We start from the raw sequence: 230,026 nt of genomic DNA on the forward strand, positions 1-230,026 counted from the left end.
TCTGCTGAAAAGCTCACCCACAATCAAGCCTACAATCAGGGCAACGAACAAGCCTTGAGCTCCCAGCCATTGCGTAGTAAGGAAGCTTGCGCCATCCACTACTTTATAGGCAGGGTAAATAATGAAAAACGTGGATAAAGCAGTCAGGCCGCAAAGAAGCTCATCTGCTTTTAAGGCAAGTGCCATATTCCTTGCAACCAGAAAAACAATAAACATTGCCAGCACATTGGAAGAACCATTGAGCACAGGTGTGAAAATATGCTGATAATCAGAAAGATGCGGAAACAGCTTATTCAGGAAAAGTATTTTTGCAATAAATCCATCCGGTGCTAAAACGGCAAAGTTCAGCAGTACGATCAAAGATCCCGCCAATGTAATCGGAAATGCTAAGATAAAGGCATCTCGTATAGCAACAATATGCCTTTGTGAGTTGAGCCTGGCTGCTACTGGAACCAGAGCCTTCTCCATGAACCCCTCAAATCCCGCCATGAATCCCATTCATTTTTCCCCCTTTAGTGGTTTAAGCTTCTATTTACTAATTTCTTTGGAGCTATAATAAAAATGATCAATTCTCTTCAAACTGGCTCATTAAATCCAGCGCCCTGCTTAGAATGGCTTTTCCATTCATCATTCCGTAATCCCTCATCTCTATAACTTCAACAGGCACCCTGCCAGCGATGATGGCATCCACCTGCGGTTTTTGGTAGCGTACTTGCGGGCCAAGCAGCACCACATCAACTTCTGCAGAAACACTGGAGCATTCCGATACAGGCAAAGCAAATATATCAATTTCTATCCCTTTCTCTTTTGCTGCATCATTCATTTTGTTCACCAAAAGGCTTGTAGACATGCCGGCTGCACATACTAGCAGGATTTTTTTCATTATTTTTCCCCCTATGCTTTTTATTAAGGATGTTATCTGGACTCCTCAGTTTGTGAAGGAATAAAATTTAAATGACTTCCATTCGACTTGATGACTTCTTTGTACCAGTAGAAGCTTTTTTTCTTTATCCTCCGTAAATCTTTTTCACTGTGTTCATCACGATTAATGTACACAAAACCATACCTTTTTTGATAGCCATTCAGCCAGCTGAGGATGTCTGTAAATGACCATGTACAATATCCAAGCAGCATGGCGCCATCATTTATAGCATTCTGGCAGGCTTCAACATGTGATTTTAAGTAATCTATCCGGTAATCATCATTGATGATGTCATGATCCTCTAAAGTATCAAACTCGCCCAGTCCGTTTTCTGTGATCAAAATAGGCAGCCCGTAACGGCTTGTGAGTCTTCTAAGTCCAATGCGCAAACCTTCGGGATCTATTTCCCAATCCCAATTGGTAGCTTCTAAGTGAGGGTTTCTTATAGATTTGTACATTCCTGGAACACCGCTTTCCGGAGTGGTGCCTTTTTGGCCGGTTGTATTCATGTCCCCCTGGCCAACGCCATCAGCCGGATTCATTTCCACTGTACCGGTCCGGTAATAATTGATGCCGATAAAATCTGGCCGGCCAAATTCAAGAAGCTCCCAGTCACCTGCATGGATATCAGGCGCCAGATCATTTTCTTCTAAATACTTCCATGATGCTTTTGGATATTTCCCCCAGCAATAGATATCCAGCCACCAATGATTATTAAGATCTTCTGCATTCTCAAACGCCATCACATCATCCGGGCGGCATGAGAATGGGTAATTGGGTCCATAGGCAAAGCTTGGCCCTATCTTACCTCCAGGCACATATCTCCTGAAGGACTGTATTGCTTTGGCATTGGCCAAATTAGCAATATGATTGGCATTGTACATTCTTTTTAAATCTTTTACACCCGGCGGATGGATTCCTGACTTATAGCCAAGACCGATAAACACATTTTGTTCATTCAAAGTGACCCAATACTTTACACGGCTGCCGTAGCGTTTATAAAGGGTTATGCAATAATCATTAAAATCTTCAATAATCTGCCTTGATTCCCATGCCCCGTATTCATCCATAAGACCTTGCGGAACATCCCAGTGGTAAATCGTTATAATCGGCTCAATTTTATATCTTAGCAATTCATCAATAAGCTGATCATAAAATAAAAGTCCCTGCTCATTTGTTTCGCCATTCCCCTTGGGGAAAATCCTGCTCCATGCAATTGAAAAACGGTATGCTTTTAGCCCCATGTCAGCCATTAATGCAACATCTTCCCTGAACCTGTTATAGTGGTCAACGGCAACATCGCCGTTAGTTCCTTTAAAAGTCGTGCCAGGCAATTTTGTGTATGTATCCCAAACGGATGGCCCTTTCCCGTCTTGATCCCAAGCGCCCTCTACCTGATAGGCAGCTGTGGCCGAACCCCAAAGAAAGTTATCAGGAAAGCGGCCCTTACCTGTATGCATCATTGACATCTCCTCCTCCCTGATTAAATTGTATACGCTTTCAAAAATAGTGTAAATAAATTTTGAATATTATGTAATTTGTATCATTGCTTGGTAATTGTTACATTTGAAAAACAAGGTGTTTTTTTATTCCCTTTTACCGCTCCTGTGAATTTCACGTGCAATAGATTCGAGTATGTATACCACAGGGATCTGGCTGGTAATGTTGGATTCTTCTATGTATTCCTCCGTAACATAATAGGAAATATTCAAATCAGAAATATTTGCAATGGTACAGTTTTTCTGATTAGTGATGCTGATAATCGTGCTTCCTTTCTCTTTCAGCTTTTTTATTAAATTGATGATTTCGTGAGTCTCCCCTGACACAGACATGGCAATGGTGATGCTGTTTTCAAGAAGCCTGTTATGTATTGGGAAAAAAGGATCTTTAATGTACAGAGAAAATTTTCCCAGACTTGAAAAATAACGTGCTCCATATTCAGCCATAATGCCGGAACTGCCGATTCCGAGGAAAATAACGCTACCTGATCGTGCTATAAGGTGTGAGGATTCCTGGATATATGATTCAAATCCGCCCTTTAGGGTTCTTTCAACAAATTCTGATAATGCATGATGTGTGCTTTTTAAATTGTTGTCTGCCCTTTTTTCTAAATACAGTTTTAGCTTCACTTTAAACTCTGAGAAGCCTTCACAATCATTTTTACGGCAAAACCGGAGGATTGTGGAAGTGGATACATGTGTCTCGTCCGCAAGCTCGCGAATGCGCATATATATCACTTTATTAGCATGTTGAGTAATATAATTATAAAGGGAATATTCTAATTCGTTGAAAGATGAAATTACTTTGTTGGGAAACATCTACGTTCCTCCTCATTTTTCATGTAATTATATATTCTCAGAATTTATGAGAAAATCCTTTTTATTTATGAATTTAGAAAAAATCGATTTTTGGAGTGATAATTTAAAATAAAAAAGCGATGCTATTTCAGCAGCGCTGTTATCTTTATAATGAGTTAATCTCTTTATTTCAGATAGGAAATGAATGTTTCGAACGCTTCATCATCTCCCCCAGTTTTAAAATAAACGATATCACCCGGGAGAAGCCATTTATCAAATATCTCCAGTATGTCTTCAGGGTCAGAAGAATTGAAAACATTCTCTTTTTTCATCCCGGCACTTATAGCTGCTTTTCCTAAATCTTTAGCCAGGGATCCTTTTGTAATCAGTTTATCTATTCCAGATTGTGCAGCCAGTTTTCCTATTCTTTCATATTCCGAATCTGCATATTTTCCAAGGGCTGCTACCCTTCCTAATACAGCAATTTTTCTGCATGATGGAAATTCAAGATCATTAAGAGTCTTCAGTCCGCTTTCCAAAGAAGCAGGATTGGATTTCCATGTATCGTCAATTATAGTAATATCGTTTTTTCCCTTAATCAATTGAAAACGGGATTTTAATGTAGTAAAAGTCTCAAGCCTGCTGATTGAAGTCTGTATGTCGACTCCCATTTCCATTGCAGCAGTTACTGCAGCAGCAGCATTATACACGCAATGCTCGCCCAGCCCTGGAATAGTGCCCTCATATATTTGATTTTCGCAGGACAACTTATATTTCATGCATTCGTTTTCATAACGAATTTCTTTTATCTGCAAAAAAGCACTCTCTTTTTTTCCATAGGTAATAAGTTTACCTGAGTAACCTGAAAAATCTATTGTCATAATATTTTTATCATCACTATTTATAATAAGAGTTCCACTGTTTTGTAAGCCTTCCATCAGCTTTGCCTTTTCTGCTATATACGCTTCGAAAGTGCGGATTTTGTCTGTATGGTCTATGCCAATCATCGTGAAAATCCCTATGGTAGGAAAAAAGTACCTGCAAGCTTCCATCATGTCTCCACGCCTTGAAATGGCCGTTTCGAAGACGGCTGCATCGGTATTTTCGTCAATGCCCAGCAAATAAGGCAAATTATAGCAGTTAGCGTTTTTGTTTGATTTTGTTGCCTGGACAGTCATTTCTTTATTGAGAATATACTTAAGCATTTCTTTTACGGAGGTTTTACCGCAGGTTCCGGTAATGGCTGCCACTGGAATATCAAATAAATGCCTGTAATACGATGTGAAAGCATAAAATGCTTTAAACACATCTTTTACCATGATGATTTGGTATGGAGATAACATTTCCATATTAGAAAAGGGTTCATCTGTAACTATGAAAAAATTTATATGTTTCTTTAACCTGTTTCCATCCAGTCTTCTGCCTTTTTTTACACGAAAATAAACGGTGTTATTTCCTGCTTCAGAAAGCTCGCGTGTTACATGGATAATTTCGACATTTTCATGAGCCTCAGAGGGCGTTTCTCCCATTGCTTTTAATATATGTTCCAAAAATAGAGCTTTCAAGCTATCTCTCCTCTCAATGCTGAAAACACATTGAATGGTGTCAGCATTAACTTTTTATTTTTTTAAGATATTGCCTACCCTATCAATATACGTTAATGAAGTTCGACTATAACTTACTTCAAAAAGAGTTTGCCTAATCTTTGTCCATAATTTGTGACTCGAATAAATGAAGTCTTCCCCGCCCTATATTCAGCTGTTTCTTCAGTTTACTTACTAGCTTTTTATTTATAGATACGTTTGGAAAAACAGCATGCTGCACCACGTTCTTTAATGACTTTTCTTCATTCATTTTGATTCTTTCCCTTCTTTTGGTTTTTCAGGATTCTGGCTGTTTTCAAGGTGAAATTTAATTTCCTTCGCGGCCTCTTGTGCAATTTTCATTGCGTCCTCTTTGCTGTGTGAAGATGCCATCACATATCCGTACCTGTCTCCCATCGATAATGGAGCTCTTAAAAATTTTCCTTTTCGTGGTTTTATAAAAACCTCTTCTACCCCAGGAAAATTAGCAGCAGCATTGGCTCCTGTTACTTTGATGAGCTTGCCTTCGTTTTCCACGGTCAAATAGTGGACATATACATATTTTTCATGGCTTCTTTTTAGATTTGGCTTGTTTCCTTGAAATGACTGGATTGTTTCTTCAACTAAATTGATTCCATACCCTACCTCTATAATTCGGTTCATGGCACCTCCGGAAATCCGGGGATTAATTTCAATGACTTTCCATTCTCCATTTACCAGTCTCATTTCAATATGGCATGCACCGTTTTTCATTCCAAATGTATCCACAATAGAATGAACGGTTTGCTGAATATTATGATAAAAATCTTTATTTAAGAATGGATCCAAAATATATCCTGTTACAATGAATCGCTTTTGGAATGTAATTTCCTGTTCTATCACTGCAGCGATATGCACTTCTCCGTCATGAACCAGGGTTTCAACCAAAAATTGCGGACCGGTTAAAAACTCCTCGACCAGTATTGGTTTCTTTCCATATTTTCGGATAAGATTTTTCATCGCTGACTTTAATTGAATTTTGCTATTGGCCATTAACACATCCTTTGAGCCTGCGGATATCGGAGATTTAATGATTAAAGGCAGCTTGGTTTTATGCTCCAAAACAAAATCTTTTAATGAATTTCCAGGAGTATAAATGGAAAAATATGGTGATACAGGCAGATCTTTAAGCATGCTGCGTGTAAGCACTTTATCCTCCATCTGAAGAATCGGAGCAGACGAGACCACACTTGTACAGAATTCCTCAGCCAATGACGCTGCCAAATGAACATACGGATCCATAAAACTAAAGATATTTTTAATGACTTTTCCCTGTTCGATTAAATCAGCTATGATTGCCTTTAATGTGCTGATGTTCGAGAAATCCGCGAATATCATTTGGTGAACTTCTGGAAACTCCAGTCTTTGCTCCATAAATTGAATTCTATCTGTTAACAGTACTGTGAAATATCCCAGTCGGTCTGCCGCTTTGATAGCTTCCCGGCTGGATCCCGATTTACTTGTAGCAACAAATACAATCGTGTCCATTATTTGATTAATCCCACCTACATTACATTTTTTAAACAACCTATAAAATAAATTATGACGATTCTAATAAAAAGTTCTCAAATTGAAAAGAAATGGGAATGTGGAAAAGCCCTACTTAATATTTTACTGAGAAAACCAATTTAGAGCGGAGGGAAATGTAATGACCTTAATTGGCATGCTTCATCATAGAGAAGATCCAGAGAAGGTAATAAAAGCCTATGCGTATAATGCCGTTGCAAAGGCTGAAGGTGCAGATTTCTTTTACTTTACGCCTGGAAAGGTAAATATAAATACTAAAACCATTACAGGAAAAATGTATGAAAACGGCCAATGGATTGAAAAGGAATTTCCCTTTCCTGAAGTCATATATAATGCCAGTCCTCCCATTAGCGAAAAGGCTTCCGAAATGTATGATTATCTAGCACAAAGAATTCCTTTTACAAGTCATTCAATCGGCAACAAAGTGAGTGTATTTAACCGGATTAAAAGTGGAAAGGACTTCTCGCAATACCTAATACCGACTGAAGAAGCAAGTAATTCCCAAATAGTTTTTGATATGATAGATACTTATACGCAAGTTATCTTTAAGCCTGTAACTGGACGCCAGGGAGGAGGAATTCTTTACATTGAAAAAGAAAATAAAAATAGTTTCAAAGTAAATGAGGCAGGCAGTTTATCGAGCCTCAGCAAATCACAATTGCAAAAGGTAATCGCCGAAAAATATGAAGAACGGGATTATTTAGTTCAGCCCTTTATAACCTGCAAAATCAATTCCGGCCATGTATATGATCTTCGTTTACATGTTCAAAGGGACGGTGAAGGTGAATGGGTCATTGGCTCCATTTATCCGAGAATAGGACCGCTCGGCAGCATAACCTCCAACATAAGCAGCGGAGGATACTCCTGTTTGCTGGACGAATTTTTAAAAAGAGAGTTTGAGGATTCGTGGTACAACATGAAAAGGAGTCTGGAAAAGTTTGCTGTCTTATTCTCCAGGCACTTTGCCACATTATATGATAATATATCATTTGACGAATTAGGCATTGACGTGGGTATCGATAAAAACCAGAAGTTCTGGATATTCGAGGTAAACTGGAGACCGGGAATTCCGGTTATCTTCAATGGTGAACTGGATGTTGCAAGGAATACCATCCATTATGCGAAATACTTAGCAAAAATGAAAACAGAGCAGCCATAAATTTTGGCTGCTCTGTTTTTAAAGAAATAGCACCATATGGTCTTCATCAAAATAGGCTTCTCCTATTTTCAAGGCATTTTTATCAATGCCAAACACTTCAAACCCTAAGGATTCATAGAGCCTTTTAGCAGGCTCATTTTTTTTTGTCACTGACAGGTGTATTTGTTCGATATCCTTCAGCTCTTTTGCTTTGCTGATTGTCTTTTTCATCAGCTCACGGCCTAAGCCTTTCTTTCTTTTTTCCTTTGATACATACATTCCATAAATATTTGCTCTATGTCTGAGCTTTATCTTGCTTTCTTTTACCAGTGAAACAATTCCAGTCAGCTCTCCGTTTTCATACGCTCCAAAAATCATGGCTTCATAGGATTCTATTCTGTTTTGATAATGTTCAATAGAATTGCTTTTTTCTTCTTCATAACTGGATGAAAAAGCCTCTGGGCTATCTTTTAAAGCTTCAAGCCTGATTTTTTTATACTCTTCTGCATCAGATTGGTTTAAAAGCCTGATATTCACTAAGATACCTCCACTAATCAATTGTTTTTATTTATAAAACATTTTATCCCATTTTAACTGACAAGGATAGTTCAATTTTTTTTAGGGATAGGGGTTTTAATATATTAATAGCGGGATAATAAAACAGGTATCCATAAATGGATACCTGCTAATTTTAAATAATGAAGGTTGGTTTATGCTGTTCAAGAGATGGCTTGGCAGTTTCCATCTGCTTGCCGGTATGAACATCCATTACCTCCGATGCTTCATTAAACCAGCAGTCCGGTGCAGCCGCACCCCAAAATGTTTGTCTCCTCTTATCATTAATATCCCAGCGAATGGGCTTGAAATCCGGATCAATGGTCAGATAATCCCCATTATACAATTCAATCCGGTGTCCATCCGGGTCTCTTAAGTACAGGAAAAAAGCGTTTGAAAGACCATGCCGCCCAGGCCCGCGTTCAATGTTTTTACTATATCCGAGCGATGCCAGCACATCGCAGCCCTGAATGAGAGCCATAGGATCACTAAGCCAGAAGGCAACATGATGAAGGCGCGGGCCATTCCCATTCATAAAGGCGATATCATGCACTCCCGGTTTCCGGAACAGCCATGCTGCCCAGATGTTTTCTTCTTCTGTAACCGTGTACTCAGAACATCTGAAACCCAGATCATTCATATAAAACTCACATGCTTTTTCCACGTCGGTTACCGCACCGTTGAAATGGTCAATTCTCTGCACCTTTGCCCCTTGATACAAATCATACCGCTGAAGCATCCTTTCTGCATGGTCCATTTCTGAAAAAAATTCAATTGGAAGGCCAGATATGTCCTGAACTCTTAAAGCTCGCCCGATTGCATGCTGAGATCCTTTTTCGAGCCACTTTGTTTTCATGCCCCTATTTTCAAAAACAGCCGCAAGTGCATCAAGATCTGTATTTCCATGAACTTTATAGCTCATTACTTCAGCACAGTGGCTTTCGGCTTTTTTTAATAGAAGGCTGTGATGGCAATGCTCTTCAAGCCCCCTGAGATATATCGCTGAATTATCTTCCTCAGTTACTATGAAACCAAGACCCTTCACATAAAATTCACGGGATGCTTTTAAGTCCGTTACATGCAAAACGGCTCTTGCAGCACGAAGAATATTAAAAGCCATATGACTGCCTCCTTTAGATGGCCGAAATATCATGTTTAGTAGCGCTTTTAAGGAAATCCTTCACTCTTTGTTTAACATAATCTTGTTCATAGTTATCAAAATAAGTCATGCCCATTCTTATTGGGTCGCCAAAGAAATAGTATTCATAATGCATTTGTCTGCTTCCAAAGGAACTAAGCGTTAAATCCCAGGCCAGCCGGAATAACTGAACCCTTTCATAGCCATCAAGATTCTTGCCCTGCAGTCCCCTCTGGATAATCGGCCCTATTTCCTGAGAATCAAAATCTTCCTTGGTCGGGATGCCCATCAATCCAGATGCACCAAGAACACGAATAATTTCAACCAGGCGCGGGTACATTTTCGGGTACCAGTTTCTCGCAGCATCAAGGGCTGCGTATTCCGGTGTCATTGTTCCCCATTTATCAAGCTTGGCATTATGTTCGGCCCGGTATAAATGAGATTTCATTGCTTCAAGGGTCAGCATGATTTCAGTCCCTTTTTCCTTAACATGCTGAAACTGATCTATTCCAATCGCATCCATTATCGACAGGGCAACTCCAAGCAAAAATTCGGTTTTGATAATATTTTTCGAAACTACCTGATGCGACATATGGACTACAGCGTTCGTTTCCCTGAAGGTACGGTTGCAGATGGATGAATTTCCGCAGACAAAAACACGATCCCACGGAACGAATACATTCTCAAAAGAAACGATTGCATCTCCTTCTTCAAAACGAGATGATAAAGGATGGTCCCATCCATTTCTTCCGTAGTCAAATGATTCCCTTGAAATGAATTTCAGTCCTTCAGTATTATTAGGAATGGCAAATGCAAGAGAATAAGCATCATCTTTTTCTCCAGCTTTTTTGACGGTCGAAGGAAACACAAGAATTTCATCTGTAATCCCCCCCTGTGTTGCCAAAAGCCGGATCCCGTCCACAATGATTCCATCGCTCTTTTTTTCAGTCAGGTGAAGAGCAACATTTGCATCACCTTGTTCATGCGGTGCTTTAGACCGATTTACCTGAGGATGAATCAGGGTATGTGTCAAACTTATATCATTTTCCCTTGCGTATTCGTAATACATTTTTGCATTTTCAGCAAACAAAGGATCTTCCTCGCCAAAAAAACTGCTTGATGATCCCATCGCCATTACTTCAGCATTGAGATAATCCGGTGAACGTCCCATCATCCCGCATGAAGTGATCGCCCATTCCTGAATGGCATTGCGCCGCAGGATAATTTCGTCAATAGTTTTGGGCTGCATGAAGGTAATCCCTATACTTTCCCCTGAAGATGGTGAATTGTAGAGCATTTTTCCAGGCTTTTCGTACTGTAAGTCATAGAGCTGTGCCATTGATTTTACAACGCCTTTAAGTCCAGGGTGCTCAGTAACATCATCCACTCTTTTGCCGTGGAGATAAATATTGTTATTTGCCTTCTTCAGCCGATCTAAATATTCTTTCCCCGTCTTGGCTGGCATTATCTCTCCTCCTTATTTTCCAAACTGGGGGATATGGTGGTCACTCATAGCTACGTGGATAACCTTTGGCTCGGAATAGAATTCAAGCAGGGCATAATGGCCGCCCTCCCTGCCTATTCCGCTGGCCTTGGTACCCCCAAAGGGGGTGCGGAGGTCGCGTACATTTTGCGCATTAAGCCAGATCATCCCTGCATCAACTGCCTGGGCAACTCTATGCCCGCGCTTGATATCATTTGTCCATACATATCCTGCGAGACCATATTTCACATCATTTGCTGCTGCAATTACTTCTTGCTCATCTTCGAACTCAATGACAGCCATGACAGGGCCAAAGATTTCTTCCTGGCACACTTTCATATCATTTCTGGCATGAAGTAAAACAGTTGGTGGAACAAAATTCCCTGCCTTTGCTTCGGAGGGAACAGTGCCCTGGATAACTTCACATCCTTCTTTTTTCGCTAATTCAATATAAGAGTTTACTTTGTTGAAATGCACTTTATTTATCAGCGGCCCAAGTTCGGTCTCAGTATCCATGGGATCGCCAATTTTTATGTTTGTTACTCTTCTTTTCAATTCGTCAATGAAACGATCTTTGACTTTTTTATGGACAAAAACCCGTGAGTTTGCCGTGCACCTCTCACCGTTAAAGGAAAATATGCCCCACACTGCAGCGTCCAGAGCACGTTCAAATTCACAGTCCTCAAAAATGATCAAGGGGGACTTTCCTCCAAGCTCCATGGATGTCCTCTTCAGTGTATCTGCTGCATTTTTAAGGATCACTGTGCCAGTAGACGTTTCCCCTGTAAATGAAATGGCGTTCACATCGGGATTTGCCACAAGAGCGGCTCCTGCCGTTTCCCCATGCCCATGAACTACATTTAATACACCTTTTGGGAGGCCAGCTTTGTCAATGACCTGTGCCAAAATATGCGCGCTGAGCGGCGACAGCTCAGCCGGCTTTAATATCACTGTATTTCCAGCAGCGAGTGCAGGGGCCACCTTCCATGTTTCCAGCATAAATGGCGCATTCCACGGAGTTATCAGCCCCACAACCCCTACAGGTTTATAAATCGTATAATTAATGAACTCACCGTCAGCCTGATAGGCTTCTCCATGAAGTCTAGACTCCGCCATTCTTGCATAGAATCGGAAATTCTCAGCAGAACGAGCAGTCTGGTTTTTTGTCTGGGATACAGGAAGTCCAGTGTCCAAAGCTTCTAAAACTGCAATTCTTTCTATTTCCTGATCTATAATATCTGCAATCCTATACAAATACTTCATACGCTCAGAAACTTTCATTTTCCCCCATGGGCCATTTTTGTAAGCTTCCTTTGCTGCAGCTGCTGCTTTTTTGATATCCTCTTCACGGCCTTCCGCTACGCTATTAATTTTCTGGTTTGTGAAAGGATTAATATTTGCGAAGGACGAATTGGAATAGGCAGGTACAAATTCTCCATTTATATAATGTTCGATATTTTCTATACTTGAAATGATGCTTTCAAATTTTTGATCTGTCAGTTTGGATGGCATACATTCACTCCTATCCCCAGTTTTTATAGAGTGTTTCTTTCACGTGTCTCCTATCCCCCTAAACTGGGATAATCATTTTTATTTTATTGCTTCACACTGTCAGGCAGCTTCACATACTTTTTCAGCACCTGGCGGATTTCAGCCTGCAGGGAATGTTCCGGAAGGTCCATCGGCTTTCTTAATACAGGACTTATTTTTCCCATCATTCCAAGTGCTGCTTTTAATGGCGCCGGATTGGTATCCTTAAATAAAACATCATTGAGCTCGAGCAGCTCATAATGAAGGTTTAGGGCATGGTCAATGTCTTTTCGGGTCCATGCATTATAAATTTCCGCTACCTTGTCTGGAAGAATATTGGCAGTAGCGCTGATATGGCCTGCTCCTCCAATTGCAAGCATAGGATAGCAAAGCAGTTCGATACCGGAGTACAGAAGAAAATCCCTTCCGCACTTTGCCAAAACACGGTTTACATGCTCGAAGTCTTTATTGGACTCTTTGATGCCAATTACATTTAGGCAGTCCTCATTTATCCTTGCCAGTGTATCAGTGTGTAAATTGACTCCGGTCCTGCCGGGAATGTTGTAAATGATGATAGGTATATCCACGGAATCAGCGATGGTTTTAAAATGGTTGTATAATGCATGCTGTGAGGGTTTATTATAATAAGGCACAATGATAAGGGCTGCATCGGCACCTATTTCCTGGGCTTTTTTTGTCAGATAAAGAGTTTCATTGTGGTTTACTGAACCTGTTCCAGGCATAAAAGGAACTCTGCCTTTTATTTCTGCAGCAGCCGTTTCCATGACCTTCACACGTTCCTCTGCAGTCAGCGAGCTTGGCTCTCCGGTAGTTCCAGTAACAGATATGCCATGGGTCCCGCTGTTAATATGCCAGCTTATTAAATGTTTAAAAGATTCATAATCAATCGATTCATCGTCATTAAAGGGGGTTATTACAGGGGCTATTGATCCCCTGAGAATGGCCTTGGCTTCATCAAATTTTGACAAGAAGATCACTCCTGTATTTATCTTTAATATAATCCCAACTTTTTTTGAAAACCCTTTCATACTTAATGTACCATGTGCTATTCTATATAAAAAATATAAAAATCATTGGCATTGCATATGAAAAAAATATATAAAGGCAGTGATTTTATGGATATGAAACAGCTTTTTTATTTTTGTACCATTGTTGAAGAAGGCCAAATCACCCGCGCTGCCAATAAGCTTCATATGGCACAGCCTCCCCTCAGCCAGCAACTCAAGCACCTTGAAGAAGAATTTGATGTAAAATTATTCGAGCGTAATGGAAGGAAAATGGAATTAACCTCTTCAGGGAAACTTCTTTACCAGCGTGCAAAACATTTGCTTTCCCAGGCTTCAGATACCATTCTTGAAGTGAAGGAAATGGCCAAAGGCTTTAAGGGAGTTCTAACCATTGGTGCCAATAAATCTTGCTTTTCCCACCTTGCTTCCCGTATTCGCTCATTCCGTGAAAATTATCCTCAAGTAAGCTTTCAGCTGAGAGAAGGAGATACCTACCAAGTCAGCGAGCTTTTAAAACAAAGGGAAATTGAACTGGCTGTCATCCGCCTCCCGGTGGCCGGCCAAGGTTTCTCAATGATACATTTGCCGAAGGAGCCTTATATATTCGTTCTTCCGGAAGAATGGAAGAATCAAACCGCAGCCGAAGAATCCATAACATTAAAACAAATTTCTTCCTTTCCCCTGCTATTGCTTCACAGAATAAACGGAACTGGCCAGTATGAATTAGTACTGGATGAATTCAAGAAAAAAGGATTGCATCCGAATATTGTCTGTGAATGTCCCGATCCTTCCATGATCCTATCCTTAGTTGCAAGCGGAGTCGGTGCAACAATAATGCCTCAATCCGCTTTACAGTCAATTAAAATGGATAGCCTGCACATCATGCAGATAAAAGAAACACCGCTAATATCAGAGTCTGCTGTAATCTGGCTTGAAAATCGCTATCTTTCAAAAAGCGCCTGGCATCTTATCCATTCATTTGAAAATAACAATAGCTGAGACTTAAAATGAACGCCCCTCTGAGAGACATTACTGCAAGGTATAGTGAAAGATGAATTGTTGGAAAAGTTTGAAAATAAGTTTGATTTACATTATATTAATAATGATAATAGCTTTTTCTGAAACCCTTTCAATTCAGAGCGGGCTTTTTATTAATATGGATTTGTTTGAAAGCCTTTTCGAAAAAGGATGTGAAATTCATTGAGCTTTGCAGAAGTGAAATTTTCAGGAATGATACAGCGGCAAAAAGTTAGTGCTGATACCAAATCCGGTACATTATTTTTTAATGGGAAGTCCCTGTCAATAAAACAAGCAGCAATAGATGTGCCGATAACAGGCACTGTTTATGGCATCATGTTTAATTATTTGGGAGCACTGGATTCAATAAACACCTTTGATCCTCCTTATAACAACCCTCCAAAAGCTCCAGTTCTCTTTATTAAGCCTGCCAATACCCTGATAGCCTGTAATGCACCGATTCCACTTCCAATTGGGGAGGCTGGACTTTCCATGGGTGGCGCGCTAGGAATTGTGGTTGGGAAAACAGCTTATAAAATAGCACCTGACAATGCTTTTGAATATATATCAGGGTACACAATTGCAAATGATGTCAGCATTCCTCACCAAAGTTTTTACAGACCCGCCATTAAAGAAAAAATCAGGGATGGCTTTTGCCCTGCCGGCCCCTGGATTATTGATAAAGAATATATTGAAGATCCTGACAATCTTTCCATCTCTGTTTACGTGAATGGAGTACTTAAGCATCAAAATAATACAAGAGAATTAGTTCGTCCTATTTCACAGCTGTTAGCTGATGTGACAAATTTTATGACACTTTATAAGGGAGATGTTTTGCTCGCCGCTGTTCCTGCAAGTCCTCCAATTGCAAAAACTGGCGACATGGTGAAAATTGCCATTGAAAAGATTGGGTTTATTGAAAACATGGTCCAGCCGGAAGCTCCTGTTCAAAAGGAGGAATCACCATGAAAAGAGCGCGTGTTGCTTATAAAGGACAAATTCATGAAGCTGTTTTTGAAGCAGGCTATCTTGCTTTGCCGAACCGGAGGATGGTTTCTGAGCAGGATGTTGTATGGCTCCCTCCGATAGTGCCGAAAACGGTTTTTGCGTTGGGGCTGAATTACGCAGATCATGCCATGGAGCTGGATTTTAAACCTCCTTCAGAGCCGCTCATTTTTCTTAAAGGGCCAAATACCTTTATCGGAAACCGCGGAAATACCATTCGTCCGGCCAAGGCTGCCTATATGCATTATGAATGCGAACTTGCTGCTGTCATTGGCAGGCAGGGAAAGAATATCAAAGCCTGTGATGCATACAGTTACGTGTCGGGCTATACTATTGCAAACGATTATGCCGTCCGTGACTATCTTGAAAACTATTACAGGCCTAATCTGGTTGTGAAAAATCGTGACACTTGCACACCCCTTGGTCCCTGGATAGTGGATGCCATGGACATTGAAGATCCAATGAACCTTACACTGCGGACTTATGTCAACGGCAGGATTACTCAAGAAGGTTCCACAAAGGATATGATTTTTGGCATCCCGGCATTGATTGAGTATTTAAGCAGTTTCATGACATTAAATTGCGGAGACTTGATACTGACAGGGACACCAAAAGGGTCTGTCGACACAAAAGCCGGAGATGAGGTTGTTTGCGAAATTGAGGGAATTGGAAAACTGATAAACACGATTGCAGAAGAATAGGAAATAGCCAAAAATTAAGAGGAGAAGCAAATGCCGCATTTCATTATTGAATACACCGATAACATCAAACAAGAAGCGAATATCCCCTCCCTGCTTGAGAAAATCAGTAAGTCATTAATAGCATGGGCACACATCTTCCCAGTTGGAGGTATCCGCCTGAGGGCCATTGAACTAAAAGAATATCTTGTTGCAGATGGCGAGGAAGACTATGCTTTTGTGCATGCTGTATGTAAAATTGGATCAGGGCGGTCCGAGGAAGATAAACAGGCGGTTTGTACGGATTTGTTTGAGGTTATGAAAAAGCATTTTTCTTTAATGATGGAAAACCGCTACCTCGCCCTGTCTCTTGAACTTTACGAATTCGGTGAAGCAGGCACTATGAAATATAACAACATTCATGAACGTTTTAAGAAATAAACAAAAAAACTGTGCCTGAGACAGGTTCAGTTTTTTTGTTTTTTTTACTTTCTATTTACATCTGGGCAATTCCTGCCAGCATTTTGATAAATTCAATTTGCTCGGCTCTAAAAAGCTGGCTTTCTTTTATAAGAATAGCATCGTATTGCGGAAAATCCTTTTTATGCAGATCCCAATTTTCTTTTGAACTGAACAAAGATGATTCTTTGACCATTAATTCGGATTTCAGCCATGAATGAAAATGCCGGACTTTAATATTCTGGTGATTTTTTGGACTCACAATATTCTGGCTGGTAAAATCAAAATCAAATAAATCTTCAGGTTCATTTAGGATAATGTTAATTTGCTTCTGCAGGTTTTGAGCGGTTTTTCTTTTAAAAGCCAAGATAAGGATATTCCAATGAGGATAATTCTTGGATAAATTTTTGGTGTATTTACAAATGTCAAAAGGCACACTTGCCTTTCTCCTGCTTTTCTTTTGTTTTGATATCGGGTTATCAATAGTATGTGGTGATAAAAAAATAGTTTCATCAGGCAAAGCATCTTTTCCCTGCGCATACTCCCGCAGTTCAGGAAATAAATGATAAGAAATTGCGTCGATTTCCTCCTTCTGAAGCGGTTTAGACAGACGAAAAGGCACTGCAATCATATCAAACAATTTATCCGTGAATCTGCCCGCTGAAAATCCGGCTTCATCTTTATCAAGTTCTTCACTCATAAAACATAAATAAGGATCAAGCAGTGAGTAAAGTCCGGCAGCCATAAAATCCTGCTCATTCATTTTTGTAAAAACAACGCCGCAGCCATATGGGATTTTTAGCTGTGACCGATATTTTCCTTCAAGTTGAAGCAGATTATTATCCATGCTTAACAAACTCACTATTTCATCCATATGGCTTCTTGCCTGCTTCATCGGATTTTCCATATCGGTTTTTTGCCCTGATGCAGCTAGATAATGCCACTGATCATCGCCCACTGATAGAAGGGATTTTTTTGTAATATCGGTTGTAGATAGAACCAGTATTCCTAATTGCGGGCCAATAATTAAAAAATCATAAAGTTTTTCCTGAATTTCAGCTTTATAGTAAATGGTATAATCATCTGGCAAAACATCTTTTAGTGTATGAAAAAACATCCGGTCCCCTGGTGAAGCGATATGCTGTATTTTTTCAGGTATTGTTGATGCCATACTCCCCGCTCCAAAGTCATCAAATTTACTTTCATTTTACAATAATAAAAAAGAAAAATCCTTTTCCAACATTCATATTCCTTGAATATATTTCCGTTTCAATGAACAAACTATTTCTATGGACTTGTAGCTCAAATGGAAGAGCAGCCAGCATTTATTCTGATATAACTTCTGCGCATCTTGCGGGTTCAAATCCCGCCAGGTCCTTATTTGTTTTCTAAATGCCAGTCATTATTCGTTCTTAAAGGCTTCGTTATCCTTGCCCAGTGATTTACGCTTCAGCCGCAAGCTGCGGGGAACTTCCCCCTTTCTGCCGACATGCGTACTAGCTCCAAGCAACAAAGCAGATTAAGAGTTTCATAACTATTTTTCCTGCTTTCAAAAAAGCTTTGTCTATTCCTCCAGAAATTTACCTGTCGCTAGGATAAATTACACCAATTTGCTTTCTGATTTCATCTAAAATTTCCATTGTAATCAGTGAATTTTCGAAGGTGTTTTTATCAGATTCATGCTTCGCATTTTTTATGAGATTAATAAATTCCTGAATTTCATAATACATCGTATGCTTATTTTGTTCTGCAGAAATATCTTCTTTGGGATTGCTTCTGGAATGAAACTCAATTTTATCCTGAGTAGATATTCTATCAATGACAATGGTACCTTCTTCTCCATGAATTTCTGATGGTAAAGAGGAATCTGTAATTTTCGAAAACATGATAATTGCATCCATCTCATTGTATTTGAACATGGCACTTCCCTCACCATCTACGCCGGTTCCAAGGAGCAGTCCATTTGCAATGACCTGTATAGGCCGGCCAAAAAGAGCAACCATCGGATAAATGCAGTAAATTCCTATGTCCATTAACGCCCCATTTGAAAAGGCAGGATCAAATGCATTCAGTACGATTCCTTCTTTATAAGAATCGTACCGGGAAGAATACTGGCAATAATTCGCAAAATACCTTCTTACCTTCCCTACACGATGTAAATTTTGTTTCAATGCCTGAAAGTTTGGAAGAAAACTAAACTTCATGGCCTCCATTAAAAGGACATCATATTCTTTTGCTGTTTCAATCATTTTCTGTAATTCAAATGCATTGGAAGCGATAGGTTTTTCACACAGGACATGCTTTTTATTGCTCATGAAAAGTGTAGCTTGATCTGCATGAAGTGAATTTGGAGTAGCAATGTATACAGCATCTATTACATCGCTTTTTGCCATGTCTGCAAGATCTGTAAATGCGTGTTCTGCTCCGTATTTTTGCGCAAACTCATCAGCCCGTTCCTGAGCTCGGGAATAAACTGCTGTGAGGATAAAGTCTTCTGCGCTTTTAGCTGCATCTAAAAATTTTTCCGTAATCCAATTGGTTCCCACAATCCCAAAGCGAATCATATTACTCCCCCTCTTTTAAGTATGATGTTCCCAGAAAACAAGAGACAGGAACTTTTTTTGCTCCTGCCTCTTATTTTTAGTTTTTTATTTCAGGATATCTTTAATTTTCCCCGTAAATCAATTTCTGCCCAGTAAGGTTCCATCTATTATTCTATTAAAAAGCAAGGTCTGTTGTCTATAAATTAAGAATAAATAGACAACATACTTATGCAGCCAGCAAAAAGGATACTTAAATAAAATGCTGCACCAGCTTTCCTTTTCCGCTTTCTGATTCTATTCTCGCATAGGCACCATTAATAAAGGTCATTTGAGGAGGCATATGTCCGCAATCTATATCATATACAACCGGAATGCCAAGCTCGCTTGAAAGCTCATGATAAACATCTTCAGCTGTGTAATTCTCGACTGGTGCATTTGCGGAGCTTCTTCCGAACAAAATGGCCGAACAGTCAGTGAACCATCCTGCAAGCTTCATTTGTATCAGTGATCTTCTAAGATCTGTTGCAGATAAAGAACAATTTTCAAGATACCACAGCAAGGGTTCTCCATTAATGAATTTTCTCCTGAAAAATGCAACGTTTCCATAGGGAGTGCCAACCAAATGCCTGATGATATCTATACATCCTCCAAGCAAGCGCCCCTCTGCTGCAGCTTTTTGGCCCGGGATCGTTTTCCAATAAGTTTCTTCTTTCAGGTGAAATACACAATCTGAAGGATTTTCATGCTGCCATGCTGTCTGATATTTTTCAGAGGAAATCTGTGTGATGCTTTCGCCTGGTGTAAGAGCTAAAACCTTCTCCCACATTGCTGTAGTATCATCCCAGGTTTGACCTCTTAAGTCAGTAGAATTCGTACCATGAGCAGTCGCTATACCTGTCGACAAGGTGGTGGCTAATAGCAATGCACTAGTGTCCGAATAGCCAAGAATCCATTTTTTCTTCATTTGATCAAAATTGACATGTTCCAAAATTTCAATCAGCAGCTCCCCGCCCCATGGAGGGAAAATCATATCAATGTCACTGTTCATGATCATGCTGTTAAATTCAGAAGCGCGTTTGAGAGCAGATGCGGATTTTGCCTTTTCCTGTGTCCAAACCGTATCTCCGCATATTATGCTATATCCTTTTTCCTCTAAACGTCTCATTGATTGCTGAAATATTTGGTGCAATTCACGCCCGACTCCTGATGAAGGAGCCGTAATACCAATAACTCCTTCGCTTTTCAATGTTGGATAGGTAATCACCAAATCTCCTCCTTATCACTTATTTACATCATTTTACCAGGAGCGCAATGAACTTCCAATATAATAATTAATTAAAATAATCTCAAAAAAAAACGGCTGCCTCAAGGAAGAACCGTTTTTTTGGGGCTGGCTTATTTAATCTGTCATGTTGGTATGAGCCTTAGAAAATAAATAATTACATTAGTCTCCACGCAACCAGATAATAGGCGCCAAATAAAAGAAAAATGATTAACAATGAAAGTGAAAGAAAAATGATTAGTTTTTTAGAAAAACGGAAGGTCTGCTGATTGATGTCTTTTCCTTTTCTGAAATAGCTGATGCTTGAGAGAATCAATACAGCTATTCCAGCTGCAATAGAGCCTATTCCGATTATGGCAGCAAAAACGTCACCCATTAACAGTTTGGATAGAGTGGAAAAATGAAGATTGGTAATTAAAAAACCAACACCGATAATGGTAATGCTCGTTCTGACCCAAGCAAGAAAAGTTCGCTCGTTTGCTAAATGCTGCTGTATGTATTTTGAATCAATAGTTTCTTTCTCGTTGTTTTTTAAACTACCATCACTTTTAATGATTACACATCCTTAATAAATTGAATTAATTAAGTTTCATCCTGAAAATAAATTTCCGTAACCTGATTGGCGATTACTTCGATATCATTTGAAACCTGAGGGATTTTATAGCCGACAAAGTAAGGTGATGCGACATACCGGGGCACAATTTTACCCTTATACGAACCATTTATTTTATAAAAAAATAAATTATAGCTCTCTATTTTGGAGCGAAAGTGATTTTTAAAATAATGCACGCCGTTTTGTAAGCAATCTGACATTTTTTCTAAATGTTTTATATCCTGAATAGAAACATTGAATTCGTAAAAACCCATAATAGGATTAGTGGAAATATTAAATTCCACTTCCTCTGTTTTCAAGATAGCCATACCCTCGAAATTTTTATTTGCAATATTTTCTTTATAGTCAACATGCTTTAAGCCGACAATCTGCATATGGGGATGGCGTATGGTCCCTCCTGAATTAGGTCCATGGTTCTTAAACAAAAGGACAGATTCATACTTCCCTGTATTTTCGATATCCTCCCATTTCCTGAAAGCAAAGCTCATTAATTTATATAAATGCTCTCTTGGGTAATCTGAAAACTCCCCATTGCACTGATCCGTTTCAATGAGCACAGTCTGAAAAGTGTTTTTTAGAGTTGGAAACTTATTTTCAAGAAGGATAATGTCACCTTCTCTGTCAATAATATTTTCCAGATCTGATGTATTGCAGAATGGGCACGATGTTTGTTTATTTCTGATTGTGCTGGGCTTTTGCCTGCCGATTTGCGTTTCAAAACATAAGGTAGTTTCATGGTCCATTTATATCCCTCTTTTTAATCATATTGCATCTCTCGATCTTATTATTATATTCTATGACCAGAAATTTTTCCGTTTCTTTGATTCTTACATAAAAGAAACACTTGCACCTTAACAGATATGCACGTTATTTTTTGCTATATACGCAGCTTTCCTGACAATCAATACTTCAGAAAGCATAAAATGTGTGCTACAGGTACTGGTAACTATATTCATTAATCCTTTCCTGCAAAAGGGAGATATCATAACCATTATAGATCTTTCTTATATTTCACCTTTTATTAGTAAATATATGTATAAATCATGAAACTTCCCGACCGTATATTCATATTTCCGCAATAAACCTTCTTCCTTATAACCAAGTTTTTTAGCTGCGGGAAGCAATAATTGCAGGCTCAATGAATGCCTGTATACCCATTGGATTCAGCTCATTGAATTAATATAGAAGGATTGCGGCCAGTGTCATTGGCAATTCCTTTTCTCCAATATGATGCAGCTCATAGCCAATTTCTGCACGAAAGTGTTTACTCTCACGGTTATGAAACCCGCAGCTGCCAATCATTCTCCCATCTTCCTTTTACAAATGGCCCATTTCACTCCTTTTCTTTTCCAGAAAAAAGAAGAATACCAATCTATTTCTGATTGAATTCCCTTAATCTCAGTGAATGGCTCCATACCGTAATATTGCATAAACCGGGGAACCGAAAGATATTCATACAAATCAATTTTTTATCGCCATCTATTACCTTCCGCATTAGCAGGCGATCTGTTTATAAAACAGGAAAGGTCTACTTCATTATTATTTCTATTTATGCAAATTTTTTTTGGAAATTCAGGTATATGCCCCATATATCAGTGGTATAACTTATTTGTAGCTTTTCTTTTTTGTTAGGGGGACTAGGCAGCATGAACTATCTTTCAAAAATCAATGATCTGCCATCTGATAAAACATTCACAAAAGAAGATTTGCTTACTGAGCAATTTCTTCTCAATAAGGATCGTGATCTGGAAATCTATTATTCCCCTCATAATGAGTTTATCAATACAGAAGCCAGAATTGCCATTGTCGGCATCACACCTGGCTGGACACAAATGAAAACAGCCTTTCAGGAAGCGAAATTGCTGCTTTCGAAAGGAATGGAAGCCGGGCAGATCTTTAAAGAGGTAAAAATGGCTGCAAGCTTTTCTGGATCAATGAGAAAAAATTTAATAAGCATGCTTGATGAATGCGGTATTGCTGATGCCTTGGAATTAGATGCGTCATCTTCCCTGTTTCATGAAAAAAGAAGCCTCCTTCACACCACATCAGTGATAAAGCACCCTGCATTTCATCGGAATAAAAATTACACAGGGCACATCCCGAAGATTCACCGTTCCCCTGTGTTATCAGCATATGCATTTACCTGCTTTCCAAACGAATTGGAAAAGCTGAAGCATCAGCTTCTGGTTATACCTCTTGGAAAAGCGGCTGAAGATGTGATTGCAGCTTTGGAGAATAAGAAAAAATTGCCCAATCATTTTTATTTGTATGGTTTTCCGCATCCTTCTGGAGCCAATGGCCATCGCCTCGGGCAATTTAATCAGAATATGGGCCAGCTAAAAGAAATCATAGGAAATTGGAAACACACTCTATAGCATATGAGTATTTTACAATGCATGATTGAGGCATATAAAAACACAGCGGGCTATTCGCTGTGCTTTTAAATATCCATTTTAGCGCTCATAAAATGCTGGCGGTTCGATACCAAGACATCTTAAATATACAAATCCCTGTCCCCGATGGTGAATCTCATTTTCAAGACTGTATAATATCCGGTTTAAATGACTTGTTGGCGGTGCTTCAAAAAAGGGATCCTTTTCTACAGCGGAAAGCCGCTCTTCAGTGATTTCCTCCCAAAGCTTCAGCGTTTCACTCCTAATATCTTGGCATGCAGTCAGAAGTTCTTCTTTTGCAGAACTTTTAATGCCGCCAGGTTCCCATTCCCATTTGTTTAAAGCTATTCCTCGTACATATGCTTGTTCAATACCCAAAATTTCAATGATCATCTCTGAAAAAGGGCGCATCCCTTCTGCTGCAGAAAAATGAAATAATTCTTTCTCGGGAAAGCTTTCTATGGTACGGACCGTCAGCCTTCTGTTCCCTTCCAAAACCTTTAAAAGATCTGATTTAGAAAGCATATTATATGACACTCCTTTTTTATGGCCCCTTGTTTGCATTCCTGCTGATTTCCGCATCAGGAGCTTTCTTTTTGCGGTCTGAAATCTTCAATCAAAAGCTGGCCAACATCTATCTTTAGTTTAACCAGCCTAAAATTCATTGCACTATTTATGTTCCATGTCTTTTATGTTTTTTCCTGCAAGATTTTGTTTCTTTCATTTATTATTATTTTTACCCATATGATATCCCAGTGTCATAGAAAAGATTTTCAAAGAAATTATTGTTTCCGCTTCTTGCGGGAAATCATAGCAAAGCAAAGTCTATCGGTACAATTAGGCGGTTTCACTAGAGCAGCTGCACACTCATTTACATATGCTGTCTTTGTAAGTAAAACCCAAACGATAAAGAAAGGGTGTTGTATTTCCCATGTATTATCACGATCATTGCCACCATCACTATCAACATGCTCAATGCGAACCGATGTTTTGCCCGCCGCATATTGCCCCTGCCCAAGAGGATCCGCCAATTTATGATCCCGCTCAAAACTATGTAAACACAAATATATATCCGCATATTGTGCCTCATATTCATCCAAGTCATACTACAACAGTAAACAAACAGGTTTTTATGCATCAGCATTATTTCCCGCATACAGAATCCTGTGTTAATGAATGCTGCCATGAGCATATCATCTGTGGACCTAGGCATATTCCTTGGTGTCCTCCCATGCCTAACTGGCATTGGTAGATTATAAAAAATCCAGCTCCTGACAGGGTTAGAAACTGTAAGGCTATATAAAATATGGATAAATAAAAGCACCTTCATTAGAAGATGCTTTTATTCACGTTAATTATTTGCTTATAACGGCATCAGTTTTTTCAGTACCGCTTCCAGCCTCCAACCCTCTTTTATAAATTGTCATATTATCATATTCTTCTGCTTGAAGAATGCTTCGGTCGCCTCTCATTAAAAGAGTATATGCAAAAATGGAAATGAAAAGACCGAAAGTCCAGGCATTGTCCCATAAGAACCTGAAGCCAGGTATCAGCAGTCCAAGTACAGGAATCGCAACTCCGATTAAGAGAGCATATATGCCATTTTTGTTATACCCTGACTGGTAATTATATCTGCCATTTTTCTGATATAGTTCAGTCAGCGCCATCTTCCTTTTCCGGACAAGCCAGTAGTCCGCGATTGCAATGCCGTCTATCGGGCCAAGCAGGGCTCCATAGGTACCGAGCCATCCAAAAATATAATTGCCGAAATTGGACATGATATACCAGGGCTGCAGCAATATGGCAAACAATCCTGTAATAAGGGCTCCAATGCCAAATGTTATTCTTTTAGGATACAAGTTTTCTATGGCGCGGGCAGGAGCCACTACATTTGCGCCTACATTAATGGTTAAAGAAGATAGCACAATAACAATGGTTCCCAGAAAAATTACGAAAGGAGGAAACTTGGCAATCAATGCGACAGGATCCCAGATTGCCTGGCCGAATACTACGACAGCAGCGGAAGTGACCGCAATTCCGATGAACGAAAAAATAGTCATTGTTAAAGGAAGTGATACAGTTTGGGCTACCATTTGAGATTTTTGGCTTCGCGCATACCTGCAGAAATCCGGAATGTTAAGGGCCAGTGTTGCCCAAAATGCAATTACACCGGTTAATGCAGGGAAAAAAACTTTAAAGAATGAGGAAGCAGTAGTGAATTTGGAAGGTTTATCAAGAATCGGGCCCCAACCTCCAGCATGGGTGAATGCCCAGATTAAAAGAATGATAGCTGAAATTCCGACAACAGGCGCTGCAATGTTTCCTAACAGCTTCATGGTTTGAGGGCCTTTATAGGCAACTCCGACATTCAAGGCCCAGAAAAGCGCAAACACAATGGCAGTATGGCCAGAAAGATTGGCCCAAGCAGGAAATGATGCTGAAAGCAGTGTATCAATGGCTCCAGTGCCAATCCAAGTATTTATTCCAAACCAGCCGGCAGCTACAATGGCACGTGCCAGTGCAGGGATGTGTGCCCCTTTATCACCAAACCAAAGCCTTGCAAATACCGGGTATGGAATTCCGAACTTTGTTCCTGCATGGGAATTCAGCAATATGGGTATAAGAACAATAACATTGCCGAGAAAAATGGTCCCAATGGCCTGCCACCAGTTCATTCCGAGCGTGATCATCCCGCCAGCCATCGTATATGCAGGAATGCATAAACACATTCCTATCCATAAGGTGGCAAAGTTTATGCCTTTCCAAGAATGTTCCTTTGCTGTGGTAGGTCTCAGGTCATCATTCCATAGGCTGCTCTCGCTAAGTTCACTCGCAGCTTCCTTTGTCAAAGTAACAATGCCGTTATGCTCAATTTGCGTTTTCATGGCTTTCCCTCCTCTAATACAAAAATAGATTCTGATTTTACTATGCTAAAGATAATCCCTCCCTTCTGACAATAAAAGAAAAACCATTTTTCTCAGCAAATTTCGTTAGCGGGAAGCTTAAATTAGTTTAATTATAAAGATTATTAAAAATCATTCATTAAACAAATCGTAAAATAATTCAGTCTTTTATTTTGATATTATGTATCTGGCCAATATATTTTTCTTTTTAAGAAGCACTGTTAAAGCTTCTAGTCGCATTGGCCTAATGGTGATTGGAGGAAGGTGCAGGAGTCCTGCGGTTAAGCGAGTTAAGATAGGTCGTGCTGGTGCAAAGAGGCGAGGAGGCCCCCGGAACGCATACCGGATATGAGCGCTTGGAAATCAGCAGAGTCATATAAAAAAACTGGCTTTTCAGCCAGTTTACTTATAAATTTTATATCGGATATACTCATAATGAGGAGTTGGCACAATTTCTTTAACCTCCCCTTGCTGATTTTTATATATTTCATATTCCCGGTAAGTCTCTACCCTGTAGCCAGCTTCTTTGCTTGTGTTCACAAGCCTTTCATCCAATTCCATGATATAGTTCTTTTTCAAATGCTTTTCTGCAGGGACAGCTGCAGCCATTTTTGCAGCTTCGTCACTTCCCTGGCCAATCAATAACGGATTTGATTTCAAGTCTTGAGAAGAAGACGTTTCCAAATAAAAAGCAGGGGCCAGAATTAAGGCTAAAAACAGGAGCACCGAAACATTTCGTTTATTTTTCAAGCAATATCTCCCTTTCTTATCCTTCATGCAGCTTTGTACCATTTTATGCAGATGGCAGCCCTGGCATTCAAAACATTAAAAAAAGCAATGAGCAGCTGTCATGTTGGATTATTTTAAAAAAAGAGAAGCTTCTATCAAGAGGGATTTTACTGCGGAATAAATCAGCCTTTCTATCTATTTACCTATTAACTCACCAAAAAAGTATCTTGACATGAAGGATATTTAAAAAGTTTGTCGAATATCTTTATATTATTTATGGATCGTATTTTTCGGGGAAGTGGTGGAGAAAATGGAATCGTCTTCAGGTAAAAAGGATTACAATCAGTTGGCAGTGCTGCATCTGGTAAAACAGCAGGATGTTTTTTTATCCGAGTGGTTTGATTCCGCAAAAAAGGATGAGCACGATCCCTTTCTTGAAAAAATCCTGGAAAACGGATCAAGCATGTATCAAATTATTGTTGCAGGGATTTCCGGTAAGCTGTCACAGAATGAACTTAAAGATCTTGCTAATAAAGTGGCTCACGAACGTCTTGAAGCACATGTTAATGTAGGAGACTTCGTTTATAACGTAAACCTGGGCAGAAGCATTATTGTAAAAAATATTATCCGATCAGAAATTTCTGCAATTGAATTACAGAAAATTATTGACGAAATTAATCATCTTTTTAACTTATTCTGCTATCATGCCGTTTCATACTATACTAACCTGCAAAATCAGGAGCTTAAAGAAAAAAATCTTTTCATCAGTGAAAACCATAAAGACAAGTTAGCGGTTTTGGGGCAAATTTCCTCAAGCTTTGTTCATGAATTCAGAAATCCTCTTACAGCTATAATGGGTTTTAATAAAATATTAAAAAATGAGCATCCGGACATTAAATACCTGGATATTATTGAGCATGAGCTCAATCAGCTCAATTTCAGGATCACTCAGTTCCTCCATACTTCAAAGGCTGAAATTAACCCAAAAACGAGAGACGCCATCTCTATTGCGGCTCTTATTAAAGATATACAGATGCTCATATACCCTAGCACTGCAGATAATGATATTAATGTTTCAATAGATATTGACAGGTATTTGGTGATAGAGGCTAACGAAGAAGAGCTGAAGCAGGTGCTTCTTAATTTATTCATAAACTCCATCGATGCCCTGAAAACCCAGCCCAAGCCCAGGAACATTTTGGTTAAGGGATTTTCCGCTGAAAATGAAGGCATAATTATGATTTCCAATAACGGACCTGTTATTGCAGCAGAACATATAAAAACAATTTTTGAACCCTTTTTTACAACCAAGGAACTGGGTACAGGGATTGGGCTTTTCGTCTGCAAAAAAATCATTGAAAAACACGGCGGTAATATTGCTTGCACGCCAAGTCATGATCTTACTACCTTCAGTATACGCATGCCCCTGCATGCAATCTGAATTTTTATTCACGTTTAATTCGGTAAAGGGCTGCAATCTCCCCGCTGGCTATGCAAATAATAGTCTGCGGGAAGGCCTGCTTTTATCCCCGGCATTACTGAGGATAAATGGCTGCACAGATTAAACCAAAGTAAGTAGGTGCTTCGTAAGATAGAACCTGGACTTCCCTTTCATAGGGCTGGATTGCTCCTGCAAGAATCAGTGTCTGCCATATGCCATCCGGCTTGGCATGATCGATGAAATCCTTACTGAAATCCTTCATTTCTTCCAGTTTATTATTTCTTAATAGTGAAATCGCTTCTTTATCAAGCTTGGCTGCATCCTCATGATACCCGTATGGTCCATTCACATGATGCGTATGAGACCAGTCACAGCTGGCAATTAATCCTATTTTCTTGTTTGAAGCCAGTGCCGCCATTTTTAAAACCTTGCCAAACTCCAAGTGGTCTTCATAGGAAATTTCTCTCGAAGGTGTGATGATTACAGCCGGGACATTAGGCATGAATCTGAGCGGTACAATCGCTCCCCAATCAAGCTGCAAACAGGAAAAAGGACCCGCAGATGTTCCAAAGTTAATAGTTCCGGTTTGAATTCCAGCTTCTGCAGCATTTTTCGCGATGTTTTTCGCAAGGTCTCTGTCAACTGAGATTTTCATAGAAAAAGATGATCCATTTTCTTCAATCAATCCCTCCATGTATTCAGAATCACTGATAGAAAAAGCCCCATTAATTCTTGTTCCATGGGGAGTCAAGACAATGAGAGAATCTGGTTTTGCTTGTGCCATTTCTTGTCCTAACTTAATTAAGCTGCTGCGGGTAACTGACATTCTATCCGGAAATTCTCCTTTTATTTCCGGTATGATTTCTCCGCCATGAGGGGCTATACATGCAAAAACGAATGCATTCATTTTGATTTCTCCTATCTTTTTTGATTTATAACTTATTATTCTGGTCAATGCAGAAAAAAACCTCCTAATGTTGCTTTCTTAATAATTTCAGTAAGCTCTCCGTAAAAAATAATACCAAAGGGGCGCATCTGCGGACGGGCCCCTTTGGTATTATCTACTTACTTTTTCTTTTTTTGGAGGCTGGTGAATAGCCTGGCAAATCAGGGATTCTGCTGCCTCAAGCAGCCCCTCGCTGCTGCTTGGATGCGGATATACAGGAAATTTAATATCTTCATCTCTTGCGGCCATTTCAACAGCTATTGCAGCTGAAGCAATTAAATCCGGAGCTTGCCTGCCATATAGGTGGATGCCAAGAATCAGGTCGTTTTCTTTATCAGTGATAACCTTGGATAGTCCATCTTTATTGCCGGTTATTCCTGCATAGCCATTGGCGGCAGCATTGAATTGGCCGATATTCAGCCTGTAACCCTGAGAGATGGCTTCCTGCTCCGTTAAACCGACATAAGCAATAGGCGGCTGGCTTCGGATAACATGAGGAATCAGTGTATCATTCCATTCTGTTGGCTTATTTGCACATGCTTCGGCCGCTGTTTTTCCCTGTTTGATTGCTTTTGACGCAAGCTGTCTGCCACCGGTAACATCGCCGCAGGCAAAAATGTGCGATATACAGGTTCTGCATTCTTTATCTGTGAGGATATAGCCCTGTTCATCCATCTTGATGCCAATTCTTTCAAGTCCTATATTTCCAGTATTCCCTTTAAGTGCTGACTGGATATATACATGAGAAGCTTCGATTGCTGCCTTATCCCCTCCCTTTGCTTTAAAGGCTGCTAAATGCCTGTCACCTATTGAAGTAATGGAGGCAAAAGAAAGATTTTTATAAAGCTTGATTTTAGCTTTTTTTAGCTGCCTTATCAGCTCTTTATTGATAGAAACATCCAGATTGGGGAAATTTTCTCCGCTTATGACTAGGTACACATCAGATCCAAGCGATTTGTAGCTGAAAGCTGCCTCAATGGCGATATAATCATCGCCATTGATGACGATGTCCTTCGGTATATCACTGAATTCATATAACGACCTTGCATCTAAAATATTATTAAGTCCCTTTATTTCATGGCTTTTCATAATTTTGCTTCCTGTTGAAATAATTGCCTTCTGGAAAGTATAGATTTCAAAGTCATCTCCATTTTCGACGCCAATTCTGTCGTTGGCTAAAAAAGAGGCTGATCCAGAAACTACTTCTATTTTATTTTCACGGCATAATGAAGCCACCCCTCTTTGGAGGTTTGATATCACCGTTTTTTTATAAAATAAAGACTGGTCATAATCCAGGGAAAATCCATTCGTATTAATGCCAATATCACTGATATGCTTTAGCTCATCAACTTTTTCAGCCAAGTGTGAGAAAAATTTTGATGAAATGCACCCTCTATTCAGACAAATGCCGCCAAGCTCCTCTTTTTCAATCAGTGTAACCTCTTTGCCTAGCTGAGCAGCCCTAATGGCAGCTGTATATCCAGCCGGGCCTCCGCCGATTATGATTAGATCCCTTTCATGTGCCAGCTCTCCTACAACCATTACACCAGCTCCAATACAAAAAGAATAGGATGCTCTATCAGTTCCTTGAACCGGTTTGTAAAGGCAACCGCAGATGCTCCATCAGCCACGCGATGATCGAAGGACATGCTGATGTTCATTAAGGAACGGATTACAATTTCTCCGCCAACGACCGCCGGTTTTTCTTTTGTCGCATGAAAAGCCATCAGTCCGGTTTGCGGATAATTAATGATAGGAGTAGCTCCAATGCTGCCAAGCGGCCCAACATTGCTGATTGTAAAAGTCCCCCCGGCTAATTCATTGATTTTCAGGGTGTTTTCCTGTGCTTTTTTAGTCAAACTCTTTATCTCAGTGTCAATTTCTTTAATTGTCTTTTTATTTGCATGCATAATGACAGGAACAATCAAGCCTTCTTTGGAATCTGCTGCAATTCCAATGTTATAATCGTTTTCCAGAATTATCGATTCATTTTCTTCATCAAGTTTTGCATTGAAAACAGGATAGTCAGCAAGGGCAAGTGATACAGCTTTTACGAAAAATGCGGGTATTGATACTGATTGCCCCAGACATTTGATTTCTTTGGATAAGCTAAGGAGCTCTGTCATATCAATTTCTTCAAAGTGAGTTACATGAGGAATGGTATAAAGTGATTGCGCCATTTTTTGTGCAATTTGCCTGCGCCTCCCCTTAAAAGGGATGCTTTTTTTCAGAAGGTGTTCTGCTGACTGATGTGTATCTTCTTGAACAGATTGAGAAACGGAAGGTGCAATTTCAGGATTTTTGGCAGGCTCTTCTTTTTTGTGTAAAAACATGTACACATCTTTATCAGTGATCCTTCCTGCCGGACCTGTGCCTAAAACTTGTTTTAGGCTGATTCCATTTTCTCTTGCAATTTTCCTTGTATACGGAGCAGCTAATATCCGGTTTTCCTTAATTTTCGCCGAGTGTTCATGAGCGGTTGGTTGTCCTGCAGGTTCTGCGGCAGCCTGTAGTTTGCCTTCTTTATCTTCATAGTCTTCAATAATCATTAAAGTTGTTCCTACCTTAACGGTTGTTCCAGGATGAACCAGTATTTCTTTAATGATACCGGAACCTGGAGAAGGCAGCTCTGCTGTCATTTTATCGGTAACAACCTCAACAAGCGGCTGATCACTTTGTACAGATTCACCTGCTTTAACAAAATAGTGGAGGATTTCCCCTTCTGTCATGCCTTCTCCTATATCATGCAGTTTAACTTCCAGCATTTTCACTATTCCTCCTTTTTACTAAAAATGTGCCGCCTTTTCAGCCGCTTTTTTTATCCTGCCTGTTGTTGGCAAATAATGTTCCTCGAGGGCAAACATCGGCACAGGAACATCAAAGCCCGTTACACGCTCTATTGGTGCTTTCATGTATAAAAATGATGTATCATTTATGATTGCCATTACATCATTGGAAACACCGCCAGTTGCATGTGCTTCATGGACGATAACGGTTCTTCCTGTTTTCTGGACGGTAGCTGCGATGGCTTCCCTGTCCAGCGGATAAAGAGTCCGGAGATCCAAAACTTCACATGAGATTCCTGTTTCCGATAATTCTTCAGCAGCCTTTAAGCACAGCTGAACCATGGCACCCCAGGCAATCATGCTAACATCATTTCCCTCCCTAACTACCTTTGCTTTGCCTATTTCAACCCTGTATTTCCCTACCGGAACTTCCTCGCGGTTTGATCTGTAAAGTTTGAGAGGCTCCAGAAACAGCACTGGATCAGGATCTTCTATGCTTGCAATCAAAAGCCCTTTTGCATCATAGGGAGTAGAGGGGCAAACCACTTTTATCCCCGGCATATGAGTAAACAATGTTTCGGTGCTGTCTGAATGGATTTCAGGGGCCCGGATTCCGGCGCCATATGGGGCCCTGATAACCATCGGGACGGTGTATTTGCTTTTTGTCCGCATTCTGATGCGGGTGGCATGTGTCATGATTTGTTCGTAGGCAGGGTAAATAAAACCAAGAAACTGAATTTCCGCTACTGGCTTCATTCCATTAACAGCCATGCCTATTGACACGCCGATGATACCAGATTCACTTAGGGGGGTGTCCATAATTCTCTCTTCCCCAAACTCCTCAAGCAAGCCTTCTGTAGCCCTGAATACACCGCCGTTTACACCGACATCCTCTCCAAGGACCACAACTTCCTCATTTTCCTTGAGCATGATGCGCAGCCCGGACGTAACCGCTTGAACCATTGTCATCTTGTTTGCTGCAACTTTTGTTTCAGGAGTCATACTGTCTCACCTCTTAAATGATTAAAATACTCATTCTTTTGTTCCTGAATATTCCATGGTGCTGTTTCAAAAACATGATCAAACAGATCATTAACATCTGCAGGGGGAAATGCCTCCATTTCCTTAACTGCATGTTCTATTTTATTGTGTATTTCCTCTAAATCCTGCTGCTGCAGCCTTTCATCCCATAATCCTGTGTTTTTCATATAGCGCTCGAGCCTCAGAACTGGGTCTGAACTTGCTCTTTTTAAATTGTTATCTTCCTGGTTTCTATATTTTTTTGGATCATCCGCTGTTGTATGGGCACCGTATCTCCAGGTTACTGCTTCAATCAGTGTTGGCCCTCCGCCATTTCTTGCCTGCTCCAGCGCTTTTTTTGTATAAAAATATACGGCAAAAATGTCATTCCCATCAATTCTGTAGCCGGTAATATTATAGGCCACCGACTTTTGGGCAATGGTCTCCGAATTCATTTGCTTTTGGATAGGGACAGAAATGGCAAATTGATTATTTTGATTAAAAAACACTACAGGCGCTTTAAATACACTGGCGATGTTTATTCCTTCATGAAAATCTCCTTCAGAAGTAGCTCCATCCCCAAAATAAGCGATGGCGGCATTTTTTGTTCCTCTCTTTTTTTCTGCTAAAGCGGCTCCAGTGGCATGGGGAAGCTGGGTCGCTATAGGCACAGCTGGGGGGAAAATATGTTTTCCTTCCGGGGCAATACAGCCCTCCAGCCGTCCGTTCCAATATAACAGCGCTTTTGGAAGTGAATGTCCGAATGTGATGCTTGCTGCATGGTCCCGGTATGTCGGAAACATCCAATCATCTTTTGAAAGAGCAAGCGCACTCCCTACCTGTGCCGCTTCCTGTCCCTCAAAAGGTGCATAGGTCCCAAGACGCCCCTGCCGCTGAAGGCTGATGGCTTTTCTGTCAAAGTTCCTGACGAGAAGCAATTGTTTATATGCCTTTTTTACAAAATCACCGGAAATCTGATCACGGAACTCCTTGAGGACCAGATTTCCATCTCCATCCATGATTTGAATTATGGGAAATTGGCAATTCATCGGTTCTCCTCCTAAATTTTTATATATGAATATCCCATTTGGGCCTTTTATAGTGAGAGAAAAAACTGCTTCTATTCTTACCTGATTGGATCTTTTTTTCACAGTACATGTCTGCAGCTTTTGCTGTGCAGATAGAATCACGCTCTGAATTCTCAAATACTTCAAGCAATGAATTGTAAATTCCTTGAGTTTTCTTGAGAACCCGGTCATTGTTTGGCCCATAAAGCTCATCTGCAACCTGGATTAACCCGCCGGCATTTACAATATAATCGGGAGCATATAAAATTCCCCGTTCCCATAAGACCTCCCCATGCCTTGCATAAAGCAGCTGATTGTTCGCGGATCCGGCCACGGCTTTTGCCTTCAGTACTTCTATCGTATGGTCATTAATGATTCCCCCTAGGGCGCATGGCACAAAAATGTCAGCAGGCACAGAGTAAATGTCCTGTCCGGAAACAGCTTTTACAGATCCTGAAAACTCCTTGCAGGATTCCAGGAATGAGTGCACGGCGTTTTTACTGATATCTGTAACGTATAAGCTGGCTCCTTCCTTTAACAGCATTTCCGCTACTTTGGAACCAACCTTGCCGAGTCCCTGTACCGCTATTGTTTTGCCATCCAGATAATCTCTGCCCCAAAGTCTCCGATTAACAGCCCTTAAACTATATATCACACCAAGGGCTGTCGGAATGGATGAGTCTCCGCTTCCTCCATATTCTTTCGGTATTCCCACGATGCAATTGGTTTCCTTTTTGCTGTGCACAAAATCTTCCGGTGCTGTTCCCATGTCAGTGCCAGTGTAAAAACGGCCTTTCAGCGACTCTACAAATTGGCCGAATGCCCTAAATAATGCAGGTGATTTATCCTTGACCGGGTCTCCGATAATAACTGATTTCCCTCCCCCAAAATCTACATCGGCCGCTGCACATTTATATGTCATTCCTTTTGATAAACGAAGCACATCTTCCAGCGCCGCATCAAAGCTTTGATAAGGCATCATCCTGCAGCCGCCAAGCGCAGGCCCCAGTGTTGTATTGTGTATGGCAATGATGGCCTTCAGTCCTGAATCAGGATCATTGCAGAACACAAGCTGTTCATGCTCGTGCATACTAGTGAAAATATCCATTATGTAAGCTCCTTTTCATAAAATGGCAGAAAGCCCTCCCATTACTTAATTGTGACCGGGCGCTCTCTCCTTAAAAGGTCTGCCGCAGGGCGCTAAGGCTGCTCTTTTTGAGTCAGCATTTCTTGCTGCTGTCTATAATTCTGGCAATCTCACTTTTGGGTAGAATAATTTGGACAACACTGCCCTCACCAATAAGACGTGTTTCGTCATATACCTTGATTTCAGCAGTCACCAGGCTGCCTTTTAATTTGGTGATAGCAGCCCGAAGTGTAATCACACTGCCTTCAGCTGCTGGCGCAAGATGCTTCATGCTGACCGCAGTCCCCATCCCTTCTTCGTTTTCTTCAAGATAAGGCAGAATCAGTTTTCTTGCCGTCCATTCCATATGATGCACCATGGATACAGTCGAATAAACAGGGTGAATGACTTCTCCTTCAAAACAGGGAAACATTTCTTTCGTTACAGCACATTGGTGTTCAGCTTGCTGTCCTGCCTCCATTCCTGGTTTCATTAATCAGCACCTCATTTTTTGTAATCGCTTACATTATTCCGATTGAAAAATAGTATGCCGCTAAAAAAAATGACGTTTATTTAACGTTATATTATCATTTTGCAGCAAATAAGGTCAATGTCTTTCATATTCTCATATACCCCTTAATTTCTTGAGGCGGTCAATGGTTTGATACATTTCGTCAATCATTGTTTTAATGAGCTCTTCTGCACTGTAATCCCGATTGATAAGGCCGGCAATTTGACCGCTGTTGCAATAACCTTTTTCTTCATCACCCTCAATTGCCCCGAGCATATGGTGCTCTTCATCTGTTAATCGGCTGAATTCGCTAAGTGACATGCCTTTTTCTTCCTTAGCAGAAATCTCTTTAATAAATGGATTTTTCAATACCCGCCGTATCCTATTTACACTTCTTCCGATGACAACTGTTTCCTGGTCACCAGCATTTATAACCCTCTGTTTGTACGTTTCCGAAAATGGCGCTTCTTTTACAGCTATGAAACGTGTTCCCATTTGGACACCTTCTGCACCTAGGGCCATCATAGCGGCTATCCCCCTTCCGTCACCAATTCCTCCTGCTGCAGCGACAGGCACATCTACAGCATCTGCCAGCTGGGGAATCAGAGCTAAAGTGGTGATTTCCAGCGGTGAATTGATGCCAGCAGCTTCATAACCCTCGCCGACTATAATATCAGCGCCTGCTGCTGCGGCTTTTTTCGCATGTTTAACTGCTCCTGTCACGGCCATCACTTTTATTCCATTATTGTGAAGACAATCTATATATGGGACAGGATTTCCAGCTGACAGCGAAACAGAAGGAAGTTTATACTTAATTGCCAGATCTATCAGCTCTTTTGTATATGGAGAAACACTGACAGCAATATTTAAAGCAATTGGCCGGTTTGTCATTTCCAGTGCGGCTTTAAGCTTTGCTTCAACCTCTGGCGGTGACATCGTTCCTGAACCAATCATCCCCAGGGCCCCGGCATTTGAAATTGCGGCTGCCAGCTGCGGAGAGCTTATATTACCCATTCCTCCCTGGATGATGGGAACGCTAATATTCAGTATCCTGCAAAGTCTATTCATTTCTCAGTAACCTCCCTTTATTATGTTATAATAGATTGGTAGCGCTTTCTTTATGATGAGGAGGGAATGTATGATTTATTCTTTTGATGGAACAACACCTAGCATTGATAACTCTGTATTTATTGCGCCGGGGGCTAAAATCATAGGAAATGTAACAATCGGCAAAGACTCAAGCGTCTGGTTCAATGCAGTTCTACGCGGTGATGAAGGGCCCATCTCCATAGGGGAAAAATGCAATGTACAAGATAATTGCACTCTGCATCTTTATGAAGAGTTTCCTTTGATTCTAGAAGACGAGGTCTCAGTTGGCCACAATGTGATCCTTCATGGCTGCCATGTGAAAAAAGGAGCTTTGATTGGTATGGGCTCCACTATTATGGATGGTGCAGTCATTGGTGAAGGATCTCTGATCGGGGCAAACACTTTTATTCCGGCCGGCAAAATCATTCCCCCGCATTCCCTTGTACTCGGTTCACCAGGCAAGGTGGCCAGGGAGTTAACAGAACAGGATAAAACCGTTATTGCCATTACAATTGATACATATTTCCAAAAAGGGAAAAAGTTCAAGGAAGAGTTTTCGCGAAATTGATGCTCCTGTTTCTTTGCCTTGTAAATAGTCAGGATATGCCTATTTACAAAAGTGAAGCACAGTCCTGCATTACAGCAAATCTATTTTCCTTTTTCATTCCTTTATAAGAAGCGGATGCTTAAAAAAGTCATATTCTAAATTTTTATTTTCGAGCACATTTCCTTCCTGAAAGACCTCTTCAAAGAATCGGCTTGCCGGCTCAGCCAATAGCTTATAATAATCACTGAACAGTGAAGCTGCTGGCGAGCCCAGCCATTTTTCTGGCAGCAGGTCTTCAGGAAGTCCCGGATCAATAAATAAAAACTTTCTATACTCATGCACAAGCTTGGTTCTTTGCACAAAGCATTCTGCGTCGGATAGGCCATTGCTTTGAAATTTATTTTTTGCATTATGATATTCTTGCTGATAATCAGAAAGAAACTGCTGATACTTTTCATTGATTCCGGTTAAATCCCAGCATTTCCTGACAAGCCGTACATTTTCCTCCGGTCCCTCATATCGAGCAGTGAAGAAGTGGACATATTCACTGATTCCATACTTATTAATAAGGCTGTTAACCTCTTTATCTAAGGAATTCGGTGTTATCCAGCAGCTGTTGGATATTGTGCCAAACCCGCTCCAAATCAGTTCTTGGCGCAGCTCATCCCTTAGATGCCGCTTTTCTTCCGGTATCGAGTAAATAAGCATGCGCCATTCATCATCCCATTTATCCGGTTTTAATTTAAAAATCCTTTTTGCCGCTTCGTCCATTCTGTCTGTGCCGCGTTCTGTCAGGAAGTAATAGCTTTTATTTCCTTCCTTCCGGGCCATCACCCACCCCTGTTTGCTCATTCTAGAAATCGCTGCCCGGACAGACTGCTCATTATGGCCAAATTCTTTTAAAAGACGAATCAGGCTGCCTATCCAAATTTCGCTGCCATAATGGCGTATATAATCCCCATATATTGTAAAAATCATGGATCTGGTATTCAAATTCCCATTCATTTCATTCACTGCCTTTAAATTGATGTGATTATTCCTTTCTGCATTTTCCCATGTATCAATCACATCAGTCAATCCATTCAAAATTTCACTACTTCGTGAAAAGGTTCTTCATTCATAGACTCTGTTGTTTCTGACTGATTCTTTCCGTCGCAGTGCCAGCACCCGCAGCTCTTTTAAACACCATAGCGATCTCTGCAGGCCCAAAGAATTTCTAACTGTCCCTGCAATCAGTGATTCTGGTTCCTCATACATGCACTTAAGCTTACACTATATCAGTTCAATTACGGTCGCAATTCCCTGGCCGACACCTATGCACATGGTAGCAAGGCCAAACTTTGTATTTTTCCTTTTCATTTCATGTACAAGAGTTGTCAGGATTCTTGCACCGCTAGCCCCAAGCGGATGGCCGAATGCAATGGCGCCCCCATTAACATTAACCTTGCTTATATCTGCTTCGAGCTCCCGTATGCACTGAAGAGATTGAGAGGCAAATGCTTCATTCAGTTCTATCAAGCCAATCTCTTTCATTGATAGTGATGCACGTAACAGTGCTTTTTTGGATGCAGCTACAGGTCCCAGTCCCATTATGGATGGATCAAGTCCGCTCACTGCAGAAGACCTGAATTTGGCAATTGGCTTAATGCCAAGTTTCCTGGCTTTAGAAGCACTCATTAGGAGAAGGGCGGCCGCACCATCATTGATCCCGGAAGCATTTCCGGCAGTTACTGTGCCATCCTTGAAAATAGGAGGAAGCATGCTCAGTTTCTCCAGGGTCGTGTCAGGACGGATATGCTCATCTTGATTTACCGTTTGTTCAATGCCTTTTTTATTTTTATATGTAACAGGGATAATTTCTTCCTTTAATTTGCCTTGAAGGATGGCTGCGTTAGCTTTCTGCTGGCTTTGATATGCAAAGGCATCTTGATCTTCCCTTGTCACTCCGTACCTTTTTGCCACATTTTCTGCAGTTTGCGGCATTGAATCTGTGCTGTACATATTTGCAAGCTTGTTATTAATAAATCTCCAGCCAATGGTAGTATCCAGTGCTTCAAAGCTTCCGCGCGGGAAATCCGTATCTGGTTTAGCTATGACAAACGGTGCCCTTGTCATGCTTTCAGTCCCTCCGGCAATGAATATATCTCCTTCACCTGCTTTAATTGCACGGGAAGCATAATTGAATGCATCAAGACCTGAACCGCATAACCGATTGATTGTGGTTCCAGCGACTTCAACCGGCAATCCGGCAAGCAGCGCGGACATCCGGGCGACATTCCGGTTATCCTCGCCTGCACCATTTGCATTTCCAAGAACCACATCTTCAATTTGACCCAGAGGAACCAGGGGATTTCTGTCTGCCAGTGCCTTAATCACAATGGCACCAAGATCATCCGGGCGGATATCTTTAAGCGCGCCCTTGTATTTTCCTATTGGAGTCCTGACTGCATCGACAATTACCGCTTCTTCCAGATCCGCACCTTCTTTTCATCGCTCTATTTTTGTACCGTCACTTCCATATTCAAATACCCCTTTGCCCGATTTTCTCCCCAGCCTTCCCGCTTTTACATATTGAATGAGAAGAGGTGCAGGACGAAACTTTTCGCCAAGCCTGCTATGAAGATAATTTAAATTATTGAGGCGGGTGTCAAGCCCTACTAAATCCCCCAGTTCGAATGGTCCCATCGGGTAATTCAGGCCAAATTTTATTGCCTTATCAATCTCTTCAGCTGTCCCGATGCCTTCTTGAAGCATCAAAAATGCTTCATTGCCGACAAGGGCGCTGATGCGGCTTGTAACAAACCCGGGAAATTCATTCACGACAACAGTTTCCTTTCCCATCCTCTCGGCAGTTCTTCTTATTGCTTCAGCTGTTTCATCGCTTGTTTCCAGCCCTTTTACAATTTCAACCAGAGGCATTTTATGAACGGGATTAAAAAAGTGCATGGCAATTACTTTATCTGGCCTTTTAGTAAAAGCCGCTATTTCAGTAGGGCTCATCGTTGAAGTATTCGTAGCAAAGATGCAATCATCATTCGCAAACTTTTCTATATCTTCAAATACCCTCTTTTTTATTTCCAGGTTTTCGGTAACTGCTTCTATGACTAACTCAGCACTTCTAACCGCATTTTCAATGCTGGCTTGAAAAAACAGGCGGTCTAACGCAGAAGATTTTTCTGCTTCGGAAATCTTTTTTCTTTCAATTCCTTTGGAAAAAATCGTTTCTATCTCTCTTTTCGCACTTTCCAAGGCTGAAATTTTAATATCGGCAAGTGTGACAGTAAAACCAGAAATTGCTGCTGTGCAGGCAATTCCCCTCCCCATGACACCTGAGCCTATAACTGCAATATGTTCAATCATCTGACTCTCCTTTCATTTAAAGAAAGATGATTATAAAAGAGGAGCATTTACCCATAAATTTCTGCTCGCCTTTTGTTCATCTTCCCTGAAAGTGCGGCTTCCTTTTTTCAAAAAAGGCAGCCACTCCCTCTCTGTGATCTTTTGAAAGCCCTGCAATCCTTTGAGCTGAGGCTTCCTTTGAGAGCATTTCATCAATTGTGACAGAAAAGCTTTCATTCATATATCTTTTAACAAGCCCGATGGCAAGGGTTGGCATCAAAGCCAGCTTTGCAGAAAATCCCTCTATTTCACTCTCCCAATAATCCTCAGATATAATCCTTCCTGCTATTCCCAGGCTCCTTGCCTCCATAGCTGATATTTTTTCTCCCAGTACGGCAATTTCCATCGCCTTTGCTCTCCCCACCAGTCTCGGCAAAAGATACATCAGCCCGGAATCAGGAACAAGCCCGATATTCATGAAGGAAGAAACGAAGCTGGCTTTTTCTGAAACTAGCATAAAATCGCAGATAAGCGCCAAGCTGAATCCGGAACCGGCACAAATTCCGTTAACGGCCGCGATGACAGGTTTTTCAAGATTTGCAATGGCAGAAATTAAGGGATTATACCTTTTTCTCAGTATTTCTCCATGATCGGTTTCTTCACCCAGTCCTTGTATATCCTCCCCTGCACAAAACGCCCTGCCTTCTCCAGTAATGACAAGGCAGCGGGTATTCCCGTCCCGTGAAGTTTCCTTCAGGGCCTGAAGCATTTCCATATGCATTTCTTCAGTAAATGCATTCAGCTGCTGAGGCCTGTTTAATGTCAGCCTTGCCACGCCATTGTTTCTCTTTTCAAACATGATGTTTTCATACATACCTAACCCTCACTTTCCTTTAAAAGAAGGCTTTCGTTTCTGAATGAATGCTTTCATGCCCTCTTTTTGATCTTCACTTGAAAAGAGCATGTAAAAATTTTTACGTTCAAACTGCATTCCTTCCTGCAGTGGATAGTCGATGGCCTTGTTTACAGATTCCTTAATCAGGCGAATGGAAAGAATGGGCTGTTCTGCAATCTTTTCAGCAAATTTCAGGCTTTCTTCCATCAAAAGCTCACCTGGCATAATTTTTGTAAGAAGCCCATATGTATAGGCTTCCTGTGCGCTCATCATGTCACCAGTCCAAAGCCATTGAAGGGCCCGTGCCCTCCCCAGTGCTTTCGTGAGCCTTTGGGTCCCGCCCGCACCAGGCATTATACCCAGATTCACCTCAGGAAAACCAAATTTTGCATCCTCCGCGGCGAATAGAACATCACAGCAAAGAGCAAGCTCGAAACCTCCGCCCAAAGCAAGACCATTAATAGCACCGACTATAGGCTTCTTTATGGAAATGATATGGTCCCAATCCTTGAACTGATTTAAGAGTTCAAGTGAAATGCTATCTTTATCCGCCATCTCCGAAATATCCGCGCCAGCTGCAAAAGCCCGGCCATTTCCAGTCAGTAAAATGACTTTTATTCTTTCATTCTTCTCGAATTCCAGGAAGGTCTGTGCCACTTCAGAGATCATTCTGGTGTTCAAGGCATTTAGTACATTCGGCCTATTAAGCTTTACAATGCCTAAGCTTCCCCGTATCTCTGTTTCAATAAATTCGCCATTAATCATTTTTTTCTTCACCGAACATAAATGTCACAATGTCTCCGGCAAACTTCATGACATCTTTACCTGAAGCCTTGGACTCTTCTGTCCGTGAAGCCTCTTTAAAGGCTTCCTTGCTTTCATAGTACATTTCGCATAATAAATAAAAATCACTTTCACCCATTGGTGATCCGGTAATTTTAGTAATGCGGAGATCCTGAAGCCCAGGAATTTTTTTAGTTAAAGGTATATGTGTGCCATAATAATATTCATCAAAGCTTTCTTGGTTTTCAGGTTTTTTGAACAAAGCCATCATTTTAAACATATTATCTTCTCCCTTATCGTTTATAAATTTTAGAGATTTACAGAAATAAACTTCATTGCTTCAAAAGGATTTTTGCAAGATTTGCAATATAAAATGCTGCGGCAGGCAGTTGAACCAAAAATATTTTCAATGGTGATGTAAGGAGAGCTGCAGTATGGACAATTTACATGCCAGGTGCCATCTTCTTTCAAATATTCTGGGGGAGGAGCAATTCCGTTCTTCTTCAAATTTTCCCTTCCAGAAAGTGAGACTCTGTCTGTTGTCCAGGGAGGATGGAAAATAAATTCTGCATATGCTTTTTCCACGCCGTTTAACTTCAGGATTGCTTTTTCGATGTTTTTTCGAATAATTTCAAGCGCAGGACATCCTGAAAAGGTTGGAAGGACTTCGATTCTGGCTGTTCCATCATTAAAAGAAACACTTTCGATCATACCTAAATCAAGTAGACTTACATTGGGAATTTCCGGATCATACACAAACTTCATCGCTTCCCAAATTTCTTCTTCCATACTTTTGTTTGGCCGTGTCATATAGCATCATTGCCTCCTGCTGGGGTATTTGCCTTACCACACAGCTTTCTCATCCATTCTGTAAACCTCTGAAAGTGTAACTAATGCCTTCACCATATCAGCGGTATGCTCCCCTTCGCGTCCATTTCCGGATATCATTCCATAAGAATTTCCATGGGCAAGCTGCACTTCTTCAAGAGATTTAGCAGCTTGCTGTGAGAACCGCTTTTTCAATATGGAACAACTTTCAATCAAGCCATATTGGACCATCTGACCTTCCAGTGGGCCAAGTGTCAGCAAACCTTCAAGTTCGTTCCACACCCTGCTGACAGCTGCAGTCATTCTTGACCTTGCTTCACCGCCGCTCATTGTCAGCTGTTTAAACCAAATGCCCCAATGCATAAGGTGATAATGCTGTTCCATTTTAATTTTTACAGCTGCATGTGATAAAGGCTGATAGGATGAATGTATAAGTGACTCCAGCTTGATTTTTTTATACATGTCATAAAAATAATGGCGGACTACCGTGAACGCCCAGTCAAACCTTGGTTCCTCCAGATATGTGCCGCTTCCGTTCACAAGCTCTAAAAGAATGGCATTCCTCCTTTCTTCCGGAGGTCTTTCGTGCGCCAGGGCATCTATGCTGCCGGCGCCAAGCTCGCTCAAAAGCTGATAATACAAGACTGCATGCCCCATCAAATCCTGGCTGATGGATGAAAAAGCTACATCCTCCTCGATATGGGGAGCAAGCCCGAGCCATTCTGATCCCCGGTAGGAAAGGATAAAATCATCATCTGCCAGCTGAAGCAGCAATTCATTAAGGGCTTTGTGATAGCTTTGTTCATTTTTCGCGTCTGCTGCTGTCTTTATAATCATTCTTTATTTTCACCCCAGGACAGTATTTCTTTTTCATCGAGCATGTTTTGTTCATAGCCCCGCCACTTTTTCTTGAGATAACTATATCCCTTTGCTGTCCGGTAATCTTTATTATCTAGACGCGGCAAAACTTCCCTTTCTTCTTCGGTCATTTTTCTTATACTGGAGCGTTTGACAACCCAGATGTCTGCAGCAGGTTCTCTGCGCATGAAGTTTTCCCTGGCTAAAATCAGGGCCATATCATGGTTTGGAGCCAGTAAACTAAATTGATGCTGCATATTAGAGTTAGGTGTTCTTTTACTAAATATCTCAAAGACCTCGTAAAATGCCGTGGAATTGTTTTCTTTACCCTCCAATGTGACCCTCCTCTTTATTGAGCCTTTTGATTATCCGGCTTTAATGCTTCCAGTACCCAGCTGTTGTTTTCATAGGCAAGTTTCCTTAAGCGCAGCCTGTCCTGTGACTTGGGCCCTTTATTTTTGACGATTAGCTTAAATTCCTCCCAATCAGGCTGCTGGTATAACCATTTCCCTGCTTCCTCATCAAATCTCATAGTTTCATCAGGCAGCTTTAATCCGATTGACAGAGCCCTTGGAATGTATTTGGTGAAAAAGTCCTGCCGCAGCTGTTCGTTCGTTTTGGTGCGGATTTTATATTTAATCGTTACATCCTGCTTTGACGCCCCTGTAGTATCGGCACTGGCTGGCCCAAAAAACATCAGCAATGACGGCCACCATCTGTTAAAGGAATCCTGGACCATCTGTTTTTGCTCCTTGGTTCCCTCTGTCATGGCCAGTATGATCGATTCCCCGTGCTGGGCATGAAACACTTCTTCGGCGCAAATCCGCTGAAGTGCCCGGGCATACGGACCATAAGAGGCCCCGAGCATGTTCGTTTGTGTAATGATGGCTGCCCCGTCAACCAGCCAGCCAATAATTCCCGCATCTGCCCATGTCGGCGATTCCATGTGAAAAACATTGTGAAACTTAAGATTTCCGCTGAATAAGTCCTCCATAATATCCTTGCGGTTCTTGCCAAGAGGGGCCAGTAAATCCTCTGTAACCCTAAGCAATAGCTGTCCATGTCCCATCTCGTCCTGCACCTTGGCCATAATTCCTAATTTCCTTCTTAATGTGGGTGCTTTTGGAACCCATTCCTTTTCAGGAAGCGCACCCATAATCTCGCTGATTCCATGCATCGATATCAGCTTTATCAGTGTGTGCCGATATTCGTCAGGCATCCAGTCGTCTGCTTCTATTTTTTCCCCGTTTTCAATTTTCTTCATGAACCTATGAAACTTATCCTCTTCGGAAATCCTTTCAGAATGAGCGGTTCCCTCCATGTGATTTCTCCTTTCTATGCGGCTTTTCACTTAAGTTCTTTATTTTTGTGTGGACTGGCTGATCAGTTCCATATTTCTTAAGTCAACAATCCGGACAGCTTTTCCCTCAGATCTTGGAATGGTTTTTGGAGACAGTAATTTTACCTCCATGTTTACCAGACAGGAGTTTTTTAAGCGGAGCTGAATGGCCTGTGTTAAATCTTCAGCGGCCGTACAGCTCAGATTCCCTTTCATTTCCAAGTATGTGTCCTCTGTAATTTCAGCATACAAAATCACGTCCTGGCGCGATCCATTTTGTTCGATAACCAGCTGATAATGCGGGGCAGCCTGCTTAAATTGCATCAGACAGTGCTCAATTTCAGAAGGATACACGTTAACTCCCCTGATAATGAGCATATCGTCTATCCGGCCTTTCACTCGGGACATTCTCATGGTCGTTCTTCCGCACTTGCATGCCTCTCTTGTAATGGAAGCAATATCCCCCGTCCTGTAGCGGATAATCGGAAAGGCTTCCTTCTGCAAACTGGTAAAAACCAGTTCACCGTCAACTCCGTCTGCTACGTTCTCCATTGTGATTGGATCAATTACTTCTACATAAAAATGATCCTCTGCGATATGCATGCCATCTTGCGCTTCATGGCATTCAATCGCAACTCCAGGACCTATTACTTCACTAAGGCCATAGATATCACAGGCCTTGATATCCAGAACATTTTCTATTTTATTTCTCATTTCCTCTGACCATGGCTCGGCACCCAATATTCCGTATTTTAATGAAGTCTGCCTAGGGTTTTTTCCCATCTCGAGCATTTTTTCCGCGATATTCAGGGCATATGATGGTGTTGCACAAAGAATATCAGGCTTCAAATCTTCAATTAGTGTGATTTGCCGGTCAGTATTTCCTGCGGAGGCCGGGATTACGGCAATTCCGAGCTTTTCTGATCCATGATGAATACCAAGGCCGCCGGTAAACAGCCCATATCCATAAGCATTATGAAGGACATCATTAGGGCTTCCGCCTGCAGCAGCTATGGCACGCGACACGATTTCCGCCCAGCTTTCTATATCTTTTGATGTGTATCCGATTATAGTGGGCTTTCCTGTTGTGCCTGAAGATGCATGAATCCTCAATAAATCTTTTCTTTCAGCCGCCATCATCCCGAAAGGATAGTGATTTCTCAAATCCTTTTTTTCTGTAAATGGAAGCTTTTTTAAATCGTTGAAATCCTGAAACATGCTGGGATGGAGTCCTCTATCCTCCAATGCCTCCCTGTAAAATGGGATGTTTTTAAATACATGCGATAGTGTTGCCCTCAAACCCTTCAGCTGCTGCTCTTCGATGCATTCCCGATCTGCCGTTTCGATTGCATGGATAATCATCAGCATCCTCCGCCTTCATTTAGTAAACGCTTACAAAATCGTATAACGGTTTTTATTCGCTTATTATTTTTTTGTTATGTTACTACAATCTTACTGCCTAAAATGTTTTTATGTCAATATATTCTGAAAATTTTTGCTGTATTTCAATGGTTTTTCTCCCCTGCCAAACTAATGGACAAGTTTTGTAATTCCTACAGCAAAGATAGACGAACATTCATGTCAAAAACTCTTTTTGCTTCATAACATAATAGATGAACTTTCAATGAGCGTTTGCTCGATTTGATTGTTTTCATATTTGCGAATGCCATAAGGGCAGAATCCTTTTACTTGGTTTACTGTCCTACGAGCAAAGGGAGCTGAAAAAGGTGTCATTTTATAAATTAATTCCCTTCAAGCAGGAAGGAAATTTAACGGATGTTTTCGAGGTGCCTCCAGGAATTAAGCTGATAAAGGCTCCTTCTCTTTGGAAGGAAGGATATAAAGGGAAAAATATTGTTGTTGCTGTCATTGATACAGGATGCCAGGCTTCACATCCAGATTTAATCGGACAAGTTATCGATGGATACAATTTTACCAGCGATTATAATGGTACTCCTGCAAATTACAATGATAATAATGGTCATGGAACACATGTAAGCGGCACAATTGCTGCTGCCAAGAACTCATTTGGCGTATCGGGTGCTGCACCTGGAGCGAAAATTTTGGCTTTGAAGGCATTGGACGCAAATGGAGAAGGTACAGATAAAAATATCGCTGCAGCTATAAAATATGCTGTTAATTGGACAGGCCCGGCTGGAGAAAAGGTAAGGGTCATCTCTATGTCTTTAGGAGGCCCAGAGGATAATCCTTCCATACACGCGGCAATAAAACATGCCGTCAGGAAAAATATACTGGTAGTTTGTGCAGCGGGAAATGAGGGAGATGGATCTGCTTCAATAGATGAATACAGCTATCCTGGAGCATATCCGGAGGTTGTGGAAGTGGGCTCTGTTAATTTGCTGCAGCAAATTTCCTCTTTCAGCAATTCTAATAGTGAAGTAGATTTGGTGGCTCCCGGCGAGCAGATTTTATCAACCTATCCTGTAAACTCTTATAGTGTCTTGTCTGGCACTTCTATGGCGGCGCCGCATGTATCCGGAGCTGCAGCGCTTATTATTGAAAAGTACGAAACTATTTGGAAACGCATGATCACAGAGCCGGAAATTTTTAATTTACTCATGCAGCATACGGTGACTTTAGGCAATCCGAGAAAGGAAGAAGGAAATGGTATCATTAAATTAAATACTCCAAAAAAACAAAAGCTTCGATCTCTTCTTCAGTATTTAATCAAACAGACTTCCAGCAAGTAATCAGTTTCCAATCGCTGTTAATGCCCATTAACTCATTATTTTTTCAGAATATATTGATTTTTACAGAAAACAAATCATATAATCTAATTATCCTAGGACATTTGGAGGTGTTTTAATGGGCATCAGATTTTTGAAAATCTCGGTCATATACTTCTTAATTGGAATTGGCTTTGGCATGTTCATGTCTATATCCCATAAGTTTCAATATGCCCCGTCACATGCGCATATAAATTTGTTAGGATGGACTTCATTGGCATTATCGGGACTTATTTATGCACTGTACCCTGCACTTGCAGAAAAAAAGCTCGCTAAGTTTCATTTTTGGCTTCATAATATCGGACTTCCGGTTATGATGCTTGGCCTTATTTGGCTAGAATCGGGAAATTCCTCTGTAGAGCCTCTCATTGCAGCTGGTGCAACAGTTATGAGCCTGGGAATCATTTGCTTCACCGTCAATGTGTTAAAAAACTTAAAAAGCACATCTGAGTCAGCCGCAAAAAGTAAGATTGTTTCGTAAAAAAGAATAAGATGGAGCTGAAAAACTTGGAAGATAAGCCGAATTATTACGATGGTAGCGGAACTCTGAGCATGAATTCTAATTCCCTCTCAACAAACAGGATAGTGGAATTCACCCCACTTATCAGGGCGAGTATAAGCTGTAACCCATATGGAAAAGAGCCTAAAAAATGAAATTCTAGTCAATTACAATGTAAAAAGGCATTGAAATCCTGTGTATTTCAATGCCTTTTTTTCAGTATGCTAAACGTCATTCTTGAATTTTCAAAAGGCTATATGTGTAGTATTATTATAAAAATATTTAATGGAGGCGGAAAAATGATCACGGCAATTATTGGAAGTGCTGCTTTTTTTGCAGTTGCTATTTTGTACATGCTGTTAGCTCTGGGTTTGCCATACGGAGATTTGGCAATGGGCGGCAAGTATAAAGTGATGCCAAAGCAAATGAGAGCTGCATGTGCGGTTTCGGCATTAGTTCAATTGGCTGCAATCCTGTTTTTACTTCAAGCGGGCAATATAATCTCGGTCGATTTTCTAAAAAACATTGCTAAAGGAGCTTGTTACTTTTTTGCATGTTATTTATTAGTAAATACGATAATGAATGCGATGTCCAAAAGTAAAAAGGAAAAGCTTGTTATGACACCATTATCTTTCGTAACAGCCATTTGCTTCCTGATAACTGCGATAAATAGTTAGATAACTTGTCGCAGGCCCGGATAACAGATACAATGCTCATAATTAACCCCGAAATTTAATTGTCAGAAATCAATTATTAAGGATAAAAGAGCCTATTTTATTTATGTTAATGGCTTGTTTCAGAAGTGGCTCAAGGGATTATATTTGTGTTTTTCTAAATCAATGGCATAAGGGCCAATAAATGTAACACCCTCACATTCCAGGTTTAACCGTTGTTCATTGCTTTGAGCAAAATCCTTAAATCCTATTTCCCCTTTAACATTAAGAACACGATGCCATGGAAGGTCATGCTTCTCAGATAACGAATGAAGAATCCTGACCACCTGTCTCGCGCCCCTCGGACTTCCTGCCAAGCTGGCAATTTGTCCATATGTCATTACTTTTCCTGCCGGGATATTTTGAATAATCGTTATGACTTTTTCAGTAAATGGCTTCATATTTTTCTCCGTATAATCATTTATGTTTTTTTAGTAAAATTTCCGATAGGAGTTCTGCCGGCTAGTAAACCAGTTTTTCCTCTCTTGTACTAAATATAGCTTAAAGAGCACTATGAAGGAATAGCTTATACAAGAATGATATGGGAGTTAACCAAAGTACACATAGCAAAAAGCAGTAAAATCCTGTGAAATCACTGCTTTTGCCGTTTTATAGTGAGGCTGCACCGAATACTTCATGCCGCAATTCTTCAGCGGCATTCTTTGAGGATGCTGGATGCGTTATCCCGGTAATAACAGAGACCCCGTCTCCGCCATCTTCAATGATTTTTCCGGCATTTCCCGGATGGATCCCCCAATCCCGACAATTGGAATAGATATCCCTTTTTTACGGATAGCCTTGATTAAATCTGTTCCCTTTGCAGCTTTTGCATCTTTTTTTGTGGCTGTTTCATAAATGGGGCCGATTCCTAAATAATCTGCTCCATCGTGCAGGGCTTTTTCAGCTTCTTCTAACGAGTGCACAGAAACCCCCAGTAATTTATCTTTCCCTATCAGTGCTCTTACAGCTTCAGCAGAATCATCATCCTGGCCGATATGTACTCCATCAGCATCAAGTTTCATAGCTAATTCGATATCATCATTTACAAGGAAAGGAATGTTATTCTCCCTGCAGATGGCCTGCAGTGTTTCTGCAAGCTTTTCTTTACTATTTTTGCTTAATGAACCTTTTCCTTTTTCACGATACTGAAAAAGTGTGACTCCGCCATCTATTGCTTCCTGCAGAACCTGAACGGGATCCTTCAGGCAATTTAAGCTGCCCATGATCAGATAAACTTTCAGATATTCACGGACTGATTTATTATCATTTCTTAACATAATCTTGTTCTCTCTTTCTTTGCTGATAGGCCCAATGATTCGTAGGCCCGTGACCTCCGCCAATGAAAAGAGTTTCTTCGATTGCCGCCTGGATAAATAGTTTGGCTGTTCTGACAGCATCTATGACACTGCTGCCCTTGGCTAACTCTGCGGCAATTGCGGCTGAGAATGTGCAGCCTGTTCCGTGTGTATGTTTGGTGTCTATTCTGCTGCTTTCCAGATAGATATAATTAATCCCGTCATACAGCAAATCAATCACTTTATCGCCTGATTCATCATGTCCGCCTTTAATGACGATAAATTCTGCTCCCATTTCAAAGATTCTGATTGCAGCTTGTTCCCGTTCATGCAAGGAAGTAATAGAGCTTCCCGTTAATGCTTCCGCTTCAGGAATATTAGGAGTAACTACCTTTGCCAGCGGAATCAAGTGTTTTTTTAGCGCATTTACAGCTTCCTGCTTTAACAGAGATGCTCCTCCCTTTGCAATCATTACCGGATCAACCACCAGGTTTTTCATTCGATATTCTTTCACTTTTTCTGAAACTGTTTTAATAATTTCACTGCTGAAAAGCATGCCTGTTTTTACGGAATCTAATCCCATGTCAACAGCTATGGCGTCTAATTGATCACTGACTGCTTGGGGCGGGAGAGGATAGACTCCTTGGACACCAAGCGTATTTTGTGCAGTTACAGCTGTTATGGCAGACATACCATAGGCTCCAAGCTCTTGAAAGGTCTTGATATCAGCCTGTATGCCTGCCCCCCCGCTGCTGTCAGAACCAGCAATTGTTAAGGCTTTACATTTTGTCATCTTTGTACTCTCCTTTCACTCGATAACACGGATTTTCTGTCTTTCATCGAGTTCTTTTACTGAAACCTTCGATAACTGGTTGAGAAATTCAATCTGGAAACTTCCTGGGCCATCTACCAGCGTTTTCTCGGCTGCCAGCTCGGCTGCCACTCCATAAAAAGCGCAAGCCTCTGCAGCTGCTTTTAGAGGATTGCAAGATGAGGCTGCAAATGCCGCCGTGACAGAGCTAAGCAGGCAGCCTGTCCCTGTTACCCTTGTTAAAATATGATGTCCATTCCCGCACAGGTAGGCAGTTTTTCCATCTGTAATCACATCTTCTTTGCCTGTAATCACTGAGATGCAGCCAAACTTTTGGGCGGTTTTCCGTGCCAAGCTTATTACGTCCACTTTCCCATCGCCAGCATCGACACCTTTTATGTTCCATTCTTCTCCAATTAAATGGGAAGCTTCTGCAGCATTTCCTCTAAGTATCGTAACCTGAACTTCCTCAAGAATCCGTTTTGCTGATTCTGTACGATAAATTGTTGCTCCTGCCCCAACCGGATCAAAGACAACCGGCACACCATGTTCATTGGCAGATTTTCCTGCTATGATCATAGACTTAACTGCCTTTTCATCAAGTGTCCCCATGTTTAACACTACGGCGCTGGATATTTTCGCCATATCGGCAACCTCTTCATGTGCATGGGCCATGACAGGTGATGCTCCCATGGCCAATAAGCCATTTGCGGTAAAATTGGTTACAACAATATTCGTAATATTATGGATAAGAGGATTATTCATCCTTACTTTTTCTATCGTATCCATTCTGCTCTCTCCCGTCTTAAATGTTTTCAAATGCTTCGCTTGCTTTAACGTTTGTTTTTATCACTTTACTGTCATGCAGCCACTTTGTTATTCTGTCCCAGGATGCGGGATCTTGATAGCCAAACGGCTTGTTTTTCGCATCCATCAGAGGTAATAAAATGTTCAGGCTTTTGGTTTCAATATCTTTTTCAAGCGGAGAAGTTTTTTCTTCATGCTTTAATAGAATTGATAATCCCTTATCAGGTTGTTTTTGTACAAATTCCTGCCCCTTTTTAATGGCTGACATGAATTTTTTATAAACACCCGGTCTTTCTTTTAGCCCTTTATCACTAGCAACAAGCACCAGCTCATAATAATCTGGCACTCCGTAGTCTGAGGGATTAAAGCTTCTCATCTTGTGTCCTTCTTTTTCAAGCAGCAGTTTTTCGTGATTGATATACCCGCCGATCAAGCCATCAGTCTTCTTGGCTGCAAGCGCCGGGATAAGATTGTAGCCGACATCTGCCATTTTCACTTTTTGGGGATTCCCGCCATCATTTTTTACCATTGTATGTACAATTGCTTCATCTAGCGGTATGGATGGATAGCCTACCATTTTCCCCTCTAAATCACTTGGAGATTTCACCTGGCCGTCTGCAGGCACCAGCAATGTATTTAATGGATGCCTGACTATTGCGCCGATCGATTTAACCGGTATATTTTCTGACCTGGCTATAACGATCTCTGGCTGGTAACTGATTGCTAAATCCATTTTTCCTGCGGCGACCAGCCTTAATGGATCGTTTGTATCTGCCGGCATTTTAATATCCACATCCAGTCCTTGTTCTTTAAAGTAACCCTTCTCTTGTGCAGCATATAAAAATGAGTGAACGGCATTTGGATACCAGTCCAGCATCAGACTGACTTTCTGCAAATGATTATTTGAATGCTTCTTATCTGCCTGATTGTCACCTGAGCAGCCGCCGATCAATGTAAGGCAAATAACCGTAAAAAGAATAAATAGTTTTTTCATCAATATCGTTTCCTTTCTTTAATTAGCTCTCTGCATGAAAATGATGTTTCAGCACTTTTTTTTCAAAAACTGTAATTAGAAAAAATAAGATCATGCCAAGCAGGGAAAGAAGAAAAACAGAAGCGAAAACGGCATCTGCCTGCAGGTTTCCTGACATTCTGCGACTAAAATATCCAAGTCCTGCACTGCCTCCCAGCCATTCGCCAATCGTTGCGCCTACAACGCTGTACACGGCCGCCATTTTCAGGCCAGATAAAAACACAGGTAATGCAAGCGGTATCTGCACTTTCCTGAAAATTTGAAATCTGCCGGCGCCCATTGTCCTAAGCAAGTCGCTGTATGAACTTTGTCCTAGCCTTAATCCATCGTATGTACTGACGGCAATAGGGAAAAATGCTGTCAAGATGGTTACAGCTACCTTGCCCCAGATGGAATACCCAAACCACATAATGAAAATGGGCGAAATCGCAATAAGGGGAACAGTTTGTGAAATAACCAAAAAAGGGTAACAAATTTTTTCCAGCACTTTTGAAAAATGCATGGCTATACCCAGCAAAATCCCCCCTGCTGCAGAAAGAATGAATCCGATTAGCACCTCCTGCAGAGTTACAGTCACATGCTGCAGCAGGATCATGGCATTTTCATTAAGAGATGTGAAAATTGCTGTTGGAGCCGGAAGAATAAATGATGGAATATCCCCCCTTTTGACCATCCACTCCCACAAACTTAAAAAAATGACTGCAGCAAGAATAAATAAACCATAATTATTGCTCCATTGTTTCCATGTGCTCTTCATGCTGAATCAGCCTTTCCAATTCTTTTCTTTTCTTCAAAAAAAGCGGCTCGTAAATAAAATCCGGAGTCCTTGGCCTCGGAAATTCCACCTTTATTTCTTTAAGGCTTCCTTCCTTTTTACCAAGTATATAAATTCTGTCACTTAACAATATCGCTTCCTCAAGATCATGCGTGATAAATAAAACGGTTTTCTCCAGCTCTCCCCACAGCTCCAGCAGCCAGCTTTGCATGCTGCGTTTTGTCATTGAATCAAGTGCACCAAAAGGTTCATCCAGCAATAAAAGGTCTTTGCCTGTCATAATTGTTCTTAAAAAGGCAGCTCTTTGCTTCATCCCACCTGAAAGCTCATGAGGATAAGCATTTTCATAGCCGGATAATCCAAACCTGTCAATCCATTCCACAATTTCTTTTGTGCTGCGTTTTTTATCTGCCCCTGAAAGTTCCGCCGGCAGAAGCATATTTCCAAGCAGTGTCCTCCAAGGCATCAGCAGATCCTTTTGCGGCATGTATCCTACCTTGCCAAGTATATTTTTAGATAACAAGCCTTTAAGTGCAATACCTCCTCTATCAGGCTGAAGCAAACCTGAAATCAGTTTAAACAGAGTGCTTTTTCCTGAACCGCTGGCACCAATGACCGAAACAAATTCTCCTTGCTTTACTTTCATGGACAGATCTATAAAAATAGGTTTTTTGCCTTTTTCAGCGGGAAAGGCAAATGACAGTTTTTCTATTAACAGCATATAGTCAAACAGGCCAATCATCTCCTTTGTACACGCTGTCCCAGAACATATATTCAAAGCGTGAAGATGTCATGAAATGGTCAGTGAGAATATCAAGTTCCAACATAGGCTTTCCATCTGCCAGTGAATCCAGGAGCTTGATCAGCCACTGTGCAACCTTGCCGAATTCCTCAGAAGCATACATTGAGACCCATTCACCGTATAAAGGATGTGCGTCAGAGCCAGGGTATTTTTTTTTGAGCATTCTCCCGATTTCCCAGTAGCTCCACATACATGGTAAAAGAGCTGCAGCTAATTCTGCAAGGGATCCATTTTGTCCTGCATTAAGCATGTATCCTGTGTATGCAAGGTTTGTTGGGGTAGGTGAGGAATCTTCCAAATCACGGCAGCTTATACCAAATTTTCTTGCGTAGTTCCGGTGCAGCTCCATTTCACCGTGCAGTGTCTCATTCAGAATCCCGGAAAACTCACTCATCGTCTGAAAATCACGGGCTTTTAAGACCCCTAGAGCAAATAGCCTGCTGTATTCAATTAAAAAGATATAATCCTGCTTCATATATCTGATAAAGGCTTCTTCAGGCAATTCACCAGTGCCAATACCGGTAATAAATGGATGATGGTGTGTTTTTGCCCAAATTTCCTGTACATTCCGATGCAGTGTTTGAGTAAATGTCATTCCTTACCCTCCTTTTTGGTGTTGCACCATTTCGAAATAAATAATGCCATGACCTTCATATAATCGATTAATTGCCGAAATTCAATTTTTTCGTTTACCGCATGTGCATCTTCAAGCTTTCCAGGTCCAAAGATGACTGCAGGAATACCTTTATGGCCAAACCATCCAGCATCATTAACAGTCTGAGACATGCCAGTACGCGGTTTCTCTGTTAATTGCTCGTTGAATGATGACATTAGCGTTTGGGTTCCTCTATGATTTAGGTCAAGCTCCAGTGAAGGAAAGATTTCTCCCCTATCCTCAAGCATGGATTTCCCTCCCCATTTAAAAACCGGCATATTTTCACTAAGCCAGGGATCAGAAGCAGCCACACGCCTTACATGATTTTCTATATCCTTTATGATTTTTTCATGATTTTCATCAGGATAAAAATGTACTGTTATCCAGAGTGAACACCTATCTGCAATGAATGCGGCATGCCGCCCTCCTTCAATAACTGCAGGGTTTATCGTATTGGAGCCGGGAGGGAAACCAGCATACGACTTTGTCACAGCCCAGTGGCGTTCCAATTCCTGAAGGCTTTCTATAATCTTCATCATTTTTTCAATGGCACTTGCTCCGAAAATCCCTCCGCCTGCAGTATTCATCCTTGACCGGAGTCCATCATGAAAAGTTTCTTTGCCCTGAATGGTTATCCAGCCTGTTATAACACCTCCCTGTCCCTGAATATGCATATCACTTGTATCAGCAACAATAGCGAAGTCTGCTGTATAGCCCCTCTCGATGCAGGAAAGTGTGCCAGTTTCTCCTGCCTCCTCACCAGTAACAGATTGAAATTGCAGATCGCCATTGAGAGGGATTTCAAGCTCTTTTAGGAGCTTAATGGCCATCAGGGAGGCAGCGATACCTCCTTTCATATCTGCAGCGCCTCTGCCATATAGATAGGGACCCTTCAGGCTTGCAGTAAATGGATTATTATCCCACCCGCAAATATCCCCCGTTTCCGCCACATCCACATGTCCGTTAATAATTAAACTGTTATATGTATTGCTTGATTTTCCCGGCATAACGCCAGCAACGTTCCAATCGCCGGGATAAAGTTCCCACTTCTCAGTTTGAAAACCGAGTTCTTTTAAGTAGCTGTCCATATAATCCTGGATGCTGGCTGTGTTTCTGGCAGGGGGGCTAATTGTCGGAAAAGCTATGAGCCGGGTTAAAAGCTGCAGCAGTTCCTCGCTCTTTTCTTCAGCTTTTTGTGAAATGATGCTGGCTAATGCGCTGTAACCCTCCATGTTATACATCTCCTTCGTTTGAAATATGAAAAGCCCGCTCCTGAAATAGGGAGCGGGCGGAAAGGCAATGCCAATATAAAAGATGACAAAAACGTTTCTTTCAGCTTCCCTACGCTGGTATGATCCAGATCAGGTTCAAAGGGTTTAGAACAATTGTTCAGTCTCAGCCAATGGCTCCCCTAGTGAAATTCGTACATATGTAATTTTTCATTAAGAAGGTTTTTATAATACCTTTTAATGTGAATCTAAGATAGCATACTAAAAAAAAGTTGTAAAGAATAATTCCTTTTCATGGCTCCTGCTTTCCTGTGTTTAATTCAGCTGAATATCTTAATTTCTGGCCATGTTTGATCCCAGCCTTTCTTAGCCCTGCGATCCTTGTAAACCTGATGATAAGGACCAGACTTGGAAAAAAGGGGGGTGGGCCTCACCTCTAGTGCCAGAAGATCATTAACACCCCAGGGTGCAGCCAGTTCCACTTTGCCTTTTTCATTGAAACGGACTCCCAGTGCTGTGGCTGTTTCAGGAAAATTAGACATAGCCTCATATGATGAGGAATAGGGCTCCATGTGATTCACTTTATGCATCCTGGCTTGATTTTTAACAGACCAGGGCAAGTCAGGGAGAATTTTGCCAAGTCTCAGCTCCAGCTCTTTTTCATAATCTTCTTGTATATTCGTTTTATCAAAATAAATCACATCAATATCAGGAAGCTGCGTTTTTATTGTATAGCCGTGCAGCACATCCCAAACCTTTGAGCGGACAAAGCCTGCACATATCCACCAGTCAGGCAGGTTAAGCTGCCCGGCGGCCTGCAGTACGCTAAGCATCCAGGAATCTCTTTCAACTAAAAAAACAATGTCTTTTCCGCTTTTCATCTTTTCTCTCCTTGCTGGATAATGGCTTGTTTAAATATAGAAGATTCTCACTAAGGATTATTCCTGTTCATGCTATAAACCATGTCACCATTTCATGACAAAGCCAGCCGAAGAAAATATCACTATTTTATCTTACTGCTTATCTATCTTTTATGGTATAATATGGGACAAAGTTAAATTGTTTTTTCATGGTAATTCGTATTTTTTTAAAGTCTTGAATATAATTAAAAAACAAGCGCCTTTAACGTGCTTGCGCTTGATTAAAAATGGCCGCAGCACTGCCAATACTGCGGCCAAACATGAATCGCAAGTGAGCGCTGCCTTATGCACAGAGTTATTTTTTGCCCGTCCGCCTATCAGGGCGGGTTATTTTTTTACAGCCGATGCAATTTGAACAATAACGCCAAATAACACCACAACAAATGTCGCAGTTGCAAGGTCCATAATCTCACCCTCCCCTCTGGAAGGAAGACACCGCTCACTGCTTCAACATGCCTTTATTATCATTGTAACCAAAATATTGAAATCAGCAAACTAAATTTTCGGAAAATTTATTTTTCATAAAAGAGATACAAGCAGCCTGCATCCATACTTTTGAATTGGGATGCGTGAAATTACCCCTAATTTTAATGTACTACATATACTTTTTTGCGGCTAAACTTTTTGACTTTACTTTCTTGCATCCGCAATAACTTCCAGGTCTATGTAACTATCTTGCCTTGTTGTTTTGGTCTTTGACTTGTTATGGAGCCTTATCCCTATATAAAGCCTTCGTATCAGATTTCAGTTCGCCGAGCAAAATTTTATTCCTCGGTTCCTCCAGCCACTAAGGTACCTTGCGCCTCCTTAGTGGCTGGCCGAAGTGTGCACCCCGAGGCGGGCTTTTACCGACTAGATAATTGCCATGCCTGATACTAAAAAAAGGGCTGCTCATTAAACAGCCGAAACAATTTTCCTTATGGATTATCAAGCTGGAACATTTTATATGTTTTGTTTCTTGCTTCCCCAATAAATTGAAAATCATTTGTCTCTTTGTCATAACTGTAGTCTTTTTTCCATTCTTCAATATTTTCCATGATCATCTTCATGGATTGCAGGAATCCATAAACTTCTTCATTCGACATAGTTGGATGGACGGAAACCCGCACCCATCCAGGCTTTTTTGACATGTCTCCTTTTTCAATTTCCTGAAAAATGGAATTTGACGTAATTTTATTGATTTTCAGCAGATAATGCCCGTAGGTTCCTGCACACGAGCACCCTCCCCTGACTTGATAGCCAAATCTGTCATTCAAAAGCTTGACGATGAGATTATAGTGTATGTTTTCTGCTTGAAAGGAAATGATGCCGAGCCTTTCTGCTGCGTTTTTTTCCAATACGGTGATTCCTTTTATTTTCTGTATTCCGGGCAGGAGAATATTCAAAATTTCTTTTTCCCTTTTTAAAATAAACTCGGTCCCCATTTGCTCTTTAAGTTTGATGCACAAGGCAATCCTGATGGTTTGCAGGATTGCTGGAGTACCTCCATCTTCCCGCAGTTCGATCGAGTCAAAATATTTATGCTTTCCCCAGGGATCGGTCCAGATAACCGTGCCTCCACCAGGATGGTCTGGTACAGAATTTTGATATAGAGCGGAATCGAATATCAATACCCCGCTTGTGCCTGGGCCTCCCAGAAATTTATGGGGAGAAAAAAAGATTGCATCGAGCTTTTCCAGCTCATCCTCAGGGTGCATGTTAATATCTGTGTAAGGAGCCGATGCCGCAAAATCAACCAGACAGATACCTCCGTATTCGTGCATCACCCTGGCCATTTGATGATAGGGAGTCATAATTCCTGTAACGTTGGAGCAGGCAGAAAAAGATCCTATTTTCAGCTTCCTGTTTTTATAGGCTTCTAGAAGCTGCTTCAAGTGATCCATATCAACATTTCCATTCTTCGCCGGTCTGACTATTTCAACATCGGCAACGGTCTCAAGCCAAGAAGTATGATTTGAATGATGCTCAAGATGTGTAATAAATACAACAGGACGCTCTTCTTCCAAGATGCTGATTTTATTTTGAAACCTTTCCGGTATTTTCAAGCCCAGAAGTCTTTGAAATTTATTCACAGCAGCGGTCATGCCGGAACCGCAAGTGATAATGACATCCTCTTTTCTGGCTTGAACATGGTTTTTGATGATAGTTTGAGCCTCTTTATATGCCAGGGTCATGACAGAGCTAGTAGAATTAGATTCTGTATGGGTGTTTGCCATAAAAGGGCCGAATCTTTCGCTTACTGTTTTTTCAATCGGCCGATATAACCTTCCGCTTGCGGTCCAATCGGAATAGATTAGTTTTTTCTTACCATATGGAGTGTTTATCATCTTATTATTTCCTATGATGTGTCTGCGGAACTTTTCGAAATAACCTTCAAGATTTCCATAATACAAGCACTCCTTTTCTCCGATCCTTATTGTAATCATAGAAGCTATCCCCCCGCAATCTGCCTTTTAGTTTCAGTATATGAATGAAATCAGGCTATGTTCATCATAACGGCTTTTAAACAGACATAGTGCTTTGCTTAGTTCTTTGAAAATCCCATTAGCTATAATATTTAATAATAAAATTATGTAAACAACAATACAGAAAAAGGAATCCAGTAATAGATTCCTTTTTTTACCTATAATAATTGTTTTAATTTTAGTCTTAATATAAAACCGTTTTTTGTTTTTCAGCGGATTCATAGGCGCATTCTATCAGACGTGTCAGCATAATTGCTTTATCCATATCATAATCAGGTGCTTTTTTTTCATTTATAACAAAGTCTATGAACTGAGCGCTTGGAAGCTGAGCATCCTTTAAAAGACTAGCTGTGTCAACTGGCGAAAGATCTTCGTGTCCTGGCAGTGATTTGGACTGCAGGAGCACCCTCATGCCGGATTCATTATGGCCGGATATGACTAAAATACCCTCAGTGCCAATAATCTCCAGCATATTATCCAGGCGGTATGAAGCGAAAGATGTGTGGGCCGTACCTATTGCTCCTCCTGCAAATTCGATTACAGTCGTGGATATTTCATCGCTTCCAGTCCCATAAAGCTCATTCATTAGACAAGTGACTTTAACCGGTTCTCCGCAAAAATAGGGCAGAAGGTAAAGCCCGTGGCATCCTAAATCGAGGGTAACTCCTCCGCCGGTCTCCGAAGAATCGAACCAGTAGGGAGGCAGCATGTTTTTATCGATGGCAGCTTGATGGGCCCGCCTGAAATAAACAGATGTCACTTTGCCGAGCATTCCCCCATCAACGAGCTTTTTAGCATATTGGTAGGCACCTATTGTTTGTGATTCAAGGGAAATCATAAATTTTACGCCATTTTCTTCGATGGCAGTTTGTATTTCTAAACAGTCTTCTACTGTGAGGGCAAGTGCTTTATCAGTAAAAATATGTTTTTTAGCGCGGGCGGCCATTAAGATCACTTCTTTATGCATGGTGGTTGCACATTCAACCATCACTGCCCCTATATCCTGTCTTTTCAGTACTTCTGCCAAATCTCTTTCAAAGGGAACACCAAATTCCTCTGCGACCGCCCTTCCCCTTACTTCATCATTATCCCAGACGGCTTTGAGTTTGGCTTTTCCTGTTTGCAGAGCCTCCTTGACAAAGCCCCTTGTGTGCACATGCCATGTACCGGCCAACAGCAGATTTACCATTTCGATCTCCTCCTGCTTCATTTTTTAGTATTGCAAAAAGAAAGATTAAATATAAAGGGCAGCAGGCCGAATGCTCACTGTATTTCTTCCCCGTTTTTTTGATTCATATAAAGCTTGGTCAGCATCATGGAACAGGGAATTCAGATTCTGGTGATTGCTCATTTCTGCTGCTCCGAAGCTGGCAGTTATATGAATAATTTTTCCATCTGTTATTAATGGGCATTCTGCAATTTTTTTGCGGGTTTCTTCGGCTATTCCCCCCGCTTCTTCTATAGAAACTCCAGAAAGGGAGATGACAAATTCCTCGCCTCCATACCTGGCCAGAATATATTCCGGTTTTATGAATTTTTTGGATATATTGATAACATGCTTAATGGCTTCATCTCCGATTGCATGCCCGTACGTATCGTTGATTTGTTTAAAGTGGTCAATATCAAATAAAATGAGTGATAAAGGCATATTGCTTATTTTGCATGTTTCTATCATTTCAGCAGTTTTTTCGGTGAAATATCCTCTATTAAATATGTTAGTCAAACTGTCTCTGTAAGCCATTTGCTGCAGGGTATTTCTCATGATTTTTTCCTTTGTCATGTCACTTATAATGACGGCTCTTCCTGCCAGCTGATTTGCATTCTTATATACTGGAAAAGAGTGAAGCAGCCCGTAAGATAATTCACCATTGCGATTCCACTCTATTTCTTGCTCAAATGAAGCGGAATCCCCGCTTAATACTTCGGGAAGCACTGCATTCGGCAACATATTTCCCCATACACCATAAAATTCCTTGCCGATTATAGAATTGTTTAACTCTGGAAACATTTTAATGGCAGCACCGTTAAAATCAGCAATAAGATTAGCCTTATCCATAACAAGGACAGCATCACGCATATTTTCTATTATACGGTCACGCGCAATGGGAGCTACAACAAGCATATTGGAAGACAAAATCGCTGTCAGGTAAAGAGCAGATGTCAGGCACATGATCGTAGGGACCGGATCCATATTATATGGGGCTTTTCCAACTAAATACAGAAACGAAGCTGTCATAGGCAGCAATAACGCTGACATCATAGCAGCAAGCTGAAAGCGGTAGGAAGATTTCACCCTTCGTGCATGCCATATAAGGATGCAAAAAGCTGCAAACAAACATCCGAATGTAAAGCTTCCATGAATAATATAAAAGATGCCAATTTTGTAATCAGCCAAAAGATAGGAATCTTCTTTATGAAGGATAATTGATTTGTAGAACAGATGGTGAATGCTATTTGTATATATCATGATTACGGTTATCACCGGAACGCTAAATAGCAGGATCATATTTTTTCTGGTTATATATTTATCCAATCCAATGAATTGTAAAGCGAGCAGCACATTCAAAGGTGATATAAAAGGCAGGCCAAGATACTGGATCTTTACCATCCATTCTATTTCTGACAAGGAAGTTCCCGTTAGTTCAAAGGCATGCCCGAATACATAAAAACAGGAAGTGATATTAATCAGGATGAACGTTCCACTCCCCTTCACCCTGCTTCTTTTCAAAAATGCCAGGATACCCAATAAAACACTGAATACGCCGGAAATTGAAATAATAACAATATAATTAAAAATAAAGATATTCATCATATTAACTCCATAATCTATTTAATTACGTTCATTATAATGCATTTTAAACGATACCGGTTAAATTCTGTCATTTAATCATGATGAAGCTGCATATTGGCTTTATATTACAACTTTAGCTCCCAGCTATTCTTTCTAATCTAACTTATTTCAATCTTTAAAAAAATAATATTATTTCAAAAAATAAAAATAAATTTTTTAATATACTTTTTATGTAATTACTTTCTAATTTTGCAAGAAAAATATCTGATATATCTAGTTTTTAGAACGAATAAGCAAAAAAATCACTTTTCCAATATAATTCAATTGCTTAAATATTGTTTTTTTAATAAAATAAAATTTACGTAAGAGTTAGTGAGTTTCGGCTCCTGCCGTTTGAATTTTTTGAAAATGTAAAAAACATTTTAACTTTCAGGCGTATTTTATTTTTTTAGGGGGACATGAATTATGGAAACGGCTATAAAGAAAGAGGCTGTGAAGCAGCAAGAGAGCAGGAAAAAACATCCTGCGGGCTTGTACATGCTTTTCGCAACTGAGGCATGGGAACGTTTCAGCTATTATGGCATGAGAGCCATTTTAGTGCTTTATTTGACAGCAACAGCTGCTAACGGCGGACTTGGCGTTGATAAATCAACTGCTATGAGTATTTATGGTTTACTTACGGGTGCCGTTTATATCACGCCTATGATTGGCGGATACTTGACAGATAAATTCCTTGGAAGAAGAATAGCCATTCCTATTGGCGGAGTATTAATGGCGCTCGGGAATTTCATGCTGTTCGTAAATCAGAGCATGACCGCTTTATACATTGGGCTTATCATCATGATTATCGGTAATGGCTTCTTCAAGCCAAATATTTCAACACTTGTCGGCGATCTATATGGCAAGGATGATCCGCGCCGTGACGGTGCTTTCACCATCTTCTATATGGGAATTAATGTAGGGGCATTTTTCGCACCTTTAGTAGTTGGACTAATGAGCTATAAATATGGTTTCCTTACTGCTGCAATCGGAATGATTGTGGGCCAGGTTATTTTCAATTTATCTGCCAACCGCTTCTTGGGCGATATCGGCAAAGAGCCAACAAGCAAACAGCAGCCCGCTGTTTCTGTTCAAAAGCATGCTGCTGTACTGACTAAAAAAGAAAAAAGACGTACATTTGCCATTGTCATTCTTTCGCTGTTTGTAATTGCCTTCTGGGCTGCCTTCGAGCAGGCAGGAAGCTCGCTTACTTTGTATGCTCAAGATCAAATTGACCGGAATGTGTTTGGCTTTGAAATTCCTACAGCGTGGTTCCAGTCTTTAAATCCGCTTTTCATAGTCATCTTAGCTCCTGTTTTATCAGCAGTCTGGTACAAGCTTGGAAGCTCTAAACGCGGAGACTTTAAAACTCCCACTAAAATGGGTATGGGATTGGTAGTCGTCGGTTTAGGCTTTATGGTATTGCTGCCTGCTGTTATGTATACAGGAAATGATAATTCTTTAAAAGTAAACTTGATGTTTATGGTAGTAACTTATTTCCTTCATACACTTGCTGAACTTATGATATCACCGGTTGGACTATCGATGGTAAGCAAAATTGCACCGCTTAAACTAGCCTCGCTTCTTATGGGTGTATGGCTTGCAAGCTCTGCAGTAGCTAACTTTGTAGCAGGTCAGTTAGCTGCATTTACTCAATCGCTGGGCTATCTTGAAATTTTCAGCACGATTGGTTTTGTGACTATTGGATTAGGTATCGTTCTCCTTCTTCTGACAAAACCAATTACAAAATTAATGCAGTAACTGCATCTTAACAAAATAGAAGCTGGAGACCAGGCTATTTCCTGGTCTCCAGCTTTTTTAGTTCGTATACAGCCATTTTGCGGCTGTTTTATTCAATCTCAAGTAAATCTCCTTGTCCGCTTTGCCCGCATGCCGTATACAATTTTTTTAAAGCACTATTCATTCTGTCTCTATCAAGAAATAGCCAATCTTCCTTCTTTAATCCTTGAACAATGTATTCAGTAAAATTCCTCACCATATTTTTCACATCGTCTTCATTGGTCTCTGCAATTAGAGTGAGCGCCCGAATTACCGAAATCATTACAGACACATCTGACTTTCCGTAATGGCGGATTTGATAAAAGCTTTTATACAGATAGTCAAAAAAAGTTGGTTTTTCGATGATTAGCCTGATGTTATTATTTCCATCTCTATGATAAGGGTTGGATATATCATATTTTCCGAGCTTCGATAAAATTTGGCTTAGCTGTTCAATACAGTTAATAGCTGTCTCTGGGTCATTTTTCCCCGGGGCGATTCCCCTCAGCGCAATTTCAACAAGCTTTTGAATACCAAAATCCACATCATGTACTGACTCCTGATCGTCTGTGATTGCAAGAATGGAAAGCATTTCGTTTTCATCAAATGCAGCATTATTGCCCCACACCTTGAATAAGGGCGTATCAACATCTACATATTTCCCCCTGTCTTTTTCAAGCTTGACGATAATGTCCTTATGTTCTGCATAATTTACCAGCTTGACTGTATCAATGAACTGCAAATACCCTCTTTTGCGGCTTATCACACTCTTATAAGAATTATCTTCAAGACTCAATTCAGTATCATCTTTAATAGTTTTAAGCTTTTTATCTCTGCTGATATTTTTATCAAAAGCCAAAAGAGTTTCTTTCGTAATATTTGAAATCAGGTTGCCGACCTTGATCCAATCCATAACATGATGAATTAAAAAGACAAACATTCCTACACATATAAATGCCACCAGCACAGCAAAGGATGGGACGATAAACGTTTCACTCAATTCATTTTTTCTCACCTGCAGCAGAAGAACAAGTGTATAAATGTAGCCTCCTACAAAGGTACCAAGTACTCTTTGCGACTTAGAGCTTTCATTAAAATTCTGAAGTGTCCGCGGAGAAAATTGAGACAGAAAGGTTGTCTGCACTACCAGAACAGAAGAAAATGTTATGGTAGTCATAGTAAGGAGCGAAGTTGAAAGAGCACTGAGTATAGAATGTGCAAGCTCTTTATCTGTAAGGAAAATACTCGGAATATGCTTATATAGCTGATGGTGAACATGCAGATACCGATCCAGCTTCATGGTCAAAAGCGCCAGAATAACGGCAGCAACGCCATATATGGCCGGAGCTATCCAAAAGTTTGATTTGATTTTCTTTTTTGTTATTTTTAATGACATGGTTTTCTCCCTTGAAAATTTATTTAAAAGTCAATGATGCAAAAGGATAAATAAGTCCTTTATTCCTAAAATGACCAGTTAAAGCACCTTAACTTTTATACCCTTAAATCAGCTTTATTAACATCACATGATGCTTATAAACGCTCACTAAATAATTAGGCAATCAGTTATGCCCAGCGAAACTTCATTTCTTTCCATGACAAAAAGTCATATTTAACTTTTGAATGCTATTGGTTAAAATAAAGGCCCTGTTTTAAGGGGTATAATGGAACCAAGCATTTCTGTATTTTCCTTAGCAAGTATTCCCAGAATAAATAGGTTTGCAAATCAGTTTCTGTTTGCCCCTGCCAAATCTCTCTCTTCCTTTGTATTCCAAGCTCAAGGTTGTCTCTTCTATTGGGGAAAACCTAACTGGCGGATAATTTCAGTACTTTGCTGACTAAGAGGCAGCGTTCTATCTTGAGGCAAAAAACAAAAGGGAGTGTGAACAATAGGTTGAATAAAACGGATCATTGAAACCTTGTAGGATAATTTGAACTTTTATCAACCAAGTAATTTTTTGTGCCTTCATTATTTAAAATTATTTTAATTCCTAAAGGTTCTCTTCCCTTTAATTGCAGTAATAAATCTGATATAATACGAATAATAGGAAATAATAAACAAGATAACATATTGAGTACTTGTTACTAAAAATACACAAAAATATCTTATGAAAAAGAGGTGGATTGGTATGGCTGAGGAAAAAAGCACTGAACGGATCTGTAAAAAACTTGAACAAAGCTATGATATTGTAGGAAAGAAATGGATGGGCCTTATCATTCACACCCTTATGATTGAACCCAAAAGATTTAGTGAAATTCATTCTTTCATCCCTGATTTAAGTAAGCGCATGCTAAATGAGCGTATAAAGGAACTCGAAGACTTAGGAATAGTCATCAGGAACGTCATCACTGACCGTCCAGTCCGCACCGAATATTCCTTGACAAAAAAAGGCGTCGAGCTTGGAAGAGCGCTTCGTGCTGTTGAAGACTGGTCAGAGAAATGGATGGGTAAATAAGCCTTAACATTGTGCCCTGGCCAGTACGGGCACAATTGGATTGAATGGATTGGAACTGCATATATCAACCGAAAAAACCATCAAATTAGGACAAAAAAGCGATCGCTTTGTCTCAATTTGATGGTTTTTGCTTTATATTTTATGCTATTTTTTTATTTCAACCACTTTACGGCTTTCTTTATCAACCGTAATGACAGTATGAGTCATATTTACAAACAAACCATTTTCAACGACACCCGGAATCATGTTAAGGGTTTCTTCAAGTTCTTGAGGATTTTCTAGATTTTCAAAGGTGCAGTCTGCAATATAATTTCCATTATCTGTAACAAAGAGCACATCATCATGCATACGCATTTTCATTTTGCATCCTGGAAGTTTTTCAAGATGCCTGACTGTCATTTTATAGCCAAATGGAACAATTTCGACTGGAAGAGGAAACTTCCCTAATTTCTCGACCATTTTTGCTGAATCAGCAACAACAATAAAAGTATCGGCGGCATTAGCAATAATTTTTTCCCTTAAAAGCGCTCCGCCTCCGCCTTTAATTAAAACCAAATCCGGATTGGCTTCATCCGCACCGTCTATGGCAATATCAAGATGATCCACTTCTCCGAAATCCGTTAAAGGAATCCCCCACTTCTTCGCCAGTTTTTCTGTTTCAACCGAGGTAGGTATACCCTTGATAGATAGGCCCTCGCCAACAAGCTGTCCTAGTTTTTCAATGGTATAAAATACGGTCGAGCCTGTTCCCAAACCGACTGTCATACCGTCTTTAACATATTCAGCCGCTTTTTCGCCAGCCATTTGCTTTTCATTCATGTATGTGCGCCTCCACTCAAATCTTGCTGACAGACAAGCTTTTTCAGAACCAGCAAGCTGCAGCAGAATGTCACATTATATTTTAACAGACGCCGACAAAATGTCCTCTGTTTTCAGTTCAAGGAGCTTTTCTAAAAATTTTATAGATTTCATTGCATGATATATATCATCTACAGTTACTACGTTTTCATTTTTCATTTTATCTATATTATTTTGTACTTCATTTTTGAAAACATCTGTATGAATCAGCCATTTCCCAATAAGTTCTTGAGTGGCTTGACGCTCTTCTTCGCTTTTTAGAGCAAAAATATTTTCAGTCTCTGTTTCTTCGATTACAAGAAATATGAAATCCTCATCCATTACAAGCCAAAAGTAATTTTTTTGGCTGTCATAATATTTTCCTTCTTTTAATAATAAATACTCTATACCAATCAGAATTCTGTAAAATGGACTATGCTCCTTAGGAGTTTGGAGCTCTTTTATTTCAACTGTATTCTCTTTATTTACATAGGTTTCATTTCCATATTGTGTCAAGATGATTTTAGCATCTAATAGCTGCATGGAGAATATGCCTCCCTTTCCTTTTCATCATTTAGCTTATACTGCAAGATGGGTTGCACGGGAACATGTCAGGCTTTTGCCATGCCAAGAAAAACTCCTCCAGCAATGATTAAAATGATGCCCAGAGCAATACTAATCAGCTGACGTTTCGTTTTCTTTTCCCCCAAGAGAAAAATCCCTCCAAGTGTTGAAATGACAATTCCCATTTGGGAGAGTGAAAAGCTTGTTGCAACGCCTACTTTAGGCTGCGAAAGGAACAAAAATAAATTTCCAGAAGCCCAAATAAGGCCAGGAATTATATTCCTGATGGCATATTTGTTAAATGGCTTGTGTTTATAGGTCAGAATTAATCCTCCTATTACCATGCCAATGGCTTGCGGAAATAATGCAGACCATCCATCCACGTTCATTAGCCTGGCGATGACTACATATACCAGGTAACCCAGAGTAGAAAGAAGAAGTGTGATGACCCCTTTCTTAAAGCTTCCGCTTTGCTTCTCCGCATTTTTGTCATTTAAGGATGCTAAAATAATACCAATGATAATGAATACCAAAGCTAATATCCCAAAAATAACAGCAGTCGAAGTTTCCCATTCTTTAAACACAATTACCCCGAAAAGAGAGGTTGCAACAAGCTGCATGCCGGTTGATATGGGCATGGTTCTTGAGACTCCTATATATTCAATACTTTTTAATTGATTGCTTTGGCCAAGTGACCAGAACAAGCCGGATATGATGCCGATTAAAAAAATATAAGGTGTCAGTACCGGATGAATAGTGAAATAAATGATAATCGAGAAAATGAGTGCTCCAAGGGTTGTACCAAGTGTTTGGCTATAGGCGCCTCCCCCAAGTTTTACATTAAACAGCACAATGCTTCCCCAGAATATTGCAGGAAGAAGAGCCAGTAGTATATCCATGATGCAAAATCCTTCTTTCGGCAATTAATTATATTATATTTTGGTAACTTTATGTAACCATATTATACCCAACAAAGTCTTTCGTCAATACTTATTCAGGTATTTTAGGCTGTAAAATGATGGAGGGAACCGTCCCAGCTTTCGAGTTTGACGGTTACTTAAAGTAACATGTTGATTGTAAGGAGTAAAGTGGAGCAAGCGGGCAGCACTTTGTTTTATTAAGGTTTTCTGCTGATTTATGGTTACGTTGCCGTATTCCGCCCCTAAGGCAAAATCAACATGAAAAGCTGTATAAAAGGACCTGCCATAAAAAGCAAAAGAGCACCCCTGCCAGGGCAAAGCTGTTCGCTGGCAAAGGCACTCTTCCTGCAATATTATTTGGATAAACGCTTCATCAATTCAGCTTTTTCTGCTTCAAATCCTGGTTTACCAAGCAATGCAAACATGTTACGCTTATATGCTTCAACACCCGGCTGATCAAATGGGTTTACGCCCATAAGCAAGCCGCTGATTCCGCAGGCTTTTTCGAAGAAGTATACCATTTCTCCAAAAGTGAATTCGTTTAACTCATCAAGTTCAACTGCAAGGTTTGGCACATTACCATCCACATGTGCAAGCACTGTTCCTTGGAATGCGTTTTTATTTACTTCATCCATGGTTTTTCCAGCAAGGAAATTTAATCCATCAATGTTAGCAGGATCTTCCTGAATCGTTACATCGATAGCAGGTTTCTTAACTTGAAGAACTGTTTCTAACAAGTCACGGCGTCCTTCTTGTACATATTGGCCCATTGAATGCAAATCTGTTGTGAAGTCTACAGATGCAGGGAATAAACCTTTTTGATCTTTTCCTTCACTTTCTCCAAACAGCTGTTTCCACCATTCAGAAACATAATGAAGGTTTGGCTCGTAGTTTACAAGCAATTCAATTGTTTTTCCTTTGCGGTAAAGAGCGTTTCTTACTGCTGCATACTGGTAGCTCTCGTTTGATTCTAGCTCGGGATTATTATATTTTTTAGCTGCTGCTGCTGCACCTTCCATCATTTTGTCGATATCAAGGCCAGCTGCCGCGATTGGCAATAAGCCGACTGCGGTCAATACAGAGTAGCGTCCGCCTACGTCATCAGGAATCACGAAGGTTTCATACCCTTCTTCATCTGCAACCTGTTTCAAAGCGCCTTTAGCTTTATCTGTAGTAGCATAAATACGTTTTTTAGCTTCTTCTTTTCCGTATTTCTTCTCCATGTAATCACGGAAGATGCGGAAGGCAATAGCTGGTTCAGTTGTTGTACCTGATTTAGAAATAACATTAACGGAAATATCTTTTCCTTCCAAAAGCTCAAGCAAATGTGTGATATAAGAAGGACTGATATTCTGTCCTGCAAAGTATACTTGCGTTGTATCTTTCATTTGATTGTGGAAAGTATGTGTTAATGCATCAATGGCAGCACGTGCTCCAAGGTATGAACCGCCAATCCCGATTACAACAAGAGCATCTGAATTAGAACGGATTCTTTTAGCAGCTTCCTTAATACGGGCAAATTCTTCTTTGTCATATGCTTCAGGAAGGTCTACCCAGCCTAAATAATCAGAGCCAGGACCTTTTTTTTCATGAAGCATGTGATGTGCTGTTTTAACGAATTCGCCAAGATTATCCACTTCACTTTGCTGCATAAAAGACAAAGCATTTTTATAATCAAAAGATATAGTCATAAGGCATTACTCCTTTTTTTCTCTAAATTATGAGCTTTTTTCTTAAAAAAAGATAAAAAAAAGATTTAGGGGTGAAAAATCCACCCCGTAAATCAGTTTTCATTCATTATTTGCTTACAACTTTTTCCCAGTCAGTAGAGAACTTTTCCATTCCTTGATCAGTCAATGGATGCTTAGTAAGCTGTTCAACTACTTTAAGAGGCATTGTTGCAATATGTGCTCCTGCCATTGCTACACGTGTAACGTGGTCTGCGTGGCGGACAGATGCCGCAATGATTTGTGTATCAAGATTATGAGTGCGGAATACAGCAGCAATTTTTTCTACTAAAAGAACTCCGTCTTCAGAGATATCATCTAAACGGCCCAAGAATGGAGAAACATAAGTAGCTCCTGCACGCGCAGCCAATAGCGCCTGGTTCACTGTGAAGATTAAAGTGATGTTTGTTCTTACACCTTTTTTAGTCAGGTAACGGCAAGCTTCCAAACCAGCAACAGTCATAGGAAGTTTAATTGTAACTTTTTTGTCTCCGCCGTTAATTTTAATTAGCTCATTAGCTTCGGCAATCATATCCTCAGCAGTAAGAGCGATTGGAGTTACTTCAGCAGATACAGATTCTACATCTGGAACAGCCTGGCAGATTTCTGCGATGCGGTCTTCAAACTTAACGCCTTCTTTAACAACTAGAGAAGGGTTAGTAGTTACACCAGATAAAATACCCATTTTGTAGCCTTTTTTAATTTCATCCAAGTTTGCAGTATCTAAGAAAAATTTCATGTTGGATAGCCTCCATTTGATTTTTTATGTCTAAAAAAGGTCCCAAGGCACAATAGGCGTAACGTGCCTTAGGACGTAATAACAGGTTTATTAGTTCTTTTCTACAGCGTGTCCGCCAAATTCGTTACGAAGTGCAGCGACAACTTTACCATTAAAAGTGTCTTGATCTAGTGAACGGTAGCGCATTAATAGGGACATAGCAATAACTGGAGTTGCTGCCTGAAGGTCAAGAGCTGTTTCAACAGTCCATTTTCCTTCTCCTGAAGATTGCATGATTCCTTTGATGCCGTCGAGCTTAGCGTCTTTAGAGAATGCATTTTCAGTAAGCTCCATTAACCATGAACGGATTACAGAACCATTGTTCCAAACTTTAGCCACTTTTTCATAGTCAAAGTTGAAATCACTTTTCTCAAGAACTTCAAAGCCCTCGCCGATAGCAGCCATCATACCGTACTCAATGCCGTTATGAACCATTTTCAAGAAATGGCCGCTTCCGATGTTACCTGCATACAAGTAACCATTTTCAACTGCTGTATCACGGAAGATAGGCTCAACGATATCCCAAGCTTCTTGATCTCCGCCGACCATGTAGCAAGCTCCGTTACGAGCGCCTTCCATACCGCCTGAAGTACCAGCATCCATAAAGCGCACGCCAGTTTCTTTCAAATCGTTGTAGCGAGCGATAGACTCTTTGTAATGAGAGTTTCCAGCTTCAATCACGATATCTCCTTCAGAAAGGAAAGGTTTGATTTCGCCGATTACTGAATCTACAACAGAGTGAGGAACCATGATCCAAAGAACTCTTGGCTTCTCTAAAGATTCAACAAGCTCTTTTAAGCTTGAAGTGCCTTTAGCACCATATTTTTGCATTTCTTCAACAGCACTTGCATTTAAGTCAAATGCTACTACTTCATGTTTGTGATCGATTAAGTTCATACCGATATTTAATCCCATTTTACCTAAACCAACTAATCCTACTTGCATGCTAATTGCCTCCTCAAGTTTGGAAGATATATGCTCACGCTTATATCTTCCTTCAAACATCATGTAATTATTTCTTTTTGTATAAATTACAGCAAGCTTTTTGCTGTTTTAACAACATTTTCAACAGAGAATCCGAACATAGCCAATACTTCGTTGCCTGTTCCTGATGCTCCGAATTGGTTGATGCTGACTGTCTTTCCTTCAAATCCTACAAAACGTTCCCATCCAAGTGAAGTACCAGCTTCGATAGATACACGTTTCTTGATAGAAGATGGAAGAACTTTTTCTTTGTACTCGCTGCTTTGTGCACCGAATAATTCCCAGCTTGGCATTGCAACTACGCGTACTGAAAGGTTTTCTTTTTCCAATTCTGCTTTTGCGTCTGCTGCTAATGATACTTCATATTCAGTAGCAATCAGGATAAGCTCAGGATTTTCGTTTGTTTCAGTCAGGATATATCCGCCTTTTTTAAGGTTTTCTACATTGCCTTTTGTTTCTTCAAATACAGGTAGGTTTTGACGGCTAAGAACTAGCACAACTGGACCTTCTGTCTGCTGAAGTGCGTATGCCCATGCATTTGCTGTTTCATTGGCATCTGACGGGCGGATAACAGTCAAGCCAGGAATTGCACGCAATGCCGCAAGATGCTCAACAGGCTCATGTGTAGGGCCATCTTCGCCTACAGCGATAGAATCATGTGTGAACACAAACGTTACAGGCAATTTAGAGATTGCTGCCATACGGATTGCTGGACGAAGGTAATCATTGAAAACAAAGAATGTACTCACAAATGGCTTTACTCCGCCATGAAGAGCCATACCGTTTCCAGCTGCACCCATTGCATGCTCACGTACACCGAAATAGATGTTTCTTCCTGCATCTGATTGAACTGCAAATGCTTCTTCACCTTTAATCTCAGTCATTGTTGAGTGAGAAAGGTCAGCACTTCCTCCAAAGATAGAAGGAACAGTTTTCAAATAATGGTTGATTGCTTCTCCGCTTGCTACCCTGGTTGAGATTGCTTTATCAGGTGAGAAAGTAAGAACATCCTTTGCATCAATTAAAACTTCGCCCTTGATTGCTTTTTCAAGCTCATCAGCTAATTCAGGGTAAGCTTCTTTATAAGAAGAGAATAAATCATTCCATTTGCTTTCTGTTTGTGCGCCTTGTTCCTTAAGCTCTGCAAAGTGAGCTTTCACTTCTTCTGGAACATAGAAGTCTTCATCGAATAACCAGCTGTAAGCTTTCTTAGTTAAAAGGGCTTCTTCTGCACCAAGTGGAGCACCATGGGCCTTGTTTGAACCGGCAACTTTCGGGCTTCCGAAACCGATGATAGTCCTTACTTCGATTAGTGTAGGCTGCTCAGTGTTTTTCTTAGCTTCTTCGATTGCTTTAGAAACAGCTTCTACATCGTTTCCTTCTTCAACGCGAAGGTACTGCCAGTTAGCAGACTCTGCTCTTTTTTGGATGTTTTCTGAGAAGGAAAGGTTCAATTCTCCATCTAAAGAAATATCATTTGAATCATAAAGAACGACCAATTTATCAAGTTTCATGTGTCCAGCCATTGACATAGCTTCGTATGAGATGCCTTCTGAAAGGTCACCATCACCAACAAGTGCATATGTGTAGTGGTCGATTACTGATTTATCTTCTTTATTGAATTTTCCGGCTAAGTGCTTTTCAGCCATTGCCATGCCTACTGCAGTCGCAATACCTTGTCCAAGAGGGCCGGTTGTTGCTTCAACACCCTCAGTATGGCCAACTTCAGGATGTCCAGGAGTTTTGCTGTTCAATTTACGGAAGCCTTTCAAGTCTTCAATTGACACATCATAGCCTGCAAGGTGAAGCATGCTGTATAGCATACTTGAACCATGTCCTGCAGAAAGGACGAAACGGTCGCGGTTGAACCATTTTGAATTTCCAGGATTGTGGTTCAAGTGGTTTGCCCAAAGTGCATATGCCATTGGAGCTGCACCCATTGGTAATCCCGGGTGGCCGGAATTTGCTGCGTTAATAGCATCGATTGATAATGTACGGATAGTATTGACTGCTAATTGCTGGATTTCTGTTGTCATGCTTTTTAATCCCCCATCACGTTTTTTCGTTTTCGTTATTTTTGCAGTGTTAATTCATTTCCTTTGATAGTGCCTTCACCATCAAGCCACCATTTGAAGCCATCTTCCTTAAGCAAGTTATGGACAGCATCAGGGCCATAAGAGCCTGATTTGTATGATTGAAGCGGAACCAGGTTCTTTTCAAATGCATTCAGAATTGGCTGTACATACTTCCAGGATAATTCAACTTCATTCCAGTGGGCAAAGAAAGTTGAATCGCCGCGGAGTGCATCGTGAATTAAAAGCTCATATGCTTCAGGAACATCATGGTTATCTGTCACATAATCGATTTTAATTGGTTCAATCTTTCCGCCGTTCCCCGGATTTTTACTATTAAGTAGTAATGAAACACCCTCGTTCGGATTAATTTCAACCACTAAAAGATTTGGCGCAGTTTCTTCACTGCCTTTTCCATATAACTCTTTTAGAGGGTTTTTGAATTCAACCACAATGCGCGTAGACTTTTCTTTCATTCTTTTCCCTGTGCGGATATAAAAAGGTACACCAGCCCAGAATTCATCATCGATCCATAATCTTGCACCGATGAAAGTGTCATTTTGTGAAGTCTCTTCAATGCCAGGTTCTGACTTATAGCCAACTACCTCTTTGCCATTGATTTCGCCCTCAGCATATTGCCCGCGAATAACCTGGGAAGCAACATCTTCCTCCGTTAATGGACGAAGAGATTCAAGTACCTTCCGTTTTTCATCGCGGATATCAGTGGCGCTAATCCGCTTAGGAAGATGCATGGCAGTCATCATCAGCATTTGAAGCATGTGATTTTGGAACATATCCCGAATCGCTCCAGATTGATCATAATAGCCTGCACGCTCTTCAACACCAACGATTTCCGCAGCTGTAATTTGGACATTTGCGATATATTGGTTATTCCAAAGCGCCTGAAGTACAGGATTAGCAAATTCCAGTGCCTCAAGGTTTTGCACCATCGGCTTACCAAGATAGTGGTCAATACGGTACACCTCATCTTCATCGAAAGACTGGCTTAACTTAGCATTCAGCTCTTGTGCTGATTTAAGGTCATGTCCAAATGGTTTTTCGATGATCAGGCGTTTCCAGCCTGAAACTGATCCTAATCCGCTTTCCTTAATATTGGCTGCGATAATATCGAAGAACTTAGGTGCAACCGACAGATAGAACATACGGTTTTGTGAGATTTGCAATTCTTGTTCGCGCTTTTCAACAAGCTCGAGCAATTTAGTGAAATCCTCTTTGTCTGCAGCATCCAAAGTAGTGTAAGCGAAAGCTGACAGGAATTTTTCCATCTTTGCAGAATCGTTATTTTTGCTGCGGGAAAATGTATTGATTGACTCTTCTACATACTGCTGAAATTCAGTATGCGTCATATAACTTCTTCCCAAACCGACCACAGAAAAAACATCCGGCATTTTATTTTCCATAAACAAATTATAAAGGGCAGGGTATATTTTTCTTTTAGCTAAATCACCTGTTCCCCCGAATAAAACAAAGGTCATGGTATCCATGGTAATCCCCCTTTTGTATAAAAAGATCCTTAAATCTAAAGATCGAATTAACTGTTCTTATATTCACATTGGTAACATAACGTAACCATAATAACTCTTTACATTTAACAGGTCAAGCGATTTGTGTATATATTGTGAACAGCTATAAAGCCTTTTATATCAATGGCGCAAGCTGAATTATCCCATAAATCCAGTTATATTCCTAATGATAGCGGTTGCAAGGACTATTCAGTCCAGGTTACTAAAAATCAATTAGTTTAAATTATCCGAACATTTTCCGCTGTACAAAAGCCCTGCAATTACAGACATTTCCCTGTCAATACCTAAATCCTGTAAATCATATAGAGAGCATTTCAAGAATTTACATATTAAAAAATAATATCTCCATCATGCATCCATACCTTATTAGCATGTAAAAAAAACGCAGTTTCAAACAAAGAATGGTTTGGAAGAAATGTAAAAAGAAATAATGAACCTTATTTGGTTGGATTTTAACGGCATTTCTTATATGTATGTCCCCTTCCCTCGCTGGCTTTTAAATAAACCCTTATATTTCTTCAGCAGCGGGCTTAGTAACCTTTATATATCCATTAACCAAATGAGGTTACTTTTAGTGGTGTCTGAATGAATGGCTATCCATCGTTTAGTTCCATGTTAGAATGGCAGGGGAAAGTTGACATAATATATTTATGTTTTTGATTTTAGGTTTATCTTTCTGCTGATCCGAAATTTAACAATTCTTTTTGCTTTTTAAACTTTCTGAAAACATATATAATAATTAAGTACTTAAAACCTTACCAGGAGGGATGCATAATGAAAATCATGAGCAACGAGCAATTAGTGGTTTCATATCGTAATGCAGTATCGACGGAAAAGGATAAGGATGTTATCAGGTGTTTAAAAAACGAAATAGACAAACGCGGACTAAGGCCATATAAAAATTAATTATAAAAATCCCGCCCAGTTTTCTGGGGGGGATTTTTATATCTACTCCTATACCGAGTATGCATTCAAGTATTTATTGAAATCAAGATGCAAGACCCCCCTGTTAAAAACAGAAGACTTTAAGGGACCTGCAGCTTCTGCCCCATTCAGCTTTCAATTATAACAGTCAAAAATGTGCGCTCCCACAATTTCACTTCGTGTTCATGTACAAGAAAAAAAGGAAACAATATAAATACTTTAAAATGCATTGTTAGTACATTCCCCAGAATGCTGTCTTTAAGATACGTTTAAAGAATAAAAAAGCAGGCAATTAACGAAGTATAAAAGGAGGAGTAAAATATGCCATACAATTCGCTAAACGAACTTCCTGAAGCAGTGAAGGATAATCTTCCGCATCATGCCCAGGAAATTTTTAAAGAAGCCTTCAATTCAGCGAGCAAGGAATATAAGGAAGAAGAAACCGCATTCAAAGTGGCGTGGAGTGCTGTAAAGCATGAATATAAAAAAAACAGTGATGATAAATGGGTGAAAAAATAAGGTAAATGAACTTAGAAGCTTGCCAAAAGCTGGTTTAGAGGGATTTTCCCTTTAAACCAGCTTTATTCCTGCCCGCTGTTTGAATGCCTTTTCCTCCCACTGTTTTGAGGGTACTGATTCTTTCTATGCCAGTTATGATTGGTTTTGCACGCTTTATTAATGTTTGTGTGGCTTCAAGAGTCAGCGACGCTTGATGGGCTCCTTCATCACTCCACACTTCATAAACATAAACAGCATTTAATTCAACTTCTGAAATATTCACGAGATATATTTGACATTCATCCAGATTCATCATGGAATCTGCTGCTTCCAGCAATATATCTGTCAATGTTTCCCGCTGCCCCTCTTGAACGGTAAACTTGCCCAACAAACTATATTTATTCATTATGCCCTCCTGGTTTTGCCGTCTGCTAACTGTTTCGATTCAGAGTCCTCATTTCCCTTTTTTTCAATAGGCTGTTTTCGTTATTTCCCGCCCCGGATGCTCGCTTTCCACGGGGAGGACGGTGAACCTCCCCAGCTATGCTTCGGGGTCTCGCCTTTCCGCTAATCTAAGCAGGAGTCTCGCACCTTACGCTCCAATCAACCTGGTTTAACAATGGGATCACCTCACAGAACATATTAAAAAACAACAATCTTTAAGAAAAGAGCCTTTCATTAAAATGCACCTGACTTAGATGTCTGCCCTTTTAAACTTGCCTGCTCTGTTCACGTTAAAAAATAGGAATTTTTTTATACCGGGATCTTCGTTAACAAGGTATCCTAATTAACTTTACATTCAGGAAAAGGTTTGAGAGCTGAGCACTAGTTTAAATAAAGATTCTCTTTCAATGAAAATGCCGATTAACCTTTGTTGTAGAAAACCAATAGGTTTGAGTTTTTGAGAGCACATCGGAGAAAGATGACCAAAAACCGCAGCAGCAACAGAATGTAAAAAGACTCTTCAGCAGAAGAGTCTTTGGTTATTAGATAAAATTATGTCCATTTTACATAGGAAGCAGTTCTTTTCCCAGTTCAAATGCATGCTTGCTTAAAGCCTGCTGCAGGGAACTGAACGTGCTTACTCCTGTAAAGTCCAGCCTCAGCTGGACAGAGGTTTGGACAATTTCCGGGCGGATTCCAGTAATCAGGCACTCAATTCCCAGCAAACTAAGTATTTTTGTTAATTGATATAACTTTTGTGCCACCATTGTATCAATAATGGAAACGCCAGATAAATCGATATAAAGATGTTCAATATTCGCTTTTGAACATTTAGCAGGTATGGATTCAAGCAAGAATTGTGCACGCAGTGTATCAATATCGCCGATTAAAGGCAAAATTCCTTTTGTAGCAGTAACCGGAATAACAGGAGAGCTTAATTCTTCGATCAGCGCCTGCTGAGCTGATCGCCTTTTATTCATGATCAAAAAATAGGTGTGAGCAAACTTACTTTGTAATTGATCAAAAGCGCCATGAATAATAGAACTCCAATATATCAGCACTTTTTGGGAAATTAAGTTTTGGTGCAGGTCTGCATATTCCCCGACAAACCTCCAATATATAGATCGGACTTTACTTATAGAATCTAAGACTTCATGAATGGGTGTATTGCTCTTAGCCCTGCTGCCGGCTACGATAAGCGCCCAATTTTCTTTCTTTTTGCGGAAAAGACTTTCATCCAGTAAAGCGCTCGCAACTGTCTCATTCGTCATTTTGTTTTGGCTGCGAAGTAAAGCTTCTATTTCATCACTCATATTTTTCGAATAAATAGAACCTAATTCTTCATTTCTTTGTGCAATCCATTCATCCGTTATCCGCGAGAGATTGCTCATTAAGTAGTCATATAGGTGGAGGTTTTGTTCATCCATCTTTTTTTCCCTTGATTAGTTTTATTCTTTGAGATATGTATGGCACTTAATGAAATGAATGCCTGCCCTTAGGTCAAAACAGTACTTAAGCAGGGGAGATTTCTCCCCAGAAGCATTCAAAAAGCACATCTTCTTCAATAATAATATTTTCTTAATCATTATCCTGCAGACAGTTTTCCGTACAAATATTGAAAGGGCTGTCATAAAATAGCTGCACATAGAGAGAATGCATTTTCTCAGATAGTATTTAAGGTGAAGAGCTTAAATACTATCTGAGGAGCTAAAGGTATATGGTATTTTATCTGGCAGGAAGTTTTTCTTTCTCAATCAGCAAACCGGCCATCCAGCATAGAAATTTTTCGCTCATGCTCATGCAGGACAGCCAGATATCATTATTCCTTGATATGGAAACGTTTATAGATTGTGGATTTTTACCAGCTTTTTTATTAAATATCATTCAGGCAGGTACCTTTATAGCTCCTAGTTGCGAAATATTTCATTGCCTGTTCCATAGGTTTTGTATTCCCTAGTTGTTTATTTTCACCGAAATTTATTTTTTCCATTTTTTTACGATAATTTTTGTACCCTCACCAACGGCAGAGTAAATTTCAAATTCATCCATGAGCCTTTTCACACCAGGAACGCCGGCACCAAGGCCTCCAGATGTAGTATACCCATCTTCAAGTGCTTTTTTTATATCAGGAATCCCAGGACCCTCATCAACCGCAATCACTTTAATGCCATGCTTATTTTCTTTTATAATGGCCTCTATAATGATTTTGCCTGGCAATGCATACTTATATATATTCCTAGCCAATTCTGAAATGGATGTGGTTATTCTTGATTGATCAACAAGGCTGAAATCCAGCTCTTTGCTGACTTTTCTTCCTGTTTGGCGAGCCAGGACTATGTCCATTTCATTGTTAATGTCGATAACAATGGATTTTTCACTTTCATCAAATGACTGCAGCATAAAATCTACCAAACACCTCACCCTAATAAATTATTTAATTTCTCAACACCATTCTCTAGATCAATAGCTGTATCTATGCCTGAAAGATGGATTCCAAGCTCTATTAAAGTGATGGCAACAGCTGGCTGTATGCCTGTGAGCACTACCTTTGCTCCCATCAGGTTAGCCATGCTTACAACATCACCTAATACTTTTGCAATGAAAGAATCCACCATATCTAAAGAAGTTAAGTCTATGACCACTCCATTTGCGCTTGTTTCATGTATCTTCTTTAACAGATCTTCCTGAAGCATGATTGCACTTTCATCATCTAATTCTACTTGTATTGAAACCAGCAGCATTTCTTTTAATTTTAATATAGGTATCCTCAAACTGATCCTCCTAGTCCAAGTGTAATATTTAGAGTAATTGCATAATATAAATATATCTATACGAATATCCAGTAACCGATTGACGCATATCTCCATGATTATAAAACTAAATAGATATGCTAGCAATGTTTTTAACTGGTTAAAGCGGTTCTGGCATATAAACATGTTATTTCTGGTTTTAAGCCACAGGAGCCCTTCCATAGGATGTAAGCACCTTTTGCACATTTTCCCCGTGGGAAAAATCAAGGTCTTCGCAACTAAATGTTTATTATTTTATAAAAAAGGATATCATACCATAGTCTAAAAAAACTATATACAGCCGAGGTGTAATAATTGTGATTTCAGAAAATGAAAAGAACATCATGGCACTTGAACTGTTAAAACTTACAAACGATTATTTTAAATGTCCGTTTCCGGAAATCAAAACCTTAATATACTCGGATATAGAACTCCTTAAGAAAATTATTTATTAATGAAAGATTTTTGTTTCGTACGCAATTGACTCCTCATAAATGTCTCCCTTAAATTATGGTCATCTCCTTCACTTCATTTTATTAATTATGATCGAGACTCATTTTTTTATCCTATATTGAAGGCTTTGGCGGCTGATTCCAAGCATTTCAGCAGTTTTTGTAATGTTGTGCGAATTCATATCCAAGGCCTTTTTAAGATAGCTTTTTTCTGCCTCTTTCAAATATTTTTTTAATGAAGTAATTTTTTCCGGATTACTATCTTTTTTGGCGGCCAGCTGTATGGGTTTTGCATGTTTAAACATAAATTTGTTTCTATAATGAAAAGGCAAATGTGCATACTCTATGCTTTCTTCATCCATGATTAAATTCATGGCTCCTTCCACGATATGTTCTAATTCCCTGACATTTCCGGGCCAATCATATTGATAAAAAGAAGACAGCACCTCTCCTTCAACTTCTTTTACTTCCATCTGAAAAAGTGAATTGTAATCGGCAATAAAGCTTTCGACAAGCGGCTGGATATCTTCCATTCTATTTCTTAATGGTGGTATGAACAAAGTGACAACCCCCAGCCTGTAATAAAGGTCTTTACGCAGATGGCCATTTGCTATCGCTTCTATCGGATCTTCATTAATTGTCGCAATTATTCTGACATCAACCGAGATATCCTTGCTGTCCCCGATTCGCCTGATGCTCCTTTCCTGCAAAACTCTTAAAAGCTTTGCCTGAAGGCTGATATTGAGGGAATTAATTTCATCAAGCAGCAGAGTCCCTCCATGCGCCTGCTCAAACAAGCCTGGATAATCAACAGATCCGGTGAAGGCCCCTTTTTTTGTCCCGAATAAAATACTTTCCAGCAGATTGTCTGGAATCGCTGCACAGTTTTGAGAAACGAAAGGAGAAGCTGATCTTGCGGAGCCATTATGTATGCTTTGGGCAAAAAGCTCTTTACCGGTTCCTGTCTCCCCAATTATAAGAACAGATGATGACGTTCGTGTCGCCCTTTTCGCATGTTCTATCACTTCTTTTATTAATGAGCTTTCTCCAATAATACTTTCAAAAGTATAAGCAGTGTCTCCTTTCCTTGCGGCATTATTCCTGATGAGTTTTTCGAGCTTTGTAACATCCCGGGCAATCTCGGCCGCTCCCCTGATCTCTCCGTTTATCAGCAAAGGAAATGTATTATTGATGGTGGTAATTTCCTTTCCCTTGTTATTAAAGTATGTTTGCTTAACATTTTTTGTTTCTTTTCCTTTGTGGAGAGCCTGCAAAAGTGTACTTTCTTGATCACTTTTAAATTTAAAAACTTCCAGCAGATTTTTATCAATCACATCAATTAACTCCATAGATTCCATCAGCATCATCTTTTTGTTGTATACAATGGTTTGGCCGATTTCATCAATAACATGCAAACCTATATCCATTTCATCGATAATCTGCTTAAAAATCTCACTTAAAAAAGTTTTGTGCATGAATGTTTTCTCCTTTTCCATACGTTTCTGTTATTTTATCTGCGAATGAACTATTATGCAAAAAAAATTTGCACTACAGGTGCAAAAAAAAATATTCAATGCAAATTTTTTTTGCAGTTTCAGCTGCCCTCATTCATAGCATGCCTTGATTTTCATTTTGGCATAAAACTTGCATTATACATAAATGAAGAAACAATGACATGATAACAGGAGGCTTTCAAATGACAATCATTACAAAATCACAGGAAATCATTGAGAAAACAATCAATTATGGCGCGAATAACTACCATCCGCTTCCAATCGTTATATCAAAGGCAGAGGGCGTTTGGGTTCAGGATCCGGAAGGCAATAAATATATGGATATGCTCAGTGCCTATTCTGCCGTAAATCAAGGTCACAGACACCCTAAGATCATTCAGGCATTAAAGGATCAGGCCGACAGGATCACTTTAACCTCCCGAGCCTTTCATAACGACCAGCTCGCACCTTTTTATGAAGCTGTATCAAAATTAACCGGCAAGGAAATGATCCTGCCCATGAATACAGGGGCGGAAGCTGTTGAAACTGCTTTTAAAGCAGCGAGGCGCTGGGCTTATGATAGGAAGGGTGTTACTGAAAACCGTGCTGAAGTGATTGTTTGTGAAGGTAATTTCCACGGCCGGACAATGACAGCTGTTTCCCTTTCATCTGATCCTGAATATAAACGCGGCTTCGGTCCGATGCTTCCCGGAATCAAAATAATCCCTTATGGTGATTTGGAAGCATTAAAGTCAGCCATCACTCCAGACACTGCTGCATTTCTAATTGAGCCTATCCAGGGAGAAGCTGGCATAGTCATTCCACCTGAAGGTTTCCTGAAACAGGCTTTGGAGTTATGCAAAGATAACAATGTATTATTTATAGCAGATGAAATTCAATCAGGATTGGGCCGATCCGGAAAGACCTTTGCCTGTGAATGGGATGATGTTACACCAGATATGTACATTCTTGGAAAAGCTCTTGGCGGCGGAGTATTCCCCATTTCTTGTGTAGCAGCAAATAAAGAAATCCTAGGTGTATTCAACCCGGGATCACATGGCTCAACATTTGGCGGCAACCCGCTCGCCTGTGCAGTATCAATCGCTTCCCTGCAGGTATTGGAAGAAGAAAAACTTGCTGAACGTTCATTTGAACTCGGAAACTATTTTATGGATGAATTATCACAAATAAAAAATCCAAAAATCAAGGATGTCCGTGGCAGAGGACTATTTATCGGAGTGGAATTGTCTGAAGCAGCGAGACCATATTGTGAACTGCTTAAGAATGAAGGCCTATTATGCAAAGAAACCCATGATACGGTTATCCGATTTGCCCCTCCTTTGATGATATCTAAAGAAGACCTTGATTGGGCGATTGAAAAAATCAGGAAGGTTCTTTCATAAACTGCTTTCTGCCTTACAATAATTGCAATAACTATTGGATATTCTTTTTCAGCCGACAAGATACCGGAGCAGTCATTTTGATGCTTCCGGTAACCTTTTTAGTAAATATGCCTTTATCAGCACGAATAAGCAACTGTCCATTTGTTATACGAATATATTATATTTCCCTTTCTTGTTCTAAGATTTTAGAATATAATGAAAACATCTAATGGAAGCGTTTACTCATTTGTTTAAGGAGAGATATCATGAAACCTGAATACAGCCAAAATAATGAACTGAAAAGGACCATGAAGTCCAGGCATCTCTTTATGATTTCTCTCGGAGGGGTTATTGGGACAGGCTTCTTTCTAAGTACAGGATATACAATTAATCAGGCAGGGCCGGCTGGTGCAATACTCTCCTATCTAGTCGGCGGATTTATTATGTTTTTGACAATGTTATGCCTTGGAGAGCTTTCAGTGGCAATGCCGGTATCGGGCTCTTTCCAGACATATACAACCAAATTCATTGGTCCCGCAACCGGATTTACGGTTGGCTGGCTCTATTGGCTTGGCTGGGCTGTAACTGTAGCGGTGGAATTCCTTTCTGCCGGACAGCTTATGCAAAGGTGGTTTCCTGGTTCTCCCGTGTGGATTTGGTGTGCTTTATTTGCGGCTGTTCTTTTCGCATTAAATGCGCTTTCGGCAAAAGCCTTTGGTGAAGCGGAATTCTGGTTTGCAAGCATTAAGGTATTTGCCATAATCATGTTCATTATCCTCGGCGGAGCTGCCATGTTCGGGCTGATTGATATGAAGGGCGGGCAGCCTGCCCCAATGCTCGGCAATTTCTTTAAAGACGGCCTCTTCCCTAATGGTTTTGCCATTCTGTTAATTACCATGATCTCGGTAAATTTCTCCTTTCAAGGAACCGAGTTGATCGGCATTGCAGCAGGAGAAAGCGAAAATCCTGAGAAGACGATTCCCCGTTCAATCAAGCAGACTGTATGGAGAACATTGTTTTTCTTTGTACTGGCAATCTTTGTCCTGGCAGGGCTGATTCCCTGGCAAAAAGCTGGAGTAATCGAAAGTCCGTTCGTTGTTGTATTTGACAGTATCGGTATCCCGTATGCAGCAGATATTATGAATTTTGTAATTCTTACAGCACTATTGTCTGTAGCGAATTCGGGGATGTATGCCGCTTCTCGCATGCTGTTTTCTTTGTCTAAAGAGGGAATGGCTTCTCCTGTGCTTGGCAAAGTCAACCGGAAGGGCATTCCGATGAACTCGCTTCTTCTTACTTTAGGTGTGGCATGCCTTTCACTCTTGTCAAGTGTAGTAGCACCTGGAACTGTTTATGTTTGGCTTTTATCACTGGCAGGTCTAGGAGCACAAGTTGGCTGGATTTCCATTACAGCCTCACAGCTGGCGTTCCGCCGAAAGTTCCTTCGTCAGGGCGGACGAGCTGAGGATTTGAAATTCAAAACACCATTATACCCGTTCCTTCCGCTTTCAGGTCTTATTTTAAACAGTATTGTCATGATCAGCCTCGCTTTTGATGCCGAACAGCGCATGGCATTATATTGCGGAATTCCATTCATGCTTGCCTGCTACATTATTTATTTTATTAAAATAAAAAAGCAGCAAACTAAAATCGAAGTTGAATTGCAGCTTAAGTCAAAAAAGCAAATGATTGTCTGATAGGATCTATCTCCTTCAGAAAAGATAGACTACTATACATAGATTTGGAGAGATATATATGAATAAGAAGGTTACCATTATAGGAATGCCGATGGATTTGGGACAAATGAGGCGGGGTGTTGATATGGGACCAAGCGCCATCCGTTATGCAGGAATCGTTGAAAGATTGCAGAACTTGAACCTTGAAGTGCGCGATAATGGCGATATACCTGTCGGAAGGCCAGAGGTTGTCATTGATCCGGACACTAATATGCGCAACCTTGAATTGGTGGCAGATAGAAGCAGCATTCTTGCAGAGGAAGTTTATAGTGCTATAGAAAGAGGCGAATTTCCATTAGTGCTGGGAGGCGACCACAGCATCGCCATCGGCACCCTTGCAGGAACTGCCAAGCACTACCCTAATCTTGGAGTGATCTGGTATGATGCACATGGAGACCTAAACACAGCCGAGACTTCCCCGTCCGGCAATATTCATGGCATGCCGCTTGCTGCAAGCCTTGGAATCGGCCATCCCTCACTGACTGACATTGGCGGTTTCGCACCGAAAATCAAACCTGAAAATGTTGTAATTATTGGAGCACGTTCACTGGACGAAGGTGAAAAAGAATTAATCAAAAATAAAGGAATCAAAGTATATACAATGCATGAAATAGACAGGCTTGGCATGACAAAGGTAATGGAAGAAACCATCGCTTATCTTAAGGAAAGGACAGACAGCGTTCATCTTTCCCTTGATCTGGATGGATTAGATCCTCTTGATGCACCAGGTGTAGGAACTCCGGTAATGGGCGGTATCAGCTACAGGGAGAGCCACTTGGCGATGGAAATGCTTGCAGAAGAAAACATCATTACCTCCGCCGAATTTGTTGAAGTCAATCCGATCCTGGATGAAAAAAATAAAACAGCCATAGCTGCAGTAGCATTAATGGGATCCCTGCTTGGCGAAAAGTTATTATGATAGTATCCTGACCTGTTTTTCCAAAGGCAACTGAAAAAGCCTTATAGGATATTTTGTATTGGCCTGTTGGTTACACAGCAGGATGCTTTGGTGCAATAAGCCTGGCGATATAAAAATAAACCAAACTTCATAAAGCCATATCCCCTACTTTTTAAAGGGATATGGCTTTTTTTGTATCCTCGTTCCTTTTACTGAGGACGGTTCCTGAAAACTTCTAAAAAGCCCCTTATTGGAGAGGCTTATTTGTTGTACCATTTATTCGAATTGAAATCTTCTGTTATGTCTTGTTCAAAAGGATCTTCATAGCCTAATCTTTCAAGGGTATCGAACCATAACTCTCTTTTTGATAACGGCAGTTTTGTACCGCACCAAGGACAGAAAGAAATATCTATACATGAAGACCCTCCATCGTGAACGATTAATCCGTATTCATCAAATTTAGAACTGTAAAAAATCAAGGTGTCTGGACAATCAAATGGGTCTGCGTGTTTTCTGCAAATATAATTTACCCTGTCAGTCATATTGCTGCAACAGTGTTTTTTGGACATATTGTTTCCTCTCTTTTGATAGTCTTATATGAGGAAATAATAACATAGAACAACTATGTTTAAGAGATAAACCTTTCGATAGCCTTTTACATAGATTCTAAGCATCCTTTTTGTTCAGTTTCCATCTGACTATTCTGGCCAGCAGAGTTCTTAATAACAAGGCTGTATGTTTACATTATCAATTTACTCTGTGAAGCTTTTTTCCTTTTGGGACTGCCAGCGCTTTCCATATGTTTGCGAGCAATAATCCGTCCAGAAGATAGGTTAATCCTCCAATCTCCAAATAAGCTGCTATACTGACTACTGCCGCCATAAGCCCAAAGATGATTTGATCTTTATATTTTGCGGGTGAAGTTGGAGGATCTGTAATCATAAAAAATGCCATAAATAGAGTTGAATTTATAAATGGCGGACGAAAGACTTCTCCTGTCATTTTCAAATGAAGCAGGTTTATTAGTGCAAACAATAAAAAATATACACCCAGAAACGTAAGTACCTGCGGGAATTTGTTCACTTTTTCCGTTACTGCGAATCCGCCTATAATAACAAGGAGAAGGAGCCATGGAGAAAGCAATGACATGCCTCCCCACCAGCTGTGCCCGCTTGAAAATAATATAATCGACGCTAAAAGCCCAAAGGCAGCGGGATTAAAAACGGGTTTTTTATTTAAAACAATCAGATGCTTTGATAGTATGCTGATAAAGGTAATAATGATCACCTGATACCAAGGCACCTCCGTGCTCAGGACCATTGAAAGAATTAAAGCGGAAATGATGCCTCCATCTACCTTGAATTTCTGCCTTTTCTTCAACTTTGCAAAAGCTAAATCGGCCAAGACAGCTGCCATAATAGCAGAACCTGTATTTATTAATCCTTGTCTAGGGCTGCTGCCCCAAATGCCGGCAGCGAATAAGACGATTAGGATCAATATAAGATAGCCTTTCGGAGTGTTTATGAATCTTTGAAATTTGTTTTTCTTTTTCTTATACTCAGGGTGGCGATAGGCCATTCTAGTAAAAGAATTTTCTTTTCTATTTCCCATGGCCTGTGAATGTTTCAAATTATGCACAATAATACCTCTCTATTCCGCTTGTTACTTTCATTTCCAGTGCAGGAGTTATCATGATTCCTTCTGCTCCGTGTTCCTCCAAGAGGATTAAGCCTTTTTCGGGTCCCAGGATGAATGCAGCTGTTGACAAAGCATCCGAGAGCATGGCAAATGGAGAAATAGCTGTACAGCTCAAAATTTCATTGCTCGATATCTGTTTCACTGGATCGAAAAGATGATGAACCCCGTTATTTGCTATACTTTTTCTTTCATAGCTGCCGGATGTACAGACAGCGCAATCCGAGATTTTTAATTTACAAATGATCTGCATAGAATCCAAGGGGTGCTGTATGCCAACTTTCCAGGGTGTTCCGATTTCATTCACCCCTTTTGCAAAAATATCTCCTCCTGCATTTATGCAAAATCCCTCAAATTCATCCAGCTCTCTTCGTGCTAAATCTACGGCTAACCCCTTCGCAACAGCCCCTAAATCCAAGATAAGGGGTTTTGTGAGCAACACCGTCCGCTTCTTTTCATCTATCAATACATCCTTATAGGTTCCGTTCAATCCTTCCGTGGTGTCTAAACTGGTTATTTCTCCTGTTAAATAGTTTTTGTTAAATCCATGCTTTTCCAGGGCATTTCCCACTGTAATATCAAAAGCGCCATTTGTTTCTTTAGAAATTTTAATTGAAAAGTGAATGGCCTGAAAAAGAATTTCACTTACCTTGACCGGAATTCCGGTTGAAGATGAAAGAAGCCTAAGCTCGCTATCTGGATCGAAACGGCTGCAGCTGCTTTCGATATTATGAAAAATATCAAAAACACGAGATAAACTTTTTTGTATGACTTGTTCGCTTTTTGAAGAAACCACTGTAAAGCTGATGACGGTATCCATGCATATTAGCTTTCTCTCGATTTTCTTTTTCAGCAATTTCCGCTCCTCCTGTCACATTCAATTATATTTTTGCCTGCTGAAGTGCCTCTTCCACGGCCCACTGGAAATCTTCTGAGCTTAGGGTAGCACCGGATACCAAATCCACCCTGCTGCTTTGCCTCTTCAAAGCCTGCTCAGGCAATCCGTCTATTTTAGACTGAGAATAATGAGTATCGCATTTTGTTATTTCGACAGAAGTAATTTTATCGTGCTTTGTGGTAACGGCAACTTCCACAGAACCAATCCTGGTAGTTCCTGTTCCGTAAAAGGTGCCATTTTTATAAATTTTCGGCTGATAAATGACAGCTTTATGTTCAGGCATATTTTTAGATTGCTTTTGCTGTTTTACATTTCTTCCTCCTTGATCCAAGTTCTGTATTTCTTGAGCCTGATGCGGTATAGCCATGTCTGTTGTTTGTTCAGTCGCTGAATACCCCGCAAGATAGATGGCACCAACTGCAGCTGAGCATAATGTAATCATTTTGTTATTTAATTTAGCCATAGTTTTGACCTCCATAATCAATTCATTGTTCATTATAAAAAGTGAACATTTGAATTTCTTTAGAAAACTTCACCTTGATATAAATTCAAGCTCTAAGCTACATCAATATAAATTTAACAACCCCTGCTGCTGTGCTTTTCAACTTTTAAACAACAAAAAAGCCCCGCCTTAATTTAATAAGGGCGGGACTGAGATTTCCAGATGGTTCCATTATACTTTACAGATAGTTCACACAGCTTGCCTCAGAAATCAATAAGTACATATCTATTAGTGCAGCATAAAAGAGGCTACCTTTTGCATAAAGGCAGCTGAAGAAGGAATTCGCTTCCTTTCCCCAATGCACTGACAGCCCGGATCTTACCTCCATGCGCCTCGATAATCCACTTGGCGATTGACAATCCAAGACCAGTCCCTTCAAACTCTCTTGTCCTTGCTTTATCTCCACGGTAAAAACGTTCAAAAATTAATGGCAAATCCTCTGCTGATATTCCCGCTCCTGTATCAGCTACAGAAATATGGGCTGCAGATACTTTTACATAGCATCCAACTGAAATGAATCCTTTTTCCTCCGTATATTTCAATGCATTATCCAAAAGGATCATCAATAATTGATAAAGCCTTTCTTCATCACCTGAAATATCAATATGGCAGGAAACGTTTGATTCTACTTTAATTTCTTTTAAAGCTGCCAGCTCAGAAAAGCTTTGTACCGCTTTATTCAGCAATTCATCGAGATTTACCCTTGCCACGTTCAGTTCAAGCTGATTGGAGTCTGATCCAGCTAAAATCAAAAGATCAGAAATCATTTTGCTCATATATTTTATTTCGCCAATTGCCTGGGATATGCTCTCGCTCTCCTGTTCAATGCTGCTTTTTGGATGCCTGAATAACCGTTCTAAATTAAGCTTCATGACAGCTAAAGGGGTGCGCAATTCATGTGATGCGTCTGCAGCGAATTGTGTTTGTTTATTCCATGCGGACTGTATGGGAACCAGCGCTTTATTTGCAAGGAATAAGCCCGCCAGTATTGCTGCAGCTGCACTTATTATAATGCCGAACCCAATTACCGTAAGCAAATGAGACAGCATTTCCCTCTCTCTTTCCATATTATAAATAAGCTGAATCCTGTTAATATACATGGATGTTCCATTCAATTTTACGTTTTTGTTAACCAGTATACTGAATGAACGGTATTCAAGCCCGCCGCTTTTTATAGTTTTTGGAATACTTGATTTCGCTTCACTTTTTAGCTTTGATAAATCTCCTGCAGCAATCAGATTTTCGGGCATCTCTTTTTGAATTTCACTATTTTTTCCTAAAAATAGATATACAAGCCGATGGTTTTCTTCATTATTTTCTGGATTTAGGAATTCCCCTATATCATCAAGGTGCTCGTGTTTCATGTGGCGTGCCACATCCTGAATCGTTTTATCGACTTGTTTTTCCAGACGCCATTGCATATAAAAGTAGAGCACAGTGCCAAACAGACAGATTATACATATAAATACAGCTGAATTTAATAAAACCAGTCTTAATCGGGTCTTTTGAAACATATCATCCCTCCGATAGCATATACCCTACACCTCGCACGGTCTGTATAAGCTCCTCAATTCCAAATGGTGTTAATTTTTTCCGTAAATAATGGATATAAACATCCACAATTGTTTCCCCAGCTTTTGATTCAATTCCCCAAATTCGATCGTATATCTGGTCACGAATTAATATTTGCTCACGATTTTGCATAAGATAACTCAACAATTCAAATTCCTTTTTTGTTAGTTTAAGCGGTTCTCCAGTAATGCTGGCCTGCTGCTGGGTAATGTCGAGCATAATTCCTGCGTATGCCATTTTTCCTTCCAAACCGATTTTTCCAGCCCGCCGGAGAACAAATCTCACCCGCGCCAAAAACTCTTCAGTGGCAAACGGCTTTACAAGATAGTCATCTGCCCCGACATCAAGCCCTTTTACTTTATCTTCAATCCTATCTTTTGCAGTTAGTATTAACGCCGGGATATTCATTCCTCCCATACGGATCTGCTTAATAAGAGAAATGCCATCCAGACCGGGAAGCATTAGGTCTACTATCAATAAATCATAAACACCTGTCCTGGCCATTAATAATCCTTCATCGCCGCTTTCAGATTGATCCACATCATATGCCTCTTCCGCCAATATCTTCGCTATGATATTCTGAAGTGCTTTATCATCTTCCACAATTAATATGTGCATGACGTTCACCTTCCTCCTTCACCATATACTTTTTTGGAAAGTTATTCTCTATTTTAAACAATAAAGATTTAAATTTGATTAGAATGATTAAAATAAATAAGAATTCACATAGTAGTTGAAATCAAAAAAAATTATTTTTTCTAATGGAATTCTAATTTCACTGGCCTATACTGACATCAATCTATAGTAAAGGAAGATTAAAAATATGCTAAATGAAGTTTTCGCACATATTCACCCAATCTTTGTTCACTTTCCTATTGTCATCATTTTAATGGCAGCTTTATACGATTTATTCTTCGCTATCTTGCATAAGAAAGCCGCGCCAAAAGGAAACTGGATTTGGCTTGCAGCTTTCTTAAGCGCATGGGTCGCCATAGGTACTGGGCCTGGCCAGGATGCAAGAGGGAATACTAATATTTTTCATTATCATGATAACTTAGCAACTTTAACAACTATTTTAGCTCTTGTCATCTTAGCATATAGGGTTTTCTTCAGGATAAAAAGCAAGGCTATGGTCCGGCAATGGCTTGCTATAAGCACCATTTTATCGGTTTTGTGTGCAGCCGGAATTCTTTCTGTGGGGTATTTCGGGGGAAAGATGGTGTATGACCAGGGAGTTGGCGTGAAAGTGCACGGAAAGTATGTAAATCCACCCAAGAACCATGACAAGGATCATTAATGTTAAGGCTCTTGCGCTTAATTCGTAGAAAAATGAAATGCTGATTTTTTTAATCTGATAAAAGGTAGTAGTTAATTTAAAGTAAAATCTGTTGAAGGTTTTCGAAATCCGGGGAATTTTCAATGTGCCATCCAAGCCTCCTGCCACTTTTGTGGTAAAGGGGCTATTTTTTTTACAGTTTTCCACATTAATCCATCCATAAGAAATCCTCAATAGCCTTAAGCATGGCAGTAACTTGTCTCCTGTATGATATTAATGAATTATATCTCCTATATGGACGGTTAACGTGACCGATAGTTTTCTCCTATTAAAAAACAACATAATCCGGCAGTGTAAATCTTAAAAGAGTTCTTCATTAATTTATGTATTAAAGTTTAATAGGATGCAAACCAGCTTTTGGTAGGGTAAGATGATAGTAGTAATAGACTGTCATTGGGGAAGGATTGAAAATATGAATATAAACAAAGTGCTATGGAAAAAGTTTTTGCCTGTTGGAACAGCACTCATGCTTGCATTTACAATGCTGTTCGGTTTAGGGGGAAAGCAAGTTTTTCCAGGCAATTCAGCAAAAGCGGAAGTGCTGCATTATACGGCAGCTGCCAATTTAAACATCCGCACTGGCCCTTCCACTTCTTATAGGAAACTTGGAACTGTGAAAAAGGGAACATTGTTAAACATTAAAGGCACGAAAAGTAATGGCTGGTATAAACTGACATACGGCGGCAAAACCGGGTATGCCTCGGGGAAGTATATAAAATCCACGTCTGCCGGCAAGGACAATGCCATTCATGTTGCTGCTAAACCGGATAGCATTTCTGTGTTAGTAAACAAAAATAACAAGCTGCCAGACACCTATACACCAAAGGATTTAGTATACACATCGATTCCTTTTATTTTTAAGGAAAAGACCGAAAAACGAAAAATGAGAAAAGAAGCCTCATTAGCTTTAAGCAAGCTATTTGCCGGTGCAAAAAAGCAGCATGTTAACCTTTTAGGTGTCTCTGCTTACAGATCTCACTCCACACAGGTTGGGCTGTTTAACTATTATGTAAAAAAAGATGGCTCTGAAAAAGCCAGAACTTATAGTGCCCTTCCTGGAACAAGCGAACATGAAACCGGGCTTGCCATTGATGTAACAGGCGGGAATGGCAAATGCGCGGCGCAAGATTGCTTCGGGAACACGAAAGAAGCAAAATGGCTTGGGACCCACGCCGCAGGTTATGGTTTTATCATCCGCTACCCTAAAGGAAAACAAGCAATCACAGGCTATAAATATGAGCCATGGCACTTAAGATATACAGGAAAGGCAGCTGCCAAGTATATCAGCGGGCATCATATTACACTTGAAGAATACAACGTGAATACTGTCAGCAAATAACAATAAGGCCGGGATGCTCCGGCCTTATTTCTATATATACGGGCAGTAATACTGCTTGCTGGCGCTACAGGAAAAATGGGTTTTGAAAAGGCATAAAAAATAACCCATAATCCAGTACAACCAGCTCCTCCTCTGAAGCCTCGGAAATAGCGACATTTCCCAAACGCAAATCACCAGGAATAATACCATGCTTTAAAAATTCCATGTGCAGGTCTAGAATTTTATAGGATGTTTTGATATCCGCTGAAGGCTTTTTCATCATTTTTTTCATTATAATCCACCCGTACCCCTGCTCTTTCACTTCACAGAGCAAATGTTTAACGTCTTTCGGGCACCTTTTGTAAAGTTCATATTCCCGCTGGATGCTTTTCAGTCCCATATCGGAGAAAGCAATTTTGAGAACATATCCGTTTTCCATGTCAAATACCATCCTGTTGAATCCATGTTCTATAAAAGGATACTTTAGATCCATTGTCAAGCGTGCAGCTTCTACAATATTACTGATTGGGAAAAATTGATATTTCCATAGTATTGGTATCCATTTTTGAATAGATTCTATTTCCTCTGCCGATAAAAAATCACTGTTTTTTTCCTGATTTGCTGCTTTATTATGATAAAAAGGAGATATACCTATCCCTCCTTTCCATTAACAAGTGAGGGGAAGTCCTTTCATATAATATGACTGCTTTAAAAAGATGCTTGTACATTCTGTTCCGGTTTTTTTAATCTGAAAAAACACAATGTTTAAATAGCAGAGCATTTCCCCGCAGCGATTTTCCCATCTGATTTGTCAAGCATAGGAATTGATGGCTGGACTTTATATACATATCAACTCATACAAAAGGCGCCCTGGCATGAATTACTGCCGGGGCGCCCTATTGATTAGCGTGCAAAATTTATGATTTGGAAATGATTTTATAATTTTTATGAGATACCACTGTCTTGTTTCCGATATATTCGGCATCCGTTTTATTTTCTGTAATGTTAACAATCACTGAGTTTTCGTTTACTTTCTCGACTATTCCTTTTACTTTTTTATTGAATAAAATTGCGTCACCGATTTTTGCTGCTTCCATCATCATTACCCCTCTGCCTATTTATCGTAGGTTTATTCTATATGATAGTACAGCAAAATTGCAACCGATTTCACTCATTTACCATTAAATTGGTGCATGCCACAGTTTTTTTCCTGATTTACTTTTCAAATTAGTTGTCATTTGGGATAATTTTTGAACTGCAGTAGCTTATTTACCGGGCGAACTGATGATTACCCAGTTTATATGTAATCGGCCGTGTATAAATCCACTGACTTGTGGTAATGCGGGGATTATAATAATACAGCGAACCATATGTCGGATCCCATCCCCTGTAGGCAGCTTTTACAGCACGGTAGGCTGTTGAGTCAGGCTGCAAAGTATATTGGCCGTCTACCACAGCAGAGAATGCATTTTTTTGATGAATGACCCCATGTAATGTATTTGGAAACTTGCTGGACTTGACACGATTCAATATGACTGCCGCAACGGCAACTTGGCCCTTATAGCTTTCCCCCCTCGCCTCGCCGTAAACCGTGTGTGCTGCCATATTAATGTCCGCTAGCTTCCGGGCAGTCCTGGGCCCTACAAATCCGACTGCTTCTATACGGAAGTCATGCTGAAAGCTTTTGACTGCCCTTGCTGTGATTGATCCATAATATCCAGTTGGTGCTGAGTGAAAATAGCCAAGGTGCTTCAGTTCCTTTTGAAGCTGCAATACATGATGCCCTCTTGATCCTTTGACGAGCTGAGATGCATCTGCGGAATTAAGAGTACAGCTTATGCATAAAATGAATGTAAATGCAGTAATCAGTAATTTCATTAGTTTCATATATTCTCTCTCCTTTTCACTACTGTCTTTCCTCTCTCCTTCTGCCCCCTTCTAATTCATACAATACCGGAGTCTTTTCCCTAAATTAAAGAAAAAAAACCCAGGTTTTGAAAAACAGATCTTTAGCATGATGATTGCCATTTATCTTGACGGGACAATTACAATGGGAAAATCCACAAAAAGGAAGTATATGAGGATGGAGATTCACGCAAAAAGACCAGTATTATGCTAGAAATAAAAAGTTACATTTCCTTGAATGGCTAATATGGCCGGAAAGCTAGTATTTCCCTGAACTTTATCAGTTAATTGATATTTTTTAATTAATCTTTCAAAAACTCATTCATTTTTACAATATCTCTCTATCTGCCCTCATATATGATTATGTTGAAAATTTTAGTATTTTTTTAGTGATTTCCTATCACTGACAATATATGATAGAGATAGACAAGCTTCTACAAAAAGGGTGATAGTACTATGAAAAAGAAAATAAAACCAAGAAAATGGGTCAAAGTCAGTATCCTTGCAGCCGGCATACTTGGTATATTTGGAGCTGCAAATTGCGAAACACATGATAATGAAGCAATTGCCAGCGAAAACAAAAAAACCGATGCAGCAAAACGGGATTTTATAAACGATCACATTGTAAAAAAAGAAAAACTTCCGGCTGCTTTATATCCGAAAATCAGCAGCCTGGCTTCCCAGCAGGTAAGGCTTAAGCCCTCCATAGAGGATTATGGCGGTTCAAAGACCGTTTATTTAACATTCGATGACGGGCCGGATCAGCATTCTATGAAGCTGTTAAAAATATTGGATCATTATCACGCAAAAGCTACCTTCTTTTTATTGGATCCAAATATAAAAAAACATCAAAATATTGTAAGGGAAATGCATAAAAGAGGGCATTCTTTAGGTCTGCATGGGGTTTCCCACAATGCACATCTTATCTATAGATCTAAAGAGACGGTAGTCGCAGAGATGAAACAGGATCAACAGACGCTGAGAGCAGTAACAGGTGTTACTACCCATTTGATACGTACTCCATATGGATCTTCCCCTTACATGAAGCCCGCATATATGAAGGCGGTTCAGCAAAATGGGTTTAAGCTTTGGGATTGGTCGATTGACAGTGAGGACTGGCAGTGCCGGAATGGGCAATATGTCAGCAATGTCGAAAAACAATTAAAACAACACAATTTTAAAACGATTCCAAATGTCATTTTAATGCACGAAAAACCAAGCACATATCAATACCTCCCAAAACTTCTTAGCTATCTGCAAAAAAATGGCTATACATTCGAAAGCATAAAAGACGATATGGTTCCGTATCATTTCAAAGCAAAAATGCCGGCAAAATCATAATACTAACAAAAAGGGCCTGCTTTTTTAAATCAGGTCCTTATAAAGCAGATGAAGAAGAATATGGTAAATACCATATTAATTCTTCATAAAGAATTCTGGATATCCCCCTCTTTCAATATTTTTATACTGCAGTTAGGACAGAAGATATTTAAACAGACTAATACGGCTAGAGGAAAACATGGCAAAAACGAGAATATTTTTCAGTAAGCATCGATCAATTGCCTCATACTCCAAGTAATTATTTCTTTATTGTGCATAGGTGCGTTTCCAACTTATTTTATGCCAACTTCATTAGGGTTTATCACTGGTATGCTATCCTCGCTGCTTCTTGATGAAATCCTGATAGGCGGTATTCTCAAGTTTCGGGTTAAACTACTTAAAAAAGAGACTCATAAAACATCTTCTTAAGTAAAATTCTTATTCCCTCTCTCCTCTAATTCATTTCTCTCCATGTTTTTAAAAACCCCTGAACAAAAAGTTGGTTATAACTAGGGTCGGCCATAAAACCTTCTGGGAAGCATGTTCAGCACCCTCTAACTTTCTATATTTAATTTCCTAATATTTTTATTTAAATCACCATATATGAGAAAAAAATTATTCTATACTATTAACTTCTTTTCCAAAACATCACATTTACTTAGACGAAGGTTTTCCCCTATAACATAGCTCATAAACAAACACGAAAAATCCGGAGTAAAAATACATCCAGATCAAGATATTGATTATTGAATTATCTATATTCTGCACCTGTAAAAGTTGTAGAAATAGTAAGAGTGGTTGCAATTGCGGCAGTAGCACTTATGGTAAGAGTATAAATTACCTCTTCATCTATGTTATTCAAAACATCCACAAAATCTAATGGAATTATTGAAGTAGTCGCTACACCTAATGCAACAGTTGGAAGCGGTTCAGAAAAAATTATTGCTCCTGTCAGTGGATTTTGAAACCTGTGAGATTTACGGATATTTAAGGTAGCTCCTGCAGCAATAGCTAGAACCGTAGTTAGCCTTACTGACCCTGTTAAGAATACTAAATCACCACTGCAGGTATCGTCAAACGTAAACAGATGCGGCTGCGGCCGTAGCCGCAATGAAGGCTTTTACGGAAACTACTAATCTATAATTTTTTTGAACCTTGGAGTTCCATTGTATGGGCCACCTTTTTTTCTTTCCTTATTAGTTATCACCATTAAATATACACAAAAAAGCCCTGACACATACGGTATATAACCGTGTGTACCAGGGCTTTAAATAACAGGTTTTATTAATACGCTAAGCTGAATAATCCTTTAATGTGAGTTAAATAACGCACATTGCTTGCTTCCTTCATTAGTGTAGCAGGAAGGCCTTTAAGAGCTGTAGAATTTGCACCGATCGTGGCCACAGCATCTTTGCGTCCAAGGCTTGCAAGTGTTCCGGAATTAATCGGGCTGAATTGCTCAAATTCTTTTCCTTCAAGGAATGCGAACAGATTATAGCCGATTAGTTCGCCCATTTGCCATGCGATTTGTGCAGTCGGCGGGAATGGACGGCCATCTGCAGCAAAGTATACCGCACTGTCTCCAGCAATAAATACATCATTATGTGATGTAGATTGAAGGAAATCATTGACTGTCGCACGTCCGCGGTTCACTTCAAGTCCGGATTGGCCCACAAGAGGATTTCCTTGAACTCCGCCAGTCCAAACAAATGTGTTGGTTACGATTTTTTGACCATCTTTCAAGTCAACAGTATTTCCTTCTACGTTTGTAACAGGAAGTCCTGTCAAGAAAGTGACGCCGCGTGCTTCAAGGCTTGCAGTTGCACGTTCAATCAAGTGATCAGGAAGAACAGGAAGAATTTTAGGGCCTGCTTCAACGAGCATCAATTTGATTTCCTTTGGATTCACTCCATAGCTTTTAGCTATTTTAGGCATTTTATCAGCGATTTCGCCGACTAATTCAACACCAGTCAATCCGCCTCCGCCGATAAGAATGGTAGCATCTGCTTCATTCTTCGTTTTTGCATATTCACGGATGCGCTCTTCCACATGACGCTGGATTTTCACTGCATCTGCAGCAGATTTAAGAACCATGCTGTTTTCTTCAAGTCCAGGAATGCCGAAGTAAGCAGTAGTGCTTCCAAGTCCGACAACAAGTGCATCATAAGAAAGAACAGATCCATCGCTTAGTTTTACTTCCTTCTGATCAACAGAGAAAGAATCAACCTTTGCAATTTTTAGATCAATGTCTTTTCCTTTGAACAATTTCTCAAGAGGCATAGCAACAGCCTGCTCAGAAATGCTCCCGGCTGCAAGACGGTGCAGCTCAGTGATAATTTGGTGTGTAGGGTATTGGTTGACCACTGTAACCTGTGCTTGAGTTTTATCCATATATTTGCGCAGTGTTAAAGCAGATAGCAGTCCGCCGTAACCTGCACCTAAGATGACAATTTTCTTTGACATAATATATCCCCCGTCCTTACTGATTATAGTAACAATAAATTATTTTAAGTTGTCGCGTTCAGATGAAACCTGAAGAAATGCATTTACAAACCGGAACATCTTTTGTGCCTGAGGATCTTTAAGCAATTTAAGCAATCCAAATACACCGATTACTTCATTGCTTGCATCTGCACGGTCTTTTGCTTCAATAGCTGTAGCTGCAAGATTCTTTGCAGTGTGGATCACTGGTTCAGCCATTTCTGTAATGGCACCTACTGTATCACTTTTAAGAACATCATCAGTTGCTACACTTTGAGCAAAGTCATAAGACTTTGTAAGAATACCGACTAGTTCAGTTAATTTTGGAAGCTGATCGACTAATGCTGTCAATGATTCCTGAACCTCTGGTTTTAAAAGCTGATCCAGTACATCAAGCTTTTCTTGGCTGGCTGTTAAAACTTTCGCTTGTTCAGACATATTTTGAGTGGTAGTTTCTGACATTTCCAATTCTCCTTTACAATAAGCAATTCTGCTGATTTTTTCGGGAAAACACATTCCCGTCCCCGCAAGATTTCCTTCTTGACCAATTTCAGCCAATAAGTTTGTGAATCTTTACACATACTATTACAAAAAAAGAGAACACAAACTGCCCGGCTTTACAAATAGTAATTGGACAAAAAAACCTATTCGCCCATTTTTCACTTATAAAAATAGTAAATATAAAAATATATAATTTGCTTACTAAAATATTATAACACTATTTCAAAAAAATTGTTCATCTAGTTTACATGTTTTATAATTTTTTTTTATTTCCTGCAGAAAAAATTTTGTTAATGTCCTGTTGCTTTCTATAAGAAAAAAATGACGCCAGCAAGGTTTGCAGGAATAGAAGAAACCTTGATGACGTTAATAAATTTCCCTTATGCCAGAAAGCCGGATAAAAAAGATGTTTTGGTTTTCATCCTCAAGCGAAAGTGTCTGTTCAATTGTATTTAATGTTCTTACCCTACCTCTGCAGGTTCTCATCAGCCCGTTTTGATAAAAATTGATTGTGAGCAGACTGTTTCTGCTAAGTTCTTTTAAAATCAAACTAACATCCCCTTTCTGTGATTCTATTCCAGGACCGTTTATGATATGTGCTTATTATACAGTAAGCGTTTACATTTGTGAACATGTTAACATATTTTTTGTTGTATAAAAATGAATGGATGATAAACGGTAAAGAACAGATAGAAAAGAAAGAAGGGTTATTATGGAACGCAGCATCAATACAAGAAATTATGCTATCGACTATATAAAGTTCTACTCAATTTTTGCAGTTGTCGTCATACACACCTTTCCTTTAGATCACTTGGCAGGTTTTTATATGCTTGATGCCCTTTCTAGATTTGCCGTCCCCTTTTTCTTCATGTCATCAGGCTATTTATTTGGAAGAAAAATAACCCGGTCAAAGAGCACTGAAACCTATTTTATTAAATATTTGATGAAACTGCTTTCCATTTATGCCTTATGGTTTCTTTTTTATTGCATATATGATATTAGTGTCCTTTTTATGACCCATCATGGCGCTGAAGCAACCGATGACATCTTGCACTATTTGGACGATTTTGCGCTGCTGGACCTTTTATATTACGGAAAAGGAACAAGCGGATATCAACTATGGTTTCTTCCCGCCCTAGTGTGGAGCATTTTCATTCTCTATATTTTTTTCCGGTTAAAAAAAATACACCTCTTGATATTGGCAAGTTTGATCTTAAACCTAGCAGGCTTATTAGGCCAGTCGTATACGATGTTTTATAAGATGCCGATCCCTACTAGAGATGCCTTGTTTTTCGGGTTATTTTACAGTACTTTAGGGTTTTTCATTGCCTCACATAAAGACAAGATCAATAAAAAAAGAATGGCCATTAAAATATATGTGCTCTTATTTAGCTGTTTTGCAGTATTGCAGGTAATTGAAGCCTATCTTCTGGATAGAAAGCTCTCAGGCAGCCACGGGGAATATTTCATTTCTACAATTTTTCTGACGGCCAGTTTATTTATTTTCGTCCTGCAATACAATCAGCATGGAAAAAATTTATTTGTCACGAAAATCGGCGCTGATTCTTTAGGTATTTATGTTATCCACGTTTTCTTTCTTAATCTGGTTAATCTGTATTTGCAAACTGCGGGCCTAAAAATGTCCGAAAATTTTATATGGAGTCTGTTTGAAACCCTATTTGTTTTCTTTATTTCCTTCTATGTATATAGAATGCTACAGTCAGCGAAAAAGATGGCCGGGATTTAGGATGTGGAAGGAATGTGAGTCATACATAACTTTTCTCTAAAAAGAAACAATAAGACCAGGCATAATCGACTGCCTGACAATGTGCTGCTTCTACAGAAAGAAGGTTTGATAATGGATATTCTGCTAGCTCTTTTTCCTGCATTATTTTGGGGAAGCATTGTATTAGTAAACGTCCGGCTCGGAGGAGGCCCTTATAGCCAAACACTTGGCACAACGATCGGTGCACTGTTTTTTTCAATCGTTATTTACGTAATTGTACATCCTCACTTAACTTCCTTCATCCTGCTCATTGGTTTCATTTCAGGATTGTTTTGGACACTTGGACAGCGAAATCAATTAAAAGCTGTAGAGTATATGGGCGTTTCAAAAACCATGCCTATCTCAACAGGGATGCAGCTTGTATCCGCTTCACTATTTGGAGTAATCGCCTTTAAAGAATGGGCGACTAAAACCTCCATTATATTGGGCGTCATTGCACTGGTGCTGATTGTAATCGGCATTATCCTTACCACCCTTAAAGGTCCCGATCAATCGGAAGAACAAGGGCAGCTCAAAAAAGGTATTTTCACCCTGATTATTTCTACTATCGGATATCTGGTTTATGTAGTAATCATCAGGTTCTTTCACATTGATAGCTGGTCAGCTCTATTGCCTCAGGCAATAGGAATGGTCGTTGGCGGCCTTATCCTTACATACCGGCATAAACCGTTCAATATGTATACGGTGAAGAATATCATTGCTGGTTTAATATGGGCAGCCGGAAATTTATTTTTGTTCATCTCACAGCCAAAAGTAGGCGTTGGCACCAGCTTCTCCCTTTCACAAATGGGCATAATTATCTCAACGCTCGGCGGAATCATTTTTTTAAAAGAAAAGAAAACAAAAAAGCAGCTTATCGGTATTGCAGCTGGTATCATCCTCATTATTGGAGGTGCTGTATTCCTTGGGCTCGCAAAATCCAGAACATAACAAACTTAATAGGAGGAATGTTTGATGTATACTGATTTGAATGGAAAAGTCGTTGTGATTACAGGAGGTTCAACAGGGCTTGGAAAAGCAATGGGAGTCCGGTTTGGCCAGGAAAAAGCCAAAGTTGTTGTAAATTATTATAAAGATGAAGAAGAAGCTTTGACGGTCAAAAAGGAAATCGAGCAGGCTGGCGGAGAAGCAGTGATTGTAAAGGGAGATGTTAACGACGAAAAGGATGTCATCAATCTGGTGCAAACGGCCATCAGTACTTTTGGCACACTTGATGTCATGGTCAATAATGCCGGTATCGAAAATGCTGTTCCTTCACACGAGCTTTCGCTTGATGACTGGAATTCAGTGCTGAATACAAATTTAACCGGTGCCTTCTTAGGCAGCCGCGAAGCTTTAAAACATTTTGTTAACCACAATATTAAGGGAAGCATCATTAATATGTCTAGCGTTCACGAAATGATTCCATGGCCTCTGTTTGTGCACTATGCAGCAAGCAAAGGCGGTATTAAGCTCATGACAGAAACACTTGCATTAGAATACGCACCAAAAGGCATCAGGGTGAATAATATAGGTCCCGGTGCAATCAACACTCCTATCAATGCAGAAAAGTTTGCTGATCCTAAGCAAAAAAAGGATGTTGAAAGCATGATTCCTATGGGATACATTGGCAAACCAGAGGAAGTAGCTGCCGCCGCCGCATGGCTTGCCTCCTCTGAAGCAAGCTATGTTACAGGCATTACCCTATTTGTTGATGGAGGAATGACGAAATATCCATCCTTTCAAGCAGGAAGAGGTTAAAAAGTATAAAGGCACACGATATGTGTGCCTTTTCCTAACCCTTCTGGGTAATTTCTGCAGCAGGAAGCTTTTCCTTTTTTTCTAAATTGAGCAGCAGAATGCGGAACATTTTTAATGAAGTTTGAAATATAGGGCTTTGAATGAACGTATAAAGGAATGTGGCTACAAAAACGGGTCCGCTCAAGAAAAAACCCAGTAAGAGCACCAGACATTCTACCGCTATCCTGGCACGGCTTACTGATAAGCCTGTTTTATCTGCAATAGATAGCATGAAACCATCCCTCGGGCCTGCTCCAATTCCAGGTGCGACATACATGCCTCCCCCAATTCCGGCTATGATAATTCCCGCCAGCAGAATAAGAAGGTTGATCAGTATATGAGAAGATGCATGCGGCAATAAACCGCTTCGCAAAAAGAAATCCATGATCGGGCCAATCAAAAGGGCATTCAAAAAGGTACCGATGCTGATATACTTTCTGTCGACAATGAGTGAAACAAGGACTAAGAATAATCCGCATATGACGCTCCATGTGCCGATGGTCCATCCATATTTTTGGTAAAGGGCGACATTTAATACCTCCCAGGGATGAAGGCCGAGAAATTTCACTTTGACAGCCAGGGCATTGCCAAGGCCTATGCATGATAAGCCCAGAAAAAAAAGGGCATAACGAAACAGCTTAATTATGTTCTTCACCTCTTCACGACTCCAATTTCTGTATATTCAGAATAACACACTATTTGACTGGCAAAAACTAATTTTTCTAAAGTTTTATTTTTACTTATCTTGCCTTGCATGTGCCACTAACAAAGAAATCGCCTCACAGAACTCATTCAAAAACCAGAACCTTTAAGAAAAGAGCTAAAAGCAAAAAAAGGAAATCCCTCCCGCCAGAGCACAGCGGATGGATTTCCTTTTCAGCGTAATTATATAGTTTCTAAAAATTCGCGTACAGCATCTGCTGTTTTTGCATTAGCACTATGCAGATGGGCAAGCTTTTCGCCATTTTTAAATACCAGCAGTGATGGGATACCCATGACATTCTGCTCGTCGGATATTTCAGGGAATTCATCACGGTCCACCTTAAACCATGTTTTATCTTTATTTTCAGAAATAATTTCGTCAATAAACATATCCATACGCTTGCAATCCGGACACCAAGTTGTGGTAAAGATTCCAACCGTTAACTGATCGGCATTAATTTTTTCACGGTATTCCTGTTCATTTTTAATTTGATTCATGCTACTTCTCCCCCAAGTTTCATTTCTCTTTGCTGCTTTAGCTGGCAGTCCCCTGCCCCAAGACTTTGTACAGTCTGAAGTTTATGCGGTGACAACCGCCAAAACGTAAATTCACTGGTTAAACTAAACATCTGATGCAGTAAATTCATTCCCAGAAAGATGCTTACAATACATTATACGACGCCGTTTGCCATCTTCACAAGATAATGGCTATAAGAAAAACTGATATATATACCACTTACATAATCATTCCTTTTGTTAAATGGTGGAACCGAAGGCTTTCTTACTGATTTTCTATTTGATTTGAATTCATAATATTGGGTTGAAGCGCAAAAACATATATTCTGCCGAGGTTTATTGTAAAATGCAAAAAATGTGTAAATTTATTGAGTTTTCATTGAAAGTACATTTTTTATCGTTTGGGTAAACCCAGATTTCCCACTAAAATATCCAAGCGGTTGAATTGAAGTGCGAAACCCCGAAGCATATTTTAATTAGTTTTTTGTGGCATTGATGAAATGCCCTTATAGCACTTTAAGTCAAAACCATCTCCTTCAATGTGATCAGCACAGAAAAAAACCGCGCTAACGTTAAGTTAACCCGGTCTCTTACATTTTAATATTAATTTATTTTCCGCTATAGACATTAAATGCTCCCTGCCGTGCCCTATGCTGCAGGAATTCCCAGGATTCCTGCAGCTACCGCTCCTCTAACCATGAAATATAAAGTTTGTTTAGATTGGAGGATATACGATATCAGAGGTGCTGGCCTGCTTTCCTGATGAAACCAGATCGTTTGAATGGGGAATAAATACGGAAGTGCCGGCTGCTATCAATAATGAAAATAAAACTAGTGCTTTGATCTTATTTTTCATAGAAAGCTCTCCTTAATGTAAAATAGATTAATAAAGTTAATATATTATACATTTCACAAAAATGTCAACTAATATATGGCAAAAAATGATATTATTTACATATAGGAAATTTTACAGAAATAGGTGATTTTCATGGTAGCTGATTTTGGAGAAAGAATTAAAGAAAGGAGAAAATCCCTGGGGCTCACTCAGGATGATTTAGCGGGTCCGAACCTGAGCAGAGGCATGATCAGTCTGATTGAAAGAAACCAGACAACCCCTTCTATCAAAACCCTGGATTTTATCGCAAGCAAGCTTGGCGTTTCTTTGGGGGAAATATTAGGTGAAAGTAAAGATCCTGAGGAAAAAATCCTTCCGTTTGAAGCTGAAAAGCTTATTAAAATGTGCACAGCGCTTATTAACAGCAATAAAACTGCTGAAGCTGAAGAGACTTTAAACACTTTGATAGAAAACCTCGAGGATTATTCCCTAAAAGGCAAGGTCCTGAAGCTTTTGGCAGATATTAAAAGCCATACTGACAAGGAATGCTCCATCTTATTATATAAAGAAGCATTGCTCTATATAACCCCTATTGAAATAAGCGATCATATTGAAATATATCACGCATTAGCCCTGAATTACTGCCGTTTGAATAGTTATCATAATTGCATTGAACATTCATTATATGCCACTGCCTTGATTAAATCGAATTTTTACGGCAGATACGATTGTTTACTTCATTTACAATTACTTTATAACCTGTCTTACAGTTATTCGAAAATAGGGCAGGATGAGCTGGCATTAAGCATCATTGAAGAAGCGCTGCACATCATGAAAAATAAAAATATCACCTATTCGCTTGGCTCCTTCTTAATGCTAAAAGGGATTTCTCTATTAAATTTGGGGAGAGCCGCTGAAGCAATAGATGCAAATAAAGCAGCTTTAGCACTTTTTAATGAGAAAGAAAACATGGGAGAGATGATAGGATGCCAAACAAATTTAGGCATTTTGTACAGAGCTCTACTCGACTATCCTGAATCAATCTCCTGCCTGCGCTCCAGCTTGGAGTATTCACTGGCATTTGAAAATGAATGGTACATGGTAAACAATTATTATGAATTAGCTCAGACATACCTTGAGTGCAAACATCTTGATCAAGCTAAGTCAGCAGCAATAAAGGGCCTGTCTCTCTCAAAAGATGAATTATTCACTGCCAAATTGCTGCACTGCCTTGCACAGATTGACATTGAAAACGGAGACTTCCAAGAAGCTGAACGAAACATAGAAAAATCGATAGCAGTCATGGGTATTCATAAGGATATCAGACTGATGTCCAAATGCTATATCGTTAAAGCGTCCATATATTCTTCACAGAAATTATTTGCAGAAGGAAATTATTATTATAAAAAAGCGGCTCAGCTCTTGTTAGAGCTTTAAAAGAGCAGAGAATAATTAAGCTGGCGTTTCTCTGATGAGAATATGCCAGCTTTTACTGTTTATTTATCAAATATAACTAGAAGAATATTTATGTGCAAGAATTCTACTAAAATATCCATTACTTTTCAATATGTTTAATTAAATTAACATTTTTAATATTTTAATCATTTTGATAATTCTGTAGATTAATATTATAGTTGCCATATTACAGAAAAGGAGTTGGATTATTTGAAAATTAAAATCGTTGCAGGCACTGTATTATCTCTTGGATTAATGGTTTCAGCTCTTCCGCATTCCGAAGCGTTTGCCGCTTCTAAAAATGTTTTAAGCACAGAAAAATTCAACAAAGAAAAAGACTCTGCTGAATTCAAGTCAGGAAACCTGACCGCTCCCTCAAGCGAAGCACCTGAAACGATTTTATATAACTTCCTTGATAAAAATAAACAATCTTATAAACTTGGCAGCAAGCACGCTAAGGATTCTTTCAAATTACTTAAAAAGAGCAAGGACGAGCTTGGAAATACGGTGCTGAAGCTTCAGCAGATATTTGAAGGCGTCCCTGTTTTCGGCTCCACACAGGCGGCTGTCCTAAAAGATGATGGTGTACTGAATGTAGTGTCAGGTACGGTTGTATCTGATCTAGATACAAAGCTTGAGAAAAAAGACAAAAAAGGCATTAAGGCCTCACAAGCGGTCAAAATTGCGGAAAGTGATCTTGGCTTCACACCAAAATATGAGCAAGCTCCAGATCCGGAACTTGTAGTATATACGGCAGAAGATCGTGCAGATTTCGCCTATAAAGTGAATTTAAACTTTTTAGATCCAAAACCAGGAAATTACTATTATTTCGTATCTGCAAAAACAGGGGAGATTTTAAATAAATATAATACCCTGGATGAAGTTACCGGGACAAACTCTGTCGGAACCGGTACAGGCGTCCTTAAGAATTCAGTTTCACTGAATACCACATTATCAAACGGTACGTATTACCTCCAGGATAATACTAGAGGCAATGGTATTTTCACATACAACACTAGCAATTCCTCAAGACTACCAGGAACACTTTGGGCGGATGCTGACAACGTTTTCAGCGCAACCAATGATGCACCTGCTGTAGATGCCCACTATTATGCAGGAAAAACGTATGACTATTATAAATCTACTTTCAATAGAAATTCCTATGACGGCTATGGTTCTGTATTAAAGTCCACCGTCCATTATGGAAGCAGATATAATAATGCCTTCTGGAATGGTGCACAAATGGTATACGGAGATGGAGACGGCTCCACGTTCATCCCATTATCAGGAGGATTGGATGTTGTCGCCCATGAATTGACACATGCTGTGACATCTTCTGAGTCCAATCTGGTTTATCAGGGAGAATCAGGTGCATTGAATGAAGCGATTTCCGATATTTTCGGAACAGTTGTGGAATTTAAATATCAGGCGTCAAAAGCGGATTATCTGATTGGTGAAGATATTTACACACCTGGCGTATCAGGGGATGCTCTTCGCTCGATGTCCAATCCGGCTGCTTACGGCGATCCTGATTATTATCCGAACCGCTACACAGGCACAGCGGATAATGGCGGCGTCCATACAAACAGCGGAATCATCAATAAAGCAGCCTACCTTCTTTCAGCTGGCGGCACGTTCCATGGTGTAACCGTTTCAGGAGTCGGCATTGATAAATTAGGAGCTATTTTCTATCGCGCCAACACGGTTTATCTGACTTCTTCCGCCACTTTCTCACAAGCAAAAGCGGCAGCCATTCAATCGGCAGCTGACCTTTATGGATCTAGCAGTGCAGAAAAAACAGCTGTTACAAATGCTTTCACTGCAGTAGGAATCAATTAATCAATCCTGATATTAGATAGAAAGGAAACCAGCCTTATAAAAGCTGGTTTCCTTTCTTATGATAAATGTTTTAATTACTGGCACACACTTGAGGCAATATCAGATCAAACCCGATTCACTCCCCGCTTGCCTATCCTCGGCAGATACTTATAAATATCATTCAGGAAACAATAGTGAAAATAAATATTTAGCTAAAAAGAGCTGAAGCAATAGTAATGAGGCAGTTATGAAGCAAATGATGGCCTTGATTTTTAATTATTATTGGTTGATCCGGCATGTATATTGAGAAAATTAATTCAAAAAAACACATCCTTAAATCATGGGCACCTGCCTACCCCTTTTCATATATAGACACATACACTATGTTAAGCACCTTGAGGAGGAGATACGCAATGGAAAATCTTTATTATTCTGATTACCGTAATCATTATGGGCACGGAGGGTATTATCCGGGTTATGGCTACCATCACGGACACGGCGGTTACTATCCAGGCTATGGCTACCATCATGGACATGGCGGTTACTATCCAGGCTATGGCTATCATTATGGACACGGCGGTTACTACCCGGGCTATGGTTACCATCACGGCCATGGCACTTATCATCAGCATTGATAATCCATTGTCTATACACTATCATTTAAATGTCCAGCAGATAACGGCCAAGTGTATTCAAGGGCGGGCAGCTTCTTCTTTAGAAATACAGAAGAAGCTGAAGCTGCCATTGCTAAAACATCAGCGATTTTATCTAAATTCAGCATTTTACTGCATTCAAAAAAGCCTATTCCATATGGAAAGGCTTTTTGAAATTTCGAATACTAAGTGTAATTTCACGCTTCCATTTACCCTTTAAAAAGATATCCCAACTGTGAGCAGCATTTCTTAAAAGTGAAAATGGAATCGTTATTGGGTGCCAGTAAAAGCATCAAATTCCACATCGAAGCTATCTAAGGATTTGGTTAATACATGTACGGCCACTTTCCATTCTCCTGGCATATTCATGTACATGCTTTTGGTTTGATATTTACCTGGAGAAATTCGCGGAACCGCCATTGAGCTTTCCCCCATATTCATTTTTGTATGGGTGAATGTAAGAATAACCTGCTCAATTTGGACAGCGGGCTTTCCATCCTTGGTATTAATTGCAATATAAAATGAATTTTCTCCTTCAACATTCGGACTAATATGCAAAGAAACATCATATTTGCCATGCTCTTTTATTTGGCTGAAAGGTCCCGGTGTTGATACTGCTGCCGGTAAATTGGTAAGTATAGCAGCAATAACCATTATTGCCGCCCCTGTCAGCAATTCAATCCAAATCGAATATGCAATTCCATTCTTCCCTTGTTTTCTTCCTTTAAAAAAGTGAACTGTCCCCAATATTAGCATAAGGACAAATAAAAAGATTTTCCCCAATAAAGCATATCCATAATACGTATGCACTAAGGAGTAAAAGGTAGGCACATATAGGAGGCTTCCATAAATCCCTGTTATGATGATACCGGCCACAGAAAGGGCTGCCCACAGTGAGAAAGTGCGAATAGAATTCCAATACAATTGCCTATCACCATCGTTTTTTTGGGATCTTATTCTTGGCAAAAGCAAAATCAGCGCGAAAAGCCCGCCAATCCATATTGATGCTGCCAGTAAATGAATAAAGTCCATAATAACAGTAACGACACGATGTTCAGAAGCGGCAGCATGGCCAGTGGATGCTTTCGAAAGCAGTAATGCTATATAAATAACAATGGGCACGAACCATGATTTTTTAGTAAAACCATTGCCAGCTGCAATATATGTGACTAATATCAGCAGGACCAGGAATAACATTTGGAAAATCCAATATAACCCAAAACCAGTTTGGCTGATAGTGTCTTTTAAGAGGGACGCATTAAAAACCTTCGCCCAGCTCACACCTGCATATAGAGTTGTCTGCATCGGCAAGCTCAGCACTATGCTGAACACCATTCCACTCAGAGAAAACCAAAGAATTGTCATGCTTTTTGTATGTATTGTTTTTAGAGTCTCTCTGCCTTTAAACTTATTGAAAAACAAATTGAAAATGATTATCCCAATGAACAGAGAAAAACTCAGATATAACAATCCCCGCAAAATAATCAAATCTGTACGAGGAAAAAAATCATTGCTCTTTTCATTTATTTTTGATGCCTGTTCACCGCCTGTTCCAACAGCAAAGGGTATTACCCCTTCCACAGGATGACCATCTGCAGAAACCGCCTTCCACTGCAAGGAGTACGCACCACGGCTTAATTTCTTCTTAAGATGTGCTTCTAAAATGGCATCATTATGGCTGTTTAGCTGAGCCTTCGTTAAATTTACTTGCTTGCCAGAAGAATCAAGGATCTTCAGGGAATGGAAACCTGCCTGTACAGGTTCGTTAAACTGTATTTCTACAGTTGATGGCGGTTTCGGTAATACTTCATTTACACCCGGGTTTGAGCGGATAATAGAAGCATGTGCAAGCGCCTTGTCCGGAAATAAGGCAAATAAAAGTACAGACAGCAGCAAGCACAATCTGCAAATATGTTTTGTCATATCATCAGTCCTTTCCCTTAACTTGTAATATCATCATCTTTTTAGCAATGCTAAATTCAAGCAGGACTGCAACTGGCTTTCATTACATCCCAAATAAAGAGGCATTACACAGTGTTGGTATAATGCCTGACTTAAAATTATTTTTTTCTCATAGCCATTATCAAAGCAGCAGCGGATAAAATCAGCGATACAATGGTCAGGGTAATTACAAGAGTGTTTGAACGTGAATTCTCTGATTTTGTGTCTTTTTTCATAGTTTTATCTGTTCTATCTTTAGAATCGTCATGAACAGTTACATTTGGAATCCCTGTAGATGCAGTAATTTCAGTAATCGAATGCGGAGAATCAGAATTCTCATCTCCTGTCCACTCTACTACTGATCCATCTTTATAATATTGAAACGCATCCCATGCTGCTTTAGTTTCTTTGTCAGGGTTTTTTGCTACAAAATAAAATTGCTGAAATTGTCCCGCAGAAATTCCCGGTCCTGTTGCTTCCCAAGTAACGATTTTTGTCTTCCCTGAAGAATCTTTATCCAGTTTTACTTTCCAATCCGGTACTGGCTGGTAAGACATTATTTCAACACCTTTAGGAACCTTCAGTGCCACCTTAGTCGTAGCAATGTTTTTTTCTACAGGGACCTTAAGAGTGTATGTTTCCCATGCTCCTGGAGCCGAAATCTTTGGACTGACTGTAACATGTGCACTTGCTGCACCCGCCCATATGAATAAAACAGCACACGCTGATATCATTCCGATTGAACATTTTTTAATTACTTTCTTCATTTGATTGTCTCCTTTATGATTATTAATGACTTTGCTGACCCGTTTACAATTATAAACTTTTTCAATTTGACAACAATGACTCTAAAGAGTGATTTACCGGAAAGAGTCCCTCAATCTTTTGAACAAATGTTAAAATAAATACATTGCTGCGGAAAAAAGGTGAAGATTTGAAGTATAAACAAATAAAATGGATTATTTTAATACTGCCAACTTTCACAATCGGTTTGTGGGAGTATATTAGACATGTATTTTTACTGCCTTACTTATCAATGGAAATGGGTAATATCCTATCGCCTGTTATAGTATTTGCAGTTACGATTCTTTTCCTATTGAAACTATTTTCCATATTAGAAGGCATACAGGAAGAACTGAAAGTTGAAAAGGCCAGAAAAGCAGCTCTCCTAGAAAGGGAAAACCTGGCACGGGAACTGCACGATGGTATTGCTCAGTCCTTATTTTTGCTATCTGTTAAACTGAATAAATTCGGAAAGAAAACGTCAATTGAGACACATCCGGACTTTCAAAAAACAAAACAAACATTGCAGCAGATATATGATGATACACGCCAGGCCATTGAAAATCTGAAACAGTTGCCGGCACCTGAGTTATTCAGCTGGACGAAGAATATTCAAACGTACTTGTCAGAGCTTGAAAACAATCACTCAATGAGCGTCGATTTCCAATGGGAAATACCAGATGACAGGTTATCCGCTAAGGAGAAAATAGAACTTTTTTCTTGTATCAAAGAAGCAGTAATGAACGTGATAAAACACGCTCAGACAAATAAGATGATGATTAGTGCAAAGGAATCTGAGCATGGCTGGACCTGTGAGATACGTGATAATGGAGTCGGCTTTACAGATGCTCAAATTCAATCATCGAGAGGATTCGGGCTCGAAATCATCGAAAATCGTGCGGCTGCTATGAACTGGACGTTCTCGATAAATCGAGTTAACAATGAAACGATTATTTTGCTTAAAAAGGAGTATTAATTGATGCAGCCATTTCAAATACTAGTTGTTGATGATCATACTCACGCAAGAGAAGCAATCCGCATTATTTTAGAAGAGTACAGTGAATTTAAAATAATTGGAGAAGCAAAAAATGGCCAAGAAGCAATCCGCCTTACGGAAGCGTTGATGCCGGATATTATTTTAATGGATATTCAAATGCCCGTAATGGACGGGCTTGAGGCAACAAAAATAATAAAGATGAAATTCCCCTCTGTCAAAATCGTTATGATCACTGTTTCAGACGATGTAACGAATCTATTTCATGCTTTAAAACAAGGTGCGCAAGGTTATTTATTAAAAAACATTCAGTCCGAGCACTGGTATGAATATCTTAGAGCATTCGCACTGGATGAAGTACCGATGTCAAAAGAAATCGCCTTCCGCATTCTAAATGAATTCCCAAAGAACAAACCAGAAACAAACAATAATAATCCTTTGTCCCCCAGAGAATTAGAAGTTCTTCAGCTGGTGGCACAAGGACTGTCAAACAGAGTCATATCAGAAACTCTCTTCATCTCGGAACATACTGTAAAAAGCCATCTTAAAAATATCTTAAGTAAGCTTCATTTGGAAAACCGGGTACAGCTGACTAATTATGCTTTCCAGCAAGGGCTGGTAGACATAAACCATACACCAAATTAATCAGAACATAATCATCCAGTCTTTTTTGCTGGATGATTTTTTCAAGAGGAAAAACTGAAAAGGCTGTTCACTCATTTATATACTGATGTTCCATTTAATGAGCATAAGAAAAACACACAGGAGGGTGGTTACCCCCAAAAGTTAGATTTTTTCACTCTAACTTTCGGGGTGCGGTACCGAGCCTGTGTGTTTTTTGTTAAATCTATTTTATTTACTTTTTCAGTAATTCATATTGCTTGATAACTTCTTTTGAGATTTCATCTTCCCTGCTTAAGCCGCTGACTTCCTGGAGAGCATTTGCGACACCATTTTCTTTAATCATATCCTGAAGCTTAACTGCTTCTTCATCTTCTTGATAATCAAACAATAGTGCTGAAGCGATGGCTTTTGCAAGATTTGTATATGCTAAGCCAGCTTTTTTTGCTTCTGCTGCAGGACGGACCAATCTGTCATCTGGTCCCAATTTTCTGATAGGAGACCTTCCTACACGGGTTACTCCATCATTTAAGAATGGATTCCGGAAACGGTTAATGATTTTTTCGATATATTTTTGGTGTTCTTCTGGGTTTAAGCCATATTGATGAATCAGATAGCCGCCAGTTTCCTTCAGTGTTTCTTTTACCTGCTGCAGAATGGTTTCATCTTCAAGTGTCTTATCAATTGTTGATTTGTTTTCCAAGTAACCCAGGTAGGCAATGACCGCATGTCCAGTATTTACAGTGAAAAGCTTCCTTTCTATGAATGGAGCAAGGTCTGGTACAATTGTCATACCCTCAACTGGAGGAATGCTTTCACTTGTTTCTACCACCCATTCATAATACGATTCAACCATAACATCAAGTGTACCGTGATTGTCCTGGATAGGAACGATGCGGTCAACCGCAGAATTAAAGAAAGATACTTGATCAAGATTTGCTTTTGTTTCCTCATCAAGATGCTCTAAAATGTACCCCTTTAACAATTCTGTAGAAGAAATCTGATTTTCGCATGCAATCACATATAATTGATCTTGATTGCTTTTTACTCTTTCTGTTATTCCCTTGGCAATTAGCGGCGCAATGCGGGGCAGGATATTTGGTCCGATTGCTGTAGTAAGGTATGTAGCATTTTTAATGCTTTCGATCACTTCTTCTTCCTGTTTAAGATTATTTAGTCCTGAAACATTTTCAATTACTTCTGTTTGCCCTTCTTCAGTAGCCAGTTTTACGGTATAATGTTTTTCTTCATTTAATTGATTGATAATTCCTTCTGCGATATCAACAAATGTCACATGGTAACCGGATTTTGAAAACAGGGCACCGATAAAACCTCTGCCAATATTTCCTGCTCCGAAGTGTATTGCATTTTTCATATTAATCATTCCTTATCAAATTATTTTGGATATAATCCAAGAAAATGTCTTCCAGTTTTGTTCTAATGGCTTCCTCGCTGGCCGAAGAAAAAATCAGAATACTTTGATGATCTTCGATTAAGCTAGTGCTTATAAGGCTTACTATTTCCTGCTCTCTTGCGCTTAATTCTTCAGGCGCAATCATGAGCAGCAAACTTTCCATTTCCATTTGCTTTCCATCCATGCCTTTTACAGGTATAGGCTCCTTCAAACGAGTCACCTGGAAAATCATCTCGTATATATCGCTGTGCCTGCAATGATAGAGTGCCATTCTGGTATGCGGAATTCCAAGCCCACCTTTTCTCTCACGTTCCTCCAGGCTTCTAAGGACGGATTCCCCATTGCAGAGCCGTTTATTTTTTTCAGCTTCAGCAATCATTTTTGCAAGGACCTGCTTCTGATTTTCCCTTTCCATGCTGCGGTAAACATGAAAATTATTCAGGATTGAATCTATGCTTTCGCGGACAGCCTTTATTTCATCAAGAACTTCATAAATGCCTCTTTTTTTTCTGGCAGTTCCTCCGTCATCATTTATCGCCCTTCCCTGATTCTTTTTATTCCGGGTAAAGCTTTTAATATTTGTACTAAGATAGCTTCTGATTGATCGGATATCATCATGACTTAACAGAGGATTCACCAGGATATATTCGATACGCAAAAATGGAAGTCTTACTGTTGAAATAATTAAATCATATTGCGACAAATCTGCATGCTGAATTTCTTTAATGGTTTTAACGTCTACAGAGTCAATTTCAATAAACTCCTTTTTGATTCTGCTTGCCAGCATTTTGGATGTCCCGATACCAGTGGGACACACAACAAGAGATGAAATGGTAATGTGTTCTTCTCTTAAAAGCAGCGCAGAACCGAAATGAAGAACAATAAAGGCAATCTCGCCATCAGGAAAGTCAATATCTTCAAACTGCTTTTCCAGGCTGTTTTTTACAGCCATATACAGGACAGGATATTTTCTTCTGATATCCTCTGTTAGCGGGTTAAACACCGCCATTTTCTGCTTAATCCGAAAAATGGACGGCTCTAAGTGTGCAAGGAGTCCCTGGAAGAGGGAAAAGTCTGATGATAAATCAACATGCAGCTGTGTAGACACGTATGTAATCAAATTCCGGATATATTGTCCAAGCATGACACTGTCATAATGAACAGCATCAGCATTTTGGAGCTTAGACCCCTTAAGAATTACTGCCAGATAATGAATACTGCTGTCAGAAAAATGCACCTTGAATTGCTCCTCAATTTCATGACAAAGCATTTTCATAAATTGAAACTCATCAGGCAAATCAGTTTCAATTTCTTCCATTATGAATCCATTTTTTATTCTTTGCATTGTAATGCAAATGTGGACAATCAACCCAATATAATCACTGTCAGCAAGCCGGGACTGCCCCTTACTGATATATTCGCTCAAAAGTCTGTCAACGTTTGAAAGATATTCCGGATTAAAATAATGAATCACTTTATCGCTTTCTACATTTCCTTTTTCCAGCAAAAACAGTGCTTCTATTAGCTCTTCATTAAAATAAATCAGAAAGAAATTTGCGAGAGCTTTTCTTTTTTCTGTTTCTCCAGCTTGCAGCTCAATGCCTACGCCTCTTTTTCTTGTTAAAACCACGTTATAATTGGACAGCCAATCTGTCAGCTCATCCAAATATGCTGTCAGTGTCGACACGCTGACGGCAAGCTGACTTGCAAGTGACTGAATTTTGAAGGACTGTCCTTCATGAAGCAGAATAATCAAAAGGTTGAGCTTTCTTTCCTGTGGTGTCTGGTCAACTGGCCGAACCTCAAGAAGCTTTTGGATTAAGCGGAAGATCTGCTCGTTTTTCCCCTCTATGATCAAGCCATCATTATTATTGCGAATCAGCTTTAGTTCAAAATGTGAAAGGGTATTTTCTATCGTTTTTAAATCTCTGTGGATGGTTCTTACACTAACATTAAGGAATGATGCCATTGAAAGTGCTGTATGCTTCCCGGATGTTTTAATGATCAATTCGATTATTGCTTTTTCCCTTGACGTAATAAACATGCACGCAGCCCATTTCCTGAAATAGTTTATTTAAGCACTCTGAAAAACAAGGAATAGAAAAGCGCATTTTGCGCCTTTCTATTCAAATTGCTGCTGATTTAGTTTTGGTTAAGAATTTCCATTAATTCCTTCGCAGTTTTGGCTTCTGCCATTTTTTCTATGTTAGCCATATCAGAGCAAGTGACTGCAATGCCAGAAAGGATTTCCAGGTGTGTGCCGTCTTTGCCGGCGATTCCAAAGATTAGCCGTACCTTTTCACCATCGAAATCGACACCATTTGGAACCTGGATGACGGTGAATCCTGATTTGATCACCGCCTTTTTAGCATCTTCTGTACCATGAGGAATGGCTACATCATTACCCATGTACGTTGTTGTTATTTTATCACGTTCTATCATTGCTTCGATATAGCTTTCATCCACATATCCTCCATCAACAAGAGCACGTCCTGCAAAGCGGATGGCTTCTTCCTTATTGGCAAAATCTTTGTTGAGGAAAATATATTTTTCAAGAAGAAGGCTGTCATCCGCAGGTTTTTCTCCTGTATCCTCTGCTGTTATCTCTTCTTCATGTTGGCTTCCTTCATTTCCGCCGTTCTTTAGTTCATTAATTAACTTATCATATTCTGGGCTGGATAAGAAATTTTCTACTGAAATATGATAAGCACCCGGCACCTTATTTTCTGCCCGAGGCGTCAATTCCTCCTGTGTGATAACAATCTGGGCATCTTCAGGCAAATTGGAAATCGCTGTATTCGTTACAGAGACCTTCAACCCTGCTTCTTTCACTTTTTTGCGAAGCAGAGAGGCACCCATAGCACTAGAACCCATTCCTGCATCACACGCAAAAACAATTTTGTTCACGTCTTGAGGAATATCCTTTGTGCGAGAAGCCAATATTCCGCTTACGCTGCTTTTCTTGCCTTTCATTTCCTGCATTTTTTTAGTTGCTTCTTCGATATCCTCGTTTGTTTGCTTGCCAGTTTTTAAGACAAAGATCGAAACGATGAATGAAACTGCTGCTGCAACCAAAATGCCTGCAAAGTTAGCAATATATGCGCTTGCATGATGCGGAGTAACTGCTGTAATGGCAATGATGCTTCCTGGTGAAGATGGAGCAAATAAACCGCCGCCTAATAGAAGAAGTGTAAACACTCCGCTCATCCCGCCTAAGATGACTGCCAAGAATAAAAGCGGGCGCATCAGAATGTAAGGGAAATAAATTTCATGAATACCGCCAAGGAACTGGATGATTGCTGCTCCCGGGGCCGTTCTTTTCGCATTTCCTTTACCAAAGATTGAATATGCAAGAAGCACGCCAAGTCCTGGTCCAGGGTTTGCTTCAAGAAGGAAGAGTACAGATTTGCCAGTAGAGTTGGCTTGTTCTGTACCAATCGGTGATAAAATCCCATGATTAATTGCGTTATTAAGGAACAATACTTTTCCTGGCTCAATAAGTATACTTGTTAATGGAAGCAGCTTCATACTTACAAGCCATTCCACTCCATTCTCCAGCCAGCCTGTAAATACTGAAACGGCAGGCCCTACTGCAAGAAAGGACACTATAGCAAGCCCTCCGCCCAGAATACCGGCAGAGAAATTATTTACAAGCATTTCAAATCCTGTTTTCACTTTTCCTTCAACCCACTGGTCAAACTTCTTAATCGCGTAGCCTCCAAAAGGTCCCATAATCATAGCTCCAAGGAACATCGGAATTCCAGCACCAACTACTACCCCCATAGTTGCAATGGCACCGACTACTCCGCCGCGCTGGTCATGTACAAGTTTACCGCCTGTATAACCGATCAGCACAGGCAGCAGGAAGCTGACCATTGGACCGACCATTTTGGCAAGGCTTTCATTTGGGATGAAGCCAGTAGGAATAAATAATGCTGTAATCAATCCCCATGCAATGAAAGCGGCAATGTTCGGCATGACCATAGAGCTTAGGAAATTTCCGAATTTCTGTACAGCTAATTTTATATTTGATTGAGCCATTTGCCCTCATCTCCTCTTTTGTTTTTACAAATAGTATGATATAGCACATTCCCTGCACAATCAACCAATAAGAAAACTGACTTTGTCGCACAAGAAGGTGACAAGACCATATTTATTTAACAGGCCATGCCAATTGAATCGGCAATTGTTAGGTAAGCGGAAGATTCGTGACTCCTGCTTGGAGTGCGGGCTGCGGAAGTGAGGCCTGATAAACCACAAACGAAAAAAAGACAACATGAAACGTTTTCCGTGACTATTTCCCTTCCTAATGGCTGCTGCAAGAGCAAAAAATCTAAAATTCCAAAAAAACCGCATCCCATTGAATGCGGTTTGTATTAGAAAGTGATATCAAGCATAATCCCAAAATATATTGATGCGATAAAACAAAGACCGAACAGCAGACCGAGCAGCGCTGATGCTTTTTTGCGGAAGCTTTCCATGATCATCGCTAAAAACAGGAAGGAAATCAAGAACAAAAAGACCCCCTGATAGGATATATTCAGATGGACGCTTATCGGGACAGCAATTTCTTTTCCGATTAAAAAAGATGCCCATTTCGATGCCCCTTCTGTTGTAACAGTGATATCCGGATCATGCGGCGGTGATAACGTACCCATTACAGCTGTAAAGGAAAATACAGCAAGCAGGAGAATGGTTTCGGCCTTCACCCATGATACGGGGTTAAAAGCTTTCTCTCTCTCTGCTTTTTTTGCTAAAAAGCCATTAATGAAAGCAATAGCTAAAACTGGAATAATACTGATGTGCTTAAGCAAAAGCATCTGCCCATACGGCAGGGCCCAGGACATGAAATACTCCCTGGGTTCCACGATTTTAAACATTAAAACCAGGCCGCTTGAAATAATTAAAACCAGGCTTAAAATGGCAAATGGTGTGAACCAGCGGAGAAATGCCTGCCAGTTTTTTTCTCCTTTAGCGAAAAAGGATATATGAAGAAGAATGCCTCCCCACAATGAAATCATTAAAAAGTGCACTGAATGTGAGGCGAAACCAGTCCAAAAAGATAAAGAAGCTACATGTGAGGCGTATCCCTGTGCCGCAATCATGATCAGCATCCAAAATGCCTCAAGATATTTAGAGCCCCGCAATTGTATCGTTAGCCATAATAGTGCACCGGAAAAGCCAGTGGCCAGAAAAGCCCTGCCCACCTGAAAATCGGTAATCACTGATAGTAATACAGAGGTAAACCCTGAGTTATCCGCAAAGTAGCGAATCACCTCCAAAACCGGCATAAAGGTGCAAATCATGATGCCTAGTGCCGACAGCAGCAGAGCCGGTTTGGGTACAGCTGTTTTTGGTTTTTTTTCTTCTGAAACAAACTTCAATGCAATATGTCCTGCCAAAAATGCAAACAGCAAGTAGTTTATCAAATGTGATAGAGGCAATAAAACAGTCATGCTTTACTTCTTCTTTTTGAACAGCAATAAAATGCCTGCGATCAAGATTAGTCCCAGTACTATCATGAACACAGTGGAAGTAGAAGATTTTTCCCCCGTCTTGCTATTGTCACTGGCTACTTTTTTTTCTTGTTCTGCTGTTTTTTCAGTTGTTTTTTTAACAGTAAATTTCTTTTCAGTTTCTTTTTTTGGGACATTAACAGTGAATGGGATTTCACCTGAAATCGGATGGCCGTCTTCGCCGACAATTTTCCATATTACTTTATATGAACCGCTTGCCAGCGGCTTTGATAATACACCAGTCATATTTGAATCATTTACTTTTACTGAAACAGGGACTTCCACTTCCCCTTTCATCACTTTCATGGTACTAAGGCTTTCCACTTTAGATTCAAAAACAAGACTGATTTTTTTAAGTTTACTTGTAATAACTTGACCCTTTGCAGGGGTAGATGATTCCAGACCCGTATGGGCCGATGCCGCCAGCGGCACCATTAAAAATAAACCTACCAAAAAGAACAATATTTTTTTCATATGTATTCCACCTTTCTTCCCCCGAAGCTGCCATTCCATCATACCATTTAATAGAATAAGAATTTTATATGTACTTCTAACAACTTTGTGAATGTATTATTTTATCCATAAAGTGAAAGTTCCACCAGTGCAGGCATTCCCGCACTGATGGCTAAAGCTAATCTTTTTTCTCCTGTACTCTAAGCAATCGCAGGCTATTGGCAGTCACAATCAATGTAGCGCCCATGTCGGCAAAAATGGCAATCCAGAGCGTCAGCCAGCCTGGTATGACAAGTAATAGGGCAAGAAGCTTGATTCCAATGGAAAATGCGATATTCTGTTTGATCACCCATAACGTTTTTCTGCTCAGTTTAATTGCAAAGGGCAGTTTGATTAAGTCATCAGCCATTAACACAACATCAGCTGTTTCAAGCGCTGTATCTGTTCCTGCTCCTCCAAGGCTGATTCCTACTGCAGCTGCTGCGAGAGCAGGGGCATCGTTCACCCCGTCGCCTACCATGGCGGTTTTGCCGGTTTTTTGCAGTTTATTAATATAATCCAATTTTTCCTGCGGCATCAGTTCCGCTTTGGATTCAGAGATTCCAACTTCAGCGGCAATAACAGATGCTGCGGAGGAATTATCACCTGTCAGCATCACTGTTTTTTCAATACCCAAATCTTTTAGCTTTTGTATCACTTCTCTGACGTTATCCCGTACTTCATCTTTAGCAGCGATAATGGCTAAAATGCTGGTTTGGGTTCCCATCAGCATTACGGTTTTTCCTTGTTTCTGCATTTTGAAAATCCTGTCTTCCAGCTGGTGTAACAAGCCATTATGAAATATGTCCGGCTTGCCCGCGATATACTTTTCACCATTTATGGTTCCATAAATGCCTTTTCCTGCTTGTGCAGAAAACTCTTCTACCTCAATGCCCTGAAAATCAAGATTCAGCTCTTTTGCTTTTTTCAGGATAGCTGAAGAAAGAGGATGCTGTGACCTGTATTCCAGTGCTGCCAGATTAGAAAAAATTTCATTTGCATCACAGTTTTCGTTCAAGATAATTATGTCAGTAACAGCAGGATGTCCCTTGGTGAGAGTCCCTGTTTTATCAAAGGCTATGCTCTTTAATGATCCCATTTCCTCAAGGAAAACTCCGCCTTTTATTAAAACACCTTTTTTGGCTGCGTTACCGATTGCAGTCACAATTGCTACCGGGGTCGAAATGATCAGGGCGCACGGACATCCTACAACAAGAACCGATAATCCCTGATACACCCATTCGCCCCATGAACCACCAGCAAGAAGGGGCGGCAGTGTCATTACCAGCAGGCTGATGAACATGATGACTGGAGTGTAATATTTTGCGAATTTTTCGATAAACGACTGTGAAGGTGCACGTTCGCCCTGGGCTTCTTCTACGAGATGAATGATTTTGGCAATAGCAGTATCTTCTGCCCGCTTTGTAATCTGAACTACCAGCAAACCTTCACTGTTCAAGGAACCGGCAAAAACTTCATCTGATACGGTTTTGCTGACTGGCAAAGACTCGCCGGTAATCGCAGCCTGGTTCACTGATGATGTTCCTTTTAATATGATTCCGTCCATCGGGATTTTTTGCCCCGGCTTGACGATCATCACATCTCCCACTTCAATATCTTCCACGTCAATTTTTATTTCTATATCATTTCTTTTGACAATTGCTTTTTTAGGGGCAATTTCCATCAGGGAACGAATGGATTGGCGTGCTTTTATCATAGAATAAGATTCCAGCACCTCACTGACAGCAAAAAGGATTACCACTACAGCCCCTTCGCGCCAATCTCCTATGACGGCAGCGCCTATAATAGCAATTGTCATCAATGTTTTCATGTCAAAATCCAGCTTAAAGAGATTTTTTAAACCAGCTTTAAAAAGTCTGAATCCCCCTGAAAGTATACCTGCACCAAATGCAGTAACAGCAGCCATGCTATTTTCGCCGTAAATGCCCTGAAAAAAATAACCTATTAATGCAAATAAAATGGATAGCATAACAGCAGCATGCCGCTTGTAAAGAGGAACTTTTTGGTCTTCTGCCTTTTCTCCTTCCGGTACAACCTTTATTTGTTCAAAAGACCCCGCTGTTTCAATTTCTGCAATCGTTGCCTGTCCGTATACGGTAAGCTTCAAGGCCCCAAAATTCACTTTTGCATCTTCTACTCCATCGATGCGCCGGACGTTTTTTTCGAATGTATTCGCACATCCTGCACAGGTAAATCCTGAAACCCGGTATATCTGTTTTTCTGCTTCCATCAACTTTCCTCCCCTGAAGCGGCAAGAGCTGCTTTAACAAAGTTCAATATATAAAATTTAAAAAGATGAATAAAAAAAAATGTCGTTCATTTTTTGTCTAAATCCGGAAACCCTTAAAAAATCTGGACTCAGCGCATCTTTCAAAATATTTGCAGAGCCAAGGCACATTGCTTTTTCAAAACTGAAGGCGAATAAGTAAATTCAGGTTACTTCCCTGCAGTTTTGCTTCCTATCTGCAATCAAGCATCTATTTGACTATTAGTATATGAGCTGCCCGTTAAGCGGTCAAATAATTTTTCAGTTCAGCTCTTTTAAAGCTCAATGCTGAATTTGATGGGGGGGAGACATACTTGCTGGATGTTAAATGCATTTTGAAGTATCCGGGGAAAACTTAATAGGGATACAGTTTATTTCATGATTTCCTGAATAGCTGAGGTAAATTTTATTTCCGGAGAAGTCTTTAATCCAATCAATTGAGAAAAATACCGGCTTTTTCTATAATAGGATGTAGTATAAGAGAAGGAGCCTGGTATGATTGACAAAGATAAGAATATACCCTATGAAGAATTAGACGAAGAAACAGTATTTATTGTCACACAGACTTTTAAGGCGCTATCTGACCCGACACGCCTGCGCATTCTTCAGCTTCTTTTTCAGGGAGAACATTCTGTAAATGAAATTGCAGAAACATTATCGCTGCTTCAATCCACTGTTTCCCATCAGCTCAGGTTTTTAAAAAATCTGCGGTTAGTAAAATTCAGAAGAGAAGGCACCACGATGTTTTACTCCCATGATGATCAGCATGTCATCGACGTCTTGAAGCAGATGATCGAGCATTCACAGCATATGTAAAAAAAGCAGCGAATGCTGCTTTTTTTACATACTTTAGATTAAATTATCAAATAACATCGTGCGGCGCAAATGAACAGGCAAAGGTCCCTTTTTCAATTTGGATTGTCGGATGCTCAATTTCAAATTTATCATGCAGCTCCTTGTTCATTCTTAGAATTAATTCATCATTATCTTCAATCTTTGAACGTACAAGATGGACTGTCATTGCTGCCTCTGTGGTGCTCATACCCCATACATGCAGGTCATGAACATCGATCACATCCGGCAGATTCATCAGATAATTTTTGATTTCCTCTGTTTCTATCCCTGACGGAACAGCATCAAGCGACAAATTGACAGACTCCTTAAGCAAGCTCCATGTTCCAATAAAAATGACTGCTGCAATTATTAGGCTCACTGTCGGATCAAGCCATTCCCAGCCAGTATAGATCATGACAAATCCGGCAATCACGACTCCGAGAGACACTAAGGTATCTGCTGCCATATGCATGTATGCTCCTCGAATGTTCAAATCCTTTTTTCTGCCTGACATAAATAAAAACGCCGTAAAACCATTAATAACTATTCCGATAACAGCTACAATAATTACTGTGGCTCCTGCCGCCGGCGCCGGAGCAGAAAAACGCTGAACCGCCTCCCAGGCTATGCCGCCTATTGCAATCAACAAAAATACAGCATTAAGCATGGCTGCAAGAATTGAGCTTCTCTTCAATCCGTAGGTTCTTGTTTTGCTTGGCGCCTTTTTTCCCAGCCATACGGCAATCCAGGCAATGGCCAATCCAAATACATCACTTAAATTATGTCCCGCGTCTGCAAGCAGCGCCAGAGAATTACTGGTAATTCCGTACACTGTCTCAATCGCAATAAAAATCACGTTAAGAATAATTCCGACTGCAAAAGCTCTGCCGAAGTTTGCAGGCTGATGTGAGTGGCTATGATCATGGCTATGTGAGTGCCCCATGCTTCCAACCTCCCTTATATGAATATATGCTCATATATTATATTATGTATCAAACATTGAAGGAACTCAATCTTTATTTACCCCAAATTTCCGATATCATACACACTTAAGTTTAGGGAGCCAACACCTCCTTTGCAACTGAATATATTTCCCCAATAAGAAAATTCGCGTAAAAATTCCTCTTTAAGCGTTTTATGTCGTATTCTGCGGTTTCCCAAGAAATAATGGAAATATTCTAATTAATTTATTTTTAACGGATATTGTAAACCGATAAATAGTCATGACCTTTTCTGACTCAACATATAAAAGGCTCATTTCTTAAAGAATGTTGTTTTTTAATACATTCTGTGAGGTGATTACATTATTAAATGAGGTTGAATAAAACGAAAGGTGCGAGACTATTGCTTAGATTAGCAGGAAGGTGAAACCCCGCTGGCATTGCTGAGAATGCTCTGCTCACTGCTTGCCCCGCGGAAAGCGATCATCCTGGAGCAAAAATCAACCCCTCTTTCTATAGCATCAAAGTTTACGAAAACAGCCAATAAAAAAACAGTCGTTCCATTAGGAAAGCGGCTTTAATGTTTATTATATTCGATATAAGTCCCCTTTGACGAAGAAACCAGCATCAGTTTGATTTACTTATTCCATTTCAGAAGTTCAGCAATAACATCAGAGCTGCCCGGAAGCAATAAAACAAGCGCCATTACTATAAATAGAATTCCAATTACAAAAAGAAAAATAACGATCTTAACTGAACGGGAAACACCCTTTTTAAGCGCTCCAATCACTATACACACAATACCAATTATAAGTAACAATAGATAATAAAATCCCACTACATCACACCCCTCAGATAACTAAAATTTAAAATTTCTTAATCTCAAAGAATTGCTGCCCTTTTATACGTATTACATCTTCCTATCAGCAAAAGAAAATCCTATTGGATTACACCTTTATTTAGACTTCATACATGGAACAACTGCTTCAATATATTACATGTTGGCTATGTTTCATTTTAATATTGATAAATGAATAAAAAAATAAGTAACCTCGTTTGGGTTTCATTATTTTTTATGGTTTAGAAATTCCATTTGCCAACAGTAAAAGCAATAACCATATTGACAGCGGTAATATAAATGCGATATTCGACAGGATACTGAAAACTTTTATTATTTTATTTTTAGACTTAACCCCTAGAATTATAGACATAATAAATCCAATGTCTATTAAAATATATAAGAAAATAGGAATCCATAGATTAATATCAGGAAAATTCCTGCCATTAAATACGAAGATAACAAAGAGTGCAATTAAGGACATAACTAAAGTTAAAATGAATGGATAAAACTCTTTATGTTGTTTTAAGATATTAATCTCCCTTCATCTTTTCACATGGATATAATACCATAAATAGGAAAACGTTACTCTAATAATGTACGCTTGGTTAAAGTACATTTCTAGGGTGCTGTTTGGAGTGGAAGTCTCTTGGCGGAACACCCGCTAAATAAGTGAGGCAGGTTTATATATAAATAATTGTTAAAATAAGGAATAAAACTGTTATAATAAGAAAAAATAATGCTTTTTAAAGGATGTGAACTTTATCACAAATTCTAAACGGGTGTTATGGGGACATTGTTTAAAAATCATTGTGTGTGCTTTACTAATTTTTTTCATACTTAACACCGTAAATGAACCCCTTATAAAAAGTGTGAGTACAGTTTTCCTTGCATTATCGGCAGGCAGCAGCGGAGACAGATTGCTTTTGCTGTACAGTGATAAATAATACAAAAAATTCAATGCAGCATTTAAGTACTTCTGCTTTATAGAATAAAAAAATCCTGGCATCAGCAGCCAGGATTTCTTCCTTTTCACTTATACAATAAATATTTTTCCCTTACTTTCATGAACTCTTCTAATTTCCGTTTCCATTCTCTCTCCATTTGCTCCACACTTTTTCCTTGTTCGATTCCCTTTCGTATGTCGCCTGTGCCTGCAAGATTATCAAAGTATGAAATTCCTTTGCTGTCCGGTGTTCTAAATGCAAACTGAGCTGGATACATGTCATGTATCGTTTTAACAATATACAATCCAGCTTCAAAAGGCTGAAAGGCTTTTCTGTCTGTCACATGTATTTGAACGCCATGTGCCAGCTCCTTTACATACTTGGAGGTGGTTGGGATAAAGGAAGAGGCTCTGAAAATGACTCCAGGCAGTTTTATGGCATTCAACTTTCCAGCCACATCATCTCCATTAATAAATGGAGCTCCTATTGTTTCAAATGGCCTTGTTGTACCCCTGCCCTCTGACAAATTTGTGCCTTCTATCAATGCTGCTCCCGGATAGACAATAGCGGTATCCAGAGTTGGCATATTTGGAGAAGGAGGCACAAACTGGAGCTTAGTATCATCATAAAGCATGTTCCTCTTCCATCCCTCCATTTTTACTACTGTTAAATCTGCGCCAATATTAAATTCTTTATTGAATAGTCTGGAAAGTTCCCCGATCGTCATGCCGTGCCTTACAGGTATCGGGTATTCTCCGACAAAAGACGAATATTTATCTTCAAGAACCGGTCCTTCCACCTTTATCCCGCCAATCGGATTCGGCCGGTCAAGGACGATTATGGGTATATGATTTTCCTTTGCGGCCTCCATTGCCAATGCCATTGTGTAAATATAGGTATAAAATCTGCTGCCGGCATCCTGTATGTCGAATACGAGGACATCCACGTTTTTCAGCATCTCACTTGTCGGTTTTTTGGTCGGCCCATATAGACTGTATACCGGAAGCCCGGTTTTCTCATCTTTATAATACTCCACATACTTTCCCGCCTGCTCGCTTCCGCGAATACCATGTTCAGGTCCGAATAATGCAGTCAGTTTCACCTCAGGATTTCTGTACATCAAATCAGCGATGCTGTTAAGCTGCTGATCGACTCCTGTTGGATTTGTGATCAAACCGACTCTTTTTCCTTTTATCAGGCTAAGCTTATCCTTTAATAACACTTCTGCACCTATTCGCAGCTTTGAATGAGTGTTGTTGTAGCCTTTATGGGCCATAGCAAAGCTGAAAGTCGAAGAAATGAGCAGCACAGCAAATATAATGGTGAGCAATTTTTTCAAATTTGCCCCTCCTTCCTAGTAGCTTAATCCGTGGCCAAAGGCATATAATACACTTCCATTTTGATTAAATATTGTTACCGGAAGCTTGCCTGACGGATTCAGGCTTCCGAATGCTGCATTCACGGCCGCTTCAAAGCTTGCTGTTCTAAAACCATATTGTGCCAAATAGGCATCAGCATCCGGGTAGGACATGATGTCATAAGGATTGCGGATTCCAATGCCTATGACTGGTATATTGCCCGCTGTCAGCTGATTAGCGAGCATCATTTGATCACTCGCCGGAAGTCTTCCTGAAACGGTGGATGTATTTGTACCCAATATAATATATTTAGCGTCCCTGATACTGCTTAATTGCTGTTCAGACAGCGGTTTAGCCGTTTTTACTACCATTACGTTTTCATGATGTTTTTTAACCTGCAGCGCCAAATCTTCCACATAGCTGTTTCCTACTACAGCGATTTTGTCTTCTTTTGCTGCCTTTAAAGGAAGTGCACCATTATTTTTTACAAGAGTTACCGATTTTTCTGTTGCCTCCTTTTCAACAGTTTTATGCTGCGGTGATCCTACTACCTTCAATGCGTTCTGAATCTCAGCTTGAACAGAAGCTTCATGTTCAGATTTAAGGATGCCGCGATTCAGCTTTAAGGCTAAAATCCGCTCATCTGATTTCTCGATGCGCGATACTGGAATTTCTCCCTTTTTCACAGCACTATATAATCCCTCTGCAACATCCTTAAGACCTACTGGCATTAACACGATATCCGCGCCTGCCTTTACAGCCCGGATTGCTGAATCAACTGGTCCAAAATTGTCGCTGATGGCCTGCATGTTCATCGCATCTGTGATGATGACTCCTTTAAATTTCATTTGATCTCTCATCAGGCCTGTCAGCACTTTTTCGGAAAGTGTAGCGGGTATGGAGATTTCTGTTCCGTCTTTTTTTGAAATCGATTTTGTAGAATCGATTTTAGGGAATGTGACATGTGCTGTCATAATTGCATCAATTCCAGCGTTCATAGCCTTCTGAAATGGGTACAGTTCCACCTTTTTCAGTCGGTCCATATCATATGGTACTTCTGGAAGCCCCAAGTGAGAGTCCACAGCTGTATCTCCATGGCCGGGAAAGTGCTTGGCTGTAGCAGCGATCCCGCTGTTTTGAAGACCCTTAATGTAAGAATTCCCCAAAGAAGATACAAGCTCAGGATCTTCTCCAAAAGAACGGACACCGATGACTGGATTATCCGGATTGTTATTCACATCAAGATCAGGAGCCAAATTCATGTTTATTCCAAGAGCCTTCAATTCCTCGCCGATAGCCTGCCCCACTCTTTGAGTCATTTCATTTGACCTTGCTGCGCCTAAGGCCATATTACCAGGCATATCTGTACCGGACTGAAGTCTTGTTATTACTCCGCCTTCCTGATCTATGCTCATTAACAGCCCATATTTGCTTGATGCTTCCTGATAGTCATGCACAAGCGTTGTGGTTTGTTCGGTATTTACAACATTTTCACGAAATAATATGACTCCGCCCAAGTGGTAATCTTTTACCTGTTGCTGAATTTCCGGCAGCATGCTTGTCACATCTTTGCCGTTTTGTGTCCTGAAATCCGGCATCAGCATCTGGCCTACCTTCTCCTCCAGAGTCATGTGTTTAATGGCTTGTTCAATTACACGATAGCGCCTGCTTTTATTTTTATGAATTTCTATGCTGTCCCCTTTTTTCTGGATGGATATTTTATCAAAGCTATTTCCAGATGTAACGGTAATTAAGGCAGTTCCCTTTTTCCCTGTGAACGTTATTTGCCCGTTTTGGTCAATCTCAGCAACTCTTTTATTGGACGAAAGCCAGCGCACATTTTTTTCGGCACTTGTAAAATGCCCGTCCCGATACACGTATAGTGCTTTTAGCTGCATTTTATTATTGACAAGTTCCCGCTTTACCTGAGGAATATTTGCATCTATAATGAGGTGTTTTAGCCCAATAAATTGTGACATTTGTGCTTTTACCCTAAAAGTTGAATTCTGCGAAAACATGATTACTGAAACAGCAAGTGAAACTAGCATGACTTTGATAATACCTTTCATATGTTCCCCTCCCGTTACTATTATTCCGAGTCTTAGCGCTTTAAAGCAGTGTTTTTAATGTTATCCATTCTGATCTTGGGAATTACCTTATTGATTCTGGATAATGATCTCTTTGGGAATACAGCAGCATAGCGGTGCCAAGCTTTTTTAATTAATGACTGGACGGCTGCAAGCTATTCTTTAGATTCCTTCATGATTTAATAAACATGGCCATATCAGGCAACAGCATGTATATTTCTTTCTTTACATGAGGCAGCCTGAAATGGTATAAACCGCTGATATTATTCATACGTTTTATTTCATATCTGCCCTCCCAGCAAGTTTAAAATATGTAAACCCTTACATAATCAGGTTATAGGGTATACAAACAGCAGTCTATGCACCTTAAGTCACAAACCTGATGATCATAGTGCCATAACAATGTCCTTTGTAGGATAACGTTTGACTTATTTTTCGAATTTTTCGAATTTTTAAAAGTTATCGCAGCACTGAAACAAAAATGGATAAAAAAAGACTTCTCCAGTTGTTAAGAAAAACAAGAGAATGAAGTTTGTGCATTTATATAATAGAAAGACATGTTGTGTGTCTGCCACAATGTGCAGCTATTTTCTTTTTGTGCAAAGGAGCAGTTTAGTGGGAGAAAATGATAATATATAGTCATATAATTATTCAGGAGGTTATGAAGTTAATTTTGGCATCAAACGAAAAGGTTAGTTCACTACATCCAACATATAGAAAATTGAACGCCCAATTCACTCAAATGTGAGCCTAATGGTGGGATTTAAAGGTAAACTATTATGTGATTTAAAATGAGAGTGGGGAACATAGGTATGGATATCAAATTTAATGGGTTTACCATTAAGATTAAAGACTTTGTGGAAATGGAAATGCATCCAGGGATTGTGTTTGTGAGTGATTGTGAAATAAAGTCCGATGAATTTGATTCTTTCAAGAGATATTATTGGGAGCATAATAAAAAAGGAAACTATTTTAATACTACTTTCAATAATAAAGGATTTTATGGCCGATTCGGACAAATCCTTTATGCAAAAAACGGTGAGATTTATAATTTGAGATTGACATTTGTTGAGTTAGAAGTAGATATAGAGGAGGATAATCACCCAGAACTTGTTACGTTTGATGCTAGATATCAAAATCTAATTCAAAAAACCATTAATCAAGATGTTATTATTCAAAGGCTTACTAGAATATTAAAAGATAAAGGGATTTTGAGTCCAGAACAAGTTAAGGGAATTTTAGAAGTAAACAAGGAAGATAAATGGGAAAAAGAAATTCAATTGGCTAGTGAAGTGAGTGATTTATCTGTTTATCTTAAGGAAAATGAAGAAACTTTATATGATTTAAGGAATCAGATTGAAAACTTTTAGGTCTTTTTACAAGGCTCTTTTCTTAAAGATTGTTGTTTTTTAATGAGTTCTGTGAGGCAACCCCATTGTTAAATCTGCTGATTGGAGCGTAAGGTGCGAGACTCCTGCTTAAATTAGCGGGACAGGTGAGACCCCCAAAGCCCAGCTGAGGGAGGCTCACCTCCCGCCCCGCGGAAAGCGATCATCCTGGAGCGTAAATCAGCCACCTTGTTCCATAGCAGCAAAGTTTACGAAAACAGCCTTTTACAATCATATCAAGGTGATCAATTTTGCTCACTTTCGATAACAGCGGCCTATCTTAGTTTTCAAAGGCAGGTATCATAGATGAGGGTTTTTATGTTTATTATTGAATCTTAAATAACAGGAGGCAGAAGTATGTTTACTTTTCGAAATATAGAATTGCCAAATGACAGCAGTACAATAATTTCATTCAGAAAAGACTCTTATACGGTAAGCTTTGGAGATGCCAGCCAATTCGGTAATGCATGGGATTATTTAAAAAAAATTGAAAACCGTCTTCAGCAATTTCCAGGCGGGCTTGTTATTGTTGAACATAACAATCAAGCTGTGGGGCAAATAGAAATGCAGATTAAGGAATACGAATTTGAAAATATCGGCTATGTTAATTTATTTTATTTAATACCTGAATATAGGGGAAATGGCATGGGAAGTGAACTAATTGGCTATGCAGAAAGGTTTTTTGCATCCTACAATATAATGGAATACCAGCTAAGGGCAGCTATTACAAATGCAAGGGCACTAAATTTTTATAATAAACATGGATTCCGCATTCTGCGGACCGAAGAAACTGAAACATCCCATCCACGATACAGGCTGGGCAAAGCCATTTTCAATGAAAACGGGATAATCTTGTAATACACAACAGGGGTAACGGATATTTTAAAAAATGCGGACGAATTTGTAAAGCGAATTGCCTAAACCATGGTTCTCTATTATTCACCATCCATTTAATTCTTTTGAAAGGTTCCATTAGAAAGAATTTGGTTTTATAATGAGGAAGACTAAAACCGCCAAACATTTGAGGGCTTCTGCCAGTGGGGCTGGCTGGAGTCTTTTTTATTACATATTTGGAGGCTAGTAAATGGTGTATTTATACGTGGGGTTCGGCGGAATTCTAGGAGCAATTTTAAGATATCTAATTGGCGGATGGATATTTGAAAAAACAGTATTCCCCTTTGCAACATTATGCATAAATCTGGCTGGCAGCTTTTTGTTAGCCTGGCTGACTACGTTCCTATTCAAGAAAACCAGCATTCCTACCGAGCTAAAAACCGCTTTGGGAACTGGCTTTGTCGGATCTTTTACAACATTTTCAGCATTAAGCATAGAAACGGTCACATTATTTAAAAATGGCCATGGTTACATGGGAGGTTTGTATATAGCTATGAGCATAATCGGAGGCGTTCTTTTGAGCCGCCTTGGCTTCATGGCAAGCGGAGAGGAGCAAAAATCATGACGTTATTCCACTTGACCATGGTGGGCCTCGGAGGTTTTTTTGGCGCAATATCCCGATATTCATTAAGCAAATTTATAAACGCAAAACACAGCTCATCCATTCCTTATGGAACAATGGCGGTAAACTTGGCTGGGGCCTTTTTGCTTGGTTTCATAACAGGCTCACAAGCTAATCTTACTCTTACTCTCTTATTAGGAACAGGCTTCATGGGGGCTTTTACCACCTTCTCAACCCTTAAGCTTGAAATCATTCAGCTGCACATGAAGAAATATAAAAAAGTACTCATCCTATACATTGTGATCACTTATGGAGCGGGTATTTTGCTTGCATACCTGGGCTATCACATTGGCGGCTTGCTTTACAGCTGAAATACAGGCAGAGCATGACCATATTTATAACCTTGGCTACTCTGCCCTCATAAACAAGTTTGCCCCTTTATATCCGGCAAAAACTAAATTCAGAAGACCCATGCTGAAGAATAGCAGCATAAATAATTTTGTGCCTGCTGTCATAGGTACAAAATAGGAAAAAAATCCATAACTGATGATAAGAAAAACAGTCCCTAATGTTCCAAGAAGGATAATCGCATAGATCCCCTTTTTTTTCAATTCCTTATAGATAGCTGTGTACATAACCAGCAGGAAACTAAGCAAAGAAACAGCCGGAAAAATAGGTGAGTATTTGATCGTCCGGATAAACAGGGTGATCTGCGGTACTGGTTCAGGATTTATGCTTGTCTGCTGTACATTCAAATAGTCAACAGCTGTTTTGGTATCTTCGTTAATGCCGCTTCCTTCATAAAGAGAGAAAAACAAAGAAATGCCAAAAAGGATTAAAGCACTGCACAAGACGACAGGTTTTATCATTTTCATAGCCACATTTCCAGCCTTCTTTCACTCGTTTTAATTTTTCAATTTACCCTTGTGAAACTATCAGGAATTTTTTTAGATCCGGTTTTCAGACGCGGCACTTCTTTTTTACAAACTAGCCACACCCGGAGGATCTGAAATGGGCAAACAGTTTTCAATTCAAAGAAACCTTGCCTTCAATCAATAACAAAAAACTAAGTTTCAGAAATTGAGGACCCTGATTTTGATTCACTCATATTTTAACATATTTATCCATACACTAATAAGCTTGAAGAGCGAAAAATAAATGCTCTTTTCTTAAGGATTGTTGATTATTAGAGATCTGTGAGGGAACCCATTGTTAAATCAGGTTGATTGAAGCTTAAGGTTGGTGAGGCCCTGCAGGCGTAGACATGGAGGCTGACCGCCCGCCCCGCGGAAAGCGAGCATCCTAAAGCGGAAATCAACCACCTTGTTACATAGCGGCAAAATTTACGAAAACAGCCAAAATAAAAAAAGCTGTAAAAGTACATCAGCTTTTAGAAGGAAATCTTCCAGTTCTTTGTCTATATAAGCACATCATAAAAAAGTAAACAATTCTGGCACTCTTTTTTTAAAATCACTATAAGTGTGCTCTCCCCCTTGAATGGTACAAAATCTCGCAGAATGGATTTTCTTCTTGATGAGTTCAAATACAGCTTGATTGGATGCTGAAAATAGCTTGCTGAGTGTTTCATCTTCTTCTGCCTCTTCTGTTCCGCAGTCACCATAAAAGCTTATGATTGGACTCAGTTCAGAGCCTTCCACCAGTTTTTCTATTTCCTCCTGATTTCTGAAGAATGCAGATGACAGCACGATTATATGCCTGAAAATTTCAGGATACATGCATGCTGCATATAATGATATCAAGCCTCCCAGTGATATGCCGGCCAGAGCTGTCTCATTTGAAAGAGTTCTGAAAGTTGTATCTATATATGGCTTCAGCTCTTTCACGATGAATTCCGCATATTTCCCTCCATCTCCTCCTAAATCACTGCCTTTTCCCATTACCTCTTTACTGTACCTGCCAATTGGCCACGGACAATATTCATTCATACGCTGCTCGCTAATCTGATATATCGCGGCTACGATGACTTCCAGTTTATTATTTGCCAAGTATTCTTCCAGACCTAACGAACCCCCGCCAATCGCTTCTTTATCATGAAAAACATATTGCCCGTCATGCATATAAAGAACAGGATATTCCCTGATTTCTTCTTGATAGCTGCAGGGCAGATATACGTTTACATGTCTGACTTTGTCTTAAGCAAATTTGATGGTATATGTATTTTCTTTATCACTTGGAACCTCCACGATTTTATAAAATCAATATCAATACTATTTTATAGTACTATCACAATCGTTTTGGTATATTTTTAAAAATTAATCCAGCATTTATTTCTATTTTTACATGACAGTAATGAGACTTTCCTCTCTGTATCATTAGTAAAGATATTACCGGTGAATACCAAGAATGTTTCTTAGATTTGCTAATTCCTGCTGTACCACCTCAAGTGTCGAAGGAATTCCCACTGTTATTATGCTATCCTTGGTTTCTCTTGCATCAGGTATATCCCTCGATTTCTCTTGGCGCAGCAAATCAGCTATTTTGGGAGGGTCAGTGTAATTTTTAACATAATGATGCAGATTTTTTTCCACCCTTATTGCATCTGCATCCTTTAAAACGTCATGCCAGCTTTCAATTTTTCTTTTGTTGAAGGAAAAAGATTCATAGTAATCTGCTATTTTGTTCAAAATCTGAAATAATTCTATTTTAGTCATATTAATTTTACTCCTCCTATTACTCAGAATAACTTGCTGAAAGATGTTTTTTAAAAATTTCATTATTGATTACAAATGCTTCCGTAACTAAGAAAATTGTTTCATACTTCTTATATCATTCTGGAAGAGAAAAGTAGCTTCCTTAGAAAAATTTTTAAATATTTCCATTCAGCACTTAAAAACGTTAGAATTCACATTGTTAATTTCTTTTTATAGCAATACTTGTTTATAAAGAAAAAGGTACACAGAGTTTTTGTTGGATTTAGTCAATGGCTGTTAAACTGCAAAAAGAGTTTACATAGCAAAAAGCCTTTGCTAAACCTTAAGCAAAGGCCTTCTTCAGTTTGAGGCTGTTTTAATATCTTATACTTTCTGAACAGAGGATGCGGCTTCATTTTTTTGTATTAAGTCAAGCTTGAGCAAAGCATTGTAAATGCCGTCTTCTGAGCAGGAATCTGTGACCATATCAGCTGCTTCCTTGGCTTCAGCCACCCCATTTCCCATAGCGATGCCTGTGCCGATTGCTTCAAGCATTTCAATATCATTATAGCCGTCACCAAATGCATAGCTGTTTTCATTCTTGATGCCGGCTGCTTTAAGAATTTTTTCGATTCCGATTGCCTTGGATGCTCCTTCCGGAAGAACATCAAAGGCATTTTCACCCCATCTTACAAATTTATAGCCAGGATATAATTCTGAGTACAATTTATCGTCCTCAGTGCCGCAATACAAATGTGCCTGATATACAGGTGTGTGTTTATAAAATTCACGGTCAACAACTGGATAGCCCAATTTCATGGTTTTAAGGCCTTCAGCCAGCCATTCATGTCTGTCTTCACTTGCATTCACCGCATGGCTGCCGCAATACGCGAGAGCATGGCCTTTGCCAGAAGCAGCATTTGTGAGGTCAGCAAGCAACTCTGCATCCATCGGGTTCGTATAAATTTCGCTGCCTTCGTATACAACATACTGGCCGTTTATAGAAACAAAGGAATCTATATTCAGTTCTTTTAAAATCCATTCGAACATAATAGGCACACGGCCAGTTGCAATCACTGTTGAAATTCCATTCTCTTGAAGAATCTGTACAGCTTTCTTGGTGGATTCCGGTATTTGCTTATTTTCATTTAGAATAGTGCCATCCAAATCAAAAAACACAATCTTCTTTTCCATATCATAACCCCCGGTCATTATCGGTGATGCTTTATCAATAAGTCTCTTTGCAAGGATAATATATGGAAAGGGTTTCAAGTCAATAAGAAATTTCAATTACTTCCCGGTTTGGTGAAAAGAAGCCCTTTAACCGATTAAAAATGATAAGATAAAGACTCAGTTTCACTAAGGAGGATTTTAAAATTGAAAAAACAAATCAAAGTTGTAGCGGCCATAATAGAAAATAATCAAAACGAAATCCTTTGTGCTCTCCGGTCACCAGAAATGTCCATTCCAAATTTGTGGGAATTTCCAGGAGGCAAGGTGGAAGTAAATGAAGACATTTTTTCTGCATTAAAGAGAGAAATTTATGAGGAATTAAATTGTATCATCGAAGCAAAAGAATTTTACCATGAAAATTCCCATGAATATGAAGGTTTTACCATACAGCTCATTTGCATAATCTGCAAAATTATTGATGGCGAACCAAAACCTAGTGAGCATTCCAAACTTATTTGGCTTCACAGACGAAATCTCCCCTCTTTAAAATGGGCCCCAGCTGATATTCCTGCTGTGAATAAGCTTTTTACAGATATTCAGCCTTCATATTGAGAAGGCTTTTTTGATTTGCTCCTATCTATTCAACGGGCAAAGCGGAAAGGCCATTACGGCAATTACCAGATCTGTAAGGTAACCGGTAATGACAGCATCCAGCATTTTAAGCTGATATAATAAATCGTGGAATGAATAAAAACTGCTTCCCTATTTTAAATATCATATCTATGTTATGATTAGTTCTATTAGCAATTATATGGGGTTCTACCAGACTTTTCTTAGTCACTTTCCCTCTGTTAAAGAAGGGAGACATAGAATACATGTCCAAAGACCACATTAAAACCATGCTAGATACCTTGAAGGAATATCATGAATGTCAAATATCCCTGACCTTTAATGATGACGGCCAACAGCCGCTATTGGCTGTTTGCTACAAAAATAGCTACTACGAGTTAACATATATAAAAACATTTGTAATAGAAACTTATAATAATATAGAATCAACCATTTCGGCTATTGAAGCGGCCATACAAGACAGCAAGAAAGAAGCTTCTTTGTAAAATTGGTTTCTTAATAGAAAAAAGCAGTTAACAATGAAGCAGCCATCATTGAGGTGTTCCTCTCCCCATTGATGGCTGCTTCCATACAATTTGGCTACTCCAGGTTTGTCGCATAAGTTCCTCATTCCCCCTAATATTCTTCATTTAATAATCGACTTTAACTAAAGAGAAATTATTCAGAATTAATCCCCCGACTCTATTACCATATTTCACTCTTCGCTCCCTTTTTCCTGATAATTTTCAGATTGAAACGCACATTCATAAACTCGCGCTTAATGTGCATCCATAATTCTGAAAGGAATTATCCGAAATATCAATTGGACATTCACCGGCCGGCACCTTGCTTGAATATAATATTCAAGCAATTGCGAGGTGATCATGATTAAAGGTCTATTTACTAATGAGCCCTCCCTAAGGAGTCAGCTGGCTGATTGGGAGAAAACAGCGCTTTTAAAGTTTGAAGAAAAAATGACAGACAAAAAGAACCCTTTTCCATGTATTCCTGCAACAATCGGCTTTTCTTTAAATCATCTGAGATATGGATTTGCAGGTGATCCAAGAAAAGAATGCTCAACCCGGGAGCTGGCCCTTCTATTAGAAGATTTCAGCAGGAACTCAAGACATTTTGGGAATTACACTTCTCTTATTATTTTTTTCAATACACCTCAAAGCATGATTAAAACGTTCAATGTCCAGCAATATGAACAGCTGTTTTGGCAGCATCTGAACATGCTGAGCGAATTGGATACCAGCAAATGGCCTGAAGATATACCTGATAATCCGCATAATCCCATATGGGAATTCTGTTTTCATGGTGAACCATATTTCATGTACTGTGCTACTCCTGCACATATTAATAGAAAAAGCAGGCATTTTGATTTTATGATGCTCGCCATTACACCAAGATGGGTATTGAAGGAGTTTAATAAATCAGAATCACATGCAGCTAGAATCAAGCTGCAAGTGCGAAAAAGATTGGCTGATTACGATACTATAGAAATCCATAAAGATTTAAATCTTTATGGAAAGAATGACAATTACGAATGGAAGCAATATTTTTTAAGGGATGATGATACTTCGCTTTCTAAATGTCCTTTTCATTGTTTTTTCAACTTTTTCAAGAAAGAACCTTAACAAAGGTTTCCTTTAGAGGCTTTCTTTATCTGCATTATGGAGTCCTTCACTGCAGCCATACCTGCGGATGGTGCAAACCTCCATAAAGAGCTTCAGAAGCCTTAATACCCATATTGCAAAAAACAGCATTGAGAAATTTCAGCGACTTTTAAAAAAACTGCCATTTTTTGAGGAACCTAGGATACAATGATTACCGATCATTGTATCAGCTATACATTACTGCTTTAAGAGACAAAAAGATACAATAAGCAGCTGCTGCGAAGAAGAATATCGCGATTTTTTGATTGCTCCTCATTCTAATTCCGTATGCGCAAAAAAAGATGCAAGCAGCCAATTTAGATAGGCTTTGGAAGCAGGGGTTATAAGAAAAATAGGAATTGCTGAAAATAACCGAAGATAATAAAGAAGCACAAATTAAAGCTTTAAACCATAAGGGCTCATTGAGAAACATCGATATTAACCACTTGATCTGCTGCATTCCTTAATAACTCCCTTCAAAAGCATGAAATATTACTTTAAATATATGCCATGCTTCTGCAAAACACTATAAAATTCGCAAACTAAAAAAAACCATCCAATATGGGGCTGTTGACAAAATGGGGAAAGAGCTTTTGCTCCTTCCCCATTTTGATTTTTTGTCGTTACAGCTTGTTTATTTAGTATGTAACTTTATATTTTGCTGCTAGTTCATTACTTTTATCATCCGTTTTAGATTTAGTGCCAACGCTGAAAAGAGGCATTCTTCATGGATTTTTTGAATGCCCCTCTTATATGTCTTATATAAATTGTGCTTTATTTTCATGGTTCCAAACGAGCCTTCACACCACACCCTCCTTAGTTTTTGGACCATTTTATAATCACTTGTTTTTGCCCTTTTCCTGTTTTCTTCTAATAGCTCATGGGCGATAGGGCGTGATATGGTCCTTCTGGTTGCTGTTTCCCCGAAGCATTCTTGCCTGAAAGGACAGGCTTTGTTTTTTGCCGAATAGGTCTTGTAATATATTTCTCCCTTTCTCATTAAATGTGTAAAAGCCATTTTCTTCTTATTTGGACAAACGTATGTATCGTTTTCTCTGTTATAAGTAAACATCCTATGCGAGGTTGTATTAAATGCCGTATCATACTGAATGGGACTGATATACCCAGTTATGCCTAAGGTTTTTAATCCATGGTGAATAGGAGTAGTATCGTATCCACGATCCGCCCTACATTCTTAATTAAAACCATCTATATGCAAGATTTAAACGAACCTCTTGTTCAAGTTCGCGTTCTGAATCAATATTAAAAAGATAGCCGATAAGCAACATCTTGAAAAGGAGGACGGGATCCAAAGATTTTCTACCCATTTTTGAATAGAAGCTTTCCATTTTATCGTATATAAAAGAGAAGTCAATATTCTCCATTATCAAACGGAGAATATGATTAGCAGGAACAAAATCGTTCAAATCAATAAACTCCATTTTGCTCTGGTACTCATCGTTGCGTCCTATCATAGAAATTCCCTCTAATAAAAAATCTGTATAGAAATTGATTCTATACAGATTCAGGATATTCCTTTTAGATTGTCAACAGCCCCAATATGGATAGGTTTTTTTTAAATGTTAGTCGATATTCGGCCTTTTTAAATACAGCAGCAAAAATATCACGCCAATGACTGCCGTTACAGCGCCCCAGATCAGGTTGATATTTAGACCGTGAAGCGATTTCAAGGTTGGCGGAGATATGATTCCTGAAATGACAAGAATAAGTCCAATAATTAAAAAAATGAGTCCAATATTGATACGGATATCCAGGAAAATATTTTTTTTCATGATATTTTTCCTCCCTAAAAGAACCAAATGTTAATGATGATAAAAATAATCAATGAAATGACAGCCAAAATTTTCGGATTTCTGTACCATGAAAGATGTTTGTGAGAAAGCTTATCACCGAGCCCGTAAACAAGACCTTTCAATTCGGAATGCGATTTTGGCTTAGTGAGCAGGCTTACAATAATTTCTACCACAATGGCTCCAAAGAAAGCCCACCATGCTCTCCAGAAGTTTCCTGCGGCAGGACTTGCAAAGAAGTCTTCAGGAAGGCCATAGTACAGGACGCAGGCCGTCAATGTTCCGGTAACCAGACCGAAGAATCCGCCCCATGCACTGGCTCTTTTCCAGAACATTCCAAGAAGGAATACAGCGAATAATGGTGCATTGAAGAAACCAAAAAGCGTTTGCATATAATCCATTATGCTCGGAAAGCCCATCACAATATAAGCTGTTCCAATACTGATGATCACTCCCACAATCGTTGAAAGCCTTCCCATAAACAGGTAGTGTTTATCAGTGGCCTTTTTTTTCAGGTATGCCTGGTATATATCATATGTCCAAATAGTCGTAAAAGCTGTTACATTGCCTGCCATACCTGACATGAATGATGCCAGCAGTGCAGTAATCCCCAGACCAAGCAGTCCGGTCGGATAATATTTTGCCATCAAAAGCGGCAATGCCATATCGAAATTTCCTGCGTGGCTTGTTGGGCCAAGCTTAGGAAGTAAAGCAAGTGCTGCAAGACCAGGCACTACAGTCAGAATAGGCATGGCCATTTTAAAGAAGGAAGCAATGATCGGCGTGTTTTGTGCCGCTGTCATATCCTTTGCTGCCATCGCACGCTGAACAACTAGAAAATCGGTTGTCCAATATCCGAATGAAAGCACGAATCCAAGGCCAAGCGTAATGCCGATCCACTCCACATGCATACCATTTCCGGCAGCTGTAGATGTGCCATGCCAGATGTGTGTATATGTTTCAGGAAGCTTCATCAAGCCTTTCCATCCGCCCATATCAATTAATGATAGAATTGTGATCGGAAGCAGTCCAATCCAGATTAGGAAGAATTGAATCACCTCATTGTAGATGGATGAGGTTAATCCGCCAATTCCTACATATACCAAAACAATTGCTGCAGCAAGAATAATGCTGAAATTCATCGACCAGCCAAGCAGCACTTTGAGAATAAGAGCCATGGCATAGAGGGAAATACCTGACATCAGAACGGTCATGACCGCAAAAGAAATGGCATTGAATCCCCGTGTTGCTTCATTATAGCGGAATTTTAAATACTCCGGCACAGACCGGGCTTTTGATCCATAGTAAAACGGCATCATAAATACACCAAGAAACAGCATCGCAGGAATCGCTCCGATCCAGTAATAATGAATCGTCATCATTCCATATTGATAGCCGCTTGCCGCCATCCCAAGCATTTCTATCGCACCCAGATTCGCGGATAAAAATGCCAGGGAGGTGATCCAGCCTGGTATTGAACGGCCGGAGAGAAAAAAATCATTACCTGTTTTCATTTTGCTTTTCAAAGCAAAACCTACTAAAATAACAAATGCAAAGTAGACCAAAATAATCAAATAATCAATTAATTTGGGATGAAAGATTGCATGTTCCATATGTAAGGCCCCTTTCTAGTTAAACATTCTTTTTTACCCTATTCTAAAATAATAAAACATGTAAGTAAAAATTTTAGTAAATTTTTATTAATCTAGTAATTTCCTGTTTTTTTCATTATCAAAATCCGCGGATCACCCTGACAGCAAGACTATGTCACTTCACAACGGGTCAATATCCATGGCTTTGAGTGCTGTGAAAACAAAAAATAGTGCCATCCCTGTTTTGTAAGAGATGGCACTTCTATCAGGAGTGAAGAATTCTTTTTAGGCCATCTACGATTAGCTGATGATCTTCTTCCTGAGTTAGGCCGGATACAGTAATGGTTCCTATCACACCGGCATGTTTCACAGCTAGAGGAAAGGAGCCGCCATGCACCGCATACTCCTCAGGGCTCACAGAAAATGCCTCAAAATAGGAACGATTCTTCGATTCATTATATAATCTGATATAATACGAGCTGTGGTTATGCCGTGCAGCAACATTTGCTTTCCTTCTGATCCAGTGCTCCTGATCAGGACTAGTGCCGTCCATGGCATGATAAAAAAGCTTTTGCCCGTTTTTTGAAATTTCTACAGCAATTGATTTGCTGTCCTTTTTGGCCAAATCTATCAGGATTTGCCCTAGTGTCAGAGCAGTATCGTGAGAAAATTGTTCAAACTGCAATTCTTGCTCTTGCTTTAAGATCTCTGCTAATTTTTCGCCGGTTTCCATTTTATTTTCCTTCTCCATTCAGATATACCGCTCTCTTCTCCCGATTGCTATCAAGGGCTGCTTTTATGATTTTAATCGTCTTCAGTCCATCTTCACCCCTGACAGGGCTGGGCTTTCCTTCCCTGATGGCTTCAGCCGCACCTTGATAATATCTGCTGTAGGACCCAGGAACGGTTTCCACGCTTTCTTTTATTTCCTGTCCCTCCCTGATTACAGTCAGCTCTCCATACCATTCTTTTTTATCTTTCCCCCAATTTTCGCTTCCTGGGACTTCCCCTGCTTTTAAAGCATCCTCCTGGCAGTCTATGCCAGACTTAATGAAGCTTCCCTTGCTGCCGTGTACCTTATAGCGTGGTCCCTGGTCGGCTACAAGCGAGCCTGAGTGCAAAATTACCCTCAAGGTTGCATAACCCAAAATAATGTGAAAGTAGTCATCCGTTTCTGCGTTTTCTCTTTGTGCAAAAACATCAGCCATTACAAATTGGGGCTCCCCGAATAAATGCAAAGCCTGGTCGATTAAGTGTGACCCGAGATCATAAAGCATGCCAGACCCTTTACCGGCTTTCTCTCTCCAGCGGTCCCGGACTTGCGGCCTAAAACGGTCAAAATGAGCTTCATAGGTTGAAATTTCCCCTAATGTGCCTTCAGCTATTAATTTTTTGATCGTCAGAAAATCATTATCCCAGCGTCTATTATGGTATACACTGAGCATCAGCTTATTTTCTTCAGCAAGAGCAATTAGTTCCTCTGCCTCTGCCGGATCGATGACCATCGGCTTTTCTATAATGACATGCTTATGGTGCTGCAGGCATTTTTTTGCCATACTGTAGTGAAGCTGATTGGGTGTTGTAATGACTATGAGCTCAATATCAGGATCCTCCACAAGGCTATCAAATTCTCTAACTACTTCTATATATCCTAAATCTTCTCTTACTTTTTCAGGCTGGGAGGACATAACTTTAACAATATCAAACTCCTCCATTGTTTTTAAAAAAGGACCGTGAAACGTAGCTCCCGAAAATCCGTAACCAGCCAAACCCGTTTTAATTGCATTCATCCCTTCATCCTCCTTCTATTTCTGTAATAATCAGTTCAATTCCAAATAATTCAAGCTTCTGTTTTATCTCATGATGCGGAACTGTATTTGTAATTAAAACATCGATATCAGACAGTCCGCAAACACCATGAAAAAATCTTTTTTGAAATTTAGTGGAGTCAGCAAGCACAATCACTTTCTCCGATGATGAAATCATGCTATTTTTCATATGTGCCTCTTCTTCGTCGGGAGAAGTCAGCCCATCTACTCCTATTCCGCATGCGCCAAGAAATAAAACATTTGTTTTATATTTTTTCAGATCTTCAGAGGCGGAAAACCCGGTAAAATTCCTGTTAAACCTATTGAATTTGCCTCCTGCCAAATAAGTGGTATATCCTTCTCTTTCACTTAGTATCTGAACAATATCGATTGAATTTGTAACAGCGGTAATATTTTTGCTATTCATTAAGCGCGCTGTCATTTCGACTGTAGTGGAGGTATCGAAAAGGACATAATCATGGTCTCTTATGAGCTTGCTTGCTTTTCGGGCAATGCTTTCTTTGGATTTTGGCATTTCTCTTTCCCGGTAAGGAGCGACCGCTGACATATGAGAAGATAAAATGGCTCCCCCTCTTACCCGGACAATTTCCCCGTCTTCTTCAAGCTTTACTAAATCCCGCCTTGCTGTATCCCGGGAAACCTTAAACTCATCCATAATATCTTCAGCAGTAATCTCATACTGCACGTTAAGCCAATCAAGTATCTTTTCCAAACGCTGTTTTTGTGTCATCTATTCCACTTCCCTGCTTGATTTAAGGATAAATTATTTATACCTATTTAACAAGTAAAAAACTTATTTTTTAATTAAATATAAGTTTATCACTTAATTATAATCAATAAAAGGGCTTAAGAAATTTCCTTAAGCCTTGTGATGATGGCACATAAGCAGTCAGCTTATTTCTTCTGCAATTTCTTTAATTGCTTTTCTCACCTGGTGAATATCATTATCAGAGGTGTCAAATGAAGCAACCCAGCGCACTTCTGATGAATCAGGATTCCACATGCTGAACGCAATTTTTTCCTGCAGTTTATTAATCCACATATCCGGCATGACAGCAAACACGGCATTGGATTCAACTGGATATAAAAGCCTGAATTCTGGGATTGCTGAAAGCTCATCAGCAAGCTTTACAGCCATGGCATTAGAGTGGTTCGCATTCTCCAGCCACAGATTTTCATTCAGATAGCACTCAAATTGAGCTGCGATAAAGCGCATTTTAGAAGCAAGCTGTAATCCGTGTTTTCTTATGTATAAGAAATCCTGTGCTAAGTGCTGATTAAAAAATACAACGGCTTCTCCTGCCATCAAACCGTTTTTAGTGCCTCCAAATGAAAGAACATCTACACCGCAGTCGGCAGTGATTTCTTTTAAACTGCACTGAAGATGGGCTGCTGCATTGCTTAAGCGTGCTCCATCCACATGCAGGTACATGCCGTTTCCGTGGACAAAATCGGCAATGCTTCTGATTTCCTCTTTGGTATACACCGTTCCAAGCTCCGTACATTGCGAGATGGATACCGCAATCGGCTTGCTGCGGTGCGGCGAATCCGCCTGCTTTAATAGTTCCTTTATCCCGCTGACAGTAATCTTTCCGTCTGCAGAAGGGCATGTGATCAGCTTTCCTCCAGTGAAATTTTCAAACGCTCCTGTTTCATCTCCGTTAATGTGAGACATGGTACTGCAAATCACCGAATGATAAGACCGGGTCATTGACTTCAAAGCCAGCACATTTGCACCAGTTCCATTGAAAACATAATACACCGAAATATTTTCGCCAAAATGCTTTTTAAATGCATCAAGTGATTTCCCGGTGTATAAGTCTCCGCCATATGAAGCTGCATGTCCTTCATTTGCTTCACAAATGCTTTTAAGTATTTTGGGATGAATTCCAGAATTATTATCACTTGCAAACATTTTATTCATCAATCAAACTCCTTTTGATTAAGTCACCTAATGTAAATCTACTTTAAGCTGCTCCTTCTGTCCAGATAAAGTCTTGGATAAACCATTAAGGCCGCAAAGGTAATCAGCAGTATAAAAAAACAGGAAAAAAGCAGCTTAATAAGCATCAAGCTGCTTTTAAATATTTATTAATATCCGTAGCCGCCGTAGCCTCCACAGCTACATCCGACAATAATCAGCAAAATGAATAGAACGACTACAAAAGCAAAGCCGCCTCCATATCCAATTCCTGCTCCATCACCCATTACAAGTCCCTCCCGGCTGTTTTGTTTAGGAGATAAATCTTCCAACACTTTATCGTATGTATTTTGACTATTTACGTTCACCCATTTTTCAGCCATAGCATAAGCGAGATCTGTTTCCCTCTGAAATTTTTATAATTTAAGTTGCGCCGGGCGGGTATGCCGCGCCGAGATTCTTAGAAGGCGGTTACGGTTATAGCGCTGGATGGCAATCAGTGGAAGATTAAAGCATAATGCGTATACAATCATGATGCAGCCAGCCCAAAAATCATTGAAAACAAAAAATATCGGCGAAGGGAGGAGCTGAATCCAGTGAGAGATTTCTGCCCGTCTTGTTTCAAGCAAAAACAAGCGGATACATTCTTTGTTTTTTAGGTTTATTTTGCTTTTTTTTATGCCTCCCTTAACCCAGTCCCCTTTATCAGGAGCTCACTAATCCACCTTTTTATCCTTACTTTCCGGTAAATAGCCATTTCAAGGCACTCGTTCTGTAAAGCCATTGAAAAGAATCAAGAAAGCTCACGCTGAGCCTTACAGATACATAAGCCCCCGCAAAATGAATAAGCACCCATGTGACAACATCGATAATTAAAATCGCCACTGTTTTCATCCTGTTCCTTTACCTGCAATTTTACGGCCCTTTCATGAAGCGTTCCGCAGAACAAATGTGGAGATGAGCGAATACACAAATACAAGAATAAAAAAAAAGCAAGTGAAGCGGAAATAACAGAGCATCACCGAATGTGAAATTTCCTATCTTCTTTAAGGTGCGGTAAAGCAAAAGTGAGATAACCAAGTAATTCAGGCAAAATGCGAACGGTTCTTCTGCTGCAGTATCAGCACTGTTAGCTAAAAAGGAAAAGGAGAAAGCAATCCAGGCAATGATCAATATCAGCTGACCTGGCCCAGTCAGTTTAGATCCTGAAGCAAAACACTTTCCCCATCCAAATATCACACTTGATAATCCCCCATTGTACATCCTCATATTCAGGATACTTTTTCCGCTGATTGCGAAGGCAGGATATCCTCTAGAAACAGCCCGTTTTATAAGAAAAATTTTCTACTACCTGTTTTTTATTGCTTCATGCCCTCCTGTTTCAAAGTAGGCGTCCCGGCTGCATATCATGCATTGGCCGAATCCCCCTGAAGACTTGGGTGCTTTGGGGGCAAATATGGCTGTAATACCGGCTGAAGAATAGATGACAAGGTGAAAAACCATGACAGCTTTTCATAAAAGGATATCATTTTGTGAAAAGGATGAATGGTCCAGAATCCATTTTCCTTGTTTGAAGAAAATGTATCGATTGCCTTTGCAAGCCCGTCCTTTTCAAACCATGTATCACCGTCAGCGAACAATAAAATCTTTCCTTTTGCTGCTTGTGCTCCATTCCAGCAGGCCCATGATTTGCACAGCCAGTGCGAAGGAAGATCAGGATTATCAAGCACAATTGCCCCGTATTTTTCCGCTTCTTCTCATATGTACAGTTATTGTGTGCTTTCTGATTGTTTTTTTCCCGTATGTACAAATCTTGTTGAAAGGTGCATTTTTTTATCTCTGATTATTTCAGCACTATGAGGGGAAAAGATGCCGATCTGGCTTAAGCATTCAGTCAGAATAAGAAATGTGACAATGTTGTGAAATTTCAATCTTTTTAGCACGTGATAACGCCTATAAAGGCTTAATTATTATTTGCGGGCTAACCGGCATCTGCTATTATAGTATGTTTTTTTGTCACGCCTGCATGTTTGATTCAAGCTGAAGCGAACTCTAAGTTAATCATTCACTAATAGGGCTAATAGAAATACAATAAAGAAAGCGGATAGGTCAATGGCAGCAGGAGTTTTCTCGTTTTTACTGGCTCTTCACCAGTATTTATATTAAACTGGAGGTTATTTTTCGGAGCCCTGCTTTTAGAAATTTGTGCAGGCAGCTATGGTATACCGCAGAGTTGCAGCAATTATTAAAGTTAAAAATCCAATACAGATTGATTTTTGCCAGTACATTTTAAATAGTAATGCAGAAAATATGGTAACATAGAACCTGAAGAGGTGAGCCACTTGACAAAAGAAGCAAAAGAATTTAATGGTGTCGATACGTCTGTGATCTACGATTACAGTGATTATCCAGATGCCATTAGCGGCCGGTGTGATAATTGCAATAATGCAACCTTCAAGAGTTCCGTTAAGGAATTCGTGTTTATCCGCGAGTGCCGTACCTGCGGGATGAAAAAAAGCATCTAAAAGAATCAGCGGGCATGATTTTTCATGCCCTGCTTAAAAAATATTTTCAAACACTAAGTACAAATAAATCTTAGATATAATCACCTATGTCCAGCGGCAGAAGAATTTTCATATTGATATTATCCCAGAATTTTTATGTAATCGCTTAATACTTCTATAATATCAGATAGGCTTTCCAGCGTTGCTGCTACATCGCTAATCAGCCCGGACTGCAGACTGTTTAGCTGTCTGATCTGTGAAACACCTTCTGTAATTTCGTTTATATTATCTTTGACTACCTGGATGAATTCATTAATTTCACCTGAAGAATGCTCTGTTTCCTTCGATATTTTCCGGATTTCTTCTGCCACAATTTTAAAGCCTTTTCCTGCTTCCCCTGCCCGGGCAGCCTCAATATTGGCATTAAGCCCTAAGATGTTTGATTGCCGTGATATCTGCTGAATCACCTTTAAAATGCTGTCAATATTTTCGGAGTTTTCCCTTGCTTTTTCAGAAAAGGAATATAATTTGCTGTTTGTACCAGAAAGATCTCCTGCTTGAGCTACAATACTTGTGATCAGCTTCATAATCTTTCTTGTAATAGAGTTCAGCTTTTCAATGCAATCTTCCAATTTTAATAATATATCAATATTATAAGCCATGCCCATTGCGCCAATAATTCTATTTTCATTATAAATCGGAATTGTTTTGCCAAAAAAGTGAATGCCGTAAACTTCAAATGGGGGCCTGCCTGCTCCCTTGTTACCACGCAAAGCGCTTTGTATTACTTCATCTTTCTTTGAAACTGGATCGCCTGCCTTTATGCCCAGCTTGATATTGGGGTGGTCAAGCTGCAGCAGCCACTTTTCCCTGTCGCATATGGATATGGCAATATCTTCTTTAGCTGCCGATTGAAAAAAAGCAGCACTGTCAACAAGAGAGTACAAGATTTCATGGTCGGTTTTTAGAGTAGTTATCATCATTTAATCTCCTAGAGGATTTAGTCGTAAGTCTATATTCCTATAGTAGCATGTGAGCGTTTTTATAACAGCTTTATTTTGGCATGAATGTGCTGTTATAAAACGTCTATAAGAAAATTCATCCTATAAACATCTTTCCCTTGGATATGGAATATGGTAATAAGAAGGAGATTTCCATGTTTAGCATGAAGGGAGTAAATATTATGAGCATGAAACCGGATCAGCTTAATATCAGCTGTGTAAACATCATCAGCATGGATCAGTCCAGTTCAGTATCTGTTGGTTCGACAGTGAAAATTGGCAGATATGTAAGCGCCAAGAAAAATCAAAGCTTTGGCCAGCAGGTAGGATGCGGATGCATCCTTCCCCATTTTAAAGGCATTTTATCTGACGGTGATATGCTTGACTCTGCAGCAGAAAAGTTTACTCCTTAAAGTAAAACTTCCCGCTCGAGGGGGCTGCCAGCTGATGCGTAATGAATGGAACAGGAGGAATAAAGATGATTTTTTCACCTATGGTGCTAAACCTCTTTGCATTAAAAATCAATACAATAGATAATTCGTCTTTCATCTCAATGGGACCCAACCAGCAATTTGACATCTTTGTATCCTACAAGAGAAATCAGGGGATCGGCGAGCAAAATGGCGATTTTTCACCGATTGTCACTCCAATATCCTGGTTAGTCGACACAGATGCAGCAGATTCCAACTCTGTTAAAAACAGTGTAATTTAGTGCTTGCAAGCAAACGCAATATATAGAAAACAGCCGGATTTCAGTCCGGCTGTTCGATATGTTATTTAGATGCAGTTTTCCAGTTTTCTGCGATAAATTCATCACGGCCGGACTGTTTCCGGTCTTCTTTATAATGCTTGGGATTTTTTTTATGAAAATCCTGATGATACTCTTCTGCTGGGTAAAAGGCAGCTGCCGGAAGAATTTTTGTTACAATTGGTTTTTTGAAGATTCCGCTGGCGGCCACTTTCTCTTTGGAAGCCAATGCCTGCTGTTTTTGATCTTCGTTATGAAAAAATATCGCTGTCCGGTACTGAGGGCCGCGGTCCTGAAATTGCCCCCCATCGTCAGTCGGATCGATTTGCGGCCAAAATAAATCCAGGAGCTTTTGATATGGGAAAAGCTCCGGATCAAAGGTGATTTTTACAGCCTCATAATGCCCGGTGGTCCCCTTCTTTACTTCTTCATAGGCCGGATTTTCCACATGTCCACCCGTATAGCCGGATATAATGCTCTCAATACCGGGCAATTCTTCAAATGGGCTTACCATGCACCAAAAACAGCCCCCGGCAAACGTCGCTACTTGCATTACTTTTCCTCCTCTTTGCTTTCACTTTATTCCTGATTCAGGATAACGCCTATTATACGATAAACCTGCTGTAATGCCTACCATTCAGATTCAAAGTTAATTCCGTTTTACTTACCTGCATATTCATATAAGGTTTGGCTGCCCTGGCTAAACGGCACCATGCCTGATTTTTTGCTGCTCTTCCATTCGCTTTCTGGAACCGCCCTGCTGTGCTTCCTGATCCATTCATTTACTTTGCTTTGACTGTCGCCGCCTCTTCCGTTTTCTGAAATCAAAAAGTATTTGACTTTCCCTGATTGGGCTAATTTCGCCAGTCTTCCTGGAGTTAATGCAGGATCGTTTCCAGAGAAACCACCCATGGCCATGACGGCATAATCTGTCTGCAGCATGATGTTGTCTGCTTCTTGTGAACTTTGAACTGCTAGGATATAAGTTTCGCCATTACTGTTTTTCTTCAAAAAGCTCAGCAGCTTACTATCTGCCTTATTTTCCATCTTCCCGAAAGGAGGCGTTCCATTTAGATTGCTCCCTGGGTACTTGGAAGGTGCTGAATCTTCAGGCACGCTCCCCTGCTGCGTTCTTTGATGTGAAAATCCAGAATTCCCATTGGCAAATTGCCCTTCTTCGAGGTGCAAAACTCTTCCCCTTCCCTGCCCGCCATCCGGGTTAAACCCATTCCTTCCAGCAAATGATGCACTCGGGCCGGCACTTGGAATCATTGCATTACCCGCTTTATTAATAGTGATCCAAGTCCAGTAAGCAGGGATCGCCAAAAGGGCAAAAATGCTTGCTACAGCAAAGAAGCGGGAATACCGTTTATGTTCCTTGAATGCTGCAAGGGTGACAAATAACAGCAATCCTGCAACAATTGCGGCAAATACCCATCCGAGTGAAACACTCTCTTTGTTTTGATAAACAATTAAACCTTCAAACAAAAACGAAGCCAGTATGCCTCCGGGAAGCAGCCACCTCCCCATCCCTTCGTTTCCCCTGTATAACTTCCATAAAACGGTCCAGCCAATTCCTGTTAAGGCTGCAATGGAAGGAGCCATCATGCTTAAATAATATTGATGAAAAAACCCCGCAATGCTGAAGAAAATCATCATTGGAATCAGCCATGCAAGCCAAAAGAGGGCAAACTTATGCTGCCTTGTAACCTCCCTGCCTTTTTTGTACGTGACAATCAATCCAATCATTGTGAATAATACAAATGGAAGCAAAAAGCTGATTTGGCCTGAAAGCTCTTTTGAAAATAATCTCAGAACTCCCGGATTTCCAGTTCCAAACATTCCTCCTGACTGCCCTGGGCGTATCATATTAGCCGGACCCTGCTGGATGTTATCCGGTGCATCGTTCCCTGGGTTTCCTCCATTGTTATACTGAAACCCCCTAAATGAACCCTGCAGATTGCTATTTTGCTTTTTGCTTTGATTATTCATGCGATTGTCTTGGCCGGTCAAACGGGAGATTCCATTATACCCGAGAGCAAGCTCCAAAACTGAATTTGTTTGGCTGCTTCCAATGTACGGCCGTTTATTCTCCGGCATGGAATCTACTGCAAATGCCCAGGAAAGCGACACGGCAAAAAGAACCAGCGTGGCTATTGCAAGATGCAGAAACCGTTGCTTTAGTGCTTTTTTTACAGATATCCAATAAAACAAATAAAATGCCGGCAGAACCATAAATGCCTGAAGCATTTTCACATTAAAGCCAATGCCCAATAAAACCAAACTAAGCATCAGCCATGAAGGTTTTTCCTTCTGTACCGATTTCATAAGCACCCACGTTGCCAGCAGCAAAACGCTAATCAAAATACTGTCTACATTATTCGTCCGGACAACGGCCACAAAAATAGGTGAGCACGCAAGCACCAGACTTGAAAGCAAAGCCGCTGTCCTGCCAAAATAAGGATTGACAATGCCATACAGCAAAAATACAGAAAAAACGCCAGCTGCAGCTTCCGGAAGCAGCACACTAAAATCGCTGAATCCAAAAATCAATGCGCTAAGTGTTTGGATCCATAAAGCAACCGGCGGCTTATCCACCGTAATAAAGCCTGCAGGATCATATGAGGCATAAAAGAACGCATGAAAATTTGTCATCATGCTTTTCACTGCAACGCTATAATAACTGTTTGAACCTGCATTCTTCAGATTATAAAAATTCAGAAAAACTGAAAGCAAAATAATCAAAATCAGCAAGAAATCCATTTTTCCTTTGACTAATCTTTTCATGTAAACATCCTCCATTCACAAACGATATACCTGTTTATTAAGTAAGAAAGCAAGTCCCGCTTTTAATAAACACAGTGTACGGCCCAAACCTTAAGAATTCCTTAACTGCTTTGCGGGAATTAAAAAAGCCCGAGTTCGAGAACTCAGACTTTTACTCATCATTATTTAATTTATTTGTTGGCTATTCATTAATTGAAGCGTGTCTGCTGCACACTCAATTTATAGAATGTTTCTTCAAAGGGCCAAGATGAACCTTCCTCAAGCAATAGGTTATTTTTGTTCACTACCTTCAGGATATTGTTTGTCTTTTTATCGTTTTTTGCTATGAAAAGCGTATTGATTCCGATAAATCGGCTCATTAAGCCAAGAATGGCTGTTGAAGCTTCATTAAAATTGCGGAACCTTTTTTATATTTGCATCAAAACCCGTGTATGCTTGCAGAGTCATTTGTACCTACCTTCAATCCTGAATATATATTATTGAAAAATTTTGCGCCATAAACATCAGTTATGTAAACTTACCTTTCTTTATTGAAGCATGTTAAAATAAATGCACTAAGAAAGTATAAAAAATTCTTCTGTTCTATTTTACGAGTTATAGAGGCAATTAAACAAGCAATACGAAAATGAAAAATTGTTATGAAATATTCCAGTTTATAAAAAGGAAAGGAAGTGGAAATTATGGCGATTACACTGCCGCATATTGAAGATTCCAGCTTAACGGGCTATGTGCCTCCAAAAGAAGATTACATAACATTCATAGATGAGTCACACTACGGGGAAAAAGTAAGAGAATGGGGGCTAAGCTCCACCAAGGAAGTAAAAAGGGAATTTTGGTATAAGGATAAAACCTACCAGCGCCTTGTTACCATTAAAGGCTATGAGGAATTCGGTGTAACTGGTCAATTTAATACCCTCGTTGTTGAATTCCAGGATGGAAACCTGACATGCATTTTCCCGGACTTTCTAAAGGACATGCAGTCTCCCAATTTCGGGAAAGAAACCAAAGGATCTCCTGATGAAGAAACTGTTAAGCCAGTGCGCGCAAAGGCTGCCCCTGCTAAAACGCCGCCAAAGGAAAAAACGGTTAATGCGCCAGCTCCCTCATCAAAAAAAGATAAAGCACCTAAGCTTGAGCTTCCTGAGGAGAAGGTTCACTTTACTGCTCGTGTGAAACAATTTGCCCTGTCATATAATCATTTTAAAGAAGAAAATGAGGAAGTTGTCATACTTGAACATGTTATTATTCAGCAGGACGAGCCTATCGAAGCGGGAATTGCCTGGTGCTCATACAGCAAAACCCTGAAAAAATTCGAGCTATCACCTGGCGAATCACTTTCCTTTGACGGAAAAATTGTCGCCAAAACACTGCCTAAAGGAAAAGATGCTGAAGAAGAATTCATCCTCGATGTCCCAGCTAAGTATAAAATCAATAACCCATCCAAGATTGTCAAAGATTGAAAGTGGAGACCCGGCTATACGTATAGCCGGGTTTCTTGATTAAGATGGCATTACCTTAAGGAACTTCCGCTTACCAACCTGCAGCACAAATTCCTCCGTCATCAGCACTTTCAATTCATTGTTGAATACTTTTTCTCCATTCATCCGAACCCCGCCATTTTTTATCATTTTTCTGGCTTCACTTTTTGAGGTTTGCAGATGTAATGTCACTAAAAGATCAATAATAGGGACAATCTCTCCACCTTCCCACCCCACAGAATCCATTTCATCCGGAAGCCCTCCTTTTTGGAAAATACTCTGAAAATGTTTTTCGGCTTTTTCTGCTGCTTCTTCGCTATGGTACATACTGACGATAGTTCTGGCTAAAAGCATTTTGGCATCCCGCGGGTGAAGGGTGCTATTTTCAAGCCCAGTAGCTATGCTTCTTTTATGCTCAGGAGATAAATTCGTCACAAGCTCGAAATACTTGATCATCAGGCTGTCATTAATTGACATGATTTTTCCGTACATTTGCTCTGGTGCTTCTTCTATTCCTATGTAGTTATTTTTTGATTTTGACATTTTATCCTTTCCATCAAGACCCTCAAGCAGGGGAAGCAGCATAATTGCCTGCTTTTCTTTTCCATACTGCTCCTGCAAATGCCGCCCCATCAGCACATTGAAATGCTGATCTGTGCCGCCAAGCTCTATATCTGTTTCCAGTTCAACTGAATCATATCCCTGCATTAGAGGGTAAAAAAATTCATGAAGTGAAACCGGTTTGCCGCTGGTTAAACGCTCTGAGAAATCGTTTCTTTCAATTAGGCGTGCGACCGTAATCTTAGCTGATAGAGAAATTAAGTCTTCCAGATTAAGCTTTGACAGCCACTTTGAATTATAGAAAACCTTCACATTTTCCATATCCAGCACTTTTCCAAATTGTTCAAAGTAGGTTTTGGCATTCTTTTCCACTTCCTGGGTGGTCAGCTGCTTCCTGGCAGAAGATTTACCGGTAGGATCACCAATTTTTCCTGTAAAATCCCCGATGATGAGCTGTATCTCATGACCGTTATCCTGGAACTGCTTTAATTTATTCAGCACTACCGAATGGCCCAAATGAACATCAGGAGCTGAAGGATCCAGACCCAGCTTCACTTTCATAGGAACCTTCGTAATCAATGACCTTGCTATTTTACTTTTCAGTTCATGTGCCGGAATAATTTCTTGAGTTCCTGCACGGTATATTTCAAACTGTCTCTCCATTTCTGCCTGCAGCTCAACTGTCATTGTATCCATACCCTCATCCATTTTTCATTCCTCCTATTTTATAAAACACCAAAAACCACGCCCCTAAAAAAGGGACGTGGTTAACGCGGTACCACCCTTTGTGAAGATTTCTCTTCCGCTCATTGCGAATAACGATTCGCCCGTTTCCTGCTACTGCTGTTCACAGAAAAAGTTCAAGGAGGTAATTCGCTCTTATCTTTATGCTAGTTTGCACCACCCACCAGCTCTCTGTTACAGGGAGATAAGAAACTACTAATTCCTGTCATAACTTGTATGTTTTTGAATTTTCTTTATATTCTACCTTGAATATTTTAAAATAACAATCAATTAACAAATATTTATTCTTGATCTATTAAGGCTTTTACAAAATCCTTTGTATATACTATACTTTTATTACTTTAAAGTGCTGATGACTGAAAAGAGGGTTCGGAATGAAACATAATATAATTCCTGCGGGAGTACAAAGTATTGTATTAATAGGATTTATGGGTGCCGGCAAAACTACGGCCGGAAAAAAATTGGCTGAAATGCTTCATAGAAATTTCGTTGATATTGATGAGGAAATAGAAAAGGAATTTCAGCTGCCTGCCGCAGAAATTTTCAGTAAATATGGCGAGAAGACGTTTCGTGAAAAAGAAAAAGAGTTAATCAGACGCTTCAGCCAAAAAGAGATGTACGTTATTTCTGTGGGGGGCGGCGCCTTTTTGCAAAAAGAAATCCGGGATATATGCCTGGCTCATTGCACTGTTATTTTTATTGAGATGTCCTGGGACTTCTGGAAAGAAAGAATTCCATTAATTATCGGCACCAGGCCTGTCCTGCAAGACAAAACGATGGAGCAAATACGCAAGCTGTTTATAGCCCGCCAGGAAATATACACCTATCACCATCATAAAATTTCCGCAGATACTTTGAACGCTGAAGAAGCAGCAGCTGCCATAGCAAAAATAATAGAATAACAGATATCACTGGAAGTTTAAGGATTGCCCGCCTCCCATTATTCGCAAATTCCTTCTTTTTTTAATCCAGCTGCAGGCGCTGTTCTATTCGCTGCTCTCTTTTTTTATTATTGCAGGAGAAAGATTGGCAACCTTTATCCAGAAACATGGGATTCATTAAGAGTTTGCAAGTAAACAAATGTATCGAATCTTTTATAGCTACCATGAAAATATCAAATTCCAGAATATAGGAACAAATATCAGCAACGCAAGGCAAATAACTGCTGCCTGCTTCGATTGTTTAATAATTCTGCTTTCTACTAATGGCCGCCAGCTTTACTATCCTTTCATTGTTAATCTTGACGCTCCATATAGGCCAAAAGAATTGCACATGATAGGCTGACTGAGTTTTTCTCAGACACTGCTACTCTTTCTTTTATTTTTCTTTTAATCGATTCCACCATTATGTTATATTCAATCTGGCAGACAGGATTGAAAACAGTCTGATTATAGGGAGGGATCTTTTTGGAAGATTTGATTTTCCGCCATATGGAAACCGTTCGCGGCATTACTGAGAACTTGATAAAAAAATTTCCGGAAGAAACGGCAGACATCGTCCCAGAGGGCTTTAACAACAGCATCCGATGGAACTTCGGGCACATTGCCTTTATTCAGGAAAAGCTTGTTTTTGGGCTATTAGGTAAAGAAGGCGGCCTGCCGGAAGAATATGAAGAGTTTTTTAAAGCCGGTTCAAAGCCTGCTGACTGGTCGGATGCTCCGCCTTCGATGTCAGAGATTGCTGATGAACTTTCAAAGCAAAAAAGCAGGATCCGCTCTTTCCTTGAAAGCAGCATGGATATAAAATTTCCTGAACCATTCACAAATAAAGCTGGCATAAAGCTATATACTTCCGGAGAAGCATTCTTATTTAGTTTTTTTCATGAAGCAATGCATATTGAAACCATTAAACTCATTTATAGAAAAATTTCATCACAATAAGGTAACAGCAATTTCTGTTATTTTATTGAAAGTTCTATTATTCTTTTATGTTAATTAATGCTTGCTTTTCGCGCCGCTCAATTATTGGACAAAACCGGATAGAACTTTAACAAAACGTATCAAAAAAAGGCAGCTTCTTTTCATAGCTGTCTTTTCTAATTATTATATGGGCGCTGAACCACTTCGAAAAGCAGAGATACAGACAGACTATAAGAACCTTTCAATTCTTTAGCAAAAGCATCAATATCGGCCATTGAGCGTATTGGTAATTAGCTGCACCCTACTCATACTGCATGCTTATTAAAAAGGCAGGTTATCCGGAAAAACTGGTTTTAGCTGTCTCACAATCCTTGTGATGTCATGCTCACCATTGTAAATTACTTTGTCAACGGTGAATTCTGCATGTTCTTCTTTAATCCTCTGAATCCATTCATATGCAGAAATCGCTGCCGTTTCATCTGGATTTTTTTTATAATCAGAGAGCTTTACTGAGAAAGAGCTCTTTCTCATAAACCTTCCTCCCTTGCTGTTCATATACACTTCGATACTTATATCCATTTTTCACCTGCTTTAGATTTTTTGCTTCAGTTCAATTCAGGAAAAATACCCTTTTTATGGCACCCGTACATTTATTTATTCGCTTAAAGACAGTTTCCCATCCATGCTTTACACTATAAGTATCTTAAAAACCCGGAGGTTCATCCATGCTTGCAGCAATTATCCATGGTTTTATCCTTTCATTTGGCTTAATCCTTCCATTAGGCGTCCAGAATATATTTGTATTCAATCAAGGAGCCCTTCAGCCCAGATTTTCAAAAGCTATGCCTGTCATTTTAACGGCAGCAATATGTGACACCTTGCTCATCTCAATAGCAATACTAGGTGTCTCCGTCATGGTTTTGGAATACACACCGATTAAGCTTGCACTCTATTCTGGGGGCATTTTCTTCTTGATTTTTATGGGATTTGTAACATGGAAAAGCAAACCTAAACCTGCTGAAGGCGCAGCTGTTTCAGAATTAAGCGCCAAAAAACAGATAACTTTTGCTTTATCTGTTTCCCTGCTGAATCCTCATGCCATATTGGATACGGCTGGAGTGATCGGTACCAGCTCCCTGCATTATGAAGGAGCTTCAAAATTGGCATTTGGCTGCACGAGCATTTTTGTATCCTGGCTTTGGGATCAATGGACTAGGCATAGCTGGCCGATTAACTGGCAAACTTGATCAGTCCGGAAAAATTCTGAATTTGCTGAATAAAGTTTCTGCACTAGTAATGTGGTGCACCGCCATTTATCTGGGTGCATCACTTTTATGATATGACTCTGTTAAATTTATTGATTTCCGGCTGCAGGAGTCTAGCACCTCCCCCTCAATCAACAATTGGTCAAAAATCAACATAGAGCTTTAACAAAGCTTATGATATAAAAGGGAAGACATATTTCTTTCCTTTCTTGATTGCAGCTATTACTAAAAAGTAGTGAAAATAGAGGTACATTAGTAACAGCAGAACCACGGTAGCTTTCATAAAAGCCTCTTAAGGAATTTTCTTGAACGGAGGGTTAGAACTCTTTTTTTCGTCTATTTCGAATCAGTGAAACTTCATATGCAAGATTATTGCAGATGCTGCACATTTGCCGTTGTTATTTTGTGAATGTCTTCACATATTAATTGAAGGTGATGTTTATCAAAAATGAAATGGATAAAAAAAGTGCTTCAAATTATTTTTATTTCCCTTTTTCTGGCTGCCGGAGAGATTTTGTCCGGTTTCCTGCATTTTCCTATCCCTGGTAGCATTGTTGGCTTGCTGCTATTATTTTTATTCTTGCAGCTTAAATGGATAAAAATCAAATGGGTAGAGCAGAACTTGGGGCATCCTGGCTTATAGCTGATATGCTGCTATTCTTTATCCCTTCTGCTGTTCGCTTCATCCAATATAAGAAAATCATGGGCCTCCAAGTTATAAAAATCATGTTGGTAATTGCGTTAAGAGCCTTTACGGCAATAGACTCTTCTATCCTTTTGACACATGGATGAAGCTCAGCCCTTCTCTGATTATAAGCTTGGTACCGCGTTCGATCACCACTCCAATCGCTATGAATATATCATCTTCTATTGGAGGAGTACCTGCCATGATAGCTGTATATGTCATCATTGCAGGATTGACCAAAACAGTATTAGGGCCAATATTAATGCGATTGACGCATATTAACACCCCGCTATGGGGCTTCTTCTTGGAATGGGAGCACGTGCAGGAACCTCAAAGGCTTATGAAATCGGAGAACTAGAAGGCACATTTGCTAGTTTGGCAATTGTAATTGCTGCTATTAACAGCATTATTCTTCTTTCTGTTCTTTTTCATTAGAACATCTGCCTGTTAATTGATCACAGAAAGAGCATTTTTTTTAAAATCCTATTTCCTTATCCTAATGTGCATCACAAAAGAGGTTCATCGTTTATGCTATAAGAAATTCAAGCTTTAAAAGTTGTTTTTCATTTTGTTTTTTAGTCCGGTTTTCTGAATAATTCCCCCTTTATTCTGCCATTATCCTGGTAAATCAGCAAAAATTATTCTATTTGATCTCGCAACTAAGAATTTATCTGTACCCTCCTGAATAAATATAACTACATACCCAAAAAAAGGAGGCATTTAAATATGAGCATCTCTTTTTCTGAACTTCAAATTGCAGCCAAAAGGCTTGATAATCTTCATACTCTAATATCAACTTGGGAAACCATGTCAAATGCTAGTGATACAGAAGTAGAATTGTTAAATATCATTGATCATTTAACTAGAGTTTCTTCAATGCTTTGTACTGTTATTAAAGATGACCTTGCAGATGAAACAGACGATCCAGCAGGTTATATTGCCAGAAAAATCACGATCTCCGAAGAAGCTATAAACTGTTACCTTTTGCAAAAACAGAAATTTCAGCTCTAAAGTGCCTACGAAGCTCTTTAGGGCTTCTTTTTTTATGGTCATTTTACTGCCTGCTATAATACTATGTAACCCCAAAAAACTTACTTCCCCATCAAATAGCTCTTTTTTTCAAAAATAAGACTCTGTTAAACTTGCCTGTTGATTTCCGCTACACACGCAATACTCCCGGGGGCGTTCGCCGAGCCTCCTCATAGCTTGGCTCCTGTGGGGTCTCGCCTGTTACGCTAATCCCCCAGGAGTCAAGCGAATCCGCTGCAATCAACAAAGTGCAGAAATCAACCATGTCCTTTAACAAAGCCAAAAATAAAAAACCTCTGCATGCAGAGATTTTCCTTTGTTATCTATTTAATTGACTTTGATGTGTCTATGCTGTTTTCCAGTACTGTTTCCATATAATTTTTCCCCCAGCTGTACATGGAGTCAAGGATTGGCATAAGTGTCCAGCCCTGCTCTGTCAGCGAATATTCCACTTTGGGAGGGACGACTGGATAAACCTTCCTTGAAACAATTAAATCTTCTTCCAGCTCGCGAAGCTGATTGACAAGCATTCTTTGGGTTATGCCGGGCATGAGGGCCTTAAGCTCCCCGAACCTCTTTGTTCCCTGTTTCCCCAAGTGCCACAGTATCAGCATTTTCCACTTTCCGCCTATTACAGAAAGAGTAAGCTCTTTTTCACAGTTAAACATTTTATCTTGCATCCGGGACATATCTGCACCTCCAGCTATGATGATACCATATAACAGCCTTTATGGCCCTGTATAAGAACTGCCCCTTCATTTCCTCCAGCTTTGTAAGCTTATCGCTGGCTTAAGAATTTAGGTTCAATTGCTAAGCAGAGAGACAAAAGAAAACACAAAAACTTTAAGCGAGATATGAAAAAGAGGTATAATGAAGAGGCTACACCTTTAACGATTTCAAAAAATGGTGGTGACTTTCCATGAAGAATCGAGAGAGAAAGCGCAAAAAGAAACGTTTCATTCTTAAAGATTATTTGAATGGAAAACTGAAAAATTGGAAGCCTAAATCAGAAAAAGCGCCTTTGTCAAACAATAAAACAATCGATGAATAAAAACCAGGGAGATGCTTAGGCATCTCCCTGGTTTTTTTATTATCTGAAAAATACTTTATCGATGTTGTATTTCGCTTTTAATTCATTAATAATAAAGGTTTCATATATTTCTCTGTCTGTCGGGTCTTCCACAATGCATACATCAATTCTGTAAATTTCAGCACGATGGTTTTTAACAGGCGAAACTGCATCTTCAAGATGCTTTTTTACTCGCTGGCGCAGCTTTCTTGCTTTCCCTGTGAAAAGCAGCTCGTCATCCCTATTGAAAAACATGAATATTCCGGCTTTGTCCCTTGGTATTTCATGAAGATCAATAAAGCCGCTGATGCTTGGTATTTCATGTTCTCCCTCTTCTGCCTGCTGCTTTCTTTGTTTAATTGAAATATCGGTTTGCGGTATTTGTATTTTTATCAATTTGTTCACGTCCTCTTATTAGTTAAGGATTTATAGTAACACATGACAGCATGAAAATCCATTCGCGCATTAAGGTTTTCCTTCACAAAAAAAGGCTTTTTTCTTTAGGCTCTTTCGTAAGGATTGTTTCTACCTTAATAACACAATTTTTACTTTTTATGGTATTTTATTTTATAGTAGCCTATATTTAACTAAAAGAGCAGATTTTGTTTAACAAGAAAGGAGTGGATAAAAATTAGTAAAGACTGTGATTCTGTTTTATATCGGGAAGTTCAACGACCAAGAAAATTATTATATATCATAGTGATAATTTTGGTTTCAGGCATTTTTTGGTGGGGGTTTATCCAACAGATTATTTACGGAATTCAATTCGGAGACAAACCGGCGTCGGATATTGAGTTGGTAATAACTTGGGTTTTGTTCGGTCTGATAATACCCTTATTAGCGTTCCAAGTTAAGTTGATAACTGAAGTCCGTGGAGATGGGTTATATATAAAATTTGTCCCCTTCAATTTCGGATACCGGGTTTTTCATTATCAAAGTATTCGGGATTATAAAAGTGTTTCTTTTAGTTCGCTAAAACGTTTTGGAGGTTGGGGGATTCGTATTAATCTAAATGGAGAACACCTTTATAATATTACAGGAAGAGAGGGTGTCGAATTAAGGTTAGCTTCAGGAGACATTGTTATAATAGGCTCAAAAAATTCTGATGAACTCAAAAAGGCATTAGATTTATCTTCCATCGGTAATACTAAATAAATAATCTTCGTGATTCTTCTAAGAAAAAAGAGATTTTTATCGAACGAAAACAGCCTAAAAAAAGAGGAAGCATCTGCTCCCTCTCTTTAACTCGGATTATTCAGCGTCAAAAACTTCGACTTTTTCCATTTTGTCTCCGTTTTTCATGTTTCTTGCTGTTTCAAGTCCGGACGTCACTTTTCCGAATACAGTATGAACACCATTTAAATGCGACTGTGGCTCATGTACTACAAAAAATTGGCTTGATCCAGTGTCTTTGCCTGCATGTGCCATTGATAAGCTCCCTGCTTCATGCTTATGAGGATTGCCTTCTGTTTCGCACTTGATTGTTGTGCCGCTGCCTCCCATTCCAGTTCCAGTCGGATCTCCTCCCTGGCTGACAAAGCCCGGAATGACGCGGTGGAAGATTACTCCATTATAAAATCCTGTATTTGCAAGGTTTTCAAAGTTTGCTACCGTATTAGGCGCTTCATTTGGGAACAAGTCAAATTCGATTTTTTCTCCATTTTCCATCAATATGTATCCTTTTTTAGCCATTAAAAACATCTCCTTTATAATTGAATCAGTCCCTATAATACCATTATTTTTCGAGGAAAGAAAAGTCTTGTGCCTTCCTTTAGAAGAATACAAGCTGAAAAGCTCTTTTTTAATGTGAATTTCAAAACAAACCACACCTTAACAAACCATTCACCTTAAAATCGCTTAATAAGCCTATCCGCGGATAAGTCTTTCGATCTTTGCTTTGTCTGGGAGTGCAGAAATAGCACCTTTTCCTGTTGTTGTAAGTGCTCCTGCAGCATTGGCAAAATCAAGGATTTCTTTTTGATGGTCTTCAAATATTTGTCCGAGGTTCCCGCATTCTGCCTTTTTATCCAAAAGTTTAAAAAGAAGTCCTGCTATGAAAGCATCGCCTGCACCTGTTGTATCCATAACTTCAACGGCAAACCCGGTTGAAGTGAATTTGTTATTTTTTAAATACAGATCTGCACCGCTTCCTCCCTTTGTAAATACTACAGCTTGGACATCTCCTTTGAATAAAGAAGCAATTCCTTGTTCAACGTCTGATATTCCTGTAATGAACTCCAATTCTTCATCAGATAATTTCACAATATGTGCCATCGGGATAAAATCTAGGATAGCTGACCTGCACTCTTCAGGATCGTCCCAAAGAGGCAGGCGCACATTTGGGTCAAAACTGATTAAACTTCCTGCAGTTTTCGCCTGCTGAATCGTGTGAAAATGGGCCTGCTTCATAGGGCTTTCAACCAAATCAACAGAGCAAAAATGAAGTATATCACCCTTGTTATAGACAATACCGCTTATTTCATCTTTATTAAGCAGCAAGTCTGCAGATGGTTTGCGGTAAAAGGAAAAGTCTCTTTCCCCATCTTCCCTCAATGATACAAAAGCCAGGCCGGTATTGGCTTCACGTGTCCTTTTGATATACTCTGTCTCTACACCTGCTTCTTTCAAAGTTTCAAGCAGAAAATCTCCAAAAGCATCTTCACCGAGTTTGGTAATCATCGATGACCTGCCTCCCCATTTAGCTGCTGCAGCTGCGACATTTGCAGGAGCACCGCCCGGAGCACGTTCAAATGCTGCTACGTCCTTAAGCTCCCTCCCTTTTTGAATAGGGATAAAGTCAATTAACAGTTCACCGATTGAAAATAATGTTCCCATATTTTACACCCCGCCTGAATATTCTTATGTTAGCTACAACTATAAGTTAAATATTCAAATGTGTAAATTAACAGGGCTTTTACCAAAAGTATTTTAAGGATTGCTTACCCGTCATTTTTTTTTACTAATTCAGAAACGAACGTTTTCATACAGCAATACGCTGGTGAATAACTCCCGAATGTCTGGCATAAGCCAGCAATTTTAAAATTAGCTGTATGGCTGTTTTGGACTGTTCGGCCAAAATTAATATTCGCATTCCCGGAAATCTCATTAACTGCAAAATTCTCAACTTGTATGCTGTTTTTCATAATATTCCCCTTCTTTTCCATTGGCTATTTCGTAAACTTTGCTGCTATGGAACAAGGCGGCTGATCCCTCTCCAGGATGCTCGCTTTCCTTATTACAGGCGGTGAGCCTGCCTCAGCTGAGTCTCTCACCTTGCGCTCCAATCAACCTAATTTAAAAATGAGATCGCCTCATAGAACCATTAATAAACAACAATTTTTTAGAAAAGAGCCTTTCCATTAGTGTATGTACAACTTAATAATCTGTTTGATGAACATGTCTGTATTTTTTATAAAAACAATACAAGTAATGATACTTTCCCATTGTTTTGCATATACATGCTTGGACAGTCAAAATCATAACTCATCATAGGCTGATGAAACGGAATCTTCCATTGCTGCAATCTATTGAGAATATTAAATTTTATTACAAAAATTGGTAGTTTTATAACTGTTGTTATAATCAGAAAATATTTGTTAATAAGAATCTGATTGCCTTCTGCAGCTCAATTTCCGTCCAATCGCCATGAAAACAAAACCGTACACGCTTTAAAACAGTCATAAGGAGGAATCAACGAATGAAACGAAAAGCCGAATCTATTTTAGGAATTATAGGAATTGTCTTATCTGTACTTTTAGCCCTTTTAGGCATTTTGATGCTTGTCATCGACATTAATACGGATTTCCTGCAAAATCAAATTGACACAGCGGTCTCCAGTAATCCTTCCATTGATACTGCTGATCTGAATGAAACACTTTCTTTAGTGAATAAAATGGGCTGGATGCTTACAATTTCCTCTTTATTAGGAGCAGGCGCTGGCCTGGCGGGGGTTCTGTTTCTTAAAAGGCAGCGAATAAAAGTAGCTGGCTCGTGCTTTCTAATAGGTACTGCGGCTATTGGACTTATCTCCTTGGGAGTCGGGTTCCTTCCTGCTCTTTTGTTCTTAATTGCAGGAATTATGAGCTTTGCCCGGAAAGATAATAACGCATATCTTCAACCATGAATGATTCCTTTTAATAAATAGTCTCCATGACTCTGAAAAGTAAGTAAGCCTCTGCCGCACCTGCTGGCAAGAGGCTTATATTTATTTCCCTGGATAATCAGGAAGTAAATCCGTCAGAAGGAAACAGCATTCAAGTGAATGGCAATGCCACTTATCGCTGTCTGAACTGAGGGGTTTATTTTTACGAGTTGATAGCTCATTTCCAGAATCACTTTCTATGGATGTTTATGATCTCAAAACAGCCCAAAGCAAAGACTTATAAATCTTTTCCAGCATGCTGCATATACTGTAGCGTTCTTCTGCCTTACCCAAGTTTTTTTAAAAAGGAGAGATTACATTTGGCGAATCCTCAAGATTCAAGTGTCAGCCTGCCTTCTCCATCGATATGGTCCATACATGCTGACATTGCCGGAAGGCCAGTCATTTGGGGTTTTCTAACTATTAACTCGATAAGCGGCCGTAAGGTAAGCGGCACAATCAATTTTCGCGGTAAACCCCAGCCCATAGAAGGATATTGGAATGAAGGAGCTCTTCAGATTACGTTTAATTCTCCATATGCTTTCTTCACAGGAAATCTTACCATGTTTGATGACGCTCCTATCAGTACCCGCCATTTTCTCTTAAGCGGCCGCCTCGTCATGAAGCACCCATCGCCTCAAGCAGGGCAATCTGGCACATGGGTGGCTTCGGCTGATGTCAATACAAAACTTTATCCTGAGGCTGGAAAAAAACTTTTAGCTCAATCAAGCAAAACCCTTCCTCCAGTTGGTGTATTTTTAACGTCAGATTTAAGATATCGTCTTCCGCAGCAAAGCTCACGGATTTAACCGCGGTGCGTCAAGGCTATAAGAAAAAGTATAATGCGGTGTAATCAGAATAAAATATCCTGCCCGCCAAATACTTTTTCTTTTTTATTTTTTAGTTTCTTTTCAATTCAAAAACAGCTGGATTTTACATGCCCTCTCCTGCTTGTCTTCTTAAAGTTTTCCCTGTTATGATAGAAGAGAACATTTACATATCTAGGGTGAACAACAAGTTTACATAATTCAATTATGAAACACCCTTTACACAAACCTGTACTTCTAACAACCTTTATTTGACGGAATCGAAAACCTGAGAAATAGCCAAGAAAAAACACTTCAGCTTGTGAAGGCAAATTTTAGACATTGAACTAATATGTATGAAAATGAGTGGTACTCATGGGGCAATGGAGTGCCGAAGCAAAATGAAAAAAGGCAAAGGAGCGGATATTATGAATATTGATGTTGGATTTATTGAAGTACCAGGGGGCAAAGTCTGGTATCGTATAGCCGGTGGAAACAGCAGCAGTACTCCTCTTTTGGTTCTCCACGGCGGACCTGGTTCTGTACATGATCCGCTGACTGCCCTTGATGCAATCACTGCAGATAGACCTGTTATATATTATGATCAACTGGGGTCCGGGAATTCAGATCGGCCTTCAGAGCCTGAGTTATGGAATCTGAACCGATTTATCGAGGAGCTTGATTGTGTCATTACTTTTCTCGGTTTCCCTCAAGTCCACCTTCTAGGCCACTCATGGGGTACAATGCTTGCCGCTGCTTATTTATTAGAACGAAAGCCAGCAGCAGTCCAAAGTGTCATCTTCTCCAGCCCCTGCCTAAGCGCAAAACTTTGGAAAAGCGATGCTGACCGGCTGCTAAAAGAGCTGCCTGCTGAAATTACGAATACCCTCGCACACTGTGAAGAACACGGGACAACAGAATCAGAAGAATACAAAAAAGCGATGAAAGCTTATTACCAGGAATTTGTATGCCGGATATCACCATGGCCGGCAGTTTTAAAGAAAAGCTCTGAAGGATCGAACAATGAGGTGTATACAAGCATGTGGGGATCTTCAGAATTTTCCCCGACAGGCACACTCAAACACTTTGATGTAACAACAAAGCTTCATGAAATCAGTATACCTGCACTATTTACCTGCGGAAGATATGATGAAGCAACACCAGAATCTACGGCGTATTACCATACACTTGTGGAAGGATCACAATTCCATGTTTTTGAAAAAAGCGCACATATGCCATATCTTGAGGAAAATGAAGAATATTTAAGGGCAGTGAAAGAATTTTTGAAATATGTTGAAAAATAAAAACAAAAGCAGGCCGGTTTTAAAATAGTCCAAATTCGGCCTGCTGTTTCGATGAAACAACAGCACTTCAAGTTGTCCTGATTTTCAGCACATAGCAGGATCCGTCACTGGCAAAATATAAATGCTCTCCTGCTGTCAGGTTAAACCGGACTCTTTGCCTATCATATAACAGCTTTTCCTCTTGTTCGAAATTTTCCAGCAGTTCTTTCGCAGGATTTATTATAATATTTACACTGTAAGGCGTCGAAACAAAGCCTTTTGGGTTAGATGTTCTCCAAGGTTTCACTTCAGTAAGCCATTCACCTTGAAGAAGCACCGATTTTGCTGTAATTTTAGATTTTCTGGTTTGTACCGACCACAGCTGCTGGCAATTGCACCGATGTATTTTCCCCTTCATCTCTCGATACCTGCTTTCCTGAATTGAAAAAATCTGTTATTACATCCTATTCGGCCGTCTGTTGAAATATTTATGAATCATACTTAACTATAAATCCTTATAGCTGAATTGCGCTTTAGGCCATATTTATGATGGAGAGGCTCACGGCTCCCCTGCCTCATTTTAAATTGAACCGGCGAAGGATTGTGCTCCATTAGATAGCAGGATTATCAATGCGTTTTTGATAAACAAAAAAGCTGACAGGGAATATGTCAGCTTTTTAATATATTTTATTCTTGTATTGTAATAATATCTTTAACAGCAAGATGCAGACTGGAAAAGGTATGGATATCCTTGAAGTCAATGCCCAGATTCACCATGGTTTGTGCAATCTCTGGACGGATTCCTGTTAATCTTGCTGAAATTCCAACAAGCTTCAGGGATGCGATGACTTTAAAAATCTGGTCGGCAACCATGGTATCGATAATAGCAACGCCTGATAGATCAATGATGATGACCTTTAAATTGTATTCTGTACCAAGCGCTAAGGCCCGCTCCATTAGCTGCTGAGCTCTTCTGGTATCCAAGTCCCCCACAAGAGGAAGAACACCAATTTCCTCAGTGACCCTTACTAGCGGGATGGAAAGCTCATAAACTGCTTTTTCGGCCACAATCAAGCTTGCAGCATGGCTCCTGGCATAAGAAAGGCTCAGCCAGTGTACAGCCTGGTCTACAACTGAATCAAACCTGGAAATATTATTAAAAAAAGATTCTAAATCAAATTGGCAGGCAATCGATTCATCTTTTATAATTTCACCAATGGTTTTCCGGTAATACCGTACCTCTTCTATGGCTAAATCCAGCGGCAGCTGCATGTCAACCAGCAGATGGACAACATTGTCTCCCCACTTTTTCAGCTGTTCAAATGTATCTTGCTTATCTTTATAAATAGAATTTGCATATATTTCTATTAAATTTTCTCTCCATTTTTTCAAGGCTTCATTTACAGTGTATGTTCCTGTATTATCATTTTTCCGCTGCAGTGCAAGTTCTGCTTTTTTACTTAAAATGCTTTCTGTTATTCTTTGCAATTGCTTATCCATATTTACTACATTCATCATATCACCTCTAATATGTAAATTCATTCTAACATATCTGCTTATTGAGGTGCCAATCCTCTGGCCCTGCAACTCTCAGCCAATATCCCGGACATTCCTTCATCACTCTGCCAAACTAAAATATTTCCATTGACTTAAAAGCATTATCGCCGTATATTATTACAGGTAAATGAATAAATTCTCACACATTTAAACCACATACTATACTATTTGAACAAAAAACATAAATCTCCTGCTGATTACTATAAAAACAACTAGAAAGGGAGAAGCAAAATGAATAATAAAAAACTTGGTTTTTGGATTTTATCAGCTCTTGTTATCGGAAATATGGTGGGTTCAGGCATATTTATGCTGCCCCGATCCTTGAGCGAAGCAGCAAGCCCTGCCGGAGTTATGTCTGCATGGCTGATTACTGGGTTAGGCGTGCTAATGACAGCCCTTGTATTTGGAAACCTTGCTATTAGAAAGCCTGATTTATCCGGGGGCCCCCAAATTTATGCAAAGGAACTTTTCAAGCCTGGTTCTCAAGCATCAACCCTATCAGGCTTTATGTCTTCATGGGGTTATTGGATTGGAAACTGGGCAGGAAATGTTGCCATTGTCACCACATTTGCCGGCTATCTGAGCACGTTCTTTCCAGTCATGGTCAATCAGAAAGCTTTATTCACAATAGGAAGCTTCACGCTTAAGACCGGAAATGCCATAACTTTTGCAGTCTGCACCATCCTGTTATGGGGAGTTCACTTCATCATTTTAAAAGGGCTTGAAACAGCTGGAAAACTTAACTTCCTGGCAACAGCAGCAAAGGTAGCGGGATTTCTTCTTTTCATTATTATCGGACTATTTGCCTTCCAAAAAGCTAATTTAACTCCATTTGCCGCTCCAATAACGGGTGAAAATGGACATGAAGTCGGGATATTCGGTCAAATCAACCATGCGGCCGTCAAAACACTTTGGGCATTCATCGGAGTGGAATCTGCCGTTGTTTTTGCATCCCGCGCCAAAAGGCAATTGGATGTTAAAAGAGCCACAACACTTGGCATGCTTGTTGCCCTTGCTATTTACATTGGCATCAGCACGCTAGTTATGGGTGTTTTGCAAAATGATGTGCTTGTATCCTCCAATAAGCCGCTGATTGATGCAATGACTGCCATTTGCGGTCCTTTGGGCGGAAAAGTGCTTGCTGGCATCGGATTAATCAGCTTATTCGGCTCAATCATCGGCTGGGTGATGCTGAGTGCAGAGGTGCCATATCAGGCAGCTCGCCAAGGATTGTTTTTGCCGGCTTTTATGAAAGTGAATAAAAAGGGGATTCCTGTATTCGCATTAGTGGTTAATAACATTTTGGGCCAGTTGTTTATTTTTTCTACCGTATCCAATACGATTTCTTCCGCCTTTGATTTTATTATTATCATTGCAACCCTATCTTACCTGGTTCCTTATTTTATTTCTTCGGTCTTTCAGCTGAAGCTGGTGGTGACTGGTGAAACCTATCACACCCTAAAAAGCAGAATACAGGATGGAATCATTGCCGGATTATCAACCATTTACTCCCTTTGGGTCATCTATGCAGGTACAGCGGATCTTAAAACCTTCATACTTGGAATGGCACTGCTTGCCAGCGGCATTGTCTTTTATAAACGGATAACACCAAAAGCAGCTCCAGCCCCATCAACAAAGCTTTCTGCATAAACCTTAAGCGAAAGGGGCTGAGTTTTGAGGCTGAACGATGTAACATCTGCCCTATAGGCTTTGTTAAAATGCATGGCAGATTGGAACATGTACGGCTCCTGAGGGATTAGCTTTACATCCGGACAAGTGCATTATACAAGCTGTCAGGAGGCCCGGCGGAACGCCACCTGAGTTCTCCGCCTTTAGAGCTTAATTTTAACAGTGTTTAAAACGGCAAAAAGCCTCCGGGAGCGGGAGGCTTTTTCATGCTGCAAACCTTCAAAATATCATCAGTTATTGCCCTGCATCTGCTTAATATTTTCCAGCGCATCTTGCACTGTCTTGAACGTTTTCAGGTCTCCGAAGGTAATTCCCAATTCTATCAGCTTAATGGCCACGGCTGATTTTATTCCGGTCAGTATAATTATCAACAATCACTGCTTATTGCTCTTAAACCAGAGACAAGAGGAATCTTAAATAAAATATTTGGATGTCTGTAAGCCTATGTAGATAGGTATCTTCTCTTTAATATCACTCAATTTCTTTGTTCTTAATTCCCGCTTGACGATCTTTATATCTTTGAAAGATCCAAATAGAAACAGTAAGCCAAAAAATGCTGGCAAAATAGGCGCCTATTACATCACTTGGATAGTGGACACCCAGATAGATTCTGCTGATGCCAATTGCTAATATCATACAAATACTGAGGAAAACAAGAATTCTCCTTCCCCATGCAGAAGGAATATGCCGCCAAAGCAAAAATGCCAGAATACCATACAGAGCTACAGCCTCCATGCTATGACCGCTTGGAAAACTAAAGCCCTGGGCATCCGCAAGTCTATGCAGGCTTGGACGGGAACGATGAAATAACATTTTCAAAACCTGATTCAGCACAGCTGTGCCGCCAATGACTGCAATAAACAGAATTAGTTCAAGCCTATGGTGCAGAAACTTATATAATACTAATAAAATCAGGATGGAAAGAATCGCGACGATTTCAGTAGATCCAATCCAGGAAAAGAATTTCATGATCCCAGTCAGCCTTGGTGCTTCGAATCCCTGGACGAAGGAAATAATGGAATCATCAAACCCTTTTACCTTATCTCCATGAACAAAAATAGAAATCAGGCCAAATACAACAATTGAAAAAATGCTCACTGCATACCCTTTTGCTAATAATTTCTTTAAATTCATACTAACTCCTTCAAATTTGCATATTTCTATACAGGATTTTTTTTATGGATTTGTGGATCTTGCCTGTTTATTTCCGCTTCCGGCATCCGCTATGCCGCTGCATAGCCGCCTGCCACTTTTCAAGTGCAATTTAAATATCAGCGCTGAAAAAACTGATACATCCAGTATAGCCGCTTCAGCAGCCTTCTGCACCTTTTATCCTTCTAAATAAAACACTGAAAAAAATAAAAAATAGGTCACCGTCCAAACCGGATCTCTGTTTCTGACATAGGGTATATGGAGGAATTGCATAAGGCATTCTTCAAAAACTTATTAGGAGGAATTTATTATGTGCTTTGGCGGATGCGGATATGGGTATACTGCTCCAGTAGCAACTGGCGGTTATGGAAGCGGATTTGCACTTATCGTGGTATTGTTCATTCTTTTGATCATTATTGGTGCGGTGTGCTGGTCTGGGTATTAATTAATAAAAATCAACTGGACATGGAAGAATCCATGTCCAGTTGATTTTTGGTAGTATTCAGCCTTTTATCTTAATTTTAAAACCTGTCCTATGGATAAATGATCATTTCTCAATGAATTTATTTTGATTAAAGCTGCAACTGATACATGCACTTTTTTGCTGATTGCATTTAGGGTGTCCCCTTTTTTTACGATATATGTCTTTACTGCCGCAGGCTGGACTGGAACCTTTAATACCTGTCCAATCTTAAGAGCATCGCTTTTAAGGGAATTGAGCTTCTTTAGTTATGCAGAGGTTGTATGATATTTTTTTGCAATCTGATACAGGGAGTCCCCTTTTTTAACGGTATAGGTATTTTTAACCGGAGGTGTACTTGCAGTTTCATCGTCAAGCAAATATTTCATATCTTTGCTGAAATTTATATGATGCTTTACTTTATATATATTTGCCTCTTTTTTAAACAAGCTGTCTTGCTTTGTTATAAAGGCAACTGCTTTATCATTTGCTTTTTTATATTCTTCTTTTGATAAATCTTTTTGCAGATAATTAATTGTGTCCACTTCAAGGTTGTAGATGGTAACCAAGGTGTCATACAAATAGCCGTCCATTTTCTGCAGATCATGATTCAATCCAATTAAGTCTGACTCGTCGTCTATTGCTTTGTCCAGATAATTCATGTATTCACCATAAATGCTATCAGCCTCTTTTTCAGTTTTTGCAGGGTTCAGCCTGGTTTTATAGCTTTCGACTTTATGCAGAATTTTTGCATAATGAGCAGCGAACGTATTTATTACATTTTGATACTTCGAAGCTGAAACAGCTGCTGCAGAAGCATCAGCAGGCTTTACCACAGCCCCCCCTGCAAAAAATATAGATGCAGCTATCGCTGAGGCAGCCACTTTTTGAGACATTTTTTTCATAGTTAAAACTCCTATAGATACTGAATGTTTTTAGCAGCAATCATTCTCCAACTCTAAAATAATTATTACCCTGAAACTATAGCATACATGGAAGCCGCTATTACCTTGCTTTCTTCTTTTTGATATCGAAAACCAGTCTTAATCCTACAAATACTGCAGATTTGACAAACCAAGTTAAGATCCAGTCAGCAAGGATAATTGGCTTTATTACTGTATTGTTTAAATAAAATACATGGGATCATTTAAAATATGGAAAATGATTCTAACTGACGATACCATAAGGAAAAACATTTGAATATAGGAAAGTTATGCACTTATAATGTCAAATTAAATACTTTTTCCCTGAACATTTCCATCGCTTTGGAGGGTGCATGCTTCTTATGCCGCACAAAGGACAAATGCCGATTTAAAGGGCAGCCTTTAACCCGGCAAATATTCAACTCTCCCATTTCCAGCTCTCTGCCTACTGTCCAGCGGGATAGCAGAGAAATGCCCAGACCAGCCATAACCGCCTCTTTAACTCCCTGGCTGCTGCTGAAAATGAAGCACCGCTGCACAGTAATATTATTTTCCTCTATAAATCTGTCTGTGAAGGTCCTCGTTCCTGAACCTTGTTCTCTCATTATCCAAATCTGGTTTTGAAGAAGTTTCTTTTCAATTACCTTTTTTTGCGACAAAGGGTGTGCGGAAGGAAGCAGCAAAACCATTTCATCATCGAGGAAAAACTCTTTTTCGATATCATCATAAGAAGAATCACCTTCAATCAGCCCCAAATCCAATAAGCTCTCACGCACTCCGTTAAGTACTTCCTCTGTATTTGAAATACTGATTTCAAAATCTACATTGGGATATTGCCCGGTGTATTCAGCAACAATCTTCGGAAGTATATATTCTCCGATGGTAAAGCTAGCTCCAACTCTAATCATTCCTGTCACCTGGTTTGTCAGATCATCTATTTCCTTTTTCGCCTGCTGATGAAGGAAAAGAATTTGTTTGGCATGCTTATACAGAATTTCACCTGCTTCTGTCATTTGGACACGCTTTGGTGAACGCTGAATTAACTTGGCGCCCATTTCATGTTCAAGGTTTTTAATATGAACACTGACACTTGGCTGAGATAAATTCAAAAGCTCTGCAGCCCTGGAAAAATTCCTTAGTTCAACCACAGCTGTAAAAACCTTCATGGATTCTGTAATCATTGCAGTTCCTCCCTTCATTTTATTTTATCATTAGTTTTTTTAATGATTACTATAGATTAAATATATTTAACTTATGATACTAATACGTTTACAGTATACTTATAAACATCTGTTTGGAGTGGACACTATTGAAAAAATTATACGGCCGAAGCACCTCAGGTTTTTTCCTGGGTATAGGGCTAACCCTGTTTATTGCCATAGCTGCGAAATACTTATCGCAGCTTCCATTTTTGAGTATATTAGGACAATTAGTCATTAGCATACTGATTGGGGTCCTCTGGAGGGCGTCCGCTGCAGTTCCTCCAAATATTAGAGCAGGGACCAATTTTTCAAGCAAAAAATTGCTCCGGACCGGAATCATTCTGCTCGGCATGAGATTAAACCTGGCAGATATCCTGCATGCAGGGCCAATGGTGTTCTTACTTGCTGCAATACATATTGCTTTCACGCTAGCCGCTGTATACTCGCTGTCACGGTGGTTCAAAGCCGGGAAGGAGCTTGCCGTACTGACTGCTTGCGGAACAGCCATATGCGGTGCTGCTGCAGTAGTTGCAATCGCGGCCCAAATTAAAGCAAAAGATGAGGTAACTGCCATAGCAGCAGCTACTGTTGCCATTTTAGGCACCATTTTTACTTTGATTTATACCTTACTTTATCCAGTACTAGGCCTCTCACCTCATGCTTATGGAATATTTGCCGGCAGCACTCTGCACGAAATTGCCCATGTTATTGCTGCAGCCGCCCCTGCGGGAAAGAATGCTGTAGATTTAGCTGTCATCGTTAAACTGACCAGGGTAGCATTACTCGTTCCTGTTGCTCTTCTGATCGGATTTTTTATGAAAAGCAAAGCTCCTGAACAGAGTAAAAGAGACTGGAGAAAACTCCCTGTACCATGGTTTATTATCGGCTTTATAGCCGCAAGCTCCGTCCATACATTAGGGATTTTTTCTGATTATATATCAAGGTTTGCTGTTTTGGCGGCTTATATGCTTATTGCAATGGCAATGGCAGGTCTCGGTCTTAGTGTTGATCTCTCAGCATTCAAGCGGTTAGGGCTTCCTTCTTTCGCAGCTGGTTTAATAGGATCCCTCTTGCTTTCATTCCTTGGATATTATTTAATACACCTCTTCCATTTAGTTTAATTGCTCTTGCCTACACAGATTAACCTGTGTTGATTTAACCTTGTTGAATCTGTCTTGCCATAAACGACGGGAAAAGAAGGAATAGAATTGCTGAAATAACTGACCTATTAGGCTATCCCAAGAAATATGACAAGTGGCGGGGAGTAATGGGAATTGGTTCAACGAGGCCTTAAGGAGTCAAAAACATAGGAGGAACGCGCGTTAAATAACTGAATTCCTGCAAAAACACTTCCACATCTCTACATGCAGGGTTCCAATTTACTGAAAACACAACATTTATTACTGTGCCAACTTATAGTGGTACAGTAAAACAGGCATGTTCCCATTGAGCCCGTTATTCTGCACTTTTCCCAATAATATTAGCATATTCATCTTCGAGTTCCAAAAGTGTCAGCTGAAATAAATGTACGTTGTTTTTCTTATATATTCCATGATTGATCAAGGTATCAATCAAACAGCTTTTCCTCGCTTCTGCTGTTTGGTTAGCCATAGAGTTTCCAGCTCCTTTCTCTGTATTACATGTAATGCAGTCTTGGTGCCAAAATAAAAGCCTCTTCTTACAAAATGTAAGAAGAGGCGGATGCACAATGATATTCTCTTCTTATCTTTCAAGCATACGCTTGCTGGAATTGGCACAGTACTCTATAAAGGAGTCCGCTGCCGAGGTTTCACAGGGCCTAGTCCCTCCGCCTCTCTTGATAAGCCGGTATGAAATTATGGAGCAGTAAATTCTTATGTTTTTGCTTTTCTTGAAAGCGGCAGCAAAGGGAAAACATCTTCACTAAGTAAAGAATAAAGATTTGCTTTCTTTGATCTTCATTCTCTTTGTCTTGATTGTTTGAGGAGAAAATCCCGTATTATATTATTTCTTTTTATCTTTGTTAGAAGAAAAAAGCATATATATAATATTAAAGACTAACTCGAATGCCATTATATTTTACCCCTTTGCTTTTTGGAATTTCTTAGTATGCGCTTTTACATTCCTTATAATAAAAGCACGGCATTCATCTGTCAATACTTTTTGGCAGGACTTTTTATTCTGTAAATTTTACTACTCAAAAATAGCCTTCATAAACCGCGAGGCTGCTGCGATTTCCTTGTTGGCCTTTATATAAAAAGGCTGTTTTCATACAATTTTTCTGCTGCAACAGGGCGGCTGATTTCTGCACCATAGACCCGAATTTAAAATGCAATCGCATCAAAGAACTCCTCAAATAACAGCAATCTATAAAAAAAGAGCCTAAAAAAAGCCGGAAATCTCCTTTTTTTTGAGAAATCAGGCTTTTTTCATGTACTTATTTATTTTCGGTGCACATCATGAATTAGCCCCGGCAGCCACACATTGACATCAGTAAATGCAAATCCTAGTTCTTTTGCTTTTTTATTGCTCATTACCCATGTAACAGGTAAATTATAAGGTGATTCATTATCTTGATTTTTTTCATCTGCAAAAATGAAGCTTTTTCCAGTTTCGTTTTCGATAAGCCCCAGCATTTCCCTTAGTGTAAGATGGCCGTTTGAAACTGCATTAATTGGGCCTTCAATCCCAGCATTTGCGGCCCAGCATAGAAATTCCCCAGCCTCTTCTTCTGTTATGAAAGAAATAGCGGCTTCAGGATTACTGAAATATATCTCTTTCCCTGCCTCAATTCTTTCAATATGAAAGGTTAGCCGATTTGTATAATCGTTCATTCCCTGTACAATAGGAAACCTGACACAAACGGTTTTGAATGGGGCTTCCTGGCAAAACACCGATTCTGCCTGCCTCTTACCTTCGCCATAAGAAACATCTTGGTGTTCTTGCGGAATATTATAATGATAAGGATCAAAATCACCTTCAGAAAGCATTTCTTCTGAAAACTCATACACTGACATGGAAGACGTGAATATGTACTGTTCTGTTTTATCAGCAAAAACACTGATTGCTTCCCTGGCATCTTTAGCTGTATAGCAAATCTGATCAAAAACAACATCCCACTTGCCATCCTTGAAGGCACTGAAAAAGCTGTTTTCATCATTTCTGTCAAAGGAAATAGTTTTAACTTTATCTCCAAAAGAAATTTTGCTTTTACCCCTTGTGGCAACCGTAACATCCACTCCTTTTTCCAAAAGAGCGCTTACTAGCCGCTTTCCAAAAAAACGTGTGCCGCCAAGTACCAATGCTTTTTCCATATCCTTCTCCCCTGCTTTCAGCTTAATTGTATTTTTCATTTATGCATATAAACCTGAGAAATCTCACTTAATATTCAGTTTATTCAAAAAATAGCCCTATGTCCAATTGAGATCATTTCCGGCACCATTAACACCCAGAAGCTGGCAGTCTATTTGAAATCCCACAAGTTAGTTCGCTTACGAATACTGCCATCTGCACGATTAATAACAAGATGGCAAAAAAAAATCCCGGATGCACCAGGATTTTTTAAGCTTTATAATCAGCCGTTTACTTCTTTATTCAAGCTTGGCTTAAGCAGCTTTGCATCTTCAAATACTTTGCCCATTTTATCCTCGCCCTTTGTGAATGTTGCATTTGCTCCATCAAGCGCGGGTGCAGATTTTTTAAGCTCGTCTGCTTTAGTTTGATAAGAATCTGTAAAATCTTTAATAGCTGCTTCTAAATCATTGCTTTGATTTTTTAATTCAGCCGGTATTTTTATTTTTTTCAGTTCTTCAGCAACAGCTGCTGCAGAGACTTGTGCGCTTGTTTTCATCTTTGCATCAGATTTATCTCCTGATGCTTCGTATGTATTCAAGTCAGCATCCTTGCTGTTAATAGCGTTCGCTAGCTCAGAGTAAAGATGAACAAGTGATTTTTTCACTTTTTGCTGATCTGCAGCGCTGTCTGCAGAAGATTTCTTTTTGCCGGAATTTCCTTCATCCCCCGAAGAACAAGCCATTAAACCAATAGCCATCATAAATGCTGAAAACAAAATTAAAAATTTCCTCATTTTGCAGCTCCTTTTTAACGTAGTATGTATAAGGCAATATACCGCCCATAATTACTTTTTAAGGGATATCGAATTTCAGAAAATTACATTTATTATTCTGAGATATAAATGATTAATGTTTTATCTCAGAATATTCTTAATGTTTCACCCTTATTATGCGTCAAAACAGTATGTAAACCTTTACTTCACTATTATAGAAGGTAGAATTCACAATTTCAATCAAAACTTTGATAATATAGTAATTTTGGAAATTTTCGATAATTCCCATTCTTCCTTCTTGTTCGCTACTGAACATTGTCATTTGGTTTTTTTGCTGACTCAGTGTTTTTTCTGTAAACCATTACAAGTAACCCATGCCACTGTATTTCTGTGATTTCCTCACATAAATAAATGTCCTCTGCATATCTCTTAATCTAGCCATAATTATCTTTAGTGACTCCTGTCCATTTATTATCAATTTTCTAATGCTAATGACTTTTTTTCCATTTAATGCAAGAATGATAGTGGGGGGCGATTTCATTGAAGGTGCTGATTGGCTCAATAATTGTTGTTTTGCTGTTATGTTTGGGAGCTTGGCTGATCATTTCTCCTGCTTTCACAAAAGTCGGGGATACAGCAAAGAAGATGAAAAAAAATTTAGAGGAGGACAAAAATGGAAACGAAAAATAAAAAAGGATTAAACCGCAAAGCACTTGGCGGAATCATTGTTGCTGTCGCTTTAGTCCTTGCGCTGGGAGTTACCGCATTGTTTATCCAGAAAATCCCAAACGGGTATGTTGGTGTTGTATACAGCCCAAATGGCGGCGTACAAGATAAAACGCTTGGCCAAGGCTGGCACTTAGTAGGGCTGTTCGATAAGGTTACTGTTTATCCTGTCAGAATGCAGACAGTAAATTACAGGGATATTCAAGTCGCTACATCTGATGGAAAAAATGTAACCATTGATTTTGCATATAATTACAATATCCAGCCTGACAAGGTGGTAGGCGTTTTTAACAAATTCGGCCCGATAGATGTGGAGCAAATAGAACAATCTTACCTAAGAACAAGACTATGGGATGCAGGACGGAAAGCAATCGCAAAGTATTCTGTCATCGATACATACGGAGAGAAATCGTCTGAAGCGGCCGTAAATGTGCAGAAAATATTTTCTGAGGATATTGGGCGGCTGGGCTTTTCTGTAGACAATCTAACACTTGGTGTACCAAAACCTGATAAATCGACACAGGCAGCCATTGATAAGCGGGTGGAAGCAGCACAGGAATTAGAAAGAAAGCAGATTGAGCTTAAGATTGCCAAAGCAGAAGCTCAGAAAAAACAAATACAGGCAAAAGCAATTGCTGAATATAATGAAACAATTAAAAAGTCAATCAGCAAGGAAGTTATTCAAAATAGCTGGATTGAAAAATGGGATGGGAAAATGCCGAATGCCATGGGCTCCAATCAGCTCATTTCCATACCGATTGACGGAAATAGCAGTTCAAAAAAATAGCATGCAAAAAAGCCGTAAATATTCCATATTTCTGGAACAATTACGGCTTTTTTTATATCTTAATTCTCTTAGGGCACTGTTTCTTCCACCAGCTTCTGCTGTCTTTTTTAGAATCTTGGTAAACATGGCCGTCTATGTATTTTAAGTACTGTTTTTTCATTGCGGCCCCTGCTCATTCCTCCATACTTTGCATACAAGCTTGTATTGGTCTGCTATACTGTTATAACGTATAGTACTAGTTAGTCAGCGAAAAGAAATCAGCAGTACTTTTAAAGAAAACATGTAAAAAGGATGAAATTACTTTGGATAAACTTGAGAACAGCCATGATTATATATATACCTATGTCTGCAATGCAGAAGAAAGGTCTCTATGCCACTTAGAGATGCGCTCTTTTTTCGGGCATGATAGTCAAAAGAATGTCATTAAAAGCAATGTTAAAATTGATCCGAGCAGAAGCCCATTTATGAAGGAAAGAATTGAAATACTATTTGAAGGAGAAACACTGTCAGACATTCTTTTGCATGCAGAAACTATATATATGCACGACGAAACTTTCAGGGTGGTTTTCATCAAAATCAATGATCTTGATAGAGAAAAAAAAATAGAATACCAGGAACGTTTGAAAATTGAACGAGATGTCGGCTGGCGGATCAACGGAAATGCAGATCTCAGCAAGCCCATGCAAATTTTTGGTGTCGGTGTCTTTGAAGGCCGCTGGTATCTCGGTAAATATACGAAAAGTGAAGCTGTTTGGCTGCGCCATTTAAAAAAGCCCAGAGAATATTCTACAGCGCTAAGCACCCGTGTAGCCAGGGCAGCCGCCAACATTGCCGTTCCTCATCCTGCAGGCAAAAAAGCGATTGATCCATGCTGCGGAATCGGAACCGTTTTAGTAGAGGCACTGTCCATGGGCATTGATATTGTTGGACGGGACATAAATCCATTAGTCACAAATGGCTCACGGGAAAACATTGCTTATTTTGGATTAACTGGGGATGTGACAACAGGGCCCATCTCAGAAATCCATGAGTATTTCGATGCTGCTATTATTGATATGCCGTACAATCTCTATACACATGCGACACCCGAATCACAATTATCCATTTTGCAGCATGCACGAAAAATAGCCGCTAAAGCTGTTATCATCACCATTGATAATATTGACAATATGGCAGCTGAAGCAGGCTTTAAAATTTCAGACCGCTGTGTTGCCAAAAAAGGGCTGTTTGAAAGGCAAATTCTTGTTTGTATATAAAAAAAATGTGAGCGGAAACCTTCTGGAATGGTTTCCGCTCACATTTCATTCATTTAAGGCATGCTCTAATGCCTTTCTGTTTTTTTCCATGACGGCAATATAGTCCAGGCCTTGTTTTTGCTCTTTATCTGTTAAACCTTCCAAAGGATTCAGCACATCTGTTTTAGCATGAACTTCCTTGGCGAGTGTGTGTGCGACCTTCGGACTTGTGAGCGTTTCAAAAAACACAGTTTTTATATGGCGTTTTTGAACTTCATTGGCAATTTCCTCAAGGCCCTTCAAGGAGGGCTCCTGATCTGGCGACAGTCCTGCTACTGCAATTTGCTTTAGACCATATTGTTTAGCTAAATATGAAAACGCTGTGTGCTGGGTAACAAATTCTTTTCTTTTAGCATGTTTGGCTGTCTTTTTAAAGTTAGCATCGAGCACATCCAGTTTTTTGCTGAATGACAGATAATTTTTTTGATAATCTTTTTTATGTGCCGGATCTTTTTTTACTAGCCCTCTATAAATATGTTCTGCTTCTTTTTTTGCCAGGGCAGGATCGAGCCACACATGAGGATCAAGCGACTGGACATTGCTGTCTCCTTCTCCCTTTCCGTCAGCAAGCGGAAGGCCCTTACTTGCTTCAATGACTGTAAGGTTTTTTTGATTAATGGACTCCAGGACCTTATTCACCCAATTTTCCATGGATGCTCCGTTATATATAAAAACATCGGCGTTTTGTATATCGATTAAATCCTTTGTCGATGGCTCCCAATCATGCGGCTCCACACCTGCAGGAATCAAGATCTTCACTGAAGCATTATTCCCTGCAATATTTTTGGCAAAATCGTACATTGGATAAAAAGTTGTAACGATCTTTAATTTTCCGGTGCCTACTCTCCCGTTTTCATCGCCGCTGGATTGACAGCCCGAAAGAGCGAACAGGACAGCAGCCATAACAACAGGCAGCATTTTTTTAATCATTGTAATTCCTCCCTTAAGAAATCGTAACAATTACGATTTGACTTTCATAGTGTAATATAAAACATCGGGGTTTGTAAATAAATAAATACCGTTTTTTCTTTTACCATGCCCTTTCAAACGTCATTTATACAAGAAGAAAGGCCGCATGTGTGCGCCTTTCACTATTTCTGTTATTCCTATTTATCCCCGATTGGCCTCTATCAGCGCTTTTTTTAAACAAGCTCCATCTGTGCATTAACACTCCTCAATTCATCAGATGCCCAGCGTTCAATTGCGTCAGAGGTTTTCTGATCGATTCTGAGAAAAAAATTCTTTTTTTCTGTCACCTTTTAAATCACTACCTTAATGAACTGCCCACCACTAACAACCCTACTGATTGTTTAAGCAGCCTTTTTGCTGTCCTTACTTTCAAGAGCCCAGCTCCAGCCTGTTAAAATTACAGCTGAAAGCACCATCAAGCCGCCAATCCAGCTTGTGTGAATCAATCCAATTGACTCAGTAATTATTCCGCCAAGATAAGAGCCGATGGCAATGCCTGCATTAAAGGCAGCAATGTTTATTGCTGAGGCTACATCCACCGCTCCCGGCACAAAGCGCTCTGCCAGCATCACTGCATAGACCTGGAGACCCGGAACATTCATGAAGGCAAATAACCCCATAACAATGATGGTAAGAAGTCCAGCGATTTTAAATGGTGCAGTGAAGGCTAAAATGAATAACACTACTGCCTGAATTAAAAACATATAAAATAAAGCTTTGATTGGTTTATGGTTTGAAAGTTTGCCTCCAACCATGTTTCCGATTGCGATTGCAATTCCATAGACAAGAAGAATTCCCGCAACCGTTCCTTGTTTGAATCCTGTAATATTTTGCAGCAGCGGAGACAGATAAGTGAACACTACAAATGTTCCTCCATATCCAAGTGCTGTAATGATGAACAATAGAAGCAATCGTCCATTTGTCACCAGTTTGAACTGATCACGGAAAGTGGATTGAGCCCCTTTTTTTAAGTCAGATGGAACTAAAATGCTGTTTGAGATCAGGGCAATGACTCCAATTACCACAATGATTATGAATGAATATCTCCAGCCAAATTGCTGTCCGATGAAAGTGCCGAGCGGAACACCCGTCACAGTAGCTACGGTCAAACCGGTAAACATGATAGAAATGGCACTGGCCCTTTTATTTTCTGGAACTAAATCAGCAGCGATTGTGGAACCTATGGACATGAACACACCATGTGAAAAAGCCGCAACGACTCTGGCAGCTAACAAAATCCCGATTGTCGAAGCACTGGCTGCAATGCTATTGCCAATAATGAATACAATCATGATCAGCAGCAATAATGTCTTTCTTGGCATATTTGAGGTCAAAGAAGTCAAAACCGGTGCTCCGAAAGTAACCCCAAGTGCATATAAGGAAACCGTAAGGCCCGCTGTTGTTACGGAAATGTGCATGTCATTTGATATAAGCGGCAGAAGGCCAACAGAAATAAATTCCGTAGTCCCAATGGCAAAGGCGCTTACTGCGAGTGCCAATAATGCCAGGGTACTTCTTTTTTTATCGTTAATCATTTATATCCCCCTAAAAAATTGTTATAGTGTATGAAACATTGCTGCAAGCTAAAAGGAAGGCTCATATGGACCTTTTAACCGGCAAATGTTATTATGCTCTATATCAACCATTATTAAAAGTACGCACTTTTAAGTGATATAGGCACTTTTTAGTACCTGTCTTTTTAGGAGGAATAAACATGCAAGCTAAGAAATATAATATATCCGTCGAAGCAACTCTTGAGGTAATCGGCGGGAAATGGAAATGTGTCATCCTTTGCCACCTGACTCATGGAAAAAAACGGACAAGCGAACTTAAGCGCCTGATGCCAAATATCACGCAAAAAATGCTGACACAGCAGCTTCGTGAATTAGAGGATGATGGAGTGATCAACCGTATCATTTACCAGCAGATACCCCCTAAAGTGGAATATGAGCTGAGTGAATACGGATGGAGCCTGAAGGGAATTTTAGACTCTCTTTGCTTATGGGGTGAAAATCACATTACCAGAGTGTATGGAGATAAGTTTTCAGTACTAGAGGAAAGTGTTTTGAATGACCAGCTAAAATAAAAGGTTTTATAAGGCGGCTCTATACTGATCCGGCCTTGCCCCTTAAACAGAAATCACTGGCAGAGTAAAATAGCCAATAAAAAATCCAGTTGAAAGATGCTGGATTTTTTATTGTGAAAGGATATTATCCTTTCCTGTTTCAATCTTCCGTTCCCTCCTGATTCCATAGAAAATAGTTATTGTGCCGCAAACTACAAATATCGGGTCAAGCCAATTAGCTTCCGGACCATTAGTGATTCGGTGCAGCCCGAAAAGCCAGTGAAACACCACAATATCAAAGCTAAGAAAAAGACCGGTGGATACAAGAAAGCCGTGAAAAAAGGAACGGGAGAATACCCTCTCTATGAATATTGCCAATATAATCAGGATCACGATACCTGTACCCACAGCACCTAACCTTCCCCCCATGGATTCCAGCTTAATCCCCATTGCATATGCATGAATACTGTGAAAAAACAGATTCATGGTCAAATAGCCTGCAACAAAACCCAAAAACCTTTTTTTATTCAAATTGATTTCCTTCCTTATTCTAACTGTATTGATTAAAATGCCAAATCTATTTTATCATAAGGCTATTTTCGTAAACACTGCTGCTGTTACAAAGTGGTTGATTTCTGCGCCAGGATGCTCGCTTTCCGCGTGGCGGCCGGCGAGTCTCCTTGGCTCTGCCTGCGGGGTCTCGCTTTCCCGCTAATCCCGCAGGCGTCTCGCACCGTACGTTCCAATCAACCCGATTTACCTATGTGATCGCCTCACAGAAACCATTAAAAAATAACAATCAATTAGAAAATGGCCTATCAAAAAAACACAGCAGCATATTATTATTAAAAAAAATGATACTGCCGCCTAATTGACACTATGGATTTATTTTTTCTTAACCGTGTAATTGACTTCGCCTGCTTCTTTAACAAAGTGAAAACCCTGCTGCGGCTCGTATAGAAAGCTGAACTTTTCCCTGCTTCGTTTATTTAAATAATATTGAAGATGGGCTGTGCGGGATACCCTTTCTTTAATGGTTTGTTCCTTCACATCCAAAATGACACTGTGTCCATATTTCAGCAAAATGAGAGTCCTCTTAGGAGAAAGCTTATTCACTTCATCTATATGGTGGTGTGCAAGCCATACACAATCATCTCTTTTCATAGACACAGAAGGAAACCAATAGATATCCTGTTTCAAATTAATCGGAATAGGACTCATTTTAATGTTTCCCAAGATGGAATGCGAGCTTTTAATGGCCCCAGACATACTGCTTCCGTAATAAATAATGCTTTCCTCAACAATTCTGTATGGCGGCATAGCCACATAAAAGATATGTTTCCCTTCCATAACTTTAGAATGCCAATTGCTTACAGAGTCAAAATGTGAGGCAATTAAAATGGTATCTTCATTAATCACATAGTTAGGCAATAACAGCATAGCTTTGTCCCCTCTTCTCAAAACTCATTTATCAGGAAATCTGCATGACAAGCCGCTATGTTTTACCTTAATTTCCCATATAATATAATCTATTATACCTATTACTTATATATTATGTAAATTGTTTTTTATAAATTCTGAAAAACACTTAAAATATGATTTCCCTTAGCGCCAGCATTGCAAAATGAGATTTTTTAATTGGAACTCCCGATTTCTTCAGGAGTTCCTCTTTATCATTTTACAGTTTTGCAAGCCTTTCAAAGGCATATGCAAGCATATGCCATCTATGGTCCCTGATTTCACTCAGCTGATCGAGTATTTCATTTTCCTGAAAATCTATATCTTTGACAAGCCGCGTCACTGTCTGGCCATCCCTCAGAAGCTCCACAACCTTAAACATCATTGAAATAAAAGCAGACTTAAAGGCAGCATATTGATGAGGGAATCTTGCTTCCATCTCCTTATATTGTGAAACAACATAATGGATTTCGACAAAATTCAGTCCCGGCCGCTGCTCTAGGGCAAGTGCCAGTACTTCAATTTCAGGTGACTTATTCATGAATTTATATAAATTGCCCATTGCCTCCCTGAAGTTTCCTGAAGAGGTTGGATGCTCCTGGTGATAACAAAATGCAGCGGGATCCACCCGGAATTTTGCTCCATTTTTAAACAAATGTGTCTGGTCAAACTAACGTGCCATTTAGCTTATTTTTAACGATTGGCTATTTTTTTCATTATTTCATGCCTATTCAGCTGTGAAATTTATTTAAAAAATATTATAAAAAGACTGTAAGAATTTGTCTGAAGTTAAAATTTTCTAAAAAAACAATTCTAGACGTTTATCATGTTATATTTCTCAAGGAGTTATTTACTGGAAAAAACCAAACGGAGGGCGATCATGGTTTTAGAAATATTGATTCAGCATTTTATCTGTTATAAAAACCGAAAACCTCAACATGCCAATGAGCTTTTAGATTATATACAGGAAAAATATCTGAAAGGGGAACTATCCTTTTCAAACTATAAAAACCTATTCGGTGAGCTGGAAAAACGAGGAGCAAAAAAACCCTTTTTGGCCGCTGAAAATTCCCTTAGATGCGCCGATTCACCTTCAATATAATAGGAGTACTACTGAGCCGCTCATTAAAAAAACCTTCTGGACTGAGACGTCCAGAAGGTTTTTTTAATGAGCGGCCGTTATTTTTATTTCTCCATTTTCTTCGACTGCTTTAAAGCTTTTCACATCAGGCTTTTCAAAGATAAAGTCTGCTATTGCATCCTCAAGCTGCTCCTGAATGACCCTTCGAAGCGGCCTTGCCCCGAAAGCAGGATGGTAGCCAAGGTCAGCCAGTTTATCCTTAGCTTCTTTTGTGACTTCCAGGGACAATCCCTGAACACGGATTGTTTCGTAAAGTTCAGCCAGCATCAAGTCTACAATCTTCAGCAAATCTTCTTTTTCCAATGATGAAAATTCAATGATGCTATCGAATCTGTTCAGGAATTCCGGCTTAAAGAAATTGCCCAAAGATTGAAGGATGGTTGCTTCTTCAACGGCAGAGCTTGCTCCAAACCCCATGACCTTCGGCTTCTCTGCTGCACCTGCATTGCTTGTCATGATAATGACGGTATCTTTGAAATTCACAGTCCGCCCTTGGGCGTCAGTCAAGCGGCCATCCTCAAGGATTTGCAGGAACATATGCATAACATCAGGATGGGCCTTCTCAATTTCATCCAATAAAAGAATGCTGTAAGGTCTGCGGCGCACCTTTTCTGTTAACTGTCCAGCCTCCTCATGGCCGACATACCCTGGAGGTGAGCCAATCAATTTGGAAACACTGTGTTTTTCCATGTACTCACTCATATCCAAGCGGATCATTGCCTCTTTATCGCCAAATAATTCCGCGGCAAGAGTTTTGGATAATTCGGTTTTACCTACTCCTGTTGGGCCTACAAACAGGAAGGAACCAATTGGGCGGCTTTTTGATTTCAATCCGGCCCGGCTTCTGCGAATGGCTTTAGCTACTTTTTTAACTGCTTCTTTCTGTCCGATAACTTTCTTGCCAAGCTCTTCTTGAAGATGAATCATTCTTTCCTGTTCATCTTCCTGCAGTTTTCCGACAGGAACTCCTGTTTTTTGCTCGATGATTTTCTGGATATCTTCAACCGTTACCAACGGACGCTCTGCATTTGCTCCATTTTCAAGCAGTTGTTCGAGCTTCACTTCTTCAGAGCGCAGTGCAGCTGCCTTTTCGTAGGCCTCTTCTTTAAGCGCCTGCTCTTTTTCTTTGTAAATTTCAGAAAGCCGCTCTTTCACATTCTCCTCCTGACCGCTTTCAATGGTCAGGTTAAGTTTAGAACCGGCTTCATCAATCAAGTCGATAGCTTTATCTGGAAGGAACCGATCCTGGATATAGCGGTGTGAAAGCTCTACAGCTGCTTCGAGAGCTTCTGAGCTATATGATACTTCATGAAATTTTTCATAATGCTCTTTTAAGCCCTGCAGAATCATTAGCGCTTCTTTAATTGAAGGCTCATCCACATGCACTGGCTGGAATCGCCGTTCCAGTGCTCCATCTTTTTCGATCTTTCTGTATTCTGCAAGAGTTGTAGCACCGACAAGCTGCAATTCTCCACGGGCAAGAGCAGGCTTTAGGATATTTCCCGCATCCATGGAGCCTTCAGCTGATCCTGCTCCGACAAGCTGATGTATTTCATCGATGAACAAAATTACATTTTTACGCTCCTGAAGCTCAGCGATTAGCTGTTTCATCCGCTCCTCAAATTGTCCGCGGATTCCTGTGTTGCTGACTAGCGAAGCTACATCAAGCATATAAACCAATTTTGAGCGCAGCTTAACTGGAACCTCACCTTCAGCAATTTTAAGCGCTAGTCCTTCTGCTATTGCGGTTTTACCTACACCCGGTTCACCAATCAGCACCGGGTTATTTTTATTTCTTCTATTTATTATTTCAATAACTCTGCTTACTTCTTTATCGCGGCCGATAACAGGATCAATTAATCCCGCTTTTGCAGCTGAAGTGAGGTTGCGGCCAAATTGATCAAGCAGGCCGCCTCCCTGTTGCTCTGTTTGCCTCTGTTCTTGGCGTTTATCTGTGCTGTTTGGATTAAAAGGATTTTCTCCATTATTAGGGAAGAAGCTGCCAAAAGGGAATTGTCCCATATGTGGGTTCATGTTATTCATGGCTGCACCCAATTTATTTCGTTCTTCTTTATAGCAAACGGAGCACAAGTTTAATTCATGCGCCTGGCCGTTATAAGTCATTTTAACTGCAATGCTAGCTTGATTTTGATGGCATTTTTCACAAAACATAAAGTACTCCTCCTTAAGGTTATTTTAAAATTTGATATAGTCATTTATTTTTTTATTCAGCAAGGTTCATTTTTGACTTTGACTTTCTTTGACCTTGTAAGTTTATTATACTCTGACCTTTTTTGACTTTCAACTATTTTGCCTCTACTTTTTAATCATTATTATAAAGTAATGGTTATTTACCCATTACATCCTTTTTATAACCCTAAAGCATATTTTCCTCCTCTTCAAAATTTTTGCTCACACTTTTAATTTAGTTCCTTTTAAATTGGCATGTTCTTCAGGCGCAAAACAGCCCTCGGTGTTCGTCAGAGAGGCCACAAGCAGTCGCGGGTACGAACCAATCAGCAAAGTGCAGAAATCTATAAGGTAATTTTATAAATCCTTACATTTAACGTTTTGTTTTGGGTTTCATTGCCATTATAAAAAGCGCCAGATTACAGAGCATCTGACGCCTTCCTATTATCTATCAATCGGGACATTCAGTGGAAAGCCGATGTTTTACCCCTTCATGCCTGATTTTTCAATGCCGGCTTTATTTTGCGACAGATCTTTTATTCATTCTTCTAATTCAATAGATGCACCTTCTATATGGCCTTTTTCCATTAACTTGGACATTTTCCTATTTTCCTTGCTGTCAAAAACAATTGAGAAATCATAATTATCCGGATATAGCTCTTGAGCTGAGATATAAAGCTTCAGGCGCTTATGATTGATGCTGTGTTTTTCACCTTTAACCAACACAGAAAAATCGCCTCTGATATCCGGTCCTTTCTCAACAATCCCGATTTCTCCCTGAGGTGAAATCTTTACATTGTCTCCCATTGCAAAATGTATTGACTCTGTTACCCGAGGTTCTTTTCCTTTTTTTAAACGGTCCGCACGCCTTCCAGCAAGCTGTTTTTCTAAAGAACGTACCGGGGAATCTGATAGGCCTTTATAATCTTTCTCTTCTTGATATGTGATATGATGTGCTTTGGAAATAAGCTCAGGATGCATGCCCAGCTTTAAAGCGATGGCAAAAGCCTGGCTTTCTCCTCCTTTTCCGATCAGCAGCTTATAAGTTGGCTTCAGCGACTCAAGATCGAATTCCATCGATCCATTAATAAACCCTTCATGTTCTTCTGCGAACTGTTTGATTTCATTATAATGGGTAGTGGCAAGAAGGGCTGCTCCTTTTTTATAAAGCTGTTCCAGTATCACTGCAGCCAGCCCCATCCCTTCTGCAGGATCCGTACCGGAGCCCAATTCATCCAAAAGGACCAGTGTGCTGTCATTCGTTTCTTCAAGAATGGAAATAATATTTACAATATGCGAGCTAAAGGTACTTAAGTTTTGTTCAAGGCTTTGGCCGTCGCCTATATCTGCCAGAATTTTTTCATAGACTGCAATTACACTTCCTTCTTTTACCGGAATATGAAAACCAGATTGAGTCATGGCTGTTAATAGCCCCACTGTTTTAATGGATACGGTTTTCCCGCCTGTATTGGGTCCAGTAATCACAAGGGCATGTTTGCCGTCTCCCATTTCCAGATTTAGCGGAACAGCTTTATCCCCTAATAGAGGATGTCTTGCTTCAACGAGTTTGATGCGGTGTGAAACATTAATTTCTGCGCTTCTTCCATTTATCGAAACGCTGTATTTAGCCTTGGCAAATAGTACATCATAGTGGATCATGATTTCTGATGCAAGGATAATTTTTGCTTCATTTGTCAATACAGCTTCTGTAAGCACAGCAAGAACTTTATCTTCCTCAGCTCCCTCCTGCACCTTTAGGAGCGAAATGGCATCCTGAAGGGCAGCAGCTTCTTCAGGCTCAATAAATAAAGTAGAGCCAGAGGCCGAGATATCAAGTACGGTTCCTCGCATTTTCCCTTTATATTCTTTTTTGACAGAAAGAGCATAGCGCCCATTCCGTTCGCTCACAGTATAGTCCTGAAGCATATTCTTATATTTCGCGGACTTTAGCATGTTCTGAAGTTTTTCTTTTAAACGCTCTTTGCTAATCGTGATTTGTTTCCTGACCCTGGCCAGCTCTTTAGATGCCGTATCAGCAACCATCCCATTCCGGATGCAGCGGTATATTTCTCCAGCTAAATCCCTAAGGTCTTCTAAAGAATATATATAAGAAGAAACACGCGGTGCCATATACTCCTTATCCCTCATAAAGCCCTTCATTTTACTGCAGCTTTCCAGAAATAACAGCAGTTTAGCAAATTGTTCTGGACGAAGAATATTTCCGCTCTTGAGCAGCTTCAAAATTTGTTCCATACCACCCAATCCTGATAAAGGAACACTCGCACTCTTTTTAATGATTACAATTGCCTCATCAAGTTCCCCAAGCAGTGCTTGTATTCTTTTTACTTCACTTATTGGCTCTGCAGCGAGAATTTTTTGCTTTCCTGAGTCAGTAAGAGCGTATTCAGAAATTTTGCCTTTAATACTGTCATAACCTAAAATTTTCAATGTTTGTTCGTTCAACTCTGCTTCCTCCTAATTTTTTGACCGCAAAAAACCGCAATGAACAATTGTTCATTGCGGTCGGGCAGCAGCCAGGATAGTTATCTTCCTGCACTTTTATTGGATACTGCTCAACAAAAAAACTGCGTGAAAACACACAGCAGCAGAATTCCATCTACCTTATGCCATGATAATGTTCTTAACCTTCATCCCCCGCATACCTAAACAAGCCTTCCGATTCCTTAAAAATCGCGGCTTCACGGAAAGACCGTATGAAATTACGGATTAGTTAAGAACAGCACCCAACATAAAATAAACCCCTTTTCAGGAAAATATTTGTAAAAACCTTCACTACTCCAATATATTCAATGCATAAGAAATTGTCAATGCAAACCAATCAAGGGAAGCCGTAAAAAAGGAAAGTCATTATTGGTGTTCTAAATGGATACTGCTTTGCATATCATTTTATGAATGTTGTTTCCCAAATGTTCCCGGTTACAAACCCGATGATTCAAGGGCTGTTTTCCAGCGGAACTTTCTTTTTTCCAGGCATCGTGCTATCATTAATGAAAGTGAGGTGTGATTTTTGACAATTTATAAAGCGAAAAAAAGCAAGCTTAAAGAACTTTTGATTAAAAACAACACTGCACTTGATGAACTATCTGCTAAAACTGGTATTTCCAAAGCTCAGCTTACAGAATATCAAAGCAAACAAATTATGTCCGTTAACAATGCAATGACGATTTCTAAAGAGTTAAACTGCAGCATAGAGGATTTATATACCTGGAATACAAAAGAGTGATTTATTCACTCTTTTTGTTTTTTCCAAAATGCTCTGCACACACTTTTCGGTGATCTCAGCAATTGACCATCAGCAGGAAGTTTTTCCATAGCATAATAGGAATGTCTTTACTTGAACCACCCTTTTTCCTTAAAGCGGGTTATTGCTTCTATTCTGTTTGTAACTTCAAGCTTTTCAAGGATCGCAGATATGTAATTGCGGACCGTTCCTGCTTTAATCGAAAGCTGATCGGCAATCTCCTTAGTGTTTTTTCCGTCAGCAACAAGTCCTAAAACTTCTTTTTCCCGTTCAGTGAGCGGATTTTCTTCCCCGTATACATCGTCCACTAGCTCCGGAGCGTAAATTCTTCTGCCCTCCATGATGCGGCGGATGGATCCAGCCAGCTCCTCGCTTGGGCTGTCTTTTAGCAGATACCCGCTGACACCTGCCTTTAAAGCACGCTGAAAATAACCAGAACGGGCAAAGGTGGTTAATATAATTACTTTAATCCCGCTGCCCTTCAGTTCTTCTGCAGCCTCCAGCCCGCTTTTTTCCGGCATTTCGATATCCATTATGCATACATCAGGTTTTTGGGCGGTGGCCAGAAATATGGCTTCTTTTCCATTTGATGCTTTCCCGACGACTTCCATATCTTCTTCAAGGTCAAGCAGCAAGCCGAGTGCACCCAGCATCATTCGCTGATCTTCAGCAAGTACAATCCGTATCATTAAGGTCTCTCCTTTTCCGCAGTTTTGACAATAGGCACTTTTATGACCAAAGAAGTTCCATTCCCAGATAAAATCTGGAGTGTTCCATTGACAAACTCCAGCCTTTCTTTCATGCCAATCAGGCCGTGGCCCTTGATAAAATCCGTCTCAGTGATAACAGAAGTTCCGTTATCGTGCACGGTCACGCATACTTCATTCCCTTTTTGCACTGCATTGACGCTGCATTCTGTAGCACCGCTATGTTTAACCACGTTTGTGACGGCTTCCTTCAGACACATGCTAACAATGTTTTCAATAAGCGGAGGGACATTTGCCAGTTCAGCACCCTGTTTATATTGAAATTCGATTTGGGCAGCATCCAGGATTTGATTCACGCGGATAATTTCTTCCTTTAGTTTAATGCCCCTCATATGCGATACCATTTTTCTTACTTCATTTAAAGCTGTCCTTGCTGTCTGCTGAACATCCTTCAACTCATTTTTCACTTGTTCAGGATCTTTGTAGATTAATTTTCTTGCAAGATCACTTTTTAAGCCAATCAAAGAAAGTTTTTGCCCCAATGTGTCGTGCAGGTCCCGTGCAATTCTCTGCCTTTCTTCAAGGATAACCAGTTCCGAAATGCGTTTTTGAGCATCAACCAGTTTTTCTTCAAGCTCACCGCGTTCTTTTTTGTTGTATATCGTCAAAGGAATTAGAATGACACTGATCCAGGTAATGATGATAAATGGCAGCTGCATTAAAAATAACTTATCCTGAAGGATCATATTATAGTTGATAGAAACGGATGTAGTCACAAGATGTATGAAATACCAGGTGATAAACGCAGGCCGTTTTTTAATGTTTCCTATAAAATGAGCCAGGAAGAACGCAAAATACACATAATTAAATATGATGGTCAAGGCGAGGGAAATCCCTATCAAGATGGTTAGCCAAAAATAAACCTGCCAGCCTTTCGAAAGAAACGCAATGCGATATGAAATGAAGAACAGTAAAGTAAGGGAAATGCCCAGGATGATCTGGTGAATGGATGAAGCGGGGAAAATGAAATAAAATGGCAATATGCTTAATACGCACCATATGTATGGTGAAACCCCTGAGTTTTTCTGTGTAATTGCTTCTCTAATTTTCATGGTATAACCCTCATTTGCTTAGGCTGTTTTCGTAAACTGTGTTGCTATGGAACAAGATGGTTGATTTAAAGAGCCTCTGCTTAAAACCTAAAAAGTCTCCGAGTATGTTTATATTACCACAACAAGGCACATCAGAACGAATACCCTTAAAGGAATATCCATTCCAATCTGCCTTTTTGCAAACTCAATTCAAATCGGCTTTCCCGCTGATTGTATGGTTTGGAACGTTCATGTTCCTTCTTTTTTCGTATGCAGCTTTGTATCCTACAATTTTTTTGGCGTCCCAAAGCCAGTAGCGCAAGGAAGTTAGACTTGTTATCAAAGTATTGTCGGAACATTATGCAGCAGCAGAGTATTCTGATGTACCGCTTCCATCTTATAATCAGGCCCTTGGACTTAAGTGATGGACATGATGATAGCCAATATTGCCTGTCAGTCATTGCATGATTTTAGGGAGCCTGTAAAAAATGAACTTCCTTCAGCTGCGGCCTTTACATATTCCCCATCTTGATCTTCTTCAATATAAAATCTTCAAATTGGTGCTGAACATAAAACAGCCAAATTCCTATCGAGCCAGAAATCAGAATAATTGGTCCCTGCACCAAAAGGAACGCTTCCCACCCGAGTGCCCAGCAGCAAAACGCTACAGCTGAAGCAATTAATACATTCGTTAAATAAGTATTCATGCGTTCTTTCATTCTTGCGCCTTTTCTGTTGAATCTATTTTTTATAATAAACTCATAAACAGGGCAAATGCCAAACATGATGAATGGGTTGCGGTAAATTCTATATGCAATACGCTTTGTGAAGGGAGCTGCTGCATATTCATCAACAGTCAGTACCCTAATGTCTCCTGTCCGCGTTTATCTAAGTTGCTTCTCGCGGCATGATGGACGGAGTGGCTGTGTTTCCACTGGTTATAAGGAAAAAGTGTCAATACTCCGGTTATGGTGCCCAAAATTATATTATATTTTATATTTTTTAAAGAAAGACTTATGGCTGCAATCATGGAAAATAATGAAGGTCCTTGTTAAAAACCCTGCTGCAGGAATAGCAATAATTAGTGTCAGCCAAAAGGATATGCTCAAGCTTTTGTATGCTAATATCCATAAAACAAAAAATGGAACAAAAGTATTGTTCATCTGCAAAACACTGTTTTTTATATCAGCTTTTTCATATGGAGCAATTTGCTTTCTTAAGTTTCATTGCTTTTTTTTATCATCAGTTTATTGCTTCCTTATTCTTCCTGATGTTTTTATTATAAAGAAATAAAGAAGACTTTTGCAGACATAGGTATCATGTCTAAACCATAAATACTTGTTCTGCTATTTGGAGTGAATGCTGACTCCGAAGATCTTTGCTAAGAAAATAAAAGCATGTTGCCTGCATGACATCAGTATCCCCCTGCTGCTGCGCTTTTGGTTCATCCCATAACCCGCTTTCTGCACAAGTCACCATGGAGCTAAATTAAGCGTTGAACCTTAACAGTGCAAAAAAAAAGACTCTGAAGGATCAGAGTCTTTTTATATATGGTCTGTCTTATTATGCTTTTTGAACGTTAGTAGCTTGAGGTCCGCGTTGGCCTTGTTCTACTTCAAAAGTTACTGATTGGCCTTCGTCAAGAGACTTAAAGCCTTCGCTTTGGATAGCTGAAAAATGAACGAATACATCGTCTCCGTTTTCGCGTTCAATAAATCCAAAACCTTTTTCTGCATTAAACCATTTTACTTTACCTTGTTCCATTTGTGTTTCCTCCTCGTGCGCCAGGCACAATATAATACTATCCTTGCTCTGTTGGAACATCGAGACGTAAAGTTAACTTTTACTATCTAAAGTACCGAACAAAAATAATTCTTCTATAGAATAACAGATACCATAATAGAAAGCAAATAGACATTTAGTTTTTCTGCTGATAAATCTGCACGGATACATTAGAAACCATATTAGAGGGACCAACTATATCTTCATGACTTGAAAATAGTAAGAATAATCGAAAATACCATAGTCAGGACAATAAAAAATACAAAGAAATACCCAATGATCCTGATGCCCTTTGGAAAGGATCCGATATCCATGCTGTCACGTTTAAATGGGGCCCCAGCCGTTATTTTCTGATAATCTTCTATCGGCGTATAAATCTCATTTTCCCGCTCATTATTAAAATCGTCAGCAGGCTGTGTTTCATGAGGTTCTTTCATTCCCTTCACCCTCCCTCTTTCAGAAATATGATGAAATACCGGATGGCTATACTTATTTTAAATTGTAAAACTCCATCCTGATATTTACAAGAGTATTCCTAATATCTTCCTTTTCGGCTGCACTTTTAATATTCATGTGTTTACAACCTTCCTAATTCGAGATTAGTCTAATGACTCCAGCAGATATGCCCCACAAAAACCCTGTTTTCAAAAACCTCACTGCTTTGAAACAAGGTGCCTGATTTCCTCCCAGAACTTATTAAGAAACACCAATCTTTATGAATAGAGCCAAAAAAAGAACAAATACTTGTGTATTTGCTCTCCCATAGCACGGTTCTTTAATTTCTTCAAAGTAATTCACCTTAACCATTTTCCACTGAAGGCGGAGCTTTTCTTGAAAAAGAGCAATGATTTATCAAACAATTGCCTCACTCATCAGTAAATATCTTTCTAGTTTCTTTTTAACCCGCTGAAGCGCGTTATCAATAGATTTAACGTGTTTATTCAGCTCCATTGAAATTTCCTGATAGGTTTGGCCGTCCATATACAGCGACAGTGCCTTTCTTTCAAGATCGCTCAGAAGCTCGCCCATCTTAAGCTGAATATCATCTGCTTTTTCACGATTAACAATCAGCTCAGCAGGATCACTGATTTTAGATCCAGATATTACATCCATTAATGTGTGATCCAGTTCATCTTCATAAATAGGCTTGTCCAGGGAAATGTAAGAATTAAGAGGTGTATGCTTTTGGCGTGTGGCTGTTTTGATAGCGGTTATGATTTGTCTTGTTATGCAAAGCTCGGCAAAGGCCCTGAAGGAGGTCAGCTTTTCTTCCTTGAAATCCCGAATGGCTTTATAAAGCCCGATCATACCTTCCTGAAAGATATCCTCTTTATCTCCCCCAATCAGAAAGTAGCGGCTGGCTTTCGCTCGTACAAAATTCCTGTATCTTTGGATAAGCAGTTCCGTTGACTCTCCATCACCGCTATGAGCCCTGCCAACCAAAATTTCATCCTCTATCTTCAAGCTATGTTCAACTGGTTTTTCTATACAGAATATTTTCAACATCTATCCCTCCGCCTCTTTTAATCGGGCTGCAAGCATAAAATAATATCAAACGGTTGTAACAAATATCCTGGCAGCTTTATTTCCTGATGCAATCAAAGTAAAAGGTATGCAATGTTTATCTTTCTATATAGTAACTGAGATAGTACCGCAAGAATATAAACAAATATCGACGATGAATTACAATCCCTGCATAAATCTTTAAGAAACCTCTTTTTCCATTCATTCTCCAAGGACAAAGATGTCCAGATTGGCAAATCGCTGTCGATATCTCCCTATTTTTTTTTGCATATTTGTGTTTCTATGGTGCTGTTTTGGGTAAAAGATTTTTTTGCTAATTCCGCCTGCTGTTTCCTCTTTAGACGCTACTTGAGCCAAAAAATGACCTCTATGCTTTTAAAAATGTCATTTTACAGCATAAAAAAACAGTGCCCTCATTCAGGGACACTGTTTTTATTCAATTATTCTGTAGCTTCACTTTTGGTATGGATTTTTACGCTTTTTCTAAAAGAAAGCTGAAAATAAGCAAAAGCTGCCGCTAATGCAACCACAAGGAAAATGGACAGACAGCCGATGTTATGCCACATAAAAGCATAATCGCCTGAAGCCACAATGGCTCTAAAGCCTGCAATACTATAGGTCATCGGCAAAAATGCATTAGCATGCTGCAGTATGCCTGGCACTAATTCTATCGGATAAGTGCCTGCTGAGCTTGTCAGCTGAAGAATGAGTATAAGAATGGCAATAAAACGCCCTGGATTATCAAAGGCTGCCACAAGGAAGAATATCATGGACAAAAATGTCCAGCTTGCAAACACGCTTAACATGATAAAATATCCGAGACTTTTCACTTCTAACCCAAGCATCAAGATTAAAGCTCCATCAACAAGAAGAGCCTGGAATATGCCGACGGTAAAAATCACTCCGATTTTACCGAAGAACCAGCTTGCTCCGCTATTAGGGCTGACTGCCGGCTTTCTCATCGGGAAAATGACTGAGAACATAAGTGCACCGACGAACAAGCTCAATGATAAGAAGTATGGAGTGAACCCTGTTCCGTAGTTTTTGACAGGATTCACTTTTTGCTCATCCACTTTAACAGGCTGCGCAAACATATCATATACTTTATTATTTGCCTTGACGCTTCCTGCATCATCAGCACCATTTTTAAGCTGATCTTTCAGGTCCTTAGATCCATTTTCAAGCTTCCCAACGCCCTTCTCCAGGTCGCTTGAACCATTCGATAATTTGTCTATGCCGTTTACTAGGCTGGATGAACCGCTGGACAGCTTTGAAGTGCCGGCTTCAAGCTGCTTAGATCCTTCTGATAGCTTGGATGTTCCATCTTTCAATTGAACGGATCCTCCTGCAAGCTGATTCAGGCCAGCTGAAAGATTGGAGCTGCCAGTTAATAGCTTATCGGCACTTGATTGGGCAGTTCCAATTTTATTTCCAAACTCCGTTAATCCTGCAACAAGCTGCCCCTGGCCTGCCTCAAGCTCTTTAGATCCTGCAGACAGTGTCTTTTGGCCGCCTGCAAGCTGATCAAATCCGCTGCTCAGTGCTTTCTGTCCTTCTTGAAGGCTGGCTGCGCCTGTATTAAAGGCTTTTCCTTTATCAGCGATTGTGCCGGCCCCATCAGAAATCTTGCCGATGCCGGTTTCCACACCCTGGTTTCCTTGAAGTATAGCGTTTAAGGATTGCTCAAGCTTTTCCAATGAAGCTTTTTGGGCTGGATCTGCCGCTGCGTTTTTCATTGTGTCAACATTGCTGATAACTTTCTCCAAATTATCGTTTACAGCAGCTGCTCCTTGTTTAGTCTGGGAGGCACCAGACTGAAGCTGATTCAGCGACGAAGCTAACGTATTAGCTCCATCTGCAAGTGAACTTGCACCTTGAGTGAATTGAGGCAGCTTTTCCTGAATGACTCCAATGCCAGTTAAAGATTGATCGAGGCCATTAGATAATACTTTTGTACCTGCCTGTGATTTTTGTGCACCTTCAAGAAGTTTGGATTGGCCTTCCTTCATTTTGCCGATGCCTGTGCTGAATTGCTCCAAACCTTTAGTCAGCTGATTGGATCCTTCTGCTGCTGATTGAATGCCATTTGAAAAGGTGACTGATTTTTGAGCTAGTGTTTCAAGATTTTTCCGGATTTCTGCAGCACCGGAATGAACGGAACCCGCGCCGCTGTTTAATTGATCAGCGCCGTTTTTTGCTGTCCCTATTCCATTATGCAGATCACCGGCGCCTTTTTTTGCATCTGAAAGGCCGTTATTCAGTTTTCCTGCACCCTTGCTTGCTTTATCCAAACCGCCTGCAACATCCTTAAGATTATCAAACATACTTTCTGCATATGTTTTCGTAACAGCAGCGGATACTTCATTCTTAATTTTTTCAATGGCTGAATCGCCTATTTTTGTAGATAGGTAGTTTTCACCTTCGTTTGGTGTATAAATTAAATTCAGGCTTTTTGGCTGATCATCCTGGAGGGTTGTTGCATTTTTAGAAAAATCCTCAGGAATTTCAATCTTCATATAGTACTTTTGGTTCTGCAAGCCGCGATTGGCTTCTTTTTCAGTGATAAAATGAAAATCAAAAGTCTTCTTTTCTTTTAATTTTTCTGCCAGATCCTTACCCACTGTTAATTTTTTGTTATTATAGTCAGCTCCCTTATCGAGGTTAACAATAGCTACAGGAAGCTTATCGACATTTCCATAAGGATTCCAAAAAGCCCATAAAAATGTTCCTCCATATAAAAATGGGATAAATAAAATAGCGATGACAGCAATGAGCAATTTCGGGGATTTAAAGATATTTCTATATTCTCCTTTAACCGATTTAAATATATTCATAATTTCCTCCTTGAAGCACTATATCTCCATGTACATATTAGTTGAGTTTAACACTATATGACTGAATTCTTCATTCAGTCATTTTTAAACAAGAATGAAAGGATCATCTATTTTGATAATCCTTTCATTAGGTAGAACTCCATCAATTCCGTAATTTGCTCTGAAGAAAGCTGCGGATGATTTCTTTCCCAGTCGGATACAAGAGATACGTAAGTTTTCAGTAAGATAAATGAAGCAATTTCAGGGTCGCATTGCACGATATGTCCCTTAGCAATTGCCGTCTCAATTTTTGTTTTCAAATACCCGATGATTTCGTCTTCAATATGATTCAGCATTCCGTGAACCGTTGGTGTACCCATTTCTTTTTCTTCCTGCAGAAGCTTAATCATTAGAACATGCTCAGTTCGGAAGTCAAGCAGCCTCCTCAGCAGGCGGTGTACATTCTCAGAAAACGGGGCATCAGGGATAAGGGCGCTTTCCGCTTCCTGGATCATTTCTTTTACCATGCTGTGAACAATATCGTCAAACAGCTCTTCTTTATTTTTAAAAAAGGTATAAATCGTCCCTTTACCTACATTCGCAAGCTTAGCCACCTGATCCATGGTCGTAGCTTTATAGCCGAACATAGAAAACGATTTTGCGGCAGCATCCGTAATCTGCCTCTTTCGATTTACAGCCAATTGTTCTGCCTCCTTTTTGACCAAATGATGATTACGGTCATTTTGTCTGAATCTATAGTAACACATTAATATAAAGTTAACAATGTAAACTACTATTTTCACGATTATATTTCAAAATATCAGCAGGAAAATTAAATGTATTTGTAAAATTCTGAAAATGTAGTACAATTATTTTTATTTCACATATTTGGGAGGCACAACATGCAAACAATTGAAAAAATAGGGAACTTTGCAGGTAAAACATTTACCCTATGGGTCTTATTGGCAGCAATATTGGCTTATTTATTTCCAGGGCATTTTAAAGGCATTGGCACCTATGTCGTTCCTTTGCTCGGCCTTGTTATGTTCGGTATGGGTCTTTCCCTTTCTGCAGAAGATTTTAAGGAAGTTTTCAAAAGGCCGAAGGAAGTAGCGCTTGGTGTAGCCGGCCATTTTCTCATCATGCCATTACTTGCTTTTGCTCTTTCAGCAGGTTTAAATCTTCCATCAGAGGTCGCTGTCGGTGTAATTTTGGTTGGATGCTGTCCCAGCGGCACGTCTTCCAATGTTATGGTTTTCCTTGCAAGAGGAAATGTCGCGCTTGCTGTATCCATTGCTTCAGTATCCACCCTGCTGGCACCCATTATTACCCCTCTTCTTATTTTGCTTTTTGCAAGCAAGTGGGTTGACATAAGCATTGGTTCTTTATTTTTATCTATTGTACAAGTTGTTATTATTCCATTGGCTCTTGGGTTTATTATTAAAAAGTTTTTTGCCAAAGGAGCTAAAGGCGGCCAAAAGGCCATGCCGCTCGTTTCCGTAATCAGCATCGTTCTTATCGTCTCTGCTGTTGTGGCAGGAAGCCAGGAGCAGATTGCCAAAACAGGCTGGCTAATTTTTGCTGTTGTCGTGCTTCACAATACTCTGGGATTTGTTCTCGGCTTCTTTTTCTCACGTTTATGCGGAATGGATTTGGCTAAACAAAAGGCAGTCGCCATGGAGGTCGGAATGCAGAACTCCGGCTTGGGGGTCGCAATCGCTTCTGCAAATTTCTCGCCGCTCGCCGCTGTCCCAAGTGCCATTTTCAGTGTTTGGCATAACATCTCCGGCTCAGTACTAGCCCTCATATTCAGCAGGATGAATGACAGAAATAGCGGGAAACAAGCAAAAAAAATAGCGAGCTAAGAATGGTTTCTTTTGAGTTTAATATGTGATATTCTCTATGCATAGCCTGTAGCAAACATTCCCTGGAAAAAACACAGCCCTAAGAAATCATTACCATATTACATATTTTAGGATTTTTCCGATAAAATATGTAGTAGACATACAAGAATTGGGGGAATCATGATGATCGATTTCGATAGCGGTTCAATGGAAGAAGTTTTAATCCACCTTCAAAATATTGGCCTGCAGCTGAATGAATTCGAAAAAACCAATCAATCCATTTCAATTGAAAAATATAAAGAGCTTTTGGAGTTCAGTATTTCCATTGCCCGCCGCACAAACGATGTTTCCCTGACCATTGACGAAATTATAGAAGACATGGAAAAGCTGTAAAACGATCGCGATCATTCTCCAACATGGAGATGATCGCTTTTTCAATTGTATTTCTATTGGCCCTGGCCGTATTAAGCAAGATAACTGCCTCCAAAAAATCAACATTTCCCTTTTATCGGGTAAAATGAAAGACATTCTCGATAAACGAAATATTAATTTATTATATAGTACAGTTCGCAGAGATGGCGGGCATCAATTACGCCTGTTTTTATCTTTCGTAAACTGGAACTCTTCGCTCGAAAAGAGATAAGAGAAATAATATGATGATATTTGTCCCCATTACTTGACGCGGAGCAAGTGATTGGTGACAATAAAGTTGTTTAATTTTCATGTAAAACACTTTTTCTATACCAAAAATAAAACAAAAAAGTCGTTTAAATCTAGAGGTTATACAACAATCGCCGATTGTTGAATAGTGGTAAATGACAAGAGACTTCAAAAATAAAACTTAGTTAATTTTACTAAAGCACCCTTTAGTTCAAAAAGGTTGTTCAATAAAGAGTACTTTTGAATCATTGACTCAGTTTAACATTCCACATTCTTTTAACCTCTACTAACTCCTGTCCATTAAACTCCATTCTGTATATGTCTGGTTTTGATGTATGAAGTAAAAAATCCAAATCGTACTTTTTGTCATAATACCCCAGCATCAATGTCATCACTGCTCCGTGAGTGCCCAAAACTACTTTCTTCCCTCGAAAAGAAGTTAATATTTCTTTTAAGACTTTTATAATTTTGTCTGGCAACCAGAATTAGATTCTGCTCCCGCTAATGTAAAATTGGGTTCAGAAAACGACCTATTTAACAAACGGAATAATTCTTTGTCAGGTATTCTAGTGCCTTCAGTAGAAAAAATTCTTTCTTTAAGATCCTCAAAAATCAATACTTCTTGTCCTATATCCTTAGCTATCTGCTCAACTGTTAGGATTGAACGTCTGTATGGGCTTGAGATAACAGCGTCAATACTCTCCATTTTTAATAGTTCAGCTATTCGTAAAGCGTCTAATTTACCTTTTTCAGTTAACCCCCTTGTTTTTTCTTCCCCTTCTTTTGGTGAATCACCGTGTCTTATCATATATATAAATGTTTTCATCGTACCTCCGAGAAAATGAATTTATAGATTATAAATACAGAACTAAAGTCGAAGCTTTTCGGAAACCTTTTTATATTTGGGTTGATCTTACCAATTTTTTTAACTTATTTACATCATTTCAATTCAATTTCCTTAATCCAAAATTCCAATGAATCCATTGGTTCTTCTCTTGTATGTACATAATAAATTTTTATATCCTTTTGGCTCACATTTTTCGAAAGAACAAAAGAGAAACTAAATTTTTTAGATGTTTTCACATCAAATATTTGCGGGGACAATTTGGGGGGATTTTCTTTATTTATCCTTTTACGAACTGATTCCTCTAAGCCCTTCCAATCCATTTGTCCATTATTCGCTATCATATGGGAGGCACCTCTTCTGTATGGATAATTTGATTCTCGACAAATCAACTATACCAAACGATGAGGTGCTTTTTCATGCTTATTTTTAAAGGCAAGTACCCTAGTTAAACAACATTGAACATTACAGCCATACCTATTTCAGCCTTTCTATTGATTTTCTTTTCGAAAAACCAGTCAGGAAATGATCAAGCTGTACCCAAGAAACTCTGCTGAAAATGGGCAATCCTTAAGGTGTATATTGTTTACAGAAAGTGAATTACTCAGGGCCCCTTTGGATAATCCGTGGCACATTAAAATTCGTTCCCTTTTCTTATCGGCTCAGATTTCGAAGGAAGCCATTCAGCAATATAAAGAGGCAAAGTGTCGGTTATACTGATTGTGGCATGTCCACGTTCCAGAACTCGGTACGTTTTATCCTTACTTGAAACAAGGTTCATTACTGGCTTGATCATTTCAAATGGCACTAGATTTTCATTTTCGGTAGTAACCACAAGGAGATTACTTTTGATATTCTTCAGAGAAGCCCTTTTGTCCTTAATATAAAGAGTGTCCTTGACGAGTTTATTATGCCTGACCCAATCATGCATCATTTGTTTTATAGCTGCCCCAGTCAATGGAATGTGCCCATTGGTCCAGGCATTGAGACGACGCCAACTGGCGACATATTGTGCATCATCGGCCTTGTTGAGGAGTGAGAGATAAGGAGAGTAATATATTGGGGAGGTAATTAAACGCATTCCCTTTTTCACATAGCCTGCAGGGATTATGTGAATGGCATCCAGAAATTCATCAAAATTTGCAGAATCATCCCGAATTGCTTCTGCCCATTGATCAAATGTCGGAGAGTGGCTGAAATCTACAGGTGCTGCTGAAAGTATAAGATTTTTTATCGGTTCATCAGCTACAGCAGCATACATGGCAACAAGTGTCCCTCCAATACAGGAACCGATGATTGTTATCTCCTTTGCCCCCGAATGCCTAAGCGCCCTTTGGACACCTTTTTGAATATAATCCAGAATATAGTTGTCGATATTCGTTTCTCCGTCTTCGTATCCAGGGCTGCCGAAATCCAGTAGATACACCTCGTACCCTTCTTTACCAAAAGCCTCGATCATGCTCATGCCTGGTCCTAGGTCCAGTATGACCGGCTGATTTATCAGTGAGTAAACAATAAAAACTGGCACCCTGTATTTTTTTTCAACCGGAGGGTAATACCACAAAGTTGCCTTATTTTTCTTCCAAACGTGTTCTCTTTTCGTAACTCCCATTTCAGGCATAGGAGCCTTCAGGGCCATTAATGCTAGTTTCCATTTGGGTGTGAGCCCTTTTGTGCCCTTGCTGTTGTCTTGTTTACCTTTACTCATTTTATGTCCCCTTTCCTTTGCATTAAAGCGGCCAACATGGTTGTAAGGGAAGTGGTATCATATAACTTTAAAAATTCGATGCAATTAGTCTTTGCTAGTAGATTGTTATATCAGTTTTACCGCTACCCGCAATGAAAACTTGTCCAGCCAGTTTAAATCTGTCTCTAATCCAGAGTGTGCTACATTGCTGGTTTGCCCCTGCTAGTTATTAACGAAATCGGTAAATCCCGATAATTGCTATAGTAACCATACCCTAAGCATCGATACATTCTCCAAGCTATTCGTCATGATCACCACAATTGGCATGTCCAAAAATCCGCTTTTCCCATTAAAATCATGGACGATTATCGGTGATTAATATCGAAACCGGTGACAATAACTAATAGTTTAAAAGCGTGCTCCCCCTATCCTTATCTTATAGAATATGTAAAATATACAGAAGGGAAATGGACAAACGTTTAGCAGAGTATAGAATAAAGTAGTGATTAGAAAGTCCGTTCACTCCATTCTTTACACGATCCTATGCATCTCATCAAAAAACTGCAGCTCATTGATTTTATGAACAGCTTTGTATCAGCACATAATGTGAGCTAAGTTTTTTTAAATTGTTAACTAAGATATTAGAATCTCATTAAATCCTAATCATATAACCCGTAGTTGTAACAAAAAAGCCTACTAAGATAAGCATTATTCCCCTAAATCAAATGCTTCTATTAGGAATGCTATAAATAATTTCATTTCGGAAGTTTCAACCTTGGTAACCACATTTGACCGAAAGTCTTGGTGTTAGATGATTCTTCGTATGATCGAAATCGTAGTAAATCCGTCGAGTTACTAGCGCGTTGTTTCGATCATGCTTCTCAAAAAATGCTCTTTTATAAAGGCTTTCGTATGCTTACCCTGTGCTGGTCAGATGGTGCCACGTTCATTCCTGTGGACTTTTCAAAAACAAGCCAAATTAACGGAACAACAAGTAAAATCGATAATCGCAGCTGAAGCCATCAGAACAAATTCCAGATATGATTCAACGTGCATTGGATGCTGGGGTTGATGCCTCTTTTGTGTTGATGGATACTGGATTTACCCATCAACCACTCATTAAGAACATCAAAGAACTAGGGCTTGATGTAATTGGCATGGTTAAGAATTTAAAGCAACGATACTTTGTAGATGGTGATCGTGTCAGTTTAAATGAACTTTATAGTTTAGCAACACCCATTCAAGGAAAAAAAGGGCTTCTTCGCTCCATATATACCACCCAAGCCAATGGGGTTCCAGTCAAAATGGTCTTCGTTCGCAACCGTAATAAAAAGAGTGAGTGGCTAGCTATTTTAAGTACAAACTGTACGTTAAGTGACCAAGAAATCATCAGAATTTACAGCATGAGATGGGACATTGAGGTCTTTTTCTAAACGACGAAATCCTTATTAAAACTCCAAAAGGAGTTTCAAGGTCGTTCTTATGATTCCTTAATTTGTCATAGACGATTGTCTTTACACGATACATTGTACTGGCCTGGCAAAATCGATGTAGCACGGACCAAAGAACACTGGGCGGTATGTTTTGCGAACATCAGTGACCTTGATTGGGCTAATGCGCTTCAGCAATTAATCGAGCTTCTTGAAGATACCCTTAAAGAGAGTAACAAGAAAATCCAAAAGTTAATTAAAAGTCAATTACAACAATAGCTAGCTGGCTTACCCAACTATATCAAGACATATCTGCCTATTTCAGTATGCGAAAGTTGAGTAATAACATAAAAGACAATAAAATCAGTGGGAAACCGATAAGCATCCAACGGTTTTTTCCAAACCCCTGTTATTGTATACCTTCCGTTTTCATTGTGGTAAGAAAAATTCAAGGAAGCAGGAGTTGTATGATACCAAGAATTGAAAACACAATATCCTACAAAAAGTAATATGAGGAATACTGGTACTATAAGAAAAAGTGAAAATAATCTACTTCTTTTCCAGAGTTTTATCCAAAAATCAAACATCCAGTAAAAATAATTAAAGTAACAACAAGTGACATACAATTTTCCCCTTAAAGTGCAAATATTTTATTCTTCTTTAAGCATCTACTTATTTAAATATATATTGAATGTAGGTAAACACAAAATTGGAAATATTTATTAAAATATCCTGCCTGTTAGCCTAAAAAACAGGATAGCCGCAGCCATCCCTTTATTAACATAAGCACCCGTTACTTTGAGTACAATATTTCACAAACTTCTACTAATATCGATTAGTTAAATAACTTTATTCCCCTTCTATACTGAAGATAGGCCGTATTGAACAAAAGTACCCGTTCGTAAAAAAACATAATTAAGACTTATGAATAACTCTTTCTCTGAGTAAATATGGCACTGATGATTTACTTTTTATCAGTCCCTTTGTATCGCTTGTTATATGTATGTAATCTTCCGCTTTTTGAGAATTCATCCAAGTGATTTCTTCAATTTCTTCTGGCATTGAAATATTAATTTCTCCTCCGATTATTTTACCTCTAAAAGTAAAGAAAATAGCGTGATGTCCTCTATCTTCGAAAAATGCTTCACTTACAGAAAAAACACCATCTATCTCTACATCTAAACCGGTTTCTTCCTTTACTTCACGAATTGCAGCTTCTTCAAGTGTTTCCCCTTGCTCGACTGCTCCTCCAGGAAGTGTGTAGTAAGAAGATTTTTCTCCCTTATTTTTAACCATCAATACTTTCTCATCAAATTCATCAAAGAGAAGTACATATGTAACATCTACTCTTTTCATAAATTCGCAATCCTCCTATTAAATTTGACACGATATTAATTCTTAATTATTTTTTGTAATACTAAACTAATGCGCCCTTTAGCAGAATAACTATTATGTTTCTTTGATTATATCCTTCCAGTAAATCCAAGCTTTTAGATAGTCATTTAAATCATTTGGGTGATGTCTAATACAGGTTGCTAACCTGAGATATAATCCAATAAGTACTTCCTCATATAATAATTGTTCACTTATATTTTCTTTAATTAGTAAGTGACTCGCTGCTGAAGTGATCGTTTCATTAGATAAATCATCTGGTGAAGAACAGAATGCATAGATTAAATCATAAAGGGGGTCTCCGATAACAGGAGTCGGGTCAATCACACCACTTAAACGTCCATCATTAAAGATGAAATTGTGCACTCCACAATCCCCGTGCAATAAAAATGGTTCTCTGTCTAGGTTATTTATTTTTGAACTTTTGACAAGGTTAAGCACAAAGGTAAACTCATCTTTTTCTAGGTATGAATCTAAAATCTTATTTGCTTCAATAATTTCATTCAAAAGAAAACTTTGCCAAGAATCTGTTAATTCATCCGCCCATCCCCAACCAATATCATTTGGCACGGCCTTATAATGGTTAATAAGCCCTTGCACAAGTGCTTTTAGCACTTCCTGTTTATTTTTTCTTACATAATTTGTAGAACCAGTAATGAATGCATAAACTATGTAATTATCTGATGGTTCAACAAAGAGAAGACGAGGTAATAGATATAAATCCTTGTAAAAGGTAAGAAAATTTGCCTCAGATTGAAGAACTTGCGGTTCATTCAACTTAACGACATATCTTGCACCATCATAGGTACTCAGGAGATACAAGTCACTTACAGTGCCTCCATTTAATTGTTCATACTCAACGGCACTTGAATGGATTATTTCTTTATTATTTAATTCTTTAATTACCTCTTGGATATCCATATTTCTCCTCTTTCATTAGAATGTTACTTAATTAATTTGCTCTCTTTCAAAAAAGCGCATCTTATTCGAAAATAGCGCCCTTTAGTTTAATTAGGAATCCTAATTATCTGCCCAAGAAATTTGTATTCACTTCGGTCTCTCTAATTTCACTATCTACACATTTAACAAAGTATGCATTTGTTCTTGGTCTGGAACTAACAGAAGCAGATAATGTTTCATTTATAAAGTGAAGAGCCACACCGTCATCAACTGCATAACCTTCTTTTATTTTTCCTTCTAGGATTGATTGGTGATATGAAGGCTTTCTTTTATTCTCACCATCATAATGAGGACAATTACTACCCTTTAAGAATCCTAAACAATCCAGCTTATACAAAGGGGCATTCAATGGGTCGGTTAATCCTTCTTCGAACCAACAAATTGAACCAGCACTTAAACCTGCAAGTATAACCCCATTTTCATATGCAATTTTCAAAGCTTTATCTAATCCCCATTCTTTCCATAAAACAAGCATATTTCTCGTATTTCCACCGCCGACATAAATCACATCTTGCTCAAGAACATAGCTTTCTAAATCGGTAAATTCCGGATCAAATAATGATAAGTGAGATGATTGGCAAGGAAGAGTTTTATATGCCTTATAAAATCTCTCAATATAATTTGTTTGGTCTCCACTAGCGGTTGGAACAAAACATACTTTCGGTAAATTGTTCTGAACTTGAGCTAAAATGTATTTATCAAGTAAAAGGTTTTCTGGCTCCATAGAAAAACCTCCACCGCCCATTGCAATAATCTGTCTCATTTCTTTTTCCCTCCCGTGTTTTACCTCATAGATTCTACACAGGATGGTTATTACCCTTCTCTCTTCATCTACTCTTCTTAAACCTTCCCCTTTAGTTCATTAAGGAAAAGCTGCCTTAAAGACAGCTCCGTTCTTAAGCCTGTTAGTTCTATTATAAAAGCGAACCTTATTCAAGAATCGCGCCCGATTGCGGAAGAACAAAATAATGATTATAATTGCTGCCTTTAGCTTCTTAAACTAACGCACCCGTTAGCCATCCATGAAGCGCAAAAAACAGCGCCTCACCACAGAGAATGAAAATGGTTCAGAACCGTCAATACTGATTCTACGGCTGGGAGAGGAAGGTCGATGAACTATGGTGCGTTAGAGCCCATCCGTTAGTCTGACTCCAACGACCAAGGTGCACCACTGACTGTCGCTCCCTTAAGGGAAGCACACATGGTAGATTAATCCTATTCTGGTTGATGCACCAGCCTCCAATTATATTGAGAGCCGTAGAAAGGATGTTTTCAATGGAAGTAGTCATTTAAAGAGCATGTGGTATGGATGTACATAAGGACAATATTACTGCATGTGTTACGACACCAGAAGGAAAGGAGATTCAAACGTTTTCAACAAAAACTGTTTTTCTAATACAGTTGGTGGAGTGGATTAAACAGCATAACTGTACTCATGTTGCAATGGAGAGTACCAGTGTTTATTGGAAACCTATTGTTAATTTATTAGAAGCTGAGGATATTGAGTTTTTAGTGGTGAATGCCCAACATATGAAAGCAGTGCCAGGACGTAAAACAGATGTGAAAGATGCAGAATGGATTGCCAAACTTCTTCGTCATGGACTCCTAAAAGCTAGTTACATTCCAGATCGAAATCAACGGGAACTACGCGAACTAGTTCGGTATCGCAGGAGTATTATTGAAGAACGTGCTAGACAACATAATCGCATCCAAAAAGTGTTAGAGGGCGCAAACATTAAGCTGGGTTCTGTGGTTTCGGATGTCTGGGGCGTTTCAGCTCGAGATATGCTTAACGCTATTGCCGAAGGCGAAGAAGATCCTGAAAAACTAGCAAACTTTGCTCGACGCACAATGAAAAAGAAGAAAGATGAACTGCAGCTTGCCCTTAAAGGTTATATCAATTCGCATCAACGCCTCATGTTAAAAACCATTTTAAAGCATATTGATTTTTTAACAGAACAAATCGAGATGCTCGACCAAGAGGTCGAGCAAAGAGTAAGCTCCTATCAAGAAGATGTAGAACGATTAGACTCTATTCCTGGTATAGCTACAAGAATGGCTGAGCAAATTTTATCCGAAATTGGGACTGATATAAAAAAACAGTTTCCAAGTGCAGCTCATATGTGTTCTTGGGCAGGCTTGGTTCCTGGACATAACGAAAGTGCTGGAAAAAGAAAATCAGCTAAACCCAAAAAAGGAAACAAATATTTGAGATCAGCATTAACAGAAGCAACTCATTCTGTAAGAGGATCAAAAAATTACCTTGGAGCCTGTATCGGCGTACAGCATCACGAAAAGGTAAGAAGCGAGCAGGAATTGTCGTCGCTCATGCCATGATGAGAATAGCTTATTATCTCTTAATACGAAAAGAAATGTATGTAGACCTAGGCGAAGACTACTTTGATAAACAAAGACAGCAATCTATTGTACGACATTCACTCCGAAGACTCGAAGGTTTAGGATACACCGTTACGTTGCAAGAACCTGAAGCATCCTAATCCAGTCCACTCTCCTACAATAGATCAATGAATCAGGCGCTCTCCCTTTTTTAAAAATGAATGAGTTGCGTCTTATTAAGTATTGCCTCGTTTACTAAATTACAGAAGTTTATTTTCATGGTAGTTTAAGTGAAAATCTTCACGATCTCTTCCTTCTTACCAATTTTTTTAAAAAGTGCTATTCAACAATCTGGCCCGATTGTTGAATAGCATAACTGACGTTTAGTTTTAAATGACTTTATTATTTTTTAAACGACTTTAATATGATTTAAACAACTTTATTATCACGAAACAGAAAGGGATTCTCGAGGATCCTGCGGAAACATAAACTTATTGAATCTGGGTGATCTTCGCCTCTTTTTAATAAAACCTTGCATTTTTTTGCTAATTTGACTAACCTTAGTGCTGGTTTTATTGTTTGTATTTATTATTGAAGAATTGGAACCAGTATATTTCGGACAATTAATCATTCTTTCTGTGTGAAGTAGGAAATTTAAAAAGCATCCTATTTGATTTTTATATAACCAGCATTATTCTAGCTATTATGTTTTCATATTCATCCATTCCTCTGCTTAAAAATATGTCCCTATATACTATCTAATCACGACTGGTTTAAAACCACCTTTTAAAAAGGAGCCCAAATCTGGGCTCCTAAAAAAATCAGATATTTACGCTATTGATCGGTCTTTCATTTCAATGGGTGTATCTGGGTCCAGACGGTGCTGGTAATATAAATCAATATGTTCCACACCCAGTCTTCTAAGGCTGTTTTCACAAGCCTGCTTCACGTATTCCGGTCTTCCATTCATTCCAAGGAAGGCACCATCCTCGCCTCTTACATTGCCAAATATAGTAGCAAGGATCACAGAATCCCTTTTTCCTTTTATAGCCCTGCCAACCAGTTCCTCGTTTTTTCCCACTCCATACATATCAGCTGTATCAAAAAAATGATTCCCAGCTCAATCGCACGGTGTATGGTTTTAATCGATTCTTAATCATCTCTCCCTGCATAGAAATCAGACTTTCCCATGCAGCCAAGGCCCAGTCGCAGAAACTTCAAGTCCGGAGTTTCCTAATTTTCTTTTTTCCAATTTATTTATCTCTTTTCCTTCAGCCACTGATCAAATTCAGCAGCAACAATCCGTTCTCCTGTGATCCCATCACTTTTTTCTGATGCGAGATAAATAATTCCATCCCTCATCACTTCGGGTTCCAGGAGGCTACCGCTTCCTTCAAAGGCTTTTCTTGCTTCATCAGGTATCATGCCCGTTAATGTAGCTCCTCCCGGCAAAAGCATGTTTACGGTAATTCCATGCTCCTTGAGGTCTTCAGCCATTATGTACGACAATGACTCAGTAGCTGCACGGGAGGGGCCATATGGCACGAAGCCTCTCCGCTTCATCGTCTCATGGTTCATTGAAATATTAATGATTTTTCCTTTTCCCTGTTTCAGCATTAAAGAAACAAACCCCCGGGCAGCAAGAAAATAACCGGTAAGATTCGTATCAACCAAATTTCGGAATGAGTCAGGGCTCACTTCATAAAAAGGCTGAGGCTCTGTCAGAAACTTAGCATTCACAGTCCGCATTCCGATTCCTGCATTATTCACAAGCACATCGAGACCGCCCCATGTCTCGCGGACCCAATCGACCGCAGCCTGTACTGATTCTTCCGAACGCACGTCCATCGGCAGCTTGTACACATCATGCCCCTTCTCAGAAAGCTGCTGCACGGCCTTGTCGAGTTTTTCTCCATGACGCGAACCGATGGCCACAGATGCTCCTTCTTCAAGCAGCGATTCTGCCATGGAATAACCTAGACCACTCGATCCTCCAGTTACAACAATATGTTTGCCAGATAAAAGTTGAATAACTCTTCCTCTCCTTCCAATAATGCATCTATCTTTAAGTTTGTTATTTATAAGGAACTTATACCTATTTTCTTATGTTTGCTTTCAGTACGCAATAGATGTGCTCAGCAAAAAAGCCTTCCAGCCTCTGGACCGCTCTCCTATAGCTTTAAAATTATCTAAACAACCCCTGAATTGTTTCGGTACTAATCGGCAGAGAGGAATACTCATGAGTAATGAGCCACGAATCAATAAATTTTTTTCAGCCAGAACGTGAACCTGTTCGTCAACTGGCCGAGCATTTCTCTTGTGGGCGGCAAAGGTAACAGCACAATCAACAAATGCGAGATTTGCATCTTCTTTTACTCTCACATCATTAAAATGGACATTGAGGGTCACATTCTTTCCTTTAAACCATCGAGCCATCCCTGCACTGATTCCTTCCAATTTTCAATACCCGTGCATTCCCAATCATTCCAGCCGTCAAAGATATGGATATCTTTTACATACGCAGACAAAACGCTCATCATCTTTATCATAGATGGCCAGGTCTTCATAGTCACTCACTGTATCAATATCAGGCTCAATACTTTTGCCCATATCCGCAAATACAACCTGGTTTTTATAATTCTGCAGAATCACCTTCCCTCCCCTTTCTCCTGTAAGGCTGTTAAACTCTAAAAATAATGACCTGTGAAAAAGCACAGGATGCCCCTTTTGATTGTGATAGCTTGCCTGGACAATTAATGGACGGGTCTTGTCTCTATAGAAGTGGCCGATAACCCGATTGATATCACAGCAAGTGAGCAAAGGCTGGTCAGCAAGCAAAAACAGCGCACCCTCCGCCTCTTTAGGAACAGTACTCAATCCTGCTTTAATTGAGGAAGATAGCCCCTCAGAGGTATTGAAATTAAGGAAGACTGTTTCAATATCCGGGAGTGAAGCTGCCTCCATTAAACCTGGTATATAGGGATTGACCACGATGGTTCTTCCCATTAATGCCGATTTTCTGCTGTTATCCAAAACGTGCCTGAGGATCGGTTTATTTTGATATGGAAGAAGGAGCTTTGGAGATCCCATTCTTTTTGAACTTCCGGCAGCTAAAATTATCCCCCATACTCTGCTTTTTAATTGTTCGATAGCATTCACTCCCCTTACCTTCCTGTATTCCGCCCATTCATTTCATATAGCCTTGACCCGCTTCCTCCCCGGTAAACCATTAAAATTTCTGCTAAAATGCTTAAAGCAATTTCTTCCGGAGACTTTGATCCGATATCGAGGCCGATTGGACTGCAGATTTCCCGGCTTTTGAAATTAAGGCGCAGCTGTTCACTTGTCATGATTAGTTTCTTAGTTCTTTTTTTTGGACCAAGGACACCCACATAATGCTGATTGAAAGCCATTAACTTCTCTAGAATTTTTTGGTCCTGCAGAAAATGATGTGTCATCACCACTATAAATGTATTTTTATTACCCCCAACTTCCGGGACTTCCCCTGATGGATAAACAATTATTTCGTCTGCGCCGGGGAATTTTTCTTTATCAGCATAAGCAGGCCGATAATCCAGCAGTATCACCTTCCAGTTAAGGATTTTAGCCATCTCTGATAAAGGTATCGCATCAGGTCCTGCACCAAAAATGACTAACTGTGGTGGAGGTTCCAATATTTCAAAAAAAATTCGGGTATTCCATTCATCCATTATCTGCGAAATGCCGTTTTTCCTGCTTCTTCTCTGAATCAAGTAATCTGAAGCTATTTCCTTCGTCAATGTTACAGGCAAGTCTTTGCTACAGGGATCCAGAAGCCACTTTAATCCGATCCGGGATTTATCATCACAATGGATAATGGTTATAAGGTGCATTTCTTTTTTTTCACCAGCTTCAAAGTATTCGTACATCAAATTTTCTTCTTTTTTATTTTCCGGGCAGAAGGCTTCAAGAAGAATCTTCATTTTTCCTTGACAGCCTGAACCAAGTCCCCAAAGAATATCATCAGGATCACGAAAGTCATATTCCATTATCTCGGATATCCCATTATCCATGATTTTTTCTAGATGTGCCTTTATATCTTCTTCAAGGCAGCCGCCGCTTAACTGTCCTGTAACAGATCCATCTTCCGAAAAAAAACACTTTGCACCCGCTTTTTGATATGTTGACCCTTCTGTCGATATAATTGTTCCAAGAACACCTCTGATCCCCAACTCCCTGCATCTTCTAAGCTCCTTCAGAATGGCTGCCATTAATTTCACCCTCTTATTTTTTCTCCTAATGCATACTCATTATAAATATGATGATGGAAGCAAGGAAAATGCCAGAGGTGATATAAGTCTTCGTAAACTTTATTGCTATGGAACAAGGTGGCTGATTTAATAATGGAATCGCTCCGCAGAACTCATTAAAAAACAATTTTCTTTAAGATCAGGACCATATATAAAGGATCAGTGGTTTTCCTGAACAGAATAATAGGCGCACAAATCGAACAGACTATTTTTGACTTTATATATAAAGGAGAATGACCATGGTTAATCAGGATTTCAGCAAATTCAACAAAATTCAGCAAAAGCATAAATCCTATAGTGGGGATGGAACAAATGAGCATCAAGAGCGGGGAGTGAATGATGAAAGCTACAACAACCGTTCCGAAACAGATCAGGCGCCTGGAGCAGAAGGCCGCATCACATCTGAGATAAATCGCGATAGGGAAATTTAAGAATAAAGACCCTCAACGAAAAAGCAGAAGCACTCCCTAGTGGGATGTGCTTCTGCTTTTTTATTTATTTTGTTCAAGCAAATTCTTGATTGTTTCATGCGGACTGCCCCGGAATAAGCCCCCATGATAGCAGATGACCTGTTCAATATCATAATCTAAAATTTTTTCCAGAGATGCAATAGCTTCTTTCATATTCGGCGTGTTTTGTTCAATCGGTCCTCTTAAAACACCATCAAGGATAACCATGGCATCTCCTGCAATCAATGTTTTTGTTTTCTCCAGATACAGGGAGATGTGTCCTGGCGTATGTCCAGGTGTATGAATGACTTCCATGCCTCCAAAGAAATCAAGCTTTTCTCTATCTTCAACCGTTTTATCAATCTTCACTTTTGGCAAATTTTCATATGATGAAATCATTTGCTTAGGCAATGAACGCTTTTTCTCTTCAGAGATTTTGCTCAGATCTGCCTTAATAAGTGTTTTAACACCTTCAATATAAGGCTTATCTAAAAAGTGTGCCAATACTTGAATGCTTCCATCACCTTTATTTAGAATGGTGGGTGCACCGCCGATATGATCTAGATCCTGATGTGTGAAAATAATGGTTTTAAGCTTAGAAAAAGGGATTCCCTCTTTCTCAAATGCCTGAAGGATTTCTTCTGATTGAAATGGCATGCCTGCATCTATTAGCAGGACAGATTCTTCATCAATCAATAAGACCGGATTAAATGTAAATGTATTTTCGTTGCTTTTCACAGTCAATTCAATGATTTCAATTCCTTTTACCGCTTCCATGATATCCCCCCATTCGCTCTGATTCTCAACATAAAACGCTTACATATCGGTCAGTGTCAAAGACTGCAGCCTTCCAGCCTGCTCATTCAATTTCTTTAAGCTTTCCTGATATTCCTGTTTAAGCTCGGAAATGATGCCGGCTGCACTATCAATTTTAGAAATGGCTCCTACACCATGGCCTGCAGACCAGATATCTTTCCAGGCTTTTGAATTGGTTTCTTTTTGCATACTGTCAAATTCCACTTTATCCTTTTTCACGAGTGTTTCCGGATCAATCCCTGCTTTGCTGATACTAGGCTTTAGCATATTGCAATTAACACCTGAGAAAGCATTCGTAAGAATAATATCCTCCTGGGACGCTTCGACAAGCATCTCGCGGTACTCCATTGTTGCCATGCTTTCTTTCGCAACAATAAAACGGGTTCCCATATATGCCAGATCTGCTCCGGCAGCCTGTGCCGCCAATATGCTGCGGCCCGTTGTGATTGATCCGGCAAGAATAATGATTCCATCCCAAAAGGTTCGGATACTGTCGACAAAAGCAAAGCTGTTAATTTCCCCAGCATGCCCTCCTGCTCCAGATGCCACAGCAATAAGTCCATCAACCCCTGCTTCTGCTGCTTTCTTTGCAAACGGCACTGAGCTGACATCTGAAAATACGGCACCACCATAGCTATGGACTATGTCAACTACAGCTTTTGGTGACCCTAGTGATGTAATGACCAAAGGAGGCTTATGTTTCTTCACTAATTCAAGCTCTTCTTCCAGGCGGCTATATGTACTGTGAACCACCATATTCATGGCCCATGGAGCTACTTTCCTTTGAGGATCATTTTGTTTAGCCTCATCCAAGGCATTGCTGATTTCCCCCATCCATTGATCCAGCACCTCGATGGGCCTTGCATTCGGAGCAGGAAAAGAGCCAATCACACCATTCAGGCAGCATGCTTTAACAAGCTCTGGTCCTGATATTAAAAACATAGGTGCAGAGATAACAGGCAATTCCAATTCATTCCACCATGATTCCGGGATACTTTTTCTCAAAGTAAACGCCTCCACTTTATTAAATTTTCAGAATAAATCATATCTATTTCATCATACGTTCACACCTGGAATAGTTCAAGTTTTTCTTTGTTCGGCATACCTTTAATAAAAATATGGTAAAATAATACAGGAGGAGGTGTTAAGATGACAGTTTGCACACAATGCAAAAAAACCTGGTCCATATGGCAGGCTTACACTTTTCTATTTTCTTTTAATAGAAAAAAGACATGTTTATACTGCGGGCATTGCCAATATATTTCCTTAATAACACGAAAAAAATTGTCTGCCCTCTTTATTGCTCCGCTAATATTGGAATTCCCATTATTCGTATTTGATTTCCCGCTGCTAATAAATATCTCTTTCCTTATGCTGTCTGTTTTTGCTGTTCAGCTGTTTGTGGCTTTCAGCCTAAGGCTTTCCGCGGAGGAAGAACCTTTATGGTAGTTTATAAAAAACGGGTTCTTTCCTCTTTGGTTGGAATGCGGCATGCCTCTCTTTTTCCAAACCATTTGTATCGGTTTTTTGCTAGAATGTTATAAAAGAAATCGCGAAAAGGTTTCGGTACGATTAATAGAAGTACAGCCGCTTTAATTATTCCATCCATTTTACCTGCAATTCTTAAAGCAGCTGAACTTTGTGTATACATTTTCCCTCCCCGAAGGAGAATTATAGAGTCCACTTTTTTCAGATGGGGATGCTGATTTAAAAGCTGTTCCCCGTAGTGTGACTGCAGAGATGCAAATTTAAACCGTGAGAGGGAGTCGTGCCTTATGATGAAATTCACGGCACCATTGCAGAAATTGCAGACCCCGTCAAACAAAATCACATCATACTCATCCTTTGTCATCATGTTCCCTCCTTATTTATTACCTATCGATTTATTTCACCTTTAAATGATGTTAGAATGCTTTTTTTAAAAAAAGCGAATGCTGTTTAGCACACACCTCATTATTATTGGTGTTTTCTGTCACTATCAAGGTGGTTGATTACCGAGGGCGGGCGGTGAGTCTCCTTAAGCTGCTCTCACCTTTCCCGCTAATCCCGCAGGATACTCACATTACGCTCCAATCAACCCTGTTTAACAATAGGATCTCTTCACATAACTCATTAAAAACAACAATCTTTAAGAATACAGCCTAATTATTTTACGTCAAGCACCCATTTATGAATTGCTTTAGCCACACCGTCTTCCCGGTTGGTAGCAGTCACCCAATCAGCCGTATCCTTCACTGTTTTCTGTGCATTTCCCATGGCAACTCCAATGCCTGCTTCTTTAATCATCGCAATGTCATTCAAGCTGTCTCCGCAAGCCATGACATTTTCCATGGCTAGTCCCATAAAGCTGCACACTTTTTCAATCGCCACAGCTTTATTGACACCCAATGCATTTACTTCAATATTTGTCGGACTGGAATTGCTGATTTCCAACGTGCCATCGTTTTTGAGCTCCTGCAGAATTTCTTCCCTTACGGCGTCATCATCGATATCAAAGCCAAATTTAATCCACTCTGAATCATGGATATTTTCTGGCATATTTGCTCGATATACTTGTTCAGAGCTTACCGCCCAATAATGTGTTTTATGCTTCTGGCTTAAATCCCACATCCATTGCACAAGATCTGTATTTACGGATGTCCTCTCGATGAGTTTGCCGCTGCTGTCAAAAATTTCGCCGCCATTAACCGTTATCAGATAAGATGAAAGCTCTAAAGCCTTAGCATATTCACTGCAGCGGGGATATGATCTTCCTGTACTTAAAATTACTTTAACTCCCTTGGCTTCCGCTGCTTTAATCGCCTTCCTGTTTTCTTCAGAAACCTCATTATTTTCATTAAGCAGTGTTCCGTCCATATCTAAGGCAATTAACTTAATTTTCTTATTGGATAATTCCTGATTCATGATTGTACCTGCCTTTCATCCCTTTACTACCCTACTCTAACAAATATTGCCCTTTTTCGGAAACGTAACGCATTTTGCAGCATAAAAAGAGCAGGTTGTGTTTATGCTGCATAAAAATGATCCTGCCATTAGATTGCTGCATAAACTTAAGCTAACAAAAAAGAGGAGGAATTCCCTCCTCCTCCTCCTTCTTCATTACCGTAAATCCCGGTTCTTTCTTTTTTCATGTTCCTGATGATGAGGCTCCATCGTATTTCTTTCCTGTTCCTTCGTATCCTGCCCCATTCCTTTTAAGAAGGTAAGCATGAAAGTCAGTGCCCGGTTGATTTCCGGATCCTTTAGGGAACGCACCAGATCGAAATAGCTTGTTTTTTCTTCCGTGTCCTTCGCTTCAGCCACTCTCGCAATCCCTGAATTCACTTTTAAAATGACTGGCTCCAATTGCTTAACATCAAGTACACCAAGCGTTCCGACCATAAGCAGAAGATTTTTCAGCATATTGGTCGTTTCTGGCCTGTCAGCCGTTTTCACCAGAATATCAAGCACCTTTTCGCTTTGGCCAAGCAAGCCGTTCATCATTGCTAAAACCCCGCGGCTTTGCATATATTCCATTACCTGCAAAGATTCTAAAATGGCATCCTTATTTTTCAGAAGTGCATGTTCTATTTCCTCGAGGTCTTGTTTCCGCTTATCCTCTTCTGAAATCTTAATTCTTTCAATATTCCTGATTGCTTTAGCCATTATGCCCGACCTCCTCTTTTCTGTGCCGCTTCACAGCATCACCTGGGAATGTATAATCCTTCCTTGCCCATTTTTTCTGAACCTGGACACCGATTTGCGGCTGAGGATTTCCATTTCTGTGATTTACTCTAGGCAATGGATTGACTCCTTCTACTTTCAAAATCTCCATTTTGGCCGATGTTTCTTTATAAGCAGGTGTATCTGTATCTTTATCGGCATGGCTGCTTGTCAGCAGGTTAATGGCCGCATCTCCCGAGTCATTCATAGGAAGATATACTTCTTTACCTTTAACCCTGTCGGTGATCAGGCACTTGACCTTCGCGTTTCCATAAGGAGAAGTCAATCTGACAAGTGTTCCATCCTTTATTCCTCTTTCCTCGGCAAGCTCAGGAGAAATTTCAAGGAATACACTTGGTGTTTTTGAAGAAATCCCTTTGGATTTGTAAGTCATATTGCCTTCATGGAAATGTTCGAGAAGGCGGCCGTTGTTGACATGAATATCATACTCTTCACCGAACTCGACAGGTCTAGTCCATTCTACCGGGAACAGGCGGGCCTTCCCATCATCAAATGGGAAATTATCCAGGAATAGAACAGGAGTATCTGTTCCATCCGCAGCAACTGGCCACTGAAGACTCTTATATCCTTCTAATCTTTCATACGCCACACCTGAATAGATTGGAGACAGCATGGCTGCTTCAGCCATAATATCGGCTGGATGATCATAGTTCCATCCTGCACCAAGGCGATTGGCGACTTCCGTGATAATCTTCCAGTCCGGCTTCGAATCGCCAAGCGGCTCCAATACCTCGTAAAGCCGTTGGATCCTGCGTTCTGTATTGGTAAATGTTCCTTCTTTCTCAAGGCTTGGACTTGCCGGAAGAACAACATCCGCATATTCCGCTGTACGTGACAGGAACATATCCTGTACTACGAAGAAATCAAGTTCCTGGTATGCTGCATGCACATGATTGATGTTGGAATCAACCAGTCCCATTTCTTCTCCTTTAACGTACATAGCCTTTAATTTGCCTGAATGGATGGCTTCAATCATTTCGTGGTTGTTCATCCCTGGTTTCGCAGGAAGATTAACTCCCCAGCCTTTTTCAAATTTAGCACGTGCAACGTCATCAGTAACAGGCTGATATCCTGGCAGCTCGTCCGGCATTGATCCGAAGTCGCTTGCACCCTGTACATTATTATGGCCGCGCAGCGGATAAGAACCTGTATGCGGACGGGCATAGTTTCCAGTGATCAGCAGCAGGTTTGAAATGGCTGTGCTGGTATCACTGCCTCCTACATGCTGGGTAACCCCCATTGCCCAAAGAATACATGAGGACTTTGCTTCGTGAATCATTTCGGCAATTTGAATCAGCACTTCCTGTGACAAACCTGTTTCATGTGCGGCATATTCCAGAGTAAAGCCCTGGATGCTTTCAATATATTTCTCCAGGCCGTTTACTTTTTTATCGAGGAATTCCTGATCTGCCCAGCCTTGGTCAATGATATACTTCGTTACAGCTGACAGCCAAACAAGATCAGATCCGGCCCGCGGCTGGAAGAATAAATCTGAACGGTCTGCCATTTCGTGCCTTCTGATATCCGATACAATCAATTTTTGATTTCGTAATTTATGCGAGCTTTTCACTCTTGTCGAAAGAACAGGATGGGCTTCTGAAGTATTGGAGCCAATTATGATGACAAGCTCAGAATTCTGAATATCCGTAATGGATCCTGAATCCCCTCCGTAGCCTACAGTCCTCATCAATCCCTTGGTTGCAGGACTTTGGCAGTATCTGGAGCAATTATCCACATTGTTTGTCCCTATTACAGCCCTTGCCAGTTTTTGCATTAAATAAGACTCTTCATTTGTGCATTTTGAAGATGTGATAAATGCCAGTGAATCAGGACCATGTTGTGTTTTAATTTCAGTGAATTTGTTTGCAATCAATGTCAGCGCTTCATCCCACTCTGCTTCCCGGAAAGAATCTCCTTCCCGGATAAGCGGCTTTGTAAGGCGTTCTTGGCTATTGACGAAATCCCAGCCGAATTTTCCTTTCACACAGGTGGAAATTCCATTGGCCGGTGCTTCTGCATGTGGTTCAACTTTCAGGATCTTCCTGTCTTTTGTCCAAATATCAAAGCTGCAGCCTACTCCGCAGAATGTGCAAACAGTTTTTGTTTTTTTGATGCGTTCTTCCCTCATGGCTGATTCCATATCTGAGATGGCAAGAATGGAACCGTAGCCAGTTTCAACACCCTTGGTAACTTCAATCATCGGGCGAAGGGTCTGTTTAGCAATATTGGTCAGATAGCCCGCCTCACCTACCATGCCTTTTTCGAGCATCGCATTACATGGGCAAACAGTCGAACAATGTCCGCAAGAAACGCAAGAAGATTCATTGATAGGAACATTTTTATCCCAAATGACTCTAGGACGTTCAAGTTCCCAGTCAATGGATAGAGTCTCAGTCACCTGAACATCCTGGCATGCCTCTACACAGCGGCCGCAAAGAATGCATTGATCCGGATCATAGCGGTAAAATGGGTTGGAATTGTCTTCAACATATGGTTTATGATCAAAAGGAATGCTTTGATGGTTAACTTTCATCTCCTTAACGGTATTATGTATTTCACAACCACCATTGTTATAATCACAAACCGTGCAATACAGCTCATGGTTATAAAGGATCTTATCCATGGCGATGATCCGGGCCTCTTTGACATCCGGAGTATTGGTATCAATTATATCTCCATCATTTATATGTGAAGAACAAGATCTTACCAGCTCGCCATTCACTTTTACTATACACGTATCACATGTTTCAATTGGCCCTAAGCTGGGGTGATAGCAAACATGCGGCACTTCAACTGAACTGTTCAAGAGAACTTCAAGTACACTTTTCTCCCTATCTGTTTCCATTTCGACTCCATTTACCGTTACGCGAAAGCTTTCCTGCACATTGACCTCCCCTTTCTATTACACTATAACTTTTAGTCACTGTTAATTACCCTTCCGCCGAATCAGCTAAACTTCCTTAAGTGATAAAATGCATCAGGCGGTGGCTTCCGCCGCAGGACGCTGCGCTCGAAGTGATGCCGCAGGCCTTTCATGCCATTTGTTCCAATCGGTTTGATACTATTTAAAAAATCAATATAGTCTTAGGAGTACAGACCTTTATTTTTAAGGATTATGCCATTAAATTAATATCATTATTGTGCACAGCGGGTTGAAGTGAGAGAAAAGGGAACTTAATACAAGAGAGAGCCGTGAACGAAAAAAAGCTGTACTTATTTAAATGTGGAATAAGTACAGCTTTTTATATGTAGGCACTTTTCTTAAAGATTGTTGTTTTTTAATAAGTTCTGTGAGGTGAGACCCCGCAATCGCAGCCGAAGGATGCTCACCGCCCGCCCCGCGGAAAGCGAGCATCCTGGTGCTGAAATCACCCCCTTGTTACATGGCATCAAATTTTACGAAAACTGCCTATATTAAAGTCTGAATGGAGTTTAAAAAATGGGAAATTTCATAGGCCACGCAATATCCAGGGATTTTCCTTATTTTATAAAAAAAATGTTCCCCACAGCAGATAAACATTCAGGATAGCGATTATAGCAGCCGTAAACCAGGCCAGCCATTTGATCCAGGGTTTATTGACGAACTCTCCCATTTTATTTTTATCACTGGTAAACATGACAAGAGGAATTACAGCAAAGGATAGCTGAAGTGATAAGATAACCTGGCTTAAGATTAAAAGCTGCCCAGTGCCCTTTTCACCTGAAATCAGGGTTACAATCACTGCCGGGATAATCGCAATCATCCTGGTGATTAAACGGCGCAGCCATGGCTTTAATTTAATATTGAGAAAACCCTCCATCACAATCTGGCCGGCAAGTGTGCCTGTCAAAGTGGAATTCTGGCCGGAAGCGAGCAGCGCCACTCCAAATAATATGGCCGCAATTCCTGTTCCAAGCAATGAATCCAATAAATGATAAGCATCCTGTATCTCGGCTACATCATGATGCCCTGTGCTGTGAAAGGCCGCTGCCGATAATATGAGGATGCTCGCATTTACAAATAGTGCAAGCATGAGGGCAATGGTAGAATCTATTGTTGCAAACCTGATAGCAGACCTCTTTCCTTCCTTTGTATTATCAAAATTCCTTGTCTGGACAATAGATGAATGAAGATACAGATTGTGAGGCATAACAGTAGCTCCGAGAATTCCAAGTGCAATATATAGCATGGCCGGATTTGAAACGATTTCCGAACTTGGCACAAAGCCTGTTAAAACACCGCCCATATCAGGCTTTGATAAAAATAATTCAATGCCAAAACAGACGGCTATAGTGACGATTAAGGATATAACAAAGGCTTCCATATATCTGAATCCTTTATTTTGGAGAAGCAAAATCAGCAGGATATCAAAGGCTGTAATGCACACTCCGTACACGAGCGGAATTCCAAACAGCAAATTCAAAGCTATGGCAGCCCCTATTACTTCTGCCAGATCACAGGCAGCAATGGCAAGTTCGCATAATAGCCATAAAACAAAGGAAACCGGCTTGCTGAAATGGTCCCTGCACGCCTGTGCCAAATCCCTGCCGGATACTATTCCCAATTTAGCAGAAAGCCCCTGCAGAAGGATAGCCATTAAATTAGAAATTAAAATGACTGAAAGCAGGGAATATCCATAAGCTGATCCTCCTGCAATGGACGTTGCCCAATTCCCGGGATCCATATATCCCACTGCAACCAGGTATCCAGGTCCGATAAATCCAAGCAATTTCCTGAAAAAACTGCCTGTTTTTTTTATGGGTATCGTTTTATGGACTTCTTCCAGGCTGGCCCTGCTGTTTTGTTTTTTCCAGGCTTTTTTTTCAATCCTCTCTGTACCGTTCATTCTTCATTCACTCCATCCCTGAAATAAGTTTCTTTTATAAATAAGTTTTGCACTGAGGAAACATTCTAGGTAAATTTTTTTGCCTTTACTTATTTATATTCTACAATCTAAAAATGTTTCCTTCAAGCAAAACTATTGGGAGGAAAAATTACTTATAAAAATAAATAGACAAATAGCTAAAAAAATACCGGGCAGCCTTTTGGCAGCCCGGTTTACATGCTTATTTTTTCACGGTTAGATAACTGTCAGGCAATTTTGTTTTCTGCAGCTTTTACTGTTTTAATGGACGGAGGCAGAATTAATCTCTGATACTGTAGGCTGCAAGATATTGCTTAGGAGTCAGAGCATCTCCTCCAAGTGCCAAGGATGCCTCATTGGCCCAGTATGGATTGCGCAGCATTCCCCTTCCCACTGCAACAAGATCTGCTTTGTTTTCTTTTATTGCCTCATTGCTGATTTCAAAGCCTTCCATTCTGCCTACTGCAATAACAGGCACCTGCAGCTGCTTACGGATTTCATCAGCCAGGTCCAACTGATAGGCCGGACCGGCTGCTGCAGGCCCAGAAGTGCTTTCACCGCCAGAAGAAACATGGAAAATATCCACTCCTGCCTCTTTATAACGTTCAGCAAGGTTTATGCTATATTCAAGGTCATATCCATCTTCTGCATATTCAATAGCGGAAATGCGCATAATGAGCGGCATGGATTCTGGCATAACACGGCGTGCAGCTTTAACGATTTCCTCGCCAAACAGGCCTCTGTCCTGGCCATATATATCTTCTCTTTTATTTGTGCGGGGTGACTGGAATTGCTGAATTAAATAGCCATGGGCCGCATGGATTTCAATAACATCCACTCCTGCTTCAACAGCCAGCTTGAATGAAGCTTCGAATTTTTCTACCATTTCTTTTACTTCATCTGTGCTTAACTCACGGGGCACTTTATACTGTTCGGAAAATCGGATGGCGGAAGAAGAAACTGGCTGTTCGGCATCTTCTGCTTTGCGGCCTGCATGTGCAATCTGGATACCAATTTTCGCTCCGTAACTTTGACATGATTGAATGATTTTTTTAAAAGCTGGTATTTGTTCATCAGACCATAAGCCGAGATCGAAATCAGTAATTCTGCCATCAGGCTCTACATCTGTCATTTCCATGATGATAAGGCCTGCTCCCCCGATTGCACGGCTAGTGTAATGGGAGAAATGCCAATCATTAGGTTTTCCGTCTTTCTCTGTAACAGAATATTGGCACATCGGAGGCATTACAATCCGGTTTTTCAACTGTAAGTCCTTTAAATTAAATGTGTCTAATAAAGTTGTCATTTATATCTTTCCTTCCTCTGCTCATATTCCCTTTTATTGCATGGGGATGTTCACATTTTCACTCTAAGAAACACTGCAGTCAAACAAAACGGCTTGGCATCCAAATTTAATCACCATAAATTTTTTCTCTCCACTGCTATTTTTGCCGCAGTCTGCAAACAATACTAATGATAATTCTTCCCTGCATTAGACAGTATACTTTTTAGCACTATGTAAAATAAAAGTGCGTACTTCCCAAGTGAAGTATCACGCGTTACACTTACAACTATTCCGCAGAAAGATTTTTCAAAACCAAATAAGAGGAGTGTTATAAATGGAACTTCAATTAGCATTAGATTTAGTAAATATCGAGGAAGCAAAACAATTAATAAAAGAGGTAGAAGAACATATAGATATCGTTGAAATCGGCACGCCCGTTGTAATCAACGAAGGCTTAAGGGCAGTAAAGGAAATTAAAGAAGCTTTTCCTTCATTGAAAGTTTTGGCAGACTTGAAAATCATGGATGCAGCGGGATACGAAGTTATGAAAGCATCTGAAGCTGGAGCTGATATCATTACAATTCTGGGTGCTGCGGAAAACGAATCAATCAAGGGCGCAGTGGCAGAAGCAAAAAAACAAGGCAAAAAAATCCTTGTTGATATGATTGCAGTAAAAGACATAGAAGGACGCGCGAAAGAGCTTGATGAGCTTGGTGCAGATTATATTTGTGTTCATACAGGCTACGACCTTCAGGCAGTTGGACAGAACTCATTTAATGATTTAATGGCTATCAAACGTGTTGTAAAGAACGCTAAAACTGCTGTTGCAGGCGGAATTAAACTAGAAACACTTCCTGAAGTTCTTAATGCACAGCCTGATCTTGTCATTGTAGGCGGCGGCATCACTGGACAGGATGACAAAAAAGCTGCTGCAGCAAAAATGCAGGAATTAGTAAAGAAGGCCTAAGTACTATGGCTGCATATGCAGCTTCAAATATAAAAAAGGCAGGAGTGTCAATATGGCTTCATTAAAAGGAAAAACAGCATTAATAACTGGGGCAGGACGGGGAATCGGGCGTGCTGCTGCTATTGCCCTTGCAAAAGAAGGTGTAAATATCGGCATGATTGGCACGACAATGAGCAATCTTGAAAATACCGCAGCAG

226 protein-coding genes, 1 tRNA gene, 8 pseudogenes, 2 riboswitches and 1 other annotated feature (2 of these 238 only partly in view) are annotated in these 230,026 nt (G+C 39.8%); of the genes and pseudogenes, 71 read left to right on the forward strand and 164 right to left on the reverse strand.

Features of this window, described 5'->3' with window-relative positions:
- From ACN6MY_RS14085 to ACN6MY_RS14115, 7 genes are all read right to left on the reverse strand, one after another.
- Positions 1 to 498, reverse strand: the start of a protein-coding gene (locus ACN6MY_RS14085) for a PTS sugar transporter subunit IIC (protein ID WP_071349674.1). Its footprint begins 852 nt before the window's first position; only the first 498 of its 1,350 coding nucleotides appear in the window; the start codon lies at positions 496 to 498; its stop codon lies beyond the left edge, outside the window.
- 67 nt (positions 499 to 565) lie between these two features.
- On the reverse strand, positions 566 to 883 hold the full coding sequence (locus ACN6MY_RS14090) for a PTS sugar transporter subunit IIB (RefSeq protein ID WP_090990217.1): 318 nt from the start codon (positions 881 to 883) through the stop codon (positions 566 to 568).
- Positions 884 to 915: 32 nt separating this feature from the next.
- Positions 916 to 2,385, reverse strand: a complete 1,470-nt coding sequence (locus ACN6MY_RS14095; protein ID WP_419880762.1) for a glycoside hydrolase family 1 protein — start codon at positions 2,383 to 2,385, stop codon at positions 916 to 918.
- 123 nt (positions 2,386 to 2,508) lie between these two features.
- Positions 2,509 to 3,240, reverse strand: coding sequence for a MurR/RpiR family transcriptional regulator (locus tag ACN6MY_RS14100; RefSeq protein ID WP_419880763.1), 732 nt, complete (start codon positions 3,238 to 3,240; stop codon positions 2,509 to 2,511).
- Positions 3,241 to 3,404: 164 nt separating this feature from the next.
- The gene (locus ACN6MY_RS14105) at positions 3,405 to 4,784 is read right to left on the reverse strand and encodes a UDP-N-acetylmuramoyl-tripeptide--D-alanyl-D-alanine ligase (RefSeq protein WP_419880764.1); all 1,380 of its coding nucleotides are present in this window, start codon (positions 4,782 to 4,784) and stop codon (positions 3,405 to 3,407) included.
- A 133-nt stretch (positions 4,785 to 4,917) separates the two neighbouring features.
- Complete coding sequence (locus ACN6MY_RS14110; protein WP_419880765.1) at positions 4,918 to 5,073, reverse strand: hypothetical protein; 156 nt, start codon at positions 5,071 to 5,073, stop codon at positions 4,918 to 4,920.
- The gene (locus ACN6MY_RS14115) at positions 5,070 to 6,329 is read right to left on the reverse strand and encodes an ATP-grasp domain-containing protein (RefSeq protein ID WP_419880766.1); all 1,260 of its coding nucleotides are present in this window, start codon (positions 6,327 to 6,329) and stop codon (positions 5,070 to 5,072) included. The genes ACN6MY_RS14110 and ACN6MY_RS14115 overlap by 4 nt, the downstream gene beginning before the upstream one ends.
- A gap of 160 nt (positions 6,330 to 6,489) precedes the next feature.
- On the opposite strand from ACN6MY_RS14115, the gene ACN6MY_RS14120 reads away from it, so the two are divergent.
- Positions 6,490 to 7,527, forward strand: coding sequence for a YheC/YheD family protein (locus ACN6MY_RS14120; protein ID WP_419880767.1), 1,038 nt, complete (start codon positions 6,490 to 6,492; stop codon positions 7,525 to 7,527).
- An 18-nt stretch (positions 7,528 to 7,545) separates the two neighbouring features.
- On the opposite strand, the gene ACN6MY_RS14125 is transcribed toward ACN6MY_RS14120, so the two are convergent.
- The 5 genes from ACN6MY_RS14125 to hpaI form a co-directional block, all read right to left on the reverse strand.
- The gene (locus tag ACN6MY_RS14125) at positions 7,546 to 8,043 is read right to left on the reverse strand and encodes an N-acetyltransferase family protein (protein WP_419880768.1); all 498 of its coding nucleotides are present in this window, start codon (positions 8,041 to 8,043) and stop codon (positions 7,546 to 7,548) included.
- A 154-nt stretch (positions 8,044 to 8,197) separates the two neighbouring features.
- Positions 8,198 to 9,181: a 3,4-dihydroxyphenylacetate 2,3-dioxygenase gene (hpaD, locus tag ACN6MY_RS14130; RefSeq protein ID WP_419880769.1), complete on the reverse strand. Its 984-nt coding sequence runs from the start codon at positions 9,179 to 9,181 to the stop codon at positions 8,198 to 8,200.
- Between the two features lie 13 nt (positions 9,182 to 9,194).
- Positions 9,195 to 10,664, reverse strand: coding sequence for a 4-hydroxyphenylacetate 3-monooxygenase, oxygenase component (hpaB, locus tag ACN6MY_RS14135; RefSeq protein WP_419880770.1), 1,470 nt, complete (start codon positions 10,662 to 10,664; stop codon positions 9,195 to 9,197).
- 12 nt (positions 10,665 to 10,676) lie between these two features.
- Positions 10,677 to 12,194, reverse strand: coding sequence for a 5-carboxymethyl-2-hydroxymuconate semialdehyde dehydrogenase (gene hpaE / locus ACN6MY_RS14140; protein ID WP_419880771.1), 1,518 nt, complete (start codon positions 12,192 to 12,194; stop codon positions 10,677 to 10,679).
- An 83-nt stretch (positions 12,195 to 12,277) separates the two neighbouring features.
- On the reverse strand, positions 12,278 to 13,201 hold the full coding sequence (gene hpaI / locus ACN6MY_RS14145; protein WP_419880772.1) for a 2,4-dihydroxyhept-2-ene-1,7-dioic acid aldolase: 924 nt from the start codon (positions 13,199 to 13,201) through the stop codon (positions 12,278 to 12,280).
- Positions 13,202 to 13,348: 147 nt separating this feature from the next.
- On the opposite strand from hpaI, the gene ACN6MY_RS14150 reads away from it, so the two are divergent.
- The 4 genes from ACN6MY_RS14150 (at position 13,349) to ACN6MY_RS14165 (ending at position 16,380) form a co-directional block, all read left to right on the forward strand.
- Positions 13,349 to 14,239, forward strand: coding sequence for a LysR family transcriptional regulator (locus tag ACN6MY_RS14150; RefSeq protein ID WP_419880773.1), 891 nt, complete (start codon positions 13,349 to 13,351; stop codon positions 14,237 to 14,239).
- A 201-nt stretch (positions 14,240 to 14,440) separates the two neighbouring features.
- Positions 14,441 to 15,226 carry a fumarylacetoacetate hydrolase family protein gene (locus ACN6MY_RS14155; RefSeq protein ID WP_419880774.1) on the forward strand — a complete coding sequence of 262 codons (786 nt, stop codon included), beginning with the start codon at positions 14,441 to 14,443 and terminating at the stop codon, positions 15,224 to 15,226.
- Positions 15,223 to 15,963, forward strand: coding sequence for a fumarylacetoacetate hydrolase family protein (locus tag ACN6MY_RS14160; protein ID WP_419880775.1), 741 nt, complete (start codon positions 15,223 to 15,225; stop codon positions 15,961 to 15,963). The genes ACN6MY_RS14155 and ACN6MY_RS14160 overlap by 4 nt, the downstream gene beginning before the upstream one ends.
- A gap of 30 nt (positions 15,964 to 15,993) precedes the next feature.
- Positions 15,994 to 16,380 (forward strand): 5-carboxymethyl-2-hydroxymuconate Delta-isomerase, encoded by a 387-nt coding sequence (locus ACN6MY_RS14165; protein WP_419880776.1) that lies wholly within the window; start codon positions 15,994 to 15,996, stop codon positions 16,378 to 16,380.
- 55 nt (positions 16,381 to 16,435) lie between these two features.
- Here ACN6MY_RS14165 and ACN6MY_RS14170 read toward each other — a convergent pair whose 3' ends face one another.
- A complete protein-coding gene (locus ACN6MY_RS14170) occupies positions 16,436 to 17,569 on the reverse strand; it encodes an NERD domain-containing protein (protein ID WP_419880777.1) in 1,134 nt (377 codons plus the stop codon).
- A gap of 120 nt (positions 17,570 to 17,689) precedes the next feature.
- On the opposite strand from ACN6MY_RS14170, the gene ACN6MY_RS14175 reads away from it, so the two are divergent.
- A tRNA-OTHER gene (locus ACN6MY_RS14175) sits at positions 17,690 to 17,776 on the forward strand.
- Between the two features lie 202 nt (positions 17,777 to 17,978).
- Here the strand turns inward: ACN6MY_RS14175 and ACN6MY_RS14180 are convergent.
- From ACN6MY_RS14180 to ACN6MY_RS14200, 5 genes are all read right to left on the reverse strand, one after another.
- A complete protein-coding gene (locus ACN6MY_RS14180) occupies positions 17,979 to 18,962 on the reverse strand; it encodes a Gfo/Idh/MocA family protein (RefSeq protein ID WP_419880778.1) in 984 nt (327 codons plus the stop codon).
- A 229-nt stretch (positions 18,963 to 19,191) separates the two neighbouring features.
- Positions 19,192 to 20,205 carry a S66 family peptidase gene (locus tag ACN6MY_RS14185; protein ID WP_419880779.1) on the reverse strand — a complete coding sequence of 338 codons (1,014 nt, stop codon included), beginning with the start codon at positions 20,203 to 20,205 and terminating at the stop codon, positions 19,192 to 19,194.
- Positions 20,206 to 20,380: 175 nt separating this feature from the next.
- Positions 20,381 to 20,776, reverse strand: coding sequence for a YidH family protein (locus tag ACN6MY_RS14190; protein WP_419884169.1), 396 nt, complete (start codon positions 20,774 to 20,776; stop codon positions 20,381 to 20,383).
- 29 nt (positions 20,777 to 20,805) lie between these two features.
- Positions 20,806 to 21,579, reverse strand: a complete 774-nt coding sequence (locus ACN6MY_RS14195) for a DUF4931 domain-containing protein (RefSeq protein ID WP_419880780.1) — start codon at positions 21,577 to 21,579, stop codon at positions 20,806 to 20,808.
- A gap of 433 nt (positions 21,580 to 22,012) precedes the next feature.
- Complete coding sequence (locus ACN6MY_RS14200; RefSeq protein ID WP_419880781.1) at positions 22,013 to 22,138, reverse strand: hypothetical protein; 126 nt, start codon at positions 22,136 to 22,138, stop codon at positions 22,013 to 22,015.
- Positions 22,139 to 22,482: 344 nt separating this feature from the next.
- Here ACN6MY_RS14200 and ACN6MY_RS14205 point away from each other — a divergent pair, with 344 nt between their 5' ends.
- Positions 22,483 to 23,211, forward strand: a complete 729-nt coding sequence (locus ACN6MY_RS14205; RefSeq protein ID WP_419880782.1) for a hypothetical protein — start codon at positions 22,483 to 22,485, stop codon at positions 23,209 to 23,211.
- 78 nt (positions 23,212 to 23,289) lie between these two features.
- On the opposite strand, the gene ACN6MY_RS14210 is transcribed toward ACN6MY_RS14205, so the two are convergent.
- Together ACN6MY_RS14210 and ACN6MY_RS14215 are read right to left on the reverse strand one after the other, a co-directional pair.
- Positions 23,290 to 23,754: a DinB family protein gene (locus tag ACN6MY_RS14210; protein ID WP_419880783.1), complete on the reverse strand. Its 465-nt coding sequence runs from the start codon at positions 23,752 to 23,754 to the stop codon at positions 23,290 to 23,292.
- Positions 23,755 to 24,011: 257 nt separating this feature from the next.
- Entirely contained in the window at positions 24,012 to 24,329 is a 318-nt protein-coding gene (locus ACN6MY_RS14215) for a hypothetical protein (RefSeq protein ID WP_419884275.1), read from the reverse strand.
- On the opposite strand from ACN6MY_RS14215, the gene ACN6MY_RS14220 reads away from it, so the two are divergent.
- A complete protein-coding gene (locus ACN6MY_RS14220) occupies positions 24,215 to 24,481 on the forward strand; it encodes a CotD family spore coat protein (RefSeq protein ID WP_419884170.1) in 267 nt (88 codons plus the stop codon). The genes ACN6MY_RS14215 and ACN6MY_RS14220 overlap by 115 nt on opposite strands.
- 103 nt (positions 24,482 to 24,584) lie before the next feature.
- On the opposite strand, the gene ACN6MY_RS14225 is transcribed toward ACN6MY_RS14220, so the two are convergent.
- Both ACN6MY_RS14225 and ACN6MY_RS14230 read right to left on the reverse strand, forming a co-directional pair.
- Positions 24,585 to 26,114 (reverse strand): NCS1 family nucleobase:cation symporter-1, encoded by a 1,530-nt coding sequence (locus tag ACN6MY_RS14225; RefSeq protein ID WP_419880784.1) that lies wholly within the window; start codon positions 26,112 to 26,114, stop codon positions 24,585 to 24,587.
- Between the two features lie 420 nt (positions 26,115 to 26,534).
- Positions 26,535 to 26,882, reverse strand: coding sequence for a hypothetical protein (locus tag ACN6MY_RS14230; RefSeq protein ID WP_419880785.1), 348 nt, complete (start codon positions 26,880 to 26,882; stop codon positions 26,535 to 26,537).
- Positions 26,883 to 27,171: 289 nt separating this feature from the next.
- Between ACN6MY_RS14230 and ACN6MY_RS14235 the strand changes: the two genes are divergently transcribed.
- The gene (locus ACN6MY_RS14235) at positions 27,172 to 28,302 is read left to right on the forward strand and encodes a histidine kinase N-terminal domain-containing protein (RefSeq protein WP_419880786.1); all 1,131 of its coding nucleotides are present in this window, start codon (positions 27,172 to 27,174) and stop codon (positions 28,300 to 28,302) included.
- Positions 28,303 to 28,396: 94 nt separating this feature from the next.
- Here ACN6MY_RS14235 and ACN6MY_RS14240 read toward each other — a convergent pair whose 3' ends face one another.
- From ACN6MY_RS14240 to ACN6MY_RS14275, 8 genes are all read right to left on the reverse strand, one after another.
- Complete coding sequence (locus tag ACN6MY_RS14240; protein ID WP_419880787.1) at positions 28,397 to 29,209, reverse strand: extradiol ring-cleavage dioxygenase; 813 nt, start codon at positions 29,207 to 29,209, stop codon at positions 28,397 to 28,399.
- Between the two features lie 150 nt (positions 29,210 to 29,359).
- Entirely contained in the window at positions 29,360 to 30,790 is a 1,431-nt protein-coding gene (locus ACN6MY_RS14245) for a dihydrolipoyl dehydrogenase family protein (RefSeq protein WP_419880788.1), read from the reverse strand.
- On the reverse strand, positions 30,790 to 32,013 hold the full coding sequence (locus ACN6MY_RS14250) for a dihydrolipoamide acetyltransferase family protein (RefSeq protein WP_419880789.1): 1,224 nt from the start codon (positions 32,011 to 32,013) through the stop codon (positions 30,790 to 30,792). Before ACN6MY_RS14250 ends, ACN6MY_RS14245 begins: the two co-directional genes overlap by 1 nt.
- Positions 32,014 to 32,034: 21 nt before the next feature.
- Positions 32,035 to 33,036, reverse strand: coding sequence for an alpha-ketoacid dehydrogenase subunit beta (locus ACN6MY_RS14255; protein WP_419880790.1), 1,002 nt, complete (start codon positions 33,034 to 33,036; stop codon positions 32,035 to 32,037).
- The gene (gene pdhA / locus ACN6MY_RS14260) at positions 33,033 to 34,103 is read right to left on the reverse strand and encodes a pyruvate dehydrogenase (acetyl-transferring) E1 component subunit alpha (protein ID WP_419880791.1); all 1,071 of its coding nucleotides are present in this window, start codon (positions 34,101 to 34,103) and stop codon (positions 33,033 to 33,035) included. Before pdhA ends, ACN6MY_RS14255 begins: the two co-directional genes overlap by 4 nt.
- Positions 34,104 to 34,122: 19 nt before the next feature.
- Positions 34,123 to 35,229 carry a Leu/Phe/Val dehydrogenase gene (locus ACN6MY_RS14265; RefSeq protein ID WP_419880792.1) on the reverse strand — a complete coding sequence of 369 codons (1,107 nt, stop codon included), beginning with the start codon at positions 35,227 to 35,229 and terminating at the stop codon, positions 34,123 to 34,125.
- Between the two features lie 112 nt (positions 35,230 to 35,341).
- Positions 35,342 to 35,740, reverse strand: a complete 399-nt coding sequence (locus ACN6MY_RS14270) for a thioesterase family protein (protein ID WP_419880793.1) — start codon at positions 35,738 to 35,740, stop codon at positions 35,342 to 35,344.
- Between the two features lie 132 nt (positions 35,741 to 35,872).
- The gene (locus ACN6MY_RS14275) at positions 35,873 to 36,826 is read right to left on the reverse strand and encodes an NAD(P)H-dependent flavin oxidoreductase (RefSeq protein ID WP_419880794.1); all 954 of its coding nucleotides are present in this window, start codon (positions 36,824 to 36,826) and stop codon (positions 35,873 to 35,875) included.
- Positions 36,827 to 36,896: 70 nt separating this feature from the next.
- On the opposite strand from ACN6MY_RS14275, the gene ACN6MY_RS14280 reads away from it, so the two are divergent.
- Positions 36,897 to 37,415: a gamma carbonic anhydrase family protein gene (locus ACN6MY_RS14280; protein WP_419880795.1), complete on the forward strand. Its 519-nt coding sequence runs from the start codon at positions 36,897 to 36,899 to the stop codon at positions 37,413 to 37,415.
- Between the two features lie 93 nt (positions 37,416 to 37,508).
- Here ACN6MY_RS14280 and paaX read toward each other — a convergent pair whose 3' ends face one another.
- From paaX to ACN6MY_RS14335, 11 genes are all read right to left on the reverse strand, one after another.
- Complete coding sequence (gene paaX, locus ACN6MY_RS14285; protein WP_419884171.1) at positions 37,509 to 38,399, reverse strand: phenylacetic acid degradation operon negative regulatory protein PaaX; 891 nt, start codon at positions 38,397 to 38,399, stop codon at positions 37,509 to 37,511.
- 267 nt (positions 38,400 to 38,666) lie between these two features.
- Positions 38,667 to 39,866, reverse strand: coding sequence for a thiolase family protein (locus ACN6MY_RS14290; RefSeq protein ID WP_419884172.1), 1,200 nt, complete (start codon positions 39,864 to 39,866; stop codon positions 38,667 to 38,669).
- Positions 39,867 to 39,881: 15 nt separating this feature from the next.
- Positions 39,882 to 40,754, reverse strand: a complete 873-nt coding sequence (locus ACN6MY_RS14295) for a 3-hydroxyacyl-CoA dehydrogenase (RefSeq protein ID WP_419880796.1) — start codon at positions 40,752 to 40,754, stop codon at positions 39,882 to 39,884.
- Positions 40,755 to 40,830: 76 nt separating this feature from the next.
- The gene (locus ACN6MY_RS14300; RefSeq protein ID WP_419880797.1) at positions 40,831 to 41,607 is read right to left on the reverse strand and encodes an enoyl-CoA hydratase-related protein; all 777 of its coding nucleotides are present in this window, start codon (positions 41,605 to 41,607) and stop codon (positions 40,831 to 40,833) included.
- Between the two features lie 9 nt (positions 41,608 to 41,616).
- Entirely contained in the window at positions 41,617 to 42,393 is a 777-nt protein-coding gene (locus ACN6MY_RS14305) for an enoyl-CoA hydratase-related protein (protein ID WP_419880798.1), read from the reverse strand.
- Positions 42,386 to 42,691 carry an EthD family reductase gene (locus ACN6MY_RS14310; RefSeq protein WP_419880799.1) on the reverse strand — a complete coding sequence of 102 codons (306 nt, stop codon included), beginning with the start codon at positions 42,689 to 42,691 and terminating at the stop codon, positions 42,386 to 42,388. Before ACN6MY_RS14310 ends, ACN6MY_RS14305 begins: the two co-directional genes overlap by 8 nt.
- Before the next feature lie 29 nt (positions 42,692 to 42,720).
- Positions 42,721 to 43,221, reverse strand: coding sequence for a 1,2-phenylacetyl-CoA epoxidase subunit PaaD (gene paaD, locus ACN6MY_RS14315; protein WP_419880800.1), 501 nt, complete (start codon positions 43,219 to 43,221; stop codon positions 42,721 to 42,723).
- Positions 43,222 to 43,254: 33 nt separating this feature from the next.
- Positions 43,255 to 44,076, reverse strand: a complete 822-nt coding sequence (gene paaC / locus ACN6MY_RS14320; RefSeq protein WP_419880801.1) for a 1,2-phenylacetyl-CoA epoxidase subunit PaaC — start codon at positions 44,074 to 44,076, stop codon at positions 43,255 to 43,257.
- On the reverse strand, positions 44,073 to 44,354 hold the full coding sequence (paaB, locus tag ACN6MY_RS14325) for a 1,2-phenylacetyl-CoA epoxidase subunit PaaB (protein ID WP_419884173.1): 282 nt from the start codon (positions 44,352 to 44,354) through the stop codon (positions 44,073 to 44,075). Before paaB ends, paaC begins: the two co-directional genes overlap by 4 nt.
- Before the next feature lie 92 nt (positions 44,355 to 44,446).
- A complete protein-coding gene (gene paaA, locus ACN6MY_RS14330) occupies positions 44,447 to 45,418 on the reverse strand; it encodes a 1,2-phenylacetyl-CoA epoxidase subunit PaaA (RefSeq protein WP_419880802.1) in 972 nt (323 codons plus the stop codon).
- A 39-nt stretch (positions 45,419 to 45,457) separates the two neighbouring features.
- The gene (locus ACN6MY_RS14335; protein WP_419880803.1) at positions 45,458 to 46,798 is read right to left on the reverse strand and encodes a phenylacetate--CoA ligase family protein; all 1,341 of its coding nucleotides are present in this window, start codon (positions 46,796 to 46,798) and stop codon (positions 45,458 to 45,460) included.
- A gap of 365 nt (positions 46,799 to 47,163) precedes the next feature.
- On the opposite strand from ACN6MY_RS14335, the gene ACN6MY_RS14340 reads away from it, so the two are divergent.
- The 3 genes from ACN6MY_RS14340 (at position 47,164) to ACN6MY_RS14350 (ending at position 49,359) form a co-directional block, all read left to right on the forward strand.
- Positions 47,164 to 48,147: a S8 family peptidase gene (locus tag ACN6MY_RS14340; protein ID WP_419880804.1), complete on the forward strand. Its 984-nt coding sequence runs from the start codon at positions 47,164 to 47,166 to the stop codon at positions 48,145 to 48,147.
- A gap of 115 nt (positions 48,148 to 48,262) precedes the next feature.
- The gene (locus ACN6MY_RS14345; protein ID WP_419880805.1) at positions 48,263 to 48,664 is read left to right on the forward strand and encodes a cbb3-type cytochrome c oxidase subunit I; all 402 of its coding nucleotides are present in this window, start codon (positions 48,263 to 48,265) and stop codon (positions 48,662 to 48,664) included.
- A gap of 317 nt (positions 48,665 to 48,981) precedes the next feature.
- Entirely contained in the window at positions 48,982 to 49,359 is a 378-nt protein-coding gene (locus ACN6MY_RS14350; RefSeq protein WP_419880806.1) for a hypothetical protein, read from the forward strand.
- Between the two features lie 119 nt (positions 49,360 to 49,478).
- Here the strand turns inward: ACN6MY_RS14350 and ACN6MY_RS14355 are convergent, their stop codons facing one another.
- The 13 genes and pseudogenes from ACN6MY_RS14355 to ACN6MY_RS14415 form a co-directional block, all read right to left on the reverse strand.
- The gene (locus ACN6MY_RS14355) at positions 49,479 to 49,796 is read right to left on the reverse strand and encodes an MGMT family protein (RefSeq protein WP_419880807.1); all 318 of its coding nucleotides are present in this window, start codon (positions 49,794 to 49,796) and stop codon (positions 49,479 to 49,481) included.
- Between the two features lie 208 nt (positions 49,797 to 50,004).
- Positions 50,005 to 50,672 (reverse strand): annotated as a pseudogene (thiE, locus tag ACN6MY_RS14360) (thiamine phosphate synthase).
- Positions 50,659 to 51,483 carry a bifunctional hydroxymethylpyrimidine kinase/phosphomethylpyrimidine kinase gene (gene thiD / locus ACN6MY_RS14365; protein ID WP_419880808.1) on the reverse strand — a complete coding sequence of 275 codons (825 nt, stop codon included), beginning with the start codon at positions 51,481 to 51,483 and terminating at the stop codon, positions 50,659 to 50,661. The pseudogene thiE and the gene thiD overlap by 14 nt, the downstream one beginning before the upstream one ends.
- Before the next feature lie 15 nt (positions 51,484 to 51,498).
- Complete coding sequence (gene thiM / locus ACN6MY_RS14370) at positions 51,499 to 52,290, reverse strand: hydroxyethylthiazole kinase (RefSeq protein WP_419880809.1); 792 nt, start codon at positions 52,288 to 52,290, stop codon at positions 51,499 to 51,501.
- A gap of 16 nt (positions 52,291 to 52,306) precedes the next feature.
- Positions 52,307 to 53,302 (reverse strand): ABC transporter substrate-binding protein, encoded by a 996-nt coding sequence (locus tag ACN6MY_RS14375; RefSeq protein ID WP_419880810.1) that lies wholly within the window; start codon positions 53,300 to 53,302, stop codon positions 52,307 to 52,309.
- A 22-nt stretch (positions 53,303 to 53,324) separates the two neighbouring features.
- Positions 53,325 to 54,098: an ABC transporter permease gene (locus tag ACN6MY_RS14380; protein WP_419880811.1), complete on the reverse strand. Its 774-nt coding sequence runs from the start codon at positions 54,096 to 54,098 to the stop codon at positions 53,325 to 53,327.
- Positions 54,067 to 54,858, reverse strand: a complete 792-nt coding sequence (locus ACN6MY_RS14385; protein WP_419880812.1) for an ABC transporter ATP-binding protein — start codon at positions 54,856 to 54,858, stop codon at positions 54,067 to 54,069. Before ACN6MY_RS14385 ends, ACN6MY_RS14380 begins: the two co-directional genes overlap by 32 nt.
- Complete coding sequence (tenA, locus tag ACN6MY_RS14390) at positions 54,842 to 55,513, reverse strand: thiaminase II (RefSeq protein ID WP_419880813.1); 672 nt, start codon at positions 55,511 to 55,513, stop codon at positions 54,842 to 54,844. Before tenA ends, ACN6MY_RS14385 begins: the two co-directional genes overlap by 17 nt.
- Complete coding sequence (locus ACN6MY_RS14395; RefSeq protein WP_419880814.1) at positions 55,510 to 56,805, reverse strand: acetylornithine deacetylase; 1,296 nt, start codon at positions 56,803 to 56,805, stop codon at positions 55,510 to 55,512. Before ACN6MY_RS14395 ends, tenA begins: the two co-directional genes overlap by 4 nt.
- Positions 56,806 to 56,893: 88 nt before the next feature.
- Positions 56,894 to 56,996, reverse strand: a riboswitch (TPP riboswitch).
- 126 nt (positions 56,997 to 57,122) lie between these two features.
- Positions 57,123 to 57,683 (reverse strand): nucleotidyltransferase family protein, encoded by a 561-nt coding sequence (locus ACN6MY_RS14400; RefSeq protein ID WP_419880815.1) that lies wholly within the window; start codon positions 57,681 to 57,683, stop codon positions 57,123 to 57,125.
- Between the two features lie 956 nt (positions 57,684 to 58,639).
- Positions 58,640 to 60,148, reverse strand: a complete 1,509-nt coding sequence (locus tag ACN6MY_RS14405) for an aminotransferase class V-fold PLP-dependent enzyme (protein ID WP_419880816.1) — start codon at positions 60,146 to 60,148, stop codon at positions 58,640 to 58,642.
- Positions 60,149 to 60,371: 223 nt separating this feature from the next.
- Positions 60,372 to 61,376, reverse strand: coding sequence for a Gfo/Idh/MocA family protein (locus ACN6MY_RS14410; RefSeq protein ID WP_419880817.1), 1,005 nt, complete (start codon positions 61,374 to 61,376; stop codon positions 60,372 to 60,374).
- A gap of 45 nt (positions 61,377 to 61,421) precedes the next feature.
- On the reverse strand, positions 61,422 to 62,999 hold the full coding sequence (locus ACN6MY_RS14415) for a histidine kinase N-terminal 7TM domain-containing protein (RefSeq protein ID WP_419880818.1): 1,578 nt from the start codon (positions 62,997 to 62,999) through the stop codon (positions 61,422 to 61,424).
- Between the two features lie 444 nt (positions 63,000 to 63,443).
- Between ACN6MY_RS14415 and ACN6MY_RS14420 the strand changes: the two genes are divergently transcribed.
- Entirely contained in the window at positions 63,444 to 64,778 is a 1,335-nt protein-coding gene (locus tag ACN6MY_RS14420) for a peptide MFS transporter (protein WP_419880819.1), read from the forward strand.
- Between the two features lie 88 nt (positions 64,779 to 64,866).
- Here the strand turns inward: ACN6MY_RS14420 and ACN6MY_RS14425 are convergent, their stop codons facing one another.
- Complete coding sequence (locus ACN6MY_RS14425) at positions 64,867 to 66,192, reverse strand: DUF2254 domain-containing protein (RefSeq protein ID WP_419880820.1); 1,326 nt, start codon at positions 66,190 to 66,192, stop codon at positions 64,867 to 64,869.
- Between the two features lie 730 nt (positions 66,193 to 66,922).
- On the opposite strand from ACN6MY_RS14425, the gene ACN6MY_RS14430 reads away from it, so the two are divergent.
- Complete coding sequence (locus ACN6MY_RS14430) at positions 66,923 to 67,249, forward strand: winged helix-turn-helix transcriptional regulator (RefSeq protein ID WP_419880821.1); 327 nt, start codon at positions 66,923 to 66,925, stop codon at positions 67,247 to 67,249.
- A gap of 144 nt (positions 67,250 to 67,393) precedes the next feature.
- Here the strand turns inward: ACN6MY_RS14430 and rpiA are convergent, their stop codons facing one another.
- From rpiA to zwf, 8 genes are all read right to left on the reverse strand, one after another.
- Positions 67,394 to 68,068, reverse strand: coding sequence for a ribose-5-phosphate isomerase RpiA (gene rpiA, locus ACN6MY_RS14435; RefSeq protein ID WP_419880822.1), 675 nt, complete (start codon positions 68,066 to 68,068; stop codon positions 67,394 to 67,396).
- A gap of 75 nt (positions 68,069 to 68,143) precedes the next feature.
- Entirely contained in the window at positions 68,144 to 68,629 is a 486-nt protein-coding gene (locus tag ACN6MY_RS14440) for a hypothetical protein (protein ID WP_419880823.1), read from the reverse strand.
- Positions 68,630 to 68,697: 68 nt separating this feature from the next.
- On the reverse strand, positions 68,698 to 69,549 hold the full coding sequence (locus ACN6MY_RS14445) for a GRP family sugar transporter (RefSeq protein ID WP_419880824.1): 852 nt from the start codon (positions 69,547 to 69,549) through the stop codon (positions 68,698 to 68,700).
- 374 nt (positions 69,550 to 69,923) lie between these two features.
- Positions 69,924 to 71,261, reverse strand: a complete 1,338-nt coding sequence (locus tag ACN6MY_RS14450; protein ID WP_071353155.1) for a glucose-6-phosphate isomerase — start codon at positions 71,259 to 71,261, stop codon at positions 69,924 to 69,926.
- A gap of 106 nt (positions 71,262 to 71,367) precedes the next feature.
- Positions 71,368 to 72,036: a fructose-6-phosphate aldolase gene (gene fsa, locus ACN6MY_RS14455; protein ID WP_419880825.1), complete on the reverse strand. Its 669-nt coding sequence runs from the start codon at positions 72,034 to 72,036 to the stop codon at positions 71,368 to 71,370.
- A 90-nt stretch (positions 72,037 to 72,126) separates the two neighbouring features.
- A complete protein-coding gene (gene gnd / locus ACN6MY_RS14460; protein ID WP_071353153.1) occupies positions 72,127 to 73,020 on the reverse strand; it encodes a phosphogluconate dehydrogenase (NAD(+)-dependent, decarboxylating) in 894 nt (297 codons plus the stop codon).
- 86 nt (positions 73,021 to 73,106) lie between these two features.
- Positions 73,107 to 75,095, reverse strand: a complete 1,989-nt coding sequence (gene tkt / locus ACN6MY_RS14465) for a transketolase (protein ID WP_419880826.1) — start codon at positions 75,093 to 75,095, stop codon at positions 73,107 to 73,109.
- A 35-nt stretch (positions 75,096 to 75,130) separates the two neighbouring features.
- Positions 75,131 to 76,636 (reverse strand): glucose-6-phosphate dehydrogenase, encoded by a 1,506-nt coding sequence (zwf, locus tag ACN6MY_RS14470; RefSeq protein WP_419880827.1) that lies wholly within the window; start codon positions 76,634 to 76,636, stop codon positions 75,131 to 75,133.
- Positions 76,637 to 77,449: 813 nt separating this feature from the next.
- Between zwf and sda the strand changes: the two genes are divergently transcribed.
- A complete protein-coding gene (gene sda / locus ACN6MY_RS14475; RefSeq protein ID WP_071353150.1) occupies positions 77,450 to 77,581 on the forward strand; it encodes a sporulation histidine kinase inhibitor Sda in 132 nt (43 codons plus the stop codon).
- Between the two features lie 339 nt (positions 77,582 to 77,920).
- Positions 77,921 to 78,118: a ChaB family protein gene (locus tag ACN6MY_RS14480; protein WP_090990283.1), complete on the forward strand. Its 198-nt coding sequence runs from the start codon at positions 77,921 to 77,923 to the stop codon at positions 78,116 to 78,118.
- Between the two features lie 34 nt (positions 78,119 to 78,152).
- On the opposite strand, the gene ACN6MY_RS14485 is transcribed toward ACN6MY_RS14480, so the two are convergent.
- From ACN6MY_RS14485 to ACN6MY_RS14505, 5 genes are all read right to left on the reverse strand, one after another.
- A complete protein-coding gene (locus tag ACN6MY_RS14485; RefSeq protein ID WP_419880828.1) occupies positions 78,153 to 78,503 on the reverse strand; it encodes a putative quinol monooxygenase in 351 nt (116 codons plus the stop codon).
- A 601-nt stretch (positions 78,504 to 79,104) separates the two neighbouring features.
- On the reverse strand, positions 79,105 to 79,968 hold the full coding sequence (locus tag ACN6MY_RS14490) for an STAS domain-containing protein (RefSeq protein WP_419880829.1): 864 nt from the start codon (positions 79,966 to 79,968) through the stop codon (positions 79,105 to 79,107).
- Between the two features lie 550 nt (positions 79,969 to 80,518).
- On the reverse strand, positions 80,519 to 80,941 hold the full coding sequence (locus ACN6MY_RS14495; protein WP_419884174.1) for an anti-sigma regulatory factor: 423 nt from the start codon (positions 80,939 to 80,941) through the stop codon (positions 80,519 to 80,521).
- Between the two features lie 17 nt (positions 80,942 to 80,958).
- On the reverse strand, positions 80,959 to 81,318 hold the full coding sequence (locus ACN6MY_RS14500) for an STAS domain-containing protein (RefSeq protein ID WP_083392273.1): 360 nt from the start codon (positions 81,316 to 81,318) through the stop codon (positions 80,959 to 80,961).
- A gap of 565 nt (positions 81,319 to 81,883) precedes the next feature.
- The gene (locus ACN6MY_RS14505) at positions 81,884 to 83,257 is read right to left on the reverse strand and encodes a sigma-54 interaction domain-containing protein (RefSeq protein ID WP_419880830.1); all 1,374 of its coding nucleotides are present in this window, start codon (positions 83,255 to 83,257) and stop codon (positions 81,884 to 81,886) included.
- A 221-nt stretch (positions 83,258 to 83,478) separates the two neighbouring features.
- On the opposite strand from ACN6MY_RS14505, the gene ACN6MY_RS14510 reads away from it, so the two are divergent.
- From ACN6MY_RS14510 to rocF, 3 genes are all read left to right on the forward strand, one after another.
- On the forward strand, positions 83,479 to 84,678 hold the full coding sequence (locus ACN6MY_RS14510; RefSeq protein ID WP_419880831.1) for an ornithine--oxo-acid transaminase: 1,200 nt from the start codon (positions 83,479 to 83,481) through the stop codon (positions 84,676 to 84,678).
- Positions 84,679 to 84,923: 245 nt separating this feature from the next.
- Positions 84,924 to 86,354: an amino acid permease gene (locus ACN6MY_RS14515; RefSeq protein WP_419880832.1), complete on the forward strand. Its 1,431-nt coding sequence runs from the start codon at positions 84,924 to 84,926 to the stop codon at positions 86,352 to 86,354.
- 58 nt (positions 86,355 to 86,412) lie between these two features.
- A complete protein-coding gene (gene rocF, locus ACN6MY_RS14520; RefSeq protein WP_419880833.1) occupies positions 86,413 to 87,312 on the forward strand; it encodes an arginase in 900 nt (299 codons plus the stop codon).
- Positions 87,313 to 87,551: 239 nt separating this feature from the next.
- Here rocF and ACN6MY_RS14525 read toward each other — a convergent pair whose 3' ends face one another.
- The 6 genes from ACN6MY_RS14525 to ACN6MY_RS14550 form a co-directional block, all read right to left on the reverse strand.
- The gene (locus ACN6MY_RS14525; protein ID WP_419880834.1) at positions 87,552 to 87,860 is read right to left on the reverse strand and encodes a DUF6980 family protein; all 309 of its coding nucleotides are present in this window, start codon (positions 87,858 to 87,860) and stop codon (positions 87,552 to 87,554) included.
- 178 nt (positions 87,861 to 88,038) lie between these two features.
- Positions 88,039 to 88,929, reverse strand: coding sequence for an RnfABCDGE type electron transport complex subunit D (locus tag ACN6MY_RS14530; protein ID WP_419880835.1), 891 nt, complete (start codon positions 88,927 to 88,929; stop codon positions 88,039 to 88,041).
- A complete protein-coding gene (locus ACN6MY_RS14535; RefSeq protein WP_419880836.1) occupies positions 88,922 to 89,842 on the reverse strand; it encodes an FAD:protein FMN transferase in 921 nt (306 codons plus the stop codon). The genes ACN6MY_RS14530 and ACN6MY_RS14535 overlap by 8 nt, the downstream gene beginning before the upstream one ends.
- A gap of 25 nt (positions 89,843 to 89,867) precedes the next feature.
- Positions 89,868 to 90,347, reverse strand: a complete 480-nt coding sequence (locus ACN6MY_RS14540) for an FMN-binding protein (RefSeq protein ID WP_419880837.1) — start codon at positions 90,345 to 90,347, stop codon at positions 89,868 to 89,870.
- A 287-nt stretch (positions 90,348 to 90,634) separates the two neighbouring features.
- Positions 90,635 to 91,900: a sensor histidine kinase gene (locus ACN6MY_RS14545; protein ID WP_419880838.1), complete on the reverse strand. Its 1,266-nt coding sequence runs from the start codon at positions 91,898 to 91,900 to the stop codon at positions 90,635 to 90,637.
- A 1-nt stretch (position 91,901) separates the two neighbouring features.
- On the reverse strand, positions 91,902 to 92,576 hold the full coding sequence (locus ACN6MY_RS14550) for a response regulator transcription factor (protein WP_419880839.1): 675 nt from the start codon (positions 92,574 to 92,576) through the stop codon (positions 91,902 to 91,904).
- 205 nt (positions 92,577 to 92,781) lie between these two features.
- On the opposite strand from ACN6MY_RS14550, the gene ACN6MY_RS14555 reads away from it, so the two are divergent.
- Both ACN6MY_RS14555 and ACN6MY_RS14560 read left to right on the forward strand, forming a co-directional pair.
- Positions 92,782 to 93,255 carry a DUF2231 domain-containing protein gene (locus ACN6MY_RS14555; protein WP_419880840.1) on the forward strand — a complete coding sequence of 158 codons (474 nt, stop codon included), beginning with the start codon at positions 92,782 to 92,784 and terminating at the stop codon, positions 93,253 to 93,255.
- Between the two features lie 451 nt (positions 93,256 to 93,706).
- Positions 93,707 to 94,633 carry a D-alanyl-D-alanine carboxypeptidase family protein gene (locus ACN6MY_RS14560; RefSeq protein WP_419880841.1) on the forward strand — a complete coding sequence of 309 codons (927 nt, stop codon included), beginning with the start codon at positions 93,707 to 93,709 and terminating at the stop codon, positions 94,631 to 94,633.
- 64 nt (positions 94,634 to 94,697) lie between these two features.
- Here ACN6MY_RS14560 and ACN6MY_RS14565 read toward each other — a convergent pair whose 3' ends face one another.
- The 3 genes from ACN6MY_RS14565 to ACN6MY_RS14575 all read right to left on the reverse strand — a co-directional run bounded on the left by ACN6MY_RS14565 (position 94,698) and on the right by ACN6MY_RS14575 (position 96,499).
- On the reverse strand, positions 94,698 to 95,051 hold the full coding sequence (locus ACN6MY_RS14565) for a hypothetical protein (protein ID WP_419880842.1): 354 nt from the start codon (positions 95,049 to 95,051) through the stop codon (positions 94,698 to 94,700).
- Positions 95,052 to 95,529: 478 nt separating this feature from the next.
- A complete protein-coding gene (locus tag ACN6MY_RS14570) occupies positions 95,530 to 95,709 on the reverse strand; it encodes a DUF2187 family protein (protein WP_071353136.1) in 180 nt (59 codons plus the stop codon).
- Positions 95,710 to 95,881: 172 nt separating this feature from the next.
- On the reverse strand, positions 95,882 to 96,499 hold the full coding sequence (locus tag ACN6MY_RS14575) for a cell wall hydrolase (protein WP_419880843.1): 618 nt from the start codon (positions 96,497 to 96,499) through the stop codon (positions 95,882 to 95,884).
- 474 nt (positions 96,500 to 96,973) lie between these two features.
- On the opposite strand from ACN6MY_RS14575, the gene ACN6MY_RS14580 reads away from it, so the two are divergent.
- On the forward strand, positions 96,974 to 97,858 hold the full coding sequence (locus tag ACN6MY_RS14580; RefSeq protein WP_419880844.1) for a polysaccharide deacetylase family protein: 885 nt from the start codon (positions 96,974 to 96,976) through the stop codon (positions 97,856 to 97,858).
- Between the two features lie 730 nt (positions 97,859 to 98,588).
- Here the strand turns inward: ACN6MY_RS14580 and ACN6MY_RS14585 are convergent.
- The 4 genes from ACN6MY_RS14585 to ACN6MY_RS14600 form a co-directional block, all read right to left on the reverse strand.
- Positions 98,589 to 98,948 carry a hypothetical protein gene (locus ACN6MY_RS14585; protein ID WP_419880845.1) on the reverse strand — a complete coding sequence of 120 codons (360 nt, stop codon included), beginning with the start codon at positions 98,946 to 98,948 and terminating at the stop codon, positions 98,589 to 98,591.
- A 173-nt stretch (positions 98,949 to 99,121) separates the two neighbouring features.
- A complete protein-coding gene (locus ACN6MY_RS14590; RefSeq protein WP_419880846.1) occupies positions 99,122 to 100,300 on the reverse strand; it encodes an NAD(P)/FAD-dependent oxidoreductase in 1,179 nt (392 codons plus the stop codon).
- A gap of 39 nt (positions 100,301 to 100,339) precedes the next feature.
- Entirely contained in the window at positions 100,340 to 100,780 is a 441-nt protein-coding gene (locus ACN6MY_RS14595; protein WP_071353162.1) for a DUF1641 domain-containing protein, read from the reverse strand.
- 405 nt (positions 100,781 to 101,185) lie between these two features.
- Positions 101,186 to 101,368 (reverse strand): YolD-like family protein, encoded by a 183-nt coding sequence (locus ACN6MY_RS14600; protein ID WP_090991369.1) that lies wholly within the window; start codon positions 101,366 to 101,368, stop codon positions 101,186 to 101,188.
- A gap of 163 nt (positions 101,369 to 101,531) precedes the next feature.
- Here ACN6MY_RS14600 and ACN6MY_RS14605 point away from each other — a divergent pair, with 163 nt between their 5' ends.
- The 3 genes from ACN6MY_RS14605 (at position 101,532) to ACN6MY_RS14615 (ending at position 104,345) form a co-directional block, all read left to right on the forward strand.
- Positions 101,532 to 102,566, forward strand: coding sequence for an acyltransferase (locus ACN6MY_RS14605; RefSeq protein ID WP_419880847.1), 1,035 nt, complete (start codon positions 101,532 to 101,534; stop codon positions 102,564 to 102,566).
- Between the two features lie 111 nt (positions 102,567 to 102,677).
- A complete protein-coding gene (locus ACN6MY_RS14610) occupies positions 102,678 to 103,535 on the forward strand; it encodes a GRP family sugar transporter (protein ID WP_419880848.1) in 858 nt (285 codons plus the stop codon).
- Positions 103,536 to 103,559: 24 nt separating this feature from the next.
- A complete protein-coding gene (locus ACN6MY_RS14615; RefSeq protein ID WP_419880849.1) occupies positions 103,560 to 104,345 on the forward strand; it encodes a glucose-1-dehydrogenase in 786 nt (261 codons plus the stop codon).
- A gap of 34 nt (positions 104,346 to 104,379) precedes the next feature.
- Here ACN6MY_RS14615 and ACN6MY_RS14620 read toward each other — a convergent pair whose 3' ends face one another.
- From ACN6MY_RS14620 to ACN6MY_RS14630, 3 genes are all read right to left on the reverse strand, one after another.
- The gene (locus ACN6MY_RS14620; protein ID WP_419880850.1) at positions 104,380 to 105,039 is read right to left on the reverse strand and encodes a YczE/YyaS/YitT family protein; all 660 of its coding nucleotides are present in this window, start codon (positions 105,037 to 105,039) and stop codon (positions 104,380 to 104,382) included.
- A gap of 230 nt (positions 105,040 to 105,269) precedes the next feature.
- Positions 105,270 to 105,584, reverse strand: coding sequence for a thioredoxin family protein (locus ACN6MY_RS14625; RefSeq protein WP_419880851.1), 315 nt, complete (start codon positions 105,582 to 105,584; stop codon positions 105,270 to 105,272).
- Positions 105,585 to 106,317: 733 nt separating this feature from the next.
- On the reverse strand, positions 106,318 to 106,458 hold the full coding sequence (locus tag ACN6MY_RS14630) for a hypothetical protein (protein WP_419880852.1): 141 nt from the start codon (positions 106,456 to 106,458) through the stop codon (positions 106,318 to 106,320).
- 132 nt (positions 106,459 to 106,590) lie between these two features.
- On the opposite strand from ACN6MY_RS14630, the gene ACN6MY_RS14635 reads away from it, so the two are divergent.
- The 3 genes from ACN6MY_RS14635 (at position 106,591) to ACN6MY_RS14645 (ending at position 110,345) form a co-directional block, all read left to right on the forward strand.
- On the forward strand, positions 106,591 to 107,874 hold the full coding sequence (locus ACN6MY_RS14635) for a helix-turn-helix domain-containing protein (RefSeq protein WP_419880853.1): 1,284 nt from the start codon (positions 106,591 to 106,593) through the stop codon (positions 107,872 to 107,874).
- A 228-nt stretch (positions 107,875 to 108,102) separates the two neighbouring features.
- Positions 108,103 to 109,731: a M4 family metallopeptidase gene (locus ACN6MY_RS14640; protein WP_419880854.1), complete on the forward strand. Its 1,629-nt coding sequence runs from the start codon at positions 108,103 to 108,105 to the stop codon at positions 109,729 to 109,731.
- Between the two features lie 392 nt (positions 109,732 to 110,123).
- Positions 110,124 to 110,345 carry a hypothetical protein gene (locus ACN6MY_RS14645; RefSeq protein ID WP_419880855.1) on the forward strand — a complete coding sequence of 74 codons (222 nt, stop codon included), beginning with the start codon at positions 110,124 to 110,126 and terminating at the stop codon, positions 110,343 to 110,345.
- 288 nt (positions 110,346 to 110,633) lie between these two features.
- On the opposite strand, the gene ACN6MY_RS14650 is transcribed toward ACN6MY_RS14645, so the two are convergent.
- Entirely contained in the window at positions 110,634 to 112,286 is a 1,653-nt protein-coding gene (locus tag ACN6MY_RS14650; RefSeq protein ID WP_419880856.1) for a copper resistance protein CopC, read from the reverse strand.
- Positions 112,287 to 112,423: 137 nt separating this feature from the next.
- Positions 112,424 to 113,071, reverse strand: coding sequence for a YcnI family protein (locus ACN6MY_RS14655; protein ID WP_419880857.1), 648 nt, complete (start codon positions 113,069 to 113,071; stop codon positions 112,424 to 112,426).
- Positions 113,072 to 113,238: 167 nt separating this feature from the next.
- Between ACN6MY_RS14655 and ACN6MY_RS14660 the strand changes: the two genes are divergently transcribed.
- Together ACN6MY_RS14660 and ACN6MY_RS14665 are read left to right on the forward strand one after the other, a co-directional pair.
- Complete coding sequence (locus ACN6MY_RS14660) at positions 113,239 to 114,063, forward strand: histidine kinase (RefSeq protein WP_419880858.1); 825 nt, start codon at positions 113,239 to 113,241, stop codon at positions 114,061 to 114,063.
- Between the two features lie 3 nt (positions 114,064 to 114,066).
- Positions 114,067 to 114,726: a response regulator gene (locus ACN6MY_RS14665; protein ID WP_419880859.1), complete on the forward strand. Its 660-nt coding sequence runs from the start codon at positions 114,067 to 114,069 to the stop codon at positions 114,724 to 114,726.
- A gap of 211 nt (positions 114,727 to 114,937) precedes the next feature.
- On the opposite strand, the gene ACN6MY_RS14670 is transcribed toward ACN6MY_RS14665, so the two are convergent.
- The 6 genes from ACN6MY_RS14670 to ACN6MY_RS14695 all read right to left on the reverse strand — a co-directional run bounded on the left by ACN6MY_RS14670 (position 114,938) and on the right by ACN6MY_RS14695 (position 124,375).
- Positions 114,938 to 116,077, reverse strand: a complete 1,140-nt coding sequence (locus ACN6MY_RS14670; RefSeq protein ID WP_419880860.1) for a mannitol-1-phosphate 5-dehydrogenase — start codon at positions 116,075 to 116,077, stop codon at positions 114,938 to 114,940.
- Between the two features lies 1 nt (position 116,078).
- On the reverse strand, positions 116,079 to 118,160 hold the full coding sequence (locus tag ACN6MY_RS14675; RefSeq protein ID WP_419880861.1) for a BglG family transcription antiterminator: 2,082 nt from the start codon (positions 118,158 to 118,160) through the stop codon (positions 116,079 to 116,081).
- A gap of 98 nt (positions 118,161 to 118,258) precedes the next feature.
- Positions 118,259 to 120,157 carry a PTS mannitol transporter subunit IICBA gene (locus ACN6MY_RS14680; protein WP_419880862.1) on the reverse strand — a complete coding sequence of 633 codons (1,899 nt, stop codon included), beginning with the start codon at positions 120,155 to 120,157 and terminating at the stop codon, positions 118,259 to 118,261.
- Positions 120,158 to 120,492: 335 nt separating this feature from the next.
- Entirely contained in the window at positions 120,493 to 121,572 is a 1,080-nt protein-coding gene (locus tag ACN6MY_RS14685) for a copper resistance D family protein (protein ID WP_419880863.1), read from the reverse strand.
- Between the two features lie 3 nt (positions 121,573 to 121,575).
- Positions 121,576 to 122,106 carry a copper resistance CopC family protein gene (locus ACN6MY_RS14690; protein ID WP_419880864.1) on the reverse strand — a complete coding sequence of 177 codons (531 nt, stop codon included), beginning with the start codon at positions 122,104 to 122,106 and terminating at the stop codon, positions 121,576 to 121,578.
- A 157-nt stretch (positions 122,107 to 122,263) separates the two neighbouring features.
- Positions 122,264 to 124,375 carry a heavy metal translocating P-type ATPase gene (locus tag ACN6MY_RS14695; protein ID WP_419880865.1) on the reverse strand — a complete coding sequence of 704 codons (2,112 nt, stop codon included), beginning with the start codon at positions 124,373 to 124,375 and terminating at the stop codon, positions 122,264 to 122,266.
- A 531-nt stretch (positions 124,376 to 124,906) separates the two neighbouring features.
- On the opposite strand from ACN6MY_RS14695, the gene ACN6MY_RS14700 reads away from it, so the two are divergent.
- The gene (locus ACN6MY_RS14700; protein ID WP_071351507.1) at positions 124,907 to 125,227 is read left to right on the forward strand and encodes an ArsR/SmtB family transcription factor; all 321 of its coding nucleotides are present in this window, start codon (positions 124,907 to 124,909) and stop codon (positions 125,225 to 125,227) included.
- 46 nt (positions 125,228 to 125,273) lie between these two features.
- Here ACN6MY_RS14700 and ACN6MY_RS14705 read toward each other — a convergent pair whose 3' ends face one another.
- From ACN6MY_RS14705 to ACN6MY_RS14720, 4 genes are all read right to left on the reverse strand, one after another.
- On the reverse strand, positions 125,274 to 126,188 hold the full coding sequence (locus tag ACN6MY_RS14705; protein WP_419880866.1) for a cation diffusion facilitator family transporter: 915 nt from the start codon (positions 126,186 to 126,188) through the stop codon (positions 125,274 to 125,276).
- A 635-nt stretch (positions 126,189 to 126,823) separates the two neighbouring features.
- Positions 126,824 to 127,024 (reverse strand): hypothetical protein, encoded by a 201-nt coding sequence (locus ACN6MY_RS14710; RefSeq protein WP_419880867.1) that lies wholly within the window; start codon positions 127,022 to 127,024, stop codon positions 126,824 to 126,826.
- Positions 127,025 to 128,056: 1,032 nt separating this feature from the next.
- Positions 128,057 to 129,247, reverse strand: coding sequence for an exo-beta-N-acetylmuramidase NamZ domain-containing protein (locus ACN6MY_RS14715; protein ID WP_419884175.1), 1,191 nt, complete (start codon positions 129,245 to 129,247; stop codon positions 128,057 to 128,059).
- A gap of 78 nt (positions 129,248 to 129,325) precedes the next feature.
- Positions 129,326 to 131,398, reverse strand: coding sequence for a glycoside hydrolase family 3 N-terminal domain-containing protein (locus ACN6MY_RS14720; RefSeq protein WP_419880868.1), 2,073 nt, complete (start codon positions 131,396 to 131,398; stop codon positions 129,326 to 129,328).
- Between the two features lie 830 nt (positions 131,399 to 132,228).
- Here ACN6MY_RS14720 and ACN6MY_RS14725 point away from each other — a divergent pair.
- The 4 genes from ACN6MY_RS14725 (at position 132,229) to crcB (ending at position 134,631) form a co-directional block, all read left to right on the forward strand.
- Entirely contained in the window at positions 132,229 to 132,786 is a 558-nt protein-coding gene (locus ACN6MY_RS14725) for a hypothetical protein (RefSeq protein ID WP_419880869.1), read from the forward strand.
- A gap of 375 nt (positions 132,787 to 133,161) precedes the next feature.
- A complete protein-coding gene (locus ACN6MY_RS14730; RefSeq protein WP_419880870.1) occupies positions 133,162 to 133,662 on the forward strand; it encodes a GNAT family N-acetyltransferase in 501 nt (166 codons plus the stop codon).
- A 226-nt stretch (positions 133,663 to 133,888) separates the two neighbouring features.
- Positions 133,889 to 134,263 (forward strand): fluoride efflux transporter FluC, encoded by a 375-nt coding sequence (locus ACN6MY_RS14735; RefSeq protein ID WP_419880871.1) that lies wholly within the window; start codon positions 133,889 to 133,891, stop codon positions 134,261 to 134,263.
- Positions 134,260 to 134,631, forward strand: coding sequence for a fluoride efflux transporter CrcB (crcB, locus tag ACN6MY_RS14740; protein ID WP_419880872.1), 372 nt, complete (start codon positions 134,260 to 134,262; stop codon positions 134,629 to 134,631). Before ACN6MY_RS14735 ends, crcB begins: the two co-directional genes overlap by 4 nt.
- A 36-nt stretch (positions 134,632 to 134,667) precedes the next feature.
- On the opposite strand, the gene ACN6MY_RS14745 is transcribed toward crcB, so the two are convergent.
- The 4 genes from ACN6MY_RS14745 to ACN6MY_RS14760 all read right to left on the reverse strand — a co-directional run bounded on the left by ACN6MY_RS14745 (position 134,668) and on the right by ACN6MY_RS14760 (position 138,105).
- A complete protein-coding gene (locus ACN6MY_RS14745; protein ID WP_419884176.1) occupies positions 134,668 to 135,135 on the reverse strand; it encodes a DUF4306 domain-containing protein in 468 nt (155 codons plus the stop codon).
- A 555-nt stretch (positions 135,136 to 135,690) separates the two neighbouring features.
- Positions 135,691 to 136,386 carry an alpha/beta hydrolase gene (locus ACN6MY_RS14750; protein ID WP_419884177.1) on the reverse strand — a complete coding sequence of 232 codons (696 nt, stop codon included), beginning with the start codon at positions 136,384 to 136,386 and terminating at the stop codon, positions 135,691 to 135,693.
- Between the two features lie 219 nt (positions 136,387 to 136,605).
- Positions 136,606 to 136,932, reverse strand: coding sequence for a hypothetical protein (locus ACN6MY_RS14755; RefSeq protein ID WP_419880873.1), 327 nt, complete (start codon positions 136,930 to 136,932; stop codon positions 136,606 to 136,608).
- A 363-nt stretch (positions 136,933 to 137,295) separates the two neighbouring features.
- A complete protein-coding gene (locus ACN6MY_RS14760; RefSeq protein ID WP_419880874.1) occupies positions 137,296 to 138,105 on the reverse strand; it encodes a Cof-type HAD-IIB family hydrolase in 810 nt (269 codons plus the stop codon).
- A 183-nt stretch (positions 138,106 to 138,288) separates the two neighbouring features.
- On the opposite strand from ACN6MY_RS14760, the gene ACN6MY_RS14765 reads away from it, so the two are divergent.
- From ACN6MY_RS14765 to ACN6MY_RS14775, 3 genes are all read left to right on the forward strand, one after another.
- A complete protein-coding gene (locus ACN6MY_RS14765; RefSeq protein ID WP_419880875.1) occupies positions 138,289 to 138,696 on the forward strand; it encodes a (deoxy)nucleoside triphosphate pyrophosphohydrolase in 408 nt (135 codons plus the stop codon).
- Positions 138,697 to 138,959: 263 nt separating this feature from the next.
- Positions 138,960 to 139,199, forward strand: coding sequence for a hypothetical protein (locus tag ACN6MY_RS14770; RefSeq protein WP_419880876.1), 240 nt, complete (start codon positions 138,960 to 138,962; stop codon positions 139,197 to 139,199).
- Between the two features lie 378 nt (positions 139,200 to 139,577).
- Positions 139,578 to 140,333 carry a YqcI/YcgG family protein gene (locus tag ACN6MY_RS14775; protein WP_419880877.1) on the forward strand — a complete coding sequence of 252 codons (756 nt, stop codon included), beginning with the start codon at positions 139,578 to 139,580 and terminating at the stop codon, positions 140,331 to 140,333.
- A 682-nt stretch (positions 140,334 to 141,015) separates the two neighbouring features.
- Here the strand turns inward: ACN6MY_RS14775 and ACN6MY_RS14780 are convergent.
- The 12 genes from ACN6MY_RS14780 to ACN6MY_RS14835 all read right to left on the reverse strand — a co-directional run bounded on the left by ACN6MY_RS14780 (position 141,016) and on the right by ACN6MY_RS14835 (position 149,234).
- Positions 141,016 to 141,423, reverse strand: coding sequence for a transposase (locus tag ACN6MY_RS14780; RefSeq protein ID WP_419880878.1), 408 nt, complete (start codon positions 141,421 to 141,423; stop codon positions 141,016 to 141,018).
- A 127-nt stretch (positions 141,424 to 141,550) separates the two neighbouring features.
- Positions 141,551 to 141,826: a transposase gene (locus ACN6MY_RS14785; RefSeq protein ID WP_419880879.1), complete on the reverse strand. Its 276-nt coding sequence runs from the start codon at positions 141,824 to 141,826 to the stop codon at positions 141,551 to 141,553.
- A 108-nt stretch (positions 141,827 to 141,934) separates the two neighbouring features.
- On the reverse strand, positions 141,935 to 142,144 hold the full coding sequence (locus tag ACN6MY_RS14790) for a hypothetical protein (protein WP_419880880.1): 210 nt from the start codon (positions 142,142 to 142,144) through the stop codon (positions 141,935 to 141,937).
- Positions 142,145 to 142,158: 14 nt separating this feature from the next.
- The gene (locus tag ACN6MY_RS14795) at positions 142,159 to 143,775 is read right to left on the reverse strand and encodes a sodium:solute symporter family protein (RefSeq protein WP_419880881.1); all 1,617 of its coding nucleotides are present in this window, start codon (positions 143,773 to 143,775) and stop codon (positions 142,159 to 142,161) included.
- Between the two features lie 244 nt (positions 143,776 to 144,019).
- Positions 144,020 to 144,487 (reverse strand): heme-degrading domain-containing protein, encoded by a 468-nt coding sequence (locus ACN6MY_RS14800; RefSeq protein ID WP_419880882.1) that lies wholly within the window; start codon positions 144,485 to 144,487, stop codon positions 144,020 to 144,022.
- A gap of 1 nt (position 144,488) precedes the next feature.
- Complete coding sequence (locus tag ACN6MY_RS14805) at positions 144,489 to 145,544, reverse strand: oxidoreductase (protein WP_419880883.1); 1,056 nt, start codon at positions 145,542 to 145,544, stop codon at positions 144,489 to 144,491.
- 4 nt (positions 145,545 to 145,548) lie between these two features.
- Positions 145,549 to 146,313 (reverse strand): DeoR/GlpR family DNA-binding transcription regulator, encoded by a 765-nt coding sequence (locus tag ACN6MY_RS14810; protein WP_419880884.1) that lies wholly within the window; start codon positions 146,311 to 146,313, stop codon positions 145,549 to 145,551.
- Positions 146,314 to 146,472: 159 nt separating this feature from the next.
- Complete coding sequence (locus ACN6MY_RS14815; RefSeq protein WP_419880885.1) at positions 146,473 to 147,507, reverse strand: threonine aldolase family protein; 1,035 nt, start codon at positions 147,505 to 147,507, stop codon at positions 146,473 to 146,475.
- 167 nt (positions 147,508 to 147,674) lie between these two features.
- Positions 147,675 to 147,791, reverse strand: a complete 117-nt coding sequence (locus tag ACN6MY_RS14820) for a YjcZ family sporulation protein (RefSeq protein WP_071351489.1) — start codon at positions 147,789 to 147,791, stop codon at positions 147,675 to 147,677.
- Between the two features lie 129 nt (positions 147,792 to 147,920).
- Positions 147,921 to 148,184, reverse strand: coding sequence for a hypothetical protein (locus ACN6MY_RS14825; RefSeq protein ID WP_419884178.1), 264 nt, complete (start codon positions 148,182 to 148,184; stop codon positions 147,921 to 147,923).
- A 55-nt stretch (positions 148,185 to 148,239) separates the two neighbouring features.
- Positions 148,240 to 148,389 (reverse strand): hypothetical protein, encoded by a 150-nt coding sequence (locus tag ACN6MY_RS14830; protein WP_419880886.1) that lies wholly within the window; start codon positions 148,387 to 148,389, stop codon positions 148,240 to 148,242.
- 521 nt (positions 148,390 to 148,910) lie between these two features.
- Positions 148,911 to 149,234 carry a glycosyltransferase gene (locus tag ACN6MY_RS14835; protein ID WP_419880887.1) on the reverse strand — a complete coding sequence of 108 codons (324 nt, stop codon included), beginning with the start codon at positions 149,232 to 149,234 and terminating at the stop codon, positions 148,911 to 148,913.
- Between the two features lie 612 nt (positions 149,235 to 149,846).
- Between ACN6MY_RS14835 and ACN6MY_RS14840 the strand changes: the two genes are divergently transcribed.
- Complete coding sequence (locus tag ACN6MY_RS14840) at positions 149,847 to 150,029, forward strand: hypothetical protein (RefSeq protein WP_419880888.1); 183 nt, start codon at positions 149,847 to 149,849, stop codon at positions 150,027 to 150,029.
- A gap of 119 nt (positions 150,030 to 150,148) precedes the next feature.
- On the opposite strand, the gene ACN6MY_RS14845 is transcribed toward ACN6MY_RS14840, so the two are convergent.
- Complete coding sequence (locus tag ACN6MY_RS14845) at positions 150,149 to 150,991, reverse strand: methyl-accepting chemotaxis protein (RefSeq protein WP_419880889.1); 843 nt, start codon at positions 150,989 to 150,991, stop codon at positions 150,149 to 150,151.
- Between the two features lie 200 nt (positions 150,992 to 151,191).
- Here ACN6MY_RS14845 and ACN6MY_RS14850 point away from each other — a divergent pair, with 200 nt between their 5' ends.
- Positions 151,192 to 151,422, forward strand: coding sequence for a hypothetical protein (locus tag ACN6MY_RS14850; protein WP_419880890.1), 231 nt, complete (start codon positions 151,192 to 151,194; stop codon positions 151,420 to 151,422).
- A gap of 65 nt (positions 151,423 to 151,487) precedes the next feature.
- Entirely contained in the window at positions 151,488 to 151,721 is a 234-nt protein-coding gene (locus ACN6MY_RS14855; protein ID WP_419880891.1) for a hypothetical protein, read from the forward strand.
- A gap of 61 nt (positions 151,722 to 151,782) precedes the next feature.
- Here the strand turns inward: ACN6MY_RS14855 and msrA are convergent, their stop codons facing one another.
- On the reverse strand, positions 151,783 to 152,310 hold the full coding sequence (msrA, locus tag ACN6MY_RS14860) for a peptide-methionine (S)-S-oxide reductase MsrA (RefSeq protein WP_419880892.1): 528 nt from the start codon (positions 152,308 to 152,310) through the stop codon (positions 151,783 to 151,785).
- 107 nt (positions 152,311 to 152,417) lie between these two features.
- The gene (locus tag ACN6MY_RS14865) at positions 152,418 to 154,544 is read right to left on the reverse strand and encodes a glycosyltransferase family 39 protein (RefSeq protein WP_419880893.1); all 2,127 of its coding nucleotides are present in this window, start codon (positions 154,542 to 154,544) and stop codon (positions 152,418 to 152,420) included.
- Between the two features lie 680 nt (positions 154,545 to 155,224).
- Between ACN6MY_RS14865 and ACN6MY_RS14870 the strand changes: the two genes are divergently transcribed.
- A complete protein-coding gene (locus tag ACN6MY_RS14870) occupies positions 155,225 to 156,004 on the forward strand; it encodes a hypothetical protein (RefSeq protein WP_419880894.1) in 780 nt (259 codons plus the stop codon).
- Positions 156,005 to 156,043: 39 nt separating this feature from the next.
- Here the strand turns inward: ACN6MY_RS14870 and tyrS are convergent, their stop codons facing one another.
- Entirely contained in the window at positions 156,044 to 157,291 is a 1,248-nt protein-coding gene (gene tyrS / locus ACN6MY_RS14875; RefSeq protein ID WP_419880895.1) for a tyrosine--tRNA ligase, read from the reverse strand.
- A gap of 46 nt (positions 157,292 to 157,337) precedes the next feature.
- Positions 157,338 to 157,545 (reverse strand) — a binding site (T-box leader).
- A gap of 156 nt (positions 157,546 to 157,701) precedes the next feature.
- On the opposite strand from tyrS, the gene ACN6MY_RS14880 reads away from it, so the two are divergent.
- Together ACN6MY_RS14880 and ACN6MY_RS14885 are read left to right on the forward strand one after the other, a co-directional pair.
- On the forward strand, positions 157,702 to 158,229 hold the full coding sequence (locus tag ACN6MY_RS14880; RefSeq protein ID WP_419880896.1) for a shikimate kinase: 528 nt from the start codon (positions 157,702 to 157,704) through the stop codon (positions 158,227 to 158,229).
- A gap of 504 nt (positions 158,230 to 158,733) precedes the next feature.
- Positions 158,734 to 159,207 carry a DinB family protein gene (locus tag ACN6MY_RS14885; RefSeq protein ID WP_419880897.1) on the forward strand — a complete coding sequence of 158 codons (474 nt, stop codon included), beginning with the start codon at positions 158,734 to 158,736 and terminating at the stop codon, positions 159,205 to 159,207.
- 300 nt (positions 159,208 to 159,507) lie between these two features.
- On the opposite strand, the gene ACN6MY_RS14890 is transcribed toward ACN6MY_RS14885, so the two are convergent.
- Complete coding sequence (locus tag ACN6MY_RS14890; RefSeq protein WP_419880898.1) at positions 159,508 to 159,717, reverse strand: hypothetical protein; 210 nt, start codon at positions 159,715 to 159,717, stop codon at positions 159,508 to 159,510.
- Positions 159,718 to 159,911: 194 nt separating this feature from the next.
- Here ACN6MY_RS14890 and ACN6MY_RS14895 point away from each other — a divergent pair.
- From ACN6MY_RS14895 to ACN6MY_RS14915, 5 genes and pseudogenes are all read left to right on the forward strand, one after another.
- Positions 159,912 to 160,524, forward strand: a pseudogene (locus ACN6MY_RS14895) (LysE/ArgO family amino acid transporter).
- A gap of 375 nt (positions 160,525 to 160,899) precedes the next feature.
- Positions 160,900 to 161,094: a CidA/LrgA family protein gene (locus ACN6MY_RS14900; protein ID WP_419880899.1), complete on the forward strand. Its 195-nt coding sequence runs from the start codon at positions 160,900 to 160,902 to the stop codon at positions 161,092 to 161,094.
- A 5-nt stretch (positions 161,095 to 161,099) separates the two neighbouring features.
- The gene (locus ACN6MY_RS14905; RefSeq protein ID WP_419884179.1) at positions 161,100 to 161,243 is read left to right on the forward strand and encodes a hypothetical protein; all 144 of its coding nucleotides are present in this window, start codon (positions 161,100 to 161,102) and stop codon (positions 161,241 to 161,243) included.
- A pseudogene (locus ACN6MY_RS14910) lies at positions 161,240 to 161,571 on the forward strand (LrgB family protein). Before ACN6MY_RS14905 ends, ACN6MY_RS14910 begins: the two are co-directional and overlap by 4 nt.
- A 291-nt stretch (positions 161,572 to 161,862) precedes the next feature.
- Entirely contained in the window at positions 161,863 to 162,147 is a 285-nt protein-coding gene (locus ACN6MY_RS14915) for a hypothetical protein (RefSeq protein WP_419880900.1), read from the forward strand.
- Positions 162,148 to 162,488: 341 nt separating this feature from the next.
- Here the strand turns inward: ACN6MY_RS14915 and ACN6MY_RS14920 are convergent, their stop codons facing one another.
- Positions 162,489 to 162,854, reverse strand: coding sequence for a winged helix-turn-helix transcriptional regulator (locus ACN6MY_RS14920; protein WP_090990573.1), 366 nt, complete (start codon positions 162,852 to 162,854; stop codon positions 162,489 to 162,491).
- A gap of 230 nt (positions 162,855 to 163,084) precedes the next feature.
- Here ACN6MY_RS14920 and ACN6MY_RS14925 point away from each other — a divergent pair, with 230 nt between their 5' ends.
- A complete protein-coding gene (locus tag ACN6MY_RS14925; RefSeq protein ID WP_419880901.1) occupies positions 163,085 to 163,216 on the forward strand; it encodes a hypothetical protein in 132 nt (43 codons plus the stop codon).
- 39 nt (positions 163,217 to 163,255) lie between these two features.
- Here ACN6MY_RS14925 and ACN6MY_RS14930 read toward each other — a convergent pair whose 3' ends face one another.
- On the reverse strand, positions 163,256 to 163,630 hold the full coding sequence (locus ACN6MY_RS14930; protein WP_419880902.1) for a nucleotide excision repair endonuclease: 375 nt from the start codon (positions 163,628 to 163,630) through the stop codon (positions 163,256 to 163,258).
- Positions 163,631 to 163,933: 303 nt separating this feature from the next.
- Between ACN6MY_RS14930 and ACN6MY_RS14935 the strand changes: the two genes are divergently transcribed.
- Positions 163,934 to 164,389, forward strand: coding sequence for a DUF6141 family protein (locus ACN6MY_RS14935; RefSeq protein WP_419880903.1), 456 nt, complete (start codon positions 163,934 to 163,936; stop codon positions 164,387 to 164,389).
- 96 nt (positions 164,390 to 164,485) lie between these two features.
- Here the strand turns inward: ACN6MY_RS14935 and ACN6MY_RS14940 are convergent, their stop codons facing one another.
- The 3 genes from ACN6MY_RS14940 to ACN6MY_RS14950 all read right to left on the reverse strand — a co-directional run bounded on the left by ACN6MY_RS14940 (position 164,486) and on the right by ACN6MY_RS14950 (position 166,398).
- Positions 164,486 to 164,926, reverse strand: coding sequence for a peptidylprolyl isomerase (locus ACN6MY_RS14940; RefSeq protein WP_419880904.1), 441 nt, complete (start codon positions 164,924 to 164,926; stop codon positions 164,486 to 164,488).
- Between the two features lie 174 nt (positions 164,927 to 165,100).
- Positions 165,101 to 166,069 carry a carbohydrate kinase family protein gene (locus ACN6MY_RS14945; protein WP_419880905.1) on the reverse strand — a complete coding sequence of 323 codons (969 nt, stop codon included), beginning with the start codon at positions 166,067 to 166,069 and terminating at the stop codon, positions 165,101 to 165,103.
- 104 nt (positions 166,070 to 166,173) lie between these two features.
- Positions 166,174 to 166,398, reverse strand: coding sequence for a spore germination protein (locus ACN6MY_RS14950; RefSeq protein WP_419880906.1), 225 nt, complete (start codon positions 166,396 to 166,398; stop codon positions 166,174 to 166,176).
- 533 nt (positions 166,399 to 166,931) lie between these two features.
- On the opposite strand from ACN6MY_RS14950, the gene ACN6MY_RS14955 reads away from it, so the two are divergent.
- The 3 genes from ACN6MY_RS14955 to ACN6MY_RS14965 all read left to right on the forward strand — a co-directional run bounded on the left by ACN6MY_RS14955 (position 166,932) and on the right by ACN6MY_RS14965 (position 169,485).
- Positions 166,932 to 167,357, forward strand: coding sequence for a DUF4064 domain-containing protein (locus tag ACN6MY_RS14955; protein WP_419880907.1), 426 nt, complete (start codon positions 166,932 to 166,934; stop codon positions 167,355 to 167,357).
- A 338-nt stretch (positions 167,358 to 167,695) separates the two neighbouring features.
- Complete coding sequence (locus ACN6MY_RS14960; RefSeq protein ID WP_419880908.1) at positions 167,696 to 168,184, forward strand: hypothetical protein; 489 nt, start codon at positions 167,696 to 167,698, stop codon at positions 168,182 to 168,184.
- Between the two features lie 425 nt (positions 168,185 to 168,609).
- Positions 168,610 to 169,485, forward strand: a complete 876-nt coding sequence (locus ACN6MY_RS14965; RefSeq protein ID WP_419880909.1) for a proline iminopeptidase-family hydrolase — start codon at positions 168,610 to 168,612, stop codon at positions 169,483 to 169,485.
- A gap of 67 nt (positions 169,486 to 169,552) precedes the next feature.
- On the opposite strand, the gene ACN6MY_RS14970 is transcribed toward ACN6MY_RS14965, so the two are convergent.
- A complete protein-coding gene (locus ACN6MY_RS14970; protein ID WP_419880910.1) occupies positions 169,553 to 169,882 on the reverse strand; it encodes a hypothetical protein in 330 nt (109 codons plus the stop codon).
- A gap of 269 nt (positions 169,883 to 170,151) precedes the next feature.
- Positions 170,152 to 171,006, reverse strand: a complete 855-nt coding sequence (locus tag ACN6MY_RS14975) for an STAS domain-containing protein (protein WP_419880911.1) — start codon at positions 171,004 to 171,006, stop codon at positions 170,152 to 170,154.
- A gap of 246 nt (positions 171,007 to 171,252) precedes the next feature.
- Between ACN6MY_RS14975 and ACN6MY_RS14980 the strand changes: the two genes are divergently transcribed.
- A complete protein-coding gene (locus ACN6MY_RS14980) occupies positions 171,253 to 172,671 on the forward strand; it encodes an amino acid permease (RefSeq protein WP_419880912.1) in 1,419 nt (472 codons plus the stop codon).
- Positions 172,672 to 173,181: 510 nt separating this feature from the next.
- On the opposite strand, the gene ACN6MY_RS14985 is transcribed toward ACN6MY_RS14980, so the two are convergent.
- Positions 173,182 to 173,844 carry a phosphatase PAP2 family protein gene (locus tag ACN6MY_RS14985; protein WP_419880913.1) on the reverse strand — a complete coding sequence of 221 codons (663 nt, stop codon included), beginning with the start codon at positions 173,842 to 173,844 and terminating at the stop codon, positions 173,182 to 173,184.
- Positions 173,845 to 174,172: 328 nt separating this feature from the next.
- Here ACN6MY_RS14985 and ACN6MY_RS14990 point away from each other — a divergent pair, with 328 nt between their 5' ends.
- On the forward strand, positions 174,173 to 174,307 hold the full coding sequence (locus ACN6MY_RS14990) for a YjcZ family sporulation protein (protein ID WP_419880914.1): 135 nt from the start codon (positions 174,173 to 174,175) through the stop codon (positions 174,305 to 174,307).
- A gap of 284 nt (positions 174,308 to 174,591) precedes the next feature.
- Here ACN6MY_RS14990 and ACN6MY_RS14995 read toward each other — a convergent pair whose 3' ends face one another.
- A complete protein-coding gene (locus ACN6MY_RS14995) occupies positions 174,592 to 175,227 on the reverse strand; it encodes a LysM peptidoglycan-binding domain-containing protein (RefSeq protein WP_419880915.1) in 636 nt (211 codons plus the stop codon).
- Between the two features lie 314 nt (positions 175,228 to 175,541).
- A complete protein-coding gene (locus ACN6MY_RS15000; RefSeq protein ID WP_419880916.1) occupies positions 175,542 to 176,426 on the reverse strand; it encodes a LysR family transcriptional regulator in 885 nt (294 codons plus the stop codon).
- Positions 176,427 to 176,539: 113 nt separating this feature from the next.
- Here ACN6MY_RS15000 and ACN6MY_RS15005 point away from each other — a divergent pair, with 113 nt between their 5' ends.
- A complete protein-coding gene (locus tag ACN6MY_RS15005; RefSeq protein WP_419880917.1) occupies positions 176,540 to 177,568 on the forward strand; it encodes a YeiH family protein in 1,029 nt (342 codons plus the stop codon).
- A 334-nt stretch (positions 177,569 to 177,902) separates the two neighbouring features.
- On the opposite strand, the gene ACN6MY_RS15010 is transcribed toward ACN6MY_RS15005, so the two are convergent.
- The 3 genes from ACN6MY_RS15010 to ACN6MY_RS15020 form a co-directional block, all read right to left on the reverse strand.
- Positions 177,903 to 178,058 carry a Fur-regulated basic protein FbpA gene (locus tag ACN6MY_RS15010; protein WP_419880918.1) on the reverse strand — a complete coding sequence of 52 codons (156 nt, stop codon included), beginning with the start codon at positions 178,056 to 178,058 and terminating at the stop codon, positions 177,903 to 177,905.
- 108 nt (positions 178,059 to 178,166) lie between these two features.
- A riboswitch (SAM riboswitch) is annotated at positions 178,167 to 178,273 on the reverse strand.
- A gap of 594 nt (positions 178,274 to 178,867) precedes the next feature.
- Positions 178,868 to 179,740, reverse strand: coding sequence for an NAD-dependent epimerase/dehydratase family protein (locus tag ACN6MY_RS15015; RefSeq protein WP_419880919.1), 873 nt, complete (start codon positions 179,738 to 179,740; stop codon positions 178,868 to 178,870).
- Positions 179,741 to 180,000: 260 nt separating this feature from the next.
- Entirely contained in the window at positions 180,001 to 180,513 is a 513-nt protein-coding gene (locus tag ACN6MY_RS15020) for a hypothetical protein (protein ID WP_419880920.1), read from the reverse strand.
- 519 nt (positions 180,514 to 181,032) lie between these two features.
- Here ACN6MY_RS15020 and ACN6MY_RS15025 point away from each other — a divergent pair.
- From ACN6MY_RS15025 to ACN6MY_RS15035, 3 genes are all read left to right on the forward strand, one after another.
- Positions 181,033 to 181,182, forward strand: a complete 150-nt coding sequence (locus tag ACN6MY_RS15025) for a hypothetical protein (RefSeq protein WP_419884276.1) — start codon at positions 181,033 to 181,035, stop codon at positions 181,180 to 181,182.
- Positions 181,166 to 182,005 (forward strand): prohibitin family protein, encoded by an 840-nt coding sequence (locus ACN6MY_RS15030; protein WP_419880921.1) that lies wholly within the window; start codon positions 181,166 to 181,168, stop codon positions 182,003 to 182,005. Before ACN6MY_RS15025 ends, ACN6MY_RS15030 begins: the two co-directional genes overlap by 17 nt.
- A gap of 302 nt (positions 182,006 to 182,307) precedes the next feature.
- Positions 182,308 to 183,261: a TRM11 family SAM-dependent methyltransferase gene (locus ACN6MY_RS15035; RefSeq protein WP_419880922.1), complete on the forward strand. Its 954-nt coding sequence runs from the start codon at positions 182,308 to 182,310 to the stop codon at positions 183,259 to 183,261.
- A 45-nt stretch (positions 183,262 to 183,306) separates the two neighbouring features.
- On the opposite strand, the gene ACN6MY_RS15040 is transcribed toward ACN6MY_RS15035, so the two are convergent.
- Both ACN6MY_RS15040 and ACN6MY_RS15045 read right to left on the reverse strand, forming a co-directional pair.
- The gene (locus ACN6MY_RS15040) at positions 183,307 to 184,230 is read right to left on the reverse strand and encodes a metal ABC transporter substrate-binding protein (RefSeq protein ID WP_419880923.1); all 924 of its coding nucleotides are present in this window, start codon (positions 184,228 to 184,230) and stop codon (positions 183,307 to 183,309) included.
- Positions 184,231 to 184,610: 380 nt separating this feature from the next.
- Positions 184,611 to 185,804, reverse strand: a complete 1,194-nt coding sequence (locus ACN6MY_RS15045) for an MFS transporter (RefSeq protein ID WP_419880924.1) — start codon at positions 185,802 to 185,804, stop codon at positions 184,611 to 184,613.
- A 179-nt stretch (positions 185,805 to 185,983) separates the two neighbouring features.
- Between ACN6MY_RS15045 and ACN6MY_RS15050 the strand changes: the two genes are divergently transcribed.
- Positions 185,984 to 186,355, forward strand: a complete 372-nt coding sequence (locus tag ACN6MY_RS15050) for a winged helix-turn-helix transcriptional regulator (protein ID WP_419880925.1) — start codon at positions 185,984 to 185,986, stop codon at positions 186,353 to 186,355.
- A gap of 108 nt (positions 186,356 to 186,463) precedes the next feature.
- Here ACN6MY_RS15050 and ACN6MY_RS15055 read toward each other — a convergent pair whose 3' ends face one another.
- The 3 genes from ACN6MY_RS15055 to ACN6MY_RS15065 all read right to left on the reverse strand — a co-directional run bounded on the left by ACN6MY_RS15055 (position 186,464) and on the right by ACN6MY_RS15065 (position 188,354).
- Entirely contained in the window at positions 186,464 to 186,865 is a 402-nt protein-coding gene (locus ACN6MY_RS15055) for a DUF2243 domain-containing protein (RefSeq protein WP_419880926.1), read from the reverse strand.
- A gap of 354 nt (positions 186,866 to 187,219) precedes the next feature.
- A complete protein-coding gene (locus ACN6MY_RS15060) occupies positions 187,220 to 187,774 on the reverse strand; it encodes a competence protein ComK (RefSeq protein ID WP_419880927.1) in 555 nt (184 codons plus the stop codon).
- A gap of 238 nt (positions 187,775 to 188,012) precedes the next feature.
- Positions 188,013 to 188,354 (reverse strand): hypothetical protein, encoded by a 342-nt coding sequence (locus ACN6MY_RS15065; RefSeq protein ID WP_419880928.1) that lies wholly within the window; start codon positions 188,352 to 188,354, stop codon positions 188,013 to 188,015.
- 318 nt (positions 188,355 to 188,672) lie between these two features.
- On the opposite strand from ACN6MY_RS15065, the gene yppF reads away from it, so the two are divergent.
- Positions 188,673 to 188,894: a YppF family protein gene (yppF, locus tag ACN6MY_RS15070; RefSeq protein WP_419880929.1), complete on the forward strand. Its 222-nt coding sequence runs from the start codon at positions 188,673 to 188,675 to the stop codon at positions 188,892 to 188,894.
- A gap of 63 nt (positions 188,895 to 188,957) precedes the next feature.
- Here yppF and ACN6MY_RS15075 read toward each other — a convergent pair whose 3' ends face one another.
- Together ACN6MY_RS15075 and ACN6MY_RS15080 are read right to left on the reverse strand one after the other, a co-directional pair.
- The gene (locus tag ACN6MY_RS15075; protein WP_419880930.1) at positions 188,958 to 191,105 is read right to left on the reverse strand and encodes an AAA family ATPase; all 2,148 of its coding nucleotides are present in this window, start codon (positions 191,103 to 191,105) and stop codon (positions 188,958 to 188,960) included.
- Between the two features lie 558 nt (positions 191,106 to 191,663).
- Positions 191,664 to 193,586: an endonuclease MutS2 gene (locus ACN6MY_RS15080; RefSeq protein WP_419880931.1), complete on the reverse strand. Its 1,923-nt coding sequence runs from the start codon at positions 193,584 to 193,586 to the stop codon at positions 191,664 to 191,666.
- 565 nt (positions 193,587 to 194,151) lie between these two features.
- Here ACN6MY_RS15080 and ACN6MY_RS15085 point away from each other — a divergent pair.
- On the forward strand, positions 194,152 to 194,367 hold the full coding sequence (locus ACN6MY_RS15085; protein WP_419880932.1) for a helix-turn-helix domain-containing protein: 216 nt from the start codon (positions 194,152 to 194,154) through the stop codon (positions 194,365 to 194,367).
- Between the two features lie 107 nt (positions 194,368 to 194,474).
- Here ACN6MY_RS15085 and ACN6MY_RS15090 read toward each other — a convergent pair whose 3' ends face one another.
- From ACN6MY_RS15090 to ACN6MY_RS15125, 8 genes and pseudogenes are all read right to left on the reverse strand, one after another.
- On the reverse strand, positions 194,475 to 195,074 hold the full coding sequence (locus ACN6MY_RS15090; protein ID WP_419880933.1) for a response regulator: 600 nt from the start codon (positions 195,072 to 195,074) through the stop codon (positions 194,475 to 194,477).
- Positions 195,074 to 196,204 carry a sensor histidine kinase gene (locus tag ACN6MY_RS15095; protein WP_419880934.1) on the reverse strand — a complete coding sequence of 377 codons (1,131 nt, stop codon included), beginning with the start codon at positions 196,202 to 196,204 and terminating at the stop codon, positions 195,074 to 195,076. The genes ACN6MY_RS15090 and ACN6MY_RS15095 overlap by 1 nt, the downstream gene beginning before the upstream one ends.
- Before the next feature lie 184 nt (positions 196,205 to 196,388).
- A pseudogene (locus tag ACN6MY_RS15100) lies at positions 196,389 to 197,346 on the reverse strand (fatty acid desaturase).
- A gap of 400 nt (positions 197,347 to 197,746) precedes the next feature.
- Positions 197,747 to 197,947: a cold-shock protein gene (locus ACN6MY_RS15105; RefSeq protein ID WP_071349777.1), complete on the reverse strand. Its 201-nt coding sequence runs from the start codon at positions 197,945 to 197,947 to the stop codon at positions 197,747 to 197,749.
- A gap of 221 nt (positions 197,948 to 198,168) precedes the next feature.
- Positions 198,169 to 198,402, reverse strand: a complete 234-nt coding sequence (locus ACN6MY_RS15110; RefSeq protein WP_419880935.1) for a hypothetical protein — start codon at positions 198,400 to 198,402, stop codon at positions 198,169 to 198,171.
- A 415-nt stretch (positions 198,403 to 198,817) separates the two neighbouring features.
- A complete protein-coding gene (gene sigH / locus ACN6MY_RS15115) occupies positions 198,818 to 199,471 on the reverse strand; it encodes an RNA polymerase sporulation sigma factor SigH (RefSeq protein WP_419880936.1) in 654 nt (217 codons plus the stop codon).
- A 458-nt stretch (positions 199,472 to 199,929) separates the two neighbouring features.
- Entirely contained in the window at positions 199,930 to 202,323 is a 2,394-nt protein-coding gene (locus ACN6MY_RS15120) for a YhgE/Pip family protein (protein WP_419880937.1), read from the reverse strand.
- A gap of 107 nt (positions 202,324 to 202,430) precedes the next feature.
- Positions 202,431 to 203,003 carry a TetR/AcrR family transcriptional regulator gene (locus ACN6MY_RS15125; RefSeq protein WP_419880938.1) on the reverse strand — a complete coding sequence of 191 codons (573 nt, stop codon included), beginning with the start codon at positions 203,001 to 203,003 and terminating at the stop codon, positions 202,431 to 202,433.
- A 201-nt stretch (positions 203,004 to 203,204) separates the two neighbouring features.
- Between ACN6MY_RS15125 and ACN6MY_RS15130 the strand changes: the two genes are divergently transcribed.
- The gene (locus ACN6MY_RS15130; protein WP_419880939.1) at positions 203,205 to 204,167 is read left to right on the forward strand and encodes a bile acid:sodium symporter family protein; all 963 of its coding nucleotides are present in this window, start codon (positions 203,205 to 203,207) and stop codon (positions 204,165 to 204,167) included.
- A 159-nt stretch (positions 204,168 to 204,326) separates the two neighbouring features.
- A complete protein-coding gene (locus ACN6MY_RS15135) occupies positions 204,327 to 204,539 on the forward strand; it encodes a hypothetical protein (protein ID WP_419880940.1) in 213 nt (70 codons plus the stop codon).
- Between the two features lie 512 nt (positions 204,540 to 205,051).
- Here the strand turns inward: ACN6MY_RS15135 and ACN6MY_RS15140 are convergent.
- The 3 genes and pseudogenes from ACN6MY_RS15140 to ACN6MY_RS15150 all read right to left on the reverse strand — a co-directional run bounded on the left by ACN6MY_RS15140 (position 205,052) and on the right by ACN6MY_RS15150 (position 207,358).
- Positions 205,052 to 205,632: pseudogene (locus ACN6MY_RS15140) on the reverse strand (histidine phosphatase family protein).
- Between the two features lie 113 nt (positions 205,633 to 205,745).
- Positions 205,746 to 205,994, reverse strand: coding sequence for a hypothetical protein (locus ACN6MY_RS15145; RefSeq protein ID WP_419880941.1), 249 nt, complete (start codon positions 205,992 to 205,994; stop codon positions 205,746 to 205,748).
- 290 nt (positions 205,995 to 206,284) lie between these two features.
- Entirely contained in the window at positions 206,285 to 207,358 is a 1,074-nt protein-coding gene (locus ACN6MY_RS15150; RefSeq protein WP_419880942.1) for an alpha/beta fold hydrolase, read from the reverse strand.
- Positions 207,359 to 208,129: 771 nt separating this feature from the next.
- Here ACN6MY_RS15150 and ACN6MY_RS15155 point away from each other — a divergent pair.
- Positions 208,130 to 209,046 (forward strand): annotated as a pseudogene (locus ACN6MY_RS15155) (transposase); the annotation flags it as partial.
- 636 nt (positions 209,047 to 209,682) lie between these two features.
- Here ACN6MY_RS15155 and ACN6MY_RS15160 read toward each other — a convergent pair.
- From ACN6MY_RS15160 to ACN6MY_RS15170, 3 genes are all read right to left on the reverse strand, one after another.
- Positions 209,683 to 210,123, reverse strand: a complete 441-nt coding sequence (locus tag ACN6MY_RS15160) for an NUDIX hydrolase (protein ID WP_419880943.1) — start codon at positions 210,121 to 210,123, stop codon at positions 209,683 to 209,685.
- 93 nt (positions 210,124 to 210,216) lie between these two features.
- Positions 210,217 to 211,080 carry an aminoglycoside phosphotransferase family protein gene (locus ACN6MY_RS15165; protein WP_419880944.1) on the reverse strand — a complete coding sequence of 288 codons (864 nt, stop codon included), beginning with the start codon at positions 211,078 to 211,080 and terminating at the stop codon, positions 210,217 to 210,219.
- Between the two features lie 103 nt (positions 211,081 to 211,183).
- Entirely contained in the window at positions 211,184 to 211,882 is a 699-nt protein-coding gene (locus ACN6MY_RS15170; protein WP_419880945.1) for a Type 1 glutamine amidotransferase-like domain-containing protein, read from the reverse strand.
- A 542-nt stretch (positions 211,883 to 212,424) separates the two neighbouring features.
- Between ACN6MY_RS15170 and ACN6MY_RS15175 the strand changes: the two are divergent.
- Positions 212,425 to 213,617, forward strand: a pseudogene (locus tag ACN6MY_RS15175) (IS110 family transposase).
- A 692-nt stretch (positions 213,618 to 214,309) separates the two neighbouring features.
- Here ACN6MY_RS15175 and ACN6MY_RS15180 read toward each other — a convergent pair.
- The 5 genes and pseudogenes from ACN6MY_RS15180 to ACN6MY_RS15200 form a co-directional block, all read right to left on the reverse strand.
- A pseudogene (locus tag ACN6MY_RS15180) lies at positions 214,310 to 214,708 on the reverse strand (aldo/keto reductase); the annotation flags it as partial.
- Positions 214,709 to 214,713: 5 nt separating this feature from the next.
- Positions 214,714 to 215,424 carry an SDR family NAD(P)-dependent oxidoreductase gene (locus ACN6MY_RS15185; RefSeq protein ID WP_419880946.1) on the reverse strand — a complete coding sequence of 237 codons (711 nt, stop codon included), beginning with the start codon at positions 215,422 to 215,424 and terminating at the stop codon, positions 214,714 to 214,716.
- A 147-nt stretch (positions 215,425 to 215,571) separates the two neighbouring features.
- Positions 215,572 to 215,913: a hypothetical protein gene (locus tag ACN6MY_RS15190; protein WP_419880947.1), complete on the reverse strand. Its 342-nt coding sequence runs from the start codon at positions 215,911 to 215,913 to the stop codon at positions 215,572 to 215,574.
- Positions 215,914 to 215,949: 36 nt separating this feature from the next.
- The gene (locus ACN6MY_RS15195; RefSeq protein WP_419880948.1) at positions 215,950 to 216,615 is read right to left on the reverse strand and encodes a nucleotidyltransferase family protein; all 666 of its coding nucleotides are present in this window, start codon (positions 216,613 to 216,615) and stop codon (positions 215,950 to 215,952) included.
- Positions 216,616 to 216,620: 5 nt separating this feature from the next.
- Complete coding sequence (locus ACN6MY_RS15200) at positions 216,621 to 217,706, reverse strand: XdhC family protein (protein WP_419880949.1); 1,086 nt, start codon at positions 217,704 to 217,706, stop codon at positions 216,621 to 216,623.
- 278 nt (positions 217,707 to 217,984) lie between these two features.
- Here ACN6MY_RS15200 and ACN6MY_RS15205 point away from each other — a divergent pair, with 278 nt between their 5' ends.
- On the forward strand, positions 217,985 to 218,176 hold the full coding sequence (locus ACN6MY_RS15205; protein WP_419880950.1) for a hypothetical protein: 192 nt from the start codon (positions 217,985 to 217,987) through the stop codon (positions 218,174 to 218,176).
- A gap of 60 nt (positions 218,177 to 218,236) precedes the next feature.
- On the opposite strand, the gene ACN6MY_RS15210 is transcribed toward ACN6MY_RS15205, so the two are convergent.
- From ACN6MY_RS15210 to ACN6MY_RS15245, 8 genes are all read right to left on the reverse strand, one after another.
- Positions 218,237 to 218,971, reverse strand: coding sequence for an MBL fold metallo-hydrolase (locus tag ACN6MY_RS15210; RefSeq protein ID WP_419880951.1), 735 nt, complete (start codon positions 218,969 to 218,971; stop codon positions 218,237 to 218,239).
- A 39-nt stretch (positions 218,972 to 219,010) separates the two neighbouring features.
- Positions 219,011 to 220,015 (reverse strand): NAD(P)H-dependent flavin oxidoreductase, encoded by a 1,005-nt coding sequence (locus tag ACN6MY_RS15215; protein WP_419880952.1) that lies wholly within the window; start codon positions 220,013 to 220,015, stop codon positions 219,011 to 219,013.
- A 445-nt stretch (positions 220,016 to 220,460) separates the two neighbouring features.
- A complete protein-coding gene (locus ACN6MY_RS15220) occupies positions 220,461 to 220,865 on the reverse strand; it encodes a thiol-disulfide oxidoreductase DCC family protein (RefSeq protein ID WP_419880953.1) in 405 nt (134 codons plus the stop codon).
- Between the two features lie 290 nt (positions 220,866 to 221,155).
- Positions 221,156 to 221,914, reverse strand: a complete 759-nt coding sequence (locus ACN6MY_RS15225) for a Cof-type HAD-IIB family hydrolase (RefSeq protein WP_419880954.1) — start codon at positions 221,912 to 221,914, stop codon at positions 221,156 to 221,158.
- A gap of 195 nt (positions 221,915 to 222,109) precedes the next feature.
- Positions 222,110 to 222,655, reverse strand: coding sequence for a DUF1641 domain-containing protein (locus tag ACN6MY_RS15230; protein WP_419880955.1), 546 nt, complete (start codon positions 222,653 to 222,655; stop codon positions 222,110 to 222,112).
- Positions 222,648 to 225,578 carry a formate dehydrogenase subunit alpha gene (gene fdhF, locus ACN6MY_RS15235; protein WP_419884180.1) on the reverse strand — a complete coding sequence of 977 codons (2,931 nt, stop codon included), beginning with the start codon at positions 225,576 to 225,578 and terminating at the stop codon, positions 222,648 to 222,650. The genes ACN6MY_RS15230 and fdhF overlap by 8 nt, the downstream gene beginning before the upstream one ends.
- Before the next feature lie 640 nt (positions 225,579 to 226,218).
- Positions 226,219 to 227,559 carry an Nramp family divalent metal transporter gene (locus ACN6MY_RS15240; protein WP_419880956.1) on the reverse strand — a complete coding sequence of 447 codons (1,341 nt, stop codon included), beginning with the start codon at positions 227,557 to 227,559 and terminating at the stop codon, positions 226,219 to 226,221.
- A 298-nt stretch (positions 227,560 to 227,857) separates the two neighbouring features.
- On the reverse strand, positions 227,858 to 228,883 hold the full coding sequence (locus ACN6MY_RS15245) for an NADH:flavin oxidoreductase/NADH oxidase (RefSeq protein ID WP_419880957.1): 1,026 nt from the start codon (positions 228,881 to 228,883) through the stop codon (positions 227,858 to 227,860).
- Positions 228,884 to 229,196: 313 nt separating this feature from the next.
- Between ACN6MY_RS15245 and hxlA the strand changes: the two genes are divergently transcribed.
- Both hxlA and ACN6MY_RS15255 read left to right on the forward strand, forming a co-directional pair.
- The gene (gene hxlA / locus ACN6MY_RS15250) at positions 229,197 to 229,829 is read left to right on the forward strand and encodes a 3-hexulose-6-phosphate synthase (RefSeq protein ID WP_419880958.1); all 633 of its coding nucleotides are present in this window, start codon (positions 229,197 to 229,199) and stop codon (positions 229,827 to 229,829) included.
- A 52-nt stretch (positions 229,830 to 229,881) separates the two neighbouring features.
- Positions 229,882 to 230,026 carry the 5' end (the start) of a 3-ketoacyl-ACP reductase gene (locus ACN6MY_RS15255; RefSeq protein ID WP_419880959.1) on the forward strand. It continues 572 nt past the right edge of the window, so the window shows 145 of its 717 coding nt (coding positions 1-145); its start codon is at positions 229,882 to 229,884; its stop codon lies beyond the right edge, outside the window.

The sequence above is a fragment of the Peribacillus sp. B-H-3 genome (genome assembly GCF_048572925.1).
GTDB lineage: Bacteria > Bacillota > Bacilli > Bacillales > DSM-1321 > Peribacillus.

Excerpts from the sequence above, each read along its gene's own strand:
- ACN6MY_RS14345 (WP_419880805.1), top strand. The coding sequence starts at position 48,263 with ATGGGCATCAGATTTTTGAAAATCTCGGTCATATACTTCTTAATTGGA.
- ACN6MY_RS14170 (WP_419880777.1), bottom strand. The coding sequence starts at position 17,569 with ATGGCATCAACAATACCTGAAAAAATACAGCATATCGCTTCACCAGGG.
- paaA (WP_419880802.1), bottom strand. The coding sequence starts at position 45,418 with ATGGAGGGAACCGCTCATTCTGAAAGGATTTCCGAAGAGGATAAGTTT.
- ACN6MY_RS14870 (WP_419880894.1), top strand. The coding sequence starts at position 155,225 with ATGGCGATTACACTGCCGCATATTGAAGATTCCAGCTTAACGGGCTAT.
- ACN6MY_RS14555 (WP_419880840.1), top strand. The coding sequence starts at position 92,782 with ATGCTAAATGAAGTTTTCGCACATATTCACCCAATCTTTGTTCACTTT.
- ACN6MY_RS15145 (WP_419880941.1), bottom strand. The coding sequence starts at position 205,994 with ATGATAGCGAATAATGGACAAATGGATTGGAAGGGCTTAGAGGAATCA.
- ACN6MY_RS14205 (WP_419880782.1), top strand. The coding sequence starts at position 22,483 with ATGAACTATCTTTCAAAAATCAATGATCTGCCATCTGATAAAACATTC.
- ACN6MY_RS14540 (WP_419880837.1), bottom strand. The coding sequence starts at position 90,347 with ATGGCTAAATTAAATAACAAAATGATTACATTATGCTCAGCTGCAGTT.
- ACN6MY_RS14160 (WP_419880775.1), top strand. The coding sequence starts at position 15,223 with ATGAAAAGAGCGCGTGTTGCTTATAAAGGACAAATTCATGAAGCTGTT.
- hpaB (WP_419880770.1), bottom strand. The coding sequence starts at position 10,664 with ATGCCAGCCAAGACGGGGAAAGAATATTTAGATCGGCTGAAGAAGGCA.
- ACN6MY_RS14445 (WP_419880824.1), bottom strand. The coding sequence starts at position 69,549 with ATGGATATACTACTGGCTCTTCTTCCTGCAATATTCTGGGGAAGCATT.
- ACN6MY_RS14770 (WP_419880876.1), top strand. The coding sequence starts at position 138,960 with ATGTCCAAAGACCACATTAAAACCATGCTAGATACCTTGAAGGAATAT.
- ACN6MY_RS14880 (WP_419880896.1), top strand. The coding sequence starts at position 157,702 with ATGAAACATAATATAATTCCTGCGGGAGTACAAAGTATTGTATTAATA.
- ACN6MY_RS15040 (WP_419880923.1), bottom strand. The coding sequence starts at position 184,230 with ATGATTAAAAAAATGCTGCCTGTTGTTATGGCTGCTGTCCTGTTCGCT.
- ACN6MY_RS14485 (WP_419880828.1), bottom strand. The coding sequence starts at position 78,503 with ATGAATAAATATAGTTTGTTGGGCAAGTTTACCGTTCAAGAGGGGCAG.
- rpiA (WP_419880822.1), bottom strand. The coding sequence starts at position 68,068 with ATGAATGAAAAGCAAATGGCTGGCGAAAAAGCGGCTGAATATGTTAAA.
- ACN6MY_RS14990 (WP_419880914.1), top strand. The coding sequence starts at position 174,173 with ATGTGCTTTGGCGGATGCGGATATGGGTATACTGCTCCAGTAGCAACT.
- ACN6MY_RS14350 (WP_419880806.1), top strand. The coding sequence starts at position 48,982 with ATGATCACGGCAATTATTGGAAGTGCTGCTTTTTTTGCAGTTGCTATT.
- ACN6MY_RS15095 (WP_419880934.1), bottom strand. The coding sequence starts at position 196,204 with ATGAAAATTAGAGAAGCAATTACACAGAAAAACTCAGGGGTTTCACCA.
- ACN6MY_RS14670 (WP_419880860.1), bottom strand. The coding sequence starts at position 116,077 with ATGAAAAATGCAATACACTTCGGAGCAGGAAATATTGGCAGAGGTTTT.
- ACN6MY_RS14210 (WP_419880783.1), bottom strand. The coding sequence starts at position 23,754 with ATGCTTTCTAAATCAGATCTTTTAAAGGTTTTGGAAGGGAACAGAAGG.
- ACN6MY_RS15185 (WP_419880946.1), bottom strand. The coding sequence starts at position 215,424 with ATGGCAGAATCGCTGCTTGAAGAAGGAGCATCTGTGGCCATCGGTTCG.
- ACN6MY_RS14680 (WP_419880862.1), bottom strand. The coding sequence starts at position 120,157 with ATGGCTCAATCAAATATAAAATTAGCTGTACAGAAATTCGGAAATTTC.
- ACN6MY_RS14795 (WP_419880881.1), bottom strand. The coding sequence starts at position 143,775 with ATGGAACATGCAATCTTTCATCCCAAATTAATTGATTATTTGATTATT.
- ACN6MY_RS14385 (WP_419880812.1), bottom strand. The coding sequence starts at position 54,858 with ATGATTGGCCTGTTTGACTATATGCTGTTAATAGAAAAACTGTCATTT.
- ACN6MY_RS14690 (WP_419880864.1), bottom strand. The coding sequence starts at position 122,106 with ATGAAAAAAATATTGTTCTTTTTGGTAGGTTTATTTTTAATGGTGCCG.
- ACN6MY_RS14900 (WP_419880899.1), top strand. The coding sequence starts at position 160,900 with ATGAAATGGATAAAAAAAGTGCTTCAAATTATTTTTATTTCCCTTTTT.
- ACN6MY_RS14915 (WP_419880900.1), top strand. The coding sequence starts at position 161,863 with ATGAGCATCTCTTTTTCTGAACTTCAAATTGCAGCCAAAAGGCTTGAT.
- ACN6MY_RS14820 (WP_071351489.1), bottom strand. The coding sequence starts at position 147,791 with ATGGGTGATGGAGCAGGAATTGGATATGGAGGCGGCTTTGCTTTTGTA.
- zwf (WP_419880827.1), bottom strand. The coding sequence starts at position 76,636 with ATGGATACCATGACCTTTGTTTTATTCGGGGGAACAGGTGATTTAGCT.
- ACN6MY_RS14975 (WP_419880911.1), bottom strand. The coding sequence starts at position 171,006 with ATGAATTTACATATTAGAGGTGATATGATGAATGTAGTAAATATGGAT.
- ACN6MY_RS14945 (WP_419880905.1), bottom strand. The coding sequence starts at position 166,069 with ATGGGAACATTATTTTCAATCGGTGAACTGTTAATTGACTTTATCCCT.
- ACN6MY_RS14645 (WP_419880855.1), top strand. The coding sequence starts at position 110,124 with ATGGAAAATCTTTATTATTCTGATTACCGTAATCATTATGGGCACGGA.
- ACN6MY_RS14110 (WP_419880765.1), bottom strand. The coding sequence starts at position 5,073 with ATGAATGAAGAAAAGTCATTAAAGAACGTGGTGCAGCATGCTGTTTTT.
- ACN6MY_RS14590 (WP_419880846.1), bottom strand. The coding sequence starts at position 100,300 with ATGTCAAAGAAAATTGTCATCTTAGGTGCAGGTTACGGCGGACTGCTA.
- ACN6MY_RS14775 (WP_419880877.1), top strand. The coding sequence starts at position 139,578 with ATGATTAAAGGTCTATTTACTAATGAGCCCTCCCTAAGGAGTCAGCTG.
- ACN6MY_RS14855 (WP_419880891.1), top strand. The coding sequence starts at position 151,488 with ATGATTTTTTCACCTATGGTGCTAAACCTCTTTGCATTAAAAATCAAT.
- ACN6MY_RS14685 (WP_419880863.1), bottom strand. The coding sequence starts at position 121,572 with ATGACTGTTTTATTGCCTCTATCACATTTGATAAACTACTTGCTGTTT.
- ACN6MY_RS14815 (WP_419880885.1), bottom strand. The coding sequence starts at position 147,507 with ATGAATAAAATGTTTGCAAGTGATAATAATTCTGGAATTCATCCCAAA.
- ACN6MY_RS14380 (WP_419880811.1), bottom strand. The coding sequence starts at position 54,098 with ATGAAGAGCACATGGAAACAATGGAGCAATAATTATGGTTTATTTATT.
- ACN6MY_RS15075 (WP_419880930.1), bottom strand. The coding sequence starts at position 191,105 with ATGTTTTGTGAAAAATGCCATCAAAATCAAGCTAGCATTGCAGTTAAA.
- paaD (WP_419880800.1), bottom strand. The coding sequence starts at position 43,221 with ATGACACGGCCAAACAAAAGTATGGAAGAAGAAATTTGGGAAGCGATG.
- ACN6MY_RS14700 (WP_071351507.1), top strand. The coding sequence starts at position 124,907 with ATGATTGACAAAGATAAGAATATACCCTATGAAGAATTAGACGAAGAA.
- ACN6MY_RS14240 (WP_419880787.1), bottom strand. The coding sequence starts at position 29,209 with ATGAATGCATTCGTTTTTGCATGTATAGCCCCTCATGGCGGAGAAATC.
- ACN6MY_RS14220 (WP_419884170.1), top strand. The coding sequence starts at position 24,215 with ATGTTTTGCCCGCCGCATATTGCCCCTGCCCAAGAGGATCCGCCAATT.
- ACN6MY_RS14995 (WP_419880915.1), bottom strand. The coding sequence starts at position 175,227 with ATGAAAAAAATGTCTCAAAAAGTGGCTGCCTCAGCGATAGCTGCATCT.
- ACN6MY_RS14100 (WP_419880763.1), bottom strand. The coding sequence starts at position 3,240 with ATGTTTCCCAACAAAGTAATTTCATCTTTCAACGAATTAGAATATTCC.
- ACN6MY_RS14440 (WP_419880823.1), bottom strand. The coding sequence starts at position 68,629 with ATGCAGCTATTAGATGCTAAAATCATCTTGACACAATATGGAAATGAA.
- ACN6MY_RS14270 (WP_419880793.1), bottom strand. The coding sequence starts at position 35,740 with ATGAAACCAGGAATGGAGGCAGGACAGCAAGCTGAACACCAATGTGCT.
- ACN6MY_RS14650 (WP_419880856.1), bottom strand. The coding sequence starts at position 112,286 with ATGACAAAACATATTTGCAGATTGTGCTTGCTGCTGTCTGTACTTTTA.
- ACN6MY_RS14785 (WP_419880879.1), bottom strand. The coding sequence starts at position 141,826 with ATGATAGGACGCAACGATGAGTACCAGAGCAAAATGGAGTTTATTGAT.
- ACN6MY_RS14810 (WP_419880884.1), bottom strand. The coding sequence starts at position 146,313 with ATGACACAAAAACAGCGTTTGGAAAAGATACTTGATTGGCTTAACGTG.
- ACN6MY_RS14965 (WP_419880909.1), top strand. The coding sequence starts at position 168,610 with ATGAATATTGATGTTGGATTTATTGAAGTACCAGGGGGCAAAGTCTGG.
- ACN6MY_RS14115 (WP_419880766.1), bottom strand. The coding sequence starts at position 6,329 with ATGGACACGATTGTATTTGTTGCTACAAGTAAATCGGGATCCAGCCGG.
- ACN6MY_RS14405 (WP_419880816.1), bottom strand. The coding sequence starts at position 60,148 with ATGATTACAATAAGGATCGGAGAAAAGGAGTGCTTGTATTATGGAAAT.
- ACN6MY_RS15010 (WP_419880918.1), bottom strand. The coding sequence starts at position 178,058 with ATGGCTAACCAAACAGCAGAAGCGAGGAAAAGCTGTTTGATTGATACC.
- pdhA (WP_419880791.1), bottom strand. The coding sequence starts at position 34,103 with ATGAATTGCCAATTTCCCATAATTCAAATCATGGATGGAGATGGAAAT.
- msrA (WP_419880892.1), bottom strand. The coding sequence starts at position 152,310 with ATGCAAGTAGCGACGTTTGCCGGGGGCTGTTTTTGGTGCATGGTAAGC.
- paaC (WP_419880801.1), bottom strand. The coding sequence starts at position 44,076 with ATGATTATAAAGACAGCAGCAGACGCGAAAAATGAACAAAGCTATCAC.
- sda (WP_071353150.1), top strand. The coding sequence starts at position 77,450 with ATGAAAATCATGAGCAACGAGCAATTAGTGGTTTCATATCGTAATGCA.
- ACN6MY_RS14545 (WP_419880838.1), bottom strand. The coding sequence starts at position 91,900 with ATGTTTCAAAAGACCCGATTAAGACTGGTTTTATTAAATTCAGCTGTA.
- ACN6MY_RS15165 (WP_419880944.1), bottom strand. The coding sequence starts at position 211,080 with ATGGATATCCAAGAGGTAATTAAAGAATTAAATAATAAAGAAATAATC.
- ACN6MY_RS15210 (WP_419880951.1), bottom strand. The coding sequence starts at position 218,971 with ATGGAAGCGGTAAAAGGAATTGAAATCATTGAATTGACTGTGAAAAGC.
- hpaE (WP_419880771.1), bottom strand. The coding sequence starts at position 12,194 with ATGCCATCCAAACTGACAGATCAAAAATTTGAAAGCATCATTTCAAGT.
- ACN6MY_RS14655 (WP_419880857.1), bottom strand. The coding sequence starts at position 113,071 with ATGAAGAAAGTAATTAAAAAATGTTCAATCGGAATGATATCAGCGTGT.
- ACN6MY_RS14920 (WP_090990573.1), bottom strand. The coding sequence starts at position 162,854 with ATGTCCCGGATGCAAGATAAAATGTTTAACTGTGAAAAAGAGCTTACT.
- ACN6MY_RS14570 (WP_071353136.1), bottom strand. The coding sequence starts at position 95,709 with ATGGAAGCAGCAAAAATCGGTGACGCAATTTTATTCAATAAAAAAGTA.
- ACN6MY_RS15130 (WP_419880939.1), top strand. The coding sequence starts at position 203,205 with ATGCAAACAATTGAAAAAATAGGGAACTTTGCAGGTAAAACATTTACC.
- ACN6MY_RS14310 (WP_419880799.1), bottom strand. The coding sequence starts at position 42,691 with ATGTTTAAAATGATGGCTTTGTTCAAAAAACCTGAAAACCAAGAAAGC.
- ACN6MY_RS14695 (WP_419880865.1), bottom strand. The coding sequence starts at position 124,375 with ATGGAAGCAGAAAAACAGATATACCGGGTTTCAGGATTTACCTGTGCA.
- ACN6MY_RS14675 (WP_419880861.1), bottom strand. The coding sequence starts at position 118,160 with ATGTTTATTACGTCAAGGGAAAAAGCAATAATCGAATTGATCATTAAA.
- ACN6MY_RS15015 (WP_419880919.1), bottom strand. The coding sequence starts at position 179,740 with ATGGAAAAAGCATTGGTACTTGGCGGCACACGTTTTTTTGGAAAGCGG.
- yppF (WP_419880929.1), top strand. The coding sequence starts at position 188,673 with ATGGTTTTAGAAATATTGATTCAGCATTTTATCTGTTATAAAAACCGA.
- ACN6MY_RS14515 (WP_419880832.1), top strand. The coding sequence starts at position 84,924 with ATGAAACCTGAATACAGCCAAAATAATGAACTGAAAAGGACCATGAAG.
- fsa (WP_419880825.1), bottom strand. The coding sequence starts at position 72,036 with ATGAAATTTTTCTTAGATACTGCAAACTTGGATGAAATTAAAAAAGGC.
- ACN6MY_RS14665 (WP_419880859.1), top strand. The coding sequence starts at position 114,067 with ATGCAGCCATTTCAAATACTAGTTGTTGATGATCATACTCACGCAAGA.
- ACN6MY_RS15150 (WP_419880942.1), bottom strand. The coding sequence starts at position 207,358 with ATGAGTAAAGGTAAACAAGACAACAGCAAGGGCACAAAAGGGCTCACA.
- ACN6MY_RS15225 (WP_419880954.1), bottom strand. The coding sequence starts at position 221,914 with ATGAATCAGGAATTATCCAATAAGAAAATTAAGTTAATTGCCTTAGAT.
- ACN6MY_RS15110 (WP_419880935.1), bottom strand. The coding sequence starts at position 198,402 with ATGAAAGAACCTCATGAAACACAGCCTGCTGACGATTTTAATAATGAG.
- ACN6MY_RS14235 (WP_419880786.1), top strand. The coding sequence starts at position 27,172 with ATGGAATCGTCTTCAGGTAAAAAGGATTACAATCAGTTGGCAGTGCTG.
- ACN6MY_RS14420 (WP_419880819.1), top strand. The coding sequence starts at position 63,444 with ATGGAAACGGCTATAAAGAAAGAGGCTGTGAAGCAGCAAGAGAGCAGG.
- ACN6MY_RS14300 (WP_419880797.1), bottom strand. The coding sequence starts at position 41,607 with ATGTATGAAAACATCATGTTTGAAAAGAGAAACAATGGCGTGGCAAGG.
- ACN6MY_RS15200 (WP_419880949.1), bottom strand. The coding sequence starts at position 217,706 with ATGGCAGCCATTCTGAAGGAGCTTAGAAGATGCAGGGAGTTGGGGATC.
- ACN6MY_RS14450 (WP_071353155.1), bottom strand. The coding sequence starts at position 71,261 with ATGACTATATCTTTTGATTATAAAAATGCTTTGTCTTTTATGCAGCAA.
- ACN6MY_RS14565 (WP_419880842.1), bottom strand. The coding sequence starts at position 95,051 with ATGGAAAACGGATATGTTCTCAAAATTGCTTTCTCCGATATGGGACTG.
- ACN6MY_RS14755 (WP_419880873.1), bottom strand. The coding sequence starts at position 136,932 with ATGACTAAAATAGAATTATTTCAGATTTTGAACAAAATAGCAGATTAC.
- ACN6MY_RS15030 (WP_419880921.1), top strand. The coding sequence starts at position 181,166 with ATGGAAACGAAAAATAAAAAAGGATTAAACCGCAAAGCACTTGGCGGA.
- ACN6MY_RS14985 (WP_419880913.1), bottom strand. The coding sequence starts at position 173,844 with ATGAATTTAAAGAAATTATTAGCAAAAGGGTATGCAGTGAGCATTTTT.
- hxlA (WP_419880958.1), top strand. The coding sequence starts at position 229,197 with ATGGAACTTCAATTAGCATTAGATTTAGTAAATATCGAGGAAGCAAAA.
- ACN6MY_RS14575 (WP_419880843.1), bottom strand. The coding sequence starts at position 96,499 with ATGAAACTAATGAAATTACTGATTACTGCATTTACATTCATTTTATGC.
- ACN6MY_RS15160 (WP_419880943.1), bottom strand. The coding sequence starts at position 210,123 with ATGAAAAGAGTAGATGTTACATATGTACTTCTCTTTGATGAATTTGAT.
- ACN6MY_RS14430 (WP_419880821.1), top strand. The coding sequence starts at position 66,923 with ATGGCTGAGGAAAAAAGCACTGAACGGATCTGTAAAAAACTTGAACAA.
- ACN6MY_RS14090 (WP_090990217.1), bottom strand. The coding sequence starts at position 883 with ATGAAAAAAATCCTGCTAGTATGTGCAGCCGGCATGTCTACAAGCCTT.
- ACN6MY_RS14255 (WP_419880790.1), bottom strand. The coding sequence starts at position 33,036 with ATGACTCCTGAAACAAAAGTTGCAGCAAACAAGATGACAATGGTTCAA.
- ACN6MY_RS14595 (WP_071353162.1), bottom strand. The coding sequence starts at position 100,780 with ATGTCAGAAACTACCACTCAAAATATGTCTGAACAAGCGAAAGTTTTA.
- ACN6MY_RS14355 (WP_419880807.1), bottom strand. The coding sequence starts at position 49,796 with ATGAAGCCATTTACTGAAAAAGTCATAACGATTATTCAAAATATCCCG.
- ACN6MY_RS14375 (WP_419880810.1), bottom strand. The coding sequence starts at position 53,302 with ATGAAAAAACTATTTATTCTTTTTACGGTTATTTGCCTTACATTGATC.
- hpaD (WP_419880769.1), bottom strand. The coding sequence starts at position 9,181 with ATGGCTTTTAATATTCTTCGTGCTGCAAGAGCCGTTTTGCATGTAACG.
- ACN6MY_RS14625 (WP_419880851.1), bottom strand. The coding sequence starts at position 105,584 with ATGAATCAAATTAAAAATGAACAGGAATACCGTGAAAAAATTAATGCC.
- ACN6MY_RS14305 (WP_419880798.1), bottom strand. The coding sequence starts at position 42,393 with ATGATTAATGGCGAATTTATTGAAACAGAGATACGGGGAAGCTTAGGC.
- ACN6MY_RS14610 (WP_419880848.1), top strand. The coding sequence starts at position 102,678 with ATGGATATTCTGCTAGCTCTTTTTCCTGCATTATTTTGGGGAAGCATT.
- ACN6MY_RS14800 (WP_419880882.1), bottom strand. The coding sequence starts at position 144,487 with ATGGAAACCGGCGAAAAATTAGCAGAGATCTTAAAGCAAGAGCAAGAA.
- ACN6MY_RS14890 (WP_419880898.1), bottom strand. The coding sequence starts at position 159,717 with ATGAGAAAGAGCTCTTTCTCAGTAAAGCTCTCTGATTATAAAAAAAAT.
- ACN6MY_RS15050 (WP_419880925.1), top strand. The coding sequence starts at position 185,984 with ATGCAAGCTAAGAAATATAATATATCCGTCGAAGCAACTCTTGAGGTA.
- ACN6MY_RS14745 (WP_419884176.1), bottom strand. The coding sequence starts at position 135,135 with ATGAAAATGATAAAACCTGTCGTCTTGTGCAGTGCTTTAATCCTTTTT.
- ACN6MY_RS14505 (WP_419880830.1), bottom strand. The coding sequence starts at position 83,257 with ATGCACAAAACTTTTTTAAGTGAGATTTTTAAGCAGATTATCGATGAA.
- ACN6MY_RS14605 (WP_419880847.1), top strand. The coding sequence starts at position 101,532 with ATGGAACGCAGCATCAATACAAGAAATTATGCTATCGACTATATAAAG.
- ACN6MY_RS14980 (WP_419880912.1), top strand. The coding sequence starts at position 171,253 with ATGAATAATAAAAAACTTGGTTTTTGGATTTTATCAGCTCTTGTTATC.
- ACN6MY_RS14225 (WP_419880784.1), bottom strand. The coding sequence starts at position 26,114 with ATGAAAACGCAAATTGAGCATAACGGCATTGTTACTTTGACAAAGGAA.
- ACN6MY_RS14525 (WP_419880834.1), bottom strand. The coding sequence starts at position 87,860 with ATGTCCAAAAAACACTGTTGCAGCAATATGACTGACAGGGTAAATTAT.
- ACN6MY_RS14925 (WP_419880901.1), top strand. The coding sequence starts at position 163,085 with ATGAAGAATCGAGAGAGAAAGCGCAAAAAGAAACGTTTCATTCTTAAA.
- ACN6MY_RS14730 (WP_419880870.1), top strand. The coding sequence starts at position 133,162 with ATGTTTACTTTTCGAAATATAGAATTGCCAAATGACAGCAGTACAATA.
- ACN6MY_RS14970 (WP_419880910.1), bottom strand. The coding sequence starts at position 169,882 with ATGAAGGGGAAAATACATCGGTGCAATTGCCAGCAGCTGTGGTCGGTA.
- sigH (WP_419880936.1), bottom strand. The coding sequence starts at position 199,471 with ATGTTGAAAATATTCTGTATAGAAAAACCAGTTGAACATAGCTTGAAG.
- ACN6MY_RS15060 (WP_419880927.1), bottom strand. The coding sequence starts at position 187,774 with ATGCTGTTATTGCCTAACTATGTGATTAATGAAGATACCATTTTAATT.
- ACN6MY_RS14150 (WP_419880773.1), top strand. The coding sequence starts at position 13,349 with ATGGATATGAAACAGCTTTTTTATTTTTGTACCATTGTTGAAGAAGGC.
- ACN6MY_RS14715 (WP_419884175.1), bottom strand. The coding sequence starts at position 129,247 with ATGGCCCATAAAGGCTACAACAACACTCATTCAAAGCTGCGAATAGGT.
- ACN6MY_RS14280 (WP_419880795.1), top strand. The coding sequence starts at position 36,897 with ATGATTTATTCTTTTGATGGAACAACACCTAGCATTGATAACTCTGTA.
- ACN6MY_RS14760 (WP_419880874.1), bottom strand. The coding sequence starts at position 138,105 with ATGGAAAAGAAGATTGTGTTTTTTGATTTGGATGGCACTATTCTAAAT.
- ACN6MY_RS14865 (WP_419880893.1), bottom strand. The coding sequence starts at position 154,544 with ATGAAAAGATTAGTCAAAGGAAAAATGGATTTCTTGCTGATTTTGATT.
- ACN6MY_RS15170 (WP_419880945.1), bottom strand. The coding sequence starts at position 211,882 with ATGAGACAGATTATTGCAATGGGCGGTGGAGGTTTTTCTATGGAGCCA.
- ACN6MY_RS14735 (WP_419880871.1), top strand. The coding sequence starts at position 133,889 with ATGGTGTATTTATACGTGGGGTTCGGCGGAATTCTAGGAGCAATTTTA.
- gnd (WP_071353153.1), bottom strand. The coding sequence starts at position 73,020 with ATGCAAGTAGGATTAGTTGGTTTAGGTAAAATGGGATTAAATATCGGT.
- ACN6MY_RS14400 (WP_419880815.1), bottom strand. The coding sequence starts at position 57,683 with ATGAAAAGCGGAAAAGACATTGTTTTTTTAGTTGAAAGAGATTCCTGG.
- ACN6MY_RS14295 (WP_419880796.1), bottom strand. The coding sequence starts at position 40,754 with ATGATTGAACATATTGCAGTTATAGGCTCAGGTGTCATGGGGAGGGGA.
- paaX (WP_419884171.1), bottom strand. The coding sequence starts at position 38,399 with ATGAATGGGAATTTGAATACCAGATCCATGATTTTTACAATATATGGG.
- thiD (WP_419880808.1), bottom strand. The coding sequence starts at position 51,483 with ATGACAAAATGTAAAGCCTTAACAATTGCTGGTTCTGACAGCAGCGGG.
- ACN6MY_RS14850 (WP_419880890.1), top strand. The coding sequence starts at position 151,192 with ATGAGCATGAAACCGGATCAGCTTAATATCAGCTGTGTAAACATCATC.
- ACN6MY_RS15000 (WP_419880916.1), bottom strand. The coding sequence starts at position 176,426 with ATGATTACAGAATCCATGAAGGTTTTTACAGCTGTGGTTGAACTAAGG.
- ACN6MY_RS14805 (WP_419880883.1), bottom strand. The coding sequence starts at position 145,544 with ATGAATGCAATTAAAACGGGTTTGGCTGGTTACGGATTTTCGGGAGCT.
- paaB (WP_419884173.1), bottom strand. The coding sequence starts at position 44,354 with ATGCAGCATCAATTTAGTTTACTGGCTCCAAACCATGATATGGCCCTG.
- ACN6MY_RS14780 (WP_419880878.1), bottom strand. The coding sequence starts at position 141,423 with ATGTTTACTTATAACAGAGAAAACGATACATACGTTTGTCCAAATAAG.
- ACN6MY_RS15220 (WP_419880953.1), bottom strand. The coding sequence starts at position 220,865 with ATGATGACAAAGGATGAGTATGATGTGATTTTGTTTGACGGGGTCTGC.
- ACN6MY_RS14845 (WP_419880889.1), bottom strand. The coding sequence starts at position 150,991 with ATGATGATAACTACTCTAAAAACCGACCATGAAATCTTGTACTCTCTT.
- ACN6MY_RS14490 (WP_419880829.1), bottom strand. The coding sequence starts at position 79,968 with ATGGATGAACAAAACCTCCACCTATATGACTACTTAATGAGCAATCTC.
- ACN6MY_RS15045 (WP_419880924.1), bottom strand. The coding sequence starts at position 185,804 with ATGATTAACGATAAAAAAAGAAGTACCCTGGCATTATTGGCACTCGCA.
- ACN6MY_RS14580 (WP_419880844.1), top strand. The coding sequence starts at position 96,974 with ATGAAAAAGAAAATAAAACCAAGAAAATGGGTCAAAGTCAGTATCCTT.
- ACN6MY_RS15105 (WP_071349777.1), bottom strand. The coding sequence starts at position 197,947 with ATGGAACAAGGTAAAGTAAAATGGTTTAATGCAGAAAAAGGTTTTGGA.
- ACN6MY_RS14495 (WP_419884174.1), bottom strand. The coding sequence starts at position 80,941 with ATGCTGCAGTCATTTGATGAAAGTGAAAAATCCATTGTTATCGACATT.
- fdhF (WP_419884180.1), bottom strand. The coding sequence starts at position 225,578 with ATGGAAACAGATAGGGAGAAAAGTGTACTTGAAGTTCTCTTGAACAGT.
- ACN6MY_RS14120 (WP_419880767.1), top strand. The coding sequence starts at position 6,490 with ATGACCTTAATTGGCATGCTTCATCATAGAGAAGATCCAGAGAAGGTA.
- ACN6MY_RS14950 (WP_419880906.1), bottom strand. The coding sequence starts at position 166,398 with ATGGAAAAGAAGGGGAATATTATGAAAAACAGCATACAAGTTGAGAAT.
- ACN6MY_RS14630 (WP_419880852.1), bottom strand. The coding sequence starts at position 106,458 with ATGAAAAATAAGATCAAAGCACTAGTTTTATTTTCATTATTGATAGCA.
- ACN6MY_RS14410 (WP_419880817.1), bottom strand. The coding sequence starts at position 61,376 with ATGGTAAATCTGCTGTTGGCCGGTACATGGCATGTGCACACAAGGGGC.
- ACN6MY_RS14200 (WP_419880781.1), bottom strand. The coding sequence starts at position 22,138 with ATGATTGGCAGCTGCGGGTTTCATAACCGTGAGAGTAAACACTTTCGT.
- ACN6MY_RS14705 (WP_419880866.1), bottom strand. The coding sequence starts at position 126,188 with ATGGGGCACTCACATAGCCATGATCATAGCCACTCACATCAGCCTGCA.
- thiM (WP_419880809.1), bottom strand. The coding sequence starts at position 52,290 with ATGGATACGATAGAAAAAGTAAGGATGAATAATCCTCTTATCCATAAT.
- tenA (WP_419880813.1), bottom strand. The coding sequence starts at position 55,513 with ATGACATTTACTCAAACACTGCATCGGAATGTACAGGAAATTTGGGCA.
- ACN6MY_RS14725 (WP_419880869.1), top strand. The coding sequence starts at position 132,229 with ATGGATATCAAATTTAATGGGTTTACCATTAAGATTAAAGACTTTGTG.
- ACN6MY_RS14195 (WP_419880780.1), bottom strand. The coding sequence starts at position 21,579 with ATGGACCATGAAACTACCTTATGTTTTGAAACGCAAATCGGCAGGCAA.
- ACN6MY_RS14940 (WP_419880904.1), bottom strand. The coding sequence starts at position 164,926 with ATGGCTAAAAAAGGATACATATTGATGGAAAATGGAGAAAAAATCGAA.
- ACN6MY_RS14550 (WP_419880839.1), bottom strand. The coding sequence starts at position 92,576 with ATGCACATATTAATTGTGGAAGATGATAAAGCACTTCAGAATATCATA.
- ACN6MY_RS14480 (WP_090990283.1), top strand. The coding sequence starts at position 77,921 with ATGCCATACAATTCGCTAAACGAACTTCCTGAAGCAGTGAAGGATAAT.
- ACN6MY_RS14635 (WP_419880853.1), top strand. The coding sequence starts at position 106,591 with ATGGTAGCTGATTTTGGAGAAAGAATTAAAGAAAGGAGAAAATCCCTG.
- ACN6MY_RS15065 (WP_419880928.1), bottom strand. The coding sequence starts at position 188,354 with ATGGGCAATTTATATAAATTCATGAATAAGTCACCTGAAATTGAAGTA.
- ACN6MY_RS14335 (WP_419880803.1), bottom strand. The coding sequence starts at position 46,798 with ATGATTATCCATGCAATCGAAACGGCAGATCGGGAATGCATCGAAGAG.
- ACN6MY_RS14510 (WP_419880831.1), top strand. The coding sequence starts at position 83,479 with ATGACAATCATTACAAAATCACAGGAAATCATTGAGAAAACAATCAAT.
- ACN6MY_RS15120 (WP_419880937.1), bottom strand. The coding sequence starts at position 202,323 with ATGAATATATTTAAATCGGTTAAAGGAGAATATAGAAATATCTTTAAA.
- ACN6MY_RS14395 (WP_419880814.1), bottom strand. The coding sequence starts at position 56,805 with ATGGAGGGTTACAGCGCATTAGCCAGCATCATTTCACAAAAAGCTGAA.
- ACN6MY_RS14425 (WP_419880820.1), bottom strand. The coding sequence starts at position 66,192 with ATGTCATTAAAAATAACAAAAAAGAAAATCAAATCAAACTTTTGGATA.
- ACN6MY_RS14245 (WP_419880788.1), bottom strand. The coding sequence starts at position 30,790 with ATGGTTGTAGGAGAGCTGGCACATGAAAGGGATCTAATCATAATCGGC.
- ACN6MY_RS14955 (WP_419880907.1), top strand. The coding sequence starts at position 166,932 with ATGAAACGAAAAGCCGAATCTATTTTAGGAATTATAGGAATTGTCTTA.
- ACN6MY_RS14790 (WP_419880880.1), bottom strand. The coding sequence starts at position 142,144 with ATGAAAAAAAATATTTTCCTGGATATCCGTATCAATATTGGACTCATT.
- rocF (WP_419880833.1), top strand. The coding sequence starts at position 86,413 with ATGAATAAGAAGGTTACCATTATAGGAATGCCGATGGATTTGGGACAA.
- ACN6MY_RS14560 (WP_419880841.1), top strand. The coding sequence starts at position 93,707 with ATGAATATAAACAAAGTGCTATGGAAAAAGTTTTTGCCTGTTGGAACA.
- ACN6MY_RS14095 (WP_419880762.1), bottom strand. The coding sequence starts at position 2,385 with ATGATGCATACAGGTAAGGGCCGCTTTCCTGATAACTTTCTTTGGGGT.
- ACN6MY_RS14180 (WP_419880778.1), bottom strand. The coding sequence starts at position 18,962 with ATGATTCGCTTTGGGATTGTGGGAACCAATTGGATTACGGAAAAATTT.
- ACN6MY_RS15090 (WP_419880933.1), bottom strand. The coding sequence starts at position 195,074 with ATGATACGGATTGTACTTGCTGAAGATCAGCGAATGATGCTGGGTGCA.
- ACN6MY_RS14615 (WP_419880849.1), top strand. The coding sequence starts at position 103,560 with ATGTATACTGATTTGAATGGAAAAGTCGTTGTGATTACAGGAGGTTCA.
- ACN6MY_RS14415 (WP_419880818.1), bottom strand. The coding sequence starts at position 62,999 with ATGATGAATATCTTTATTTTTAATTATATTGTTATTATTTCAATTTCC.
- ACN6MY_RS14265 (WP_419880792.1), bottom strand. The coding sequence starts at position 35,229 with ATGGATATTTTCACTAGTATGCACGAGCATGAACAGCTTGTGTTCTGC.
- crcB (WP_419880872.1), top strand. The coding sequence starts at position 134,260 with ATGACGTTATTCCACTTGACCATGGTGGGCCTCGGAGGTTTTTTTGGC.
- ACN6MY_RS14250 (WP_419880789.1), bottom strand. The coding sequence starts at position 32,013 with ATGCTGGAAGTTAAACTGCATGATATAGGAGAAGGCATGACAGAAGGG.
- ACN6MY_RS15135 (WP_419880940.1), top strand. The coding sequence starts at position 204,327 with ATGATGATCGATTTCGATAGCGGTTCAATGGAAGAAGTTTTAATCCAC.
- ACN6MY_RS15205 (WP_419880950.1), top strand. The coding sequence starts at position 217,985 with ATGGTTAATCAGGATTTCAGCAAATTCAACAAAATTCAGCAAAAGCAT.
- ACN6MY_RS15245 (WP_419880957.1), bottom strand. The coding sequence starts at position 228,883 with ATGACAACTTTATTAGACACATTTAATTTAAAGGACTTACAGTTGAAA.
- ACN6MY_RS14720 (WP_419880868.1), bottom strand. The coding sequence starts at position 131,398 with ATGAAAGGTATTATCAAAGTCATGCTAGTTTCACTTGCTGTTTCAGTA.
- ACN6MY_RS14905 (WP_419884179.1), top strand. The coding sequence starts at position 161,100 with ATGCTGCTATTCTTTATCCCTTCTGCTGTTCGCTTCATCCAATATAAG.
- ACN6MY_RS15230 (WP_419880955.1), bottom strand. The coding sequence starts at position 222,655 with ATGGCTAAAGCAATCAGGAATATTGAAAGAATTAAGATTTCAGAAGAG.
- tkt (WP_419880826.1), bottom strand. The coding sequence starts at position 75,095 with ATGACAACAGAAATCCAGCAATTAGCAGTCAATACTATCCGTACATTA.
- ACN6MY_RS15240 (WP_419880956.1), bottom strand. The coding sequence starts at position 227,559 with ATGAACGGTACAGAGAGGATTGAAAAAAAAGCCTGGAAAAAACAAAAC.
- ACN6MY_RS14165 (WP_419880776.1), top strand. The coding sequence starts at position 15,994 with ATGCCGCATTTCATTATTGAATACACCGATAACATCAAACAAGAAGCG.
- ACN6MY_RS14275 (WP_419880794.1), bottom strand. The coding sequence starts at position 36,826 with ATGAATAGACTTTGCAGGATACTGAATATTAGCGTTCCCATCATCCAG.
- tyrS (WP_419880895.1), bottom strand. The coding sequence starts at position 157,291 with ATGGATGAGGGTATGGATACAATGACAGTTGAGCTGCAGGCAGAAATG.
- ACN6MY_RS15020 (WP_419880920.1), bottom strand. The coding sequence starts at position 180,513 with ATGAGGAAATTTTTAATTTTGTTTTCAGCATTTATGATGGCTATTGGT.